The sequence below is a fragment of the Nostoc sp. FACHB-892 genome (assembly GCF_014698795.1).
Lineage (GTDB): Bacteria > Cyanobacteriota > Cyanobacteriia > Cyanobacteriales > Nostocaceae > Nostoc.
On the sequence record NZ_JACJTR010000009.1, the window covers coordinates 1 to 230,686 of the forward strand.

Genomic DNA, 230,686 nt, shown 5'->3' on the forward strand with positions numbered 1-230,686 from the left:
CTTTATAGTAAAGCGTTTGCATTCAAATAGAATGCCTGCGTTAGAACAATATAGTTAGCTCTCATGAAATCGGATGCTAGCAACTCTTCTTACTTTTATTCGTTACCCCGACTTATTGAGCCGATACAGAATTGGCGTAAAAAAGGAAAGCGCAAGAATGTTCCAGGACAACGACGTTGTGGACGTGTCAATGTGATGGGAGCAATCCGAGAATTAGACCGAAAACGGGTATGCTTTTTCGTCAAAAAAGGTAATGCAGATATTTTTTACGAGCAATTACAACAATTAAATGCATTAATTAAACAAGAGTGGATAAGTAAAGGAAACCTTGGTGAAAATTTTGCTAAGTATGGTTCAAAGGTTATTTTAATTTTAGATAATGCTAGTTTTCATAAACGCAAAGATATTCTGGCTAAGATATCTCAAGAGTTTCCAAATTTCGTTTTAGAATTTCTACCTGCTTACAGTCCTGATTACAATATCATTGAGTTAGTTTGGCATTCATGCAAAGAATATATTGCTCATCGGTTATTTAAATCAGTAGATGAATTGAAATCGCTGCTAGATAAGCTGTTAAATCAAAGTGAGTTAGTAATTAAGTGGCATCGGAAAATAAAAAATAAAGGTAATCTAAACTATGTTGCAGCTTAAATGCTGATTAGCTTACTAAGATGGAGCAATTATCACTGTTCTCATAACTAATTCTCTGAAGTTGTTGGAGAAACGGTTTCAGCCATTGCGTGGCCGCTGGTGACAGCTTCGCTGATACCGTTGGCGAATTCATTGGAGGGGGTGATTTTCGGTAACTTGCTTTGACGGGTTTCCACGACAGCACAAGGATTTTCAGCGTTAAGAAATATTTCGCCAACGGTATCTTCGCTACTTTCCCCCATCAAGGAAGCTTGACTAGCTAACGATGTCAACCTCCTCAATGGTGGGCGGCTAGGCAAAAAGCTCGGAAGTCTTCTCCATCAGCGCGGTGCCTTCAATTCATGGGCAGGCAATCTGCTGGCGAGCCAATCAGGCTTACAGCATGGGAAGCACGCGGGGACGAGATCCGGTCGGGAAGGCTGCGTCGATTCGATCGAGTTCGGTTTGGGTCAGATTGAGTTCCCCGGCTCCCGCGTTTTCAGCGGCGTGTTCGGGGTTGGATGCTTTGGGGATTGCGAAGAGCGAGGAATGCCGCACCAGAAATCGGAGCGCGACTTGGCGAGGGGTGGCGTTATGGGCGGCGATTTCCTGTAGTACGCGACCTGCGGTTGTGCGCGAGCTGGGAAAATCCCCATGACCGAACGGGCTGTATGCGACTACGGCGACCCCATGCTTCTCACACCAGGGGATCACAGCATGTTCGATCGCTCTCTCTTTCAAATGGTAAAGGACTTGATTGCAGACGAGAGAACCCTCGCCAGCGATCTTCTGGACTGCTTCAAGGTCAGGCACATCGAAGTTGCTCACGCCCCAGCAGAGAATCTTCCCCTCGTGCTGAAGCTGCTCGAAGGCAGCGATCGTCTCCTCCAGTGGGTGTTGACCGCGCCAGTGCAACAGATAAGAGTCCAGCCGATCGGTATGAAGTCGAGCGAGGGATTTCTCACAGGCTATGATCGTCCCTCTGCGAGAAGCATTTCCAGGAAGAACCTTGGAAACCAGGAAAACCTGATCGCGTCGTCCAGCGATCGCCTCTGCGACCACCTCCTCGGCGCTGCCGTACATCTCTGCCGTGTCGATGTGGGTCATGCCGAGATCGAGTCCTTGGCGCAAAGCGGCGATCGCAGAGGCGCGGTCACCGTTGTCGATGTACCAAGTTCCTTGACCGATCGCTGCCACCTCGCGCTGCGTGGAACCAAATCGATGCTGTTCCATATCTGTCCTCCTGATTAACGCTCCGAGTCCTCACACCGTCTGCCTTACCTGCCCTGCATGGCTGAACAGCTCGATCATTTCCCGGTTGAAGGCTGGGATGTCGTCTGGCTTGCGGCTCGACACGAGGTTGCTATCAACTACAACTTCCTGATCTACCCACTGGGCACCTGCGTTCTGGAGATCAGTCTTGAGCGACGGCCACGAGGTGAGCTTTCGTGCGCGCACCACATCTGCCTCGATCAGAGTCCAAGGCCCGTGGCAGATCACCGCTACCGGCTTGTCAGTATCGAAGAAGGACTTTATAAACTCGATCGCCTTAGCGTTAGTCCGAAGTTGATCTGGATTGGCAACACCACCGGGAAGCAGGAGGGCATCATAGTCGGCTGGATTTACTTGATCGAGGGGTACATCTACCGGGAAAAAATCCCCTTTGTCATAATGGTTCCAGCCCTGAACGCGATCGCTCTTAGGTGAAATGATGTAGGTTTGAGCACCTGCTGACTCAAGGGCAAGCTTTGGTTGAGCCATTTCAACTTGCTCAAAGCCATCTGTAACCAGAATAGCAACTTTCTTATTTGTGAGCTCTTCTGTCATCTTTACCTCCTAAAGTGTTGGCTAGACTTGGTTTTTTCGTGTTCATGTGGGGTTTTAGGCAGCCTGACCTGGCTTGAGCACGATCTTGATACAGTTGTCCTTCTTGTGCTTGAAAATTTCGTAGCCGTGCGGTGCTTGTTCTAGCGGCAGACGATGGGTGATTACAAAAGATGGGTCGATATCGCCATTTTGGACGCGATCAAGTAACGGGCGCAAGTACCTATGAACATGCGTTTGTCCCGTTTTAAATGTTAAGGCTTTGTTCATGGCAGCACCCATCGGTATCTTGTCTACAAAGCCGCCGTAAACACCAGGAATTGAAACAGTGCCACCTTTGCGACAGGCAACAATCACTTGCCTTAGGGCAGTGGGTCGGTCGGTTTCCATACGCACGGCTTGCTTTACCTGGTCGTAAAACGCATCAGGACCCGTACCGTGGGCTTCCATTCCCACAGCATCCATGCAAGCATCTGGACCGCGCCCACCGGTCATATCTTTGAGGGCTTCACCAACATCAACTTCCTCATAGTTAAGGACTTCTGCCTTGCCGTCTTTCGCCATCTGTAGGCGTTCGGGAACTCGATCAATAGCAATGACGCGCTCGGCACCTAGCATATATGCACTTCTAATGGCAAACTGTCCGACTGGACCGCAGCCCCAGATCGCTACAGTATCTCCTGGCTGGATATCGCAGTTTTCCGCTGCCATATAGCCAGTGGGGAAGATATCCGTCAGAAACAGGACTTGTTCGTCTGTTAGTCCATCAGGAATCTTGAATAAACCGACATCGGCAAAGGGAACGCGGGCATATTCAGCTTGACCTCCAGCATAGCCACCCATCATATGGGAGTAGCCGAAAAGACCAGATGGAGAATAACCCATGAGTTTTTCCGGTATCCAGGCGTTGGGGTTGGGGTTGGAGTTATCGCACAGCGACCACAAATCTTTTTGACAAAAGAAACAGGAGCCGCAGGAAATGGTAAAGGGGACGGTCCTTGCCAATCGTAGTAAGAGTACTTTTGAGGAGAAATATCTCAAAGTTTGGCAACATAATCAACAACGATGAAGGATATTTCTTGATTATTCTCAGGAAACCTGGCATAAATCTCAAAAAACTTGAGTAATGAGGAAGTCTCTAAGGTTAGAAGAGTTAAGTTTTGTCCTCAATGTTGGAATCCTGGCGCTGCGGTTGACCCTATGTGGGGTCATGTCAAAGCCAAGTTTTGTTATCTCTGCGGTACCCCGATTCGAGCTAACTGCGCGAATTGCGGTGAGTTGGTGTTGTCTTTGAGACATCGATTTTGTCCAATTTGTGGCTGTGCTTATAAAACCCCCGTCAAAATCGCTAAAACCTAATAATCAACTCTTTTTTCTCAAACCCACACTCCACAATACTTTCAGGCTATCTTGCCTCTGGTGACAGCTTCGCTATATCTACGCCGACTTAGCGATGAATGAAGAGTACGAGCCGTTAAAATGCGATCGCGTCTTGTGTTCTGGTAGGTGATAGCGTATTAAATTATTGAATTTACTTTTTACTTTTGCCTTGTTGTACTAATGTGTTTGCTAGTTCAATTTAATAAACATCTCCGAATACAAGGGTTTCAGGTAACGCATAATTAATTTCTAGAGATGTCTAATGACTATTCAGTGAAATGAGCCTAACGTTGGGAAAGTAAGTGCGATAGCGATTAACATCACGGGTAATGAGAGGCAAATTAGCAGTGCTAGCATGGGCACCAATGTAAAAATCAGGCAATGGGGGGGTTCTGGCACCACCACGACGACGGTAGTTAAGAAAACTTTGACCTGCTAGGAATGCCGCATCCCAAGGTAAAGGCAGACGTTGAAATATATCTTCCGGCAATGCAGTGATGAGTTCCTGTTCTCTGGGAAAGCCGATGGCAATCTCAGCGTAGATGATAGGATTAATAGCAAGTTGGTCTTGACGGGCATAGGTTGTCAGTTGAAGGGCTGACCAATCAAACCAGTTGCGATCATTGGTAAGAATGTCGAGGATAACGTTGCTGTCTACCAAGACGGTCATTGATTATCGTCGCTACGAGTGAGAGTCATAATTTGTTCAGTGGTGAGGTTTCCAGTAGCACAACCCCGCATAGTGTCAATCCAGGTTGAGATTTTATCGATAGGTTGTATTTTCTTGAGGTAGAGGCGATCGCCTTCGATTTCAAACGCTAATTCTACGTCAGGAGAAATGTTTAGCACCTCTCGGATTTCAGGAGGGATGGTAATTTGACCGTCAGGTGTAATCCGCATCGTATGTTTGTTGTTCAAGCATTCTTATGTCCTCATATTAATGTTGGTTGAAGTGTTTGGCTAATAGCATTTACCCCCGAAGGTGTTTCGAGGGCAAGATCGAATTGATTCTAGATTGTTTCCGAACATTCCCTTAACGGCTGAACAGATTTTTGCAATGAGTCGCTGATAACTTACGGTTCGCCCATTTTAAATTGAGTTAGAAAAAAGCCGAACGATTTAATAAGGGTTCTAAGCTGTAATTCAAATGTACTATCGTTTCGACTTTATGCGTAGTTTACCGCCGTAGGCATCACATAAAAATAGAGTTTTGAGAGCGAAGCGGGAATTTACTAAAATATCTAAAACTATTACGGTGTCTAGAGTCAAGTCAGGTCGTGATTTTAGTCTACGTAGTCTGTTGGTATTTGCGAATCAATAGTGTTATCTGAAACTATTGGGCGGCTACCATCTATCTCTAGAGTATCTTGAACTTGAAAATTACTCTTAGCGATCGGACGTTGACCATCTATATCAAGAATAGCTTCAACCTCTAAATCACTAGGGTCAATTGGACGTTTGCCATCTATGTTTAGCGTGTCATGCTCTTGAAAAGCGCTCTTAGTGATCGGGCGTTGGCCATCTATATCAATTGTTTGATCGTAATTATTTTCATCTTTTACAATTGGGCGTTGACCATCTATATTAATTATTTCCTGAATTTGAATGTTACTTGGATCAACTGGACGGTGACCATCTATATCAATTGTTTTAGTTATCTCTTTGGGTTCACTAGAGGATAAAACTATATCACTTTCAGTACCTTTTGTATGCTGAACCGAATTATTTTTAGTACTATCAACTTTGTTCTTGTTATCCATGTTTGTTTATTGTTATTCTAAAAATTGTTTAAGAAATCTGTTAGGAATTGGTATTGGCGAAAGTATTACATTGCTGAGGTTCGCCCGTTTGGATACCTCGTTTAAACCAACGAACCCTTTGAGCTGAACTACCATGTGTAAAAGATTCAGGCACAGCATAGCCTCTAACCTGTTTTTGCAAGCGGTCATCTCCAATACTGCTAGCTGCGTTCAATGCTTCTTCAATATCGCCTGTCTCCAAAATTTGGCGTGAGCGTTGAGCATGATTTGCCCAAACGCCTGCAAAACAGTCTGCTTGTAATTCTAATCGCACAGAAAGCTGATTTGCTTGCGTCTGATTCACTTGGGTTTGCAAGGTTTGAACTTGCTCCGAAATGCCAAGTAAATTTTGGACATGATGCCCAATTTCATGAGCAATCACATATGCTTGAGCAAAATCTCCAGGTGCTTGATATCGAGTCTTCAAATCCCGGTAAAAACTCAAGTCAATATACACCTTTTGATCGCGCGGACAATAAAATGGCCCAACTGCTGAACGTGCAAATCCACAAGCAGACTCCACCGCTCCTGAGTAAAGAACTAACTTTGGTTCTACATAAGTTTTTCCATCTTGCCGAAACAACTCACTCCATGTATCTTCTGTATCAGCCAGTACAACAGATACAAAATCCGCCATTTGATCTTGAGCTTGAGACCCTGTTGTTTGAGGTGACTCAGCTATCGGGCTATCACTTGGTAGGGAATCTTGTTGCCAAAGTCCACTGGGATCACCACCCAATAGTAAAACCAGTAGCGATATCAGTGCTGCTCCAACACCTCCACCCACGACAGGTGCGGAAATCCTCGTTCCACGCCGATCTTCAACATTTGTACTCCGACGGCCTATTTGCCAACGCATAATTAGTGCTTACTAATACTCACAAAAAAATACCCCTTGAACTAGGTAGAATGAAATCTACACAAGCTTTTTGTGGGAGCAAATAAATATTACTCATTTTATGTATCGATCTCGTCTGCCTACGGACAAAATATAAATAAAGCACCCTCAGTCTTTAGGAAGGTTATTAACTAAGTAGTCTTACTCGGTAGTTGAAACCTTGGTTTATCAACGATTCCCTAGCCGCACTGCCCAGACGGTGCAAGCATTATTAAAGTAGCGGTTGATAGTGCTAGAAAATTAGGGCAGAAATTATTACCAATGCCATTAATCAATATGCAGATAAATTATTAGGAACTTTTACTGTTATTTCATCTAAAGTATTCGCATTGTAAAATGACATAATGAAGAATTATCTTAAGATATTTTTACTGTTTTTGAGCTACTACATACAGTAAAAAATAAAATTCCTACAACCTGCTATTAATCAAAGTCATAGGAATTTATTTCTTTACGGGACTGGTGCGATTCGAACGCACGACCTGACGCTTAGGAGGCGTCCGCTCTATCCAACTGAGCTACAACCCCAACTATGAAGCACATATAATTATAGCAGTACTTTTACCGAGACTGCCAAACATTATTCCAACTGCCGCCTACTTCTAAACCACAAAGAAAACTTTCTGCTTTCAAGATTATTTTAGATTTTTTCCCATTTAGTTCTCGTAACTCTAAATTTAACTTTCCTTGCATGGTGTCTCGGCAACAGTATCTTAAACCATCCTCTGTAGGCGCACGCAGAGATGTACCAGGCAAATCTGTGGTTCCTGTCAATTCAATTTCATAATTAGAGTTGGTAGCTTTCATTTGCCATCTACCCCAAGGCTGAATTTCCCAGTTTACTTGTGAATTCCAGGGAACGAATTCATAAAACTTGCCTTGATAGTGCAACCCAATCATCGCTACAGATTCCATCCACCACAGCACACCCCGCCGTCCACCGCCAGCAGTTAATGCTAAGTCGGGTTCGCCCTCAAAGCAATTACAATTTATCCAAAACCATTTTTGTGGAAAAGCACCACCCCAATTTTTCTCGCCGTAGGCTGGGGCGTTGGTGAATTCGTAGATTTTGCCATTCCAGTCAATCTTTCCACTGGCTAAACCGTGAGCCATCAAAATTTGCCATCCGGGTTCAAAAATCTGCGAGAATGACAGCCAGCCTGCGGTTGATTGCTGAATGCTATTTTTATTACCCCAACCGTATATTGGTTGAATTTCATACTGCCAACGGCAATAATTATTGGTGGCGCGATCGCAAATCACTCCCTGATTCAAAGTAGCTGTAGCTTGATAACCCTCTTGAATATGATGCTCAAACTCTGCTGGGAGCAAGTATAGAGGAGAAATTTGCAAATCTGTTTTACCCCAATGACCTAAACCCAAGACATCTCGACTACCCCAAAATTTATTCACATCAGGAAAAGTACGCCATAAATACTCATCATCCGGGCCGAGAATTTGGGCTGCACCACCACTGTGGGGTTTACCGCCAATGGGATCTTCGATGGAGTACATAAAGGCGAATGTTTGCCCAATTTCCGGCAAAGTGATGCGGTAATACCAGCCTTCAAAGAAGCGGCGACTACTTCCATCCCAGTGATAACCAGAATGGGGCGTTTGAGTTGATTGGAGGAGATTTAAGGGAATAGTTAACATATATCTATATAGTTATAGTTGCCGATTTTTTCAGTATGCGCGATGACCTCGATATCAATCATGCTTATGAAATTCTTGGGCTGGAACCGGGTGCATCACAAGCACAAGTAAAGCGAGCTTACCGTCAACTGGTGAAAATTTGGCATCCCGATCGCTTTCTTGAGCAAAAGCAAAAACAGGAAGCTGAGGAAAAAATCAAATCAATCAACGCAGCTTACAACAAGCTCAAATCTGAAAGTCCATCCGAGCCTCCTATTCCTGAAAATCCATCTTCATCTTCGCCTAAAAATCCCACAAAAATATCTGTCAATCGTTGGGATGCTGAAACTTTCTATAGTTTAGGGGTAGAGAATGCTACAGAAGGAAGGTATGAGGATGCGATCGCAGATTTTACCCACGCAATTCGTCTAAATCCTCACTATGTTGAGGCGTATAAATATCGTGGGCTAGTTTGCTCACAACTGGGATACGAATATAGAGCCGCTTCCGATTTAAATAAAGCTACACAAATAGAAGAAGAATTAAGGAATCCGGGTGCTGCACGGAGAGTGCGATCGCCTAGATATGTATCCAAACCTAGACCTCTGGTAGAAAGATTTTGTCAGGGGATTAAAAAGATATTGCGGCTAAACCGGCGTTGGAGATAAAAAACGAATATAGTTTAACACGCTTCAGACAGCGATATCATATCTTGAGTTAGGAAATACTTGTACTGGGGAATACTAAGTAGACTTAGATTTGCTGCTGATTTTCTAGTATGAGCGATCACGTCGATATAAATCATGTTTACAATATTCTGGGGTTAAAAGCAGATGCATCTGTTGATGAGGTCAAGCAGGCTTATCGCCAGATGGCTAAGACTTGGCATCCAGATTGTTTTCTCGAACCACAGCAAAAGCTAGAAGCGGAAGAAAAAATCAAAGAAATCAATCAAGCTTATGCAAGATTAAAGTCTTATCAGCCAGATGAGACAAATAAATCTGGTTCCACTTCTACCAAAATTGATTTTACTCCATCTAATGCTGAAAGTTTCTATAAACTGGGCATGGAGAAAGCTCAAAGAGGAAAATATAGTGAAGCAATTGAAGACTTTAGCAAAGCCATTCGTCTCAACCCCAACTACTTTGAAGCTTACAAATACCGAGGGCTTGCTTGCTCAAAACTAGGATATGAAAATAGAGCCAAGTCAGATTTGAAAAATGCCAGAGAACTGGAACTGAAACAGAAAAAAGCAGCACCCAAACCTACATCGCCACCAACGCCACCGCCTAAACCTACATCGCCGCCGCCACCACCCAAACCTACATCGCCACCGCCACCACCACCCAAACCTACACCGCCACCTGAATCACAGTCTCAACTTCCATCCTGGAAATGTGTACACACCCTGACTCATCTGAACTGGGTTTTTACAACTGCAATCAGTCCAGATGGGCAAATTTTGGCTAGTGGAAGTAGTGATAATACTATTAAAATTTGGCATATCCACACAGGGAAATTACTACATACTCTCACTAGTCATACAAAATGGGTAAGATGCCTAGCCTTTAGCCCAGATAGCCAAACTCTGGTTAGTGGCAGTGATGACAGCAGCATAATGATTTGGCAGGTGTCTACAGGTAAATTACTCAAGACACTCAAAGTACATTCAACCCCAGTTTTTTCTGTAATCATTAGTCCAGATGGTCAAACTATCTTGAGTGGCGGTACAGACACTACTATTAAGGTTTCTCATATAGAGATGGGACAATTACTGCAAGTCCTCAAAGGTCATTCTGGCTTAGTTTACTCCCTTGCTATTTGCCCAAAGCAGCAGATTTTTATCAGTGGCGGTGCGGATAATACCATTAAGCTGTGGAATTTAAAAAGTAGGAAACTGCTGCAAACTCTCAACGGGCATTCAGGCTGGGTGACTTGTGTCGCCATTAGCCCTGATGGACAAATTTTAGCGAGTAGCAGTTATGACCAGACTATCAAGTTATGGAATATCAATACAGGTAAGCTAATTAACACACTTGCTGGACATCATAGCTATGTTTGGTCTGTTGCTTTTAGTCCCGATGGTCAGCATCTTGTTAGTGGTAGTGCAGATCATACAGTGAAGCTATGGAATGTTAACACCGGACAAGAACTTTACACGCTGGGCAACCATTCAGATTGGGTTAACTCCGTCGCTTTCAGCCCCGATGCCAAAACTTTGGTTAGTGGTAGTCGAGACATGAAAATCAAGCTTTGGAGATGCAATGTCTAACGAAAAATCGAAGTAAATTTGATAATTTCAGCACTAACAACCGCATAAAGCAAGTAGTAAGTTTTAAATGCGTTATCGCGTAAAAACTGTGCTGAGTATTGTTTATAAATGACCTTTAATCATAATTTATTCTTGTTTATTAAAAATTTAGATAACTGAAGCAAATTACTAGATTTTTCATCAAAACATCACCTAACAGTTTAATAAACATCTATCTTTGGGATAATCTTTCTTTCGATTAAGTATTAACTTCCTGGAGATAGAGCCACTTGTTTAATCTCAGAGGTTATTCTGATAATTACCAACAGTTGAGTAGCAAATAAAACTCAATATTTATCAGCAACACAAATTTTTAAGCTCATTAAAACCTCTTGTTCATTACAAAACTTTAGTCTGTCAAAATCATATCGAGGAGCGAAATCAACAGCTATGTCTATTCCCAATGAACGCGAAATCAAAAACAGTGAAATCAAGCAAGAATCTTACACTGATATTAATGGTAATACTCACACTGACTTGACACGAACCACTGAAACAGTCAAGAACAACACAGCTAATCCCAACTCTTACACTAACGGTTACGTACAAGGTCGAAATGTTGAGCGTAGCTACCAGCAAGCAGATTTAGCCCAGCGTGATGAAAACAATGCTAGTGGTGGTTTGCTATTGGGTATTATCATCACTTCCCTGCTTGGTTTGGTTATAGGTGGCGTCTGGTACTTCAACCAACAGAATAACGCAGCCGTTGACAATACCGTGCCAGTCGTGGTTCCTGTACCAAGTAGTAGTCCAACTCCTAGTGCTTCTCCACAAACAAAAACGACGATAATCGAAAGAACCAGGGAAGTACCTGTTCCTGTTGCTGTTCCTGTTCCACAACAGCAGGTTACACCTCCATCTGCACCTCGCCAACCGGATATTAACATTACTATCCCACCCCAGCAGCCTGCGGCAGAAAAAGCACCTTCTGTAACTCAGCCAACACCAAAAGTTACACAAAGTCCAAGTAGTAATACTCCGAATTCGCAGAATGAGGGTGGTACATCTAGTAATACTGTGGTTCCAGGTGCGAAAAATGATACTTCTAAAACCACTCCACCTCAAGGAGTAGACCAGTCAAACAGTACATCTAATAGCGGTTCTTCTACCGCAGATGATACTACTACAGGCGGTTCTGCTCAATAACGGCTTCTGAATCAGCCCACTTGATAATGCTGGTATCAACACCAACATCTAACAAGTGGGAATATTCTTAAGAAAGATTTCTGAATTATTGCGAAAAGTAAATGGTACTCAAGTTTAGTAAAGGTGTCTTGTAGCTAAAGAAACATGATGCTAGATTAAGAGCAAGGTACAAACAGGTTAAGAGTTAAACAAAAACTTTCAAGTTAGAGCCTGTACCTCCTGCTCTAATATTCTCGCGATCGCTCTTTTAGTTGTAGCATCCATTGAATGTATTCTCGCTTGAAGTTCAATGAGTTGTTTTGGAGGTTTTAAAACGCACTGCCAGAAAATGCCTGCCTAGTTGAAATGTTAGGATGTGCAATTCTGAGTATAGCGATCGCCAATCTTGTCCACCTTAGTTTGAGTTAGTTACTTCTGAATTCTTTGATCTTCAAGAAACCGCCCCAAGCTGCTGATATTATCCATCGTAGCTTAAGGCGGTTTCTGTTTTGAGTATTATGCATTTTTGTCGTTTGTCATTTGTTCTTTGCTATTTATCTCTCTTCTTAGGAGAGAGTTATTTAGACCAATGAACAATGACCAATGACCAATGACTAATGACTAACTAACGTAATTACAGTCACTTCTGGCGGACAAAATAAACGTCCTGGTTTATAAGTTCCTAAACCACGATTAACATATAGTTGATTTTCTTCTACCTTGTGAAACCCTTGCGCCCACTCCCAATAGCGCACGACTTTAGAACAGTCTCCCAGGAAAAATGTTACCCAACGCCGTAATTTTTTGGGAATTTGTTTCAGCAGCTTTTTATAATAAAATACTAGAGGCCCAATGCCCGGAATTACGATGTGACCACCGTGGGTATGACCAGATAGTTGCAAATCTACGCGCCATTGCTGCAATATCTTAGCTGTATCTGGGTTATGGGATAAAACGATGCGGGGTGTAACGGAGTCTAATTGATTCATGACTGGTGCAGGGTAAAATTCCTGTGACCAATAATCAGCTAGTCCTACCAATGGTAATTGTTTTCCTAATGGATAGGCGATTTCATTCCAAAGCACATGTACCCCAATGCTAGTTAACGCCTGTGTAACTTCTGCTTTTGAGTGGCTGTAATAGATATCGTGATTACCAAGTACAGCATAGATACCACAGCGACTTTGCAAATGTTTGAGTCGAAGCGCCAATTGGTGAATCGGCGTCGGATCGTCAGTTACGTAGTCACCAGTTAATAGAATTAAATCTGGTTCAGCTTGGTTAGTAAGTGCGATCGCTTTTTCTAACATATCTTCCGACAGCCGCAAACCATCGTAGTGAAAATCTGACAACTGCACTAGGGTTGTACCTTGTAAAGATGCTGGAAGTTCCGCAATCTTAACCGTGATTTTATCTACTCTTAAATGTCCCGTAAACAACCAATGCATAAGGCAACCGATACTCCTCATACCAGCGCTTACAGCTTACCAAAAATCAAAATGTAACTTGATAAACTGCAATAATTTATGTCATATACTCCAAATATAACTAACAAATTAACTTAAATACTAGCTTCAATTTGTAGTGATTCATTAGCCAGAATACCTACTGTGATTGCGTTCTTTAATTTTGACATTTAAATTACTTACTCACCTTGTAGGGTGATTATAGTAACTTCTGGACGGCAAAATAAGCGTCCTGGGAGGTAAGTTCCCAAACCACGATTGACGTATAGCTGATTTTTTCCTATCCGATGGAAACCCTGTGCCCATTCCCAATGCTTAACTACAGAAATATTTTCTTGCAAAAATGGCACTCGATGCCGCACTTTTCTGGGTATTTTTTCTGTAAGCTTTTCGTAAAAAAACATTGCAGGCCCAATTCCGGGAATCATGATTTGACCACCGTGAGTATGACCAGATAATTGTAAGTCAACTCGCCATGTTTGCAGTATCTCTGCACTATCAGGGTTGTGAGATAAAACGATACGGGGTATGTCGGGGTTTAGTTGATTCATGACTGGTACGGGATTAAATTCCCGTGACCAACTATCTGCCAATCCAACAAGAGGCAATTCTTTTCCTAATGGATAGGCAATTTCGTTCCAAAGGACGTGAATTCCAATGCTAGTAAGGGCATCGGTAACTTCTGCTTTGGCGTGTTTGTAATGGATATCGTGATTGCCAAGAACAGCATAGATACCACTGCGACTTTGCAGATGTTTGAGTCGAAGTATCAGTTGGTGAATCGGTGTCGGATCGTCAGTTACATAGTCACCAGTTAATAAAACTAAATCTGGTTCAGCTTGGTTAGTAAGTGCGATCGCTTTTTCTAACATCTCTTCCGATAGCCGCAAACCATCGTAGTGAAAATCTGACAACTGCACCAACTTCTTACCTTGTAACGATGCAGGCAACCCTGTAATATTAACCGTTAATTTTTCTATACTCAACGGCCCAGATAACAACCAATGCATAAGACGTTCAATAAAGCTCAATCATAGCGCTTACAACTTCAGGAAACATCCTTGCTTCGTGTGTAGCGGTCAGCACAATTTAATAAGAAATCCCCTCTGCTTTCATCATACTAAAGTCATTACAAGGCAGAGGGGTTTCATTTTTTATTCTTGTATAGTGTATGGGCAGATTTTAAGGTTTATGCTGGCAAAAAACCAGTTTCTCTGATGTTGTGTTTATTTAACCTGCCTACTTAGTTCAGCCTAGTCCCAATCAGGAATCTGGGCATCTTCTCCACCAATCCCGATTCCAGTGTTAAATATGTCGGCATCAGTGAGATTGAGATCATTCATTGATGCTTTATACACATTAGAATCGTGAATTGTAGCGCGAGTAAAATTTACTCCGTTGAGATTGGTTTGCTTCAAATTCACATTGGTGACATAAGCTGATGTTAGGTTCGCACCTGCCAAATTTGCACCAGTTAAGTCAGCACCTTCGAGGTTAGCCCCTACAAGGTTGGCTCCTTGGAGCTTCGCGTCTCTCAAGTCAGCACCAATTAAATGAGCGCCACTGAGGTTAGCTCCCACTAGATCACACCGGATACATTCCCCAGTTGAAAGCAGCTTTTGTAAGTCCTGCGGATTTTCGGCTCTAACCGAGCTTGTGAAAAATAGGGGAGTTGCCAAGGCCATGGCCGCTAATAGCTGAAGTTTCATAATTTTCCCCCTTAAATAATCAAGTTGCGTCCGTTCTATCCCTCACAACTCTATTATCTCATTAAACTTCTTGAGGTCAATCCATCTCTTGACAACTTAGTTGTGATATGAAATAGGGATAACGGTAATTTAGCAAATGCCGTTAATTCTGATTTTTGGCGATTTTTACTTGATAATCCCTAAAAAACTACCAGTGTTAAATCACTATTAAATTTTTTAAAAGTTTGCATTACTTGCCATGACTTGGTTATTTTGATAAGTATTTATACTTCTTTAAGGCCTCAGAAATTCTCGCATATACTGATTAACCAATTCAGGTTGTTCTTGCTGCACCCAATGTCCACAATTAGGTATGTACTTAATTTGAAAGTCTCTGACATAGGCTTCGGTATTGTAAGTTAGCTCCTTGCCAAGTGCAGTGTCATTTTCTCCCCAAATCATCAGTGTTGGCACTTCTAGAACGCCCCAATTTGGATTTAACATTCTCTGTTGGAAAATATTACGGTAGTAGTTCAACATTGCTGTGAGCGCACCACGTTTTGCAGCAGCATTTTTATAAGCTTCAAGATCCGCTTTGGTGAAAGCACTCTTGTTAACTGCTGTACCTTTAAAAGCTGTTTCAATTACTTGGTAGTCTAAAGATTGTAAAAGTAATTCTGGTATCCACGGTAGTTGAAAAAGGAATATATAATTGCTACGTAGCAACTGTTGAGGAGTGCGTAAACCTTGGGCAAATTTGGCAGGATGAGGCAGGTTAAGGATAATTAATTGCTCTAACATTTCGGGATGAGTATATGCAAAATTCCAAGCGATCGCACCTCCCCAATCATGGCCAACTAATACACATTTTTGGTATCCTAATCCTTTAATTACTCCCTCAACGTCTTTGATAAATTCATCCATTACATAAGCTGATTGCTCATTTGGTTTATCACTATCGTTGTAGCCACGCAAGTCAAGGGCAACGACTTTAAAATCTTGGGCAAATTCTGGTATTTGATGCCGCCAAGAGTACCAAAATTCAGGAAACCCATGCAACATCAACATTAAAGGGCCTTCGCCTTGGGTAACGTAGTGTAACTTTACCCCATTGGTAGTTATATATTCGTGTTTCCAAGAGTTTTCTATTAGAGACATAATTAATCTAAATTCAGCATTAAAAAACACTAAATAGTAATACTCTACTTAATAAGTGTAATATCATGTTGATTAGCCTCACATCTATTAAAAGGCAGTATTACGATAGTGATTTTTTGCAAAAACATTAGACAATTTGCCTTGGGATAGATGTGAATCGTGGGTAAATTTTGGTAAAAGGTAAATATAATAATTTTCCCCAACTACCATGACACAACAGTTGACAAACCATGCTTCATTGTGGGTTGAGCGACTGGGACGATTTGGCTATGTTTCTAAGGGAGTAGTTTACGGTATAGTTGGGCTACTGGCAGCACAGGCGGCTTTTGGCAACGGTGGTAAAACAACTGATACCCAAGGCGCTCTCCAAACAATCGTTAACCAGCCATTTGGTAAATTTTTGCTAGCTTTAGTTGCAATTGGCTTGATCGGATACGTAATCTGGCGTTTTGTACAGGCAATTAAAGACCCAGAAAATAAAGGTAATGATGCCAAAGGTTTGGCAGTGCGAATTGGTTACGCAGTTAATGGCTTGATTTATGCAAGTTTAGCCTTAAGTGCTGTGAAAATCGTTATGGGTACAGGCGGGGGTAAAAATAGTAGTGATTCTACTGAAGATTCGACAGCACGTTTGCTTTCTCAACCCTTTGGTCAATGGTTAGTTGGAACTGCGGGGGCATTTGTAATTGCTCTAGGTTTCTATCAGTTTTATCAAGCTTTTAGTGGGAAATTTCGTAAAGAACTCAATTTAACTGAGTTAAGCAACAAAGAAGCCCAATGGGTAATGAGGATTGCCAGATTTGGTTTAGCGGCACGGGGTATAGTATTTTGTATTACCGGCTGGTTTTTAATCGAAGCTGCTAGGCAATCGAACGCCGCTACCGCAGTAGGTTTGGATGAAGTATTACAGACGCTAGCGCAACAGCCTTATGGAGCATGGCTTTTGGGTATTGTTGCGTTAGGTTTGGTTGCCTATGCCATTTATACAATAATACAGGCGCGGTATCGTCGGCTAGTCAATTTTTAGATGGTGCGTGCCGAGAATTTCAATTTCTAGAAATGCCAATAATAGAAACCCGTGGTATCTGGCTGACGACTACTGATAGTAAGGTTCTCAGGTCAAAGCAACGCATTGCTGAGATGATGAATTTGCTTGCCGAGACGGGATTTAATGTGGTGTTTCCCGTTGTTTGGAACAAGGCAGTAACTTTATATCCTAGTCAAACAATGCGGCAGACTTTTGGAGTCGAAATTGACCCTATGTCTGTAGGCCGTGACCCTTTAGAAGAGGTGGTAGTTGAGGCGCGGCGAGTTGGGTTGAAAGTCATTCCTTGGTTTGAATACGGTTTTGCCAGTTCCTACAATTTGAATGGTGGTGTACTTTTACAAAAAAAACCAGAATGGACTGCGCGTGATTGTAACGGCAATTTACTGAAGAAAAACGGCTTTGAGTGGTTGAATGCACTCGATTCACAGGTGCAGGAATTCTTCTTGAACTTGGTGCTGGAAGTTGTAAAGAATTATGATGTGGATGGTGTTCAAGGAGATGATCGCTTCCCTGCATTCCCCTGTGAAGGTGGCTATGATGAGGTAATTATCACTCGCTATCGCCAGAAATTTAATTGCAATCCACCACAGAACCCCAAGGATAAGCAATGGTTACAGTGGCGTGCAGATATTCTCACTGAGTTTTTGGCGCGTCTCTACCAGGAGGTGAAAGCGGTGAATCCTAACTTGTTAGTAGCGATCGCACCTAATATCCATGATTGGGCATTCCAAGAATATCTGCAAGACTCACCCGCATGGCTGAAGCGGGGAATCGTTGATATGATTCAGCCGCAGATTTATCGGCGTGACTTTGGGAGTTATTGTGCGATCGTTGATAAACTAGTAAACCAGCAGTTCACAGATGCGACACTGCCGAAATTAGCACCGGGAATACTGATGAAGCTTGGCAGTTATTGTATTAGTCCAGAATATTTGGTGCAAGCAATTGAATACAATCGTCAAGTTGGAATTCAAGGAGAGGTATTCTTTTTTTACGAAGGTTTGCGCGAGAATAACAATACCCTAGCTAAAGTTTTGCGAAATGGCCCCTATGCTAAGTCTGCATCATTTCCCACTCTGTCAGATTTGAGTGCGGGTGGTGTGATTAACAAGAGTACATCTTCTATTTGGCAAAGGTTGTTAAAAAAGATTGTCTAAGGGAAAATGCGCGTGGAATCTCAATTATCGGTGGAACGGGTAATTAAAACTTTAAAAGAGGATTTACCAACACTTTTCAAAAAAGATATTTCATATTACATTTATACAGATGATATCTATTTTAAAGACCCAGTAAATACATTCAAATACAAATTTAACTATCGCATTATATTTTGGACATTGCGATTTCACGCTCGGCTATTTTTTACCCAAATTTACTTTGATGTACATGAGGTTTATCAGTCAGCCGAATACACTATTTTAGCAAAGTGGACAGTGCGGGGAGTGTTACGCGTTCCTTGGAAAGCAGATTTACTTTTTAATGGCTGTTCAACGTATAAATTAAACCAAGATAATTTCATATATGAGCATATTGATACTTGGGATAGAAAACCAGGTGAGATTTTACGGCAGTTTTGGCAAAGGAGAGGAGAGAGCTAATTAGCTGTTAGATATTCATTCTTGAGACGAAGAATAATTAAGATTAAAATACAATACAGTTCAGTTAAGCCTAAAACTCTTTGCCAAAGTCAATTTTTTTAAGAACCGCCAAGAACGCCATCGCGTAGCGTCTCGTTAGAGAAGGACGCAAAGAGAAGAAAGAAATGCTTAACTGAACCGTATTGCAGTAGAATGCCTTTATCTGGGGTAACTATAATTTGGTAAGATAAGAATCTTTGTAATTTAGCATTACAGAGATTACTAAGAAAATGACCTTTATTTTTAACTCAGATATTTATAGTGAATTGCTGTCTCAACATTAACCTCAGATTATCAAGACAGAAGAGGAAAACGAGAAGTTTTTAGAAACTGTTGAAAAACTGCTTTCTCGTTCTCATCTGACTCCTGAAGAAGATGCTTTGATGGAATTATTAGTAAAACTGATTGAGGATTTTGAAGATAAGCACTATCAGCTTAATTCCTCAACACCTTATTCAAGACTCTTGCATTTGATGGAAGCTAGGGGTTTGCAACAAGCTGATTTGGTAGAAATTCTGGGTTCGAGCGAGATTGTTACTAAAATCATGAATAGCGAGCTAGAAATCACTAAAAAACAAGCTGAAGATTTGGGAAAATTTTTTCATATTGATGCAAGTTTGTTTATTTATTGATTTTGTTAAACCAATAAAGTTTTTCCACTAATTGGTTGATGGTATAAAGTCATTAGCTGGTTAGCATTTAAAGTTTCTATGGCATAAGCTTTTCCTGTTAAGTCGCTGAATTCTACTTCAAAAACTCCAGGTTCATATTCTTCTACAATCGTTCCTACTTGACCGCGATGCAATCCCATTTCTGGTAAATCTTCGGTTAGGGCAACCACATCTAATAATTTCATTATTATTACCTCATTGCTTAGATTATATAACAGGTGACTAGGCGGGGGAAGCCTTCATTATTACGCACTATCCAAACGCTTTGAATAATTGCTTGTTTATCTGAACGATTCAGGGGAAAATCAATGATATATTTTTGACCGTATAAATTCCTTTTACCAGGGATAGCATCATAATTTACTACTGCTTGTAAAAGTATGGCTTGTAATTCTTCTGCATCATCTAAATTTAAGTCTAGTGCAGATTTAAATACACGGGCTTTGTGTTTTCCCTCTGGATGTTCTGGGTTGAGACAGTAACCCGCAATTTTATCTATTTCAACGATAGCGCATTCAGCGTTAGGAAGTTTCATATTGAAGAAGGCAGAAGGCAGGAGGCAGAGGGCAGAAGGTTCAATGTTTTGTAGGGGATTCAACACCGTACTTAATTGGGGCCACCAAATTGAAAATTTGGTGGGGGTCTTAAACCCTTGTTCCCTTTGGTCACGGCAGAGGACAGAAAACAGTATTCCAACTGAAGCTCCTGCCTTCAGCAAGAACTGCCTTTCTAGATAAGTTTTTTACAACCTTTGACTTCCCCACACTGCAATTCAACAGTTAAATAAAAATCAAATAGTCTCAAACTAGGGATAAAATTTAGAGACAGGATGTTTAGTTTTATATAATACACCCTACTTGGAAAAGACTAAGATTTAACCGCCGGATACTGTTTCAAAACCTGCTTTAAATATTGCCCAGTATAAGACCTGGGATTTTTTGCAACTTCCTCCGGTGTCCCTACAGCAATCAATTCTCCGCCTTTGTCGCCACCTTCTGGCCCTAAATCTATTACCCAGTCAGAACAACGAATTACATCTAAGTTGTGTTCAATTACTAATATTGAATTGCCTTTATCTACTAATCGTTGCAATACATCTAACAATTTATGGACATCGTAAAAAGATAACCCTGTTGTCGGTTCATCGATTAAATAAAGCGTCTTACCTGTGGCGCGTCGAGATAGTTCTGTCGCCAATTTTACTCGTTGCGCTTCACCACCAGATAAAGTAGTCGCAGGTTGTCCTAATTGGACATAACCCAACCCGACATCAAATAAAGTTTGTAAACGCGCGATCGCTTTAGGTATATTCTGGAAAAAGTCTAAACTTTCCTCAACTGTCATTCTCAGAACATCAGAAATTGACTTATCTTTATACTTCACTTGCAAAGTTTCGCGGTTGTATCTTGCACCTTTACAAATTTCGCATTGCACGTAAACATCTGGGAGAAAGTTCATTTCAATAACATTTACACCCTGTCCGCTACAAGCTTCGCAACGTCCACCTTTAACGTTGAAGGAAAATTGTCCTGGTTTGTAACCCCTAGCTTTGGCTTCTACTGTTTGGGAAAATACATCCCGAATAGCATCGAAAATTCCTGTGTAAGTTGCAGGGTTGGAACGTGGCGTGCGTCCAATTGGGGATTGATCGATAACGATCGCTTTATCAATCGCGTTTAATCCCTGAATTTTATCCAAATGTCTGGGTAAGGGAACTTTCTTAGTTAAATGGTGTTGCAGAGATGGGTACAGTAATTCGTTAATCAGGGTAGATTTGCCAGAACCAGACACACCAGTGATCGAGACGAGTTTACCTAGCGGAATGTCTACATCTATGTTTTGTAAATTGTTGCGATGAGCATTTTTAATTCCCAAACTGCGCCCATTCCCTTCTCGGCGTTCTGCTGGTGTGGTAATTACTCGCCTTCCTGATAAATATGCACCCGTCAAGGAATCTTCTGCTGCTAATAACGCCTGAAAATCACCTTGGGCGATAATATTTCCGCCGTGAATTCCTGCACCAGGGCCAATATCAACTATATGGTTAGCTGCGCGAATAGTTTCTTCATCGTGTTCAACGACAATTAATGTATTACCCAAATCGCGCAATTTAGTTAAGGTTTTGAGCAACCTACCATTATCTCGTTGATGCAAACCAATACTCGGTTCATCTAAAACGTAGAGAACTCCTGTTAAACCAGAACCAATTTGCGTTGCTAGACGAATTCGTTGGGCTTCGCCACCGGAAAGGGTCATGGCGGGACGGTCAAGGGTGAGATAATCTAAACCGACATCCAACAAAAATTGCAATCTGGCTTTGATTTCTCTCAGGACTAAATCAGCAATTTGTAACTGCCGATCGCTCAACTTGAATTGCTCAATTCTCTCTCGACAATCCCGAATTGATACGGTAGTCAATTCTAAAATTCCATATTGTCCCAACTTCACCGCCAAGGCTTCCGGTTTTAACCGTTTTCCTTTACAAACTTCACACGGTTGATCGATTAAATACTGCTCTAATTTTTGCTTAATTAATTCCGAACCACCCTCATACTGCCGTTGCAAAATTGGAATAGCACCTTTAAAACTCTGCTTTCTTTGTGCTTCTGTGGCTCGTTCATCTTTCTCTCCAAACAAAATAATTTGCTGCTGTTCTTCTGTCAGCTTGCTCCAATTTGTTTGTAACTCAAACCCATAAATCTGTCCGATGCTATAAAGTAATTCCAGATAATAAGAATTATCTTTTTCTGACCAAGGCGCGATCGCAGCATAAACTGGCGCTTCCCAGTCGGGTACAATCAAGTCTGGCGCAAATCTTCTTAAAGTCCCGATTCCATGACAGTGCGGACAAGCACCATAAGGTGAGTTAAAGGAGAACAATCGCGGTGATAGTTCCTCCATTACCGCGCCATGTTCTGGACAGGCAAAATTTTCCGAAAATACTAATTCTTCTTCTTTTTCTTGTCCGTCGTCACCAAGCAGACTCACCAGAATGGCTGCAATCCCACCCGATTGCTTGAGACACGTAGACAGGGAATCAACCAAACGCTCCTGGATATCAGCCTTTTTCACCAAGCGGTCAATTACCACTTCGATGGTGTGGGTAAAGTTTTTATCCAATTCAATGGAATCTGACAGTTCGCGGATCTCGCCATTGATCCGCACGCGGACAAAACCTTGAGATGCCAGACTTGACAAAAGCTTACGATGTGTGCCCTTTTTACCTCTGACAACGGGTGCAAGAATTTGGAAGCGGGTGCGATCTGGTAATTCCATGATGCGATCGCACATCTCATCGATTGTCTGGGGTGCAATACAGCGATCGCATATCGGACAATGGGGTTCGCCAGCGCGACCAAATAACAGCCGCAAATAGTCGTAAATCTCCGTCACCGTCCCGACAGTGGAACGGGGGTTATGAGACGTTGACTTTTGGTCAATAGAAATTGCTGGACTTAAGCCTTCAATGGCTTCGACATCCGGCTTATCCAGTTGTCCTAAAAATTGCCGTGCGTAGGCGCTGAGGGATTCTACATAGCGACGTTGCCCTTCAGCGAAAATGGTATCAAAGGCTAGAGAAGACTTACCAGAACCAGAAACGCCAGTGAATACGATTAGGCGATCGCGTGGCAATTCCAAGTCAATATTTTTCAGATTATGCTGCCTAGCACCCCGAATCCGAATGGTATTCTGGCTGTTGTGGCTGGGGTACGGAAGATGTCCATTCAAGGATGCTGCTAGCTGTTTGTCTGACATATTGGGCGGCGAAGAAGGAGTTTCTTATGAAACAGTCCTTAATAATACTATCTTTAATTAGTTTATAGTAGAACAATCGTACTGTTTTAGTTAGTTGTCGTTCCAAATTCATGGCGCAGACATCCTTAAGAGTCTGCTAATTTGGAAGCATCCTGATTTAAATCCTTCTGAGGGCGAAGCTATGGTATCGCAAATCCAACCGCCGACCCAGCCAGAGGTCATCTACCCAGATAGTGACGGACAACCAGTGGCTAATAATACCATACAGTTTGGCTGGATTGTGGAAATTAAGCAGAATCTAGATTGGCTATTTGCCGACGATCCAAATGTATTTGTTGCCGGGGATTTGTTTTGGTATCCAGTAGAGGGACGCAACAAAATTGTTAATGCCCCAGATGTGATGGTGGTATTGGGTAGACCAAAAGGCGATCGGTTGTGTTACCAACAATGGAAAGAGGAGGGAATTGCACCGCAAGTAGTGTTTGAAATTCTTTCTCCGAGCAACACACAAACTGAAATGGACAAGAAATTACTTTTCTACGATCGCTATGGCGTAGAAGAGTACTACATTTACGATCCTGAAAAAAATAATTTGTGTGGATGGTTGCGTAGCGAAGACGGTTTAGATGTCATCCCCCAAATGGAAGATTGGGTGAGTCCCCGTTTAAAAATTCGGTTTGCTTTATCAACAGAGGGCTTACAGTTATATCGCCCTGATGGAGAACGGTTTTTAACTTACACAGAAATTTCTCGCAACGCTGAACAAGAACGCCAACGGGCAGAACTTGCGGAACAAGCTAGAAGAGATGCCATACCCCGATTATTGCAAATGAATTTGAGCATCGAACAGATTGCCCAAGCTTTGGGATTGTCAGTAGAAGAAGTGCGAACCCTTGCTCAGGAGTAACGCCGTGTGCAATTTTTTAATCGGGTCATTAGAAATTGAATTTGTACTTGAGATATTCTGATTATGCTAGCCAATGCAGCCACTCATAATGTCACCTGGGAAAAGTTACCTGATGATTTTGTTTTAGATAACGAGCCAGTGGATAACATTAATCAGCCACTCTTGGCTGCTGCTTTAACAGAAAGCTTAGAACTTGCTGGCAGATTACCCGCCGATGCTTTAACCATCACTAACTACGGTATCTGCGCCACTTTGAATAATCGGTTTGTCGTCAAAGCACCAGATTGGGGATATGTATCATCTATTCGAGTCTCACGAGAAGAAGTGAAGCGCAGTTATACGCCACGACTCCAAGGTGATATTCCCGTAATTGTGATGGAATTTCTCTCAGATACCGAAGGTGGAGAGTATTCGAGTAAACTGACCTATCCCCCTGGTAAATGGTTTTATTATGAGCAGATTTTACAAGTGCCAAACTATGCCATTTTTGAACCAGACGGCGGAGTTTTAGAAGTTTATCGGCGAGATGATTTAGGAAATTATGAACTACAAACACTAGATGCAAATAATCGTCACTGGATTGCCGAAATGAACTTGTTTTTAGGCGTATGGCAAGGAAGCCGAGAAAACTGCATAGGTTATTGGTTACGTTGGTGGGATGATAATGGCGAATTATTACTGTGGGGTTTGGAGTTAGCAGGAAAAGAACGGCAACGTGCAGAGAGATTGGCCGCTCAGTTAAAAGCGTTGGGGGTAGAACCGGAGGTTTAACTCGGAACTTTGACCTTTTTGCTCGGCCGTTCGTGTTCGGAACTCGGAACTTCGACCTTTTTGCTCGGCCATTTGTGTTCAGACCTCGGAACTTCGACCTTTTTGCTCGGCCATTCGTGTTCAGACCTCGGAACTTCAACCTTTTTGTTTGGTCATTAGAGTTTGAAACTCGGAAGTTCGACCTTTTTGCTCGGTCATTCGTGTTCGGAACTTGAAACACCGAGTCCAGAACTGCGTAGGCGTAGCCCGTCGTAGGCATTGCATTTCTAATTTACCAAGCGATCGCTCTTTTTGAATATTAAAGGGCGATCGCTCCTTCATCCCCCGGTTGGTGAGCGTTCGCGTAGCGTCTCGTAGAGAAGTCGAACCACATCTCCCTCATCCCCCTACCGCCCCGAACACACCTTAACCGCATCAGGACGGCTAATCAAATAACTCGTAAGCCAACTGCAACCCTGTGCTAATAAATCATCAAGATTCAGATTCCACAATTTGATCGTGTTGTCAGCACTGGTGGAAGCTAAAGTTTTGCCATCCGGGCTGAAGACGACGCTGTTGACCCAATTGCTATGCCCTCTGAGAGTGGTAATTTCTTTACGCGTGTCCAGATTCCACAATTTGATCGTGTTGTCACGACTGGCGGAAGCTAAAGTTTTGCCATCCGGGCTGAAGACGACGCTGTAGACCCAATTGCTATGCTCACTCAGGGTAGTAATTTCTTTGCGCGTGTCCAGATTCCACAATTTGATCGTGTTGTCAGCACTGGCGGAAGCTAAAGTTTTGCCATCCGGGCTGAAGACGACGCTGCTGACATAATTGCTATGCCCACTCAGAGTGGTAATTTCTTTGCGCGTGTCCAGATTCCACAATTTGATCGTGTTGTCAGCACTGGCGGAAGCTAAAGTTTTGCCATCCGGGCTGAAGACGACACTTCTGACCCAACTACTATGCCCACTCAGAGTGGTAATTTCTTTGCCTGTGTCCAGATTCCACAATTTGATCGTGTTGTCAGAACTGGCGGAAGCTAAAGTTTTGCCATCCGGGCTGAAGACGACGCTGCTGACATAATTGCTATGCCCACTCAGGGTAGTAATTTCTTTGCGCGTGTCCAGATTCCACAATTTGATCGTGTTGTCAGAACTGGCGGAAGCTAAAGTTTTGCCATCCGGGCTGAAGACGACGCTTCTGACCGGAGCGCTATGCCCACTCAGGGTAGTAATTTCTTTGCGCGTGTCCAGATTCCACAATTTGATTGTGTTGTCAGCACTGGCGGAAGCTAAAGTTTTGCCATCCGGGCTGAAGACGACACTTCTGACCCAACTACTATGCCCACTCAGGGTAGTAATTTCTTTGCGCGTGTCCAGATTCCACAATTTGATCGTGTTGTCAGCACTGGCGGAAGCTAAAGTTTTGCCATCCGGGCTGAAGACGACGCTGATGACCGGAGCGCTATGCTCACTCAGGGTAGTAATTTCTTTGCGCGTGTCCAGATTCCACAATTTGATCGTGTTGTCAGCACTGGCGGAAGCTAAAGTTTTGCCATCCGGGCTGAAGACGACGCTGATGACCGAATCGCTATGCCCCCTGAGAGTGGTAATTTCTTTGCCTGTGTCCATATTCCACAATTTGATCGTGTTGTCACCACTGGCGGAAGCTAAAGTTTTGCCATCCGGGCTGAAGACGACACTTCTGACCCAACTGCTATGCCCACTCAGGGTAGTAATTTCTTTGCGCGTGTCCAGATTCCACAATTTGATCGTGTTGTCAACACTGGCGGAAGCTAAAGTTTTGCCATCCGGGCTGAAGACGACACTTCTGACCCAACTGCTATGCCCACTCAGAGTGGTAATTTCTTTGCCTGTGTCCCGATTCCACAATTTGATCGTGTTGTCATCACTGGCGGAAGCTAAAGTTTTGCCATCCGGGCTGAAGACGACGCTGTTGACATCATTGCTATGCCCTCTAAGAGTGGTAATTTCTTTGCCTGTGTCCAGATTCCACAATTTGATCGTGTTGTCAAGACTTGCGGAAGCTAAAGTTTTGCCATCCGGGCTGAAGACGACGCTGTAGACCTCTTCGCTATGCCCTTCCAGACGATTTTGTTCACGAATATTAGTACTAGATAGAATTCTCTGTAAACTAAACAAAGGGCTGTATGCTGGATAGTCTGCTAAAGATTGTTTATCCTTAACCAGACTTTTTAATGTTCCTGCCGTTTCCATTGCTAATAGCAGAGCATCAAATTCTCTGGAAGCCTCGAACAGCTGCAACGTATTTGTTACGCCTTGTTCCAATTGCGTAGCTATGAGGGCATTATTAAGGGCTACTTCTGCCTCTGCCTTTGCAATTTCTGCTGTTTTCAAATCTCGTTGTGCTTGCTGTTGCTGTTGCTGTGCCTTGTTTAGTCCCTTCAAAGCATTTTTACGGGCAATGTCTGCTACTTTCAGGTCACTTTGAGCTTTTCCTGCTTGTTTTTGTGCCAGCTGTTTTTCTATCGTTGCTTTCTTCGCATCTTCCTCAGCAAACTTCGCCTTCTTTGTTGCAGCTTTAAACTGCTGATTAGCTTTTCCCAAGTTAGCTTTTACAGAAATTAAATTCTTGTTTGCTTGTTTCTCTCTGGCTTCTGCTGCTTTCTGTCTTGCTTCTGTATTTTTTGCCTGCTGCGATATCCTCTCGTTTTTTTGACGCTGGGCTTCGGCTTCTGTCTTAGCTGTTTTTAAATCTGTTTTGGCATAATTAGCTTGTTGAATACTCTGTTGTGCAAATATTCCCGAAGCAATTGCCCCCACCAGAGCAAAACCCAGCACCACAGAACCGATGCTAATGCGCTGATTAGCTTTGCGGTTTGCTTCTGCTAATACCAGCTTTGCCTGTTCTTCTGCTTCGAGTTGCTTCTGTACATTACGCTTTTCCAAATCTTGGCTAGCAGCTAAAAACTGATAGTCCAAATCGCTTAAACTTTTACCAACTGCCCACACTTGGGCACTCTGCAAAGTATTACCCCGCAGCAAACGCGACTCATCTTGCTTTTCCGACTCAACCCAAGCGTTTAGTGCATCAGAATAAGGACGCAAGTTTGCTAAAATTTTGTCGCACCATTCCTGTTTAAACACCTCTGCATAAATCCGGTTATAAATTCGCAGCTTCCCCTCCCGCTTCACCACCAATCCCGTCAGCCGCAATTCCGTTTGTTCAGAACTATCATCAGTTGCTATCTCTCCCTGCTGTAAAATCTGCTGATACAACCCCAACAATCGCCCAGTCCTCTGTTCCCCACTCTGCAAAATTCTGTCTCGAATCGTCTTCAAATGCTCCGGCTCATCTTGCGTCTCCCAATTCTCAATAATTCCCTCACGTACCAACTCTTCCACCCAGTCCGCATCCCCTAGTCCCCAATTCCTAGTCTCCAGTCCCCCCTGCACCAGCAACTTACAAACTTTTTGCGTTAAAAACGGCTGTCCTCCCGTCCAGTGCAGCACCACTTGCATGAACTCTTGAGAATCACCCAGTTCTACCAATCCCTGTGCCAAGGGTTGCGCTTCTTGGAGTTGAAAGCCAGTTAAATCAATTGCCCGTCCAATATTAAAAGGTGTCCGGCGTTTATCTTGAATCAAATCTGAGGGCGTAGATACGCCAATCAAAGCAAAGGTGAGGCGATTATATTCAGGATGGTCTGCTCGTCGGTTGTAGCAATCGCGGATAACTGCAAAAAAGTCATCTAAGTTGAATGAAAGACTCAGAATGCTGTCAATTTCATCAATAAAAATAACAATCTTTTCAGTAATTGTTTTTAGTAAAACCGTTTCAATAAATTTGCTCAAATGCTGCACTGGTGAAAGCAAAGCGTTATCAGTCCACCAAGTATCTAAATCAAAAGTTGTATAAATATTCAAACTTCCCACCAGAGTATCAATCACCCCGGCATACCACTGTTCTGGGGTAATATCTGCCGTCCCAATAGCTGTAATATCAACAACAGCACAAGCAAATCCCTCTTTTTGCAACTGCTGCATTACCCGCACCCGCAAGCTAGATTTCCCCATCTGCCGGGAATTGAGTACATAACAAAAATCCCCAGCCTTCAAGCCTTCATAGAGGTCACGGTCAGCTTGCCGTCTAACATAAGTTGGTGCATTTTGAGGCAGACTACCACCGACTTGATATTGGTACTGGGTCATAAACAATTAAAAATTAAAAATTAAAAATTATGAAATACAACGTGAGTTTTACAAACCTCCCCCTTCCCCAACTTGAACTTTAGTTAAAGTCTTTCCCTCTCCGAATCGGAGAGGGACGGTTTTACGTAGTAAAACCAGGGAGAGGTCATAATTACAAGATTACGAATTACGAATTAATTGAGCTATGTGTTTTAACACTTTCAAAACAATATATATGTCATCACGACTATCTAAAGCAAACAAATCAGATAGAGCGTATTGTGGAGTTTCAGTTTTTAGCAGTTTGATAAATCTAAATTCATTACCATTGGTGACAAACCCAAAAACAGGTTTTGCCGAAGTTGCATCTGCCAACATATAAGCCAATGCTTGTGGAATTGCTGGCACTAAGGAGTAATCTGCTCGTTTTGCCTCAATAACGAGAACCCAAAGTGGAGGATGGAACACTAAGATGTCAATACGTCCTCTGATAATGATGCCTTCGTCTTCAGAAGAAATTCTGACCTCTTGTTCTGAGGCGATGTAGAAAGGCGGTTGATAAAAACCTGCTAGGCGCAATAGTGGAGATAGCACTACCATTTTGACTACAGGTTCTAAAATAGGATATTTCGATAGATGCAAATATTCTGTCTTGACTTCGTTGAGAGATTGCTTTTCTAAATCACTCAACTCAGGTAAATCTTGCTGCCACTCTGAAAAAAAAAGTTCGTCGTCTGCAAGGTGTAGACCAAATTCATCGATGAGTTGGGCTAGGGTGATATCTCTTCCTTGAATAACTTGAACCATTGTTAAACCTTTTTGTTAAATGGTAATTGCAGATGAAAGTATTTCAGGTCTTCCTGATGTACTTTTTTAATTTTTAATTCCCAAGCGATCGCAAAAATATTGACGATACAATTCACACAGTGGCACTACTTGATTACCTTGAAACTTAACTAACCCCATACTGCGGAGTTTAAACGCTTCAGTTGTGCCTACATCCACAGCGCGATTTGCCATCATCGCTTGTTTGACGGCAGCTAGCAATTCTGCATCCTCTTGCAAGTTCAGCCAATGGCGGCGTAAATGGTCACTGTAAGGACCTTCTTCAGTTGCCGCGATTTTTTGCAGATTTTCCAGCGTCATCCTACCACGGGCAATTTCATAAAGCGCTACCCGCACTAAATAAGGATGACCACCGACGAGTGTCATTAATTCTTCAATTTGTGATTCAGGCCAATTGAGTCCGTGACGCTGTACTAAGTCTTGTACTTGTATTTGATTTAAGTCTGGTAATTCAATGGGTAAGCCTACATTAAAAGGCGACTGATTAATATTGAGCGGGATATAAACTTCCTTAGAATGCACAATCACCAACCGGAGATTTTTCCAAATTGTTTCATTCTTTGACCGTTCATGCCAAGCTCGTAGTAATCCAAAGAAATCAGCAGCAATTTTGGGATGCTTGAAGACTTCATCAACTTCATCTAAACCCAAAGCTATGGGGCTATTAATCGCGGGTAATAAATACCGTTGAAAGTAATTTGTACATTTATTCTTGCTACCTAAAACACCTTTCCAATACTCGTCTAGCTTCTCTGGTAGATTCAATTCGTAAGTAATGCTGGCGCAGAACCACTGCAAAAACTGATCTAAATTAGCGAGAAATTCTGCATCGGCTGACTGGAAATTTACAGGTGCTGTCTGATAGTTATGTTGATTAGCATGATGGAGAACCCGCGACATGAGCGAAGTTTTGCCCATCTGCCGGGGAGCTTTGATGCGAATTAAAGCTCCTGGTTGAAGAATCGCTTGATAACAGTCTACCTCAATAGGCGATCGCTCGACATAGAAAGCAGAGTTGAGAGATACCTGCCCTTCTGGATTTTCTAAGGAGACTGCTGGTTGTATCTCGTTATCGGGAATAGTTTCCTTAGCAGAGATAGCAGCTTGCGGATTGTTCCGACTTTTCAGCACTGGGGTAGAAGACTCTGGAATACTTTCTAAATCAATGGCGCTACAGCCAAACTCATAAGCATCCTCATAAGACCTATCAGCACCCAGTGCATCATAAAAGCCTACCGCAAATTTAATTGCCGCCCTGTCACCAATTGCCCGATTCATCCCAACTACGCAGTTAATGTGTTGGTGAATGGACTCAGCTTGTACCTCGCTATAACAGGCATTTAATAATACACACTCAATTTTGTCTTTAAATAACTTAAATAGCCTTGCCAGTGACTCTGTACTCACCAGCTGCATTTGCCCTGTATTATTTTCCAAGGCTAAACCTTGATTTCCTCCACCATGTCCAGAAAAATGGATGATATGAGGATTATGATCTAAAAGCGCACGCCGCAAATCGTCAGGACGCACCGCCCATTTAGTAATCAGTTCAAACTTATCTCGGCTGCGAGAGCGTTGCAAGCCGTCCTGAATTTCCCTTACTTCCTCGTCCAAGCGAAGTTTATCTGTCGTTGTGGGATTAGCTGACACAATCAGGATTTTTTTCACAGCGCTATCAACTATTGAATGCAGGCTTCTGGCTTAGATGTAGTTTACTACAGCAAGTAACTAGACAATTACTGATAGTGCATTACCGTTAATGAGCCTTTGATACTCGCCAACGAGTCTTTAATACTCGTGAATAAGTCTTTGATACTCGCCAACGAGTCTTTAATACTCGTGAATGAGTCTTTGATACTCGCCAACGAGTCTTTAATACTCGTGAATAAGTCTTTGATACTCGCCAACGAGTCTTTAATACTCGTGAATGAGTCTTTGATACTCGCCGCCGAGTTTTTAATACTCGTGAATGAGTCTTTGATACTCGCCGACGAGTCTTTGATACTCATGAAAATGATAAGAATTTTCACAAGCCTGTGGAATACATATAATTGTAGGAGCACAATATATTGTGCCCCTACGCGTGTAATCTATTCACTTGAAAACCGTTATAATCTTTAGCCAGATGCGACCTAATTAATCTTAATCTCCGGTTTTTTCTTGGCAACTTGCGTTTAAATCAAAACTTTGACATTCTGTAGCTTCCAGTAATTGCCTAACCGTATCACTAGGTTGACAACTCATCAAAGTTGCCCCCATTGCAGCCAACATCACAACAGTGCCTAGCCCCAACACAGTAATTCGTTTTTTAAGTTTGATTGTACTGACTAAAGTATTTATCCCAGTGGCACTACCAACAACCTCAATTGCCTTAAGTGCTTCTAAAGCGATAGCCGCATTAGCATAGCGACGTTTTCGATTGCGTTCCACCATTTTCATCAACCACCGCCGGAAACGCGGACTGATGTGAGGAACTAATTGCTGAAAATTAAAGCGATAGTTATCATCAATTAATTTCCCAATTTCAACAGAACGGGTATTAGTAAGTAAGCAAATCAGTGTTGCTCCTAAACTATATAAATCTGATGCCTCAGTCAGGGAATGACCAAACTGTTCCTCCGGTGGCATAAAACCTGGAGTTCCTGCTACAAAACTACTCAGAGCTAGTTTTGCACCTTGTATCCTAGCCAAACCAAAATCAACCAGATAAGCATTTAGTTGTTTATCAACCAAAATATTTGCTGGTTTAATATCCCGATGAATAATTGGCGGAATTTGCTTTTGTAGATAAACCAAAATCTCTAAAATTGACAAAGCAATTTGCTTAATTTCTTCTGGATTAAAGCTGCTCGTCAAGCCTAAAGATGGGGCATTCTTATATTCCTGCACCAGATAAAAAGCCCCTGGTATTTCAAAAGAATCTACATAGCGAGGAATGCGAGGATGATTTAGTTGCTGCAAAATTTCGATTTCGCGCTGATATGCTTTTACACCTGATAAATCAGCATCCGCACGAGCAAAGCAAAACTCTTTAATCACCACTTGTTGCTTAGAGTTGAGGACATTAGCTAAATAAGTAATGCGTCCCCCTTCTCGGTTGCGTCCTAGTTCGCTGATAATTTGATAGCCTTGTTTGGAAAAATCTGGATGGTGATTTAAGGGAATTGCCCTTTTATATTCATTACGCACATCAAGCTCCATTACAAACCATACGAGTTTGATTCTGTCAAGGTGCAATTCAAAAAATTAATACCCATTCATCCAGATTGTTAGTCCCATTTCTACCCTGCATGGGCCAAGGCGCATCAGCAGAAAGTGCCTTTGCATTTGCGTCTTGGCGGGAAATAGTTAACTTTGGGCTAGCCAATCGACAATCTGGGCATTAACAACATCCGGAACCTCATCGTGGGGACAATGACCGGCATTGGGAATGGGAACAATTTTGATTTCTTTGCCATTCTCACGCGCCTTTTCGTAAATCTTTGCCCCGGTAATTGGTGTCCAAGGATCGTCAGCACCCCAAATTACTAATAGAGGACGTTCTACTTTGGGCAAAAGTTCCTCTGGACTAGGTCCAGGAGGGGCTGTGAGAATAGATGCGAAAACTTGCTGCGCTCCTGGGTCGCAAGAAGGAGTATAAAGTAAATCGACTAATTCATCGGTGACGGCTTCACGCTTTTTGTAAACTTGGTAGAGAGTACGGCGAATTTGGGCTTTTTGGCGGATGCGGTTATAGACAAATTTACCTGTAATTGGCGATCGCACAAAGCGATTAAAAGTTGACATCACAATCCGTAGCGGCGGGTTCAATTCGTGGGGACGATGGCTCAAACCACCCGCAGAGTTAATTAAAATACCACCAGCAGCAATTTCTGGATGTTCTACCAGTACAATTAAGCTTAAAAGTGCGCCAATGGAGTTGCCAATAAATACAGCAGGTTCGTGTATGTGTGCTGTGCAGAAATCTTTCAGCAGTTCCACCCAAACTTCCACAGTGTAATCAATCGGCGCTTTATCGGAACCGCCAAAACCTAAAAGGTCTATAGCAAACACTTGGTAGCCAGCATTAGCTAAAACTGGGATATTTTTGCGCCAGTGTCCAATGGAAGCACCGAAGCCGTGAACCAGTACCAAAGGTCGTCCTGTGCCCATGACAGTGTACTGGATTTTGTAGCCCTGCCAAGTCCAAAAGAATTTTTCAAAGGCATCTTGAGTTGCAAGCGGCTGTGTCGTTACAGTCATTATGAAGATTAATAAAGTCTTTCTTAAATATACTAATGTTCTCTGACCGCAAAGAGTCTGAAGAAAATGCCATAGTCTTTACCCCATAACCTACTTTGAATTGGAGTGCAATAAAGCTGACACCATTGATAATGAAGGTAGACTTATCTTCATAAATTTTTATGTTCTTAACTTGGTTAGACAGCAACTCTTGGTTACTGGAAATCGGCGGAAAACGAATACTGATTGACCCTTGGCTGGTTGGTTCGTTAATTTTCAGCAACTTGGATTGGCTATTTAAAGGGTCGCGATCGCAAAACCGTCCAATACCAGATAATATTGATTTGATCTTGCTATCTCAGGGTTTAGAAGACCATGCTCACCCGCCAACGCTTAAGCTGCTCGACCACAGCATCAAGGTTGTAGCTTCTCCCAATGCAGCCAAGGTAGTACAGCAATTAGGTTACACCCAGGTAACAGTATTGCCTCATGGTGAAACTTTCACTTTAAATAATCAAGTTGAAATCAAGGCTTTCCCCGGTTCGTCCATTGGCCCTACTCTGGTGGAAAATAGTTATCTCCTCAAAGAATTGGAGAGTGGTTTAACCCTATACTATGAGCCTCATGGGGAGCATTCTCCACAACTTCAGCAAGCTGCACCCATCGATGTAGTGATTACACCGTTTATTGACATGACGTTGCCTTTGCTTGGGCCAATTATTAAAGGAAACAATAGTGCCTTAAAAGTAGTAAAGTCTTTACAGCCTCAAGTAATATTACCGACTGCGGCTGGTGGGGATGTGGCGTTTGAGGGATTGTTGATGAAACTCATTCAGACTAAAGGAAGTGCTGAAGAATTTCGTTCGTTACTAGAGAAAAACAATCTTTCGACGCGGGTACTTGAGCCAAAACCAGGCGATCGCTTTGAACTACCATTAGAAAAGCGAGCATTAGCAATCTAAGTTGCACCTAGCCCTAGCGATTACAAATCAAAGTTTTCAACCCGCGCAGCCGGGTTTCGTCTGTGTAGCCACGATTTCTAGTCGCCAGGGCTAATTTTATTCCATAGCTGAATTATTTTGCATATTATACACTTCTCTAATCGGAAAAGGAATTTGAATTCCTGCTTCCTGATAGCGTTTGTGTAATTTTTTGACAAATAGATGTTTCCCAATACGCTGATCAAAGTATTCATTTACGCGCATATAAAGCGTAAAATCTATACTAAAATCATTGAAAGTATGGAATCTAATATATGGTTCAATTTCTTTTAATTCCGGTGCAATTTCTTGCATGACTTCTTTGGCAACTTCTACAGTCACTTTTTCCACTTGTTCCAAGTCGCTATCATAACTTACACCCACATCCATTGTTAAAGTAATTTCCTTTGCGGGTAAATGATAGTTTGTAAAAATTGCAGAAGACAATTTAGAATTGGGAACAATGACTACATTATTGGAAATTTCTTTAATTGTCGTATTTCGCCAAGAAATATCTATAACATATCCTTCTTGCCCCGCGTCTAATTTTACATAGTCTCCGGTTCTAACTTGTTTAGAAATAACTAAGTAAAAGCCAGAAAATAAATTCGCAAGTGTGTCTTGAAGTGCCAAACCAACTGCTAGTCCACCAATACCTAAAGTCGTGACTATTGGCGTAATTTGAACACCCAGCGTTTGCAATATGATTAATGTTCCTAAAACTAAAACAGTAATCTTAGCAAGGTTAGAAATTAGTGATGTGGGAACACCTTCTGTTCTGCGAATAAATAAATTAACAAAACCAGCAGCCAATCTTGATAAAACTAGGGTTACTGAATACAGCAATGCGATCGTCAGAACTTTTTGCAGCACGATCGCAATATCTGGCTTGAGAGGAGAACTTAGAATTGCCCAAAAAAAACCGGCAATGACAAACCAAATAAATGTCATTCGGTGCAGGGAATGAAATATAATATTACCCCCGGCAATTCGTTTATTATTAACGAATGTTTCCAGTTTTTTGAAGATAACTTTTTCACCAATTATTCCAGCCAGTAAGCCAGCTAGAATAAATCCAATAGGTGTAATCCATTCAATCATATGAATTTTAAATTTGGAATTTTAGATTTAGGATAACAGCATTTTTGCTGTGATTATGGCTAAATTTTACCTTGTTATTTGTCGGATTAGCTGCTTGAGATTTTCTGGATTATGGACTTGCCAATTGTTTACCACCCAGATTACATTGCTCCTTTACCTGAAGGACATCGCTTCCCGATGTCTAAGTTCCGAAAACTCTACGAATTGCTGTTAGCTGATGGTGTGGCTAATCAAGGACAATTTCACACTCCCGAACGTCCGCCTTTAGAATTGATAGAGTTAGTCCATACCCCAAACTACGTTAAAGCTTACTGTGAAGGAACCCTAGATCCCAAAGCACAGCGTCGCATTGGTTTGCCTTGGAGTCCAGCATTAGCGAATCGTACCTGTGTAGCGGTAGGTGGTACAATACTCACTGCGAAACTAGCACTAAATCAAGGTTTAGCTTGTAATACTGCTGGTGGAACTCATCATGCCTTTCCTAATTATGGGTCTGGTTTTTGTATTTTCAACGATTTAGCGATCGCCTGTCGCGTTTTACAAAAAATTGGACTCGTCCAAAAAATCCTAATTGTAGATTTGGATGTACATCAAGGAGACGGTACCGCTTTTATATTCCAAGACGACGACAGCGTTTTTACTTTCTCCATGCACTGCGAAGTCAATTTTCCCGGTACTAAACAAAACAGCGATTTGGATGTCCCTTTGCCAGTGGGAATGGAGGATGATGCTTATTTACAAACTTTGGCGAATTACTTAGCAGATTTATTATCTAAAGTCAAGCCAGATTTAGTATTTTATGATGCTGGGGTTGACCCTCATATAGGCGATCGCTTGGGCAAATTAGCCTTAACTGATGCTGGCATTTTCCGCCGAGAAATGCAGGTTTTAAGTACCTGTATGAGTAGTGGTTATCCTGTCGCTTGCGTCATTGGTGGCGGTTATGCTGATGATATGAAATCTTTAGTTTGGCGACACTCTCTATTGCATCGGGCCGCTAGCGAAGTTTACCATCAATATAAACTTTGATGTAGCCGCTTAGTTAAGCAATTTTTCCTTCTATTTCTTCTCTCTCTGTGTCGCGCCAGTTGCTACAACGGGGGGAACCCCCACAACGCACTGGCTTCTCTGCGTCTCTGCGGTTAATTAAAAAAATGACTTTGACAAACAGCACTAGCCTTAACTGAATCGTATTGAGTTCTAAAATATAAAAACCTTGTGTGCAAAGGCAGTACTGGATGAACAACGGCAAACTCAGAATATACGAACTAGCAAAAGAATTAACTTTCGATAGCAAAAAGCTATTATTAATTTGCGAAAAGCTCAAAATTGTAGTCAAAAGCCATACCAGTACAATCTCAGAATCCGATGCAGAACGTATTCGTCTAGCAGTAAGTAAACTAACAGCAAAATCGTCAAAAACTAAAACAAACTCTGAAGATTGGGGCTATATGTTTATAGCTTCAGCAATTGATAGTTTTATCCGCCATCTTGAAGGTGAAAGCGCTCTTAAATCATATCCCGAATTTAGGGAGCGGCGCGATCGCGCCAATAAGTTAATGTTGGAATGTGTTGGTCAAAAGCCTTCTCTATTTTATGTGCGTCGCAAAGGCGCAGGGAAAGAGGCAAGAGAAGAAATTTGGGATTTAACAATAGCAACAGATAGCGATGATTTTCAATTACCTGCAAGGCTTGAGAAGCTGAGAAAAACATTAGGATTTAGAGCAGCTGTACCAAGAGATGGACGCGACGGGATAAAAATCCTTTCGGTTCAGTTGTTACAACCCTCACGGGGACACGCCGATAGCTATGCTATACCTTGTCGCTTGCGTCTCTTACCTAATCATCAGCATCATCTCGACATTCCACCCGCAACATTAAAACGCATCGCAGCCGCGCCAGTTTGTGGCGAAAATGTGCCTACAGAAGAACAACTCAAAGCCTGGAAAGCATTTTTGCAGATTGAAGAAAAAATTGCTAAAGCACGTCAATTTTGCGTGCGTTATGTAAGTCATAACTATAACTTCAAAAGACGGATTAGTTTTGAAATTGATGTAGCTTCAGCTACTCTGGACGGCTTCTATCAAAATTATCTCGATGTGGAAAACTTTTGGGAACGAGCAAGACGCACAAAAAACGAAGATTTAAAACTTTTCGAAACTGCTCCCGTCGGCAAAAATTGGATTAGTGGCCGTCAATTAGGGACTGTTGAAGAAGTTGACCCCAACCGTTGTATTATCAGCCTTAGACTAGAACGGGACTTAGCTGAATTTATGGCAACAGAGCGTTATAAGTTGCCAGATACAGGATTTTTATGTTTTGAAGCAGTTGGTGATATTCAGCAGATTCAGCGCAAGAAAAAAGCTTTAGATGATTTGAATAATGGCTACACCCAAAATCCATATTTGGGCAACTTTTTATTCGATGCTTCCCAAGCTAGACAAATCAAAACAACTGTTGAACTTCAAGCACAAGATTTATTGTTATCTTCTGCTAATCCTGGCCAGAAAGCAGCAGTAGAAAAGGTACTTGCCGCTAAGGATCTTGTTCTCATTCAAGGGCCACCAGGTACTGGTAAAACTACCGTAATTGCCGAGATTTGTTATCAAATTGCGCTTCGAGGTGGACGAACTCTAATTGCTTCTCAAGCGAATTTAGCAGTAGATAACGCCCTAAGTAGATTAGTTCACAACCCAGTAATTCGTGCCGTACGTAAGGGTAGAGCCGAAAAAGTTGGTGAGGAAGGACAGCCATTTTTAGAAGATCAAGTGATTGGTAGATGGCTAGAAAATACAGCAAATGACTGCGAAAGCAATCTTACTCAACGGCTCGAAAATATAACAGTTTTCAGTCAATTGCTGGCATCATCAGAAAGATTCACAACCTACTTCCAAACAGAAGAAGAATTCAATCAGCAACAAAGTAAATTCAATAAAAATAAATTAAAAATCGAGGCTAACTTTAAAGATCAAGAAAAATATTATAATGAAGCTGTAGAAAAGCAGAACAATGTTGAATCTTTAATTGTAGGTCTGGAAAATATACTAAACACTGCACCAAATATTAACTGGGAAGCTCCAGAAGTTGCAGATTTTTTACCGCTTCTTAAGCCATACACAGAAGGTAACAGTTTAGTAGAAGAATTTTTAGCAAATGTTCGTCAAACCATAAAATATACTAATGAGCTTGGCTTTGTACGTCCGGCGCTTGGTGCTTTTGGTTTAGCGGTTTGGTTGCGTGAAACTGTAGCAACAGAAATTTCTGGATTTAAAACTGCTTTGGCTCATGCTCAAGAAGCAAGTGAAGCCATTTTAAAACTTGCAGCATCAGTAGAGGTTGTCAAACAAAATTTCGCATCCTTAAATCAGGTACAACCAGATTATCAGAAATATATTGCCAAGCTGCAAAACCTCCAGCAAACAATCCAGATATGGGAAAACCGTAAACGGGAAATTGATTATATTATTTCAGCAGTAAAAGAATGGAAATCTACAGCACCTTCTCATCTTTATCAAACTTTAAAAGATTGTCAGCAATCAGGTTTACCACTAACAGATAATTTAGTGGACTTACCGCTAGGTTTGTTGATGTTTGCTAATACATTAAAATTACCAATAGTACCAAAAGTTTACAAAATTAACCTACCAGAATGGGAATTATTGACAAAGGCAATCGCTTATGAAATAGACGGAGGTTTTACTGATAGGCAGGGTAAACAGCATAACTTTAGCTATTTTTTACAACAAAATTTTAGTCAGATTCCAATGGTGTTATCAAAGAGCGATCGCACCCAATGGCAAGAAACCTATCAGCAGTTTAATAATTATCAACTACTCAACCCTAAACAGCGAAAATTACTGGTTGAAAATACCCAGGTTTTCTTAATTAGAATGCAACGGACTTATGGTGCATCATGGGAATGGAATAATATTGATTCTACCCTCACTAAAATTACACAAGAATTGCTAGATACTATTCTTGTAAATGCCCGTCAATGCGTTTTAAAAGTAAAAACCGAAACTGAACAACAGCTTCAGCATCTGCAACGCCAATTAAATGAACTTCAGAAAAATGAAATCAGCCAACAGCAAATATCCATTACTCAAGCTGAGGTAGAAAAAGCACAGCAAGACGCTAATTTGCAACTTGGACGAATTATTAATATTTTACAAGAACTTAATAAACAAAATATACCTGCTCTATTACGAATTATAATTGATAAATATCTCGCAACACAATCAAATATTTGGGAGCAACCACAAGAATTTTCCAGTCAAGTGAATTCTTGGAGAACTTGCATCAGTCAGCTTGAAACTTTAATTTCTTCATTAGAACCTTTTGCTGTGTTGGAGATGATTAAAACTTCTCTATATGAGCATTTATCAAAGCTACAAGAAGAAACTGAAACTTCTCTACAGCAGGTTAAAAAATTACAAACTAACTTACGTGAAATTGAACAAAAATTACAACCGCAGCCATCAGAAAGTTTAATTGAACAAAGAAATTGGTGGTTGAAAGAATGGCAAAAAATTCCGGATAAATTTAAGCCAGAAAATTCGGCTGCTGACTTGTTTAATATAGATTTATTACGCGGCATCAATATTAAGTTTGAATCTTGGCAACAGCAACTCCAAAAAGACGAAATTTATCTCAATAGATATCAGAATTTTGTACAAGATTGGATTGAGAAATTAAGAAAGCCAACTGAAGGCGATGGCGACGATTTAAGACGCATATATTTAGATAATGCCAACGTTGTTGGTATCACCTGTGTTCAAGCTGCAAATAGAGGTTTTTCGGAAGAATTCAAATCTTTTGATGTTGTCATCATTGATGAAGTTAGTAAGTGTACTCCACCAGAGTTATTAATCCCGGCTTTGAAAGGCAAAAAGTTAGTCATGGTAGGCGATCATCGGCAATTACCACCCATGCTTGATACTAGTACTTTAGAAGAAGTTGCTCAAACAATTGGGAATACACGAGACGAACTACAGTTTTTAGAAGAATCACTATTTAAAAGTCAGTTTGAATCTGCTGATGAAAGCATCAAACAAATGCTAACTACCCAATATCGAATGCACCCATTTATTATGGGAGCAATCAATCAGTTTTATGACGGTAAACTAGAATCTGGTATTTTGGAGCCGGACACAAAGCGCGCACATCATTTAGCAGGCGAAATCATCCAAGAATCTCAGCATCTTATTTGGGTAAAAACGCCCATAGAGAATCAGTTTTTAGAGCAACGAAACGGAACTTCTTACTTTAATACTCCAGAAATCGATGCGATTGAACGTCTGTGTCAGCAGTTCGAGACTACTTGGGCTTCTAAAGTTGCTAATGGTGAACCAAAAAAAGAAATTGCTGTAATTACCTTTTATGGTGCTCAACTAAGAAAAATTGATGAACGCCTGCAATCTGAAATTTTCCCTTCATTAGAGATTCGTACTGGGACAGTAGACAGATTTCAAGGTATGGAACGACCTGTTGTAATTGTTAGTATGGTTCGTAACAATAGTAAAGGAGATGTGGGATTTGCTAAGAAACCAGAGCGGGTAAACGTTGCATTTTCTCGCGCTCAAGAACTGCTGATAATTGTGGGTTGTCATAGTTTATTTACCCATCAATCAGGTAAAGTCGGAAGTATGTATTCTGAAGTTTCAAATACTGTCAGTATTCATGGAGGTTTCGTTGATGTTTCTCGCCTCTTCAGCTCAACCTAGTTACGAATCGACGGATGCAAAAAACCTAAATTTGATAAACCGTAATTTAGCTTCAATTTTACCAGAGGGTCAATTAGAGGTGCGATCGCCTGGTGTTGTGACTCGCACCGATCCAAAATTAGAATTAGTCTTTACAATTCAAAATTTACAAACTCTATTTGGCGTAGGGGCAAAATTTAATATCAATGAATACACCATTGTTTTAGATGTTCCAGGATTAGCTCAATCTAGGGCAAAGTGGCAGAAACAGAAACTCCGCTTCAATTATAAGGTCAAGCGATCGCAGGCGCAGGGGTAGAAGCCATACAACCAGCTCAGGGAACTCGGCATTTTTCTGCTCCCAAAGATGCTGGAGTCTATTATTTAGAAGGCTTGCCACAGGGTAAATACAATCTCCAAATCACTGATAAATCTGTTGTTAGCTTGAGATTGGAAGAGTCTTCTAAACCATTCCAAGAGCTTAATTTGCAACAGCCGTCAATTCCCTAAAGGGAAACACGGTACAATCCGAAGGAACTTTTATTGGGGAGCAACGCAGATTAAGGATGGAAGCAAATTTTCTGACGGCTGTTTTTCTACCCCTAGCTCTATTTATTATCATGTTAGGCATGGGGTTAACCTTGACCCTAGAGGACTTCAAGCGAGTTGTAATCTATCCCAAAGCGGTGGTGATTGGCTTGGTAGCGCAGTTGATCATGTTGCCGATTGTGGGCTTTGGCATAGCGTCGGTGTTTCCCCTTAGCCCACAATTAGCAGTAGGTGTGATGATTTTAGCAGCCTGTCCCGGTGGCCCTACTTCTAATATGATTACGTTTTTGGCTGCGGGTGATGTCGCTCTTTCTGTGACGCTAACAGCTATTAGTAGTTTAATTACGATTTTTACGATTCCTCTGGTAATAAATTTTTCAATGCAGAGATTTTTGGGGGAAGGAACAACGTTACAGTTACCTTTTTTAAGTACTGTTTTGCAGATTGCAGTGATTACACTCCTACCAGTAGCAATTGGAATGATAGCCAAGCGGTATGCACCCGGATTGGCAGAGAAGGCAGATAAAGCTGTGAAGTGGCTGTCTTTATTTTTCCTGGCGGTGGTAATTACTGGAGTGCTGCTGCGAGAACGGAATAATTTTATTTCTTATGTAATACATGTGGGATGGGCAACTCTGGTTTTGAATGTGGTTGCAATGGCTTTAGGTTTTGCGATCGCTACCTTAACCCGATTAGGAGAAAAAAGCGTTACGGCAATTACAATAGAAGTAGGAATTCAAAATGGCACTCTGGCGATCGCGATCGCTTCCAACCCTACCCTGCTGAATACTCCCACAATGGCAATTCCTGGGGCAATTTATAGTCTGCTAATGTTTGTAACTGGTGCTGGATTTGCTTGGTGGGCTAGTCGTCGCCAAAGCTTGTTAAAAGCATAAAGGTATTTTGCCTCATGGGTTATAAGTATAGGATTTACCCAAAATATCTCTCAAACTCTAATTTCTCCGTGTCGCGCCAGTTGCTACAAGTCGGGGAACCGCAAGGGCGTACTGGCTTCTCTGCACCTCTATGGTTCCTTATTCCGTAACTTTTGCGTAAGTCCTAAAGTATTTGTACAAATTAAATTATCCCATTTTATTGCGTTGATGTTTCTCGCCTCTTCTGCTAAACCAATTGATGACAATCTCAAGAATGTTGTAGACGAAATAGAAGCGCAAAGCCCTACCTTATCAGTTCTGGCAGCACGTCAATTTCGCTATAGCTTGCGTCAAACCCCGATAGAAGTAAATATCAAAGAACCCCGCCAGTTTAACGTACTCGAAGAATTTATTATCCGCGCTGCTATTGAATTTCAACCTCCACCAACAGAGGATGAATTAGCCTCAGTACTTGGACTTGATTCTGTATTTATTAAAACTACTACTACAACTCTTCGTTCCTTACAAACTTTATCAGCAACATCGCCGCTTACAGTTACTCCTGAAGGTCGCTCATTTTATGAAAAAGGGTCTGTCCCACAGCCGCCATATCCTATACAAATTAATGCTATTACAGACCCTTTGAGCGATAAGATAACCTTTCAATCTGAATCTTTAAATGAAACAACGATAAATTTACCTGACTTGGCAGACTTTATTGCTGTTGATCGTACAATTGCTGATATTGCTTCCTTTCCCCTTGAGGAAATCCAAAAAAGTATTCAAGCTTCAGGTTTAGCACTTCATGTCCCAGAAGAGGGAAAAATCGTAACTTCCTATAGGGTGCTAGCTTCGACTCAAAAATTTTGGAGAAAGATATCGCTTTTCGTTATCTTTGATGCTCTTGAAGATAAATTGAGTATCCAAATAAGAAATGGAAAGCAAATTTTAGAGTCAGCATCAAATTGCTTGCAAGTGTTACACACTGAAGGTAAAATATCTTTGCAAACATTATGTAAATTCTCAATCGAAACCATCAATTTTGAGAGTCAAGCCATTCTCAAACAGAAAAATACTGAAATAGAAGCTAGACTCGAAAAGATTCGCCAAAAGGCGCTAGAAGCTGCTACAAAAGCTACCGATGAGGGAGATAACTATAAAGCTTTAGGTGAAGCCGTACAGTTACGCGATGGACAAATTAGCCTAGCTTTCTCAGAAGTTTTAAATTCGGCTAAAAGTCAGGTTTTAATTTATTCTCCTTGGGTTAATCAGGCAGTTGTCAATGAAAAATTCCTAAATTTATTACAGAAATTAGCTAATCGCGGAGTTCGGATTTTAATTGGACATGGAATTGCGCGGCGACAAGAAGATGAAGATAAACCAATTCCACCAGAAGTAGAGAAAAAACTTCGAGCGATTAAAACGCCTGATGGTTTACCATCTGTACAGGTTTTTTGGTTGGAAGATTCCCATGTTAAAGAAGTAATAGTTGATAAACAAATCCATCTTTGCGGATCTCATAACTGGTTATCCTATCGCGGCGATTATCTACCACGAGGTGAGTCAGTTTATAAAGTTACAATTCCAAATCAAGTTCAGGAAGCTTATGAATTCCTTGCTAATCGCTTCCAAAATCATGCTCAAAAATTATGGATAAATGCTCTAGAAAACCGTAATTCTCAACTGGCTGTAGAGTCTTTATGCGTGTGGGGTGCGCTAGGTATGGAAGAGATTGCACTCAAAGAGATAGAGAAAAATAATTGGTTGGAACTTCTGCCTGTATGGTTGAATGTAGCACTACAGGGATTAAAATCGAAAAATTTGTCAGGGGAATCAAAAAGTTTTAAAACTGCACTTTCGTTGCTGAGTCAAGTTTCTATTGAAGAAGCTTTTATTGAGGAATTGCAACAGGGCTGGCGTAAAGTTATCGGCGCGATCGCAATTAACAATCTCAAAACTGCTTTAAACTTACTTAATGATGAAGTATGGGCGCAGTTTCTACGTCTCAATATTGCCAAAAAGAGCGATTCACCTGATAATTTTATCTCGCAAAATACATGACTCAGTAGCAGAAGCCTTCAATATTACACTCAAGGCTTTGACTATAGACTTATTTAAGTTATTTTAAGTTATCTCTTCATGTGACCTTGTTATTATGTAAGTATGAATAACAAGGTCATGAGAGAAGAGATAACTATAGAAAAAATATGATGGTGCTAGCATCATATTTGCTAGATAATATAGTATTGATACTATAGTGGTATGCACGCAAAGCGGATATATATCTTTAGATAGATATTTCTTTTTTCAATTAGTATGAAATGTCTAATAAGAAATTTACAGAACTAAGTGTCTTTGGTCTAGGCTAACTGTACTAAAACGACTGAATTTGAACAACATTTTTATCTATTTGTACAGTGCAAAAGACAAGGGGAAAGAAGTTTACTGTTGCCTGTTGCCCGCTCCCTCTTCCCTCCGAACAGACTCGGTAAATCATAAATTAGGCTATTCTTCATACTTCGGTAGTAATAATTACCGAGAGATAGCTAATAAATCTGTCATCCTGATTTGGCGTGAGTTTGCAATTCAATGATTCTTAACCTTTGATTGACTTAAAGGTAGATCCAGAGATTCGTCTAATTAGATACAATTTATAAGCAGAGAGAGCCGAAGGAGAACAAGGTGGTCTTATTAAAAGGCTTTGAGATTGAGATGTATACTGGCACGCCTCAAGGTGAAATCGTCGGTCTCTCCGACAGAATTGTTGCCGCTTTGGATGGATTTATGCGGGAGCCAGATAGCCGCAACGTCGAGTACATAACCCAACCATCCCATAATTACGAGAATTTATTGTGTGCCTTGCTGCGTCCCCGGCGAGAATTGCGAAACTATCTCAATCGCTTGGGCGATTACACCCTAATACCGGGGAGTACTTTATCTTTAGGTGGGGGCGATCGCTTTTTGCGTTCCGATCCAGCAAACCCCTATCATGACTACATTGAGAATACCTACGGTACGAAAGTAGTAACCGCAAGTGTACATATCAATGTAGGCATCAGCGACCCAGAAGTATTAATGCGAGCATGTCGGGTGATCCGTATGGAAGCACCTCTATTTCTCGCCCTCAGCGCCTCATCTCCCTTCCTGGATGGTAAAGCTACTGGCTATCACTCTACCCGTTGGGGCGTATTTCCACAAACGCCTAGCCATGTGCCATTATTTGCCAGCCACGCCGATCATATTCAGTGGGTGGAAGATCAACTCGTTGCAGGAACCATGCAAAACGTGCGGCATCTATGGGCATCTGTGCGGCCAAATGGCGATCGCCGTCCATACGATCTAAATCGGCTAGAATTGCGAATTTGCGATTTAGTCACAGATCCTATTGCCTTGCTAGCGATTACTGCTTTATTAGAAGCGCGTTTGTTGCAAATAATCGAAAATCCCAGCATCGATCCGTTAACCCAAAGTATTTTCTCTGGCGAAGAACTTGTAACCCTGACTGCTGAAAACGAAGCTGCTGCTGCTGCTGGTAGTCTTGATGCTCATTTGCGGCATTGGCAAGATGGCAGAAGCATCCTAGCCAGAGATTGGATTTCTGAAATGTACCAAGATGTTTGGGCGATCGCTAAACAACGAGGCTTTGGCTGTTTCCTTTCCCCTTTGCAAAAAATCCTCCGCGAAGGGAATGAAGCTCAACAGTGGTTGCAATTACACGCAGTCGGTTTTGACAGCCAGCGCGTCATCACTCAGGCTATTATTGCCACCCAAGAGCGCGAAATGGAACTTGAAGACAAATTATGCTCCTCTCTGCTGGCTTAACTCGAGGGGCATTGGGTATTGGGCATCAGGCATTGGGCAAGGGCAAAGAGTTGTTTCAAGTTCTCACCTCTTGTCCCCTTGTCCCCCCTGCCTCCCCTGCCTCCCCTGCTCCCTGATCTCCCCCCCAGGGTGGTTTTATACAAGCAGAGAAAAACTAAAACTGCGTTTCAAAGCCTCTCTCCGTTTCGGGGAGAGGAATGGAAGTGGGGTAAAAAGCCACGCCACAAAACGAGAAATCAAGACTTATGTATTTTTCTTTTTTCGTATGAAACCACCCTGCTGCTCCCTGATCTCCCCCCACTCCTCACTCCCCACTCCCTAATCCCTGCCTCATCTACTGTCTTCAGACAAATGGTAGATTCTCTTAGATACACTACCAGGACTAAAAAGCACAACACTTACTTTTTCTACATAAAACTTAATATTTCTAAATTTTAGCCAAATATCCTCTCAGGCATTGCTCTGGGAGGGTTTACGTTTCGTTTTAAAAATCTAATCGCTGGAGGATGCTTGGTTATTATTAATAAAACCTATGAATAGCCTCTACCCTTTGGTAGATTTAACATAGACAATAAATTGTTTTATACAATACCTAGCTTATACGGACAATGCCTCAGGTAGTTTTAGTTAACCCACAAATTCCTCCAAATACAGGTAATATTGCCCGTACTTGTGCGGCTACGGGTACAGAGTTGCATTTGGTGGGACCTTTAGGATTTGAAATTAGCGATCGCTACCTCAAAAGGGCTGGCTTAGATTACTGGTCTTACGTCAAGCTGCACTATCACGAATCGCTAGAAGCCTTTAAAACCGTACATCAGGAGCGTGGAGGCAGATGCTTAGGTTTTACTGTCCGTGGCAATTCTAATTATGTTAGCTTTCAGTTTCAACCTGATGATTGGCTGCTGTTTGGTAGTGAAACTACCGGCTTACCACCAGCAATTCTGTCAGATTGCGATGCTACTTTGTATATTCCCATGAGCCAACCAGGGGTTCGCAGCTTGAACTTGTCAGTCAGTGTAGCAATTAGCTTATTTGAAACCCGTCGTCAGTTAGGCTATTTACAATAGTTGTTTACCTATATGTTTGTAAGTAAATATACTTATAATATTTCCAGGCATCTATTAGACGAATGATTTGTGGCAGCAAAAATTTTCTTTATTACTGCAATAATATGTAAAACAAGATACCTAAAATTGGGCTTTTTTCTAAATTGTAGTGGAAGATACTTACAAGGAGAGTAAGGTTAGTATAAGAAATTTGTATATAAAACTTGGGATATCGCCAAATTTGAATGATAGATTTTGATGAATTTGAAACATCCTAAGTTGAGGAACAAAAAGGCTAAACTCCAGTCATCTGGGATATTTCAGCCATTTTAGTTCAGGCAACTCTAGAAAGAAGTTCCAAAGTAGCCGATAGATCATACGGTTGTTTTTTAGGGAATAATCAACGTAAAGTCTCGTGTTGAGAAGACTGATTGAGTAGAAATATCTTGAAGATATCTACAGTAGGGGGCATCACTTTCCCAGAAGTCGCAGCAATTTAATTCTCGGCAGCGACTATGGACTTGGCAAATATCTTGTCCAGTCCCCGCGATTGACGCAAGACAAGCGCGGACAATGGTAAAAAGTAAAACGTCTTAGGTGGTGTGAGGAGTGGTTCGGACAAGTAAACACAGCAAATTTTTTTTGCTAATACGTGTGAACTTGTTTAAATCAGAGAAGCAGGTTAATCTTGCGTAAGCATCTCTGGTGAATGTGATCTTGATCTATCATTTGTTGTGATCTAAATCATTGACTAAAATCCAACGGAAAAATCGAGGTCAGTTAAGCGCTAGTGATCATAGGAGGTCGTCTTTGAAACGAGCATTGAAAAAGAGAGTAAAAGCTGTGTTGAACAATAACCCCAGCAGCGATGATGCCCCGGTAGAAGTGCTAAATGTGATAAATCCAAAAGTTAACCGCCGGGTGCGGACAAAAGCCGCTATGATTGGCTTGGCCATCTCTATGGGAGCAACCAGCCTTTTGGTGACTCGACAAAGCGATCAAGCCCAAGCAGCAGTGCCTGTAGGTAGCCAAAAGGCAACTTCAACGATTCCTGCTATTCCTGACACTGAGGTGAAATTCGCCTCCACAAAGCTGGAGTCCCAAGCAGTCTCATCAGCGAGCGTGCCGGAAAATCCTGTAATCGTGGAACCAACGGCAGTCTCACAAGTGCCTGGGCTTGAAGCTAAATGGCAAGTCGCAGCAAATGGAATGTCTTTGCAAGTTCCTACATCAGCAACATTTTCCCAAGGAACAACGGTTTATAAAAATTCCACCTACCTGAAGCCGCAAGTGGCACAGGGATTGAACAATACCTTAGCTGAAACTAGTTTCCCAACAGTCAACAATCTGTCTGAGTCTGGTGCTGATGGTGTTGGTATTACAAATGCATCACTAAGTGCCCAGTCACAAACAGTGGCAACATCTGGAGCAGCTAACAGTGAGATAAATGCACAACTTAAAGCGCAACAAGAGTTCGCACTGAACCGCTTACAAGAAAAATCGAACCGTTTAAGAAATAGTCTGGCACAGCTGCGGTCTGAGAAAACCAAAGATTTATCACAAGCTGATATAGGCTTGGCGCAGCCGACGACTGTAGTTGAGAAGACTTTATTAGCCAAGTCAGACGCTTCTGTTGATGCAAGCGAAGCGGACTTAATATCGAAGTTAAAACAGAAGACACAGACTAGTGTACTAACACCAGCTACACCAACAGTTATTGCCTCCGCGACTCGAACAGCCTACGAAGTTAAGCCTGGAGATACACTAGCAGCGATCGCCAGCAGATACAACACTTCAGTATCAGAACTAGTCAAGGCAAATAACCTCAATAATCCAAATGAGCTGCAAATTAGTCAAAAACTGATTATTCCAGCAGTCGCTCAAGTTGAGGCAATTGTAGCGAGTTCACCTACATTTGTAGAGTCCAACAAAACTCCAAAGGTAGCCACCTCCACTGTAAACATTGGTAGTGCCAACTCATATCTACCTAGTTCACAATCACCAACTATTGCCGACAACAGTAACATTGCCGTCCCTACACCGGTAACTGTTCAGATTCAGGCAAATAGTGCGACCGTATTAGAAACAGCCCCCCCCACAGCTAGTTCTTATGGCGTCGGTGGTGACATTCCAGTGCCAAAAGCTTTTGCCGAAATGCAACAGCCTAAAACAGCAACGAATAGGGTAGCAAGGGAAAACAATAACAATAATGACCGTTTGCGGGGTCTACAAGCCGAAATTCAGAGGTTACAGCAGAAATATCGCGCTCAACAGTCTGGGAACTTAGTTGTGTCAGCAGCACCTACTGAAACTACTAATGCTGCGATCCTCACTCCTACTTCTACCCCCAATAATTTCCCTGTACCCAACGCGACTCGACCAAATAGTGTAGCGATCCCAATTCCAGTTCCTACACCGATTCGGTCTAACTATAGCGTTCAACCCATTAAGACCCAATTCAGTCAACCAATTAAGACCCAATTCAGTGCTACTGTACGCCCTAGCGAGGCAGTAAACCCAGAGTTCTTGCCTAATCTCGGTTCTGCTAGTCAGTGGACTCCCCCTCGCACTCCATCTGCCACAAGGATTGCAACACCTCCTAGAAAAGTAAATGCCTCTGATTCCTTAGGAAAGATGCGGGGAACCACAGTTTCTCCACAGATAGTACCGCCTTTGGCAGCAGTGGATCAATATCTGCCCAGACCCATTGACGAACTTACACCTCCTCCATCTTCCTCAACCATATCTTACACATGGCCGGCGAAGGGAACGCTCACCTCTGGTTATGGCTGGCGCTGGGGTAGAATGCACAAAGGAATTGACGTTGCTAACTCCACTGGCACGCCAGTTGTCGCCTCAGCTGAGGGGACGATAGAAAAAGCTGGTTGGAACAAAGGTGGTTATGGCAACCTTGTCGAAATCCGTCATCCTGATGGCAGCACGACTCGCTATGCTCATAACAGCAAGATTCTAGTGCAACCTGGTCAGCAGGTGAATCAAGGAGAAACGATTGCTTTAATGGGTAGCACTGGTCACAGTACTGGGCCACACACTCACTTTGAAATCCATCGATCAGGCAAGGGTGCTGTTAACCCAATAGCTATGTTACCGGAACGCGTGTAATTCCTAGCTGTCTGTAACTAAATTGTTGCCTTGTTAGTTGAGGGAGGTAAACTCCCTCATTTGCTTTCTGTTAACTCAACAAAGATGAAAGCTGTAAGAAATTTGCAAAAGGGGCTAGTCTTCAGCGAATTTGTATGCTATACTAATAGATGATTTGAGGAAATATGGCTCAGTAGCTCAGTTGGTTAGAGCACGGGACTCATAAGCCTGGGGTCGTTGGTTCAACTCCGACCTGAGCCACTTTAAAAGTTAATAAGTAGTGAGTCATGAGTAAAGTTTAGAGAAACTAGCCTTGACTGCCCTGTAAGAGCCAAGTCTAACTTCTAACACTCAGGACTCAGCACTACATGATATGGCGGATGACTTCAGCAACTGACCAAGCTTGAGCGATCGCTCCTCTGGGCTTGTGAGGTGCATCGCCATCAAAAATCTCAGAAATAGAACCAAGACAAGCGTCAAATAGGAAGTGATCTAGCAGAGGTTGCCAATCAAAAGGCAGCGATCGCTGTGGATAAAAACGTTGCCAAGCGCGAATATATGGCCCAATTAGCCAAGCCCAAACAGTGCCTTGATGATAGGCGCGATCGCGTTGCTCTTGGTTACCCTCATATCTCCCTTTGTATTCGGGATCTCCTGGATCAAGGCTGCGAAGACCATAGGGCGTGAGCAAGCTGACAGTTGCCAAATCTAGTACTTGACACCCTTGTTGTGAAGAAAACGCACAATGGTGGAGCGACAGCGCTAAAACGGCATTGGGGCGAATTTGAAAATTCCGGCGATCGTCCGGCTCAATAGTATCGTACAGATAACCTAGCTGAGGATTCCAGAACTTTTGCAGCGAGGTTTTAACGTGTTCTGCTTGTTGAGCATAACGCTGTGCTTGCTTAGTGAGACGCACTGGCTCACCAAACTCAAGCTGGCTCAATCGTTCTGCCCACTGACTCAGCCAACATAAAGCTGAATACCACAGCGCATTGATTTCCACTGGCTTACCGTACCGGGGAGTGACAGGGTGTGCCCCAATTACCACATCCATCCAGGTAAGAGCTAGATCACGGCCATCCCAACTAACTAACCCATCGGTAGCATCGATTTGGATATTGAAATGTGTACTACCAACAAATGCTTTGTAGATTTGCTGTACTACGGGGAATTGCTCTGCCAAAAATTCCCAGTCTTGGGTAGCTTCTAAATAAAGTCCTAAAGTTTCAATCCACCACAACGCCGCATCAATACTGTTATAAATTGGTTCGCCATTAGTATCAGGAAATGTATTAGGAATCAAACCGTGGTGGCAATAGTGCCCGAAAGTCCGCAATACTCCTTTCGCTACGTCAAAGCGTCGTGGAACAAGTGCTAACCCCGGTAAAGCAATTAATGTATTGCGCCCCCAGTCATTAAACCAGTGATAACCAGCAATGACCGTAAGCCCAGCAATTGAGGCTCGATAGACGATAAACTGATCGCTTGCTTTGAGTAGCTGTTGCCAGATTGTAGATTGGGGATTGGGGATTGGGGATTGGGGATTAGAAAACTCTTCCCCAGTCTTCAGTCCCCAGCCCCTAGCCCCTCCTTGACTCAATCTAAAAATCTGGGAGAGCCTTTCTTGTTCTGCCTCTACGGCTTCTGCAAAGGTTTCAGAGGTGAGAATACCTCCCATCGAGTCGGGAAAACCTACTCGTGCTTCTAGAGTCACCACATCTCCTGGTTGCAGTGTGACTATCAAGTAACCAGGACTATAGAGGTCTTCCTTGTCGCCTAATCCGCGTTTTGTCTCCTCAGGCAATCCATAATTCCAATACCAAACTGCATCTGTTCGATATTTTCCTTGTGTCCAGCGCAAGTGCCAAGGTGTACCGAAATGCCCAGCATTTTTTGCTTGCAGACAGACTTGCTGTTGCCCAAGCAATTCTGAGAACTGTAATCCTGGACTAGCAGTTTGCTGGTGGTGAAAGTTACGTTCTGCTATCAGCAGTCGCAGCCGTAAAATCGCTGTATCACTTCCGTTATAGCGATATTGGATCAAAATTCGATGGCAAAATTCGGCAGGGGCATTGGGGATTGGGCATTGGAGATTGGGCATTGGGTATGGGGAAGGGCGTAGAGGAGAGGCATTTTCCCCATGCTCCCTGCTTTCTGCTCCCTGCTCCCTGCTTCCTACTAACCCATAAGGCATCACTAACTGTCTAGTTAACTGCCAGTTATCTTGACCCCAAATCCATTTTGGAACTGGGTTAATATCAAAACAGTGCAGGAGTTCGTAGCCTGTCGGCTCAACCTGACCGTTACCCCAAAAATTTGTCCCCAGTGCTACAACCCTCCCTAATACTTCCAAGCTAGCTTCTAGGTGCGAAAACAGCAGAGTGCGCTCAGAAGGAGGGTTTGTCGCGGCAAACAGCCAACCGTGATAAGTGCGGGTGCGGACATCAGAAACCGTACCACTGGCGAAACTTCCTAAGCCATTGGTAAGCAACCATTCTCTTGTATCTAAATCAAGCATTTGCTACTCAAAATCGTTATGAGTATGATATAGTCGTAACAGATCGTAATTAAACTGTGAGAGCGTGGATGGGTGAGTTTTACTTAACCCAAATTCCAACGCTACTAAACCGATAAAGGAGAATTAGGTTAATGTCCCTTACTTACGGAATCGAAGGAAGCCTCCGCGTTGGTCAACAAGCTCCCGATTTCACAGCAACGGCTGTGGTAGATCAGGAATTTAAAACAATCAAACTTTCCGATTATCGCGGTAAGTATGTCGTCCTGTTTTTCTACCCACTAGACTTTACCTTTGTTTGCCCCACTGAAATTACAGCATTTAGCGATCGCTACGAAGAATTCAAGAAAATCAATACAGAAGTCCTTGGGGTTTCTGTTGATAGTGAATTTTCTCACCTCGCTTGGATTCAAACAGATCGTAAGTCTGGTGGTGTCGGCGACCTGAATTATCCTTTAGTCTCCGATATCAAAAAAGAGATTAGCGCCGCTTACAACGTTCTTGACCCAGCAGCAGGTATTGCTTTGCGTGGTCTGTTCCTCATCGATAAAGATGGTATTATACAGCACGCTACCATCAACAACCTAGCTTTTGGTCGCAGCGTTGATGAAACCCTGCGGACATTACAAGCAATTCAGTATGTTCAGTCTCACCCCGATGAAGTTTGCCCAGCTGGTTGGCAACCTGGTGACAAGACAATGAATCCTGACCCAGTGAAGTCTAAAGTTTACTTCTCTGCTGTCTAAACTACGTTTGCTAAACAACTCTAATTCAGGCTATTGGAGTTAAGAGCAAAATTAATGAAAACCACAGATAAACAGAGGTACACATTAAACAGTGTCAGCCTCAGTATCTATCTGTGGTTTTTTTATAAAATAGTATTTAAATAATTAAGGATAAAAATATGCTGACTTCAACTGATTTTAGTGGTTTATTAAATGAGCGATTCTTCCGCAATTTTTTACCAGTTCCAGCGACAAATAAACTTAGGTTGGGAGTAGGAACGCCAGATTTTCAACTGCCAGATATCACCAACGGGACATTAGTAAAATTGTCTGATTATAAAGGTAAGCAACCACTGTTACTAGCCTTTACTCGCATCTTTACTGAAAAACAATATTGTCCTTTTTGTTTTCCTCACATCAAAGCTTTAAATGAGAACTACGAAAAATTTCAAAATCGCGGTATAGAAGTTTTAATGATTACTAGTACCCATGAACGGCAGAGTCAAATAGTTGTGAAAGATTTAGGAGTAAAAATGCCATTGTTGAGTGATCCCAGTTGTAGAGTGTTTCGTACCTATCAAGTAGGGCAAGCACTGGGAGCGCCTTTACCAGCCCAGTTCGTATTAGATAAAGAAGGAAAACTTGGCTACTGGCATTTATTTTCTTTTTTGGATCACAATGCTAGTGTTGAGACTTTGTTAAAACAATTCAATTGAGTCTAAGATGTAAAATTGGCTATGCTCACCCTACTGATAAAACTGTGAGGTTTTATGGTATTGACCCTTTATCACTCACCGATTTCTCCCAACTCTCGCCGCGTCTGGATTACTCTGCTGGAAAAAGAACTTGAATTTGAATTAGTAGAGATAAAACTGGATGGGGAGCAGTTTAAACCAGAGTTTTTGACAATTAGCCCCTTCCACCACATTCCGGCTTTGGTGGATGACGGCTTTAGTGTAGTAGAATCTTTGGCAATTCTGGACTATTTAGAGGCAAAATATCCCACACCTGCGATGTTGCCTAAAGATGCCAAGGATTTAGCGATCGCACGCATGGTACAACTGGTAACTGTAAATGAGCTTTTGCCAGCAACCACTACGTTTTTACCTCAGATATTAGGCTTACCTGAGGAAGAACCAAAAAAAATCGAGCAGGCGAAACAGAAAATTTCAATAGTGCTGAAGCTTTTTGAGAATTTACTTAACGCTCGCCCTTACTTTGGTAGTCAAAACCTAACTCTCGCTGATGTAGTGGCTGGAACTGTAGTAATATGGTTGCCGGAAGTGGGCATTTCCTTAAGTGATTATCCAAAAGTGAATGCTTGGAACGAGCGGTTAGCTGCACGGGCAACATGGCAAGCTACCGAGGCTACACCAGAAGCAATGGAAGCGTTTAAGTCCATGATAGTAGCGAGAAATACGCAGCAAATTCATACTTAAATGTAAAGACGGTAAATTTACCGTCTCTACAATCCGAAATTTCACAGCTTGACTTGCTGCAAATGACTGCGGGGATTATAAGTACGTATAGCCCGGATTTTTTCATAATATTCCCGCTCTTGTTGGCTGAGGTCTTTTGGTGGTGCGATCGCCACCTTCACCAACTGATCGCCACGTCCACCCTTGGCGAGAGGCCAACCTTTGCCACGTAAACGCAGCGATTGACCAGAACGCACTCCTGCTGGTAGCTTGACATTAACTGAACCATCAGGTGTGGGTACATCAATAGACGCTCCCAGGGTAGCTTCATCTGGCGTGATTGGCACTTCGCACACCAAGTTATCGCCTTCCATTTGAAAAAACGAGTGCGGCTGAAGTTCGACTTTTAAGTATAAATCCCCTCGTTGCTGAGTCATCGGGTTGATTTGACCTTTACCGCGCACGCGCAGGCGAGTACCAGGTTTAGCCCCCGATGGGATACGAACATCAATTGTTTCGTTACCTAAACTGAAGCGCTTTTGCACGCCGTTAAATGCTTCGGAAAAAGTTAGAGTAATTGCAGCTTCACTATCCTGGGAAGTACCCGTGCTTGCATCTTGAAACCCATAATCGTTAAACCCGTTAAAACCACTCGACGTATTTGTAGAAGTACGGTAAGAGTAATTTTGTGAGTAATTTGAGTAATTATTTTGCTGTGAGTAACTTTGTCGCCCACCACGAGGGGTAGCACCACCAAAGCGTCCTAGCAACTCATTGATGAACTCATCAAAATTGCCGTATTGACTGAAGTCAAAGCCACCCATATCAACACCAACACCGCCGGATGGGAAACCTTCACCAGCTTGTTTCCAATATTGACCAAATTGGTCATATTTTTTACGCTTATCTGGGTCTGACACAACCTCGTAGGCTTCGCTAACTTCTTTGAAGCGTGCTTCTGCCTGTTTGTTATTTGGGTTGACATCAGGGTGATATTTGCGGGCTAGTTTACGAAAGGCTTGCTTAATCTCCTCTGGAGTGGCAGTCTTACTAACTCCCAAAATTGCGTAATAGTCTTTGAAGTCGGTTGCAGCCATCTACCAGCCTCCTATAGAAGTTCCTGTTATGTTTTTTTTTAAGATGAGAGACGTTCAATTTGCTAGGTATAGTGCCAAGCAAAAGAATCTGATTTTAAATTAACAAAGAATATAGAAAATCAAGTGTGGTTCTCGCTCAACAAGCGATCGCAATTTCCGTACTCTGATTTTTCTGATAAGCGGATTAGCCTGTCTAGTCCCTCTTCCAGGCTTGGGGGAGCATCTCGAAGTTGACGGTGCATCCGCAAGATAATTTCTTCAGGAACTTGGCGCGATCGCCTTTTATTCCGTGCTAAACACAGCCAAACTGGTGTATCCACCCAAATTCCCGTAATGTGGGTAAAACCCAAGTCACGGGCTAAAGCAATGACTTGACGACGATTGCGGCGCTGGGCATTGGTGGCATCGAAAATAGCTGTATTTTCTGTAGAAATAGCTTGCTGAAATTGCCGTCTTACTTCTTGCCAAATCACCAGCCACGGTCCCTGAATGGCTTGGGAACCGAACAGTTGCCCCCGGATGCCATCCGTAGAAATCAGTGGCATCTGGGGGCATTCTGTAAGTAATTGTTTTGCCAAAGTTGACTTACCGCTAGCTGGAAGGCCAATCAGCAAAAAAAGTGAGGAGTGAGAAGTTAGGAGTGAAAAATTAAAAGTGAGGAGTGAGGAGTAATCAGAATTTTTAACCATTAACTCATAACTCCTAACTCCTAACTCCTAACTATTAAATAATGGTTCCATCAGGAATGACAGCATTTTTCAGCACAACGGTAATACCACTGCGGATGTAGAAACCTTGACTTTCGCGGTCAGCTTCTTGGACGTTATCTTTATTGATAATTTTGACATCGTGACCGATACTGGCGTTTTTATCGATGATGGCACGGCGAATAATCGAGTCACGACCAATACCTACAGGAATGTCACCTTGTTCTACATTGGATTGGCGTTCTACAGAAGCTTGGTAAAAATCTGCACCCATCAGCAAAGATTCTTCGATGAGGCAGCCAGATTCGATTCGCGATCGCACTCCCAAAACTGAATGTTGAATGCGACAATTTTTCAGAATGCAACCTTCGCCAATAATTGATTCTGTTACCTGGCAATCTAAAAGTTTACTCGGAGGCAAGTAACGAGCGCGGGTATAAATTGGTGCCTGTTCATCATAGAAACTAAAGGGTGGCTGGGGCTGCTGAGTCAGGGCTAAATTGGCATGATAAAATGCCTCAATTGTTCCAATATCTTCCCAGTAATCATCAAAAAGGTAAGCTTGAACGTTGTAATCTTTAGAGGCATCAGGAATAATTTCTTTCCCGAAATCAGTCCTTTCTATACCTTCTCTGAGCAACTTGAACAAAACCTCTTTTTTAAAGACATAAATCCCCATTGAGGCGATGTAAGGCTGTTGCTGGGCTTGTTCTTTCGATAATCCCAGTACGCTTGTATCAACGCGCATTTGGATTAATGCTTCGCCTTTAGGTTTTTCGCTAAAATCGATTACCCTACCAGAATCGTCAATTTTCATCAAGCCAAAATCTGAGGCGCGGCGCTCATCAATGGGGATGACTGAGAGAGTAATATCAGCCCCCGTTTCCCTATGGCGCTGGATAAACTGGCGATAATCCATGCGATAGAGGTGATCGCCTGAAAGGATCAAATATTCGTCTGCATTCCATTCTTCCATTAACCACAGATACTGACGCACAGCATCGGCTGTACCTTGGAACCAGTTTGGGTTTTCTGGCGTTTGTTGTGCCGCTAGAACTTCCACAAACCCCTCATTGAAGCCAGTAAAGTTATAGGTACGGGCGATGTGACGATTCAGAGAAGCTGAGTTGAATTGTGTCAGGACGTAGATTTTGAATATTTCGGAATTTATGCAGTTACTGACAGGGATATCAATTAGGCGATACTTCCCTGCTACTGGTACTGCTGGTTTAGCGCGGAGTTTGGTTAGTGGGTAAAGCCGAGTACCCGCGCCACCACCAAGGATGATTGATAATACTTTTTTCACAAAATTTCTCCCGACTGCCTTTCAACTCTCACTCTCAGTTTAGGACTGTCTGCCACCACACGTAAGGGGGATCATGTGATTCTTAGGGATGAATTTTACAAAATACTACCAGTGATAGATAATGCTGGCCGCAAGTAGACAACCAGAACATTTGTATTAATTGATATGAGGAATGGGGGGCGATCGCTACACAAGGTTGATAACTAAGCAATCTCTCAATTTAAAAACTTAACTTTTTTAACACAATTTTAAGATAGTACAAGGTACTATCTTAAAATTGTACAAAAAATCAAGGTAGATACTTATAGTTTTAAGAAAGATTGTCAAAGTATGTTTACTAAGACTCTGTTTGGTGACCGTGAACTCTTGCTTACATTTTTGGGCTTAGGTAATTTTAGATTATGCTTAAAAGGGACAAAAGGCAAAGAGGTTAAATAACTTAACTTTACTAAAACTTGTCTAGACTTTGTTTAAACAATTCTTCATAATATTCTAAAACTGTATCAACTTTTTCTGATGGGGATAAATTATCTCTCATCTCATTCTGCAGGATTACTTTTAATAAATCTATTACCCTACTTCTGCAACGATTTGAACACTCTGGCCAATTTCTACCTCCAGGTTTACAATCTTGACAACCTGTTTTTTTAAGCAATTCATCTAATTCGAGAACTTTTCCATAAATTTTTTGGAAATCACGTAAACTTTCTTCCACTGCCTCTGCCGGCTTATTATCAGGAAGCGCTTTGTTGACTATAGACAATTTCATAATTTCTAGAGATGCTTCAAATGTATTCATAAGCATTCCTGACAATCTTCATCTAAAGAACGACTGAGACGAATATTCTCTATATTTTCAGCAATCCAACTATTGAGTAATTTCCACTCAGATAAAAGCGCTTCATGAGCAACTTCTACGGTAGTTTTATCGGTGATAATTAAACGTTGTTGAGAACCCGCCAGTAATCCTACAACCCTTTGTAATTGTTGTGGAGAATCTGAAATCGCTTCTAATCTATCCCAGCTAGCACGTCGCCGCGTCACTTCTTCACTTTCACCTAACTGCACCAATTCCATAAACAAGCGACGAGCAAAGGCTTGATCTATAGTTGTTAAACTTTGATACAAAATTGTCGCTCGTTTGTCTAAAGCTCCTTTAACTCCGCCAATTTCCTCATAACCTTTACGAGTCAAAAGCGGCTCTGGCGATTCAGGTTCTTCAATGCAGACCCGCCACAACTCTTTAAGTGCATATTGCAGTATGGGTAATGCACCCGGACGGTTGATAACATCGGCAGCAATTTGCGAAACTAAACCATGCTCAAATGTTACTCCATGTAATTTTGCTGGTTTTTCTATTGTTTCTTCTAACTCAGCAAGAGACATCGGTGTGACGATGAATGATGTGGGAGGAATGCTATTGATGAGAGTAATAATTTCTAAATAGTCAGCACAACGATTTAGGAAATCACCGCGAATTGTCAAAATTATCCGCGTTTTTACCTCACTCTTTTTTACTTCCTGTGCTATCAAGCGGATAAAAGCTTTGCGTTCCTCATCGTCTTGACACAGGGTAAATATTTCTTCAAATTGATCGATAAATAATAGATGTGGCTGATTTTGCTCCTGTTGTCGAGCTAAAATATCAACTAATTTACCTAAAGGATGTTCTCCTGGTGTAAAAGATGCGATTTCCCATTGACTGCTTCCAGGGAGGCGATCGCTTTTTAGTTGCGGTAAGACACCTGCTTTCACTAAAGAAGATTTACCACTACCTGAGTAGCCAATTACAGCTAAAAATCGGCTCTCTGCTAACCGCGAAACCAGTGTACGAACTGCTTCATCTCGTCCACAAAAATATTGTGCTTGCTCTGATTCAAATGCATAAAGTCCCCGATAGGGATTTTCCTGATTGAAGGCAATTTCTTCTTTAAGAATATCTAATTGGGGATAACTTACCAAAGTAATTGACCGTCCCAAACTCATGCGAATGGGTTCTTGTATTGAACCTGTCAATTTGTTGCTGACAAAATCAAATAAGCGATCGCTACTAATTCGCCCACTACTACCTGCATTTTCAGATGCTAATCCCTTAATAACTGCACCTGTGAAAATACTATATTCTTCGCTCATAATCGCTGCTGCTTGTTCAAAACGGCGACAAGCTGCTATTAAGTAATAATCCTTTAGCGAACGAAAAGCGGTCAAAGTTTGTTCTACTAATTCTCTTTCTAAGAAATAGCCGCTATGACAACAATCAAGTAGCACTACTAAACTACTTAATTGAGATTCTCCGATTAATTTATTCAGCTTGTTAAGGGAAATACCATATTTTTGTGCCACAATCTGGTTTCCCTTAACTTCAACCTGACAATCAGAAGTTGCTAAAAATCCCTCTTGTTGTCCCAAAGTATCAGAAGTGATAAAACCGTGTCCGCTAAAATAAATAAGCACTTCATTATTAGTAGCTTGCTCTAACAGCAATTTTCTGAGTTCTTGACCAATTTCAACCCCAGTAACTTTTGACGCTGCGATTTCATAGCCGTTTTTATCTTTATTCCAGCGCTGTGGTAATCTTTGCACAGACTGGAAATCACCATATTGTTCTAAGAGTTGCGCGATCGCTTCAGCATCATTTGTAGTCTTCGACAAACGCGGTAATGATGGACTGACATACTCGGCAATGCCAATAACAAGCGCGTATCGTGCCATTTAACACACCTTATGTTGGAAAATGCGGGATAATCTTGACAGACACAATGATGGCTGTGTTACTAAAAACAACACTATCTGTTATTTTTCCGCAAACAGTGTGAAATATTTCAGACACGATACAAAAATTTAACCGAGGTAACTTATGTCAGAAGTACAGCAACTCTTTTTCCAGGCAGACGGCGAAATTGAGCAGATTGAGATTAATCTCACAGCCACCGAAATAAGTTCGGAAATTGATGAGGAGGATGATGGCATAGAATACAAGGATGTCCGAACAGATGCGATCGCTCGGATGCAACAAGCTCGTCAAATGATTCGCTCTTATACTATCTACGCTCTTAGTGCTTTTAAAGACTTCAATACTGCTGAGATTGAGGAGGTAAGACTTAAATTTGGCATTAAGCTTGGTGGTAAGGCAGGTATTCCTTACATTACCGAAGGTTCTGCTGAAAGTAATCTGGAAATTGAGGTGAAGTGTAAGTTTCCAGAAAAACAAAAACCTGATTCACAGTAACAGCAAAAAATTATCCGCGCAGCATAGGGTTAGGCAATGCCCATTAAACACCCAATCTCCCAGTACCTATTCTCCTATTAACCAAACCTAATTGCTGCGATCGCTTCAAATACTTCACCCAAGATTGCTCTGACAACTGGGAAATGACATTTGGTGATAGTGTTGCTGTGAAAATATCTTTGCCACTGGTAACACCACTAACGCCTAAACGTTCTAAAACAGCAGTTGCAGCAGAATCTAAAATTGGTTCAGTATGAATAAAAACTCCCAAATTTGATTCTTCTAAACTTTGAACATCATTTAGCGCTGTAGCAAGGGCAGCATCTAACTTTTGATAATTCATTAGCAATTCCTGGTTAAAAAGTGCGGGCAATTTTTAGTCTATGCTAAAACTAATTTATCAAGTTTATGAGTTATTATTACCTATCTTTGTATAGACTTAATGCACTAATTTCTACGTCAAATTACAGATTAATTGCTAGAGAGATAAACCAACAATTAATGGGTAATAATTCAATAGTGTTAGCAGCATGAAATGCGTAAGCGTAGCTCGTCGTAGACATCGCTCTGTTTCTTAGCTTCTCTGCTATTCCCCTTTTCGGTAAAATAACTTAGCAGATCAGCAAGGAACAGGTTCAGGATCATGGCTCAAGCTAGTATTGGGATTATTGGTGGCAGTGGTCTGTATAAAATGGATGCACTTAAAGATGTAGAAGAGGTGCAAGTTCAAACCCCCTTTGGTTCACCATCAGATGCTTTGATTCTGGGGACTTTGGATGGCACACGGGTAGCTTTCTTGGCGCGTCATGGTCGCAATCACACGCTGTTACCCTCTGAATTACCGTTTCGCGCTAATATCTATGCGATGAAGCAATTGGGTGTGCAGTATTTAATCTCAGCTAGTGCTGTGGGTTCCTTGAAGGAAGAGGCGAAACCACTGGATATGGTGGTGCCAGATCAGTTTATTGACAGAACGAAAAATCGAATTTCAACCTTTTTCGGTGAGGGAATTGTTGCTCACATTGCCTTTGGCGATCCGATTTGTAAGAACTTGGCTGGTGTGTTAGCAGATGCGATCGCATATCTCAATTTACCAGAAGTTACTCTCCATCGCGGTGGCACTTATGTCTGCATGGAAGGGCCAGCTTTTTCCACTAAAGCAGAATCAAATCTTTACCGCAGTTGGGATGCAACAATCATCGGCATGACGAATTTACCAGAGGCGAAGTTGGCAAGGGAAGCAGAAATAGCTTATGCAACCTTAGCGCTGGTGACAGATTATGATTGTTGGCATCCAGACCATGATAGTGTGACAGTGGAAATGGTGATTGGCAATTTGCTGCGGAATGCTGTGAATGCTCAAAAGGTGATTCAAGAAACTGTGCGGCGCTTAAGTGAAAATCCGCCAACCAGTGAGGCGCATTCGGCGTTGCAGTATGCGATTTTGACTCAGTTGGATAAAGCACCCGCAGCGACGAAGGAAAAGTTAGGGTTATTGTTGCAGAAGTATTTGTAGTGTTGGTGATGAATCAGCGATGTCTACGCCTACGCAGTTTCTTATTACAGTTTTGCGTAAAGGCGTAGCGTTTTTAATGCAGGGGAACCCATTGGCATTGTAAGGCGAGGCATTTACATTGTAAGCCTAAAGCATCTCTCTCACGAAGAAGACTGCACTCCTCCCCTTCATCCCCTCTCGAAAAGCGGGGAACTCTGAGAATTAGGGGCAGGGAGACAAAGCATAGCTTTAGTGGGGTGGGGTTCTTCGGGTTTATTAAGTAATAAAGTAGACATGATATAAGTCTTGCCTACCTAAAACTCAAACAAAGCCTGCTTACGCAGACTTTGTTTAGATGCCCCTAGACTTTACTCTATGGGGCTTTCAGATTTTTACAAGAGATTAAATCGACTAATTTCAATCAATATCTCTGGCTGCCTTCTTCACTGCACTGCCTGCATCTTCAGCTGTGCGCTGAATATTTTTACCAGCATCTTCAGCGCCACTTTGAGCATTCTTTTTCAAGCCTTCAGCTGCATTTTGGGTATTTCCCTTGAGATTTTCAATTCCTCGCTGAGTACCCTTAGCTACGCCTTCTCCCAATTCATTAGCTGAACTACCGATATCTTCACCCAGGTTCTTCACTCTTTCGCCAAAGGGTGTACCTTGTTTGTAATTTCGACCATATTGCTCTGGGCTGTCAATTCCCTTCTGCTCAATATTTTTTTGAGAATTTTTCGCCAGCGCATCAGATCTGTCGTTAGCTGCCTTTTCACCTGCTCCTCCTCTAGGATCTACATCACTAAAGTTATTCATCCCACCAGCTGGAGAAGAGAGAGGATAATCTTTTGTGGGATCGTATCTTTCGAGATAAGGTGACTCAGCCTGTGTTGGTTCTTTTGCTACTCCTGGATCAGCACAAGCTTGTGTCAGAAATAAGAATATTCCTGCAAATAAAACAGTTAAAACTTTTAAGGGACGAATGCTTTTGAGCCAATTCATTGCTTTTTTCATACTCCTACTCCTTGCATTTTTGTGACTAAGTTAAACTTCAACCAAGATGGCATTTGGAATTAATTTTGCATTCCAAGCATTCAGACAAAATAAGGGTTCTATCTGCCTACTGCTGGATTTTTTTGTAATTCAGGTCTAGCAGCAGCTTCATCTGCCTTATCTTGTAAAAAGCCGGAAGCTCTTTCAACATTCTCTTTTACAGTCTCAATCCGATCTTGAAACCGATCTCCTACGTTTGGTTCATCTTGAATCAAACCACCTGGTTCAGGTTCTCGGAAGTCCTTGTCTGTGATAATTGGCAATTCTGCTTCTTTATCGATTCGACCTGCTGGTGTCTCAGCACCAGGATAAAGTATCTTGGATTCTCTATCTGTTGTAGCAATCAACAATTGCGAACTTGGTTGTAAGCTAGCTTGGTCGCGTCCCTTATTGGCTTTTGGGTTTGCTATTTTCGGATCGGTAGACATTTTGTAATTGGTATAGTTGTCTCCACCATTCTTATAAGGATTGTTTGATCCACCAGCTTGTACAGCAGGATTTTGTGGGTTTGCACCTTGAGGATTTGCCCCACTACAAGCAGTGCTAACTATCAACAATAGTCCAGCTAAAAAGATAGTTAATATCTGACGCAATCTTATTTTTTTCAAGAATAGTCTCACAGCGTTCACGTAGTCCTCCTTACCAAAATATTAATAAGTTAAGAGTTTGCTGAATCTTTGGAGTGGTCAGCAAGTTATTGTGCTTGTTTTGGTTTGCTCAGTTTCGATAACCTCTATTAAGGATATGAATAATAAAATGCTCTTTACCTCTAGCGCAGGCTACATTTTTATTAGTACATAAATAATATTTTTATCTAACTCTAGAGAGATATAAAATAAAGTAATATAGTTTTCGTAAAAAGAATTACATCGACCTGTTTGATACTTCAAAAGCTTTGGATAGGTAGCTGATGTCCTGTAATACTTGAGGCATTGGCCCCTTGTTGCTCTACCGTTAAATTACTAAATTAATGAAGAAATTTTTACGTTGGATAATTTTGGGGGGAACGCTGTTTTTTTTAGGGAAAGCTCTGAAAGATAATTGGATTGGAGTGACCGCTATCCGCATTGATGGGGTAGGATGGGCAATTATAGCGATCGCTACAGGCGTCACTTTATTAGCACACACTTGGGCAGGCTGGATCTGGACTTGGATTCTGCAAGAGTTAAATCAACCTGTGTCATCTCCCCAATTCATCCAGGTTTACCTAAAAACGAACATAGCTAAGTATTTACCGGGTAATATCTGGCATCACTACGGGCGAATTGTGGCAGCCAAAAATGCCAATATTTCTGCTGGTGCAGCTACCTTAAGCGTTTTGCTAGAACCCCTACTCATGCTAGCGGCTGCTTTAATCATCATTGCTTTATGCAGTAACCAATTTGCAGCAGTTAATACTACCGTTGTTCTGCAAATACTACAATTGCTGAGTTTAGCTGTAGTCCTTTGTGCGATTCATCCCAGGTTTTTAAACCCAGTTATTCGCTTTTTGTACAAATTAAAAGCAAAAAAGTCTGCTACTAGCACTGAGCAAACTGTTCCCTTCAATCTTAAAAGCTATCCCCTACGGCCTTTGTTAGGAGAATTGGGCTTTATGGTACTACGCGCCACTGGGTTTATATTAACTATGTTCGCCCTGGGTTCGTTGAGTGTGAATCAAATTCCTTTGTTATTAGGCGCTTTTAGCTGCGCTTGGCTGTTAGGTTTTGTAATTCCGGGTGCGCCTGGTGGGTTAGGTGTATTTGAAGCGACTGCGTATGAACTTTTACAACACCACTTTCCATCTGCGCTAGTATTTAGTGCGATCGCTCTATATCGCCTCATTAGTATTCTAGCTGAAACTGCGGGTGCAGCTTTGGCTTGCTTAGACGAACGCCTTACTAAATCATGAATCAGACGGCACTCATCTTTGTCTATCTACCTTCATCTGTGAAAATACACGGTAACCATCCAGATTTAACTGTGAATTACTGCTTTGCTCTTCTCCCATCTTAATCAAGTTGTATTCTACATTTTCTGCGTAAATTGCAAAGGTTATATTAAAAATTTCCATAAAATTGATTACCCACTTACACTCATCTTCAGGATATTTTTCGTAATAACGAATCAGATGAGCAATTTTAATCTCTAAATGTCTCCGAGAGTTACTACAAATCAAGATTGTCTTTAACAATAAAATCACTAATGTTAAAGAGTGACCTTGAGTAAGTAATAATATAAATAAAAACGAAGGTTCTTTCCCGTTTTCTGTTGTCAAACAATCAATTACTCTATTACAGGTTCTCAAAAATAATTCTTTAGTGACAATTTCTTGATTAAAATCTTTCTTCCACAAATATAAGTTCTCTACAAATTGCTGCCGCAAACTTTTGACTAATTCTTGATTGTCTACAGAAAAAAATAAATATTTTTCTATACTTGTTTTAAATTGTTCAAGAGTTTGTCCTTGAGTTTGCTTGATAAATATATTGGCAATATTTTCATGGCTAAATACACCCTTTTTTAAAACAATTGCTTTTATTAAATGCAGAACATTATCTCCCAAAATACTGGGATTTTTGTAGCGCGTTGTGCTTGATACGGCAGATTGAGAACGAGCAATATACATTGCTAGTTCAAACTTAAATTTGTCTTTTATCTGTCTAGAAAGCTTTCTAGCAGCCTCTTGTTGCTCTATTGGGTTATTCTCATTAACAGATTGAGCAACTAATAAATAGGAAGTGTAGCGATTAGCCCAATGACCTTGAGATAACTCGTCATGTTTAGTAGCAAATAGTTTTATTTCTTGGTAATCTTTACTGGCAATAAAATTCTCTAGCCAGCTTTTACAAATATTTGCTGCCGGAAAATCCTTGGTTTTTGCTTTTAAAGTTTCAATCGCAAATAAGTTAACTAATTCTTGGATATATTTATCTTTTCTATTAGTTTTCCAAGTATTAATTATTATATATATACATCGTTTGAGTGTATTACGAAACTCCTGTTCTTCATGCTCTAAAAAAATGTTATATATCCCAGGTATAGAATGAGAATATGATGAATCAAGACCGTCTATAAAAAAAGCTTTGAATTTACGTAAAACGTCACTCGGTGACATTTTATTTACAATTTCTATGAAAAAACTATAAACTTCTTCTTGTACAATCTGCACATTTAGCTGTCTAGAGTTAGACGTAACGCAATGAGGATCTTCCTGACTAATTAATAAAGTATTAGCGGTCATTCCATTTATCAGGATAAAAAGGTTTCTTGTTTATATTATTACCAGCTTAACTCTAGTGAACATTAGTATCAATCTATTCTTAAAATATTCAGTAAGATTTTTACATAAATTTGATAAACTCTAGCTGTAAATAAAGTATTAAACATAAATTGTTTAATCCTTTATCAAATACTCCAGTGTAATTGCTTAGTCTTGTAGCGAAACTTATTTAAATAAGCTACATGGGTAGGGATACGAGATTACCGTGTCTTACATTTGTTATAAATTATACAAAAAGACTCCCATATCTTCTATAGGAGTCTTTTCGCGTTTTAAATGGGGGTGGAGGGACTTGAACCCACACGACCTTTTACGGTCAACGGATTTTCATTCTCCCGCAGCTTTCACTGCTACCTAACGACTTGAACAAAGTCAGGTTTTAAGAATTGGACTCTCCCTTTACCCTCGCCTTAACGTTAGGGTAGCTCCCGTCGAGTCTCTGCACCTTCCCGCAATTTTGGATTTTGGATTTTGAATTTAAGACTAATCGTACAATCTAAAATCACAAATCTAAAATTTTCGGGCTTGGCTCAGGATTGCCATGTCTGTTATCAGATTTAGGTTTCCCTGAGTTTGAGAGCTTCCACTTGAGGGATTTCTCCTTCAAGGCTCAGTTGTCTAAGTCCGTAGCGTCTACCATTCCGCCACACCCCCGCAACTGTTTTCCAACTAGTATAACTAGTTATTTTTTCGAGGCAGCAAATACCGCCTTATCTATTCCACCATCAATTGTGTCTTTTGTCCAACTAGATTAAAAATATTTTTTCCAGATTGTGTGATTGTTTTCTAGAGTTACAACTTTTCCTTGTTTCCTCGTAATCAATCCGGATCAGTTTTTTATCTTGTGTTATTTAGACCATTTATTATGGCAGAATTACTAATATAGCATAATACTAATTTTTGTCAATCAATCTGAACATAAACGAGAAATTCTGGGGTAGTTATGTTGACTAAGAGGCAAGGGGAAGAAGACAAAGGGGCAAGGAGAAGGACTTATTGCAAGTTAGTTATCGCTCAATTCTCCCTGCCCCTTCTTTGAAAGCATCATAACTATAACTTTCCTCAGTTCCGCTCTTCAGCCTATGATGGAAAACAGATGCTTAAGACTTAAAAGTTTATGATTGTCGCCCTGCTGTATCTGATATTGGCTGGAGCTTACCTTCTGGTAATCCCGATTGCTGTTTTGCTGTACCTGAAGCAGCGTTGGTATGTAGCTACCTCCATCGAGCGTACCTTTATGTACTTTTTGGTGTTCTTCTTCTTTCCAGGTTTATTGGTTCTATCGCCGTTTCTAAATTTTCGACCCCAACGGCGGCAAATTGAAGTTTAACTAAATTGGTAGGTCATAACTCTCATGCGACGGATTGACGCTATTGGAATTGGCTTAGGCGTTTTTATTGCTGGCGGCTTGGCTTATATAGGATTGCAGCTAGTCGGTTTGGATAATCAGCAAGCTGGTATATGGAGCCAAGTCTTACTAGTCAGTGGATTATTTGGCTGGTTAGCCACCTATTTTTTCCGTGCGGTGGGACAAAAAATGACCTACCACCAACAACGGGAACAGTATGAGCAAGACTTTCTGCAAAAACGGTTAGATGAGCTTACTCCCGAAGAACTAGCACGAATTCAAGCCCAAATAGAACAAGAAGAGCAATCTCAGGTGTAAAGTTATCATTGGTCAGTTGTCGTTTGTCATTTGTTCTTTGTTAATGACCAATGACTACTGACTAATGACCAATAACTAATGACTAATAACTAATGACTGCGATTTCTGATTGCTTTAAAACCCTTAAGCAAAATGGCGAGTGCGCTCTAATTCCGTTTATTACTGCTGGCGATCCAGATTTAGAAACAACAGCAAAAGCATTGCAGGTTCTAGATCAAAGTGGAGCCGACATTATAGAACTGGGCATACCTTATTCCGATCCTCTGGCTGATGGGCCAGTAATTCAAGCTGCTGCTACCCGCGCCTTACAAAGGGGTACAAAATTGGAGCAGGTGCTGGAAATGTTGCAAGGGATTACTCCCAAATTGCGATCGCCTATTATTTTATTTACCTATTACAACTCAATTCTGCACCGGGGAATTGATAAATTTCTCTCTTCAATCGCTGCGGCTGGGGTAGCAGGATTGGTAGTACCAGATTTGCCCTTGGAAGAAGCAGCAGGTTTGCTCGAACCAGCTAAGAAGATGGGAATTGATGTAGTCTTGTTGGTAGCGCCCACCAGTGATGCCCAACGGATAGAAGCGATCGCTCATTCATCTCTTGGATTTATTTATTTGGTCAGCGTTACAGGGGTAACAGGGGTGCGATCGCAACTGGAAAACCGCGTGTCCGATTTACTCAAACAAATTCGTAGTGTTACTGATAAACCCATTGGTGTAGGTTTTGGCATCTCTGAAGCCGCCCAAGCCCGTCAAGTAAAGGACTGGGGAGCAGATGCTGCGATCGTGGGCAGCGCTTTTGTGAAACGGTTAGCAGAAGGTTCGCCAGAGCAGGGACTAAATGCGATCGCCCAATTTTGCCAAAGTCTCAAGGTAGCCATCAAAACCACCAACACTAGCACAAATACTCCTCTTGATTAGACGGAGAAAGTAGATTAAAAAAGTATAACAGCGCAGATTTTCTATCCTTATTTGGTAGACAATTTGACCTTTATAGTCTTGAATATTAACATCAGATATCAAGATGTAAAAAAACTAGCTGATACGGTTGCTTATAGTTTGAGTATTATGTGAAGTCAAGTAGGCATAATTTATGAGTGTGAGAGTGAGTCAGTCACAAATGATTATAGTTACGTCGCAATTGAGGAATAAAGGCGATGAGTGAGAGTATGGCGTTTATCGGCGGGGTCGCCGTAGCTGGGCTGGCGGCTCTCGTATTGCTCAAAGGAACAAATACCCCGCTACAGCCTAATTTTGCTGTTGCTCCGCAAATGCCAGGGGTAGTAGCGCCGGGAATGCAGCCACAAATGTATTCTCCCTATGGCCCCTATGGACAACCAATGTATCCGAATCCTAATCAGCCGCCAGTTGCTCCCAACACTGACCAGCGTCTGGAGATGGAGAAGCTGAACACGCAGATGCAGTTGGAACGTTTAAAAAACGACAATGAGCAGCTGAAGTTGCAAAATCAACAACTCCAAGGCCAAGTTCAAAATTTCAATACTCAACAACAGTGGCAACAAGCCCAGCAGTATAACCAACAAAAAGTAACAGCACTCCAACCGCAAAATCCTTCTTGGTGGTCTTCACCTATGCTTTGGGCTGTGGGAGGCGCAACTCTCACTATTGGTGGTGGTGTTGTCGTCGCTGGTGTATTAGCTTTGTTCTCACCACGGCAGCGTCCAGCCCGTACTGTACAAGTGATTCACCCTTACCAAGGAAATACACCGCCCTTGGTTCCAGTCCGTCGTGCTGAGTTTCTACCTGCTTCACGGATGGAAGCGAGACGAGTTGAAGCCCCAGAATACGACGAAATGCACTAAGGGACTACTACCGCAAAGCGGAAGTCAAAAGTCAAAAGTCAAAAGTTTTGTATATCAAGGCTTTTGCAAGTTTTAAAATGGTAGCTTAATTTACGCCGTGCTGTACTAGTAGGGAAAATCAAACCAGAGATAAACATCGATTTAAAGTCTCGTTTCCAGGTTGTACCTGGAAATGTTTTTTATTGGGTTAGTGCCGCGAATTTAGGAGGCGACAACGCCCATTGTAGGCATTACCAGCCTCTGGCTGCTAACGAGGTAAAGAGTGTTTAAAAGCCACTTTCTGGAGTTTCTGTAGCATTAGGACTCTCTGTAGTAGCAGGTTGGTTAGTATTGGAAAGTTTATCTTGGGTAGTCTTTTGACTACCTTGATTTTCTAGTTTAGGTAGTGCTTGTTTTGCCAGATTTTCAGCTGCTTGTTTAAATAATGGTTCTATTCTGTCTCGCCAGTATTTAGTATTAGGTAATTTTTCTGGATGGTTTCTATAATCTAAAACTTTATCCCATTTACCATCATCTATAGCTTTATTTATCTCATTAGATAACGCCTCTGCCTTAGCCCAATCTTCCTGCCACTGAGCAATTACTTTGCCTGTTTCTTGGATACTAGAAGTTGCATTTGCCGGAATCGATCTTAAAAGTGCGATCGCTCCAACTATATCTCCTGAGTCATACTTCTGTCTTGCTTGCTCTATAATATTGGCACTGTTATCACTAGGCTGTGATCGTTCTGTTTTTCCAACGTCGTCAGTTGGCTCCTTTGGCTTTTCTGGTAATGGAGTTGCTATATTCCTAGATTTTGGTTTTGGCTTGGGAGTTGGTCGAGTAGCAATCAGGGTACTATCATTTACTGTCTTAGTTGCAATGCCTTTTTCGCGCAGGCAAGAAGCCCATTCTTGATTATTGGTTATCACATCTGAATGTGCCCAAGCCAAACGTCCAGAGTTAAGTTTAACTTCTATCCATCCCCGTTTTGTCCGTTTGCCAGTCACCTCGAACTTGGTATTATCACCAACTGTTCGCACAATATTATCAGAATTTATTGAACTAGGTTCAGAACGAATATTAGAATTTCCGACGACAACAGCCGAGCATTTGTTTGCTAAGGTGCGATCGTTACCTGTAAGATTAAAAGCTAAATTTTTCACATTTGGATATACATTTGCTACCAAAGCAGCCGCACCACCAGCCAATAATATGCCAATTAATATCGGTAATGGGTCGGATTTGCTAGAGTCTTGACGGGCAGGTTTGACAGGATTTGCTGGTGCAACTGCAACCGTTTGCACCCGAGATATTTGAGGTCGGGATTTGGGGGATTCTTGAGGTGTGGAAAGTACAGGTACAGGATTAATCGCGTCTTTACACGCTTGCAGTGCTTCCGTGGCGTTTTGGTAGCGGTCTTTGAAATGATAACGCACCATCTTAGACAACACTGCCGCCAGTCGGTAGTTCACAGTTACTGATTGCTGCCAAATGATTTCCCCCGTTTCCGGATCCTCTTGCAATTCTGTTGCCTGTAATCCTGTTAATGCTTGAATGGCGATAATGCCGAGAGAATAGATATCACTGTTAGGACGGGGTTTACCTTGCCCTTGTTCTGTGGGCATATAGCCAGGAGTGCCAATAACTACTGTGGCAGAGGATTGTCCGCCTACTGTTACTAGTTGTGTATGTAACTGCTTTACTGCTCCAAAGTCCACTAAAACTAACTTATTATCTGAGGCACGACGGATGATATTATCCGGTTTGATGTCGCGGTGAATCACACCTTGGCGGTGGACAAATTCTAGAATCTCCAGAACTTCTTGCAACAGTTGAATTACTTGGCTTTCACTCCAGCGCTTACCAGGTATAAGTTCTTCAGCTAGAGTATGTCCTTCAATATATTCTTGTACTAAATAAAACTCTTGGTTTTCGTCAAAGTACGCCAGTAGCCTGGGTATTTGGTCATGATTGCCCAGTTTTTCTAAAGTTTCGGCTTCGCTGTTGAACAGGCGTTTAGCAGTATCAAAAACTCTGGGGTCAGTTCCGGGTTTGAGATGCTTGACAACGCAGATGGGGTTACCGGGCCGCCTAGTATCTTGGGCTATGTAGGTTTGACCAAATCCTCCCATTGCGAGGACTCGAATTACTTGGTAACGATGGTCTAGTAGCTTGCCTATCATATTCACTCCCCAGAGTTATTACCTAATTTTCCAGCTGGTAATAAATATCTCCAAATTTTCTTCAATGAAATCCGCTATCTTGAGAAAAGATTTAGATTAAAAACGCAGCTTTTTAATAAACGCAGACTGTTTATTTTTCTTTTAGTGCCCCTGTTTATTACCAATGCCACCTAAAATAACAAATCCAGTTGCATGGCAGCAGGCTGAAATCCTCATGCAACCTGCTTTTATTCGCGTTATCGACAATATCCGCAAGCAGCTTGATGAATCTTCCTGGACTGGAACTTATCACGATGTCCTAATTTGGCCGCCTAGCACCACTGATGAAGTTAAAGCATTGGTGACTGAGTTGTTGCAAGGAATGGAAACTGCAACACCCCAAGAAGCAGATGAAATCAGAGAGACTCTGGCTCGTCTGCCGATGCCCCATCCAGGATATCATCTACGTTTGCAGCGTCAACAGCAAGAAGCAAGTATCGATTTGTGGGAGTTGTGTTATCAAGTGTGTTTTCTTGAATACACCCCAGAGAAGGAAGTTGCTGATATTGATACTAGTTTAATCGATGAACTCGATGAAGTCGATTGGCTGCGTTTGGATGCTAAATCCAAGGAATTAGTTAAGCAGGCGTTTGCTAAATTGCCAGAGAGTTGAAACCCTGAAAATAGAATACACGAACTAAGCCCAGTTGCGTGGGCTTATAAGTAAGGCGATCGCTTTTTCAACTTATCTTAAATATCGGTGTGGTCTATCGCCTATCTGATTCTCTGCAATGGCTTCCAATTATCTAAGGATGCTCGAATAGCAGTTACTTCATTCAAGTATTCATTCAGCTTGACTTTTTGAACATTCAGAGTTTCACGAATTTGTTCAGCTTCGGCTTCTCTGGTCTCCCGTTCTTTCAATAAGCAGTCAAACTCATCTTGAAACCTTTTGATATAGGCATTGATCTGTTGCTCCGCCTTCTTAAAGTCATCTAAGACTTGCTTGTGAATGGTTCGTTGTAAAACTTCTTGACTTCTTGATACCTGAGTGTCTATTTTCTGCTTGATTAGTTTGGTTGTTTCGCGCAATTGCCTTTCTCCCGAATCTCACGGGTACGTACCAGAAATTTCTGTTGAATTTCTCCAGCATCACCTTCAGCAAGAACAATAGGTCGTCTTTGTCCCTCTTGGTATTCCAAAAGTCTGGGGATTTGCCCAGATGGAATATGTCGAACGTCTGTACGACATATTGTACATGCTGCTGTCTCACTTGCCAGAACATCAGCACCAATCACGGCATTTAAAAAGGTACTTTTGCCAGCTTTCATCGCTGCAATTACAGCCACCTGATACTTCTGCTCTTTCAATGCGTGTAGGGCTTTGTTGATCTCATCCTCAACACTCTGCAAACCTTTAGTATCGTCTCCTTCGCTGAGGCGGCCTTGGCGGATTTCCTGAAGGTACTGTAAAAGACGTGTGCCAGTGTTGTATATGCTGTCGTGCGCTGCTTGAAACTGTTCAGAGGACATAATTATGTGAGGGAAGATTAGCTAAAGCACGTACAGCTTAAATTACTAATTAAAATATTAGCCTCAGTAATTGCACTGCCATAATCAAGGCGCTCGCACCCCATCCTAATCAACTAATCATCGCACTACTCGCATTGAAAGAAAGCTATATGAGATGACGAGGCATGATCGCAGTACGGGTTCCTTCTTCGATAGATTTGGCAAACTTTACCTACCCTTTTGGCTAACTTCCCCAAAGCCTGCTGCTTCTAATCTACGCTTAACCTCACGATAAGGTAATGGTTTAAGCGGCATCTATTTCTATTTGAAGTGTCTTAATTTGAGGAAGAACAGTAGCTACTGGTGGTTCAAAATGCAGTGACAAAGCTTCTTCAAGATTAGCCAAAGCCTCAGTTTCAGTCTCGCCCTGGCTAGCAATATCAATCTCCAAGCACTGTGCCACAAACCAGTTACCTTCCTGCCATACGCTTGCAGTAAAAGTTCGTTTCATAAGTTTTTATTGTTCGGCACTTTCTTTTGATTTGATTATACGCTAGAAGAAAACCGGAGGTGCATTGAAGCCGCAAACGCTTATTTGCTAAGATTTCCAGTGCGACAACATTGAAACAGGGCAACTTCTCATCATCATGCCAACATCTACAATTGACGATAAAGACGCAGCAGCTATCGAAGCCGCCAGAGTTGGGGTTGCGATATGCGATCGCACCGCCTGGGGACGTATCAAAGTATCTGGCGATGATCGCCTCAATTTCTTACATAACCAAAGTACTAACAATTTCCAAATACTCAAGCCTGGACAAGGTTGTGATACGGTTTTTGTCACCTCCACAGCCAGAACAATTGATTTAGCAACCGCATACGTTACAGAAGATGCGGTAATTCTGCTAGTTTCACCCAACCGCCGCCAGTTTCTCATGGAATGGCTGGATAAATATATTTTTTATGCCGACAAGGTGGAATTATCTGATATCACAGAAGACACCAACACCTTCAGCCTGATTGGCCCAGGAAGCGACGCTGTTTTAGAAAATTTGGGTATTGGCGAACTCATTGGACAACCTTACGGAAGTCATAAGGTATACACCATTGCTCCGGCTGAAGGAGTGCGGATTGCTGTGGGTAGTGGGTTAGCTGCTCCCGGATATACCTTAACTTTCCCCAATACTGACAAATCTTCGGTATGGAACAAATTGTTAGAAACTGGGGCGGTAGAGATGAGCGATCGCGCTTGGGATGCCTTGCGAATCTTACAAGGCCGCCCCGCGCCAGATTCGGAACTCACAGATGATTACAATCCTCTGGAAGTTGGTTTGTGGCAAACAATTTCTTTTACTAAAGGTTGCTATATTGGGCAAGAAACCATTGCTCGATTAAATACATATAAAGGTGTAAAACAACACCTTTTGGGTATCCGCCTCAGTGCCCCTGTGGAAGTTGGAAGTGCGATCACAGTTGGAGATGAAAAGGTCGGCAAACTTACCAGTTATACAGAAACGGCTGATGGTTATTTTGGATTAGGTTACATTCGCACTAAAGCAGGTGGCGTGGGCTTGAAAGTTAAAGTAGGAGAAACTGAAGGTGAAGTCATAGAAATCCCGTTTGTTTCTCACGATTACCCATAACTCATTCAAGTCAAATATCTTCTTCTTTATTCCTAGCGCCGTAACAAAATTCATCTACCCAAGAAGCTATACTACGGGCATTAGTGGTTTCTAGATTCACTTTGCTCTTAACATTTTCTGGTTGAATATTCGGCTGTTTGCCGTTGCTTTTAACCTCAGTAGTAATTGCTAGCGATGCTCCTGAAGGGAGCCGCCCAAGGGGCGATCGCACTGGTTTGCCATTATTATTAATTTCACTGGTAATTGCCAACGATGCGCCCACAGGGGTTCGGACAGATGACGCGTTGCTCTTAACGTCAGTGGCTAATGCCACAGATGGCATAGTTTTGGCTTTGCTGTTAACCTCACTGGTCATTGTTGCCGATCCTCGTGAAGGTAACTGACCAGAGTGCCAGCGTACTAGTTGATATTCCCTTGGCAAACCGGAGGATGGCGTTTTTGCCGGAGTATCTGGAGCAATTTTAGTTGCAGCTACTATCAACTCAGGTTTGCGTGTGCTAACTACCTCAGTGGTAGCTGTAATCGATGGCACAAGTTCATCGGCGCGTGACAAATTGGAATCTAGAGTATTGGCAAGAGAATGAGAGGCAATCTTGCTGGCAGTTACAACCGATGACAGATGTTTATCCTCAGAATTCTCATCTGGCGACTCGCTTTCAACTTGGCTTATAGCCATAGAATGCTCTGATTTTATTAAACGTAACTCTTGATCAGGATCGAAGTTAAGACCTAAAGCGGCAACTATTTTATCTGGATCGTTATTCAGATCCAGCATAAAATCAAGTATTTCATCAAACTGGGGTTCTAAAACAGACAGTGTTGCCAAAATGAAACCGGACAAAGGACGGCGCAGACCATCGTAAGTGCCCCAAATTCGCATTTTGACCAGCCAGGAAATATTTTGCTCGTAGTGACTCAGCCATTTTTGTTTTAAGGATTGACGCAGCTGTTGGATATTCATTGGATGCCTCACTTCAGTCAACAATATTGCAGAGATTGATATTATTAATTAGTTTGATTTCTGGGGATGAAACCGATAATAGAGCATCTGTTGGACTCTTTGACCGCCTAGCAAATGATTTTCTATCAGTAGAGATACTTCATCGGGTTGAACGCCGCTATACCAGACCATATCGGGTAATACCAGCACCATCGGCCCATTGCCACATTGTCCCAAACAGCTGCTAGCCGTTACCGTTACACCAGGGATTGGCAAAGCTGCAAAAGCTGTTAAAACCTTAACTGCACCTTGCTTTTTGCAAGTGCGATTTTGACAAACTCGCACACATTTAGAAGAGGGTTGGTCTATTGTGGGGAAGTTTGATGGTTGAGTTGTCATTTGTTTTTTGTCCTACCCTACGGGAAGCCGTTGGCGCGTCTATGTCATTTGTCATTCGTCAAAAGTCAGAAGCCAATGACTAATGACTAATGACTAATGATTAATCTATTGAAAGTCCTTTTGAGGCTAGCCATTCAGGGTTGAATATCCGCGACTGATAGCGGGAACCACTATCACATAAGATGGTGACAATGGTATGTCCTGGCCCCAACTGCTTGGCTAGGGCAACAGCCGCGCCAACATTAATACCTGTTGAGCCGCCCATTAACAGCCCATCTTTCCTCAACAGTTGGTAAACTACCCGTAAAGCTTCTTGGTCATCGATTTGGATGGCATCATCAGCAGGCGCGCCTTCCATATTGGCTGTGACACGACCGTTACCGATGCCTTCGGTGATGGAATTTCCTTCAGTATTGAGTTCGCCAGTTTTGACATAGCTATAAAGTGCGCTACCCAGTGGATCGGCAACAACGCATTTAATCGCCGGATTTTGTTCTTTCAAGTACAATGCCACACCAGCATAAGTACCACCAGTACCAGTTGCAGTTGTCCATGCATCTATTTTACCATCTGTCTGTTTCCAAATTTCCGGCCCTGTGGTTTCGTAGTGGGCGAGGCGATTGGCTAAGTTATCAAACTGATTCGCCCAAATAGCATTTTCTAACTCAGCAGCGACTCTGCCAGATAGTTTGACGTAGTTGTTTGGGTCTTTGTAGGGTACAGCAGGAACGGGACGAACTTCTGCGCCTAGTGCTGTTAGTGCGTCTATCTTTTCTTGTGACTGAGTATCGGGAATAATAATTAGGCATTTGTAGCCTTTGGCGTTGCAAATATGTGCCAGCCCAATGCCAGTATTACCAGCAGTTCCTTCTACAACTGTGCCACCGGGTTTGAGTAAACCTTTCTTTTCTGCATCTTCGATGATGTAAAGTGCGGCGCGGTCTTTGACGGAACCGCCAGGATTGAGAAATTCAGCTTTAGCAAGGATTTCACATCCTGTTTCTTCACTGAAACTGTTTAAGCGAATCAGGGGTGTGTTGCCAACAGCGCCGACAAAGCCATTCTTAATATCCATTTTGACTATACCTGTGTGAGTATCTATAAAAATTTTGGCTTATAGCGGTGGCATAATTTAAAACTGATTTACCTAAAATGCCATATCGCATTTCCCTACTCAGCAATCGAACAATAATCATAGTTGCCTAAGCGATTGATCGCATCTGGCAGTGTAAGATTGAAGGATTGCATAAGCTGATTATATTGTCGTCAATTAATTTAAGAGTAGCGCGATGATCGCATTTCCCGACTCAGCAATCCAATAATAATCATAGTTGGTTAAGCGATCGCATTTCCCGACTCAGCAATCCAAGAATAATCATCCTGTGCAACAATAGCTGTAGCTTTGTCGGAGTAGAAACTATGGACTGGCAACAGCACATTCATTCAGACCCCAAAATTCTGCTGGGTAAGCCGACTATGAAAGGAACTCGTTTATCTGTAGAGTTCTTATTGGGTTTGTTTACTGCGGGATGGACAGAACAATAAGTGCTAGAAAACTATCCCACGTTGACTTCAGAAGCATTAAGGGCAGTATTTGCTTTTACAGCAGAGTGTATGCGTGAAGAATCTTTGTATACCCTCCCGCTTTTGTCTGAGGCGGGATGATGCGGTTTCTTGCAAATAAAAATTTTCCTGTGATGAGCATTAGATATTTGCGCTCTGCTGGTTACAATGTAGCCTATGGAAGTGAAGACGCACCTTTGCTGGACAAGCCAAGTATCAAAAGCTTCTTGCGTCTCAATTCCTTGGACACCCGCCGCACCTAATATCATCTTGAAACTATGCTCTTGGAGTTTCTCTAACTGGGGATAACCTTCACCTTGGTGCTTGCAAAATAAAGGCGAAGGTGAAGTTTAGGGGCATAGCTGACAGCAAGAGTTTCCACCGTAACCTTCACCGTCTTATCTATCACCTTTTTCCTGAAATTATCGGCGATATTCGTCGCCACAATCGCTGATAAGCTGGTGCAAATCGCGTGATTGGCGAGAGACTGCATTGATGCGATCGCAGTTCAACTATAAAATCAAGACAGATAGGGGCAAATCTTTGCTGTTGTTAAGGCTGTGGCTATATTGATTGTTATATTCGTTCACAACACAAGCCCATTCGTTCACAACACAAGTCCATTTGTTCAGAAAACAAGTTCCTTCGTTGAGAAAACAAGTTCATTCGTTCACAACACAAGCCCATTCGTTTACAACACAAGTCCATTTGTTCAGAAAACAAGTTCATTCGTTCAGAAAACAAGTCTTTTCTCAACGATTTGTTGTTTAATAACGTGTAATTACTGAGCTAGCAATCCAATCTTATTACAAAAAACACCTTTTTTTGCAAACTTTACTGAACCCCTACATTGTCCCATTGAGCCACTCTAGAAAGATAAGTTTAGTAAAAGGTATGCATTGATGCCACGCAAAAAAAGAACCTCTCCTGTCCTGGAAAAAACCGAACAGAGAGTAATCGGATTTAAATCGATTGATTCCAGCCTTGACTTTGGTGATTCTATCAGTTTAAAGAATTTAACCCAGTTAATCGGGCAACTCCGCAACCATATTGACCAGTATAATATGATGCTAACTGCCCTGGACTCGGCAAAGGCAGAAATAGAAACCCTTGAAAAGACTATCCGCGAAACTTCAGAACGCTTAGTCAGTGGTGTAGTGTTGAAGTATGGCAAAGACAGCCGGGAATATGAGATGACAGGCGGAGTACGCAAAAGCGATCGCATTCGTAAAGCCACTATCACCCGGTTAAAATCGACCGCAGACTTAAAAGCAACTTCTAAACAGACGGCGTAACAGGCAAAAATTAGGCATCATTTATTACAGTGAATGATGCCTATTGTGTAGGCGTAGACCGCCGCAGATATCGCACAATCGCACTGTTAGGCACTTCGCTTTGATTTTGGAAAGCAGGTGCATTTCGTGGCGGCTAACTCTATAAGTTTAGTAGGTAATGAAAATTTAAACAGTAATTTTACTGTAGTTTTTAAATATTTACGTGATTTACGATACAGCATGATTAACGAGTAAATGCTGACATTTTTTCATTGTCTTAGACGGGATAGATACCGATGACATCTGAAAGCAATCGCGAAAAAGAACTTGAACAGCAAGAACGTATATTACGAGAACGAGAAGTTGAATTGCGACTCCGGGAAATGGAAAGTAAGATCCATGCTACCGATGCGGCTTTTCATCAAACTGTAAAGCATCAGCCAGAAAATTCTCAGAAACCTTGGATAAACAAAGTAATTCTGGGTGGAAAGCTTTTTGCTCTTGGTGTGGTAGCACTAGTTGCAGTCAGAATAGCCTCGGTGTTGGCTGGATTTATTATTGTTGGTGCGCTGGGGTGGATGTCTTACAAATTATTTTTGGAATCTAAAAAAACCAATCTTTAATTAAGGTGTAATTATAATGAGTGATCAGGTAGCAACTGACAGATTTATCCAAGACTTAGAGCGCGTTGCTCAAGTGCGATCGGAGATTTCAATATGTTTGAGTAAACTAGCTGAAACAATTAATCAAGCTGAGTTGGCTGGCGACTCTTCATCGGGAAAACTCAGTTTAGAGCGAGATATTGAAGATATTACAGTAGCTAGTAAAAACCTCCGCCAAGGTGTATTTCGCCTTTTAGTATTAGGCGATATGAAACGCGGGAAAAGTACGTTTCTCAATGCTTTAATTGGGGAAAACTTATTGCCGAGTGATGTTAACCCTTGTACCGCAGTCTTAACAGTTCTACGCTATGGACCAGAAAAGAAAGTTACCATTCATTTTAATGATGGAAAAAGCCCACAACAGCTAGATTTTCAGAACTTTAAATATAAATATACCATTGATCCGGCTGAAGCTAAAAAACTAGAGCAGGAGAAAAAACAAGCATTTCCCGATGTTGATTATGCAGTAGTTGAGTATCCCTTAACCCTGCTACAAAAGGGAATTGAAATTGTCGATAGTCCGGGATTGAATGATACAGAAGCACGAAACGAATTATCTTTAGGTTATGTAAATAACTGCCACGCGATTTTGTTTGTGATGAGAGCTTCTCAACCTTGTACTTTGGGTGAACGTCGCTACTTAGAAAATTACATCAAAGGTCGAGGATTGACAGTTTTCTTCTTAGTTAACGCTTGGGATCAAGTACGAGAATCATTGATTGATCCTGATGATGTTGAAGAATTACAAGCGTCTGAAAATAGATTGCGGCAAGTATTTAATGCAAATTTAGCAGAATATTGTACTGTAGAAGGTCAGAATATTTATGACGAACGGGTGTTTGAGCTTTCGTCAATTCAAGCACTCAGACGACGGTTGAAAAATCCCCAGGCTGATTTAGACGGAACTGGCTTTCCGAAGTTTATGGATTCGCTTAATACTTTTCTTACCAGAGAACGTGCGATCGCAGAACTCCGTCAAGTTAGAACCTTAGCAAGACTTGCCTGCAATCATACCCGCGAAGCAGTTGCTAGACGTATACCATTACTTGACCAAGATGTAAATGAATTAAAGAAACGGATTGATTCTGTAGAACCAGAGTTTAACAAACTCACAGGTATTCGAGATGAATTCCAAAAAGAGATTATCAATACAAGAGACACCCAAGCAAGAACTATTTCCGAATCTTTTCGCAGCTACGTTTTAAACTTAGGTGATACCTTTGAAACCGATTTCTTGCGCTATCAGCCAGAATTAAATCTGTTTGATTTTCTCAGTAGTGGTAAACGAGAAGCATTTAACACCGCACTGCAAAAAGCCTTTGAGCAATATATCACGGATAAATCTGCTGCTTGGACATTAACTGCTGAAAAAGATATCAATGCAGCTTTTAAAGAACTTTCTCGGAGTGCTGCACAATATGGCGCATCTTACAGTCAAGTTACAGATCAAATCACTGGAAAGCTTACCGGACAAGACGTAAAGGTACATACCACTAATACTGCTGAAGAAGATAACTCTCCCACTTGGGCAAAATGGGCAATGGGATTATTATCATTATCTAAAGGAAATCTTGCTGGTTTTGCACTAGCTGGGGCCGGATTTGATTGGAAAAATATCTTGTTAAACTACTTCACTGTAATTGGCGTTGGCGGGATAATTACAGCAGTGACGGGTATTTTTCTTGGGCCAATCGGGTTTGCACTGCTAGGTTTGGGAGTAGGATTTTTGCAAGCAGATCAAGCACGTAAAGAATTAGTTAAAACAGCAAAGAAAGAGTTAGTTAAACACCTACCGCAAGTAGCGCATGAGCAATCTCAGGTTGTATATAACGCTGTGAAAGAGTGTTTTAACTCTTACGAAAAAGAAGTAAGTAAGCGGATTAACGATGATATTGTATCTCGCAAATCGGAATTAGATAATTTAGTCAAGCAGAAACAAACCCGCGAAATAAATCGTGAGGGTGAGTTCAACCGTTTAAAAAACTTACAGGAAGATGTAATTGCTCAGTTGCAAAAAATTGAGGCAGCCTATAGCAATCTATTAGCGTACTATAGCTAATATATCTAATTACTCTCGTTCCTAGATATAAACTGGGAACGAGGAAGATAGGGGAACTATGCAACAACAGTATGAAGGTTATAAGGATTTAGCAGATTCTCTCAAATCTGCATCTGCATCACTGAATTTAGAATACAAATCGCAACTGCATCAAGATATAATTACCATCTACAATCATCTTGTTAATCCTAGCTTTCGGATTGCAGTATTTGGCCCGTTTAATCATGGCAAATCTACTTTACTGAATGCCATGCTAGGGAATCGCACCTTACCGATTGATTTAATTCCCACCACAGGCGCGGCGATTGCTGTCAAGTATGGCTCTGATGTGCGAACTCGCATCATGTTGCTAGATGGTACAGAAGTCTATCGCAGTGGCACAGAAGTTTTACAGCAATTTGCTATTCTTGATGGCAATAGGCAGATGCGAAAAGATGTAGCATCTGTGGAAGTTTTTTGTCCGCATCCTTTTTTGGAAACAGGAGTAGAATTTCTCGATTTACCGGGAACAAATGATAGAGATGAACAAGATAATTTAATCAGAGAACAATTATTAAGTGCAGATTTAGTTATCCAATTATTAGATGCACGTAAGTTAATGACTTTAGGTGAGCGAGAAAACTTACGAGATTGGCTATTAGATCGCGGTATTAAAACAGTTATTTTTGTCGCTAATTTTCTTAACTTACTCGAACCCGACGAGCAAAAACAAGTTCAAAATCGCTTGCTGTTTGTTGCAGAAAGCTTTCGAGCCGAATTACCTCCAGGTTTTAGTAATTTATATCGTGTTGATGCTTTACCTGCTTTAAGAGCTAGATTAAAAGGCGATGTTGCTGCTGCCAATAGTAGCGGGTTAGCGGCTTTTGAAACAGCTTTGCAAAATATTGTGGAGATTTTGCAACCAAATCGTGGTAGTGTGCGTTTGCCAAGAGTGCAAGCGATCGCTTCTCAAATCCAATACTCATTAAAAGCTAAAACTGACCCAATTGCTATTGAAATAAAATCATTTGTTGATAAACAAAACACTAAATTTGAAATTAAACAAAAAGCAGCCAACCTAATTTATAAAGGTTTTACTATTAGTTTGAAAGAGTTACGCGATTGGCTAGCATTACCTAAGCTACTTACAAAATATCAAGCTGATGCAGCAGTTGCATTGGCAGAAAATAACTTTAAAAATTGGCAAACAAATATTCTTAAAAAAGACCTAACACAATTGCAATTGGCTGCAATGAAATGGCTTTATCAAGCTTACGAATTTTTTCAAGAAGAACGACCGCAAGATTTATTAATTCCCTTTCCTAGCGAACCACAAGTAATATTACCATCAAAGCCAAGTAATACTGATGATTTGAGCGAACCGGGTTCCATCGCTGTTGGTGGTGGTATTGGTTGGTTATTAGGTGGCCCGGTGGGTGCTGCTGTCGTCGGGAGTATTTCTTATTTGCTAAATAAGAATATCCAAAAACAAGATGAACAATTAGCAAAGGAATCTTATCATCAGGAAGTTGCTAAACTTTGTATAACTACAATTGAAGATTATTTATCTCGCTTTAGCAGTCACGGGTTATCTATCCTGAGTGAATATGAGCAGAAAGCTGAAAAAGTAATTTGCTTTGAATTCAGTCAAGAGCCGCTAGAAATTACTCAAAAACGTGAAAATTTGCAGCAATTACAAAACAGTTTTAATCAGTTGCTACGAGAATTAGAAAAAGTAAAAATACTCTCAAATCATCAACCTTATAGAGAAATACCGAAATATAGCAACACTCATAGAAAATATTCGCCACAGCCAGAGAGAGTTCAAACTTCCTCACAAAAAGATACTAATGTTAAGCAACAACACGAAAATACTGCTAAGAATTCTGCGACAAGGGTAGAATCTGTTTCTCCACCACCGCCAAAAGCTTCTCCTTCTTTGCGTCCAGAAGAAGTAGAGGCAAAATTTCGGGATTGGGAACTCAATGAAGAAATAGCGCAAATGAAAGCAGAGATGCGACAGCCTGGTTCTCAAACGGGCAAACAGCAAAATACAACTCAAAGCAATAAAGCATCAAACCAAACCAAAACCCAGACGGAAAAAGATCAGATTACTCGCGCATACAGTATTTTAGGATTGCAAACAAACGCTTCTTTGGCTGAGGTAAAGCAGGCTTATCGAACTTTAGTAAAAAAATGGCATCCAGATTTGTTTGTTGGGAAGCCGCAACTGCTAAAACAAGCACAAGAGAAAATGCACTTAGTTAATGAAGCTTACACAATTTTGAGTGATAAATAAACAACAAAATACTGGACTTTTTTAATAAGTTAGATTTCATCCTAATTTCATTTCTGGCTGTAAAGCTAAGAAGTAAATATAGAATTAAGAAACTGTTAGGTGAGATTTATGCAACTGCTATCTTTAAGGAATGGCTTTTTGGCGTTAACCTTGACTGCGATCGCTTCAGCCGGTGGGTTAATTACAGGCTGTACCAATACGGTTTCCCAGAATCAAAGCCAAGCGCCGGAGGTAACTGCCACCAATGCTAACGACAAGCAGCAGATGATGAACCACGGTGGTATGAATCACAGCATGGAAATGGATTTAGGCCCAGCCGATGCTAATTTTGATTTACGATTTATCGACGCTATGACACCGCACCATCAAGGGGCTGTGGAAATGGCGAATGTTGCACAGCAGAAATCAAAACGTCCTGAAATCAAAAAACTAGCAGACAATATCATCAAATCGCAAAACCAAGAAATCACTCAGATGAAGCAGTGGCGACAAGCTTGGTATCCCAACGCGGGAAATAAACCAATGGCTTACAACAGCCAAATGGGTCACATGATGGAAATGTCATCTGATCAAATGAAAACTATGATGATGAGCCAAAACTTAGGTGCAGCTGATGCTGAGTTTGATTTGCGCTTTATCAACGCGATGATTCCTCACCACGAAGGGGCTGTAACAATGGCAAAAGATACCTTAAGTAAGTCTCAGCGCCCTGAAATCAAGAAATTAGCCCAAGCAATTATTAAAGACCAAGATATAGAAATTAAACAAATGCAACAGTGGCGAAAAGCCTGGTATAACAAGTAAACCTAAGCCTTTGCATACATAGGAATTTTAGCGTCGAATTATCCCCCTTAGGGACTTCCAACTAAAAAAATATCCTATCGTGGTGTAGGCAGAGGGGCAGGGAGCAGTTCTTGCTGGGGGAGAAAGAAAAATATGATCTGACGTAAATTGGATAATTTATTTTCTGGAAGTCCCTTAATCGGCGAGCAATGCTCTAAAAGTGAGATAGGTAAGTAGGGGAGGTAGGGGGAGAGAAAGAAACAAGTGTATTCTGGGCTATTCCAGTAGTAAAAAATTACTAAAAATTTCTCTTTACTTCCCCTGCTCCCAAAAATTTTATTTTTGCTCGGAGGTGAGCAAATGGTTACCAAAATTTTCTTGAGCATTAGTGCATTGGTAGCGATCGCATTCATAGCTTTAGCCATTAACAAGGTAAGAGCCGACCAAGAAGTTGATCGGATTTGGCGATCGCTAGAAGCAGTCCCAGCAGAGCATAATTTTACTGAAGACATGGTTGCAGAATTACCTGCTCCTGTAAAACGCTACTTTCTCCATGCGATCGCACCAGGAACTCCAATGGCTTCTTGTGTCAGCTTAGAAATGAGTGGCAGTTTTAGGATGGCTCAAGATAAACCCTGGATACCAATGCAAGCAAAAGAGATAATCTCTGCGCTGAAAGGATTGGTTTGGAAACTAGTTATTGGAAGCGGTTTGTCTCAATTTGTGGGAACTGATTACTATGCAAATAAATCGGGTCGAATGCGGTTCTTCCTTTGGGGAGTAATTCCCTTGGTAAATGCCCACAGTCCCGATATTAATCGCTCTAGTATTGGCCGATTTGCTGGAGAATTGATCTGGCTACCTTCTGCTTTGCTACCTGAATATGGTGTAAGTTGGCAGGCAATTGATGAGAAAACTATCCAAGCTAGCCTAAAGATTGATGGTGAACCTGTAACGCTAACACTGGTTATAGATACTAACGGCAAACTGCTAAAGCTTTCTTTACCACGTTGGGGAGAACATACAGAAGATGGGAGCTTCGCTTACATTCCTTTTGGTGGAGAAGTTCAGAAAGAACATACATTTGGCGGCTTTACAATTCCCTCCCAGATGAGTATCGGGTGGTGGTTTGGGACAGACCGTTACTCAGAGTTCTTCCGTGCCACAATTGAGCAAGCTGAGTTTCGGTAACTGTATTGCACCAGGTTTTTGTGCTTGTTGAATTGATTAATTGATTTAGTGATTTTTAAAACAATATAGCTACAAAAGTTTTCTTATAACATTCAACATTCATTCTTCTGTGATTTGCATTTCAAAATGCAAATATACTAAGGGCGATAATGCCTAATGGCACGATAACAGAAGCATGAAAGCGTGAATACAAAACTCCTCATTTCTCCTCAAGAACTCACGTCACTGTTAGCAGAAAAGTCATCACGGGCTGTTATTATCGATACGCGAACTCCCGAAGATTATGTTATCTCTCATATTCCTCAAGCTATAAATATCCGAGATTTTTTCACCTATATTTTAGATAATTCCTACCCAGCAGGATTAAAGCAATTACAAGAGTATTTTGCAGAAATTATGAGCAATCTGGGAATATCGGGTGCGGAACGATTAATTGTGTATGAAGATAGTTTAAATAAAGGTTATGGTCAATCTTGTCGAGCAGCTTTCTTACTGAAATATTTGGGTTGCGCTCAGGTATCTATCTTACACGGAGGATATAGAGCATGGCTGACAGAGGGATTACCTATTACCGATGAAATACTATTACGTGAAAGCAGCATATTTAGATTGCATCCCAACGCTGATATGATGGTAACTACTACCGAGATGTTGCAAGCAATTGACAATCCAGCAATCATTAAATTAGATGTGCGCGATCGCAACGAATGGCTGGGGCTGAGTTCTTCTCCCTACCATCCTGATTTTTGTCCTCGCAAAGGGAGAATCCCTAACGCTGTATGGTTAGAATGGCATCGTCTGATGAATTCTGAATTGGAAATCCCTACATTCCGATCGCCAGATGAAATCCGAGAAATTTGTCACTCAGTAGGTATTACTCCGGAGTCTATTGTATACATTTACTGCTTTAAGGGTTCAAGGGCCGCTAATACATTAATAGCTCTAGAAGAAGCAGGAATTTCTACCAGAAATTATTTTGGCTCTTGGAATGAATGGTCGCGTGATTTATCACTACCTATTGATAGTAGAGTAATGCAATGAGTGTGTAGGCTTCAGCTAGTTAATCCGCCGTAGACATTGCAGATTCGGTTTCTTACTGTTAGATGTTTTTCAGTTTTAAAGAAAAAAGATTAGGTACACAATTCGCGTCTTGTAAGTACTGCGAATTTTCCCAGTACCCAATCCCTTTTATTTACCAGACTTTATTATTTAATCAAACATCAACATTTATCTGTTCTATCTGTCTAGCAGCTTTATCCCAAAGCTTTGCTGAAGTCTCATCTTGCCAATGAGTTTTCAGATTTTCTGCTTTTTTGTGACATATTCGCTCTAACATTTCTAAAATTGCAGATAATGTCAATTTATCAACTAATGCTTCTAAACTCTCCATATATTCTTTTGGCATGATAATTATCTCCTTAACGTCCTCTATAGCGGTTCTCGTTTACGTGAGTACACCCGTAAGGGCACGGCAGTGCCGTGCCCCTACACCTTGCAATATAATCTTGTACCGTATCTGAATGAGAACCGCTATAATATCTTCTGAGAAAATCTATGTAGATAACTTTTGTGTTTACAAATAATAGATTAAGATTTATTGCCAATCTCTGCCACTTTATAAACGCAGTTTAACCTGTTTTGAATACTCAATCTTGAGAAGTTCTGCTTAATAGATGAAAAAGCAAAAAAAAACCACTTACAATATGTTAATACCTTTGATGGCTGTCGTATTTCCTTGGTGAATAGCGATGCTTACGGCGGGCTGCGCCTACGCTCTCGTAAAATTGGCGGTTCTGGATTAGGGTTAGCGATCGTCGCTCAGGCAATTATTCAGGCACATCAAGGTAGTTTAAACGTGCAGAGCCAATTAGGTAAAGGTAGCACTTTTACCATTTAATTACCATTAGATGTCAGGCCAATCTACCAATTCAAATTGCTGTATCGTCGTCAGCTTAAATCTAAATTTAAATAAAATTTTCTTACCAAACTTTACTCATATTCAAAATAAACCCAGGCAGCACCAACTCGCCGCTTACACTAGCAGGATTATCTAAACATTCCTCTGGCAATCCAGGACGATAAATATAAACTTTACGCTGCTTACGGTCAATCAACCAGCCTAACTGTATTCCTGGCTCATTCATATATTCCTCCATTTTTTCTTTCAAAGTCTGGAGGTTGTCGCTGGGAGATTTGAGTTCGACTACAAAATCTGGACAAATGGGTGCAAACTTTCGCTGTTGTTCTGGAGATAAAGCATTCCATCGTTCCAGTTTAATCCAGGAAGCATCTGGAGAGCGTTCTGCACCTGTTGATAACTTAAATCCGGTACTAGAGCTAAAAGTTATACCTGTACCATCTTGTTCCGACCAAACCCACAACGGCCCAAATATATTACCTTCTCGGTTTCCTGTCTCTGAACCAGTAGGAGGCATAATTACCAATTCTCCAAATTTATTTCGCTCAATGCGTAAATCACGATTCACTTGACAGAACTCAAAAAATTGTTCGTCTGTCATTTGCATTGATGACGGAATTTGCAAAACCAAAGGGGATGAAAACATCGAGATATCCTCCAGGTTCGGATGGCTAGCCAACTGACTATATTCTCACGCAAAAAAGCAAAGAAGCAAAGATATAACTTTGCAACTTTGCTTTTTATCCGAAATCATTCTCAGATTTACTTGTTAGGCTGAGGAGTCATCCGCAGATAGGGTTTGATTTCCTCGTAACCTTTGGGGAATTTTTCTTTGAGTACTTCTGGATCTTTCAGTGAGGGGACAATTACAACATCCTCTCCATCTTTCCAGTCAGCTGGTGTCGCCACACTGTAATTATCAGTCAATTGCAGAGAATCAATTACCCGCAAAAGTTCGTCAAAGTTGCGTCCCGTGCTGGGAGGATAGGTGAAACTCAGGCGGAGTTTCTTATTGGGGTCAATCACGAAAACCGATCGCACTGTCAAAGTCGCATTAGCATTGGGGTGGATCATGTCGTACAGGTCAGAAACCTTGCGATCCGCATCTGCCAAAATTGGGTAGTTAAGGGTAGTGCTTTGAGTTTCTTCAATGTCTCCCACCCAGCCCTTGTGAGATTCTACATCATCAACGCTAAGTGCGATCGCTTTGACATTGCGCTTGTCAAATTCTGGTTTGAGCTTGGCAACTGTGCCGAGTTCTGTTGTGCAAACAGGTGTAAAATCAGCAGGGTGAGAGAACAGCACAACCCAGCTGTCACCTGCCCATTGGTAAAAATCGATGTCGCCGTGTGTTGAGGCTTGCGTAAAGTTGGGTACTGTGTCACCTAGACGGAGAGCCATGTGAGATTCCCTGTAGTTAGAAAGGCATATATATTCTAGTATGCCATCATGACATAAAACCCCGATTTCTCAATCGGAGTTTAGCTGTTTGAAACAAAATTTTAAGTTGTCAGCCCTCTTAGATAAGGGAAGAAAGGGAGATAAAAATTATTGACTAAAGTACACATATATGTTTTAAATTACGAATGTTTCGCCAAAGGTTTTTCTTTACATAGACGATTCAAGTATCAGGGTGATAGCTGACTACAAGCCATTGCTCATCTAGGCTTATTGAACTGCAACATTTCCAGATTATTGCAGAATTACAAGAAAATTTCTTCGCATAGATGCAATATTGTGAAAATTTTCTAAGCTGTCAAAAATTGAATTTTTATAAAAAAATTACAAAGAAAAAAACTTCTGAAACTGAGGTAAAAATCTTCTCTATTTCTCCTATATCTGTGTTCTCTGCGCCTCTGCGGTTCGTTTATTTTAATAACTTTTTTCTTGGAAATTGCATTAGTATTAAATCTAGTAACTCGCATCAGAGGCGAAGTTCCTAAATCTCCCTTTCCTAAAACTTATATATTAATTGGGATTGGTTTTGTGATTGCGGATATCGTTGTCAAAGCAGTTCTAGCACCTATTTGGCAAAAACTACTGTTGTCTGCGTTGGGTTAAATTAATTTGTTTGCCAGAATTGTTTCGTAGGCTTGGATTGTTTGCTTTGCGATCGCATCCCAGCTAAAATTTTCCAATGCATATTTTTGAGCATTTAATCCCCGTCGTTGACGTTCTGTGGGATTTTGCAAAGCTTCTTGCAGTAACTCTACTAGTGCTTGGACATCTGTTGTACCCACCCAACCCGACTCACTATCAAGTATCTGTTGACAAATATGCACTTGGTCAGAAATGACTACGGGTACACCTGCTACCATCGCTTCCGCTACAGCAATCCCAAAATTTTCGTAGTAGGAAGGCAAGACAAATAAATCAGCAGCTTGTAGTAAACTAACTTTGAGTTCACCACTAACAAAACCAGTAATTGTAGTGTGCGATCGCAGTGGTGAATTTTGAATTTGAGATATTATCTTTTTTTCATAATCTGGGTCTTGGGGATTTGTCCCAGCTAAAACAAAATGAAACTTATAACCAATAGCTAACAGTTTCTCTAACGCTGGAATCAACAAATTTAACCCTTTTTTCGGGTCAATTCGTGACATAAACAGCACTATTGGCACATTCTTTGGTATTTCTAACTGACTATATGCATTTTTAAGAGATGATTGAGGGGGAATCACACCCAAGGGAATCACCAAATCTGGTGTAGATACGCCAAATCGTTCTGATATTTTTGCTTCTTGATCGCTAGTAAAATGAATTGCGGCTGCACCAGCTAAATTTTGACGTTCTATAATTGCAACATAAAGCTGTTTTAATTGTTTTTTCTTCCGTAAATCAGCCGGATCTAGAGTACCTAAAGGACGGAAAATATAAGGTAGCTTTTGCTGACGACACACAATAGCAGCAACGCTACTTATAGGAGAGAATAGAGCATGAATATGTGCTATGTCAAACTCGTGAGCATGGCGTTTTAGCCAGTTTAATAAATCTAGAGAAAATTTGTAGCGACGAAATGGGGCGCAACGAAAGTAAATTATTTCATAGCCATCTTGTTTAATTGGGCGATTTAAGGGAACATTCAGAGGTATTTGCCCATTATCACCATTACTATCAGTTGTGAGAACTGTAACTTCCACTCCCTCTTTTACCAATGCTGGAGCTAATCCTAGTACCATTTGACTAGGGCCGCCATAAATCAGAGAAATTGAGGGGACAATTTGTAATATTTTCATTTTTTTGTCATTTCTCAAGGAATTTTAACCCACGGAGGTGGGTTTTGTCTGTGTAGCCACAACTTCTAGTCGTCAGGGCTAGTAATAAATTAGACTTTTCAAACATCCTATTAATGACTCTTAACTAAGTCTTGATAAAACTCTAACTGCTGTTTAGCCAAAGCTTTATTTGTATATTTAACCATTGCTTTTTGATAACCCATTTCACCCAGAGTATGAGCAAAATCTGGTTTATCCATTAATTGAACTAAGCAATTAGCAAGAGCTTGGGCATCACCTTCAGGAAATACTAAACCAGCATCGCCAATTACATAGGGAATTTCACCAGAATCGGAACCAATCACAGGAACTTGGCAAGCCATCGCCTCAATTAGCACATGACCAAATTGTTCTTTCCAGCCAACAGAAGTTAAGGTTTTGAACTTGTAAGTTGTTTCGGAAGGCAGTACCAAAGTACTCATTAAATTAATATAGTTTGTAACCTCGTCATGAGGGACACTTTCAATTAAAATCAACCGTTCTTTAATATTGTTTTCTACAGCAATTTTGATTAATTCAGTTTGCAACTCTCCCCGCCCCAACAGCAGTAATTTCCAAGGTTTATTTTTTAATGTAATCAAAGCTTTTAAAAGTGTTAACAAGCCTTTTTCTTGTACAAATCTCCCAACAAAACCTACTACAAAATCTTCTTTTTCAATACCCAACTTAGCTGCTAATTCTGGTTGAGCTTTAGGAGTAAATAAATTTTCATCTATACCCAGTTGAGGCATGACTTTAATTGCTCCTTTATATCCCCGTTGTCGCAAAACTTCTGCTCCATCTTGATTACCAGAAATGATGCCGTGGCTGTGGTTGAGGTTATATCTTTCTAATAAAGCAACTGGTAATTTCAGTTTATAGGGTAAATTCCACCAAGTAAAAAATACATTTTTTGCCTTGAGTCCTAATAGCTGATTTAAAACAATCATCTGAGTATAAGCTAGCCCCCTAGACCCTTGTTCCACTTGGATGATTTGGGGACGAAATTGTTTTAATAAAGATATCAAATCAGCACCAAAAGTAAGGAGTCCCTGATGATTTTGACTAAAATTAGAAACGGGAACTATTCTAAATGTGCCTTCATCAAGGTATTCAGTTTCAATAATTCTATTTTGCACGCCCCCTGGTTTCCAGCGCTTTGGGACTACAACTGTCACTTCAATGTCGGGTTCTAGTTGAGATAAAGCGCGTAATTTCTCACAGTTCAGGTCTACGATATAAGTGTGGCTAGCAACTAAAATTCTCATTTTTCATTTCTTCTTTGTTATTCACTAATGACAAATGACTAATAACTAAACTTGTTCATCCAATCGACTATAAATTTGACCATCGTTCCATAGCGATTGGATGACAGTACCCAAGGCTTTGAAAAAACCCAAAGTATAGAAAATAGCGCGAGTGGCAATTTTTATGGGGGAACCGCTTTTGTTACAAGGTGGGTGCCCTAGAACGTGACAGTCAAATAAACGGGCGTATAAGCGTAAAGCTTGAGTAGCAGTCAGGTTTTTCAGCCCTAGTAGGAAATGGTTGTGATAAAAGGTGAGTTGATATTTAAGCGATCGCATACTAATATCATGACAACCTCCTGTTTCTTCGCCTAAATGCACCAAATGGGCTTCTGGGTCGTACCAAATTTTATACCCCGTCTGTCGCACCCGCAAACAAAAATCTGACTCTTCGCGCACTGCACTACCGCGAAACCTCTCATCGAACCTCAGCCCGTACTTAGTAAAAATTTCGCGGCGAAATGACATATTACAACCCCTCGCTGTCAGTACTTGCTGGGGTTTTATCGTATGTACTAAATCAATATGATACCAAGCAATTCCTGGATCCATAGCTTGGGGAGGCAGATATTCAATCTGTAAATCTCCTCCAGAATCACCCAATTTCATCCTGTCAAATACCCGTCCGGCTACAGCCCCCACTTCTGGATTTTGCAAATAATTTTTCACATGGGCTGCTAACAATCCTGGGGTTAGCTGAACATCATCATCAATAAATAATATTATTTCACCAGATGAGCGCCGCACAGCATAATTCCGCGCCCCTGGCAAACTTGCCCAATCTAAGCGTAACCATTTAATTTTATCTGCCCCCGCCATCTCTTCTAGGTAGGCTTGAATTTCTGGTTGGTGCTGTGGGGTTTGGTCTACTACTAAAACTTCAAAATTTGGATAGTCTTGTTTCAAGACATCTACAATGCTATCTCGTAGCGCTTCTTCTCGACCATAGGTCGGGATAACCACAGTAACTAATGGCCAATTATTCATGATTTTTTATGAAGTAATTCTACCTCTTCGATAATAGCTTTGTAAAATCAATTGTTTACACTGCTGCTGCATAGAGATTATCAAAGAACTCATTTTGCTTTTCGGAGTTATGCACAATTTGCACCTGAGCTAATGCTCCTGCACTTAAAAATTCGTAATGCTCTTGTTTATCACTTCTATCAAGAAATTGAATAATTTGTTGAAACGCTTGCTCTACCAAATAATCATAAGCACTATTGACAATTTCCCAATATTCATCACTTTTAGTTTTCTCTCCATGCAGCCAATTGCTCCAGTGCCTAATTTCGTTAATTGGTAATTCTAAAATATAGCCATTTTCTCCATGACGAACCAACTCTGTTAAGGCGCATACATTTGTCGTAATTGCAGGTGTGGCAACAGAAAATCCTTCAATGATGCTATAGCCATAACTATCATGTAATGTCGCCATTAATTGAAAATGACTTTGCGATAATAATTCAAGAACTTTCTCATTAGGAAGGTTTTTATGAAAGACAACATTATTTAGATTAAGTAATTTTAAATCATCTACATATTTACTGCGATCGGGAAAATCCGTTGGGACTCCAAAACCATGTGCTAGTTCTGAGATTATATGTATAGTAATAGGTAAACCTAATTCTTCAGCTTTCTTAGCTAGTCTTAAAGCAACAATTCCACCTTTACGAGCAATGTGATTTCCGATAAATATAAGCTGGAGATTTTGCTGTTCTTGATAAAGTTTTGCTTGATTAACCCTGACTGGGAAGTTTGGATGAATAACATCCACTTTCTTACTTACTTTTTCTTCTATTTTCCAACCTTCCATTCGGTTAATGAATCTCAACTTGGCATAATCGGAAATCGCAATGATTTTTCGACAATTGTCTAGTGCTAATCGATTATTTAAGAATTCATAAATTGCAGCTTCACCTTTATTATGAGGCTCTATATATAAAACACGATGATCCTCCAAGGTGAGAAACCAAGGTTTATTCGTATATAAAATTTTGTTGAAAGAATGAATAACTTGGTATCTTTGCCATACAGGTTGCCACGCAAGAAAGCTGGCTAAAGGAGCTAAATGAGGCCAAACTTTGTCTATAGGATATCTGCCTGCGGGGAAAGCCTTGGGGCAGATAAGTGTATGCCGAGAATTTCGAGGTAGGTTTGGAATGCTGAGGTGCTTTTGACCTGCTATGATAACTTTTGCCATTTTTATCTCATTTAAATTGTTTTTAGACGTTTTCTTTTGTTTTTTTGATCAGGGTTGGCATCTTCAATATCTTGTTTCTCCAATTCTGGCAATTTAAAAAGAACTCCCGCAAAAAACCAATAATAGACGGCAACTGGATCAACATCCAAAGGATAGTAGTAGGTGTTGTAACTAATAAACAATATAAACACCCATAAAGCAGCTCCGTAACTGCGGAAATTACGGTTCTTTATGGAGCGATAGGTTTTAAAGCTAATAATTGTTAAACTAGTGACCAAACCCAGAAAAGCTAGTACTCCAAGAATTCCAACTTCATACAGTACTTTGGGATAGTAGGTTTCTACCAGCTTAGTTTTACCCATTACGCGAGCAGAGTTAGTTGCTCGACCTAAGCCACTTCCTAAGGGACCGTCTACGTTTTTCCAATTTTCTTCAAATTGCTGGACGATAAAATCTTGAGGTGGTGAAGCCTCCCACCGACCTGTAAAACTCTCGGTTCTCTGTTGCACGACATCAGGGTTAGTCACCATTGCTATTCCGAGAACTAGGGCAAGTCCTATCCCAATGGGGATAAATCGTTTAAGGTTGCCAATTTGACCAGTGAGTAATAGCAAAATCCCGAAGCAAATTGGTACTAAAGCTAGGGCGATTCTCTGTCCAGAAATTACAGCATTGATAAAGACTGCCACCAAAGAACCTAAACCGGCCAGTCGCCATATTGGGGAGGGATCGGTGAAGCCGGTGGCAAAGCTAAAAAAGGTGCCGGCAATTAAGAACCATGCCCACTGCCAAGGGGCTACAAATGTCCCTGGTAAGCGAATAATCCCTTCTTCAGGGCTATATACTAGCGCTCCACCAAAATAACACCTAGCTTCAAGTGTTGCTCTAAATAAGGCATCTCCTTCAAGACCTCTAGTGCCTTGACATACACCAGTTACTAATAACATATATTGGATAAATCCCAGCGCACAGCAAAACAGTATGAGGGCAATCTGGAGACGGGATAAAAATAGAAAATCTCGCTTATCGCGAATTAAATAGTAAGCACAACCAATCAAGGGGACATAGCCTAAAAATACTTTTAGTCCCAGAATTCCCATGCCTAAAGGTATTTCTTGCTCAACTTTTTCCAATAATCCCACACTGGGCGGGTTAAACTGCTGGCCACCATTAACAAACAATAACGTTAGCAGACTGCAACCCAACACAATATAAAGTGGGGTTTTAATGCCTTGGGGAATAATTATGGGTAGCCCCTGTTTACGGCAAGTCTGCCAAAGTCCAATTAGGGCTGGAATATAAAAGGCATCTTTAGCTAATTGGAGTATGGGACTATTGCCCAAGTAGTAAGTGATAGTACCCCCAATAGGTACGTAAATGATGAAAAAATATAGCGCTTGGCGCGGGTACTTGTAGGAAAGGGATATGATAATTATGCCCAAGACACCGGGAACTGCTGCTTTAATTCCAGCTACGAAAAAAAGCACAATGCCAAAGAAGACACCGCCAAAGGTGGCGGTGGTGAGTAAGTTAGTCAGTTCTTTACGTGCTTGGGCTGCTTTGCGCTTTTGGGCTAACTGTTCTTTGAGGCTAAGGGTAGAAGTTTCCTTTTTAGCCTGCTTTTTCGAGTTTTTAGATGGTCGGGATTTTGACTTTATTTTCGCCATAGTGGTGCTGTAGCCTATCAGCCTCAAAGAAATATATTATAGTTGACAAATTTCTTGGATTGCTGTAAATCGTATAATCCAAATTCATCTATAACTAATTGATTTAATAATTTGCGATTAAAAATGCTAAAGTTTAATCTTTTTGATAATTCAAAAAGATTTTCTCCTGTGTCCAAAATATAAATTGCACCTGCAAATGATAATGATTTAATGGCTTTTGCTTTGTTATTTAAATATTTCTAACTTTGGCATAATCTATATACTATCTATAGTATCCATAGGCACAATCATATTCTACGGTTTCGGGCAAATTATTCAAATCATATCGAATAATGTTACAACTGCCGCACATTTTTTGAAGGAGGCAGGAGGAATAATTGGATGGGGTCTGAATCCCCATCCAATTATAAGCGTCCTATAACGGCGGGATTTTAAATCCAAGTTCCCTTTGGTCATAAACAAAGAACAGGAGTCAGTTTCCCTCCTGCCTCCTACCCTCTGCTTTCTATAACCAAAAATGTCGATAGTCCTCAACATACTGCCGCATCGTCAGTGGTAAACGATTGAGTAATTGCTCTGTATCAGATGTGATATTACCTGCCAATCCTAAACGAGCAGTTGTGTAGATTGCTACCATTACTAAAATAAAGTTTATTGACAAACCTGATGAGTGCATTTGTTGAACAAACTTTACTAAAGAAGGATTGTAGCGTATCGGTTTACCTAAAACCGATGTGAAGATGTCTGCAACTTCGTAATAAGTTAAGGCTTTTTTACCAGTAAGCGCATAGGCGCGTGACTGATGCCCATCTTCAATCAAAGTACGAACTGCAACAGCAGCAATATCCCGTATATCAATAAAGCTTGTTTTACCATTGCCTGCTGGAAGAAGCAATTCACCACGAGTTTTAATATCTTCTCGGTGTGTGGTATTTAGATTTTGCATAAAAAAGCTACATCGTAAAAAGGTAGCTTTAATACCCAATTGTTTAATATAGTGTTCAATCTTAGAATGCGGCAGAAAACGGTTGCGTTCAGCTCCGAGTATTGAAAGGAACACAATATGCTCAACGCCTGCAAGTTTTGCAGCATCAAGTGCTGGGGCAATTTGAAGACGAATATTAGCAAGGGCAGGCGGACGCACTAAAAAAATTTTATTGACTTGAAGAAAAGCATGATAAAAAGTATCGGGATTAGTAAAGTCGAAGGGGACGCTTTTGATATTGCTGTCTAAAAGGTGTTTAGCACTGTTTGGATTTCTAACTGCCGCACAGACATCACAATCGTGGGATAGCAATAAGCGAAGAACTTCTTGACCGACATTTCCAGTTGCACCTGTCACTAAAATTTTTAGCATGATAGCGATGTAGGGGGTTAGGGCTGAACTTCGCGCAGTCGGCGCTCCAGAAAGCGGCGTTCGCTGTCATTCGTGTCCGCCGTCGGAGGCTATCAATGGCTTTGTATCGGGCTGTTTTGATCAGCCACGCACGCAGGAGATCGGGCACGCCGCTAGACTGCCACTGATTGCCAGAAAAATCAAGGCGAATGACAGATATTACACGAACACCTCTCAAGCTCCATTCACACTAAATCCATAACCTAATCTACTGAGCCAACTCAAGGAACGTCCTATGAAACTTAATACTTATTTCATGTTCAACGGTAACTGTGAGGCAGCGTTCAAGTTCTATGAACCCTGTTTTGGTGACTGTTGACTGTTGACTGTTAATCGTCAACGGCATCGGGCCGTCTCTCATCCCATCTTTAAAATATTGAGTTTTCCCGACTCCTTTTGATAAATGTCACAGCTTTTACAAATTAATCAGCCTTGGTCATTTGTACAAGCTGTGATAGAAAATTGGCGCTTGTTAAAACTGATATGTTAGCTAATTTAGTCCATCAGATGCTGTTGGACTTTTGAAACTAATTCATTTGTCCAGTAGTTGGTAAGTTCGGCATTGGCGGCTTCTACCATGACTCTGATTACTGGTTCTGTACCAGAGGCGCGAACCAAAATTCTGCCGGAATCACCCATTGCAGCTTCAGCAAGAGCGATCGCTTGTTGCACAGGTTGGCAATCTTGCCATCCCAAACGGCGATCGCGATCTACGACTCGCACGTTCCGCAACAGTTGCGGATAGGTTTGGAAGCTTTGATCTACTAATTCGCTCAAAGAAACACCCGTCTCTTTTACCAAAGCTGCTATATGTAATGCTGTTAACAAGCCATCTCCAGTCACGGCATAATGACGGCAAAGAATATGACCTGATTGTTCGCCACCTAACATTCCTCCAGTCCGCAACATTTCGGCTTGCACGTATTGATCGCCGACTGCGGTGCGAATTAAGTTACCACCAATTTGTTGCCAAGCTTTCTCAAAGCCTAAGTTGGCCATGACTGTAGATACAATCAGGTTGTCTGGCAGTTGTTGGTTTTGCTGTAAATGCCGTCCCCATAGGTAGAGAATGTAATCGCCGTTAACTTGCCTTCCAGTATTGTCTACTGCTAAGACGCGATCGGCATCCCCATCAAAGGCAAAGCCGATGTCGGCGTTGTGTTCTTGGACTGTGGCTGCAAGAATATCTAGGTGGGTGGAACCGCAGTTAACATTAATGCGATCGCCATCTGCTTCGTTATGCAAGCAGATCACCTCTGCCCCCATTTCTGTAAATATTAATGGTGCTAATCCTACTGCTGCTCCCCAAGCCAAGTCTAAAACAATCTTCATTCCCTGAAGATTTAGGGCACCATTCAAGGGTTTTTTCAATGCTTCGCTATAATGCCCCACTAACTCGAAACGTGAGTAATGTCGTCCGTAATTACTGACTTTAGCAATAGGTGATACCTTGCCACGCAGTCCAGCTTCAATTTCTGCCTGCAATATTTGCGGTAACTTCCCACCATTCCCACCAAAAACCTTAATACCATTGTCTTCTGGGGGATTGTGGCTAGCAGAAATCATCACTCCGCCGATGGCATCAGTGATGCTGGTGAGATAGGCAATGCAAGGAGTGGGACATAATCCCAAATACCAAACCTCTAATCCTGCTGCTGTTAATCCTGCACTCAAAGCCATTGCCAGCATATCGCTGGAGTTTCTAGAGTCCTGTCCAAGAATGACTGGCCCGATTTTAGTAGCATGGTTACGTAAAACAATCCCAGTCCAAAAACCAACTTGCAATGCTAAGGGCGCACTGAGTAATTCTCCGACTCGTCCGCGAATACCATCTGTGCCAAATAAAGAATTTGCTGGTAGTGGAACTGAATTCAATGCAAAACTGCTCTCAATCCCTTTGCCCAATACATCAACTTCGGAAGCAGAACCCCCAGGAATGCCTGGTGTCCGAGTTATAGATGAAACCATATGTTTAAACACTCCACACAATCACACTGAAAAATAGCACTTAAAACTTGATTCAGCAATTTCTTACAAATTCATTCTAGAGCAGTATTGTCTACGTAAAAATCCCTAATTATTACTTCTTTAATTGTAAATTTTTCATGAAGTCAGTATTGGTTTTTAGGTTATCAGTAAAGCTTTCACATTTTAGCTAATTATTTCTTTTATGCCCTCTACCTTAGCTTTGATTTTTATATTTATTAGTTCACACTTTGGAATCCTACTAACCCAAGATCAACTGTAATAAATATTACCCAAATTTCAGCAAAAGTGTTTTTTAGGAAAGCTGAGAATGAAAGCAAAATTCAGCTAAAAAGAATCAAAAGACTGAAATGTAAAATTATATCCCCTAAGTTTCACAAATGTGTAAAAAGCTACAAAAATGCAGATGCTTAAAAAATTTTAATATAAATTCTCATCAAATAGTTTTAAGGTAACGTTTTAATGGCTTTTTTAGCCGTTAGTGAATTAGAACTTCGGCAGTTAACTTTTTAAAGTTGAGAAATTTAGCATGAGCAGCAATTTAGCAACCAAATTACGTGTAGGCACTAAGAAAGCCCACACAATGGCAGAAAATGTAGGTTTTGTCAAGTGCTTTTTAAGAGGAGTAGTCGAGAAAAACTCTTACCGGAAACTAGTTGCTAACTTCTACTTCGTCTACTCAGCGATGGAAGAAGAAATGGAGAAGCATCGCCAGCACCCAATTCTTTCTAAAATTAACTTTCCCCAGCTAAACCGCAAGTATACCTTAGAGCAAGACCTGAGTTATTATTTTGGTGCTAACTGGAGAGAGCAAATTAAGCTATCTCCGGCAGGTGAAGCTTATGTAAAGCGCATCCGAGAAATATCTGCCACAGAACCGGAACTGTTAATAGCTCATTCATACACTCGCTACTTGGGTGACTTATCCGGGGGACAAATTCTCAAAAACATTGCTGTAACAGCGATGAATTTGTCTGATGGGCAAGGAACAGCCTTTTATGAGTTTCCAGAGATTCCTGATGAAAAAGCATTCAAAGCGAAATATCGTCAAACTTTGGATGAATTACCTCTTGATGATGCGACAACCGATCGCATCGTTGATGAAGCTAACGCCGCCTTTGGCATGAACATGACGATGTTCCAAGAATTGGAAGGCAATTTGATCAAGGCGGTTGGTGTAATGCTCTACAACAGCCTCACACGGCGACGGACACGGGGCAGTACTGAACTCGTCACTGCTGAGTAACTGTGTTGAGGTTGCGGAGTATGGTATGTGGAGTCATAAGTTCAGATAGCCTGATGAAGGATTATTCATAGGTGTTTCTGGAGAAAGAGCGATCAACGCTCAAAATATTTAGGGGCAATAGCCTTGTGACTGCTTTCTATTGGTGAAAGTAAGCATGGGGAGATTGCCCCTCAATTATGTTTAAGAGTTAGGAGTTATTAGGAGTTATCAGTATTTTTCAGCTTAAAATAACTAAGTCAATCTTCACACCAAGCTTAATCTCGGTATTTAAGTTTGTAACTCCTAAAACTTATCGTACTGAGGACATCAGGCAAAAATATGGCTACGAAAATTCCTGTCACAGTGATTACAGGCTTCTTAGGTAGTGGAAAAACCAGCCTAATTCGCCACCTGCTACAAAACAACCAAGGCCGCCGCATTGCCGTTTTAGTCAATGAATTTGGCGAACTCGGTATTGATGGCGATTTGTTAAAATCTTGTCAAGTTTGCCCGGAAGATGGTGAGGGCGACAGTAATATCTTTGAATTAACCAACGGCTGCTTATGCTGCACCGTGCAGGAAGAGTTTTACCCGATGATGCAAGAGTTAATCAAGCGGCGAGATAGCATCGACTGCATTTTAATTGAAACCTCTGGTTTAGCCTTGCCAAAACCACTGATAAAGGCTTTTCGCTGGCAAGAAATTCGCAACGCCGCTACTGTGGATGCTGTGATTACCGTGGTAGATTGCGCGGCGGTAGCAGCAGGGACATTTGCTAGTGATCCAGAGGCGATCGCAGCCCAACGGCAAGCAGATGATAGCCTAGAACACGAAACACCTTTGCAAGAATTGTTTGAAGACCAACTCGCTTGTGCAGACTTGGTGGTGTTGAATAAAATTGACTTGGTGGATGCTGAGACAAAAGCGAGAGTTGAGGAATTGATTAAGCAAGAGTTGCCTAGAGTAGTGAAGATTGTCGAGAGCGATTGTTCTCAACTAGACGCATCTATATTATTAGGATTTCAAGCCGCAGTTGAAGACAATTTAGATTCTCGTCCTAGTCATCACGATACCGAAGAAGACCACAATCACGACGAAGAAATTACCTCAACTAATTTAATTTTGGATCGTACCTTTGATCCAGAAAAGCTGCAACAGCAGTTAGAGAAATTAGCACAACAACAAGAAATTTACCGGATTAAAGGCTTTGTGGCAGTACCAAATAAATCCATGCGCTTAGTGATGCAAGGTGTGGGAACCCGATTTGATAAATTTTATGATCGCCCCTGGAAACCTGAAGAGTCCAGGCAAACACGTTTAGTTTTTCTCGGTCGTGATTTGAAATCTTCAGAAATTGAATCGCAGCTAGTAGCTTTGTAAATTAGGAGTTAGGAGTTAGGAGTTAAAAATAACTAGTACACATTTTTAATCTTTTAATAAGGGGCTTAAGCCCCTTATCTAAGGTTGATTACGTGGTTAGTATTAACTTTGAATAATAAATTTATTTCCACCGTTACGTACTAACTAATTCAAAATAATAAACAATAGTAGTAACTAGACAGTTTCTAATATCTCACTCTTAACACTTAACTTAAATATTCACTTCTTACCTAACATAACTATGACAATATCTCAACTATTTAACATTGCCAATCTTTTCGTATTGCCTTTTTGGGCGTTGATGATTTTATTACCAAATTGGAAAGTTACACGGCAGATTATGTCATCATATTTGCCGTTTGTGGTATTAGCTGGGGCGTATTTGTATTTGTTCATCACCAGCATTACTCCAGAAAATGCTCAAGCTTTATCGAATCCTCAATTAGCCGATATCGCTAAATTTTTTGCAGATGAAACGGCTGCTGCAACAGGTTGGATTCATTTTTTAGTCATGGATTTATTCGTCGGTCGGTGGATTTATTGGGAAGGACAAAAAACAGGTATTTGGACAATTCACTCCCTTGCACTATGTTTATTTGCTGGGCCTTTGGGGTTACTGTCTCACGTCTTAACTGAGTGGATTACTAAAACACTTTTCCCGAAGTTTCAACAGAGTGAAACGGTGACAGTAGGAGAAAAAGCTGCCTCATGATATGGTACATAATAGGGGCGCACATCTATACGCCCCTATTATTTATTAGGAATTACTTGATTTAAAAGAATTAACCGTTGTTGCGTCTATAATCTGCATCTAACCAACAGCGTGGTAAAACTTCACCTGAAGGGAAAACAAGATTTTCTTTTTTAAAAGTTTCAGGTTGCTGTTCTTCTTGACCTTCTTGGCCTTTTGCATGAACAACATCATTATTCGGGTCAAGTAATTCCTGAATTTCAACAATCTTTACCAATTCGCCACTATCTTTGACTTGTAAAAGCATGAAAATTGCCTCAATGAGTTTGCATGGAAGTTCAAAGCGAGTTTTAAGATAAACTAGCTCAAATCTAAACTGATTTTGAACGCGGAGATTCCCTAATTGTTAAAGGAAATTTTTATCAGATATCCACACATAAATTACACAAGATTCATTTGTGTGTATCTGATCTGTATTAATTTTTATAAAATAAACATAACAAATATATACCTAATTCAGAAAAGAAACTCGAATCAGGAAATGCTGATTAACAAAATTGTCCAAGTAAGATAATCTTGGTTTTATCAATTAAAAGTCACGTTGATATTTTTCCAAAATATCAACTAAATTAACTTGGCATTGCAGGGGCAGTAAATCGATTAAAGGGACTTCACGTTTTCCACCGCCAATTTTTACTGGAATCGATCCCAAGACCTGTAAAACTCGGTCTTCATTAACAGCGTTGGAAGTAATTAAGGGATACAGTTGTTCGGCAACAACTGTATGCAGTTTGGCATTAGATAAATAAAGATGCCATTTGGCAACGTCTATATAGACGTTTTCGCCAATTTCAGCTGCTAGGGCTTCCAGTAGTTCTGTGGTGTTAGTCTTAGCCATAAAAATAACCCTACATTAAGAAGAAAAAGTGCGAAATCTCAGGCTTTTTTATATTATGTCTCAATTAACAGGCTAATCCTACTACCAGAGGTTACAATCGCCCCAGCATGAGTAATCCATCTTCAGGTGGATTTTGAGGAAGTTTCGGTGTAGTTGGCGATCGCACTAATGTAAATCAGATGCACCAACAAAATTCCTGTCCAACTTAAAGTCACCCAAGGCAGCCACTCCCAAGTAGTGCTTTTCAAGATGTGAAAAAACCACAAGCCAGAATTAATCGTAGCAGCGATCGCTACATGGACAGCAAAATTCATCCGGTCATCGATCTTGCGGTAATCAGGGTCTTTGCGATCGGGTTTGCGAGGCCAACGAGGAGGCATAAATATTTGTTACAGATTTAAATACACCCTATCCATTCTAAGGTTTTTGGGGCAGTGATTGCTATTAGACCCTGACAACCAGTCACAATCGAATTAAAATTAAATCCGATGACGACCTTTGAGCAAATAGACCACAATCCCCTTTATAGTGCAATACAGTTCAGTTAAGGCTAAAACTCTTTGTCAAAGTTAGTTTTTTTAACTAACCACAGAGGCGCACAGAACACAGAGAGAAGAAATCAATGCTTAACCCAAGCGTATTGCTTTATAGTGGAGTCAGCGATCGCAACACTAGGATTGCAGATATATCAAGGATATTCCGCGTATATTGTCGGTCAAAGGTGCAAATTCCTCGTTCGCACAAAATTAAATTGGGGTTACCCGCAGCTAAGGAACTTCCAACTAAAAAATATCCTATCGTGGTTTAGGCAGGGGGGCACTTAGCTGGGGGCTGGGGGAGAAAGAAAAATATGATCTGAGTAAATTGGATAATTTATTTTCTGAAAGTCTCTAAATCCATGACCTCTATGATGGTGAAGAAGAGTTAATAACCAATGTCTATAGGCTAAGATAGAGTAGTTTATTACTCTGGCAGAGAATAATCTCCTGATTTCCCGCCACTCTTACTTATTAAACGAATTGATTCAATTTGAATCGACTTTTCTAAGGCTTTTGCCATATCGTATAAAGTCAAGGCAGCCACAGAAACGGCAGTTAAGGCTTCCATCTCTACACCAGTTTCAGCTTTGGTTTTGACAGTGGCTTGAATTTGATAACCAGGTAGTTGCGGTTCGGGTATAATTTCGACTGCGATTTTTTGCAAGGGCAACGGATGACACAGAGGAATTAAAGCGGCTGTTTGCTTGGCTGCCATAATCCCAGCCAATCTTGCAGTTGCCAATACATCCCCTTTTGGAACATTTCCAGCTTGAATGGCAGCGAAAGTTTCTGGCAGCATCCGCACATTGGCCGCGGCTACTGCTTGGCGGACGGTGGGTGATTTATCAGACACATCTACCATCTGTGCCTGTCCGTGTTGATCTAGATGGGTTAAGTTGGCAAAATTAGATGGAAAATTATCTTGCGCCATTTAGTTAGAACGTGTTAATATAGATTGTCGGTAAGGGCGTGTAGCTCAGTGGACTAGAGCACGTGGCTACGGACCACGGTGTCGGGGGTTCGAATCCCTCCTCGCCCGTTTTAAAAGGCTAAGAGTTGAAAATTAGGAGTGAGAGATCTAAGATCCTCACTCCTAACTTTTTAAGTTTTTCAAGGCGTAGGCATCTGGAGCTAGACCTAGTGCAAAGCGCAGCGAGTTGGATAGGTTTTTGCTCGACTGGGTAAGGAAAAGGACAAGTGCAACAGAAGTAATCGCAGCACCATAGCCAAACATATCTCGGTAGCCTACCTGTTCGGCAATAATACCCAGAAGAGGAGCCGCGATCGCAATTCCCAAGTCAAGTCCAGCTATACATATAGCAAAAATTTGCCCTCGTTCTTGTGGTAGTGAGCGGTCTGCCATCATTGTCACCATCATGGAGATGAGTGTACCGCTACCAGCACCTTCAGCGATCGCAGCCAGTAAGAAAAACATCACGGTGTCAGCCTGCCACAGTAGTATTAACGCTAAAACATAGCAAAAAATACCAAATGTGATAAATAAACCACGACCAAAGCGATCGCTTGCCTTACCAGCAAAGACTCTGATACTAAAACTAGAAATTGCCGCAACTGTAAAAAACAGTCCACCATTGAAGTCCACATCAGTGGATTTGAGGAATAACGACACAAAAGTATGTACAGCACCGAGGGATAAACCAACCAACAACATAACTATTGTTGGAACTCTCACCCGTGGACTGGCCAAAATTTGCCAAAAGTTGCGATTGTTTTCTTCTGTTAGCTGTTGTGTCTGCACTGGTGGATTCGTGACTTGTACAATCTCTAAGAGAGCGACAAAACCCAATTCGGCACAGAAGAGAAATAATATCCCGTAACCACTTGTAGCTTCCAAATACCCACCCAAGGCAGGGCCAATTGCTAAACCAAGGGGAGTTGCTAAGGTCATGTAACCAATGATTTCGCCACGAGTTTCAGTGGGAGCTAAATCTGCAACTAAGGCACTGTAGCCAGTGGTAAAAGCGGCAACACTAATGCCGTGAAAAATCCGCACCAGGATTAATAACCCAAGAGATTGGGTTGCCAAGTAACCGAAAGGTGCGATCGCAGCTACTATCGTACCAATCAATAAGGTAATTTTTCGACCACGTTCATCGGCTAACCGTCCCAGCATCGGGCGAGATAGCAATAAGCCAATGGCGAAACTGCCCATCACAATCCCAATTTCTTGCTTACTTGCGCCCACATTATCGATGTAAAGCGGTAAGGTTGGTAAGAGCGCAGACAAACTCGACCAGAATAATAAACCTGCCGTAAATAAAACCAGCAGATTGCGCCGCAGTTTGGTATCAAAGGTATTAAATGCTTTCAAAGTAGATGCAATTTAATGGTTTTTGTCATCAGTCATTTGTCCTTTGTTGCTCGTAACTAATGACCAATGACTAATAACTATTGTTACGTTACTTAACATTTTTTGCTACTACTTCTCTCACGCGATAAATGGGCCGCCCTTGGGATTCGTGGTATGTACGCATAAGTAGTTCCGCCAAAAGTCCAAAGCAAAACAACTGCACTCCAGTTACTAGCAGGAGAACTGCCAAAATCAGCAAGGGGCGATTGCCAATCATCTGGCCTAAAGCTAATTTGACGAAAGTCAAGTAAATTCCGATCGCAGTTCCCGAAAACATTGAAATCAAACCCAACAGCCCAAAAACGTGCATTGGGCGGGTGAGGAATTTTTTCATAAACAGAATGGTTAACAAATCCATCAACACCCGGAATGTCCGCCAAATCCCATACTTACTACGGCCAAAGCGGCGGGCGTGATGACGCACTGGCATTTCGGTAATTCTAGCTCCTTCGATGTACGCCAGCGCAGGTAAAAATCGGTGTAATTCTCCGTAGAGGTTCATATCTGCTAGCAGTTCTGCACGATAGGCTTTTAGCGAACAGCCATAGTCATGAATATTCACGCTAGTGGTACGGCGAATTAGCCAATTGGCAATTTTGGAAGGAAGTAACCGATTTACGGCACCATCTTGGCGTTTTTGCCGCCAACCACTTACCAAATCGTAACCCTCATCCAACTTTGCTAATAACATAGGGATATCAGCCGGATCATTCTGGAGATCAGCATCTAATGTGACGATCGCTTTCCCGACTGCATAGTAAAATCCAGCAGCCATCGCCGCAGTTTGTCCATAGTTGCGACGCAAAATCACCGCTTTTAAATCAGTGCGGGTTTGCGCCTGCTTTTTGAGAAAATCCCCAGAACCATCTGTAGAACCATCATCTACACAAATGATTTCATAATTTATCTGACTAGAGGATAAAGTAGATGCGATCGCATCTAATAAAAGCGGTAGACTTTCCACCTCGTTATGTATCGGCACCACGACCGAAACATCTGGGACAATTGCAGAAATCGCCCCATTTTCCCCAGTCAACCCTTGATCAATCAACCCACTCCTCATATACCTCAGCGTCCTGTGCGTTTCTGTGGTTCGTAACTCTTGATAACTCTACCAGCACCTCGTAGCTGCTGATAGTACGACTGACTAACTGCATCTCCCTGTTCCGAGAGAATATCAATCCCAATCCCATCCCGTCCCTGATCTTTCCCAGAACTATGGATGTAATAACCATCCCCCAAATGAAGTCCGACATGGGTTGCTTTTTGGCTAGTTCCAAAGAATACCAGATCCCCGGCTGCTAATTCTGCAATAGTAATTGGTTGGGTAAATCCTTCCTGTTGATAGGCATCTCTAGGTAACCAAATACCCACCGAAGCAAATGCCGCCTGCATCAACCCCGAACAATCATAATTTGGCCCAACTGTACCACCCCAAAGGTAATAATTTGAGTGTTGCATTGCTTTTTGAGTAAAGGCAATGACATCTGCGAGAAGTTTCTTAATCTCAGATTCAGAAAATGTTGCAGCCTGATAAGGTACAGTAGCAGATTGTAATGAATCAAAATCTAAAAGAGATACCCATCCCGGATAGTCATCTTCACATAAATACACCTCGACAGCTAAATTTTGATGATTTGATGTTACCCATAAATGTCGTCCAGAGGCGGCTTGAGTTGCTAAACGCGTACATTCAGGAGAATCATATAAATTCAGATTAGCTAAACACTGATACTCCCCTGATTTTGGATTTTGGATTTGTGATTTTAAATTAAAGGACATTATTAGAGAATGGTTTTTTTTAATAAAGACGAGCAACTGGAAAACCTTGGTAATGGCATTTTAGATGCAACTTGGACAGCATTTCCGACCTTAGCGCGTAACCAAATTGCCATGACTTGGGTTGTTTACGATCCTCCAGTGCGAGTAAATACTGGTGGTGCGCTAACTCCCAACGCTTTTTGGGATCATCCAGTTCGCGGTTTTACTTATCGTGGTGTTGAGCGGATTTATCCCGCCAGTGTAGTCAAACTATTTTACCTAGTGGCGGTAAACGAATGGCTAGAAAAAGGTATGACTCAATACTCCAAGGAGTTGGAGCGAGCCTTGCGAGATATGATTGTGGACTCTAGTAATGATGCTACCAGCTTGGTTGTGGATATTTTGAGTGGCACTACATCAGGGCCAGAATTACCAACCGGGCCTTTTGAAACTTGGAAATACCAGCGTAATATTGTTAACCGCTATTACCAATCATTGGGTTGGGAAGAAATGGAAACAATTAATGTCTGTCAAAAAACTTGGGGTGATGGCCCATACGGACGGGAACGGGCATTTGTAGGAGAGTTACTAGAAAATCGCAATATGTTGACTACAAATGCGATCGCTCGGTTACTGCATAGTATTGTAGGTGGGGTAGCGGTTTCAAGTGGGCGATCGCAAGCAATGATGGCTTTGCTCAAACGTCCCCTCAACGATTTACCCACTGACACCGAGGAAAATCAGGTAACAGGTTTCTTGGGCGGTGGACTGACTGAAAATGCTCAAATTTGGTCAAAAGCAGGTTGGACAAGTCAAGTTCGCCATGATGCAGCATATATTGAAATACCAGAACAGCGCCCTTATCTTTTAGTCGTATTTACTGAAGGTAAAGCCCAGGCTAAGAGCCAGGATATTTTGCCCTTTGTTTCTAAATTAGTTGCCGAAGCTATTAGCAGCTTATAATTTACTTCTGTGAACTTAAGTGAAATCGACGGTTAGGAACCCCGCCTACACAGGCAAAACGCACCTCCGTGAGCTCAAACCCTCAATTTTTTCTTAGTCCGCGGAGGCGGACTTTGTTTGTGTAGCTGCGAATTCCATTCGCCCCGGCTATTTCTATTTCAACTGAAATTCATCAAACTTCAATACTTCCGAATCAGGCTTGCGAGTATCAAAGCGATAACTACTTATCGTACCCGTCCCCGTATCAAAGATACTGAAAACCGTAATATCATTACTAGCAATATAAGGCATCGGCTTCCCATCATCGCCAAGCAAGGGAGCAATTGTTGGCACTATCGGTTCTAACCCATTGGGATCACCAAGCTTAACATAATCCTCTTGATATCCAATTGGTACTTCTCGCTTTCTGTCACCCCAAGCAGCGCCGTAAGTATTACCCACATTAGATGTTTCCAGAAAGTGCATTCCACTCGGACTAACAAAGCGGTTCCACAAATGGGAATGCCCATAAAATACTAATTGCACATCAGCCGCTTCTAATAAAGGAACAACGTCACGGTTAATATAATCTGCGTCTTTCGGGTATTCATAACGCACTGCTTTGATATTATTCCCATCCCGTTCAATTATCTGAACTGGTTCTGTATAAGCAGGAACTATATTATCACCCAGAGTGTGGGGTGGATGATGAAACATTACAACTTTGTATTTTGCTTGTTTAAATTCAAGACTATTTAGTTCTGCCTCTAGCCAATTGTACTGCTTGCTGCCTTTAGTAATTGGCTCATAAATTAGCTGTCCATAACCCCAATTTTCAGGATTATTTAAATCCTTTTCGGCTTCTCGATATCTACCCTTACGCTTTCCATTTAAGCTAGGAGTCCGCCACATATTTGTAGCGTACAGTACCACCAAACGCACATCACCAAAGCTGATTGCATAATACCTTTTTCCACCCTCTTTACTTTTAGGTAAAGAAAAAATTTCTTCGTAGGTATTAGTATTAAAAGAATTATCTATTAAAGATTTGTCCTGATAGATTCTTTGAGCAACTGCACGGGGAATTGTATCATCAAATTCATCATTTAAACTTCCCATCCTGCCAAATCGCCCCATCACCTCATGATTACCAATGCAAGTAAACATGGGTGCGTGTTGAATTATTTTTCCACCAGTGTAGGTTGTCTTAACGTCATTGTACGTCATTTCATATTTAGCACGACCTTGTAAACCGGGAAACAACGCACCACCCTTATTATCATCAAACCATTCTGAGGCGCGATCGCTAACATTGACTAAATCACCAGCAAACCATACTCCATCAACTCGTCCAACTGTTTCTACCACTTTTTGCAGATTTGCTGCTGTCATCGGCTTTAATTGATGATCTGAAGTGAGTAAAATTTTTAATGGTGTATCTGGTTTGGGAGTAGCTGCAAGGGTAAAAACATCGCTGTTAACAGTTTCGCCATCTTCTCGCACACTGGTGACGCGATAATTTACCCGCAAATGAGTCAACCCAGTTACTTCAGCTTCATGTCGCCAGATGTCACGCTGGACGGTTTTTTGATAAACTTGCCCATCTTGGGTTTGGTTGGCAACTCTTGAGTGTTGGTCTTCACGGGTGCGACTGAGTTTGATAGTATTTGCCTTAGCAGTTAGTTTAAGATTTTCACCATAGGTTACTGTGTGATTAACACCAGCAAACTCAGTAAACCAAACTACTCGCACTGAGGTTTCAGTTGGCAACTGCAAAAATGGGTCGGTGAGCAGTTGGGGTGCTGATGTCATAATTGTTTGCCCAAATGAACGCACACTTAACAGAGTAAAGCATATAACAAGCGCAAGCATAGGCACTAAGGATATTTTATGGCTGCGTAAGCGCCTAAACGTAAATAACATATAAAATTTTTAAGAGATTTACCGACTGAATATAATCTTATTATTAGCCTTTTAGCAAACATTTTCAAAAATGGCTCAAGAGGCAAAACTCCAATGGGAAAATTGTAAAACTCTCACACAACTACAGCACCAGTTAACTGATGTCTTCAAAGAAATTACACCTGAGATGTTTGCCTCTGTGACTTTTTACGACTTTCTTCTTGAAACCTTATTTATCGCAGCTTCATAAAGAATTGGTATTACAAGCTTGAATAACTTGACAGATTATTTGTCGTTGCGCTCAAATAATCTGTCGCTTTACAAATTGGGAAGATAAAACCACTGAACTTTTAGTTAATACTTTATTGTTGGCAATACATATTCTCTGTTAAAGTTGAACCTGGTTGCGGTGAGCCAAAAACCTGTACAAAGCGATGTATACTACCGTTACTTACTAATGAATAGCCAATCCCTATTTCTGTATGGTAAGGGCTTAAAATATTTGCTCGATGATTGGGGCTGCTCATCCACCAATTTACTGCTTCAGCAGCGGTAATATTAGGATATTGTTGATAAATGTTTTCTCCATAAGAAATTGGTTGATAACCAGCTCGCATAATACGATCAATCTCTCTGGAACCATCTGAGCCAATATGGTTAAAATCTCTGTTCTCTGGTTTAATATAATAATCATTATGTTCAGCCAAATCTTTTGCATGACACGCGGCTGCAATGCTTAATATTGTTGAATGTTGCAGTGGCGGTAAACCATATTTTTGTCGTTCAACATTAGTTAATCGCAGGACTTCAAGACTTTCTTCGTTGTTCCCTGTCGACCAAGAAACGCTACTATTTTCACCAACATTAATTCCACCAAAACCACTAGTAGCGCCAAGTGGACTTTGAGCTTTCACTGAACTAATGGAAAATGAGAATACTAACACTAACGCAGATAGGGGAAGAAATGTTTTTAGCAAGGGTTTATTACTTGTAAGCATAGTATTTTAGTTGCTAGATATTACTTCGTATTTACGATTAATTTACTTCTTAAGTAAAAATAAGTTTTGAAAATTTTAATCTCTTTTGCATCTTTATCATAACTGAAATTATTTCATAGTTACAAAAGGTTAAAGTTTTCAATAAAGATTACTACTCTATAAATATAGAGTAACCTTAAAAACGCAAAAAGATATTGATACTTTTTTTAGAAAAACTTAAACGTTTTACATACGACTTATAGGAGTTACATCACCCTATATTAAGCTCATCTTTGTAAATAATTGATATAAAATATTTACAGAAGTTAAAACATAAAAATAATAGGAATAATAATCATGTTAATAAGCTGTCATACATTTAAATTGCACATTTTTTCGTGTTGGCTGTTAACTGTTGACGGTTGACAGTTAACCGTTATCGGTCAACAAACTTCATGAGAAATTGTGCAATTCAAAAGCCGAATAGCTTAGTGAAATATAATTGCGCTTTATGATTGCTCATTTAGTTCCATTTTCAGTGGGACAAGTGAGACAGTAAATACAAGTGAAGCTACAACCCTTAGAGTATAAAAGGTTAAGTGGTGTTCCACCCCCCTATCCGTGAAAATGTCTTTAATACAAGAATTTTGAATTGTTAACTATACCTTTTAGTGTATGGTAGAGGCTACCGAGGAAGATCCTGATTGAAAAGCCTGCTAATCTTTTGAAAAGACTAGCAGGCATGGCTTATCATCAATCGGAGCGGCGGGATTCGAACCCACGACCTCCACTACCCCAAAGTGGCGCGCTACCAAGCTGCGCTACGCCCCGGTCAGAATTACTATCATATAGCAAAACTATAGGATAATCAAGAGGCAAATTTAAAAAACCTTAAGCATCCCAGTAGCTTGCAGTAAATCTGGAACAGCAGAAGCATCCCATTTACCTTCTACACATCGCCCTGTATTCAAGATGAGGCGCAGACTGTAATCATGAGGATAGCCTTCCACCTCCATCCATAATAAATTGCTTTCGGCTTCACAAGCAATTTTTTCCTCTTCCATTAATTCAGTGGCGAGTTGCCTCATGGTATCTGCCAGCTGTGCTAGTAGACGGCAAAAATCATTCAACTCGGCTTCGGTTAATTCAATCGCCCAATCATCTGTACCCACTAAACCTTTAAATTCAGGTGCATCGGGGTTCCAGCCAATACGCCAGCCAAATCCGGTTTTTACAAGGCGTTCCATAATTAGTTAGAAGTAAGGAGTTATAAGTGAGTAAATAGTTATTAATTTACAACTTCTAATCCCAATTCTCTATGAAACTGTATGGCTGTTGCACAATCTCAGATTCTCGCTATGATGTGATGATTGTCATTCTATTGGGTAATCTTGACTGATCTGCTGTTTTAGAGGGATGACAATCACAAATGCCGCGCCCTGATCTGGAGAAGAAATACATTCAAGAGTGCCATGATGATTTTGGGTCACAATTTGATAACTAATTGACATGCCCATTCCTGTACCTTTACCAATTGGTTTTGTCGTAAAGAAGGGGTCGAAAATGCGTTGTTTTATTTTTTCCGGTATACCCAAACCATTGTCGGCAATTTTAATTGCAATCTGATTTTTACTAATTATTTCTGTACAAATCTGAATCACGCTAGGAGATTGTTGTATTTCCTGTTGAGTGCGTTGTTCATCCCGTTCTTCTAAGGCATCAATTGCATTAGTTAAAATATTCATGAACACTTGATTGAGCTGCCCTACATAGCACTGAACTAGAGGCAAATCTCCATATTTCTTAATAATTTTAATTCCTGAATAATCAGGTTTTGCTTTGAGGCGATGTTCTAAAATTAATAACGTACTATCAATTCCTTCATGAATATCAACTGCTTTATATTCAGCTTCATCTAGGCGAGAGAAATTTCGCAGAGAAAGGACGATTTGCCGAATGCGATCTGCTCCTACTTTCATTGAATATAGGAGCTTAGGTAAATCTGTCATTAAAAATTCTAGGTCTATAGCTGTAATTTTTGATTGAATAACAGTAACTGGATCAGGATAGTATTTTTGATAGAGCTTGATCAGGTTTAGTAAGTCTTGAATGTAATCATGAGCAGGTGCAATATTGCCATAGATGAAGTTAACTGGATTATTAATTTCGTGAGCAACACCTGCTACCAGTTGTCCCAAAGAAGACATTTTTTCACTTTGGAGCATTTGGGTTTGAGTGCGTTGTAATTCTTTCAGCCCTTCCTCTAGTTGTTGAGTTTGGTGTCTGAGCTGCATTTCTGATTGTCGCAGTGCTTCTTCAGCAATTTTGCGATCGCCTGATTCAATTACTAGTCGCACAAAGTCAGTAATTGAGCCAATGAAACTTTCTTCTTCTAATGTCCAGTTACGCTCAGTTCCCAAATGTTCACAACAAACTACACCAATCACCTGTCCTCTAGACCAAATCCTGGCATCAAGCATTGAGTTAATTCCCAATGGCGTTGTATAAGTTGCAGAAAACTCTGAAGTGCGAGGATCGGTATGAACATCAGAAACTGCAATTACTTGTTCTTCCTTTAGTGCTTTAAAATATCTAGGAAAGTCACAGACAGATAATTTAAAACCATGATTGTGGCAATTCTTCTCACGTTCATATAAATCAATACACCGAATTCCTAGACGTTCTTCTGTGTATAACCAAACGCTTACGCGTTCGACATCAAGACCTAAGCTAGCCACTTCCGTGATATATTGGATGGCAATTTGAAAATCATCATCTTGGAGTTTTTCACTTTGCACAAGTTGCTGTAGAGCCTTACTATGTCTGCAAAAGCGCTTCTCTGTTTCTTGGCGTTCATGAATTTCCTGTTTCAACTTATTTACTGTCTGATGCAGCAAAACAGTTTCTATTTTATCTTTGGAACCAATCAGCCGAATTGAACCCACTATAAATAAATTACCAACCTCATCGGAAAATAGGTTTTTCTTAGTAGAAATGACCTGAGTTTCACCTTGAGAATCTGTAATTAATTCCTCATTCTCATCAGCCAAGCCTATGGTGAATACAAGTTCATCTCTCTCCCAAAAAACATCGGCTTCTGTTTTGCAAAAGAAATTATAGTCAGACTTACCAATTAGTTCTGAACGTTCATATCCCATGAACTGACACAAGGCATCATTGACGAACACCAAACTGTGTTGCCTGTCTTTTACAAATATTGGATCTGTAATGCCGTTAAGAATACTCCACAGAAAAGCCTGAGAAGATTGTTGCGGGACAATGTCGAAAAACACCATTTTGCTTAATCCTGGAAAGTCTGACTTTCTTTTAGGCATATCATCCTAAATCAGGATGGGTAGCTCAAAAGATTGCCTAAGTCTTTCCTTAGTATGCCCAAAATGATATTTAACTACTTAAATCAAAATTTCCTTCTGCCTGGTTGTTGAGCGTAGTCGAAACACTGCCTCCTACCCTTATTCCCCGTACGATTATCATTATTATTAAGAATATTTTGAGTATTTTGAGTGGTTGACCTTCTCACGGATATTTCACTATTTCAGTAGTTCAGCCCCTCCTCGTTGGGGTAGCTGTGGGGTAGTTGATGTACTAGGACTAGGTGCGGTGTTGGGGTTAGGGGATAGGGTATTTTGGGAAGTAGGATTAAATACATTGACTAAGACTTGCACTAGGGCATCTCGCTGGCTGCGGGTGAGAAGGGTGATGGCTTTGCGATCGCCTTCTATCGGATTTTGCCGTAGTGCATCATTGCCTGGATAGGTGCTATCATACATAATTTCATTCGCACCCAGGTAATCTGCTAAAGTCAGCTTCCAATCCAAGCGATAAATTGGGGCCCGCCCTTTGGTATAAATGTGATATCTAATCAGACGATTTACTAAGGTGTTGTTTTCGGCAACTTTCCCATTTTCTTTGCTGATATACTTGTTTTCTCGTGGTAAATCTGGTAATTGCTGATACACTTGTTGCCAAACATCGCTAGGAGTGATTCTCTGAGCGTATGCAGGTTGGATATTAAATAAATTTGTCTGTATTGATTTCCCCGCCCCTGAACTCAAGGTAATTACACCCACTACCATTAAAGCAGTGAGTGTTTGCCAAGACTTGAGCAGGGGTTGAATGAACGATAAATATTTGCTCATCCTACCTTCTCTAAAGCCTTTTTCTATAGTTCGCCAATAATTTCTGGCTGAGTCAATTCATCGGACATTTCGATAATTGCCCTTAGTACTGGCTTCATCATCGCATCTTCGTTATTTTCAAAGTCTTCATAACGCCGACGTTTAGCACGATTTGCCACCTGAACCGTAATGCGGTAACGATTTGAGGCTGCACTAATTAGCTCCTCAGAACGGTGCATAATCTGAGACTGAGTTGTCTCGAACTTAGAACGCTTTAGCATAATCAGTGGTTCTTGGGGTCATTCCCCAGTGTAGCAGTACTGATAAATCTGCTGCTGTGTATTTAATCGCTAGCAACCTCTCTGTTGATAGAGGCTAAGAGCATTCTAATCAATATAAGTTACTTATAATACTACCTGACTAAAGTCACACATCCTTATGGCTGACCTTGTGGAAACTGCTATCAACGCGGGAAACTTCAATACCCTGGTGAAAGTTGCTGAAGCTGCAAATCTTATAGAAACTCTAAAAAGTCCTGGTTCTTTCACGCTATTTGCACCAACTGACGAAGCCTTTGCCAATCTGCCAGAGGGAACTTTAGATTCGCTACTACAAGATATCCCCAAGCTCAAGAAAATTGTGGCGTATCATGTCGCTAGTGGGGATGTTCGGTCTGATGATTTGGTACAGATCAATGAAGCAGAGACGTTTGAGGGGTCAATTGTAGCCATTGAATCTGCCGACGGCAAAATTAAGGTAAATAACGCCAATGTCGTCAAAACAGACATTTTGACGGACAATGGCGTGATCCACGTTATTGATGCGGTGTTGATCCCTGCAATGGTGGCAGGAAGCTAATGTATTGGGCATTGGGAAAACAGTTTATTTTGTCCCCTTTGTCCTCCTACTCACCATTCCCTACTCCCAGAATGCACCCACTGCGTGCGGGAACACTCAACCTCAACTGCTTAGTTTCTCCTTCACTATTCCACTCAACTTCAGCAGTGCCATATAACAGCTTGTTGGGTTGAGTACGCAAACTGACGACATCTACATTCCCTGTTGCCGAACTTGTGCCAGCGTTGACGGCAATTATCAATTCCTCTGTCCCTAAAGTTCGCGCAAAGATATAAATTTGTCCTTGAGCATGGAGGACTTGGTAATCACCTGTACGCAAGGCTGGGTAGGTTTGGCGTAGGGCAATTAATTGACGGTGAGTATTGAAAATTTCTCGATCCCAGTTGGCTTCTAAAGGAAAGCCACGACGTGAGTCTGGGTCTATTGCTCCAGGTAAACCAACTTCATCACCATAGTAGATGCTGGGGGCACCGGGAAAGGTGAGTAGCAGTAGAGTCGACAATTCTATGCTAGCTTTATCGCCCCCTGCAATGCTCGTTAATCGTGCTGTATCGTGACTTGCTAACAAATTGAGTTGAGTTAGCTGAATTTCCCAAGGGTAAAGTTGCAGTACTTCTTGGATTTTGGTAGCGTATTCGGCAGCAAATAAGGGTGGGTAAGGTTGATAGTCACGGCCTTGGACTTGTTCTAAGACTACGCGATCGCCTGCTGCAAAGGCAATTGTCGGTCCAGCAAAGAGATAATTCATCACGCCGTCAAATTGTGTCCCATCCAACCACTCGCTGGAATCTCCCCACACTTCGCCGACAATGTAAGCTTCAGGATTGATTGCCTTAACGCGATCGCGAAATTCCTGCCAAAATCCAGGAGTTTTTATTTCAAATGGTACATCTAATCGCCAACCGTCGATGCCGAATTTAATCCAATATTCGGCAATTTCCATAATATATTCCCGCACTTCTGGATTGTCGTGGTTAAATTCTGGCAAGGCGCGATTTCCTGCCCAACCTGCGTAGTTTGCAGGGAATTCTCCATTGTATGGTGAAAGGGGCCAGCCCTCAATTTTGAACCAATTTACCCAAGGCGAATGCGGGCCATTTTCTAAAACGTCATGGAAGAAGAAAAAACCACGGCTGGAATGGTTAAACACACCATCCAAAACAACTTTGATATTCCGTTGATGGGCTGCATCTAACAATTCTTTAAAAGCTTCGTTGCCCCCCAGCATGGGGTCAACTTGATAATAATCGTGGGTATGATAGCGATGATTGCTAGCGGATTGAAAAATTGGTGTAAAGTAAATCGCGTTTATTCCCAAATCCTGGATGTAGTCTAAACCCTCCATGATGCCCCATAAATCGCCGCCTTTATAACCCTGGAGTGTTGGCATAGCATCCCAATCTTCCCAACGGGCTTCACGCAGCAACCGTTTGCGTGGCTGTTTGCTTCTAGCAAAGCGATCTGGGAAAATTTGGTAGAAAACCGCGTGTTTCACCCAGTCTGGTGTTTGAATTTGCATGAATAACTTTTTTGTACCTTCAGAAGCGATCGTTGCAAATATTGGCTTCTTTATGGCTCTTACTTATGATAGAAAATCTATCATTTGTCAGAAGTCATTAGCAATTTAGTCTGTATCCTGATACTTTATACGCAAATGTTATCAGTCTTAACTATTTTGCTGATAAGTTCTTTTAGTATTTAATATTGATGAAATTTATATTTTTTATTTATTCCTTAACTATTCTTAATTTTATTAACTTTGTCCGTAATGATTTAGGCAGACACTGGATTAGTTTAATAGCTTCATAAAAATTCCCAATGACCCCAGTCTGGGTAATTATGAGATGCGGCTGCTTAAAGATGTCTTATGAGCCACATAAAATCACTAGAAGGGAGACATAATTCAGGTATATGAGTTATGAATTAGCAATTGTCTTAGGAATAACTTCCCGTTTCCTAAGCTTATTTGATGTATCTATTAAAAGAATAGATAACTATAGTCGCATCAAATAATCAAGACGAAAAACTACATAATCTGCGTTAATGCCAGAGCGACTTATCCTGACAGCAAATACATTAAATTTGAGGTAAAAATGAGACACGAAAAACTTTCTCCCGGACTACTTTTGGCATTTCAAGACTATGAACATGAAGGAGATCAAGCTTTAGTTACACACAAGCGATCGCTTGGCATTATTGCTCACAAAAGCCCGGTCAAGCCCACTAAGAGCGTTGTTTTTATCTACTGTGACCCTGATGCAGACTTGAGTTATCTATCACAATATAATATTGAAGTCAATCAAAACTCAGGTAGTGTGCGGACGGCTTTCTTACCGATAGAGAGTTTAGATGTTTTATCTGAAGAAGATGTTATTCAGTGGATTAAGCCATCACGCAAACTTCATTTGCGGATGGATACTGCACTGGCAGAAGCCAAACTACCGGAGTTTAAAAACCAAACCGGACTGACTGGTAAAGGAGTAATCATCGGCATTATAGACAGTGGCATTGATCCGAAACACCCCGCCTTTGCTGGACGAATTTTACACATTTGGGATCAAACACTGTCAGGACCGGGAGTGACAGAGGGCGGCTATGGGGCTGAATTTACAGGAGCGCAACTGACAATTTCTCAGGATACTAGTGGTCATGGTACTCACGTTGCTGGAATTGCCGCCGGTGCCGATGCTACCTATGGTGGTGTAGCACCAGAAGCGGAATTAGTTGTCGTCAGGTCAGATTTACAGGATGCCCACATTGCTGATGGCGTTCGTTACATTTTCCGAGTTGCTAGAGAACTGGGACGGCCAGCCGTGGTGAATCTCAGCTTGGGTGGACACGCTGATTCCCATGATGGTAGTGATTCCTTATCAAAAGTCATTAACGCCGAAACTGGCCCTGGAAGAATTGTTTGCTGTGCTGCGGGTAACGAAGGAAACGATAACATTCATGGTCAAGCGACAATACCCACTGGACGCACTCGCGGTATGCGCTTTAATGTTCCTTTGAATCAAGTAGGTATAGTTTGGTTAAACGCTTGGTATTCCAAAGACAGTGAATTGGAAGTATCGGTGCGGAGTCCTAACGGTTTTGTTACCCCCTTCCAAAAAATCATTGCTGACGGCAATCCTGCACAAGATTACCAGTTACCGGATGCACGAGTGCAGTTAGCGACACCAGCACCAGACCAAGCCAACGGCGACCATAATTTCTTTGTGCAAATACGTGGTACTGGCCCCTCACCAGTCATGGGAGGTATTTGGCAGTTGCGAGTTCGTAACACTTCTTCAACTGACACATGTTTGAATGTGTGGACACTAGATGAGAGTTCCTCAGTGTTTTTTACAGGTAAAAGTGTGAAGGATGCGGTAAAAATTGGTTCACCAGGAGCCGCCAGCAGTGCAATTACAGTTGCTGCTTATACTACGAGAACTAAGTACACAGATATTGATGGCCAAGTGCAAGAAATGGGCTTTGAATTGCATACTATTTCGGAATTCAGTAGTGAAGGGCCACTACGGAATGCTGGACAAAAGCCGGATGTAGCAGCGCCAGGAGCAATGATTGTTTCCACCCTTTCCGCTGATGCTAGTTTTGGCCGCTCATCAATGATTAATTCTAAGTTTGTGGTAATGGCTGGTACAAGTATGGCAACACCATTCGTTAGTGGGTTAGTAGCACTGCTGTTACAACGTGATCCTAAACTTGATCCGGCTGCTGTGAAAGACTTGCTACGTAAAAATAGTGCAATTCCTGGAAAACCCGCAGGCACATTTGATGAAAAATGGGGTTATGGGGTGATTAACGCTTTAAACCTGTAATTATGCTGAGAAATGCGATATATTAAACACCATACATATATCGCGTTTCTTAAAATTCTAGAGGCGATCGCTTGATGAATTCTGTAGGTTAATATACCATTTCTCAGCAGTGAAACAAAGCAAGCGTTATACTTTTTGGAAAAGGCTTATTTTAACCCTTGCTTTTAATATTTTCATAAATCAATGACCCTCAATTTTCGCTTTGCGGTAGTCAGCGACTTACACCTGGCACTTCCCCACACAATCTGGGATCATCCCAATCGGTTCCATCTAGTAGAAGTCAGTATCTCGGCATTTCAAAGTGTACTCGAACATTTAACACAACTCGATTTAGATTTCTTGTTGTTGCCAGGAGATTTAACCCAGCATGGCGAACCAGAGAACCACGCTTGGTTACAAGAATGTTTAGCCCAGCTACCTTTTCCCGTCTATGTTGTTCCTGGTAATCATGACGTTCCTGTGCTGTTAGCTGATCAGCAATCAATTGCTTTTGCGGATTTCCCCTACTATTACACCAAGTTTGGCTACGAAGATCCACAGCAGATTTACTACATTCGCCAATTATTGCCTGGAGTTAAGCTGATTGGATTGAATTCTAACTCCTTTAATGACCAGGGTGAGCAAGTAGGGTGTTTGGATGCCAAACAGCTACTTTGGTTAGAAGAGGTGCTAGCGGCATCTGGTGATGAATTAGTTTTAGTGATGGTGCATCATAATGTAGTCGAGCATTTGCCCAATCAATCTAGCCATCCACTGGCAAATCGCTATATGTTGTCGAATTCAGCAGAACTATTGCAGTTGTTGAGGCGCTATGGTGTCAAGCTAGTATTTACAGGACATTTACACGTTCAAGATATTGCCTATTCAGATGGAGTATATGATATTACCACTGGCTCTTTAGTTAGCTATCCTCATCCTTATCGGGTGCTAGAGTTTCATCGAGATCACCAAGGTAAAGAATCGTTGCAAATTCTATCCCATCGGGTAGCGTCAGTGCCTGAGTTTCCTGACTTACAAGAGTCATCACGGCAATGGATGGGCGATCGCTCTTTCCCCTTCCTAATTAAGCTACTAACTCACTCTCCATTAAACTTACCATTATCACAGGCAAAAAAATTAGCTCCTAGTTTGCGCGAGTTCTGGGCAACTATTGCCGATGGTGATGCGGTATTAGATTACCCCCACTTTCCGCTAGAAGTGAGGCGTTATATTCAGTCTTATGGTGCATTGGCGCAGCCCAACCCAGGTATGGCTACTAATGCAACTCTGACGCTGATTGATAATAACAGCACACTTTTGCTGGGTTAGGAGTGATGAGTGTCCATGTGAAGGTGACTTTTTTCTCTGGGTTAAAAGCTTGATGACTTTTTAGATAGCGATCGCTCCTACCATAATTCTCCCATTAGAAAGTCACCAAGACGCGGGCTACTCCCAACTCCCAACTACTTACCAATATCTTCATTCCAAAGTTCCGGGTTAGTTTCAATAAACTCACTCATCATTTGTTCGCAATTGTCAAGATTAAGATCAATTACTTCCACACCGTGAGATACCATAAATTCTTTAGCCCCAGGAAAAGTTTTGGATTCTCCAACGATGACTTTTTTAATACCAAATTGTACGACTGCCCCAGCGCATAGATAACACGGCATTAAAGTTGAATAGAGTGTTGTACCTCTGTAGCTGCCAACTCTCCCAGCATTCCGGAGACAATCAATTTCCGCGTGGGTGACAGGATCGCCATCTTGCACACGTTTATTGTGTCCTTTGCCGAGAATTTGACCATCCTTGACGAGAACCGAACCAATCGGAATTCCCCCTTCTTTTCTGCCTTGTTTTGCTTCTTGAATAGCAGCTTCCATAAACTCATCCATCTTAATTCTCCTTTTATGACAAAACAACTAGTATTAATGGATCACGATGGCGGTGTAGATGATTATTTAGCAACCATGCTGCTGTTGACGATGGATCATATCGAACTCCTTGGTGTCGTCGTCACACCAGCAGATTGCTACGTTCAACCGGCTGTTAGCGCCACACGTAAAATTATAGATTTGATGCGATTTTCTCATATCCCGGTTGCAGAAAGCACTGTGCGCGGTATCAATCCATTTCCTACTCTCTATCGCCGTGATTCGTTTATCGTTGACCATCTCCCCATTCTCAATCAAAGCGAAACCATTACTACGCCTCTGGTTGCCGAAACAGGTCAAGATTTCATGATCAAGGTTTTGCGGAACGCATCAGACCCCGTAACGTTGATGGTAACTGGGCCGTTGACGACGGTAGCAGTAGCTTTGGACAAAGCACCGGATATTGAAGCTAAGATTCACAAAATTGTTTGGATGGGGGGTGCGTTGAATGTTGGTGGTAATGTAGAAAAAAGTTTGGAAGCAGGACAAGATGGTTCTGCCGAATGGAATGTTTATTGGGACGCAGTTTCAGCAGCACGGGTATGGCAAACGCAAATTGAAATTATTATGTGTCCTTTGGATTTGACTAACAATGTCCCAGTTACATCGGAGTTAGTGTACAAAATGGGACGACAACGCCACTATCCCATCTCTGATTTAGCCGGACAATGTTATGCATTAGTTATCCCCCAAGATTATTATTTTTGGGATGTCTTAGCAACAGCTTATCTGGGACATCCAGAATTTTATCAATTGCGCGAATGGGAAATAGAAATTATCACCAAAGGTCTGAGTCAGGGACGCACTAAAGTAGTTCCCGGTGGTCGGAAAATCTATGCAATGGATAAGGTAGATAAAGATGCCTTTTATGATTATATTTTGCAACAATGGGCAAGATAAAAGCTAAAAATTAGGTGGCTGGCGTGGATACTGAAATTGGATTGCTATCTGCTATTTAGGTGCCGCCATTAAGTAAAGAAGTTTGTCATTAAAATGAAGATCCTGCAATTCAGGAGGTGGAGGAACAAGTGGTGGGCCTTCAATGATTACAGGAATTATTTCGGGGGAACGCAATCCATCATATCCTTGTCGTTCAAGGGCATATAACACTTCTTTAAGTACCCACGGCGATTCTTTCGCAGCAGTAGACCAAAATAGTAGGAAAAGATCGCATTCATCAATATTACGATAAAGTTCTTTCTCCCAGCGATCGCCAGGTTCTAAGTTAAGGATATCTTGAAAAATTGTAATGCCACTTACAGCAAGTCCTTGTACCCTTTTAAGAACTTCTATCCGATCTTTGGAAGAATAAGAGACGAATGCTTTTCTATAATGCATAGCAACCTCTCCTACTAGCTGAGGGTTTTTGGATGTAGAAGACCCATAAGGAATAATTGATAGCTTGAATTTTAGATGACCCAGGGGAATTGTGTTTTGACTTACAGTAACAGTTCCAATGACTGTTTTTTGAGTGATATCGGCAGGAACCGTTACTCCAAATTGAATAGAATCTGCTCTACCATTCCAAATCAACTGTTGAACCGACTCGTCCACTTCTAGTTTTGGAACGGACAAGTTAAAAGTGAGTTCACTTCCCCGTTGAATAGGGATTCCTAAACTTTTCACTCCTAACTGTTTAGCATCAGGATCAAATTGTTGAGCATACTGTTTGACAATTTTAACTTCTTCAGGAAGATGAAGAAAGACTTGGACGAGGAACATATCATCTGGAGTTATAGAAGAAGGACTGAACACACTACAATCTACTAAATCTTTGTTTATATCAGTAAATTCTAAAGATCGTTCTTGAATAGTTGGGGTTTCTTGTAGCTGCGCTTTTAACTGCTTAATAACTTCTTTTTCAACCTTGATATCACCACCACCCCTACTTAACTCATTCACTATAACAATATTCTTACTATTTGATTCTATCTTTAACTCAATGGCTTGACGACTCAAACTGTAATCCGAAAATTCAGTGTTTTGAGGCTTTTTTATATCTAACGGTGGTTGCGGTTTTCTTCTCTTCCAAGCAGATATTTCAATATAATTCTTATGGACAAACCATATATATCTGTCCTTGATAGAGCTTTTCAAGGTAATTCTATAATATTCTTCCTCTTCAACATAACAAATAGCTTCCAAGACGCTTTTGCCTCGAATGAAAAGTTTTTCATCTTCAGCTAGTTCTGCTAATTCACTTGGACGAACTTTGAGGAAAGTATCAGAAGTTACTGTAAAAATAAACATAATAATTACCCCTCAAATTATTAACAAGTTAAAAAATTTAAACCTAAGAAAATAGCCGCAACAGTTCCCGCCACAGAAATTTCACCTTGGGCAATTTTATCTACAACTGATTCTATAGAAATAAATACAACTTCAAGTTCTTCTGTAATATCTAGTTGCTGCTCTCCAAATTTGCTCACATTCTCTGCTAAAAATAAATGTATTTGATTGGTATCTTTACTCGGCTTATCGTACAAAATTCCGATTTTTCTAAATTCTTGGGGAATATAACCAGTCTCTTCGGTCAGTTCTCTAATTGCTGCTACTTCTGCACTCTCTTTTGTAGGGTCAAAATTACCTGCTGGCAGTTCTAAGAAAAATTCACCTACGGCATGTCTGTATTGCCGAACAAAAATTATCTCTTTGTTACTAGTAATAGGTAAAACCATTGCAACGTCAGGCTTAATACTGACAAAATAATCATCTATAATTTTACCATTGGGTAATTCTATTTCATCTTGCCTCACCTGACACCAAAGATGATCTAAAACCATTTTTGATTTTAAAATCTTCCATTTTTTTAAGTCGTTCATAAATAAAAATAATGTATAAAACCTTTAATTATCAACCAATGAATGTAAAAAAGTATAACAGATGCATCTGATAATCTAAACTTTGAACTTACACTGGCTTTTGCATAACATAATATGTATAAGTAGTATGCAAATAAATATAAATTCATTTACAGTAAACAAAAGGTTTCCGTTGACTATTAGTCGAGGTACAACGGCACAGACAACTAATGTATGGGTGAGAATTTCACACGATGGCATCGAAGGCTGGGGAGAAGCATCGCCATTCGGCGTAGGTAATCATCGGCAATCAACTGATACGATCAAAGATGCTTTAGAACAAGTTGTACCACTGTTACAAGCATTCAGTCCCTTACAAAGGCAGCAAATTGAACAAGTTTTAACACAAAACCAAGTTCCTTCTGCTGCTAAAGCAGCTTTAGATATAGCAATGCATGACTGGTTGGGTAAGCGCGTAGGATTACCCTTGTGGCAAATTTGGGGACTCGATTGCAATCAAATAGTACCGACTTCAGTCACAATTGGGATTAATTCGCCTGAAGCAGCCAGGGCTAGGGCGCGAGACTGGTTACAATTTACTGATGTCCGGCTTTTCAAGGTTAAGTTAGGTAGTCCAAATGGCATAGATGCAGATAAAAAAATGCTATTGGCAGTGCGAGAAGAAGCACCTGAACTAGAATTTTTTGTTGATGCCAACGGGGGTTGGAGTTTAGAAGATGCGATCGCAATGTGCAATTGGCTAGCTGAATTGGGTATAAAATATGTAGAACAGCCATTGCCACGGGGGCAGGAACCAAGTTTAGCAAAACTCAAAGAACACTCTCCTTTGCCCATCTTTGTCGATGAAAGTTGTTTCACAAGCTCCGATATTCCCCATTTGGCAAACTACGTGGATGGTATTAATATCAAACTGATGAAATCAGGGGGACTAACCGAGGCAATGCGAATGGTACATACAGCGCGAGCATATCGGTTGCAAGTAATGTTCGGTTGCTACTCTGACAGTTCGCTAGCTAATACAGCAGCATTACAGCTAGCACCACTAGCTGATTATTTAGATTTAGACAGTCACCTGAATTTAATCGATGATCCTTTTACGGGTGCATTGCTAAAAGAAGGGAGAGTTTTGCCAAACGATTTACCAGGATTGGGAGTACAACACAGTGCGTCTGCCACTTAATCAACGAATAGCTATCTTGCTTCATGAGGGAACTACTGGAACTCAGGGCAAAACAGGTCTAGCAATTTTACGCTATAGTGAAGCCCCAATCGTAACCGTAATAGATCGCGAGTGTGCTGGCAAATCCCTACTAGAATTAACAGGTATCAAGCGAGATGTGCCGATTGTGGCATCGTTAGCCGCAGCCCTGGAGTACAAGCCGGAAGTTTTGGTAATAGGCATTGCTCCAGGAGGTGGTGCTGTACCAGATGATTACTGGGTGGAAATCAAAGGCGCTTTAGAAGCTGGAATGTCGTTGGTAAATGGTTTGCATACACCAATGGCAAACATACCAGAGTTAAATACACTGCTCAAACCAGGGCAACTAATTTGGGATGTACGAAAAGAGCCGCCTAATATAAGCGTTGCTAGTGGCATGGCACGCACCCTTCCCTGTCGGCGGGTTTTGACTGTGGGAACGGATATGGCGATTGGTAAAATGTCAACTAGTTTAGAGTTACATTGGGCATCAAAACTACGGGGCTGGCGTTCTAAATTCCTCGCCACAGGTCAAACTGGGGTGATGTTAAAAGGTGATGGCGTGGCTTTAGATGCCGTGCGGGTAGACTTTGCTGCTGGTGCTGTGGAACAAATAGTTATGCGTTATGGCAAAAACTATGACATCCTGCACATTGAAGGACAAGGTTCACTACTACATCCTGGTTCAACGGCAACCCTACCCTTAATTCGTGGTTCACAACCAACTCAACTGGTGTTAGTCCATCGGGCGGGACAAGTTCATGTCCGCAATCATCCCCATGTAGTAATTCCACCTTTACCAGAGGTAATTCGGCTTTATGAAACCGTTGCTAGTGCTGGTGGCGCTTTTGGAACTGTTACTGTAGCAGGTATAGCCCTTAACACAGCCCATCTAGATGAGTCTGCGGCCGAGGAAAGCATCGCTCAAACAATAGCAGAAACTGGGCTACCTTGCACTGATGTAGTCCGCTTTGATGCCAATGTGCTATTGGATGCGGTGATGAAGGATTAGATGTAGATTTTACTTTATCCAAAAACCATTGCAATATTACAAACGCTAAATGCGATTACTAGTAGAGACGCAAAATCGTTACGCTAACGTGTCTCTACCCTTTTATTTTGCGATTTAAAAAACTGCTTAATTTATAGTGCTTTCGGCGGCTGGAGCAGCTTCGCCTAAATCCCCTATGCCTGATAAGTAACTTTTATTAAAATAATCAGCCTTTTTTTGTCAAGTCCTCTTGACACTTTGTAACAATATTGTTAAATTTAGTTACATAAGTAAATAAAAAAAGAAAAAACTATGTACACTACTGTAAATGAAAACGGTATTATCAATAATTACGCAACTGAACCCAAGGTTTACTACGCCGAGTACCCGGCAATTTGGGAACAACGTAAATACGTTTTACAAGGACTTTTTGCGACTTTAATTGTCACAACTTTAGTTTTGGTTGGTTTTAGCGTTAGCTAAAATTTTTCCATTTCCGTATCGCTGTATCTCATTGTCATTCTCAATTCTCTCTTACCTCGGTTAGTTGTTTCTCCGAGGTTTTTTATGTTTTAGACCTGTGAGTTAGCTTTGTTCCCCGTAGGCATCGCACCTCAAACGGCGACGTTGTAATATAACTGCGATCGCTCATAAAATAAAGACAAATCAATAAAAAGGGGTGTTTATGACAACCCAACTCGGTGAAACCAAATCTTCAACAAAACTTATAATATCTTGGGAAGCGTTGCCCGCAGATTTTCAGTTAGAGGATGAACCAGTGGAAAATACAGGTCAGCCACTATTAGCTGGTGCTTTGCGCGAAAGCCTTGAGATAAGTGCTTATTTGCAATCTCAAGGTATCGAGCCAAATAATTTGCCTTAGTATATATGCTTGCTTAAGTAAAAAGGTGCTAAGTGTAATCGCTTAATCTATATTTTGCTAGTTTCTTGCAAATGTAACAAAAAACACTTTTCTATATAAATACACCCCAGTATGAAGCAAATTATGAAAGAGTGGGTTATTAAGCAGAAACTCAAGTATATCTAAAAAGCTACTTCCCGAGAAAAAAGCAATAAAAGAAAAAAATAACGTTTTTGATGAATCAAAACAGAGAATTATTCGTCACTTAAACTATCAATTCCCCACCTAGTTTTTACTGGAGGATGATTTATGTCATCACAACTGTTTCGATTGATAGCTTTAGGCAGTCTCGGCTTATCTTTGTGTTTGGGCAATTCTGTAGCAATGGCGCAATATGACTCTACTGGCGATGGCGTTGTCGTACCAACAGTACCATCAGGTGGGTCATCAGTACCAATAGATACATCAACAGGTATACCACCTTCACCCTCGACTGACGGGACAACTCGGTTTACCTGTCAAACTTATAATGGTCAGTATACCGTTATGTATCAGCCACAAAGTCAACCAGGGCAATTCTTTCCTTGGGCTGCGCCTGCGACTTTAGGCGGTGGTTGGGATACACAAAGACGTTGTGCAACAATTGCTAGTCGCTTAGAACTTTATCGCCCAGATGGTTTATTAGAACTCCAGACATCTGTAGAAAATAACGAAAATATTGTCTGCGTTACAACAGAAGCTGACCCAAGCTGTAGAATTGTGCTGACAGTACCGCGTGGGAAAGATCCTGTTGTTATCCGCAATAGCATTTTTCAAAACTTGACTACTGCTGACAGTGGACAACAAACTATAGCTGTTAACACTTATGGCAATCGCAGTAGTGGGGGGAATGAATTATATAATTTAGGACGCACGCTTCTGGGTAGTGGTAAGAATCGGATTAGTTCATCTAGAGGTGGGATTAATCTGAAACCGTTCCTCGATCGCAAAGATGGCGGTACTGCGAACAACCTCCGCAATGGAGTGACAATTCGTGGTCAGTCTCAACCTAATGGCGCTCGTCTAAATCCTGGTTATTTCCGCTGATTAATAGGTAATTATCACAGGTAATTAGAGAGTGGGGAAATCCAAGTATTGCTTCAATTTCATTTCGAGATAAAAAACTGGAAATAAGATGCATGGAATGTCCTCCAGAACAATACTTGAGCGCAATTTATTTCCCCACCTACTCAATAACTTTTGATAGTAATACCTATTGTTTAGAGATAAAACGATCTTTTTTTAAGCCCTTTGCATCTTTTAAGATGGTATTGCTTAGTTCAGTATCTCTCAAGTCAGCCCCAGTTAAGTCTGCATTACTTAGGTTAGCATTTGTTAGTTTGGCATTTGTTAGTTTAGTATCTCTCAAGTCGGCATTAGTTAAGTCAGTGCTAGTTAAGTCAGCATTACTTAAGTTGGCATTACGTAGATTTGCATTACTTAAGTTGGCATCACTTAAATTTGCATCATTTAGGTCTGCATCACTTAGGTCTGCTTGACTTAAGAGAACACGACTTAGTTGAGTACCGCTTAGTTTAGCACCTTTCAAGCTAGCAGAGCTTAAGTCTAATTCAATATATTCCCAGTTCCTTATAAGTTCTGCATCGATTAGAAATCTTATAACACTACCTTTCCGTTCTCCATCGTTGTCAAGGCTACGCAGTATAGTCAGCGTTCTTGTGCGTATTAAATCTTTTATTAGTTCTAGTAAAGAATCATTAGGTTCTAGGCTATTTGCTTTGTTATTAACTAATAAATCTGACACACGATCTAGGTAACTTTGTAGTGCTTCTTCACGTAAATTTATGTCTGCTATTTCTTTATCTTTTTGCTGTAGTTGATTACCTAGATACAAAAGCAGAAATGGAACTGCTAATGCACTAACTAGTTCTAAAAAATCCCAAAGTGTTTTTCCCGACTGAATTTCATCAGTGAAAATAACCTTTTCAATGGAACCCTTTTCTCCACCTTTTCTTTCTATACTCTTTCTTTTGATTGTGTCTTCTCCAATTCCAGTCCAGTCAGCCCATGTCCATGTCCAACTTTTGTTTTCTAAAGCTGGAGGGATTAAAAATATTCCAGCAGTAATTACAGAGCCTAATGCAAATCCTAGAATTACTAAACGCAAATGACTAAACAAAGATGTTTCTCCCTTTGTACTGCAACTTCACTTTAAAGATACATATAGCAATCCTATTTAATTTGGATATTTGGGGAAAGAGAATAGAGAACTCTTAACAAAGAATCAGGAACATAAATATATACTGACGTTTTTCACGAATTAACTAGGATTGCTATAAGCACCATTCAAAATGTTAACTAAATTTATGTAGAATTCAAGATTCTAATTTATTAGTGATTGTTCCGAACCGCCTATTTTTAAAAGGTTATTTGCTCCATTAAGAAACATTCTTGAACCTAACCAAATGCTCCTAGTATAAAAAATTGAACTGGAGTTATAATACTTCAGTCCATCTTCACAAACTAAGCCAGTACCACTTGCAATTTGCAAAGCTTCATTTAAATACTCCTGAAATCTTTCTTTGATTTGTTGATAATCAAAATTATTCCGAGCGTATGTACGACCGAATTCACTCCTAAATGCGATTATATTGCGATAAAGGTCTTGTATCGATCGCAGCTTTATTGGAACTTGGTTTTGGATAAAACTTTCGCAGCTTACTACGCAGCACTGGTCAAATCTATTTAGCCAATTTTTTTCCTGGTCAAATGTAGTATAAGATTGACCATTTCTCAGATCATTGTTAATCTGTTTAACCATTTGATCTTTATCCATGTAGTTTCTGAGATTGATGTATTTCCTCAGTGTATCTGAACATTTATCAGTCAAAGTGAATAGTTCACCAACATCTCTATATGTAATTTTATTTATATCCTGATTATTCTCATTGAACTTTCTAGCAATTCTTGTTACTGAACGCAAATGATTTTGTGCATTACCTAAATGATTGCTGCGGTCATTTTCGAGTGTAAATTTTGATGGCTCTCTATACTTTTCTTTGCTCATATTATTCACCAACGCCCTGGTTAAGTTATAGCATCAGTCCCAAAATGTCAAAAATCTGGTTTCTTTAGGCTTAGTAAATTCACTTTGGAGATTTACAGTCACTAAAAGAAACCGAGTTTTTATGCTCGATTTTCAAGAATGGGCTAATGTTCTATATCTTACAATATTCAGAAAATATTGTGATGATCTAAATTGATATATGAAAGTTTTTAGATGTGTTTTAACTGAGGATTTTTAAATTAACCAAAAGGTCGATAAAGCTTGAAACCCAGTCATAGAGATATATCTGGCTAACTGACTACAAAATAGCTATTCCCAGTTTTGCCGACTAGACTATCTACTCAGGATATATAACTGAGAATAATTGCTGTGGAATAAAAGCATCCGTAAATCCGCAATTTTATTGTCTTAACCTTTTGCTAGCTAATTCTTAATCTAACTGGGATAATTTTAGGTTGCTCAATTAAGAACTAACACGAAAAATTAGATCCGTAGATGTCTTCTGGCAACCATTAAAAATAGTGGTTTGGAAGGCAAGTTTTATGATGTCCATGTTGATATGGCGATCGCTCTAACTGCGAATTACATCTTTGCTTTGCAGTTAACTTTGTTTTACTGGCAATAAAAATGGCATTAACACTTCAAATCCTCCACGCTTCCGATTTTGAAGGTGGCATTGACGCTGCCGGTACTAGCCCTCAGACTTCTGATGCTGTTCGTTTCTCAGCAGTACTAAATCGCCTGCGGACTAATACCAACACAGATACATTGGGAGTCCCAGCTAATGTATTGGCAAATACTTTAACTCTTTCTTCTGGGGATAACTATATTCCCGGTGTATTTTTAAATGCTTCCAGTGACACCAGTCTAAATAATGTTGGAGGTTTAGGAACTTCTTCGGCTCCAGTTATTGGACGGGGTGACATTGGTATCCTCAACGCCTTTGGTATCCAAGCTTCTGCCTTAGGAAACCATGAATTTGACTTGGGTGTTAGACAAGTCCGCGACATTCTCCGCAATGGTTCTGGCAATCCGGGGACAAATTTTCCTTACCTGAGTGCTAACTTAGATTTCAGTTCAGAAATAGCTGATCCCATAAACAATCTTGATGGGGCGATCGCAGCTTCAGATTTAGCTACTAATCAAGATACCGCAGAAGCGAGTTCTATTCCCCGACAAATTGCGAAGAGTACGGTAATTACTGTTGCTGGCGAAGATGGAATTATTGGTAACGCGGATGACCAACAAATCGGGATTGTGGGAGCCACTACACCTCTGTTAGCAACTATTTCTAGTACTGGACGTGTGGTAGTCACTCCTGGTAATCCTACTGATTATGCTGCCTTAGCGGCATCAATTCAAACCCAAGTTGATACATTAACAGCAGCGGGAGTTAACAAAATAGTTCTGCTGGCGCACATGCAGCAGTTAGATATTGAAGTCGAAGAACTTGCTCCTCGATTACAAAATGTCGATGTAATTGTTGCGGGTGGTTCCCACACTGTGGCGGCTGATAATACTGATCCTGTGCGAACAGGTGATACTCCTGGAGCTACTTACCCAATTATTAAGACTTCCGCCAATAATCAACCTGTACTGGTGGTCAATACAGACGCTAATTATCAGTATGTTGGGCCTTTGGTAGCTACTTTTGACGATTTGGGAGTTATCCAAACTAACAGCTTAGATCCCAATATTAACGGGGCTTACGCTACCGATCAAGCTGGTGTAGATCGAGTTTACGGTGTTACCAACTTTGATCCGGCTAGTGATATTTCTGCCTTCACAAATGCTGCCGCTAATACAGAGCATCAAAAAGTAGTAGCCATTACTGATGGTATCCGCGATGTCATTGCCAGCAAAGATAATTTGATTGTGGGCAATGCGAGTGTTTTCCTCAATGGTACCCGCACCGATGTTCGCACTCAGGAAACTAATTTTGGGAATTTGACAGCAGATGCCAATTTGTGGCAAGCGCGTCAGATTGACCCGACGGTGGTGATTTCGCTAAAGAACGGGGGAGGTATTCGAGACAACATTGGTGTAGTTGATGGATCTGGTGGTGCGATCGATCCATCTGGAGTCGCCAAATTACCAACCCAACCCAGTGCTTTAGCACCGAATGAGCAAACTGGAGACATTTCTCGCTTGGATGTGGAAAATGCTCTGCGGTTTAATAATGCTCTTAGCCTAATTACTGTCACCGCCCAGCAGCTAAAGTGGTTGTTGGAACACGGCGTAGCAGCAACAGCACCAGGACGTTACCCGGTGGCGGCGACCTTGATTACAACGATATCATCGTCCGCGTCAATTTGAGCATCATTTAAAACTGCGGATATTACGGTGGCCTTTGCAAAAAAACGCCCATTCCCCAGTTCCAATTTTTAAAGCACTCTAATATTTGGAATCTACTTCAGAAACTATGCTAACTACAAGCACAATTCGCTTTTCTCAGTTCAATGCTTCCCTGAACCGTAATGCAGAAGGTCAGTTAGTAACCGACCTGTCTACCCCTGACAATGCCCAAGCAAAAGTTGTTGCAGAAATCATCCAGCGTAATAACCCGGATGTATTACTAATTAATGAGTTTGACTACTCCCCGGAGGCAGTTCAGTTATTCAAGCAAAATTACCTTGCAGTTAGCCAGAATGGTGCAAATCCTGTTGATTACCCTTACTTTTACATTGCCCCTTCCAACACGGGTATCGCCTCTGGGTTTGACTTGAACAACAACGGCGCAGTAGTTACAACCCCAGGCGAACCGGGATATGGGGATGATGCCTTCGGATTCGGTAACTTTCCTGGTCAATTTGGGATGTTGCTACTGTCCAAATATCCCATTGACACAGCTAACGTCCGTACCTTCCAAAACTTCCTCTGGAAGGATATGCCCAATGCTTTGCTTCCCGATGATCCTACAACACCACAGCCAAATGATTGGTATTCTCAAGATGAACTGGAAGTTTTTCGTTTCTCCTCCAAAAGTCATTGGGATGTACCAATCCAGGTAAATGGCGAGACAATTCATGTCCTCGCCAGCCATCCCACACCCCCAACCTTTGATGGGCCAGAAGACCGCAACGGTAAGCGCAACCATGACGAAATCCGCTTTTGGGCAGACTATATTACTCCTGGTAAAGGTAATTATATTTACGACGATCAGGGGAAAACGGGCGGTATTGCTGCTGGCTCAAGCTTTGTGATTGCGGGCGATCAAAATGCAGATCCCTTGGATGGTGATAGTTTTGACAACGCTATTCGCCAACTGTTGCAAAATCCCAATATCAATACTAATGTCATTCCTAGCAGTCTGGGTGGGCCTCAACAAGCAGAGTTGCAGGGTGGTGCAAACGCTATCCAAAAGGGTAATCCCAGCTTTGATACCGCAGACTTTGCTGATACGGCTCCCGGAAACCTGCGGACTGATTACGTGCTACCCTCTGCTGACCTGACAATTGCCAACTCAGCAGTATTCTGGCCACTGAATACTGACCCAACGTTCCCCTTGGTAGGTACTTTTCCTTTCCCCAGTTCTGACCATCGCTTAGTATTTACAGATGTGCAAACTGGGCCAAATGAACCAGGTAAAACCATTCCCAGTATAGGATTCCAGGGGCAGTCAACTTTCGTTACTGGCTTTATTCCTGGTGGTGCAGCAGGAACTGTGAATGGGGTACAGACTCCATTGGGTGGACTATCTGGTGTAACTTACGATGCTGTTAACAATCGCTACTACACTATCTCAGACGATCGCTCCCAATTTGGCCCCGCCCGCTTCTATACTTTCACTGCTGATACCGAGGTAACTTTTACCAATGTCACGCCTCTGAAAGATAGTAATAGCAACTTATTTGAAACATTTAGTATTGACCCAGAAGGCATTGCTTTAACTAACAATGATACTGTTTTCATCTCTTCTGAAGGTGAAGTTAATCTTGGTGCAGGTCGAGTTAGCGATCCCTTTATTAAGGAATTTTCCCTAACAACAGGGCAACAATTGCGTAGGCGTAGCCAGCCGGAGGCATCGCTACCTGTCCCCAGCAAATTCTTACCAGTAGTTGAAGATACCAACGCCAACGGTATTGTAGATGCAGGTGACACGCAGACATCAGGTGTTTACAATAATTTGGGATTTGAAAGCCTCACCATTACACCAGACCAAAAAACCCTATTCACCGCCACTGAAAACGCCCTATCCCAAGATGGATTAAGGGCTTCGCTCACCAGTGGCAGCCCTTCCCGGATTCTGCAATACAATTTAGTAAGTGGACAGCCAGAAAAAGAATACCTGTATATCACTGATGCGATCGCTGATGTACCCAACCCAAGCACAGGCTTTGCTGACAATGGTTTAGTGGATTTACTTGCGATCGACAACCGTGGCACTTTGCTAGCCTTGGAACGCTCTTTTTCTGCGGGTGTCGGTAACACCATCAAAATCTACGAAATTTCTTTGCAAGGTGCAACAGACATTAGTTTCTACGATTCTCTGAATAATTTGAGTACTGAGCAATTAGCAGCTATCCAACCCGCGCAAAAACGTCTGCTGTTAAATTTAAATGATCTGGATTTGCCTAACGGTACAGATAACATCGAAGGCATCACCTTTGGCCCCAAATTAGCAGATGGTCGTCAGTCGATTGTGCTGGTAAGTGATAACAACTTCAACCAAAGCCAATTTACCCAAATTCTTACGCTGGATGCAGGCTTAGTTTCAACTGCTGCACCCACAGTAGAAACTCGTCCCGATTTGTTGGATGATGAGACACTGGCAGTTGATCAACGGGCTGATGCTGATGATCCTGCCATTTATGTTAATGCCACAAATTCTGCCGATAGCCTAGTATTGACCTCAGTGAAAAATGGCGGACTGCGGGTTTATGACTTGTCTGGTAATTTGTTAGAAACAGTTAATCCTGGTGGTATTCGCTACAACAACATTGATCTACAATACGGTTTCAAATTAGGCAATCAATCTGTTGATATTGCCGTAGCTAGCGATCGCGGCAATGATAAATTAGCAATCTTCAAAATTAACCCCAACCCTGGCGCTGAGGGCAACTATCTAGAAGACATTACCGACAGCAACCTTGGCACTCTCTTCCAAGCAGCACCTTTTGCAGAACCTTATTCCTCATCTTCTCGGAGTGCTTACGGACTGGCATTGTACCGTAGTCCAATCACCAATGATTATTATGTCTTTGCTAATCGCCGAGAAACTGGAGATGTAGCTCAGTTCAAACTAATTGACAAAGGTAATGGCAAAATTGGCATTGAACGGGTGCGAGAATTTACTGTACCGACAATTGAAGGACGCGATCCGCAAACAGAGGGTATGGTAGTAGACCAGGAAACTGGTTTCCTTTACATCGGCCAGGAAAATATCGGTATCTGGAAGTTCCAAGCAGAACCAAACGGTGGCACAACTGGCAAGCTAATTGATCAAGTCAGAGATTTAGGTGGTAATTATCTCACCGATGACGTAGAAGGACTGACTATTTATTACGGCAAAAATGGCACAGGCTACTTATTAGCATCTAGCCAAGGCGACAACACCTTTGTTGCTTACACTCGTGAAGGTAACAACGAATACGTGGGTAACTTTGCGGTTGGTAACAATGGGGCAATTGACAGCGTACAAGAGTCAGACGGTGCAGATGTAATTAACGTACCACTGGGGCCTAACTTTCCATTTGGTTTATTTGTCACTCAAGATGGCTCCAATGAACCTGCCACAATAGTCAGCGATGAAGGTGAAGAGGAAAATATCAGTTCTAACTTCAAGCTTGTACCTTGGGAAAATATTGCCAATGCCTTCCCCAATTCTCTAACTATTGACACCACTAGTTACGATCCACGCAATCCTGTTGCTCAACCCAAGCTGACTATCTATGAATTTGAAAACTTACCCAAGTTAGGAACAACCTCTGAAAATCAAGATATTTTCTTAGGTGGTTTCTCTGGGTTGTATTTTCAAGGGTTTGCAGCAAATGGGAATCTGAAGTTTGTCACTCACACAGACAGGGGCCCCAATGGAGAACCTGATGGTTTCAACAGACCATTTTTATTGCCAGAATTTCAACCAGAAATAGTCAGCTTTGAACTCAATCGCACTACAGGTGAAATCAACATTACCAATAGAACTGGATTATTCCGCCAAGATGGGACAACACCATTAACTGGATTGCCTAACCTGCAAGGAGTAGCAAATGGTTTGGCTTACACAGATGAAATTGCCGTTGACTTAGACAAGAATATCTTAGCTAACGATCCTTTAGGTGCTGACTTAGAAGGAATTGTAATTGCGGAAAATGGTGACTATTGGATGGTAGATGAATACCGTCCGGCAATTTATCACTTTGATGTTAATGGTAAACTGAGCGATCGCTTTATTCCTCAAGGAACTGCCACAGCGCCCAACCCAGATCAACCCGTCGGAACTTTTGGTACTGAGGTATTGCCGGAGGTTTATGCTCAACGCCGCAATAACCGGGGATTTGAAGCTGTAGCCCTGGAAGGTACTAAATTATACGCTTTTATTCAGAGTCCAATTGATAATTCAGATGTCGCCAATGATGCGACTTCTAAAGCTTCTCTCAACTTGCGAATTCTAGAGTTTGATATTGTCACCAAGCAAGTAACAGCAGAGTATTTATATCTCCTGGAAGGTCTACAGGCAACTGACAAAATTGGCGATGCAGTATCTTTAGGTAACGGCAAATTTGCAGTAGTTGAGCGAGATGATAATGGTACATCTGCTGGCAATAAACTAATTTATCAAATTGATTTAGCCGGGGCAACCAACATCAATAATCCTGCTAACTTTACCTTGCCAGCTGATAAAACCATAGAACAACTTACTGCTGCGGAGTTAGCTACTGCCAATATTAACCCTGTCACCAAGAGTTTAATTGCTAATGCTGCTCAGTTGGGTTACACCGGAGTCGAAAAATTAGAAGGTCTGGCACTGGTAGCACCCAACACCCTAGCTTTGATTAATGACAACGACTTTAATGTTGCAGGCAATACACCTGCTCAGAAACTCGGTATTTTGGAACTACCCAATAACCTAACAGTTATAGAGCCTACTTTCTTGAACGGTTTTGGTTCTAGCAACAGCGATACTGTCAATCTTGAGCCTGGACAATTCTTTAATGCAGGTGACGGAGCAGACTTTGTAGAGGGTACTAAAAATAATACAATCTTGGCTGGAAACGGTGATGACATCGTGCTTGCAGGGAGTGACTCTTCAATATCCGGGAATGATGGTGATGATCAGATATTTATTGGTCAAAATGGCCCAGCTCAAAATACCAATGCTGATGGTGGCAATGGTGATGATCTGATTGTCGTGGTGGAAGCTAGTGGTAGTAACAATTTGTTTGGTGGGGCAGGTGATGATACTTTCACAGTAATTGAAGGTTCTCGTCAATCATTATTTGGTGGCTCAGGCAATGATACCCTGAGCAGTGGCGGTAGCAATAACCGTCTCTACGGTGGTTCTGAAGATGACAAATTTTTCTCCAATGTCAATGATTCGCTATTTGGTGACGATGGTGATGATGTGCTATTTGCTGGTCAACAGGGTAATAATCGCCTAAGTGGTGGTGCTGGTACTGACCAGTTCTGGATTGCTAATGGTAGTCTGCCAATTAGTAAAAATATTATTGCTGATTTTACAATTGGGATTGATAAAATCGGGCTGGGTGGTATTGGCGTAACTCAATTTTGTCGGTTAACACTGTTGCAACAAGGTAGTGATACTTTGGTGAAAACAGGAAATACAGAGTTGGTTTCATTACTAGGAATTACCTCAACTAGCCTAACTGCAAATGACTTTGTTTTCTCTCCTAGCGTCGTGGCTTAGTTTGTTGCCTAGCGTCATCTCAATCCTAAATCATTTTTGAACAACAAGATCCCCGACTTTTTAAGAAGCCGGGGATCTAAATATTTCACATTTTGCAAATATTTTAATTAATTTATAAGCCCTTATAAGTAGCAGTGAAATTGATGCGATCGCTAGCCAATTAAAATTAAAATAAGCAAGTTTTATTTTTTGATAATTATCAAAAAATCATTAGCCAAGCAAAATATAAATATGCTTGACTTGTTGACACCAATGGCATTGCCATATTACTACAAATATCTACGGTGAATGATTTTTTATGTAATTAATCCAAGCAGATTGTCATAAATATTACTTTTTTACTTGTGTAGATTTTAATCATTTCTTCCGGTTAGCTTATTGTTTTCTTAATCTTCTAATGAAAACATCTTTACTGCTAGCTAAGTTACCTCATAACTACTAGCGTTTGGACGAAATCGGACTTAACGGGCTTTTCTAAACTATATTTTTGTAATTCTGAGATTTTCCCGTAACTCCGCTTTCTAGCGTGAGAACATGATTTATTTTTCCCACAAGTAATGCAATCAGAGAACTTGAATACTTTGTGGTGCAGTTAAATCCAATACCCAAACAACATTCTAAATTATGGCAATTGAGTTAGTCGGCTTTGCTTCTTTACCTGCTGATACCTTTAGTGATGGGCCAGTTTCTGGTGAGGAAATCTCAGCCAATGGCAGAACGGGGCCTTTCCCAGGACAGCCAATACAGGGCTTCAGTGGCGTACAGTTTGCTAATAATGACTCTTTATACTTTCTGTCAGATAATGGTTACGGCAGCAAAGATAATAGTGAAGATTTTCTGTTACGCATCCATCGTCTAGACCCGAATTTTAAGGGAACAGAAAATGGAGATGGCACTGTTAAAGTTTTAGACTACATTCAACTGTCTGATCCCGATAACAAGATTCCTTTCCAAATAGTTAATGAAGGAACTTCTGAAAGATTACTGACTGGTGCAGATTTTGATATAGAGTCATTCGTCTTTGATAAAGACGGGACAATCTGGGTTGGAGAGGAGTTTGGCCCCTATCTACTACATTTTGATGCTACTGGTAAGCTGTTAGAGGCTCCCGTTGCTACACCCGACCAATTCAAAACTTTAGATAGAGAAGCACCTAAAGTCATTGGTCACAGAGGCGCAAGTGGGGATCTTCCAGAACATACCCTAGAGGCATATAAGCAGGCAATTGCAGACGGCGCTGATTTTATTGAGCCAGACTTAGTAGTTACAAAAGATGGAGTATTAATTGCTCGTCATGAGCCTGCTTTGGCAATTTTGAACGCTGATGGCACTCTTAATTTAAGCAATACAACCACAGACGTTTACGATATTACCAAGTATCCACAGTTTGCCGATCGCAAGAAAACAGTCAGCCTCGATGGAACTGAAATCACAGGTTGGTTTGCTGAAGACTTTACTTTAGAAGAAATCAAGACTTTAAGAGCGATACAGCGTGTACCTTTCCGCGACCAATCCTTCAATGGTCAATTTGAAATTCCCAGCCTCGCCGAAATCATCGACTTGGTTAAAGAAGTTGAAACCGAGACAGGTAAAAAGATTGGCATCTATCCTGAAACGAAGCATCCCACCTATTCTGCCGAAGAAGCCACATACGTAGGCACCACCGAGAAAATTAACAGAAACATTAGTGAGATACTGATCGATACACTCAAGGCTGAGAACTTCACCGATCCAAGTCGGATCTTCATCCAGTCCTTTGAAGTAGGTAATCTTAAGGATCTAAATGATCGCATTATGCCAGAAGCAGGAGTGGATATTCCACTCGTCCAACTTCTAGATGCATCTGGCATTGAGCTAAATGGTACGCTCATAGAAACTCAGCCTTATGATTTTGAAGTCAGCAATGATCCTCGTACTTATGGTGATTTACGGACTCCACAAGGCTTGGCTGAAATTGCCACCTATGCTGATGGCATTGGCCCTTGGAAACGGATGATTGTTAGTGTCAAAGGTACTGATGCTAATGGTGATGGATTGGCAGATGATGTCAATGGGGATGGAGCAGTAAATGATGCTGATAAGACAACGTTACCTCCCACGACTTTAATTCAAGATGCTCACAATGCAGGCTTACAAGTTCATCCCTACACCTTTCGGGACGAAGACCTATATTTAGCCGCAGATTACCAAGGTAATCCAGAACTAGAATATCAACAGTTCTTCCAATTAGGGGTAGATGCACTCTTCACAGACTTCCCAGATACAGGGGATAAAGTCCGAGATTTCTTGAGTGATCCTCAGAATAACTTAGTGCGATCGCCACAAAACCCCGATGTACTTGCAGGAGATGCTTTTGCTAACTTGGGTGGCTCCAGAGGTTTTGAAGGCGGAGCAATCAACGCCAGCAAAACCAAACTCTATATGCTGCTAGAGGGTACGGTTCAGGGTGATCCTGCTGGTGCTTTGCGGATTAATGAATTTGATATCGCTAGCCGTGATTACACTGGTAAAAAACTTTACTACAAGCTGGAAAATCCTGCATATGCGATCGGCGATTTAGCTGTCATTAATGACAATGAATACTTAGTCATTGAGCGCGATGGTGGTCAAGGGGCTGCGGCTGAATTTAAGAAGATTTACAAAATAGATTTGTCTAAAACAGACTCTAATGGCTACGTAGTCAAAGAAGAAGTTGCAGACTTGTTAAACATTCAAGACCCCAACGACCTCAATGGCGATGGTAAAACCACCTTTGACTTTCCGTTTGTAACAATTGAAAATGTTTTAGTTGTTGACAAAAACACCATTTTGGTAGCTAATGACAACAACTATCCCTTCTCAACAGGTCGTCCTGGAGATGATCCTCAAAATCCAGTCATAGACAACAATGAAATAATTCTCCTAAAACTGGAAAATTCCCTTAACCTTGCTCCTGGTTTAAATCAACCTCAATCTGAAGCAATTAAATTTGGCTCCACTACTAGCGATAATATTGCAGTTCAACCAAATCAAACCTTATTTACAGGTGACGGAGCAGATTTTGTCGAGGGTAATAAAGGTAACACCATCCAAACTGGTAACGGCGATGACACGGTGCTTGTGGGTAGTGACTCTTCAGTGTCCACAGGAGACCGTAATGATCAGATATTTATTGGTCAAAACGGCCCGGCTCAAAATACCAGTGCTAATGGTGGTAATGGTAATGATGCGATCGCTGTAGTTGAAGCTAGTAGTAATAATAATCTATTTGGGGCAGCAGGTGCTGATACCCTCACAGTAATTGAAGGTTCTCGTCAATTATCCTTCGGTGGCTCAGGTAACGACACCCTCACCAGTAACGGTAACAATAACCGTCTCTATGGTGGTTCTGGAGATGACAAACTTTTCTCCAGTATCAATGATTCCCTATCTGGTGGCGATGGTGATGATGTGCTATTTGCCGGTCAACAGGGCGGTAATCGCCTGAGTGGTGGTACTGGTGCTGACCAATTCTGGATTGCTAACGCCAGTCTGCCAACTAGCAAGAACATTATTACTGACTTTACAACTGGGATTGATAAAATCGGGCTGGGCGGTATTAGCTTCACGCAGCTTCGTACTTTAGAGGTATTCCAAGCAGGTAGTGACACTATCGTGAAAACTGGAAATATAGAGTTGGTTTCATTGCTGGGAATTACCTCAGCTAGCCTTACAGCAAATGATTTCACTTTTTCTGCTAGTGTCGTGGCATAGTTCTTAATTTTTCAATTTCATTAGCTTATTTAGCAAAGATTTGCAACCTCATCTCGCTTGCGGGATGGGGTTTTTTAGATAATAACTTTTACTGGTAAGTTGATCCAGCAATCCCAAACAATTTGTGAAAAGCAAACAAAAAATATTATTTTGATTAGCAAAAACTAAATTCAACTCCTCATTTAACTAAATAAAAGAACATCATTATCGTAGAGGGGTAGCATTATTTGATGCTGGGGTATTAGATAGACCAAATATTAATTAAATTAGTGAATTTACTGAAGCCAATTGTTGATTGTATTTCATAAATTAGGGCAAACAAATAGTAACTATTGATAAGTAAGATTATGACAGATAAAGTTTTGGATTTTGTAGAATTTCAAAAAGATGATATAGACGGTGTTGATGGGCTTGCTAATGCTAGATCCGTCACAGTCAGTCCCGACGGTAAATTCCTCTATGCAGCTGGATATAATGACTCGGCAGTAGCAGTGTTTGCACGGAATACGGAAACAGGCAAGCTGAGTTTTGTGGAATTCAAAAAAGATGACATCGATGGTGTTGATGGGCTTGCTAGTGCTACATCCGTCACAGTCAGTCCCGACGGTAAATTTCTCTATGCAACTGGATCTGGTGACTCGGCAGTAGCAGTGTTTGCACGGAATGCGGAAACAGGCAAGCTGAGTTTTGTGGAATTCAAAAAAGATGGCATAGATGGTGCTGATGGGCTTGCTGGTGCCGAGTCCGCCACAGTTAGCCCCGATGGTAAATTCCTCTATGCATCTGGACTTAGTGACTTGGCAGTAGCAGTGTTTGCACGGAATGCGGAAACAGGCAAGCTGAGTTTTGTGGAATTCAAAAAAGATGGCATAGATGGTGTTGATGGGCTTGCTGGTATCTACTCCGTTACAGTCAGTCCCGACGGTAAATTTTTGTATACAACTGGATTTGGTGACTCAGCAGTAGCGGTGTTTGCACGGAATACGGAAACAGGCAAGCTGAGTTTTATAGAATTCAAAAAAGATGGCATAGATGGTGTTGATGGGCTTGCTGGTGCCGATTCCGCCACAGTCAGCCCCGATGGTAAATTCCTCTATGCATCTGGATATAATGAATCGGCAGTAGCAGTGTTTGCACGGAATACAGAAACAGGCAAGCTGAGTTTTGTAGAATTCAAAAAAGATGGCATAGATGGTATTGATGGGCTTGCTAGTGTCGAATCTATCACTGTCAGCCCCGATGGTAAATTCCTCTATGCAGTTGGATACGATGACTCAGCAATAGCGGTGTTTGCAAGGAATGCGGAAACAGGCAAGCTGAGTTTCCTGAAAGTTCAAAAAGATGGCATAGACGGTGTTGATGGGCTTGGTGGTGCCTTCTCTGTCACTGTCAGCCCCGATAGCAAATTCGTCTATGTTACTGGAGCTGATGACTCGGCACTAGTAGTCTTTAATAGTCCTCCCAACAATGTGCCAGTCTTGTCCAAGGCGATCGCTGATCAAGAAGCCACTGAAGATAGTGTCTTCAACTTCACTGTTGCAGTTGACACCTTCAGCGATGCAGATGTTGGAGATATCCTGACTTACACTGCAACTCTGGCAAATGATGATTTACTACCGACTTGGTTGAACTTCAATCCTACTACCCTTACCTTCAGTGGCACTCCGACAAATAACGATGTGGGTAGTCTAGACATCAAAATTATCGCTGAAGATATTGCTGGAGATGAAGCCAGTGATGTATTTACACTTGCAGTTGCCCAAAAGAATTTTGAACCGACAAATTTGATATTTACCGCTATCAGCGATGACGACAATAATGATGACGATGATGACGATAGTGGTAGTGGCGACGGAGATGATGATGACGATGATGATCAAAAAATCATTGGTTTCTTCACCACTATTGACCCAGACCAAGACGATGAACACACTTATAGTTTAGTAGCGGGTAATGGCCATACTGATAATGGTGCATTCCTCATTGAGGGAGATAGCTTAAAAATTAAATCTGACGCGACTAAATCTAGTTACAATATCCGCGTCCGCACTACTGACCTTGGTGGACTTTCTTTCGACAAGGATTTAGCTGTTAATATTGATGGCTTTGGGTTTACTATAAATACCCAGATAACAACTATTTTCCAACTGGTCAATATTACTCAGAATATCTTTGTAGTCAACAGTAAAGTTAAGGGTGGCAAAGGAAAACTCTCTATTAAGATTAAAAACAACAGCGCTAAAGAGGTGAATGAACTGTGTGTATTTGCTGTTGACGATGATGAAGGTAGAATTAACGGCATAGCACCTGGTGCAGAGGGTTATACGCGAGTTGCTTTAGAGCGTTCAAAGGTGATTTTATCCTCCATTGCCAAACTGCCCAAGGGTTTTAAAAACGATGACCTGAAAAATATCTTAGAATTCGAGTCTGGTACGAAACTCAGATTCTATCTGGTATCCAACAGTACCACTCAGGCTGTACTGTCTGGAAAAACTTCTTTCTCAAGTGTCGTTTTTTCCTCAGCTACAAATAACAGCACAGCAGAGGAAGGGTTTTCTCTCAACTTCCAGAATTTCACGGTGACGGTTCAGGCAACAGAAGAAGAGGTATCTTTAGGTACTAGCCAGCAAGGCAAATATCAAGGTGAACTGATTGATTTACGGAGTGTGACACAATTAGTAACAGCTGAGTTTGCAGTCAACAGAGAAGCATCTTACAACAACTTTGTCGGCTTCTATCAGGTGGCTGATGAGAATGGTGGTATTGACACTAATGGTGATGGCACAGCAGATATCCTCGTTGGCCAGGCTGGTTACGCCCAAGCTGCTGTACGTGGGCGTGTTGCAGGTATTGACTTGGCGGTAGACAACCAAGGTACTGCAAATTACACTGGCACTTTTGGACCGAATTCTCTATTTGCACCATTTATTATTGTCGATGGTAAACCCGATGCAATTCTTAATGGCAATGTCAATAAGAAGGTTTATTTCTCATTCTTGGGTGCTAACTCAGATAAGGTAGATCACATTCGCCTGTTAGGGAATAACACCTTTGGCTTTGAAGATTTACCAAATGGTGGTGACAAAGATTACAACGATGTCATTGTGCAGGTAAAATTCAGTGTCAATGCTGCTTGATATCAAAGACACGTAATTATTTAGTTAAATAAAATAACCTCATCCCGGTTGCGGATGGGGTTATTTTATGCGTGGTATGCAGATGGCCTCGATATTAATTAAACTAGTAAATTTACTGAAGGCAGTTATTATCTTTCCTTCATAAATTTAATAGTTGACCCCTCTACGGTGACAAAAAATCTTCACCTTTATTTTTCCAGTTAATTTTTATTAAATTAAGCTAGTAAAAAAGTGATGGAGAATTATTTAATAAATTAGGAATAGCGCTGTTTACTAAGGAACGCTTACTCTCTTTCGCCATCGGTGATCCTGTCAATGCCTATAATACATTTGTAAAAAATAGTTCAGAAATTTAAAGTTTTTTTTATTACATAATTCTTAATTAGGGTATTTACTTAGGAAAGCATCTATGATAGTTTCATGTTGATTATCATAAATTAATATGCGACGCTAAGTTTAACAACCGCGTTTCTTTGCCTTAGTTTGATGATGAGTATCCATCTTACATACTTGCAATCCTAAATATTTCTTTCGAATTTGTATAAATTATGTAAGATAAACTAAGTGATAACTTGTCGTCGAGTGATTTACACTATCTTTCTTTTTTTGAACAACGCATAACAGTTATCACCTGTGAGATGAATATATGTCTGCAATTAGACTAATCTACTCTCTGTACTTTTACGTATTTAGCTACACTGAATGTCACGAAAATCTTGACACTGCTGGCATAATACCAAAAACTACTACTGTTAGTAAAAGAGATACTCTCTAACTCGCAACTTTATTTCTCACTTTTACTTTTGACTTGTTTCATATGACTTATATTAAGAACACTTTCCTCGAATTTATCACTACCCTAGAAGGGTTCGATCATTTACCAGATGCAGCGATCGCTAATCTATCAGAACAGCTGCAAGCTTGGCGCTATCGCATAGGCCAAAAAATCATCGGGAAAGAAAGTCTCCCAGACCACATCACCATCATTTATGAAGGGCAAGTGCGCTTGTTGGGATATGACCCCCAGACGCAAATGCCAATCACCCTGAAATTACTGCAACCGGGGGAAATTATCGGCGAAATTGGTTTGTTGCGCGATGTCGCCTGTGAAACAGCGATCGCCTCTACCGAAGTAGTATGTTTAACCTTGAATGCATCGGCATATTTTAGCTTTCTGGCTTTATATCCAGCTTTCGCCAATGCTCGCAAGAACCACAGCTCTTTGGTGGAAGTTTTCGAGATTCTCAGCTCATATTGGAAGCAGCAACCACTGGCTACTTTAAATTTCAAAGAATTGGCAGAAAATGCCTTACCAGAGTCGAAAATCCATTACCTCCCTCCAGGGGCAACTCCATTCAACCAACTCGACAGTGAAAGAGTCTGGTTCGTGAGTGGCGGAGGTACAATAACGAATTTCGCACCTGGCGATCGCCTAGAATTGGACGATAACAGAAACAATATCCAGGTTATAAGTCAAAACCCCGCACGGTTGCTTGGTATACATCCGTCAAATTTGATACTGGAAGATAGTCCTCAGATAGAAATTGTAGTCAGGGACACCAGATCAGATAGCACAGAGGAATTGGATATTCCTTACGCATCAGACGAAATAGTTCCACAACCAGCCCCCCAGACTTCAAACACTGCGTCAAAACAGAAATATCCGTTTTTTAGTGGTAAGGGAGAATTAAATACAGCCTTCGCCTGCTTCCAAATGATCGCGAAGCACCTAGAAATGCCGTTTCGTCGAGAAGTAGTTCGCCGCATCTTAACTGAGCAAGTCAAACGTCAGGGCACTATATCGTTTCAAGTTAATGCTTACCTGGCAGAGTTAATCGGACTTAAAGCGCAGTTGATAGAGCTACCAGTCGCCTCAGTGACGCGCATTCCTACCCCAGCGCTGATTCGCTATGGTGATAATTTTGCCGTTTTATATGCAGCAGATGCAAATACTATGGTTGTGGGTGTGCCATCCCAAGGAATTGTACGCTGCAAACCTGCTCAATTGGTTGAACAATTAGATGTTGATCCAACCGACTTTCCGCCCAAAGTTAGAGTATTACTGCTGAGTGCTACCAAAGAAACGCCCCAAGAGCGTTTTAGTTTACGGTGGTTTATACCCTATTTATCACGCCACCGTCGAGTTCTGATAGAGGTCTTTGTCGCTTCCTTTTTCGTGCAGTTGGCAGCGTTGGCAAATCCTCTGGTGGTTCAGTTAATTATCGACAAAGTTATCACTCAAAATAGTATTGGCACACTACATATTTTAGGGATTTTGCTATTAGTAGTCGGGCTATTTGAAGCAGTGCTGACTACCTTAAGAACCTACTTATTTGTCGATACCACTAACCGGATCGACATGGGTTTAGGGTCGCAAATTATTGACCACTTATTACGTTTACCACTGCGCTATTTTGAACGCCGACCGGTGGGCGAACTTTCCACTCGCATCAACGAATTAGAAAATATCCGCCAATTCTTAACCGGTACTGCCTTAACAGTCGGGTTAGACGCTCTATTTTCGTTGGTTTATATCGGTGTGATGCTGATTTATAGTTGGCAACTCACCTTAGTAGGCTTAAGCACAATTCCAGTGTTTATCCTGATCACCTTAGTTGCTTCTCCCACCATTAGTAGGCAGTTACGTGGCAAAGCCGAACGCAACGCCGAAACTCAATCTTATTTAGTTGAGGTAATGTCAGGGATTCAAACAGTAAAAGCGCAAAATATCGAATTGCGATCGCGCTTTTCTTGGCAAGAGCGTTATGCTCGGTTTGTCGCCGCCGGTTTTAAAACCGTTGTGACTTCCACCCTCGCTAACTCCACCAGCAACTTCCTCAACAAACTCAGCAGCTTACTAGTTTTGTGGGTAGGAGCTTATTTAGTACTCCAAGGAGAATTAACTTTAGGCGAATTAATTGCCTTTAGAATTATATCGGGTTACGTCACCAGCCCAATATTGCGTTTAGCTCAACTGTGGCAAAGCTTCCAAGAAACAGCCTTGTCAATCGAACGTTTAAGCGATATTGTCGATACACCACAAGAAGGAGAAACAGACCGTTACAATATACCCTTACCTGCCATCAAGGGAGCAGTAAAATACGAAAATGTTTCCTTTCGCTTTGGCACAAGTGGCCCTCTGCAACTTTCTAATGTCAACCTCGAATTTGAGCCAGGGAAATTTATTGGCATTGTCGGCCAAAGTGGCTCTGGTAAAAGTACGATGATGAAATTACTGCTCAGACTTTACGAAACCGAGTCCGGCAGAATTTTGATTGATGGTTATGATATTGCCAAAGTAGAACTCTATTCACTGCGACGACAAATTGGCGTAGTTCCTCAAGAAACATTGCTGTTTGACGGCAGCGTTCAGGAAAATATTGCTTTAACCAATCCTGATGCGACAACCGAAGAAATTATCGAAGCGGCTCAAGTTGCGTGCGCCCACGAATTTATTATGAACTTGCCCAACGGTTACAATACACGGGTAGGAGAACGGGGTTCTGCACTTTCAGGTGGACAAAGACAAAGAATTGCGATCGCTCGCTCTGTTTTACAACGACCAAAATTATTAGTTTTAGATGAAGCAACCAGCGCATTAGATTATCCCACAGAACGGCAAATATGTCTTAATTTAGCCAAAGCATTCAAGGGTGACACAGTATTTTTTATTACCCATCGACTCAATACTGTAAGTAACGCAGACATGATTGTTGTGATGGATAATAGCAGAGTTATAGAAAAAGGTAGCCATCAAGAATTAATGGCTGCTAAAGGTCACTATTTCTACCTGTATCAGCAACAAGATGTAAACTTGTAATTAGGGGTTGCTGCGGGCATAGTGTGAATAAGCAGGGGGGCGAGGAGAAAAGGGAAAAATTCTTTTTCCCTGCCCCTTAATCAAAGGATTTTCAGTTTGATCAACATTCGATAGATTAGCAATAACTGTAGGGTGGGTACTATCACAAATATCAAAATCAAGGCTTTCCCATCGGTAAACAGTGCCTACTTTACAAAAAATCCAAAATCCAAAATCCAAAATTTAAAATCGTTATGACTCAACTTAATGGGAATCAGCTCAACACCAATCAGAAAAACGGTAATCACAAAAATGGAGTCAAGCAAGATTCACAGCTACTTACAAAACAACAGAAAGCTGCTCAACAGTCTTTAATCAACTCAAGTTCTAAGGAATTTGAGCAATCTATTGTCTTGCGCCAATCTCCAATTTGGTCGCGTACAATCATGATCACCCTAATGGCGCTAGCCTGCTTTGGAATTGCTTGGGCTTATATTGCCAAAATTGAGCAAGTAGTGCCAGCAACGGGGCAACTAAAGCCGGAGGGAACAATCAAAGAAGTTCAAGCTCCTGTTAGTGGAGTGGTGAAAACAGTTAATGTTAAAGATGGAGAACAAGTAAAGGCAGGAGATTTGCTGCTGACCTTTGATTCTATAGCCTCTTCTGCCGAATTAAATTCTTTGAACCAGATTCGCGTTGCATTAATTAAAGAAAACCAGATTTATCGCCGATTGATGCGAGCGAGTAGCGCCACGGAATCAGAACTATTATTTATGCGCGGGGATTTGCCGCCAGAAGCTACTTTTCTACTGAAAAGTCGCGCAGCATTAGTATCAGAAAATGACTTATTGCGGACTCAATTAAAAAATTCTGGCCAAGATTCTAGATTAGGAATTGATGAACAGCAGCGTCTACAAGTTGCCAAAAGAGAGTTAGATTCCCGCTCTGCGGCGGCGGAATTAGAGGTAGAAAAAACTAAGAAACAACTTTCTCAGAACCAAGTCAAATTAGAAGATACTAAATCAGGTTTAGCAATCCAACAGCAGATTTTAGATAAACTCAAAATACTAGCAGAAGAAGGCGGTATTTCCCAGCTTCAATATCTAAATCAGCAACAACAAGTACAAACTCTCGCGGCGGAAGTAGCACAACTAGGCGAAGAACAGAAACGCCTCCAGTTTGAGATTCAAAAAGGGCGGCAAGAGCTAAATAATACGGTAGCTGTTTCTGATAAAAACATTTTAGACAATATAGGTAATAACAAAACACGCATTGCCGAAATCGATAGTCAATTCACAAAAGTTCTCCTAGAAAATGAACAACGTTTGGCAGATGTTAATAGTAAAATCTCTCAAGCACAGTTAAACCTTAAATATCAAGAACTCCGTGCGCCTGTAGCTGGAACAGTTTTCGATTTGCAAGCAAAAAACCCTGGCTTTGTCGCGAATCCAACTACAAAACTGCTGCAAATTGTCCCAAATGAAAACTATATAGCTGAAGTTTTCATCACTAATAAAGATATTGGTTTTGTCCGAAAAGGCATGAAGGTAGATGTTAGAATTGATTCCTTTCCTTACAGCGAATTTGGCGATATCAAAGGTGAAGTAGCCGGGATAGGGTCAGACGCATTACCGCCAGACCAAACACATCAGTTTTATAGATTTCCGGCAAAAATTTCATTGGATAAACAATCCTTAGTGATTAGGGGTAAACCCGTCACCTTGCAATCAGGTATGTCTATCAGTGCCAATATAAAGGTACGCGAAGAACGAACTGTGCTTAGTTTATTCACCGAGTTGTTTACTAAGCAAATTGATACTCTTAAAGAGGTACGCTGAAGAAGGTAGGAGGCATACTGACTCTCTCGTTAATTTGTGAAAAGGATGTCTACACACAGAAGTGGGATTTTATATCCCTCTTCTGTCACTTTCCGACAGCGCAATCTCTAGACGATAATTAAGCAGGGAAATTGTACCAATTGTGGATCAGTGTCTCGTTCATCGCAAGTCACCACCACATCTGGATAAAAATACTTTTGCCCCGGTTCTACCTGAACTTTTACATCTACAATGTACACTTCGCAGGTGCGTAGGCGTAGCCCTTCGGCTGCGCTCAGGAACTACCCGTCGTAAACATCGGCTAAGGCATTATCTAGATTTAGGATAGCGAAAAATGGGTGTTCTCTTTTGGTATGACTATTCCCACATCCTCTGAACAGAATAAGCATCGAATTTTTTATCTCTGCTAATAATAATTAAGGAGTGATTGATAGCCTGTGCAATCAACATCCGGTCAAATGGATCGCCATGATGTTGCGGGAGATTCTGAACTTGAACTGTATCGGCAAAAGATATCGGAAGTATAAGGATATCTGAAGCGTCGAGCGCAGAACCTATCGTTTCATACCTCCGTTGAAGCGATAATTTGCCAAGGTTCAACTTGATGGCAATTTCCCAAAGACTAGCGATGCTGAGATAAACTATATCTGCGGTATTGATCATCATTCTCAGATTATCTGGAAGACTGGAGTCATTTTCAGTTAGCCAGATAAAGGCATGAGTATCTAAAAGGAAACCACTCATTCGATGTATTCTTTAAAAACTTCCAGAGGTTCATCAAAGTCATCAGGCAAAGGTAAAACAAAAGTTCCTTTTAAGATGCCAGAACGACGCTTTGTTTGTAGTAAACTCTCTTGGGAAACAGCTTTTGAATAATTCTCAACTAAATATTTTGCATAATGCAAGAGTTCTTGTTTAAGTGGCTCTGGCATTTGATCTAGTGTTTGTAAAATTTCTGCATCAATAGCCATAATTTCTCCTGAGAGTTTCTCCTGCTTGTAATTGTCTTTAAATTTAAAATTACTGCTCTACCAGTAGCTCTGGAGAGCTTGACACTGGCTACCAACAGATAACCTATGAAATTACCATCTCCACCGAAAACCGAGCAGCATAACTATGCTAATGGAACAACGCCTAAAGAAACTACTTGAACAAGTACAAGTGTTATTCGACTTAAGCACTATTCTGACCAAACAGAAAAACGTTAGCAAGTCCACGAACTTTATTATAAATTACGAATTATTTAAACTTTTCGCAATAATTCTCGAATCGCGATCGCACAATCACCAAAAGCTAAAGGTGAAATTGTCACATCTTCTGCAAGTATGCTCTCGCTGTGATATCCGTCTGGACTAGGGAGACGATACATATACAACTTGCGTCCATTAACATCTAAAATCCAGTATTCAATAATCCCTGACTTTGAGTATGTGATCGCTTTTACTTCTCGATCATATTTGAGACTGGAATCAGCTATTTCAATTAGTAAAAACACTTCGGAAGCATTGGGATGGTGATCCTCATAATCTAATGGATTCAGCTTCACCACTGAAATATCTGGTTCTGGTTCCGAATAATCGTCAAGTCGCACTGGTGACTGGATTCTTAATAAAACTTTGTCACCCAAACGTTGACGTAATAACCTTTCTGTGCGGGTAATTGCTGATTCGTGAGCAGTTCCTTTTGCTGACATTCTGATGATTTGTCCCGCGATTAATTCTAAGCGTTCTTCAGGATGAAAAATCCCCGTTTCCGCCATTTTGTGATATTCTTGAACACTAATTAGGCGAATATTGGTGAGCATAAGATTCACTTTAACGTCCTAACATTTTATCCCGCAGATGCTTTCTGGCGATCGCGCATGGAGAAGCTAACGGTTAGCCTGCTGGCGCTACAACCTCTGAAGTAACTCGTCATACTCTGTATGTGCGCCAATCCAGAACCAGTAAATGTGATCATCCTGCAACAAGCCAAGAACGCGGTAGTCTAAACTAACACGAGCTGAATAGATAGGTTGGCGCTGGCTAACTCGTTTGAACTGAAGACTATTGTGGTAAGGATCTGAACGCCAAAGAGCATAGGCTTTGGCCGCTTGTTCCTGAACTGATGCAGGAAGCTCATCAAGTTTCTTGCGATATACTTTCGTAACACTTGACTTCATTGCTCAGAGGGAAAAACGTCAGCTAAAGGAGTGATGTCGCCAGCAGCAATTTCCTGCCTTACCATATCAGCTAGACGATCCCACTGAGCATCTGTTGTAGATTCAAACTGAGCCTTCCATCTTTGCTCATCCTCTATCTCGGCAAGAAGACGAGCAGCGATCGCATCTTGTTCAGCAACAGGTAGAGTTTTAAGTTTGGCGATCGCACGCTCAAGTAACTCAGTCATGGCTACCACACTCTTAAAACGTAAATGGCATCTTATCCATTATCGCTTCTTGGTGGCAAGTTCAGCGCTTTGTAACCCAAGCAATAACTTTTCTGCGCGGGTAACTGCTGATTCGTGAGTATAAAATTCACGTTAACGTCCTAGCATTTTATCCCGCAGATGTTTAATGCGATCGCGCAATTTTGCCGCCTCTTCAAATTCCAGTTTCTTCGCCGCCTCTTTCATCTGTGCTTCTAACAGAGTAATCAACCCTGGAATCTGTTCTAATGGCAATTCATCTATATGTTCATCTACAACTTTCAAATCAGTTGCATTTAACCGCCGAGATACATCTAAAAAAGCCAAAATTGCATTACTTGATTTTTTCACAATTGGTTGTGGTGTAATCCCATGCAGTCGATTATGTGCCGTTTGAATACCACGCCGTCTATCTGTTTCATCAATAGCTTTAATCATGCTACCTGTCATATTATCGGCATACAAAATCGCCTGTCCCTGGATGTGACGCGCGGCTCTACCAATAGTTTGAATTAAGGAACGCTCGGTTCTCAAGAAACCTTCTTTATCTGCATCCATAATTGCTACTAAGGAAACTTCAGGTAAATCTAACCCTTCCCGCAGCAAGTTCACACCAACCAATACATCAAATTTACCCTCGCGCAAGTTCTGTAAAATTTCAATGCGCTCAATAGAAGTAATCTCGGAATGTAAATACCTTACCCTTATACCGTGGTCTTGCAAATACTCGGTTAAATCTTCCGCCATTCGCTTGGTTAATGTGGTAATTAACACTCGTTCATGGCGATCAGCTCTATCTTTAATTTCTCCCAACAAATCATCAATTTGCCCTTCTGTGGGACGCACAGAAATTTCTGGATCAACCACTCCAGTTGGTCGAATTACTTGCTCAACTACATGATCTTCAGAAACTTCTAATTCCCAATTTCCGGGAGTTGCTGAAACAAAAACACACTGATTTACCTTTTCCCAGAATTCTTCTGCTTTTAAAGGACGGTTATCAGCAGCGCTAGGAAGACGAAATCCATGTTCAATTAAAACTTTTTTTCTAGCTTGGTCGCCGTTATACATCCCACGAATTTGTGGCACGGTAACGTGAGATTCATCGATAATTAGTAGCCAATCTTTGGGAAAATAATCAATTAAACATTCAGGTGATTCTCCAGCTTGTCTTCCTGCTAAGTGACGGGAATAGTTCTCAACGCCGTTGCAGTAACCTACCTCACGTAGCATTTCTAAGTCATAGCGTGTACGTTGATCTATGCGTTGAGCTTCTAATAGTTTCCCAGCTTGTTCTAAATCTAGTTTCTGCTGTTTTAATTCTGCTGCAATGTCATTACAAGCTACTTCTAACCGTTCTTCTGGGGTGACAAAGTGACGCGCCGGGTAAACATTCACCGCTTCCAAACTCTTGAGAATTTCACCTGTCACTGGATCAATGTAGCGAATTGCGTCAATTTCATCACCAAAGAATTCTACACGAATAATTCGGTCTTCATAAGCTGGGCCAATTTCTAAGACATCTCCTCGGACGCGAAACTTTCCGCGACCCATTTCTATATCGTTGCGACTATATTGAACATTTGCCAAATCCCGTAAAATTTGGCGTTGATTTACTTCCATACCTATCTGAAGGGGGATGGCAGCTTTCAGATATTCTGCTGGCATTCCTAAACCATAGATGCAACTGATGGAAGCAACGACAATGACATCACGGCGTTCAAAAAGCGATCGCGTCGCTGAATGCCGCAGCATATCTATTTCATCATTAATTGCAGCCGTTTTTTCAATATAAGTATCGGTAACGGGAATATACGCTTCTGGCTGATAGTAATCGTAGTAGCTGACAAAATACTCAACTGCGTTGTTGGGAAAGAAATCTCGTAATTCGTTACAAAGCTGGGCAGCCAGGGTTTTATTATGCGCCAGAACTAAGGTAGGCTTGCCAATTTTCTCAATAACTGCTGCTACCGAAAATGTCTTACCAGTTCCAGTGGCTCCTAGTAAAGTTTGGTAACGATTACCAGCTTGGATACTAGCAGTGAGTTGTGCGATCGCTTGTGGTTGATCGCCTGTGGGACTAAAGGGAGCTTGAAGACAAAATTCTGCCATACAATTTTGCTGAAAATACCCTATTTCATAGTGATGATTCCGCCCTGTATCCATTGTAGCTGGGTTATTAGAGCAAATAAATAGTAATAATTATTTACAAAAATTATTAATTTAAATTTACTTATGTATCAGTTTTAAAGATTCTTATATCTATATGAGGTTGTTTAAGGTTAAACTCTAAAGTATATGGGAAAAATTTCATCTTTCCTTAATTATTGTAAAATTCAATTAACAAACCAGAGGTTTTCATTTATGACTATTAGCAACACTGGCAAAGCAACCAGTTCTCGGCAAAAGTATGCCAAGTCTACAGAGGAAGTTGAAAATCAACAAGACCAGAGCTTGAATGCTGATAAAGTCGATGAAGTTAATGAACTGCCAGTGGGAGCTTCTGGAACACTTGCCATTTCTGGAATTCGTCCTATAGGCGCTAGCGACTTAGAAGTTGCTGAACACCTGTCAATTGCTGGGGTACGTCCCGTTAGCACCAGTAGCTTAGAAGTAGTTGAAACCTATAACTCAATGGGCATTCGTCCAATTGGTGCTAATACATTCCAAGTTGTTGAAAGTATGAATCTCTCTGGGATTCGTCCAATTGGTTCAAGTTTATTGGTAATTGATGAAAGCTATTCCACCTTCGGTAATCGTCCAATAGCATCAAATGAGATTGACAACTCTGAAAGCCTGATGGGTTTTCTAGACTAAACAAAAAAATATCCCCGTAACTTTATTAACCCAGTTCTTATATGGAACTGGGTTTTTTTAGTTAAAAAAGTAAAGATTCAATATTTGCACTTTTTCTATGTCTTTTAGCATAGATAACTAAGCTATCCTTACTTTATTTTGTATTCAACCAACAGCCAGAACACTTACTACAATAACCTTTCTGAATTACGAATTACGAATTAAAAATTACAAATTCTTGAATATGTCTTGTGGTGGAAGGCTTTAGTAAAAACTTTAAGCTACTGTGTAAAGGTAATAACAAAGAGTTTCAAAGTTAGTTTAGAGCATAGAGCTTTGAAACAAACCTTTTATAAAAGAAAGAAGGAGTACCAAATGAGCTTAGAAGAACGGGCTAAAGCAACTGCTAAAAATATTGAAGGTAAAGCCCAAGAAGCAGCAGCAGAAGTAACTGGAGATCCAAAAGATAAAGCTGAAGGCAAAGCAAAACAAGCTGAAAGCGAAGTCCGTCATGGTATAGAAGACGTAAAAGATAATGTGAAGAAAAAGATTGATTAATAGTTCGTTCATTTTTTGCAGAAAGTTTAGGGATAGGAATGGGATGGATTCCATTTTTGCAAAAAAGCATGAAGTATTCACAATCAAATGCTACACCCCTTTGTTATCCTATTAGCAAGCGTGGAAACTTAAAGGGTTAGCTTAATTATCAGAACTTCTATAGAGACGTAATTATTTACGTCTCTATATTCCAGAATAAAATTATTATAAATTAGAGCAATAACCTCCATAGGTTCCGAGTTTATAAATGCAAGCGTTAGTTTGAATATCCAACCTATTCTATTTGTTATTTAAAGTCTTTTTTCAGGAGGTAAAAGAATGATTCTATTTCAGCAAAGTCGCAAAATATTGGCGACTTTCGTTTTAATCGCAGTAATGATAATAACTACCGCCTGCGGTGGTGGTGCTGTATCACAACTTGACCGTCCAACTACCCCCTCAGCAATTGGCCGAGATGTAACTTATGCAGAGTTAGAGCGAGGCAATACCTCGAACGGACAAAGCTTTGGCAACTGGGTTGTGCAAACATCTCAAGGATTAATTCAGGACGCTTATGTTCGCGATAACAACAAACTAGGTGTCGTGATTTCCTCTAAAGTTCGTCCTACCGAAGTGCGGCCATTAGCAAAATCTTTAGTTCAAGGTTTCCATAAAAACTTCCCCAAACAAGACTTAAAGGTTTTGATTTACGCACCTGATAAGCAATTGATTCTGACTACTGAATATGACACTCAGACTAATCAAGTTAAGTATACCTAATTGCTATATTTGCAATGAAAACTTGAAAAGAGTTTGAGTAATTTTGATTTGGAATTATGGTTTGCAAATACCAGTTATCCAAAGAATTGGCGAAAAAAAGGAGATAAGTAAAGTGGCAACCAGCGAAGATTACAAGCGTCAAATCATGAAAGATTTGGCTAAAGGTGACGTTGAATCCCTGGATGATACTACAGCCGAATCAACGGCGGAATATCAAAATTTTGATGATTTTGCCCAACGGACAACAAAAGATCAACGTCGGCAATTATTTGGTCGATCTTTACATCCAGATAAGATTCCGACCAGCCAAATGGAGCCAGAATTACAACAGGCGATCGCACAAATTAAACCCAATGAACGGGATGATGTAGCAAGAGCCTTCTTCAAACACTTGAAGGAAAGAAAACTAGACGAGAAGCATCTAGAGCAACAGTTGGGACTTTCTACACACCATCCCAACCGCATGAGTGCTGATGATGTAAGTAAACTAGCTTCTTTCACTTATCATAACCACCCTGATATTTTCCACCAAGTCTTAGCAGAGCAACCAGGGATTATCAAGTTTCTCAGTAATCCTGTGGTAGCAGGCATTATCGGAATTGCGGCCGCTAAGTGGTTAGGTAGTCACAAGTAACTTCTAAATTTTGAGTTTGGAGGATGAGTAAGAGATTAGGTGGGTATTTTACCCACCTTTATTTTTGGCTTATCAAAATGACCCAAATAGCGATATCTATGACGACCCTAACTTCCGCAACTTTGCCCTGAAAATATTCAAAATATCAGAAAATCGTAGTAATATACCACAGGCATTAACTATCTTCAGCTACATCTGATTGTTAACGCTCTCAAATTGAAAATCAATGAGAATATACCCGTGAGCCTAACTCTTTATTTCCTCCGTCACGGACAAACAGAATGCAGCCGCAATAATTCATTTTGTGGTTCCATCGACTCAGAGCTTACCCCAGAAGGCTTGGAGATGGCAAAGGCCTTTGCTGAGGCATATAATTCTATGGATTGGACAGCAATATTTTGTAGTCCAATGCAGCGAACTGTATTAACGGCAGAACCCTTATGTGAATCTATAGGGATAGAACCACAGCTCAGAGATGGTTTGAAGGAAATCAACTATGGTAAATGGGAAGGAACAACCCCAGAAGTAATTAGCCGTGAATATCACGATGATTATCTTCGCTGGTCAGCAGATCCGGCTTGGAATGCTCCAACTGGTGGAGAAATGGCTGTTACAATCGCTTCTCGTGCCTTGCAGGTAATTGAAGAAATCAAGCAAAATTACACTAATGGCAATGTTTTAGTTGTTTCACACAAAGCAACCATCAGAATTATTCTGTGTAGTTTGTTAGGGATTGATGTCGGACGCTTTCGTTTTTGTTTGGGATGCCCTGTTGCTTCGGTCAGTATTGTAGAATTTACCTCACATGGCCCACTGTTAAAGGTTTTAGCAGACCGTAGTCATTTGGATGAGCGGTTACGTCATCTACCAGGAACGTGAGGGTAGTTAGGGACTTCCAAATAAAAAATATCCTATCGCTTTAAGGGCAGGGGGTAGCACTTCGACTCCCCACTCTTGGAGAGGTTGCGCCCGAAGTCATTATCCGGCTGGGTGTATTTGCAGTAGTCATGTCAGCTGAATTACTCATAACAAAAGAAGCCTTCCCCGCCTGCCGTGGGGTGGGGTTCAATATTCTGCATATGTCAACATCACTAGGTGACCTATCATTAGAAGCTAACTTTACCTCAATTTTATGAAGTATCTGTATTTTGATATTTTCCATGTCATTTTATGTAAAAAAACTAGTATAAAATAATACAAATCGTTAAAAAATTATCTGCAAGGTTCTTTTTAATAAAATCTAGGTAAGGTACTTAGATATCAAAATGTTTTTTTAACAATTTTTTTAGTTTTTCATCTTATTATGTGTCAATATCATTAAGCAAAAGCTCAGATAGTATCTTTTCCTTTGTAATTTTTTTATAAAGTAATGAAAGTGAGCTTATTTAGTCTCTAAATGAAGATTATTTAAAGTGCATAAACAACAGCTAGAATTAATACATAATGGAAACAGATTGAAATATACAATTGTTTTTATGAATATACTTACCAAATAATAAATGTTTGCAAGCCTATATTATATTGACAGTAATTTGTTTCTTATTTATGAAAAAACTACTGTGCAATTTCTGGCAAAGTAATTTGCAAAAAACAATTTGTATAATTTCAAAACAGATGAGTAAATACTATGAATAAGGAAAATACTACTGAGTCTAAGACAAAATATATCGTTAGAGAGAAGATAAATTACATTTCATATTGCTTAGGATTTCTACAGTGAGTTAGTGCAAAAGAATGGAACAAAACTCAAATATTGTTATCGTCAACAGTCAACTAACATCATATCTGTTTTGCGATCATTTTAGCTGTGTAAAATTACAGATAAGATTGTTAGAATTTACCAATAAATTGGCTATTTACACCCAGGAAACTAAATCTTGCCTTTTTTTTAGTAGCTACTATATTGGTACAAATAAGCAATTAGCTTGATCGAAGCTAGCAAAATTTATAAACGTTGAAGTAGCTCTTAACTGCCTAGTTATAGTAATGGGTGCAGATGGGCGTTTGTTCTATAGCGATCGCTTATTTGGCTACTTTTAAGTGATTATTTACGACATCTATGAACCATTGCAAACCGCGTGTAAGAAAGCATTTCAGGATGATCATGATTCTGAAGCTTTATTTTCTAGTGCTATACCAGATATTCTCTCAAAATGGGTTTAGCGAACTTGCTTTAGAGAGAAGGTCAAATGCTTTCAATGGAGAATAAGTTTGGAAACCTTGATTAAGTCAACAGTAGGTACCTCAAATTCATTTATAAAATTTCATGATCAGGGTTTACTCATGCTGTTAGTAGGGTTATTATCTTCAGAAGTAACTATGTGCTTTTTATATTGCCACAATAGTAACAAATAAAGTGTAGTTTTTTGATTTTTTTAGAAAATGATCAATACTTTGACAAAAAGAATATTTTTAATATTAATGATATTACTTGTTTCCTGACACAAACTCTGATACTCTTATCGTTTTCCTCTTTACTTAGAACCTTTCGACGATCAAAATATACAGCAGATAGCATGATAATGACCAACAAAAAATGGGCTGTTAAACGTATAACTGTTAATCTCGCAACACAGGAAGCGGAAAAGCTAGAAAAATATTGTCAACAGACAGGTAGACCAGCCACCGATGTGATTCGTGAACTAATTAGAAGTTTGCCTGTCTCCGATGACGACAAAGATGTAAACAACTAATAAGTTGCTTTTACGACTTACCAGATAACTGATTTGCTGCCAAGAAATAGTTATGATATTTTTTTGAGTCCGCCGCTATCGACAAGAGTTTGTCTAGCTGATACAGACGCGTTATTCTCGCGTCTGGTCAATTGCCGAAGACTAAAAAAAGTGATTAAAGAGTTTTAGTATCGACATTGCCATGTCTTGATCTGCTGGTGGAGTTAATATTCAGTAGCAAATTCCGACACCAACACAGTTACAATCTGTAAAGAAACTGAAAAGGAACGACGGAATGCGCGTTGCAATAGTAGGTGCGGGGCTAGCTGGACTAGCAACCGCAGTAGATTTAGCAGATGCTGGTTGTGAAGTAGAGATTTTTGAGTCTCGTCCGTTTGTGGGTGGTAAAGTTGGCAGTTGGGTTGATGGAGATGGCAACCATGTAGAAATGGGTTTGCACGTATTTTTCGGCTGCTACTACCAACTATTTGACTTGATGAAGAAAGTGGGGGTGTTAGAAAATTTACGCCTCAAAGAACATACCCACACTTTTATTAATAAAGGAGGCAGCACTGGTGCTTTGGATTTTCGGTTCCTTACAGGTGCTCCTTTCAATGGCTTAAAAGCATTTTTTACGACCTCTCAACTATCGTTGCAGGATAAACTGCAAAATGCGATCGCTTTGGGTACTAGTCCCATAGTTCGTGGATTGGTAGACTTTAACGGGGCAATGAAAACCATCCGCAAACTAGATAAAATTAGCTTTGCCGACTGGTTCCGCAGTCACGGTGGGAGTGATGGCAGCATCAAACGGATGTGGAACCCCATTGCCTACGCTCTGGGATTTATTGATTGCGAAAATATGTCTGCCCGTTGTATGTTAACGATATTCCAGTTATTTGCAGCCAGAACTGAAGCCTCAGTTTTGCGGATGCTGGAAGGTTCTCCCCATGAGTATTTGCACAAGCCCATTCTGGAATATCTGGAAGTTAGAGGCACGAAAGTTTATACCCGTCGGCAAGTTCGGGAAATTCAATTTACATCAGATGAACAAACCCGTGTCACCGGTATAGTAGTTGCCCAAGGTGAGACAGTAGAAACTATCACTGCTGATGCTTATGTCTTTGCCTGTGATGTTCCAGGAATTCAGCGCATCCTACCCCACGAGTGGCGTAAGTGGCCAGAATTTGACAATATTTACAAACTGGATGCAGTGCCAGTAGCAACAGTGCAGCTACGCTTCGATGGTTGGGTGACTGAACTGAACGATGGAGAGCAACGTAAACAGCTAAATCACGCGGCTGGAATTGATAATTTGCTCTACACAGCCGATGCGGACTTTTCTTGTTTTGCCGATTTGGCGTTGACTAGCCCTGCTGATTATTATCGCCCAGGACAGGGTTCATTGTTACAGCTAGTGCTGACACCAGGAGATCCTTTTATTGCACAAAGCAATGAAGCGATCGCACAGCATGTCCTCAAGCAAGTACATGAACTGTTTCCCTCGTCACGAGAGCTAAATATGACTTGGTACAGCGTGGTAAAACTTGCTCAATCTCTTTACCGCGAAGCCCCAGGGATGGATGTGTATCGTCCCAACCAGAAGACACCAGTAGATAATTTCTTTCTTGCAGGGAGTTATACTCAGCAAGATTACATCGATAGCATGGAAGGAGCAACTATTTCTGGACGACGGGCGGCAAAAGTGATTTTGGAGAGTTTGAAGAAATAACTAACCGCAAAGGGCGCAAAGGGCGCACTCGCATTAGCGAAGCGGTAGCGACGTTAGGAGCGTCAGCGTCTCGTAGAGAAGGAAGAACAAAGAATGTCAGATTGGTTAGAGCATACTGTGCAGGTAGAGGTAGAGGCTCCCATAGATTTAGTATGGAGCCTTTGGGCTGATTTAGAGCAAATGCCTCGATGGATGAAGTGGATTGATTCGGTGAAAGTTCCGCCAGATAATCCAGATATATCTCTTTGGAAACTGAAGACGGGCAGTCTAGAATTTAATTGGAAATCTCGAATTCTTAAAGTTGTTCCCAACCAAATTATCCAATGGGAATCTATTGATGGTTTGCCAAATCAGGGAGCGATTCGCTTCTACGATCGCCACAATAGTAGCATTGTGAAAATGACAATTTCCTACGCTATCCCCGGCATTCTTGGTAAAATTATGGATAACTTGTTTTTAGGGCGGATAGTGGAATCAACGATTCAAGCTGATTTGGAAAGGTTTAAAGAATACGCGCTGAATGTTAAAGCTAATTGATATAGATAGCAAAAACAGGCAGTAAGAAACAATATGTAACAGTTTCTTGCTGTCTGATAGTAAAATATGGATTCCGAAACTGGTGCTAGAAATTTGAATCTACGCAGTTTTACAAACTATTATATGTACGTTATCAAATAATTCATCAATTTAGTTTTGCCGACCCTCAGCACTTCATATATGCTGAGGGTCAGTTTCTTACCGTTTACCTTTACCCTCCAATTTCTTGTCAGAATCAGAGGGTAGCTTGGAATCTTCACCCTTAACATAGGCAATCAAGGCAGCAGGCATAACTGTTTGTACATAAGGAAAACGGCAGTCTTCCTGTACCACAGCAAAGCCAAACCCGATACCACCCACGAGGATAGCAGCAAGCTGACGGTTATTCAGTTTATTCACTATAGTTAATCTTTATTTATTAGTAATTAATAAAGCTCAGTAAGTCCCAGCTAACAAAAAATCTCACATGAGCCTAGTTATAAAAATAACAGCGAATTTACGTAAAAATAATATTTTAACTAAAAAAATAACCTGCGATCGCACAAATTGTTCAGCATTACGTTACCATCTACTCAATCGCGTTAACGCACTCTACTTACTGTTGCTTCTGGAAGTGGATCACCGACAGCTTCGTAAGCAATAATTAGAGACTCTAAGGCTTCAATTCCATTTGCCACCGCCAACTCGTAAGTATCCCCGTGAGTCCGCCAGCGTTGTCCTGGAAAATCAGGGAATCCTACTAAGAAGCAATCATCTTCATCAGACCACTGAATAAGCATTTGGTATTTAACCTTACTCATCTTGTCTTTTCTTTTCTATTTCCTCATCTGATCTTCTTTCTGAACTTAGAGGGTTAAAAAACTACCAAGTTGGGTCACTAAACAAATTAATCGTCAATTTCTCGCGTGGAGGTACTGCGGTTATACAAGCGCGGATGATTTCTCCATCCTCTAATTCGACAGTGCAAGCGTGACAAGACCCCATAAGACAGCCGGTGGGAATAAATACCCCAGCCCGGTCTGCTACATCTAATAGGGCTTCTCCCACTTTGGCATTTACTGTAACATCATCTGGTAAAAAGCGGACACGAACAATCATTGTCATTAGTTATTGGTCATTGGTCATTAGCGACTAATGACACTCTAATCGAAAAAATGTGCGATTTTTATGCACTTAGTTTAAGACAAAAATGGAGTTAGGTCTAAATGACTTTCGATTTCAGTGGCTAGGGAGTCCAAAATCTGTTCTCGCTGTTCTCGGTAGTTAGCAACTCCGGTGGGCAAAGATTTTAAACCGCGCTGTTGACGCAGGCGATTTAACCAAGCCCGTCGCCAAGGGCCATTGTCAAAAAGCCCGTGGAGATAACTTCCCCAAACTGATTGACAACTATCTACTAATCCTAAATTAATATCGTCAAATAGGGCATGGTACGATTGCGGGTCTATACCTTGCTGTTCGATGCGCGATCGCCCTTGGTGGATTTCAAAGCCATTTACTGGCAAGCCCTGTTGTGGATAATTTGAGCTAACTTGGCGCTGACGGGCGATTTTTTGTCCTGTAATTACTGTTCTAATTGGTAAAAGATTTAACCCCTGATACCTGCCAGCTTGTCCTTCTATCCCTTCTGGATCGGCGATGATTTGACCGAGCATTTGATAGCCGCCGCAGATACCTAAAACCGTTCCTCCAGAAGCAGCATAGTGTTGGATAGCTTCTGCCATACCGCTTTTTTGCAGTAGTAGTAAATCAGGAATTGTGGTCTTTGTACCTGGGAGAATTACGGCATCAGGATGTCCTAAATCTTGCTTTGGACTGAGATATTTTACTGAAACAGTGCTTTCTGATTCTAGTGGGTCAAAGTCGGTGAAATTGGCAATTCTGGGTAAGCGGATGACGGCAATGTTGAGGTCAGTTTGGCCTTTATGCGATTCACGTTCTAGCAAATCAAGGGAGTCTTCTGCTGGAAACACTTGTTGTAAGTAGGGTATAACACCAATAACCGGGATACCTGTACGTTCTTCTAACCATTTTATCCCTGGTTCTAGGAGCGATCGCTGTCCTCGAAACTTGTTAATTACTACACCCTTAATTAAGGCGCGTTCTTCTGGTTCTAATAACTCTAAGGTTCCCACGACATGGGCAAAAGCACCACCCCGATCGATATCAACTACTAACATCGTTGGTGCATTTAAATGTTTTGCCACCCGCATATTAGTTAAGTCGCGATGCTTGAGGTTAATCTCTGCTGGACTACCGGCACCTTCACAAACCACCATGTCAAATTCTGTTCCTAAATGCTGTAGCGATTCTTCAATTGTCCGCCACCCCAGTTCAAAATATTGCTCGTAGTAATCTGAGGCACTAACTTTACCAACAGACCTGCCTTTGATGATTACTTGGGAAGTCATATCCCCTTGGGGTTTGAGTAAAATTGGGTTCATTTCTACCCAAGGCACGACTCCCGCCGCCCAAGCTTGCACTGCTTGGGCATAGCCAATTTCTCCACCATTGGCAGTGACATAAGCATTTAAAGCCATGTTTTGACCTTTAAAGGGAGCCACTCGCCAGCCGCGCCGCGACAGAATGCGACAAATCGCTGTAGTTAAAAGTGATTTCCCTGCATGGGATGTTGTCCCCACCACCATAATTGATTTCATAGTTGCTATTTAGTTATTTTTTCAAGATACAGGGTGAATTTTTAGGAGTGAACAATAGCCGAGCAGGGGGAGATGAGGGAGATGAGGGAGCAAGGGAGGCAGAATAAGAACTACTGATTATTGAGCCATGCCCAATGCCCAATGCCCAATGCCCAATGCTCACCATAACCATCACAAATTTGAATTAGATGATTATGGTAAAGACTTCATGAATAGATGCGATGTTTCAGTATATATTGTTCCCTTTGATTCCCTAATCCTAACTTTTTTGTTTTTTATTCTAAAAAGGTATCCGCAACCAACGAGTCACAGCATCGGATAAATGATCGCGCCATGAAGGTATCCGCCAATTTTTTCCCTGATATTGTTCTACCAACTGGCGACCCAAGGGAGTCAGGCGAAAACTATCTGTAATCCCTTGACCATCGACTTCGCGGCGTAATACACCTACTTGGATCAGCCAGCCCAAGGCGTTATCACAGGCTAATTCTGATAAAGGGCGTTTAGTATAGCCCTGCTTGAGTCCATTTTCCAGGGCGATCGCAGTTAATGACACACTCTGGTGTCCCATGACTTCAAATAAAGATAGATTAAAGGGTGAACACACTAGCGATCGTTCGGCTCTTTCTACTGTGCTTTGAGGATAGACAAAAATATTTGGGTTTTGGGAATCAACAGCAGGCATTGTGTATGGGGAGAAATTTTTCTTCTAATAAAGAGTAATTTAAGAATATATTTTTTCTTGTACCAGCTACCTGATTTAACCAAAATTAGTTACTTAAAGTATAGTTATGCTATTTTTTACTAATTATATTTAATCATTATAAATTAATGTAAAATTTCAAGTGCATCAACAATCTGAAACAGGAAAAGTTAATTATGCCTCTAGCAGTTGGTACGGATGCACCTGCATTTACCGCCAAAGATACAAACGGCAACACAGTCTCTTTATCTGATTTTGCCGGAAAGACGGTCGTTTTGTATTTTTACCCCAAAGATGACACGCCAGGCTGCACCAAACAAGCCTGTAGTTTTCGGGATGCCCAATCTGAATATCAAAGTAAAGATGTTGTAATCTTGGGAGTCAGTGCAGATGATGAAGTCGCTCATCAGGCATTCACCCAAAAATATAATTTGAATTTTCCCCTACTGGCTGACACCGACAAATCCCTAATCAAAGCTTTTGATGTGGATGGCGGCGGTTATGCCAAACGCGTCACTTATGTAATTGACCCCAGTGGTAAAATTACCCATGTTGACGCTAGTGTAAATACCGCTACCCATGCTAGCGATGTTTTGGCTGCACTTGGGCTGTAGTTATTTACCTAATAACTAACGATTTTTTAAAAGCGTAGCTTTAACCCAAGCCCTCTAGGGCTTGGGGTTCTTTATTGGAATTCAGTTACCTGATGGTGGTGTAACTAATGGTGGTGTAACTGATTGTGGTATAACTAACGGCGAACTGGGAGTTGCTTGCTGTTGTTGACCTTGAATTAGCTTTTGTTGCCTGGCTTTAAAGGCTTCTGCGGCTGAGTCTAGTTGTTCGTTTTGTTGATCAGAATTCCAGTTGAGAGTCCCAAAATTCGCCCGATGAATCAGGTCAAACATATTGAAATTGTCTGAGTTTGAACGGGAAAAGGGATCAGTATTTTGGTCTGTTGTACTATTACTGGGAAAAGCATCCGTTGGGCTGACTTGAGCCGAACTGGGTTGAGCTATGAGCAAAGAAGCAAAGCTAATCCCTGCCACGGTAGCTACAAAAAGTCTAGGAATTTGTAAAAATGGTTTTTTCATGGGATTTTGACCCTAAAATTGCTCTATTTTATCTCTTTAGGCAAGAGTTCGCCGCAGTTGAGGCTGAATACTCACTAAGGCGACAACGGCAAAGCCAAACAACACCAACAAAGCCCCTCCAAAGGTAATATCACCCCAAGGAGCTTGCATTACTACGCTACTTAGTTCCCAACTACTGTGGAGATACAGATAGCGAATGGGTTCGATCGCATAGCTGAGAGGATTTAGAGTAGCTACAATCTGCAACCACTGAGGCATGAAGGATAAAGGAGCCAAAGCAGTACTAGCAAACAATAATGGTAGGTTGGTGACGAAAATCACTGCAATCAATTCAATGTGTCCAGGTAGAGCGAAAGCTAAACCAAGGGAGATGGCTGTCACACCCAAAGCTAAAAGGAAGACGATTAGAGCGATCGCAAATAAACCCGTTGCATTTGGTAGTCCAGCCCCAATAAACGCTGCTGCTGCAACAATCACGGCTGCTTGCAGCAAACTTTGGCTGATGATAAAGATTGCTGAAGCAAAGACAATGGAAAACCGTGATGCTAAGGGTGCTACCAGCAAACGATTCAAAAAGCCGAACTCGCGGTCAAACATAACGGGCAAACCAGCATTCAGCGCCCCAGCAAAGGCTGTAAACACAATTACTCCAGCAGCCAAAAATTGACCGTAATTTGTCGTACTGCCAAACAATCCCTTGGGTGCATTTTGAAATAATGCACCAAATAGCACCAACCACATCACCGGCTGAATAATTCCGGCAACCAATGTGGAGGGACGACGTTGCAATTGAATAAACAAGCGACGAGTTAAAGCCAGCGTCTCTTGTACCAATTCACCGAAAAAGTTAGGTGCAGGATTAGCATCTGCTTGTGGCGATGCTAACGGCTGCCAATTGATATCAGATTTAGGAGTAACGCTCATAAATAATTGGGGAGTGGGGAGTGGGGAGTGGGGAGTGGGGAATCGGGAATTGGGAGTGGTAAATATCTCCATGCTCAATGCCCAATGCCCCATTCGCTATGCCTTATCTCATATTCTGCTTTTTCTCAGCTTTAGGATCGCGAGTGGCAACGGCTGCTAATTCTGCATCCATCAGTGTGCGTCCTGTAGCGGCGAGATAAACATCATCGAGGCTGGGGCGAGATTGGGCTATGCCAAAAATTGGCAAGCTAGCAGCGTTCAGCGCTTGCTGTATGTTAATCAGAACATCGTTCTGAGGTGTCACCACCAAGTTGAGGGAATTACCTTGAGCGCTGTTGATGATCACTTCTTGCACAAATGGCAAAGGTTGCAAGAGGTTTTTGGCAATTTCTGCTTCCTCAATCGGGGAAAACTCGCGGATTCGCAAAGTGATGCGATCGCCCCCTACTTGATCTTTTAATTGTGAAGGTGTCCCAGCCGCAATTACAACGCCGCGATCTATAATTGCGACGCGATCGGCTAAAGCGTCAACCTCTTCTAAGTAATGGCTGGTAATTACTACCGTCGTCCCAGAGGCCCGTAATTTTCTCAGGAAATCCCAAACCACAAAACGCGTTTCTATGTCAAGCCCCACAGTTGGCTCATCCAACACCAAAACATCTGGTGAATGGAGTAACCCAGCAGCCAAGTCTAGGCGCTTGCGTAACCCGCCGGAATAGGTTCCTGTCTTTTTATTGGCGTATTCTTGCAAACCAAGTAAATCTAATACAGTCTCAATGCGCTGTTTGGCTACTGCGCCTGGGAGGTGATAAAGTGCGGCTTGCAGTTGCAGTAGTTCTCTTCCAGTCAGCACCTTATCGGGTGCGACTTCTTGAGCTACGTAGCCTAATCGTTGTCTTGCAACTCTCGGATTATCTAACACAGAGATGCCAGATACTTCGATTTTGCCAGCATCCGGTGTGGTAAGTGTACATAAAGCACGCAAGGTTGTAGTTTTCCCAGCACCGTTGGGGCCAAGTAAACCAAAAATTTCTCCTGGTTCTACCTGAAAGGAAACATCTTGGACGGCAACTACTGTACCGTAACGTTTTTGCAAATTTTGAATGAAAACGGCGGGAGCCATGACAGCTTATCCCCAACTATACAAATCTCAATAAAGTCTATCTTTATTGTAGAAGGTGAAGAGTCTTGGGAGGACAAAAATTAAATTTTCAGCACTTTCAAAGTTTTGAAGCTTGTGTCATTACAACCGATGATAAATCCTCCCATCGCCTGAATTTGTTGCAGATAGTCAAGGACGGGTTTGGTGATGACTTCTCCCGGCATTAATACAGGAATTCCTGGGGGATAGGGACAGACGATTTCAGCACAGATGCGTTGATTGGTCTGTATCAAAGGTAGTATTTCACTGACAGCAAAAAAGGCTTCACGAGGAGAAAAATGTAAAGGATGGCACTTTGTAGTGAAAACATCCTGCCAAAGATCGCTTTTAACAGTTAAGTTGGTTCGCCAATATTCTTTGGCAAGAGTAGTAAAACTTTCTACTAGTTGCTCAATATCGGCAGGGGTGTTACCCAAAGTAATGATAAAGGTGAGATGTTGCAGTGAAGCGAATTCGGCGGTAACAGCAAATTTTTCATCCAGAATTTCCTCTGCCTGAAATCCGGTTAAACCTAAACCAGAAACAGTTACAGTTAATCGCGTTTCGTCTAAAGCCACAAAGCCGACAGATCCCCGCAACCCACCTATAGAAGATCCCCCCAACCCCCCTTGATGAGGGGGGCTAGAAATCTGTAAAACAGATAATCCAGGAATTTGGCTGATTCTGGTTTTAGCTTCATTAGCAAGTTGTAAAGTGCGAGACATCAGCATTTTTCCGTGGAGTGCCATTTGCTGACGCGCTGCATCTAGAGAAGCTAAAAGTAAATAACTAGGACTGGTAGATTGTACTAGTTGCAAAGCTTTACTGATGCGATCGCAATCTATCCGATTACCTTGAATATGCAGCATTGATGCCTGTGTCATTGCACCAAGTACTTTGTGGATGGATTGTACAGTTAAATCTGCACCTGCGGCTAAGGCTGGAGTGGGTAATTCTGGATGAAAGGCAAAGTGTGCGCCGTGTGCTTCATCTACAAGTAGAGGGATATTGTATTGATGTGTGATGTTGGCGATCGCACTCAAATCTCCACAAACACCGTAATATGTTGGGTAAACTGTTAACACTGCTTTAGCGTCTGGATGTTGTTGGAGTGCAGATTCTAAAGCATTAGGCGTAATGCTATGGGCAATATCTAAAACTGGATCGTATTCAGGATTGAGAAAAATTGGTATTGCACCGGAGAGAATTAAACCAGCGATCGCAGATGAATGAACATTGCGAGGCAGAATGATTTTATCGCCTGTGCCACAGGTAGCGAGAATTGCTGCTTCAATCCCACAGGTAGAACCATTGACAAGGAACCATGTTTGTAATGCACCAAAGGCTGCTGCTGCTAGTTGTTGTGCTTCTTGAATAACGCCTTGGGGCGCAAAGAGATTATCTAAATCTGCTAATTCGGTTAAATCAGCGCGAAAGACGGCTTTACCAAGTAAATCAGCCAAGGGTTGAGAAATTCCTTCACCTTGTTTATGTCCTGGAGTGTAAAAAGGTGCATGGAGTCTTGCTGCATTGGTTTTTAAGGCATCTAATAAGGGTATTTGATTTTGATTGAGCATTTTTAAAGAAACAAACTCCAAGGATGCAAAAGAAACAGCACAGTATTAAAGTAGAGTCTAATTCTATAAAATCAAAACTTAGGCAATCAAAACTTGAAATATGCGATTGTATCGGCTTGTTAAAATTAACCCACCCTAGTTACTTAGAAATTCTCAAAGGCTTGTGTATACGCGGTAGTTAAAGAAGGGGAACTTGAAAGCCTCTCTTTTGAATTGGGGGATTTTGCTATGCTTGCGTTAAAATCCGTAAGTCCTGTGTAGCTGACTAGATGAGACCTTATCATCAAATCCCGATTTTTGAGTGTGGTGAACCGATAATAGCGATTCCTTTAGAATTGTTTGCGGTGGAATCTCCTCATCCTTATGAAAAATTAGGTGCGCCTTATAGCGATCGCTCTCCTTATTATCTCCGTCAAAGCGTTATTAAAAATTTGATCCAAGCGCAAAATTATCTTCAACTGTTGCATCGCAACTGGCGCATCCAAATTTTTGATGCTTATCGCCCGATCGCAGTCCAGCAGTTTATGGTAGATTACAGCTTCGCCCAAGCAGTACGAGAAAGGGGACTGACTGAAATCGAGTTATCCCCAAACCAACGCCAAGAGATTTGGGAAGCGGTTTATGCAATTTGGGCTGTACCAAGTTTGGATGAAAAAACTCCCCCTCCTCACAGTACAGGTGCGGCGGTGGATGTGACACTGGTAGATGATACGGGGCAAATAGTAAATATGGGTTCGCCGATTGATGAAATGTCAGAGCGATCGCACCCAGATTATTATGCCAATAGCGATCGCCCAGAAGCCCAAAAGTATCATGCTCACCGTCAACTATTGCGAGATGTAATGTTAAAAGCCGATTTTCAACGCAATCCTAGAGAGTGGTGGCATTTTTCTATTGGCGATCAAATGTGGGCTTGGCTGAATAATCAATCTAATCCAGCCAAGCCTGTCACAGCACGTTATGGACGGCTTGTATAGATGCGTTATGCATCTTGAGGATTCAGTTCCTTTAACTCGTCGGTAGTGTAAGTACCAATCGGAGTCCAAACTAGATAAGGAAGAAGTAAAAGCGCCGCCGTTAAAGAAATCGGCAAAACGCAGATTGCGAGGATAACGCCTGAAATCAAACCGATTAGCCCAAGAACTTCCCCAACTTTGAGACTGCGAAACCTCAACATTGTAGGTATATAGGCAACGGTGATAATTTCCACTAAAAGGTACAAAGCCATTAGTAGCCAAGTAATTATGCCTCCTGGGTTTTTCTCCCAGACAACATAGGCTGAAGCTGCACCGCAAATAAAAATCACAGTCCAGATAATTGGAATTAACGGCTCAAAAACTAGCCAACGAGGGCGACTTAAGTTTGCAAACCATTTAACATCACGTGGCGTGATGAAGAAACTACCAAGGGCGACGAGAAAAGTTACAGCCCCAATTATTATCCAAGATGGAATCATAATGCACTCTTGCTTGCGTATTTTGTCAAGTCATATACTGCAAGTTTGACAATTTAGGCTATATGTTTAATCATTCCCTGGTGCGAATCTTAAGCATCTTGAGGATTGAGACTGATCATCTTCCAAGTGGTATAAGTACCAATGGGACTCCACAGCAAATAAGGAACTAGTAATAGTGCTGCCCAGCCAGAAATACTTAAGACTCCAAGTATTAATAAAAGACTAATGATAAAACCTGTACCACCAAGAATTGTACCGACTTTCAGGCTGCGAAGCCTAAACATTACAGGCGTATAGGCAATGGTTACAATTTCTAAAAGTAAGTATAAACCCATAATTAACCAGGTTGGGGTGGTTCCTGGATCTTTTTCCCAAACAATATAAGCTGACCAAGCACCGCAAATAAATATCACAGTCCAGATAATAGGAATCGCACCCTCAAAAGTTAGCCATCTCGGCCGTTGTAAGCGCTTGAACCATTGGCGATCGCTAGGCGTAATCAAGTTAGCCGCTAAGGCAACTAAGAAAGCCACAGCCCCAATCACCATCCAAGATTTAATCATGGCCGTTATTCCTTTACAAGCGCTATCTATCGCTTAATATCATTCTTTATAGTGTGATTTTGTCAATTTAGTTGCTAATTACTCATCATCCTTGAGTTTGAAACCTTCACATCATTTGGCAGGATTTTAAATTATGGGCATTGGGCGCTGGATGTTTTTGTGGCTGTAGCAAACATCAACGAGATTGCTGCTCATTTTGTGGGTACTATCGCTTCGTTATGGTTGCTGCGGGTGCATCAACACTAGTACCGCTATGCAAAATTTAAAAAGCTTATGCTAAATGGTGAATTCTGACTGATGAGTAAATCCCAATGAGTATCAAAATTTTGCTGATGAGTTTTTAATACTCGTGAACGAGGTTCAAAGACTCGTTCATCCAACTCAGATACTCGTTGACGAGTCTTTAAACCCCGTGAGCCTTTAACACAAAAATGATAACTTTAGACTGACTTATTCCATGTCTTTAGGTTAATTGTAATTCTTCTAATTTTTATCTATAGATTCAGTTTCAAGGTAGTTTCTTATTACTTATGATAGTTACTTTAAATCATTCTAATGAGTGAAAGTATATATACTTAATAACTGAGGTTCAAAGCATGGACTCAACAGGTAAGGTTCAAACTATGGATTCGTCCTGGTCTCTTCCACTGCCGTTGAAAGAGTATGCAATGAGCCGAGTAACTGTCTACTTTTATAGCGACAGATGGGTTCCAATTAAATATTGTTCTTTGGAAAAGGCAATTTTGCTTCACCAGAAGGCAAACTTAGAAGGTAAGGAAATTTTGTTATTTCCTACTAACCTAGACCCTAATCAACTCTCAAACTCTTTTAACCAAAATGCATTGAATTAGACTATTTTTCAAACATCTTGACAACAAATAAATCTACTATAGAGGCGTACATAAGTACGTCTTTACTTATTATAAACTGGATTGAAATGTTTACTCATATTGTTTACGTCAAAGAGCAATGTCTACGACTGGCTATGCCTACGCGTCAAAAGATACATTCTCTAAAGAATCACATAGACCTTGTTATCGTATCAATGGGTTTTTGTTGACTGCTGCTGAGTTAACGGTTTGTTCAATTCTCTTCAACCTTGTCTCTGGACGTTTTGCACTCTCAATCCAAAAAAGAATATTCTTTTTAGATGAGTTATTAAATCTCTCAAAATACTCTTTAGCAGTTGTGTTTGCTTCTAATGCCTGCTTTAAATCTGAGGGAATAATCAATGCTTCGATCGCATCTAACGTCTTCCATGAGCCATCTTGTTTTGCAGCTTCAATTTTTTCTAAACCAACTGTAGTCATTAAGCCTTGTTTTATAAGTTCTTCAATATATTGTTTATTTAATTTTGACCATACGCTTTTTGGTTTTCGAGGCGTAAATATTTGCATATAACGTTCCTCGTCTAAAGATTTAACTTTACTATCAATCCAACCAAAGCATAAGGCTTCTTGTACCGCTTCGCTATATCGAACACTTGGCTTACCACTTTTTACTTTGTAGTAGATAAGCCATACACCAAGAGAAGTGCGATGGTTTTTATCTAACCATCTCCGCCATTCTTCGCGGCTTTGAGGGCAGAAAGTGGGGAATTCATTATTAAGTTTGGATACATCAGTAATGTTACTTTTGTTGAGGTTTGTTTCTGTATTTTGCGGCATTTCTTTTCTAAACCAACCCAGAACGCAGTGCCACAACTGCTGCTTGCACGCGATCATCTACTGCTAATTTATTCATAATCCCTCGGACGTGAGTTTTGATGGTGTTGGGACTGAGATAAAGTTTTTCGGCAATTTCTGGGTTACTCAAGCCGTCTACCATCAGTTTCAACACTTCTAACTCGCGCCCAGATAAATTAGCGTTGTTGGTGGTGGGTGAGGGCGGTTTGAGATTATCAATAACTCGCCGTGCAATTTGGGGATCAAGATAAGCTGCACCATCAACTGCGGCTGCGATCGCACTTAACAATCGTTCCACACTTGCACCTTTAATGCAATATGCATCTGCACCGCTAGAGAGTGCTGCAATAATTTCTGTCTCCGTTTGATGAGATGTCAGCATTACCACATGAGTTGCTGGCAGCGCCGCCTTAATTTGCTGTGTCGCTGCAATGCCATCCAATCGCGGCAACCCAATATCCATAACCACCAAATCAGGTTTCAATTGCAGTGCTGCTTGAACTCCTAAATAACCATCTTCTGCTTGTCCAACAATCTCTAATTGAGGATGAGCCATTAACGATTGCTCTAATCCCAGTTGCATCATCGGATCATCTTCGACAATTAACACCCGCAACGGCGGAGCATTGGCGGGTAAATTTAAGGGATAGCGAGTATCTAAAGACATTTTTTATTAGTTAGGAGTTAAGAGTTGAGAGTTAGGAGTTCAGGATAGCTTTCAAGGTTAAGTATTTAGGTTTCCAAAAAATAATTGAGGAACTTTTTAAGTATTAAACTGAGATTTAGGGCTTTAGACAATTATGTTGGTTCTCAAACTTAAGAAATTGGTTTAGTTTGAAAAGGCTACCAATCATAAACAAAGCAGGAAGTCAGAAGTTATTCATAACTCTTTAATTGCTAACTCCTAACTCCTAACTCCTAACTTAATTTTATTCTTCCACGCGATAGCCTAACTCTGCTAAACTAATCCGCGACTGTCGCCATTTTGGCTGAACTTTCACAAATAATTCTAGGTAAACTTTACCAGAGATTAACTTTTGGATTTGTTCGCGGGCTTCACTACCAATTGCTTTGAGCATTGCTCCACTTTTGCCAATGAGTATGCCTTTTTGGGAATCGCGCTCGACGTTGATGGTAGCAAGTATCCGAGTAATGCTGGGAGTTTCTTCTACTAGGTCAATAGCGATCGCTACTGAATGGGGTACTTCTTCACGAGTCAATAATAAAATTTGTTCTCGGATTAATTCACCCATAATAAAGCGTTCTGGTTGGTCAGTTACCAAATCTGGTGGGTAGTATAACGGCCCAATTTCTAAATGTTCAATTAATAATTCTTGAAGTTGCGGTAATCCTGCACTCGTCTTGGCAGAAAATTTTACGATTTCCCATTCATGGGACTGGGCCATCTGAGCGTAACTATCATCTAAAAACTGAGAATCAGACGGTTGTTGGTCGATTTTGTTCACGCCCAAAATCACTGGGGTTTTACTGCGACACAGCAATTCAGCAATATAGCGATCGCCTGATCCGCAAGCTACTCCTCCATCTACCACAAATAGTATTACATCTACCGATTCAATGGCAATTTTGGCATTTTGCACTAACACTTCCCCCAATTGATGATGGGGCTTATGAATTCCTGGCGTATCTACAAAAATTAATTGCGCTTCTGGTGTAGTTAAAATGCCGCGCAAACGGTTACGTGTTGTTTGTGCTACAGGGGAAGTTATGGCAATTTTTTGTCCTACTAATTGATTCATTAAAGTAGATTTACCGACATTAGGACGACCAACAATGCCGATAAAACCTGATTTGAATTCAGGAGGAGCCTGTGGAATTGCTACTTCTCCTGAAAAAGAGAAGTTGTAATTATCAATACTAGTCACCTTTGGCTCCACCCTCATATTTTACAGTTGGGATAACTTGGTTTTTTCTTAGACACAAAACAAGCATATAATTCCCCTGGCATTTTTAGGGATTACTTTTGCCGAGGTTTAATCTACTACTGGCTCTATACCTATATTTTACAGCCAAGATAACTTTGTTTTGTTTTTAGATACAAAACAAACATAAAATTACTTTGGCATTTAAAAGAAGCGTATTTGCTTAGGTTTAATCTGCTGCTAATCTCTTAAGTCTCATCGACTACTCAATATATTTGGATCAAAATGTCAATAAAAAATATGGGAGAACCCAAACGCATTGGAATTCTTACCAGTGGAGGTGATTGTTCTGGCTTAAATGCTGTGATTAGATCTGTAGTGAATTGTGCTGTGGATACTTACGGCTGGGAGGTTTTGGGAATTCGTCAAGCGACTCTAGGATTAATGGCGCGTCCCCCACAATTTACCAAGCTGGAAGTTGATCAAGTTGACTCGCTGTTAACTGCGGGTGGCACAATGTTGGGAACGACTAATAAAGGCGACCCTTTTGCTTTTCCAATGGCGGATGGTAGTTTATGCGATCGCTCCGAAGAAATCATTGCAGGTTATCATGAGCTAGGTTTAGATGCTTTGATTGGCATTGGCGGCGATGGTAGCTTGGCAATTTTGCGCCGTCTTGCCCAACAAGGCGGTATTAATCTAGTAGGTATTCCCAAAACCATTGATAATGATATTGGCGTTACTGAACACGCCATCGGTTTTGATACAGCAGTCAATATTGCCACGGAAGCGCTGGATCGGCTACATTTTACTGCTGCAAGTCATAGCCGAGTCATGATTTTAGAAGTAATGGGGCGTGATGCCGGACACATAGCTATAGCTGCGGGAATTGCAGGGGGAGCAAATGTAATTTTAATTCCCGAAATCCCTTACACAGTTGAGCATATTTGCCACAAAATCAAAGAACGCCAAGAGAAAGGCAAAAACTATTGTTTGATTATTGTTTCGGAAGCAGTTCGTACCCACGATGGGGAAAATGTGACGATTACAAATCGCTTAGGTCAATCTCGATATGGTGGAATTGGTGAATATTTAGCAGATAAAATTATTGAACACATCGGTGTAGAAACGCGAGTCACAGTTTTAGGACACATTCAACGCGGTGGAACTGCTTCACCACTAGATAGATTAGTTGCAACTGCTTTTGGTGTTGCGGCGGTTAATCTAATTGCAGAGGAGAAATATGATCGCATGGTGACATGGCAAAATCGCCAAGTATTAAGTGTACCAATTACAGAAGCGATCGCTCACTATAGTGCCGTGGATCCCAATGGTACTTTGGTTAAAACTGCTCATGGTATGGGTATTTATTTGGGAGACTAAACATAAATGGTACAGGCACAGCTATGTTGTGCCTATCAAAGTACAAATTGTTATCCCCTAACTAACAATTCCCAAAACAAACTCGCCTTCATTCACAGCTTGATTGGTTGCGACATCATAAACTAATCCATCATGTTGAGCGCAGATATCAATTACACTGGGTAGCTTACCTTCTTTATTAAAACTGAGAATTTGATAGAGTTTGTCTCCAGCTTTTACTGAAGTGCCTAATTCTATTCTGGATTTAATCATACCACCTGCGATCGCATAATATTTTTTCCGGTTGCTGCTAGATGCAAAAGTCATCTCATGAGTTTTGGTGTCTTCTGATAAATTAGAAACTTGTATTACACCTTTTTGCGCTAAATAGTTTTTCACACCCCGTACACCTTTGGCGACTGACTCAGAATTTATTTGCATCCCTGTTCCTAATTCCAGTGTCCAAGCTTCCACATCAAACTTGATTTCTCTACCTAACTCTTTAAAACAAGCTTCCAGCGCTAACCAAGGTTTGATAAAAGCTTCATCAAAAGCATCACCATCGTATTTATCAAGTACAATTCCGAAATCAAGCAGGAAGTATTTTGCGCTTTCTTCTCGATTTCGGAAGTAATAAAGGTAGTCTAAAGCTTGATTTGTAGAAGTATGTAAGTCAATTAAGTAGTCTGCATCTAAACTGAGATTTTGTAGCCTGTAGCTAAAAAGCTCAGTGTAGGGTACACCACTAGAAGAATTAATTTTTTCTAAAATTTTTGCGAATTGTTGCTTAATTATAGTTAGATAATTTTGTCGGACGACCTTTAGATCAATATGAAGTTGAGATTTAGTAAAAGCTACTAAATCATCAGCTTCTTTCTCGTAATCCCAAAATATGCGATTCCAGTCTTTAGCTTCATAAAGGCAGTGTCGTCCAGGTGAAAAATGATGAGCGCGTTCATTCGTCCCCATTGGATTACAAACGGGAACTAAACAAATTTCTCCAGTTAAATCTGTATCATTTATTGTTAATAAAAACTCAATTAGCTGGTGAATTACGTCATTACCAGCAATTTCTGCACCGTGCAGATTAGATTGAATGTAAACCTTTTTACCAGGTTGAGCGCCGATGAATTTGTATACTTGTAAGTAAAGGCGATCGCCCGAAGCCATTTGACGTAATACAATGCTTTCAATAACTGGCAGCATGAAACAACTCGGTAATGATTTGAGTAAATTATCGCTGTATCTATAGTGAATTAAAATAGGACTTACACAAATTACCTCTCAAACTCTTATTCCTCCGTGCCCTCTGTGCCTCTGTTGTAACTGGAGTTAAGAAGCTAATGCCTTGGTTTGTAAAGATTGAAGAAGGCAAAGTGGATAAACCTACCTTTGACCAATATGTACCTGCCCACAAAGCTTACATTCAGGATTTGATTGCTAAAGGACACAAAGCGCGAACAGGCTATTGGGCAGAGCAAAGAGGCGGAATGTTGCTGTTTGAGGCTGGCTCAAGGGATGAAGCAGAAGCAATTGTAGCTGATGACCCCTTGGTGAAATATGGCTGCGTCAACTATCAACTTTATGAATGGCGGATTGTTATGGAATAACACACATTTACTGGTTTTTAATGTTATGCTTTTAGAAGACCTGGATCTATGCGACTGCAACACCCAAATCTTGTCAGAACCGGAAGGTAGCAGCAACACGGGAGGCTTGTGGTAGGCGTAGTCTCCGGGTCGCCCTATTTGTAGGAGCGGTCTGAAACAATGGCTGGTTTTGGAGATATTGTTCAAAAAGCTTTTTACCTCGGTGTTGGATTAGCTTCTTACGCGGGTGAGAAAGCAGGGGGAAAATTAGCCGAAGTGCGATCGCAAGTCCAAAAACTGGCAGATGAAATGGTGGCAAAGGGCGAAATGAACACAGAAGAAGCCCGCCGCTTCGTTGAAGATATGATGAAGCAAGCCCAACAGTCCCAAGCATCTGGTGAAACCTCTGAAAAAACACCTGCTTCTGAACCTCGCCGCATTGAAATTTTAGAGGAAGATGAAGAACCAACGGTGAAACAGGGATCAACTGATGAGAACACGGAGAAATTACGCCAAGAAGTGCTAAACCTGCAAAACGAGTTAAAACGATTGCAACGCGATCAATAAAAAACATTGTTTGATCTAATACCAGTATAAGTGGCACTTCAGACAGAAACTTGATAAGATACATTGCCTAGTGTGTATAGTGCTTCAAGCTAGATAGCACAAATCTTCCTGTTTATAGCCTGTAAAGGCATCAAGTTTATGGAACAGTGGCAAAAAGATTTAGCAGAAATTGTTGAAACAGTGGCTGATGAAGTAGAGCGTTTCTTCCTGGGAATGAGTGAAATAGTAGACGCTTTTTTTGAGCTAACGGAAGAAATCACCGAGCAAGTTCCTAACATTGCTACTGAAGTCGATCAGTATTTACAGGATTTGACCGAACCAATGTTTGAAGCTTACTGGGAACTGGAAGACCTTGTAACAGATGTAGATCCAGGTTTTCCTTATTCAGTTGAACCCACGGCTGAGAAGAATCCTGCCTGTATCGGTTGTACTCACTACCACGGTCAAGTTTATAATGGTAATTTGTTAGTTTGTGCCATGCATCCCCACGGTTGTGAAGATGAGAATTGTCCAGACTGGGAGAAGAAAGAGTATTGAGAGGGAGTGGGGAGTCATTCAAGTTTAGATTTTGAATTTTGGATTGGAGGAAAAATTTAAAATCTAAAATCCAAAATTGGCAGAGTTAAAAGTTAAAAAGCTACAAAATTTAATAAAGGACGTAAAGATCAGTAAAACAACTAATGACAAATAACAAATGACAACTGACAAATTATCTGAAAGTGTAACCCAGTCAAGCCAAGAAATGAAGTATGGCGAACGCGACATTGCCGAAGGTAAACTAATTACCTTTCCGAATCCGCGCGTGGGAAGGCGATATGACATTAACATTACTTTGCCGGAATTTACTTGTAAATGTCCGTTTTCTGGTTATCCTGACTTTGCGACAATTTACGTTACCTATGTGCCTGATGAACGGGTAGTGGAATTGAAGGCGCTTAAGCTTTACATTAACAGTTACCGCGATCGCTACATTTCACACGAAGAATCTGCTAATCAAATTTTGGATGATTTTGTAGCTGCTTGTGATCCGTTGGAAGCTACTGTGAAAGCAGATTTTACGCCTCGCGGTAATGTACATACCGTAGTTGAAGTGCGTCATCATAAGTACCCATAATAAAAACTTTGGCTTGTAGTGAGGATTTAAGTCCTCTCTACAAGATGCTAGGTGAATAAAATTAGCACTTTTTACTCAGGTTGATCAAATAACGCGATCGCCTATCCTAAACTAAAAACTACTTATTCTCCAATCTTCTTTGCAGCAGATTGCACTTGAAGCACAACTTTTTGAGACAAAGGAATATATCCGAGTTCCAAACTGGATTTTTGCCCGTCAATCACAGCCCAATCAATAAAGTTTTTCAGCGTTTGAGCTTTAACTCGGTTCGGATATTGGTGATAAGTTAAAAGCCAGGTGTAAGTAACGATGGGATAAGACTGGGCACCTTTAGGATCAGTGATAAAAGCAATCAAGTTATCGGCGGGTAATTTCACTGCCTCTAAGGTTTGAGCTACAGATTCTGGTGTTGGTGTAATATAATTACCAAATTTATTTTCCAAAGCAGCCATAGGAAGTTTATTTTGTTTAGCGTAGACGTATTCTACATAGCCAATAGCTCCTGGAATTTGTTGAATTAAGGCGGTAACACCTTCGTTACCTTTTCCACCAATTCCTACTGGCCATGCTACAGATTTACCTGCTGCAATTTTGCTTTTCCATTCTGGACTTATAGCGCTTAGATGTTGCGTTAATACACTTGTAGTTCCACTACCATCAGTTCGGTGTACAACCTGAATCGCTAGATCGGGCAAATTTACCCCTGGATTAGCTACAGCTATTCTAGGATGATTCCAATTCGTAATTTTTCCGAGGAAGATATCTACGTAGACTTGGCGTGGTAGTTTTAAACCAGTTGACAGATTGACTTGAGATGACTGGCGAGCGGCTGGCACAAGGTTGTAAGCTAGTACAATAGAACCGGCAGTTATGGGTAAAGCGATCGCTCCCCGTTTTATCTTAGCTGCTTGTTGATTTGTAATTCCTACATCACTAGCTGCAAAGTCCACAGTACCTTCAATGAGTTGTTGCACTCCAGCACTGCTTCCTATAGCTTGATAGTTAATTTCTACATTGGGATTTTGCTGGTTATAATCTGAAAGCCAGCGTTCGTACAAAGGTGCGGGAAAACTTGCCCCAGCACCTACAAGAGAAACACGGTTGATGTTTCGATTATTGGTAGTGCAAGAAGCAATATTCAACAAGATAGCTATTAACGGTAGAAGGTAAACGCGTCTCTTAAATTGAAGTTGAGCAGACATAAAAATCTTTTGTTCCAATGTTTAATAAATACCTTTAATAATTTCCCAATCTGTAGCCGTGGAAGTGGCGTAATTAATTGTAAATAAATAACTTTGAAACGCATAATCGCTTCTCTACGAAACGCTACGCGAACGCCTTTTTGCAGGATAAGTACGCAAAGTAACGCAAAGTAATCCTCTGCGTTCCTCTGCAGTTTCCTTTGCACACCTGAAGCGTTTAAACTTCAATCGCCGCCTCTTTTTCTTCACCTTTTGGCTGCGAACTCAGGCGATCTAAAATCTCCAAAACCTCTTGTTCAAAAGCAACTTGGGCGCGATTAGTTTTACCACCTACATATAGGCGATCGCCTTTTTGCAATGCCCATATTTGCGAATGAGAAAAGTAACTCATCACCACACCCAGCATTAATAAACCAAACCCTGAGTAAACAATTGGTATACCTGGATCAGCTTTAATTTGTAAGCCAGTGCTGCCAATTACATCTAGAACTTTGAGCTTCACGCCATTGACTTGCGTAGACATCCCAGCGCGGACAGTATCAACAAGTTTGCCAGCAGGATCATAAATTAATACCATCCCTTGCAAATCTTTGGCTAGCAAAGAGACGCCCTCACTCAAATCCGGTTTCGTAGGAACCCAAGTTCCCCAAATGCGCCCTTGTCCATTGGTGTTCAATCGCGCCATTGGTAGCTGAAAAATCGGGCTGTTGTTAAATTGGACGCGAACACCCGCAATTCCCCAATCAGTTTGGTAGAAAGTTACACCATGATAGCGGAGAGGCTCGTTAACAAAAATCTTCTTGTGGTCAACTTCGTCCCCCTGCTTATTCAAGACAGACAGATCCGAATAAAATTGATCAATGCCGCCAGATGGAGTGTAGTCAATCCAAAAACGATTGACGCGAACAGACCAATCTTTCGGAACTTGAGGTGCTGCTAAAGGGCCAGCATCTACAATATTTGTCACTTGAAATGTATCGCCACTAGCAACCATTTCCTGAGCCAAAAAACCAGTCATCGCCCCCCAAATTCCCCCGATCAAAATAGCGACGATGCCAATATGAACAATAATTGGGCCGATGCGTCCGACTATTCCTTTGCGAGCGTAAAGGAGATTTTCTTTTTCTGGATCTGGAAAAATTTTATAGCGGCGTTTCTGTAATATTTGGCTGAGAGAATCCAGAGAACCAGTATCTAGTTCTGCACTTAAAGCTAACTTTTGAAATTGCCGTGGTTCTTCGTAATATTTCCAGCGCTGGGCAGCTTTTAAGGCTGGTAACTGCCGGGTAAATGAACAAGCAGTTAAACTAGTGCCAAATAAGATGAGTAATGCTAGAAACCACCAGGTACGATACACGTGGTCTAACCCAACTACTTGAATTACCTTCCAAGTTAAGAAACCAAATAAAGCTGGATGTTCTGGATAGTTGGCTTGGTAGAATGCGGGTGACTGGCCTTGCTCAATTACAGTACCAGTAGAGCTAAAGATTGCAATCAATAGCAGTAGTGCGATCGCTAGTCGTAAGTTGGTCAGTACAGGCAAAAGCTCTTGGCGTAAGAACTGCCCAGGTACTGCCCACCATTTTAATTCTTTGGAAGCTGAATCTTCTATAGTCATTATGTGTAAAATCTAACAAAGGTATTGATAATATCAAAGATTGAAATTAAAAACTGCCAAGAGGAATCCGAGAAATTAAGGAAAATACACCAAATCCTACTAATAGCGCCCCACTAACTGGGTTAATCCAACCAGACCAGCGACGCAATTCTAGTAACTTTTTAATTGAAGCTGTAAAAGTACCTGCTAAAATCAATGGAGCTACATAACCGGCTGTGTAAGAAAGTAGCAAAACAGCCCCTAAAATTAAATCTTGTGTATTGGCAATCCAACCCAACAAACTAGCTAAAACAGGCGTGCTACAAGGAGATGCGACTAAGCCGAAAGTCAGCCCTAGCAAGTAGGAACGCAATCCTGCTGGTAAATCTGGTGAAATCCAATTCGTTTCACCCAAGGATGGAAATTGCAGAGGTAGTGCTTCTAGTAAGTTCAGCCCCATAAGAATGGCAATAATGCTGACGATAATCGGCAAACCAATTCCCACTTGCCCATAGACTTTACCGACAAAACCTGCTATTATCCCTAACCCTGCTAATGTAGTTGCTAATCCTAAAGCAAACCAAGTTGATTGGGCAGCTGCTTGGACGCGGCTTTTGGCTTCATAACCACCGATGTAACCAATGGTAATTGGTAGCATAGAAAGCATACAGGGTGTGAGACTGGTGAACAAGCCAGCCGCAAAGATAATACCAACACTCACTACGCTAAGGTGTGTCAGTTGATTAGAAACGAGGCTGTTGGCAAATTGTTCTAGTTGGTAAATTTGGGTTTGCAGGTTATCAAACATAGAAAGTTTTTGAGCGGGAAATGCTTACTCTGCTTGAATTTTAGCTTATTTTAGCTTTGTGAGTCATTGAAGAGGAAAAGGGTAAGAGGGCAGGGGAGAAGACCGCATAAATAAATTTAGAAATTTAGAGGCTTGAAACCCTTTTAGCAGCGTAATTATAGAACTTGATCTCATGTCCGCTTAAAGACTTATCATGAAGACCGCAGGCAGCAGGGGGAAAAAGGACTTTCCGGTTTTTGCACAGATGTTGGAATCATAACTAATTAACCGGACATCATATGACCAATGGCATACTTAGATATCTCCCCACAGTTGTTTAACCCGTTTCAAATCTTTACATACAATTTAAAAGATTTCATAATGCGACACCTCATAAGCTCTAACCCTACAATCGCGGTCACAGGTGATTGTAGGGTTTTTTATATACCCTATGATGGTTAATTTGGAGGTTATCTACCTATTTTTATAATCTAAAATCTAGTTTCGTATTCAACTTGGAATTGATTTTCATCCCCCAAATTAGTTGAGCCTCGCATCAAAATTTCGTCATTGAGTCGATAAAGCACGTTATAACGGAAAGACTCATCGCTAGAAAGAGGGCGTGATAAAGAAGCAGAGAAATTTCTACTAATGTCAAATACACCTTCTGCTGATAAATTCAGAACTGAAGCTGTCGTTGTTTCATTATTAGTGCTAGGGGTGGGAAATATCCGAAATTCGCTGAAACCAATAGCCTGTCCGATCGCAGTAATAGTTCCTTGCAAACCACCTAAAATGGTAGAGCTAGCGAAATTAGTCAGTCCTTGTCCTGCATCTGCTTGACCGAAAGAACCAAGAATCGAGCCACCCAGTAAAGCAACTATTTCTCCTCTACTACGGTTAGGTTCACTCGTTAGTTCCAGATTTTCACCCAATTCACTAGCTGGCCCGTTAACCCTGGCTTGAACGCGAACTGTACGTAAAGTCCCAAAGTTGCTAGCAGAAACATCGCTGATTTCAGCAGACAATGGTGATTCCAAAATTCGATTATTCGTTGCCGATGCTTCAGGTACAATTGCGAGCAGTCGGACATCCAAAGTGGGGTCAAGTCCTTGACTTGGAATAAACCGCGCGGTTTGTTCATAGCCCCGTTCCAACGCGAACTCAGTGGAAAATAAACTTACTCGTCCTCCTGTCAAACGAATGACTCCTTCAGGACGCGGTTTGGCTAATGTACCATTAATGGTCAAGTCGCCTTTTGCTTCAAAGCTCAATAGGGGCTGGCTAAAGACGGCTGCTCCTGGTATTGAGTCGAGAAAAGATTGACTGGTAACACGAACATCGTCGTCTAGAATTAACCTTAAATCTGCAAACTCTATAGGTAAATTGGGTGGAGTTGCTGTGCTAGTGCTACTTTCTGGCGTAATCACGGGGCTAGGATTACTCTCTGCTGTAGGTGTGACATTAACGTTAAACTCTTCTCTATTTATGACGTTAGCGTTAGCCGCTGCTGTAGCTGCTGATTTTTTTTCACCAGTAGCCGAGTTTCCAATAATCACCTGACCATCACTCAGTTCAATCTCTCCACCAATTACAGGTTTTAGCGCTGTTCCGCGAAGTACGATATCGCCGCCAACACCGCCTTCATACAGTCCTGCAATTTCAAAGTTGAGTTTGTCTGCTATTGATACTGTGAGAGGATTTACTACGGCTTGCTGAGGCTGAAGAATCGGGAGTATGCCTGATGCACTTACTTGCCCTTCATTGTAAGTGCCTTGGATACCTTGGACATTCACCGTAGTGCCATTAAATTGCGCTGTTCCTGTGACATTCGTTAGGGGTTCAGATAAGGCTTTAGCGCTAAAAGTTGCATCATTAAGTGTGACATTGCCGTTAATAATTGGTTCGTTTAAAGTACCTTGAACATTTAAATCTACTTGTCCTTGACCATTTACCCAAGCGACTTGATTGTTAGTAAACAGGTTTAACAGTGCCAATCCTTCATTGTTCACATTGGCGTTGATGCTGATTTGATTGCTATCCGGTTGCACTTCGGCAAAAGGTAACGGAGCAGGTACGCTACCTGTAATAGTAACTGGCTGCGTTCCTGTCACTAGTAAGCTACTGTCAAAATTCAAACGAGCATCGTTGTAATCAAAGTTGACTTGTCCTGTTTGTACAGGTTGCTTGTTAAGAGTCGCATTAGCCAGTGTCACTTCCCCTTGAACTCTGGGATCTTGTAAACTACCTCCCAATGTGGCATTAGCATTGACATTACCAGTGATATCTATGGGGTATTGTTCGATAAAAGGCTGTAAAAGTGATAAAGGTAAACTTGCTACATTCAAATTTCCAGATAGTTGCTCAGTTCCTAACTGCCCTGAAAAAGCCACCAGTCCTTGATTTATACCGACACTTAACGGCGAAAGTGTGACGATTCCATCAGCAAAAGTACCTTGAGCAACGACTTGATTAATGGAGTATTCACCCCATTGCCAGTTAGAACCTTGGAAATTAAAGCCGACATTCAACCCAGACTTTAACGAGCCATTAGCTGTAATTCCTCCGCTCAAAGCACCCGTTAATTCTGCAAGGGTAGGTAAAGATGCAGTTTCATTTCTCTCTTCTTGCTGTTGTTGTGCTACCAATCTTCTAATTTTTGAGAAATATGCAAGCTGTGTTAGCAAATCTGCATTGGGCAAACTGATAGCGTTGGTATCAAGTACCTCTGCTCCAGCTAACGTTGGAGGCTGCAACCCGGTACCAAAGTCTTGAAAATCAAAGATATTAAACGCTTGTAAAAGTCTCTGGATTCTTGCTTGGTCAAAATTAGCTTGGAATTGAAATTGCGGGTCGTTTCCTGCTTTTACATTTCCACTCAGGGCGATGTTGCTATCTCCAATCCGTAATTGACCATTAGCCAAGCTAGCAGTACCATCAGCATAATTAATAGTGCCGCGAAATTCATCTGCTGCTACTCTGGCAATACGAGGCCCTGCGATCGCAACGTCTCCCGCAATGGCATAATTATTCAGATTGACAACTAAATCTCCCGATAATTGTCCCGCTAGTGGTTGCAATTGATTGTTCGGTAAAAAGCCTCCAATCAGAGCGATGGGAAACTTTTGAGCGTTAATGAGTAAGTTATCTCCCTCAGTTCTACCTGTGGTAACTGCATCATCCCGCTTGACTAAAAATGAAGTGGGACGATAATCTGTACCCAGGTTCAGCGCAATCCTATCTTGTTTCCCGGCTAATTGCAGACTTGCTCCCTGTCCTCCTTGAAAATTCACGTTTCCAGTTAAAAGCGGGTCAAACGCCAAGTCACTAACTTGGAAATTCCGCAGTCGGATATTGCCAGTGGCTTGTGGAACATCTGGAGTACCTGTAACTTGTCCCTTAAAATCAAGTAACCCCGCTAGTTCTACATCACCAGGAATTTCAAAACCAGTATTTTTTAAGTTGAAATTCTGTGCCAGTACATTTAAATTAAATCCCGCAATTTCCGGTGCGCCAGTTGGTGGAGTTTGAATAGCGATCGCACCATTAGCACTCAATCCTGGGGTACTTGCATTTTCAACTATAATCTGCTGTCCATTCCACTGAAATTGAGCGGTGAGCGGTTGTGCTAGCAGCGCTACCCCTTGGGAAAGGCGGATTTTTCCGGCAGCGCGAATATCTGCAAGCTGGAAAGATTCTGTTGTCCCTGCTAACTGGATGTTGCTATTGAGCCTTCCTCGCAGTTGTGGTGAAAAACGGTTGAGTTGAATTTGAGAAGTGTTGACAGTCCCTTGCCAGCGTTGTTGTGCAAGTTGACCACTGGCTGTGATTGTCCCACCTGCCACGTTCACGACAGCATTTGGAAAGACAATATTCTCTCCTTGTTGATCAACAACAACTCGTCCAGTAGTGGGATAGGTGGCGTTAGGTGCTTGCACCCGCGCTACTGCTTGCAGATTGTTCAGAGTACCGGAAATATTGGCATTTGCTGATACATTCCCAATGGTAATACCGGGTGAGGATTCGTATGCTTTTGCGATCGCATCTCCTGGTAAATTTTGTGCTTGCACATTCAATGCCACCCTACCTTGGGGTGCAAGCTGAAGTTGACCGCTAGCTGTGACTTGCCCTCCCACCTCTGGACTTGCCTGAATGCTAGCAATATTGACGTTTAATGGTCTACCTAGAGAGCCAGAAACTTTTGCGTTTGCAGATATACCACCAATATTAATCGGAGTTGATATACCGTACCCTTGAGCGATCGCATTTCCTGGTAAATTTTGAGCTTGAATATTTACGCCTACTTGACCTTGGGGAGCGAGTTGAATTTGACCATTAGCTGTGATTTGCCCCCCGCCTGGCGGCGTTACTTGAACACTAGTAATATCAAGGTTCAATGGCTGTTTGGCTAGTGAACCAGTAATTTGTGCTTTTGCTGAAACATTGCCAACTGCGATCGGTAGAGTCACGCCGTAGTTACGTGCTAGTATATCTCCGGATACACCATCAACTTGAGCATTAAATATTACGTTGTCTTTGACTCCTACATTAGCTTGACCGCTTCCTGTAATTTGACCACCTGCTGCGGGGACTAAATTCAGATTAGAGACGGTAAGTTGAGAAGCATTTTCAGATACATTCAAGCGAAAGTCAGTGTTGACGGTTTTAAATTGAAGGCGGTCAACTTGAATAGGTTTTGTATTGCTTACCGTACCGCTAACGACTGGTTGCTGAAGTGCGCCACCTACTTTAATATTTGCTTGAACTTCGCCACTAACTGGAACTGGCGAATTTACATTCAGCGTGTCTAAAATATTTTTCGCACTAACAGGTTTTATTTGAGCAGAGACATTAAAGCCTGTTTGGCTATTAATTGTTCCATTAGCCGAAATAGGAACTTTACCAAAGTTAGTATTTAGATTTTCTAAAGCAACTGTCTGACCATTAAATATAAATCTTCCATTAAAATTAGAAACTTGCTGAGGAATATTTGGAACTTTAGCAATGACTTGATTAGCTGTAGCGGTTCCCGTAACGGCTATTTCTGAGAGCTTAGGTGGAATTTGAACCCCTAAATCAGCTTCTATTCGCCCTGCTTGCAAAGCAATTGGCAACTCAACTAATCTACTAATATCAGAAGCTAGTAAATTTTGTGCTTGCAGCTTAAGGTTAGTTTGTTGAGCTTTTGTTTGTGTTTCACCAGAGATTTTAACTGCACCTCCCCTGGCGAGTTGAGCATTAAGGTCATAACCAATTCGTTGATTTTGATCAAAAAATCGGGCAATACCACCAACTTGATTTAATATTACTGAGCCTTTCGGTCTAGTTGGTGCGGAGGCTGGGGATAACTCTACATTCCCATCTTGAATTTGAAGTGTCTCCAAGTCGGTTTGAATAAAGCCTTGTCCCTCCCCAGCCTTGACTTGGGCAGTAACCCAGCGACCATCCTGATCCTGTTGGATGTAAACATTGGGTTGAATTAACGTCGCGTTTAATGCCAGTTTTCGGCTGAGGAGAAGCTGCAAGGGCGAGAACTGCACCTCCAAAGCTTTTGCTACCACCTGATCTGGATCGGTGGGAGTTGCTGGTATTGATAGAGAGCTAAATCTTAGGCTAGAAAGCGAAAAACGTTCAACGTTCCCAACTTTTACTGGACGCCCAAGCAATTGTTCGAGATTTTGCTGCACTAATGGCGCTAAATCTTTATATATATAGTTTCTAGCCCACCAAGCACCGACTGCAATTCCAACCAGCAAAATGACACCGAGAGCCAAACTGGTACGTCCTAAGAGGAGGAGCCATAAACGATGATTAGGTGGTTTCTGGTTATTTTCTGAATTTGGAGAGTGCGTCATTATCGTTACAGTACTTTTATATGGAATAAGCCAGGAAACAGGCTAGTAGGAGTTGTATCAGCTAGTTGCAAGTTGCGGCTTTATAATATATTTTGAGTAACAATTTTTACCCAGTATTTAGTTGTTCTCGCCTTTCAATTTGGAGATTTCATCTAGAGTATGGTACTTAATTAGCACTTCCTTAACCTAAGCAGTAATTACATTTATTCTCTGCTTTACCTTTGAAAGTCTATGGTCATCCAAATAGTTGTTTGATAAATTTTGTCTCCTTTTTGTAAGGCAAAGTACATGATTATATGCTTTCTCTCACAATACGTATATTGCCATCAACTATCTTTATGTATAAATAATTGATATCTTTAGATAGATTTTCTTTGCTTGGGTATTATACCTTAGAGTTGAGATAATAAATTTATTAAGTATTCAACTACTCCGTGAGAACTCCTGTATGTACCATGCTAATTAGAAAATTTAACCCTGTAGAATCTTACCTAGTGCTGACGGCTTTGTTATGGCAATTGCACACGCTACGGATAGCATTCCTTTAAAATTGTCACAACTTTGCTATTGTCCTCGCAGCAGGTGCATCTACTCGCATGGGTATTTGAAAAGCTTCACTCTCTTGGGGTGATGGTCAAACATTATTAACTTATCAACTAGAACAGTGGTTAAGTGTAGGTTTTACCCCTGTCTGTAGTTGTGCTAAGTTCACACAATAGCGATAAACAAAAAGATTGTCCTCTTGGCAATTTGGCTGTAATTAATCCTCATGCCAATGGGGGGAAGACACTTCCTTACTTGCAGGGTTGCAACATATTCTTCCAAGCTTTGAAATATTAGCGATTTCAGCAGTTGAACCCAGAAAATTAGATATTTACCAAAGATTACTGCTAGTACACAAAGAAAATTTAGGATTGATTACTGCACCCACATATCAAGGTAAAATGGGGCATCCATTGTTATTTAGTAATGGGATGCAATGCCTACGACGGGCTGCGCCTAAGCACTTACAAAATATCCGTGAAGAAATCTTAGGTTCACGCCAAATTCTCAAATAATTTTATCCAGTAATTCATAAAGTTAAATTTGATACTCCGGTTGTGTTATTAGATATCAACACGCCGGAAGTATATCAGGAACAACTACATAATCTTGGGTAACAACAGCTTACGAACAAGATTCCCAACTTCTTAGAGAAGTTGGGAACCATATTTCGATTACTTTTTCGCAAACTCAATCAATCATCAGTTGGATCATCAATCATTTCCGGTACTAAAGCTGGGTTACTTTTACGTTCTTCTGGTGATTGCTCCCGAATAACATCGTCTATTCTCGCAGGGTGTTTGATTTTGTCGAGTACCTCTGGATCTAGTTGCGATGGATCACCTTCTGGACTCGATTTTTCAGCTTGACTAGGAACTGTTTCCTTATTCATTACTATTTCCCCAAACTTATACACCAAGCTTAAGTTCTTTTGTAGTGAGGTACACACTATCTTGAGACTTATTTCACCCAGTGGTAAATTAAAAAGGCAATTGCTCGTTGTAGACCAAAGTTGACACTTTCAGCGCTAAAAAGTTTTATCTTAAGTTACGTACGATTATTTTTCATCAGCCACCAAGAACGCAAATGTGCGATCGCTTCTTCTTTTTGTTTGGCTTCGACTTCGATCCACGGTGCTTGGTGGTAAACGTTGGGCATATCGGTAATCAAGTCGCTGTGTTTTCTGTCGTTGAAAGCTTGCTCACCATTAGAAATATGGACTAATTGCCAATCTGGATTTGTCCAAGTTTCTCGCGCTGCGTAAAACATGGATGCTACACTCGGATGATCGTAGCTATCTAGATTTTCGTGGCAAATATGGTGATGGGCATCAAATACCATCGGCACGCCACCTTGCTGACATACTGCTAAAATTTCTTCGGAGCTATAGGCGTATTCATCGTTTTCCAGAGTTAAGCGGCTTTTGATGTTTTCTGGTAGCTCGGAAATTACTTTTACTAGTTGTTCAAAACGTTGAGATTTGCCACCATGAATATTCATTAATGACCAAGGCGATCGCGGTAAGCCCAGTAAGTCCAGTATACGCGCATGTCCTGCGAGATTATTGATACTTGCCTGTACCACTTCGGGAGAATCAGAACTCAGCACTACAAATTGATCTGGATGCAACACCATTCTGATGCTTAATGCATTCGCTCGCTCACCGATTGTTGCTAAATCAGCGCTCATTCCCTCTAATATATTTACGCCAATTTCGTCTTCTAAGTCACTGAGGGGAAATAAAGCAGAAGACATCCGATAAAGCTGAATTTTATTCTGCTCACAAAAGGAGAGAGCGTCATGCAAGCGTTGTAAGTTATGCCGATACAGTTCATTCAGGGCACTTTCGCGATCGCTTTGGGAAAGTTTTAAGTATCGGGTGCGCGTCATTGTCCGAAAGCGCACTTGTTTGTCAGAGGTGATACAAACTAGCCCCAAATAGGGCAGTGTAGTTTTTTCGCACTGCTGTGCATTAGGTAAGTTTTGAAACTCGATTGCGGTCATTAACTAATACTAACTGTTGCTGTTTTGAGCCATTATTTAATTTAAACAAGTTCTGCCTCTAGCTTACAAGTATCTAAAGAATGAAGTCTTAAGCCTTAAAAGATGGATGTTTTAAAATGTCTCTACTTATGTCGTCGCTGATGCCATTGCCAAGCATGGGTGAGGATTTCGTTAACGTTAGGATACTGGGGATGCCAACCCAAAATTTCAGTTGCTTTGTCGCTGCTGCCAACTAAAATAGGAGGGTCGCCTGGTCTGCGATCGCGCTCCTCTATTTTGATTTCTTTGCCTGTTACTTCCTGAGCAGTTTCTATCACTTCTCTAACTGAAAAACCACTGCCATTTCCCAGATTAAATACTTCGCTTTCTCCACCTTTGAGCAGATATTCCAAACCCAAAATATGAGCTTGCGCTAAATCAGTTACGTGAATATAATCCCGGATACAAGTACCATCTGGAGTAGGGTAATCAGTGCCGAAAATAAAGATAGATTCGCGTTTCCCCAAGGCAGCTAATAGTACTAATGGTATAAGGTGAGTTTCAGGTTCATGGTCTTCACCTAGCAATCCATTGGGGTCAGCACCGGCGGCGTTAAAGTAACGGAAACGTACAGATTTTAAATTGTAAGCTGCATCAAAATCAGATAAAATTCTTTCTACCATCCACTTGCTAGTGGCATAAGGACTAATGGGATCTTGTGGATGTTCTTCGGTAAGCGGAACAAACTTTGGTACACCATAAAGGGCGCAGGTAGAAGAAAAGATAAATTTCTTAATTGACGCAGCAAGCATTGCCTCTAAAAGTGTCAAAGTGCCTGCAACATTATTTTGATAATATTTAGCTGGGTCGGTGACAGATTCACCCACGGCAATATAAGCAGCAAAATGCATTACTGCCTCTATATTGTGAGTTGCAAATATGTTATCAAGCAGGGCGCGATCGCTCATGTCACCAACAATCAACTTTATCTGCAAAACATCTTCTACAAGTTCACGATGTCCATTGGATAGATTATCCAGAACGATTACTTCATAACCTGCATTTTTTAGAGCTAATACAGCATGGGAGCCAATATATCCGGCTCCTCCAGTTACTAAAATGGTTGACATAATTGGGGATTGGGGGTAAAGAGAAATTTGGTTACTATAGTAATCCTATCTGATTTGTGAAAATTCTCAGTGTCCAGATACCCGACTTCTTAAAGAAGTCGGGTATCTAACTTTTCACGAATGATTTAGGACTGCTGTAGATAGTTCTAAATTAATGACATAAACTACTAAATTCTTTCTTCTAAGTAGCGAGAAATTGCACTCTCAAGCGATGGCATAAATTCACCTCGGCTACTACCAAGAACGCTGTAAGTTGGGCGGGGAGCAGTTAAACCAAGTTGTTCTGTAGGCACAGAAATCAGATTGGTGACACTAACTCCAGCTTGTTTAGCCGCTAATCGCGCGAAATCAGCCCAGGCGATCGCACTCTTATTCGCCAAATGCCACAGCCCAGACTCACCGTCAATTAATAAATCTAGGCTGGCATGAACTAAATCTGGTACATACGTAGGTGAAACAATTCCATCCTCGGCGGCAATGAAATTATTACCAGCACTAAGCTGACGCAGAGCGATCGTAACAAAGTTATACTCATCCCACGGGCCAAAAAATGCACTAGTGCGAATCACTAGCGATGCGGGATAAGCCTGCAATACCAGCTTTTCTGCCAAAACTTTGCTGCACCCGTATACATTCAGGGGAGCAACAGTATCAGTTTCAACATAAGGATTAGACCCAGCACCGTCAAATACCAAATCTGAGGAGAAAGTTAATAGCGGTACGTTATGTTCAGCACAAGCAGCAGCTAGAATCGCTGGGCCTTCGGCGTTCACTTGTATACAAACATGGGGTTCATTTTCGGCATCGTCCACCCGCACGTAACCGGCAGCGTTCACAACCGCCCACGGCTTCAACTGGGTAAGCGCCGCATCCACAGAGGCAGGATCGGTAATATCCATTTCTTGGCGCGTCAGCAGCTGATATGAAATTCCGCGTACTTCGCACAACCGAGCAAAAGCCTTTCCGAGAGTTCCTCTGGCACCGACGATCGCCAGGGGACGTATCAATTTTGGATTTTGGATTTTGGATTTTGAACTATTCGAGAGTGTGGGATTTTTTGTACGACAACTGACTGTTGGATATAACAGGCGCTGTTGGCGATGCCACCAGCCAGGGGTTTCAAGTAGCGGATGATTTAGTTGATGCCCATTTGCTAGATTTTGCACCATTTTTGCGATCGCTGTCGGTCTAGGATGTGGCGATTCTCCTTCGGAGACGCTACGCGAACGCAAATCAAATACACCTGGCTCGTAGTAACCGTTAGCTTTTGTCACTAAACTATTCCAATCGTAGCTGCCAAGGAGCGCCCAAACAGTGACAGCGCGGATATCTACACCCTCAGTTTGTAATTCCTTCGCCGCATTCCACACCTCATCAAGCCAGCGTAGCTGCTCCTCACGGGTGCAGCTAATATGAGCTTCGGTGACAGCAAGGGGCAGGTGATAGCGTTCCCATGCTTCTAGTAACAATGTACGTGGCCCTGCCAAACCCTCAGCACAAACTCGCACCGCCTCTACATCTGCATACTTGTCATGCCCATTACCGCCATGCGTCCAAGCTGGATAGTTTTCTGTGTTTTCATCCAAAAAGCGTTCGCTGGTTAAATAATGGTTAATCCCAATGATGTCAGGAGGACAGGTATTTTGCAAAAATGTCTCAAGTTCAGCCTCACCGATACCACACTTCTTTAAGTAACCCCACATTGAATGAGTTGGGTTAATTCGACCGCATAATAAATCAAGGCTCAACCAACGGCGATCGTTCTCCAATTCTGCTTGATATTCTAGTTTAGGTGTACTGTAAGTCTTACCTAAATCCTCGGTTTGCACTAATTGAGCGTTAGGGTTGACTTCGCGGATTGCCTTCATTGCTAAGACTACTGCGCGACACTCTCCTAACAAAGCACGGGCGAAAGTTAAGTCATCCCGTCCGTGAGGATACCAGTGACCATACATTCCACTGAATCGCGCCGTTGTCAGTGGCTCGTTTACAGGCGTGTAATGTGTTACCCAAGGATAGCGATCGGCAACCGCACGAGCAAACACTGCTAGTTTTTCTGGAAATTCTGGATCTACCAAACTTGTATCACGCGGGCCGCTACCATGATGCACTAATCCTACAATCGGAAGGATGCCGAGTTCGCGCAAGCGCCCCAATCGCTCATCTGCCCACGACCAATCAGCATTCTCTATCCCATTAGGTGCTATCTTCTCCCACAGTACAGGGTAGCGGATGGCTTTTATCCCTAGTTCTGCAAACAAATCTAAATCATTTAAGCGCGTTGCATGACCGTTGCGTTCCAACTGGTCTAAATACTCATCACCCACGCGATTAACTGTACACTCTACACCAGCCCACACTTCCAAGGGGAGTTGTGAATTATTCTCTCTCAAGACGTTATTCACCGCGTCTTCACTTGAGTTAAAGACAAAAGTCATAATTTACACAACTAAAGCTTATATTAATTTTTTAAATTTCCGTGTTTTGATCGCTGCTAGGACTTATACAGAATATCTTTCAAACTCTGATTTATCCGTATCCTCTGTGTCTCTGCGGTAGCTTGCGGCAAGCTGCTTCTCTATGAGACGCTCTCGCGTTTGCGTCTATGTTATTCCGTAACTCACTCATAAGTCCTAGTACTGGCTCAAACTAACAATGTTTGGATTAAATAACGAACCGCACAGACACAGAGAACACAGAGAGAAAGATTCTAAAACTTGGTTTATTTAAGCATTGTTGACTTGATAGACTACTGGCAGTTTCTCCGGCTTTATTCCTGAATTCTCATTAAAGAGTAGTATGGACAGGGTACTGCCCATACTGCAAACATCAACAAACTCAAGGTTTAACCGCTATTTGTTTGTATGTTGCTAAAGCCTGCGCCACACAATGATCCATGTTGAGATACTTGTATGTAGCTAGCCGTCCCACAAAATGCACACCTGGTGTTGACTCAGCCAAAGCTCTGTATTGTTTGTAAATTTCCTGATTTTCAGGACGTGGCACGGGATAATAAGGGTCGCCCTCTGCTTTGGGAAACTCGTAAACAATACTAGTTTTGGAGTGTTCCTGCCCAGTTAGGTACTTAAATTCGGTAATACGCGTATACAGTTGTTCGTTGGGATAGTTAATTACTGGCGCTGACTGAAACACAGGGGTGTGATGCGTTTCGTGTTTGAAATCTAGTGAGCGATAGGGTAGCTTACCGTAGCGACAATCAAAAAACTCATCAACTGGCCCAGTGTAAACCATCTCGCGGCAAGGTATAGCCTTCTCGATTTCGCGGTAATCGGTGTTGAGCATTACCTTAATATTCGGATGATTTAACATATTCTCAAACATCCGAGTAAAGCCGTGCAGTGGCATTGCTTGGTAACTATCTGTGAAATACCGGCTGTCGCGGTTGGTACGGGTAGGAATTCGGGCAATTACTGTTTTATCAAGTTCTGAAGGATCGAGTCCCCATTGTTTGCGAGTGTAGTTTTTGAAGAATTTTTCGTAAAGTTCCTGACCAACTTTACTAATTACTACATCTTCAGAGGTACGGATGTGTTCTCTTGGTTCTGCAACTGACTGAAAAAACTCTTCCGCCTGGAATGAATTGAGGTTCATTCCATAGAGTTTATTGATGGTGTCAAGGTTAATGGGGATGGGAACAAGTTGTCCATCTACGCTGGCTAGAACGTGATGCTCATAAGAACGCCAAGCAGTGAACTGTGAGAGGTATTCAAATACTTCGCGGGAACTGGTATGAAAGATATGAGGGCCGTATTTATGTACGAGAATCCCGTGGTCGTCGTAATGATCGTAAGCATTGCCGCCGATATGATTGCGCTTGTCTACAACTAATACTTTTTTACCGGAATGTCTCGCCAAGCGATCAGCGATAACGCTACCAGAGAAGCCTGCACCAACAACTAAGTAATCAAATATAAAGTCTCTGGTAACGATGCTTGGTGCTTCTGGGATATCTGTTGAGATGGGAGATTTTCCATTTTTACCATTACTATTTGGTGTGGTTGCGAAGCTCTTAAAGAGCGGCTGCGCCAACGCAGAATCTATCAACTGCATCATCGATCCCCAAGTCCGATCCCAAGAAATCTGCTCTAAGAATGCATCTACCCGACTCAACCATCCTGATGCTGGGGTATCTTCTTGCAATGCCTGTTCTGCGGCGGCGACGAAATCTTCAGTCGTGTCTGCAATTCGTACTAGCTTCAAGTCTCCATAAGGACGTACCACATCTCGAATCGAGGTAGAGACTACAGGTTTACCTGCGGCTAAATACTCTGGTGTTTTAGTCGGGCTAATAAAACGTGTTGACTCGTTTCGCGCAAACGGCAACATTGCCAAATCCCAACCCCCTAGATATGCAGGCAAATCTTTATAGTCTTTACTACCGAGATAATGAATATTTTCATGCTGTGGCAGAGTTGCTGGGTCAATTTTCACAACTGGCCCAATTATGACTAAATGCCAATCAGGACGAGCCTCGGCAATTCCAGCGAGTAATTCAATATCCATCCGCTCATCAATTACACCAAAGAAGCCAAGGCGGGGATGAGGAATATTTGCTTGGTCTGCTGGTTCTTCTTTAACGGTTCTTCCTTGTCCAAAGTGGGGTACATCTACACTACTGGGAAAGGCATAAACGTTTGGATGCTGGTTTACCTTACTTTCGTAAAGGCTTTGCCCACCTGTAAATACTAAATTTGCCCGACGAAATAGTTCTGCTTCGTAGTTCTTTAAAGTAGGCGATGCTCCTTTAAAGGCAGACAATTCATCCATGCAATCGTAAATAACAGCTTCAGGTTCTAAATGGCTTGCCCATGCGATCGCCATTGGTGTATAGTACCAACAAATGTACTTAGAGATATTATGTTCTGCAAATAACCCATCAAGTAGTACTTTTATATCTGCGTTTACTGCTTCTTCACTTAGACCTTCAGGTAGATATGGAACAACAACTATCACTCCACTTTTGTCTTCACTAACGTCCAATCGTCCCAATGGTTCCCGGCTAAAAATTGGCTCTTCGATAAAGAATACTCTCTTTTTTTGAGCGCAGCGACTTAAAAGATGTTGTGGTCTTTGATATACAAAATTCCAACGCAGATGAGATAAGCAAACTATATCAGGCGTATCGGTAAAAGCTTTTGTTGACCGAGAGTTTTTGTTAAATGAGGATAAATTTATTGATGTCCCTAGAGATTGCGATTTCGCTGTCTCGGATGATTTTACTTCATTTACCGTTGGTGACACAATATGATTCACACCGTTGTTTTGTACTTGCACTTTATTGCTTGACATAGATTATTAACTCAACTTGCAGAATGTTGGACTAACAAGTTCTCTTTCTCGTAAGAATTAATCTTATTATTTGCTCTTTTTAATTACATATTCATCTATCTAAATATAGTAGTTAAAGATTATTGTATTATTCTTAAGTATTAAAATTATAACGTTAATCACACTTGGTTATGTGTCTAATTTAACTAAATATATAATTAGATATACGCCAAAAGACTTACATCGGTGTTACTTTTGTAAGTAAAGATTAAAACAAAACAAATTAAAATTATAAAAGATCTGTAGTTTACTCAAGTATTTACTACAGATGTTTTATAGTTACTGCTCAGAAATATCTGATGATGTTTAGTTCAAAAATTATTAATATAACTATGATATCAAACTAGTTTAGGCAAGGCTTCCACTATATTTATCTTTCAACTAATAGGACATTAACAATTCAAAATTAAAGACTTTAAAATCTATATTGATCAACCTTTAGACTTTTTGTTGATCACCTAAACTAACTAGAATTGTACAAATTTCCGGCTTTAGAGTGTAAATTTTGAGCAATTGCTCAATAATATGGTTTATATCGTTTGATTGGATAAAGTCGATCTGAGAAAAAATTACATTTTATTTGGGGTTTTAAACACACCTCAAGAAAGATGGATATTTATCGCAAGGAGAAGACTATTGGAGATAGTGTACTTTTCCAGACATATCAAGTTATTTGCAAGCTCATTAATCTTGCCAAAAAAACTTTGAGCAAATGATCTAATGGAAATACACGTCGGTTGAGCCAAGCTTTCTTAGGAATTGATCATGATTAAACGAACCTTAGTTACTATTGCTCTCCTTGCAATCGGATTTTTTGTCTCATTGGGATACTCAGCATTACTTCCAAATAGTGAGTTTGTGAACGCTCAAACAAATCGAACAACCCCAACCCCAACCCAAAATACCCAAGTTAACGAGGTTGATCGACAATTCTTTATAGATGCAGGTCAAGCAGGCTTAGGTAACATCGCGCTGGGGCAATTAGCATTGCAGCGTTCGACTAATCCTCAAGTTAAACAATTTGCCACAGCAGAGATTCAAGAACAAACACAGGTGAAAAATGACTTGACAAGGATTGGTTCACGATTGGGTGTAACTCCTCCCACCACTCCTGCGCCAAAATTTCAAGCATCACTGGCGCGACTGTCTCAGTTAGAGGGCGATCGCTTTGAGCAAGCGTATATGGATGAGGGTGGTGTAAATGCTCATCTAGAGAACGCAGCCCTTTTCCAACGTGAAGCGGCGCTTGGACAAAACCCCGACCTTGTAGCAGTAGCGAATCGAGGATTACCAACCATCAGGAAGCACTTTAACACTGCTAGCGCCATCACAAAATATCAATTTGGCCAGGTTGCGCGGAGATATAATAATCTGCCTAATAATTCTGGTGTATCAGCCCCTCAAGGTAATACTTCCCCTACAGCAGGAAGCGATAGCCTACCTGAGAATAATCCTTCACCTACAGGAGGAGGCACTAAGATACCTCAAGGTAATACTGCACCTGCAAAAACCGATAGGTAAAATCTTCTCACATTAGCGATCCCTTATACCATTTCACTTTAAGAATGATCCAAATACGCTGGTAGGGTATGGCAATGCCATGCCCCTACCGTGTAGTCTATTTACCTGAAAACTGTTGTAATCGTTGGAAATCAAATTGATTTGGAGGCGATCGCCTGTGGTGTCCAGGTGGGGCCTTCGCAATATGGCCCATCTGCCGACCAAATGAGTTTATCCAAGCACATTCGCCGCGCATCCATGTTTACATCCCAGGCATGGTAGACAATGTACTCAGTCTGACCATCGGGGCCTACAACGATTGAGTTATGTCCAGGGCCTTTGACACGATCAAGAAGCGATGGCTCCGCCAACGCCAGGGGCGAACGCAATACCCGCGGACCCGTTTCGTTACCCACATCAGAGTAAGGCCCCATAACACTATCGGCAACTCCATAATCTACACCGTAGTCTTCAGTTTCCCAGCGCCCACCACTATAAAAGCAATAATATCGACCTCCATGTTTACGGACACAGGGCCCTTCTAAGGTATGCCAATCAAAATGTTCACCATACATTAAGCGGTTGGCTAAAAATCGTTGCCAATCGGAACGCGCCCGTAAGACGACTTTCCCGACACCGCAGAGTTTGGTCATATCTTGGAGCCGATCTACAAAAAGGGCAGTACCAGCCCGCACGCCGCCCTCAGTGTCTAAAAAATCACGAGCATAAAATAGATACCACTGCCCATCGTCATCACGGAATGCGTGGGGGTCGATGGCGAAGGAGCAAGACTTCGGGTCTACAAGTGGTTCACCAACATCTTTATATGGTCCCAAAGGATTATCGCTCGTGGCAACACGTAACTGATGATTTTTATCCCCGTGTCCTACAGAGTAGTAGAGGTAAAACTTGCCGTTGCAATAAGCAACTTCAGGGGCCCAAAAATTATCGCCAAGGGAAGGGTCTGGCCGCAACAGTGCGTTATCTACAAAATCCCAATTCACGAAATCAAACGATCGTAATAGAGGGAAGACACGTAGTTTTGCGATTTCGTCTACTGTTCCTTCCGCTTCGGCTGCACCAGTGCCGATCGCATAGTATACACCCTCAAATTCCCAAACAAAAGGATCGGCAAAATAGCCTTTGTAGACTGGATTGGTATAAGTTAACATCTCGGCACTCGCTATAGCGTGTTAACTCAAATTTTGAAGAAGTGCGATCGTAAAAACAACTATCTTTATGCTGGTTCGCACCCTTGAATTGTCCGACATAGCTGAATTTCGGTATTAAGCCGTTTCAGGCGCTTGGCATAACCTTGATTTATTCGCAACATGAGCGATCGCTAAGTGCTAAATATGGCTGAAACACCCAAATTCTATACAATAGTACTTATGTACCATGTGTTAGCCCTACTATTTGCTTATATAGTTTTATTAGCCTCTGTCTGGAAATACATCTTCTCCAAATCCTGATGATAGCCAAGCTATATGTTCTTGACCTTCTATAGCTAAAATTATCATGTCTTTTTCCATTTCTATTTGAGTTTTTTGCCTTATTAATTGCTCTAAATGATATGGATTAGATATAACTTCTTGATAATATGTTTCACATTTTTCAAATGCGTCTTTTAAATTTCCTCCAGTTCCTTCGATATCTAGAGGTTCATAGAAATTATCAACCGTTAATAACTTTACAACTGTCCACTTTATGTGTACGGATGAGTAAGGTTGTGAATTAACTTCAAGTAGAAATTTTTTATCTTTTGAGCTACAAGAGAGTGTAGAGTTTGATGAGTCTAATAAACCGAAACCAAAGCCTCCCTTTTTGAAATTAAAACTTGCACTTTCTAAAGAAACTTTTTTGTCAAATTTCTGAGAAGCTTTTATCATTTGATTTTTTGTTAAAGGAATATTTAATTTTACTATTTATGAATTTTTTTTGATGAACTAGTAAAATTACTTATCCTTTTTTGCCGAAAATTAATATCAGCTTCTGGCAAGGTATTACCAAATCCTGTTATTGCAGTATTAAACATACTTGATAGCTGATTACTTTTTAGTGGAAATAAAAATACTGCCCACTCTTTTCCGTTGCGAATATCTCGACATAATACATATTTTTTTAAAACATAAACTTTTGATTCATTAAATAAATTCAAGTGATAAGGAAATGAGCAAAAATAACAGTATTCTATGTTATAATTTCTAGCTGAAATCTTATTAATCTATCATTTTTATCAGGTATTACCCCTGAATCACGAGCAAATGCTCTTCCCGAATCTACGAGAATATTCGGGTCATAAATATTACAGTAAGTAATAAATTGATTGAGATTTTCCAACTCTGGTTCTTCAAAATTTTCTTCTTCTTTTGGCAATTGATTTATCTTGATTGGCATTTATCTTTACCTGTTTTCCCGATAGCACTACTATTACTGAGATTTTTATAATCTGCAAGCCCTGACCTGGCAATACGCCTGAGCCAAAATACCAAAATTGGGTTAAAACATCATTTTTTATAGTACAAATGTTAACCTTGAAAGGGCTAGTTCTAGAGTTATGTGTAGGCGGTGCGTTAGGCTTAACGCCGTAACGCACCCTACTGGATAATTTCTTTTTTGCAGGTTCCTAATACTTAAAATTCACGTAAGTTTCAACCTTCTCTTTTGGCAACTGTTCCACCACCTGACACCGAATCATCTGCCTTAAATTCTCTGGCAGGCTCTCATAATAGTCCCGTTGGAGAGTTAAATCCACCTTCGGCGTATGCAACCAATGCATAGCATAGCCCATAACTACCATCGGTCTTGGCTGGTTAGTCCGATTTGGTGAACCCCGGTGCAGCGCCAAAGGTGTCCGAATCATCGCATCCCCTAGCTGCATCTGAAAAGATTCCATCGGAATTTCACCAGTGGCAATTTTCTTTAGTCCCTCTTCACGCGGCAAAATATGCGTACCACGCGCCATCTGGAACGGCCCGTTTTCTGCCGTTACTTCCACAAGTGGGAAGTTAACCGCTAGGGCGTAGAGTGGCGTTACTATTTGGTCGGAGAACAAAGGGCGATAGTCCCGATGGATTTCTTGATAATCCGAACCTTGCACTGGGAGATCAACTCCCATCTGAACCATCACATATTCCTGAAAAAATACTCGCTCCAGCACACCCATAATCACCGGATTAGCGAAAACTTCTACGTTGGCAAAGGGGGAAACCCAAGGCAACGTTAGATAGTAACGCGCAATTTCACGAGGAGCCAGTCCACCCGGTTGATTTTGGCGCTCTCGGAATAAATTTTCAAAAGCTTTTGCCCATTCGCTAATCAATTCTTTATCAAAAAGACCGGGAATCACACAAATTCCGTCTCGATTCAGGTCTTCGGCAAATCGGTTTAGGTCAGTAACTGTATATTTATTTACTCTACCTATACTTTGAACCATTTTTTTATCCTCGCCAATTCCTCATGTTAAAGTCGAATTTAAATCGGACTCTCAATAGCAGTTTTTGCAATTGTTCGTCGATAATAACGCACCATTTCTGGAATTGACTTAACAGTTTTTGTAGATTTAGGTTATCCAAATCTCTTTATAGATAAGGCTTTATGTTGATTAGTTTCTAGGGTTTTCCGGTCGTGAGGTAAGGTGCTGAATCGGAAATACAGCAATGGTTCTTAAGCTAGTTCACAGCCCAAATTGTGATACTATAAGTGTAGTAAGAGGTGATAAAACTACTGAAGGCAAAAATTGCTGCCTTTGCTGCCAAGATGGGAGTTTTCGCCGTAAATTCATACCATGACTGCTGAAAATTAGCTACAACTCCGTAATGCAGAAATTAAAATAATTTATAATACTTAATTAAGTTTTGTAACGGAGATTTAGCGCTAAACGGGAGCGGAAGTTTCCTTCTATGTTTCTATGTGGATTGTGCATGACACACCCCGCCACTTGTGAGTTGATCTTGACTTAAACCCCCTGAATTAGTTAAAAAAAAATTCCAGTGTTATGGGGCAATAGAGTAACTTGCAAAACCGAATTCAGCATAACTGTTGTGGGGTGGGCGTTTTGCCGCCCAGTAGATGCAATTAAAATATGGAACAGCTTACCTAATTTTTTCCTGCCGACTTGGCAAATATTTACAATATGTGTGCCATAATGTCACGAGTTAATAGTCTATACCTAATTTTGTAGCTCCCATACGAGGGCGCTGGATGTATTTTATGTTTACTATTAAGCGATAAATAGCGTTCTGTAAATACAGGTAAAAGTTATATAGATTACAGATAAAGGAGTAAAAAACTCCTGGAATGTCTCAAAACAGACTAGTTTAGTCTAAACCGAAGCCACAGAAAATTTGTTCTATTGTAGTTACATTAAGAGGTTTTAATGAAGTTGTTGGATATACAAAAGCGTAAGGTAGACCTACCCTCTAATACAGATAATCAAAGGGTTTCTAGCTTTCCAGAAGCTGGGTATCCACGTCCACAGTTACAGCGATCGCACTGGCTAAATTTAAACGGTGAGTGGAAGTTCGCTTTTGACGATGAAGGGCGATGTGTTCAACCAGGCGATATCCAGGAGTGGAGTCATTATATACAAGTTCCCTTCGCTCCCGAATCTACCAAAAGTGGTATTGGTGATACAGGTTTTCATCCAAACTGCTGGTATGAGCGAGAATTTGAAACGCCTGAAGGTGACGGCAGATTATTACTGCACTTTGGGGCTGTGGATTACCGCGCCCGTGTTTGGGTGAATGGTCAATACATGATAGAGCATGAAGGGGGACATACTCCTTTCACGCTGGATATTACCACAGTTTTGAATGACACTGGCATAACTAAAGTAACAGTCTGGGCGCAGGATGATCCTGGTGACCTTGCCAAGCCTAGAGGAAAGCAGGATTGGCAATTGGAACCGCATAGTATTTGGTATCCTCGCACCAGTGGTATTTGGCAAACAGTTTGGATTGAGCGTGTAGGTAGAACTTACATCGATAGTATTCGCTGGAGTCCCGATTTCGAGCGGTGGGAAGTTGGTTGTTATGCTGCGATCGCAGGTGATGCCCCTGCTGGTATCCAAATCAAGGTAAAACTGAGCATTGGCAATACCGTGCTGGCAAACGATACATACGAAGTGTTTAACGGAGAAATTGGCCGTCGCATTTCCCTTTCCGATCCAGGTATCGACGACTACCGCAACGAATTGCTGTGGAGTCCAGAAAAGCCCACCCTAATGGATGCCCACGTTGAACTTTGGTATAATAATCAACTCTTGGATGAAGCCAAATCCTATACAGCAATGCGGACTGTAGGGATACAGCGCGATCGCTTTATGCTCAATGGTCGTCCTTATTATTTGCGCTTAGTTCTGGATCAAGGCTACTGGCCCGATTCGCTAATGACAGCACCCGACGATGGAGCATTGCGGCGCGATGTGGAACTTACCAAAGCAATGGGTTTTAACGGAGTCCGTAAGCACCAGAAAATTGAAGACCCGCGATTTTTATATTGGGCAGATAAGCTGGGGTTGTTAGTATGGGAGGAGATGCCCAGTGCATATCGTTTCACACCTAAAGCAGTGGAACGCACAACGCGAGAGTGGGCTGAGGTAATTAGGCGGGATATCAGCCACCCCTGTATCGTAGCTTGGGTAACGTTTAATGAATCCTGGGGAGTTCCGAATTTGGTTGAGACTGCGGCTCACCGAAACTATGTTTTGGCAATGTATCACTTAACTAAAACTCTCGACCCAGGCCGCCCAGTAATTGCCAACGATGGCTGGGAAAGTACAGATACAGACATTCTAGCTATTCATGACTACGACACCCACCCACAACGATTAGGTCATCGCTATGGGCCAGAAGTGAAGCTATCAGATTTGTTTGACCGGAAGCGTCCTGGAGGGCGCATCCTGACACTGGATAACTTTCCGCATCAGGGACAGCCAGTGATGCTGACTGAGTTTGGTGGCATTGCCTATGCCCCTGTTGATACCCCCGATTCAGATAAAGCTTGGGGATATGAGCGTTGCTCCAATATTTCTGAGCTAGAAATTAAATACGCTACTCTGCTCGAAACGATTAATGATATCGAGCTATTTAGCGGATTTTGTTACACCCAATTTACAGATACTTTCCAAGAAGCTAACGGTTTATTATACGCCGATCGCACGCCTAAATTTCCCATTGAGGCGATCCGCGCTGCGACCCTTTCAGGACAAGGATTATGTACTCCCACAAGCTGTTAAAGCCGGATGGTCGCCCACTGACCTTATACAGTCGATATCCGATTGCCGAGAATATCATCGCCACTAGCCCTAGTAATGAACCAGTGCAGGCAAATCCCCACCTGCGCTGGCATCCTTTACGCGGCGAATGGGTTGCTTATGCTTCTCACCGTCAAGGGCGGACTTTCATGCCGCCCCCGGAATATAACCCCCTTGCACCCACTACTAAACCGGAGTTTCCTACAGAACTACCCCCAGGTAAGTATGATGTGGCGGTGTTTGATAATCGCTTTCCCTCAATGGCTCAAACGGCACACGATTCGCCAGAGTGTATTGTGGAAACATTGCCTGCTAATGGGGCGTGTGAAGTGGTGGTTTTTGCTCAAAATGCCCAAGCTTCCCTTAGTTCTTTGGAACTGGAACACCTTGATTTGCTCTTAGAAGTGTGGGGCGATCGCACCCGCGTATTAGGAGCAAACCCCCAAATTCAGTACGTGTTGCCTTTTGAAAACAAGGGTGTAGAGGTGGGCGTGACTTTGCACCATCCCCACGGGCAAATTTACGCCTATCCTTTCGTCCCACCTGTTCCGGCACGGATGCTGTCAATGCAGCAGCAGTATTATCAAGAGCATCAACGGGGTTTACTGCAAGACTTGATTCAAGAGGAGATTGCAGACAATCAACGGATTATCTATCAAGATGAGTATGCGATCGCATTTGTCCCGGTATGCGCTCGTTACCCCTATGAAGTTTGGATTGCTCCTAAAGAGCCAGTTGGCACTTTTATGGATCTTACCCCAGAGCAACGTTGGGGACTTGCTAAGGCGTTAAAAACTGTCACTCTCAAGTATGACGGCTTGTGGAATCGCCCATTTCCTTACTTGATGGCTTGGTTCCAAGCACCGACTGACGGTTTACCCCATCCAGAAGCGCATTTACACGCTGAGTTTTTTCCACCATACCGGACAAGCGAAAGGCTAAAGTATCTGGCGGGAACCGAACTTGCAGCAGGGATGTTTGCCAATGATGCTTTACCAGAAGAGAAAGCTAAAGAGCTACAAGCTGTGATAGTAAATATTGAAGAACCGATTTCGGCATAACAAAGTTTGAAACTGGAACTTAATTTATTTCTGTTTGTCCGCCTCTTGAATTAGTTCATCAAAAAATTGTTTTAACCGTTCCTTCTAATTAGGGACGGTTTTAACTTTTTTGTAATCCCATTTCACTTTAATAATAATGATACAAACACGTTGGTAGGGGCACAGCAATGCCCATAGGTGTCAACTTAAGAAGATTTTGCCCAAATTTGTTGGGTGTAAGCGTCAATCGATGGCACTTACGCCTTGTTTTGAGTAATCCAAACAGCTTTTTAGAGATACTAAAAAAGATGCCAAAATTTTTACAGACTCATGAATTGTTTTCTTATAGCAGCCCCAAATCACTTGTAAAATATAAATCAACCGCAGAGGTGTAGAAAAAGCAGAGAGAGGAATCGGAGATTTTCACAGATCATTTCAGATTGCTATATCTATAAATAATACCAAGTAATAAGCTGTTACGCATTTAATTTGAACATTTACATGAAGGTTGATGACTGATAACCGTTAACCGTCAACAGTTAACAACCGTAAAGAGTGTTTATACAATTTAGGTGCGTATCAGCTTATGGTTTAATATATAGAACTAGCTATGCAAAGATTTTTAAATACCGAATCCGAACCATAATCATAACACTAATAGTTATAGAGAATGAGTCAAAATTATCTATCATCATTTAGTTAGAAGCTTGATATTAGTAAATAAATATATGTGAATAAAATTTTTATTTGTTTATGGGTAAAAACAATATTCAATCTATTTAAAATTCAACATTTGTTTAAAACGATTTCACGATTATAATTAGAATAATCATAATTAAAATAAATTGTTTTCTAGCAGTGCTTCTAGAATAAAAATAATAAATATAAATTATACCTACCATTTGGAGGATTCTTTGTTTTAAATTAGATGTACGTTTAGATACAATAAATTGTTAAAATTGATTAGAAGTCGTCTTCTGTTTGTTTTACTATTGATTATATATTTCTGACTTTTCACGGCATCTGAAAAAATTCATTTTGAGGGTTTCTCAAGCCCTAATTTTTTCATTAGCGGGTAAAAGTCGCAGAAAGTTAGAATAAAATGTCATTTATGGAAGCTTCTGGAACTCTTGCTGGTTTAGATATTCTGGTAGTTGAGGATGATGATGATACTCGCTTCTTCATCACTACTGTGTTGGAAATGGATGGAGCAAAAGTTACCGCAGTGATATCAGCAGATGCGGCACGCAAAGTATTGTCCGAATCGCAACCCGATGTTTTAATTTCTGATATCGGGTTGCCTGGGGAGGATGGCTATACTCTCATCCGCAAAATTCGTGCGCTCAAACCAAAGAATGGTGGACGAGTCCCGGCTATTGCTTTAACAGCCTTTGCTGATAGTGAAGATCGTATCCGTGCCTTAGAAGGTGGCTTTGACACTCATGTATCTAAACCGATTGATCCTGAAGAACTTGTTGAAATAGTGGCTAGTTTAGTTGGTTCTTGTAATTGGTAATTATGAAGCGTCATCGTTCAATTACTTCCTCACTCACCTAAAAAGTCAGACTGATTTGGTACTTGAGTGCTGCATTGTAAGAGTGCCAGTTACGAACTTACTTTGTTGGCTTTGGCTTTCGTGATTTAGGTAAAAGTAACGAAAGAATTAAGTATCATTTACTATTTTTCCCAATTGGTGCAACAACGCCATTTTAAGACAGATAATTTACTATTTTTTTAAAAGTTCTCTAGTTCAATATTTTGCTGAATCCCTAATGTCTCGATGCCATCGTCCATCTTCACCCAGCCCAGGAATTTCATTGATTCCTAAGGTTTTTCTCAAAGCTAAATACGATTTACCTTCTTCTGTAATTTGAAAATAGTTTTTTAAATCTCCTTCTCCCTCTTGTTGAAGTTGTTCAATTCCTTTGCCCACAAAATTATTAATAAATCCCATAGCTCGAAGATGCTTCAGTTCCCGTGCTAAATCATCATCAAATTTAAACTTAAACTCTTTTTGAGAATTAAGCTTAATCAGATGCTTAAGTTCATTACCATCAATTAGATATCTAACTAGAAATTGCAATGTTGCGGATTGTTGCTCTTGAAGCAAGTCAATCCGCTTTTGTTGTCTATTTAGTTCGGCGATTTGCTCATCTTGCAACTTATTGATATCATCCCGAACTTCTTGCTTGAGTCTTCTTAGGGCAATTCCTGTACCTGAAATTGAGATATCATCTATGTTATCTAGCAAACCTGAGTTAAACAGCAAAATCAAACTAAATATAATAACTTCTGTATTTCCAATCCTACGGTTTTCTTGAGGAACTGGGGTAGGAGTAAGTACGATAAAGAGTAAATAGAATAATCCTGTAATAGACGCTATCTTTAGAACCCACCAGTTCATATTTCGCTTAGGCTTTTCTTTGGGTAAGCTAGCGTTGGAGTCTGCTGGTGACAATGGCTGTTCTGAACTACGTTCAGATTGGCCAAAAGCTAGTTTTTTGAGCGTTTCTAGCTCTTTATTAGCCATTTAGGTTCGCTGGTGAGATAGGGGACATAAGATACTGATTTTGGATGCTAGATAGAGAAGCGCTGTCTCTATAGAAGATAATGCAGCGCTATTTTCTCAAAAACTAACAATTTTAAACACCAGCAGGCTGCTCATTGAGCAATTCTTCTATCACTTCATTCACTGTTTTTTTCAGATAAACAGCTCGTTCATCTACTGCCCTTACCCAGTCAATAGGAAACCAGTGGTGTTGTCCATCAGGAGCATTATTCTTTGTCAATTTGATGTATTTACCTCCTTCCACGGAGTCGATATTTCCAATATGGGTGTCAGATGCCCCTGATAAACCGCCTGGGCCTTCTGCATAAACTGGCAGATGTTCTTTAATTTGTGATAAATCCATTTTGTACCTCTTAATTGAATTGGTAAAAAGTCAGACTTGATTACTACTGAGTAGTTTTGTTTGTAAGCAGATAGGTTTTTATTCAATTACATTAGAGAATACGATGCATTCTTAATGATGTGCTTCATTCTACAGACAGATGGTGTTGGGGGTAGAAGGCAGGGGGTCACCATGATGGCTGAAGTTATACCAATTTGAAAAAAGAATGCGACAGATGGGTAAGGGCACAACAATGTTGTGCCCTTACAAATAATTGATGTGTCGCTGCCTTGGAGCAAATAAATTATCCCAAATTATTTACTAAATGCCGGAAAACCTTTACTACAATTCATCCAAGCTGGTTTTAGCACTTCGCCACCCATGCAATATCGGCATAGTAAACAATCCCCACGCCAAACCCGTAATCAACCCAAAAGGCATAACCAAATAATTATTAAAACTCCATAAACCGAAAATCTGTGCTGCCAATTCCAAAGGATAAGCCATCATCAGCACACTAGCGATCGCTGCACCACCTAAACCATACTGACTTAACCAGTAAAATCCCTTACCACCAGTTACCCCATACAGCAGACGAGTAATCAGCAAACCCGTTACAGTGCCGTAGCAGCGCATACATACAGCCATCATAAACGGTGGTGCTAAATCTAACCCCATAGTTGGTTGCGGACACACATGATTACCCATGAAATAAATGATGTCCGCAATACTAGGAAACAAAGACACCCCAGACGCAGCCAGAAAGGGAGCCACTGGTGGGCCAAAAACCATTCCCACCAGCATAAAATCAGCAATCAAACTGACCCAATTAACCTGCAACTCTTCATTAAAAGCTACTCTTGTCATCTCCCTTTCTTTGCGTCCTTTGCGTTCTTTGCGGTTCTTCTCTTTAACCTACCTTATTCACATAAGGACTTGTCAACTTATCTAACTGCTGAATTAACAGACTGAGGAACAATCCCACATCCGTCACTACACCAACAGATTCCACAGAACCGCGATCGCTTAACTTAGTCACTACAGCTGGATTAATATCCACACACACCATCTTCACCCCCGCCGGAGTCATATTCCCCACGCCAATGGAGTGCAGCATCGATGACAGCATCAAAATCATCTCCGCACCTTCTAAGTGTCTAGCATATTCCTCCTGTGCCTGAATCAAATCCATTTGGGTATCAGGCAAAGGCCCATCATCCCGAATCGATCCCGCAAGCACAAAAGGCACATTGTTTTGGACGCACTCATACATCACGCCACTTTTAATTTCCCCCGCTTCCACAGCTTTGGGAATGCTGCCATAACGGCGGATACTATTAATTACCTTGAGGTGATGGCGGTGTCCACCACGAACGGTGACACCCCGCTTCATATCTACACCCAAGGAAGTGCCCATCATATTTTGCTCGATGTCGTGAACTGCGATCGCATTACCACCCAGTAGCGCCTGTACATATCCTTCCCGAATTAGTTGCGCCAAGTGTTCGCCGCCACCAGTGTGAATCACCACTGGCCCAGCCGTGACAACTACCTTACCACCAGCATCGCGGATTTTTCGCAATTCCCAAGCTACTTGCTCAACGACCAATTCCACGCGCCGTTCGCTGGAAACTCCCGCCGACATGAAGCTGAATTCTTGGGTGTTTCGGAGTTCGCGCGATTCAGTTTTGCGGATGGTACGGATACCTAGCACATCTACAATTACCTGTTCGCCAATTTTTAAGTCGCGTAGTATTTTACACCGAGCGACTAAGCCATTGGCAGTTTGGGTAATTGCGATCGCGCCATCCATGCGCTGATTTTCTACCTTCACCCACTGGCCATTAATTCGCACTTCAGTAGGATAAATTGTACTGACGTAGAAATCATCGGGCGCAACACCATCTTGGATTACCGGTTCCAAGATAGCGTCTCGCTCATCATGTGGTAAATCTACTGCACCCAAATCAATCAACATTGAGATGATTTCTTCCATCACCTCATGGGATGGTGCTGATACCTTCACCTCGGCGGCTGAGGTACTTTGCCGTTGTTCTCCCAAGTTGAAATTCAGAACTTGGAAGCTTCCCCCGGCATCTATAATCAAATCCAAGGCTCGGTTAATTAAGCCTGCATCGAGCAAATGTCCTTCCATGCGAATGACGCGGCTTTCTACCGAGACATTGGCATGAATTTCATCTCTAACTGGCTCCGTTACCCGCAAAGTTAAACATTTAGCCGCACCACCAGCTTTCAGAAATTCGGTAAGCGGTGTTTCCAACACTTGAAAACCTACATCCGCAAGGCGGGTTTTCAAAGCATCGCTCGCCTTGTTCATGATGACGATGTGATCTACATTCACCGTATTACAAGCGAAGTTGACTGCATCGGCTTCTTCAATTGCGATCCGTTTTTCTGGTGCGACTCGCATTTCAATTAAGCGGTTGGAGTAAGAATCAAAAGCGCCCGGATAGTACAGCAAATAGCCATTTGCTAGGGGACAAAAACAGGTATCCAGGTGATAGAAACGTTCGTCTATTAATCGTAGGGATAGCACCTCAATATCCAGCCATTTAGCTAGATAAGGGTGAGAATCTAATTCCGAGCGGAAACCGTATCCCGCCCATAACCAGCGTCCTTCTCGATCCAGCAGTGCGTCTCCTGCTCCCTCAAAGGGTAAATCTTTGGGAAGTTCATTCACTGTATAACCATTTGCCTCAAACCATTGTTTGAAGAAAGGCTCCTCTCCCTGACGTTCTTTGTGCAAAAAGCGACTGAGGACGACATTATTCCCCAGTACCAAGCCAGCATTGGCGGTAAAAACCAAATCTGGCCAACCTTTTTCAGGTGGTACTAAGTCTACAATGGCGTGTTGTTTAAGGATCTGGTGTAGTTTTTGCCACTGTTCCACGGCGCGATCGCGCGATGACTTGTGAATATTCCCTTCCATCCAAGGATTAATCACATAGTCCACATCATAGTGGTCAGGAGGGCACATCAAAAAGCGAATACGGGAAGTCATAAAAGTCTTACAAGCGTTTTATATGCTACAAGCTTATTTTGGATGCAGATTTTCGATTTACTAACATTTGGTAAAATCTGCTACTAGAGCTTCTATCTTTTGATAGTTGAAGGCTTTACAAAGGCTTCGTTCTTAATTCTATTACTGGAAGATGGGAATAAGTCGAGAAGGTGACAAAATGGGTCGAATGGCTTTCCTTGGCTGTATCAGTAGTGTTGAGTAAGGCAATCTTCGCAAAGGAGTGCAGGAATTTAAAATACTTGCTCTGGAACAAGGACACGTTATGGTTTGTGTAGTTTCGTACTCAACAAAGATGTTCTTTTCTTGGTAGGCGCGATCGCAACTATAGGAACAATACTGTCGTAGCAGCTTATGTCTTTCATAGCGGCAATCAGCTAAGTAAGCCATGAATCAGAAATACCTGCGGGGGCGATCGCTAGCTTAGTCTACTCGATAAACCAAACTCAGCGTCTTCCGCTTGGTTTCAACAAAGCAGAATAAACGCTCCTGAATTCTGGCTTCTGAATTCTTCTTCAAGAAATCTTTTTGTTTTTAATACAAGTATTTTACATTTAGCTCAATTTATACTATTACGATAAAAAACAAACAAATTGTATTTAGTGTAGGATGTTATTGCCAAGAGCTGCAAATACCTTGAGTCTCATATTATAAGGTACTTTTAACTCAAATATGTATAGACAATTGATCTCATTGTTAAGGTGAAAGAGAACATCTAGATGTTTACTTGCTAGCTTATAACTATTATGCTCAATATAATTTATAGTGAAAGAACGGCGACAAAAAGTACTTTTAAGTTTTATAGGATTAGTATTTTTTTTTAGAAAAAACTCTGTATTACAACTCGACAAGGTTGATTCCCTTCCTACTTCCTGCCTATCGCGCTTGCGCTAGGCTTCTCTTTGCAGAGAGGCTTTGCCACAACGCGAACGCGCACCATGCAAATAAGTATGGCTACGCCACGTCGCGCGAACATAAATTAAAGTGGATTCTTATAGTATGGTTTTAATAAATGAAAATTGGATATCAAACCCTAAATAAATATTTCAATTAAACTAGGTCAAGTAGTTGGTAGCATAGCATATTACAATATCTTTGAGAGTAGTGTCGGAAGCAAAAAAATGCCTCCTAAGAAACGATTCTAGCAATAATACAATTTTGCCACCGTTGATGAAAACTTTGAGTAGATTGAAAATTGTATGAAAAAGCGATTGTTACAAAATTGGGCTATTTCTAAATCATGGTTGCGTTTTTTACTCATTATTATATTAGTAATAGGTGTATTTTTTCGTTTCGTCAATATTGACAAAAAAGTTTATTGGGGCGACGAGGTTTTCTCATCATTACGCATATCTGGCTATATGCAGTCAGAAATGAATCAGCAATTAAGTAATGGTCGTTTGCTCACCATAGAAGATTTGCATAAATATCAGTATCCCAATCCTGACAAAAACGTAGTTGATACAATTAAAGGGGTTATTTTAGAAGACTCACAAATTTTGCCGCTATACCTTGTAATGGCTCGGTTTTGGTTAGAGTGGTTTGGTAATTCTATAGCAGTGGCGAGACTTTTTTCGGCATTTATTAGTCTGCTCACCTTTCCTTTTATTTATTGGCTATGCCTAGAATTATTTGAGTCTTCACTAGTAGGGTGGATGGCTATCGCATTAGTAGCTGTTTCACCTATTCATGTCGTGTATGCACAAGAAGTACGAGGATACAGTTTATGGATAGCAACCATCTTAATATCGAGCGTAGCACTCCTGCGAGCCATGCGCCTTAAAACAAAGGTTAGTTGGTGCATTTATGCAGCAACATTATCAGTCGGGTTTTATACTCATCTATTTTTTACCTTGGTTGTTTTTGCACAGGGAATTTATGTAATTACAATCGAACGCTTCCGATTGAGTAAAACATCGATTTATTATCTAATTTCATCGCTTGCGGGGTTTATCACGTTTGTACCTTGGATTTGGATTATTATTACGAATCCTCAGCCAGAAACAGTAAGTTGGGCAAGTGCTAAACAAACAGTATTTGCGTCAGCTACAAGGTGGGCTGGGATTTTTAGTCGTACATTTATTGATTTAGGTATTAGCCCTAGTGACCCAGGAAGACTTAAGATTGCCTTAATTCCTTTTATTTTAATTATTTTAATTTTAATACTCTACTCAATTTATTTTCTCTGCCGAAGAACCTCTAAGGAAGTTTGGTTATTTGTTTTAACTTTGATTGCATCTGTAGTGCTTCCACTACTGGTAACGGATTTCGTTTTTCAAAAGCGATATGCTACTAGTCGATATACACTTCCTTCAGTTTTAGGTATACAGTTAGCTGTTGCTTACTTATTTAGTACTAAACTCACGTCTATTTATACTACAGTTTGGCAAAAAAAGCTCTGGTCGCTTGTAGCGTTCATGGTATTTCTGAGCGGAATCATCTCTTGTACAATCAGTTCTCAAGCCCAAATGTGGTGGAACAAATTCCCGGAAAACTACCAAGCATTTCCCCAAATTGCTAACATTGTTAGTCAAGCTAATAAACCGCTTGTAATTAGTGATACTAGCATAATTCCATCAATACAAGTTCTTGGTCACTTAGTTGATCCAAAAGTGCGACTTCAAATTGTAGAGAAAAATAAGTTACCAGAGATTACTAATGGCTTCACTGACATATTCTTGTTTAGTCCTTCTGACTTCTTAAAAGCTGGAATTGAGAAAATTTATAACTCAAAGTTACAGCAGATAAACAACTTACTTTGGAAAATAACAAAATCTAACTAAAGAGAAGGTACAGGCGCATGAGTAAAAGTTCGTGAGTAATTAATTTTACATTCCGTAACATAGTTTTATATCCCTCGTAGATTAAAAATTAATTTCAATTACCCTCATAAGTGGCACAATTGCAGCCAAAATATACTTTAATGAAAATCATAATTAAAGTATATAGTTATACTGCTGTCGCTTATGTCATCGCCTCTTGAGCGTCCACTAAAATTTGAAATAAAGCTGCCATCTTCCCATCCTCATTTATTAGAAGGACTAGATATATGGCTGCGCTTAGGTTTGATATCCGATAACCAAGTTAGGCAGCTATGCCGAGAGTTTCTGGTGTGTACGGTGGTATTGCAACCCCAGCCTCAAGCTGAAACAAAGGTAGCGTTTGTAACTTCCGATCCTGTACAGCAGTTACCCGTAGCAGCTTTACAATCTAATAGGCGTAGACAACCGCAACAAGAACTACCAGTTAAACCCAACTTTATCAGCACAATGTTGCAGTCATTAGGGGCAGAATTGAGTGTCCGTTGGCTGCTTTTTCTAGGGGTATTCCTAGTAGTGGTGTCTTCTGGGGTACTAGCTGCGAGTCAGTGGGAAAGGTTTCCTGCTTCTGGACAATACGGAGTTTTATTTGCTTATACTTTGAGTTTTTGGGGTTTAAGCTTTTGGGCAACTAGGCAAAACAATCTCAGATTGACGGCTCAAACTTTGTTGATTGTCACGCTTTTGTTAGTCCCAGTGAACTTTTGGGCAATGGATAGCTTTCGATTGTGGCAAAATCCTGTGGATTGGATTGTAGTTGCGATCGCCTGGCCAACCCTGACTGCTATAACTGTTTTACTCTACAAAAATCGGACTATTTTTCCTAATTTATATAATAGAGCGAAATTACCTTTAGCAAATATTCTGGGGCTGAGTTATCTGCATTGGGGTTGGCAATTTCCAGGATTTCCCTTGATTGCCGTTTATTTAGCAATGCTCGGCACAACTATTATTACGGTTTATCACAATCTTTTCCAACACCCTAATCCTATCAGCGAAGAAGATAGGCGCAATCGCCAAAGGTTAAGTATTAGCTTATCTGCAATTGTAATTATTTATGCTTTAATAGTGCTACTAGTGCGGGCAATTTTTGTTGTCCATGTAGATGTAACGCAGTTGGGGTTAGCTATTGGTATTTGTGGATGGCTAGTAACTTGGTTGGCACAGGGGGCGGAAAGAGCAGGGGAGGCAGGGGGAGCAAAAGTAATATTCTCCTCATCTCCCTCATCCCTCTTACTCTGGGAAAGACTTGGCGGCATTCTACTCTTCCTGGGTTGGCTGGTTTCGGTAGTAAATTATCCTTGGCAAGCAATTGTTGTCAGTGGTTTGGGTTTGTGGTTTGTGGGAACCCGCTTGCGGCGATACAGTTTCAAGGCTGACTTCGCAGCAGTTTTCGCCATTGGCTTACAGACGATTTGGCTATTTTGGCGATTATTACCTGATAGCTTACAGAAATTAGCGATCGCAACTGGTACTCAACTCACTAATTCTCAAAATGAACCTTGGGCGTTGCTGAGTGTGGCGTTGTTTCCCTACGTAATTTTAATGGTGGCGCTCACAGATAGCCTGCATCGTAGCCAAAAGCGAGAATTGGCTAAATTTGGTGAACTGCTCACCCTCTTATTTGGAACTTTTTTAACAACGTTAGCTTTAGTAAATCCTATATTGCGATCGCTAAATCTGCTACTTTCCACAATTACTCTCGCATTCGTCACTCAACGCCGTCCCCCCTTATCCCTTCCCCTGGTATATCTAACTCACATCATGGGGGTGCTGACATTTTGCTCTACGATTAATTGGCTAGCACCAACCCTAAGTCAACAAGTCTGGGCAAGTATTTTGTTAGCTCTGATGGTTGCAGAATGGCGATTCAGCGTCGAAGAAGGATTATGGCAACGTAGTGCATGGGATATTGGTTTAGGACTCGCCGCCGCTAGTTTTTTCCTATTGTGGATGAATGCAGAATCATCTTGGTATGGTGTAGCTGATAGCCAAGCTCATTGGGGAGCTTTATGGCTAGTTACGCCTATAGCTCTCACGGGTGTTGCCAATTGCACAATAATTCAACGGCGGACTACTACCCGTTACTTAAGTATCTTAGCTGTGGGAGTTGCCCAGTTACTCACCTTACAACTACCAGAAACCAGATTAATCGGTTTGGCAATAGGTACGGGATTGATGTTCGCAAATACGCGCTATTTACGAAACCAAGTATCTGCGGTAATTACAGAAGGATTTGCTTTAAGTTTCATTGGGGCGTTGTTGTGGGTAGGTGTGCCTGGTTTACCTCGCCTGGCGCTAGGAGGTTGGTTAGTCGTAGGAGCGATCGCAATCCTAAGTCTATGGTTAGCGCGGACAGTTTTGAACAGACGCGGTAATGCATTAGGAGTTATATATGCAGACGCTAGTGATAAATGGGCGATCGCCTTGTGTGGTTTTGAGTTGTTTGGTTTAACGGTACACTCAATACTGATTTACTCAGGGTTTATTACTTCAGGATTTTTGTACTTAGTTGCCACTGTAATCACCTTGGCAGCCATTGTTTATCGCAGTTGGCGACAACCGACAAATTGGGCATTTTATGGCATCGGTTGGTGTTTAGAATTGTTAACTGCCCAGGTGTTGGGATTTGGGGAACGCTCAATTGTTAAAGTTGCAATTGCAAATATTGCCTTGGGTTTAATTGCTCAACTTGTCGGAGAGTGGTGGCGACGACGACATCAATTAGAAAGGCTTCCTAGCAGCTTTCACATTTTGCCATTAATTTATGGCCTATTCAGTGTATTGCTGCGTGTAAACACCTTCACCGAGTGGACTGGTTTATATTCCTTGGGTGTAGCTTTAATTATCATTGGCGTGGGGCGACGGCGTGAGAGTTTTAAACCCCTGCTTTACTTAGGTATCATTGGCGTATCAATTTCTGCATACGAACTTTTGTTCTATCAAATGTTACAAGTTTCAGGGGGAGCATTAGGTGATGGATTGATTGCCATGTCTGCCCTTGGCGCTAGTATCATGTATGCTTATCGCATCTTATCGCCTTGGCTGGTAAGTTACTTACGCTTGACTCCCCAAGAATTGAAAGGAATTGCCCATGTTCATTGGGCTTGGAGTAGCTGTTTATTAATGGCTGCCATTCCTCTCCCCATTGGAGTTAACCGTTTAGTGGGATTGGGAACTGGAGTATTTTTGATTCGTTATGCCATCTTTCAGGGACGAAATTCGCAAACTTCCCCCAGCATTTTCGGAGGAATCACAATAGCCGAAATGTGGGTTTACCTTGGCTTATTAGAGGTAGCCGCCATGAGAGTTTATTGGCGCGAGACAGCAGTAGGAAGATTTTGGGCTGGGCCGTTAGTTCCTTGGAACGGTGCGATCGCTTGTGTGGTAGCCTATTTTCTATACATTCTACCTTGGGAAAGTTGGGGTTGGTCTAAAAGACCTTGGCAGCAAGCCGCCTACATCATACCACTAATAATTTTATGGGAAACCAGACTGCAAACTTACCCCATTACCTTGATAATCGCAGCTGGGTTTTACATTTTCCTCGCAAAGGTGGGCGAAAACATTCGTTTTACCTATGTCAGTGTGGCGTTGATTAATTGGGCGCTTTACCGTTGGTTTGATTCCTTACGCCTGACTGATGCTTTGTGGTATGTAACACCCATTGGGTTATCACTGCTTTATATTGCTCAAGTAGATTTTCAACTGAAGCTACCAGAGTATAAAGGCGCTCGTCATCTTGTTAGATTGCTAGGTAGTGGTTTAATTTGTGGGTGGGCAATTTTATTTAATCAGAATACACCTTGGATACCAGGAATTTTCAGCCTCATCGCCATTTTTGCCGGATTAGCTTTGCGAGTGCGGGCTTTTCTCTATATTGGTACAGCCACTTTTTTAACCACTACAATCTATCAATCAGTCATTTTTAGCTTGCAGTACTCCTTTTTAAAATGGGTTGTTGGCTTGCTAGTTGGCATTCTCCTGATTTACATCGCCGCCAATTTTGAAACCCGTCGCGCTCAAATAACTTCCTTAATTCGCAGCGCCATTGATGAATTTCAATCGTGGGAATAGAGTACCGCAAGGCGGAAGTCAAAAGTCAAAAGTCAAAAGTAAAAAGGCTTCACCCCGGAAGCTTCGCCAGCCAGGTAGTGCAATCGGAACTTTAACGATCGCACTATAATAAGATTCGCTATAATAGCCTGAGCAATCCAGCGAATCATGCACGTTATTTCTCGTAAAACATTACGTCAATTTTAGGAAAAGTATCCTGATAGTGAAACTGCGCTGATTCGTTGGTTTAAACTCATGAACTCGGCAAAATTTCAGACTTTTGAGGAATTAGGCTCGGTTTTTCCTAGTGCCGATCTTGTAGGCAATTTAATTGTGTTTAATATTGGTGGCAATAAATATCGATTAATTACTTCAATTCACTTTAATCGTCAAAAAGTTTATATCCGTGATATCTTGACCCATTCAGAATACAACAAAGACCAATGGAAAACTTAAGCACACTTCACCCAGATATTAATACCCATTGGAGCGCGATCGCACCCCTGCTTACGATTGGCAATGAGCAAGAGTATAACCAAGCGATCGAACGATTAAATGATTTAATTGATGAAATTGGCACAAATGAACAGCATCCTCTTTATAATTTTCTTGATACTTTAGGGACGCTGATTGGGGTTTATGAGGCAGAGCATTATTCTATCCCTAATTGTAGCGGGAGTGATGTATTGGCTTATTTAATAGAGGAACATGGACTAAGTTTCTCAGATTTGACTGAAATTGGTACATCGGAAACAATAGAAGCTATTTTAAACAAAGATCAAGCCTTAACGCTGAGTCAAATTCAATATTTAGCACAACGTTTTAAGGTTCAAGCACAAGTATTTCTAGATTAAAATCAATAAACGTAATTGCAAATTGCGTTAGCGTAGCGGACTCACTAACGCTACGCTAACGCAATTAAAAAACTTAGAGATACTTGCCTTTGAGGGTTTACATCTGTTTCATAATTTTAGTGAATTGGTATAAGAGCAAGACTTTTCAAAAGTGAAGGTTAAGAAGATGAGGGGATGAGGAAAATTAAGAGGGTAGGGAATACAAAGATTTCACCCACTCCCATTCCTGTATCAAACCTTCTCTCAAGGAAACTTGCGGCCGATATCCAAGAATTTTCTTGGCTTTAGATACATCAGCAGCCGTGTGGCGCGCGTCTCCCATCGCTTTTTCTATGTGGTTTCTTTTGATTGGTTTTCCAACAATTTCTTCAATCGTATCCAAGACTTCTGCCAAAACCACCCTGCTACCGCCACCAATATTAAAGATTTCTCCGACTGCTTCAGGTGCGATCGCGGCAGCTAAATTAGCGGCGATAATATCACTAACAAACGTAAATTCCCGCGTTTGCTGGCCATCGCCGTAAATAGGAATCGCTTCATCCTGTAAAATCGATTTAAAGAACTTATGAAATGCCATATCTGGGCGCTGTTTGGGGCCATAGACTGTAAAATACCGCAGTGCCACACAGGGCACGCCAAAGTTTTTGTGATACAGCTCACACAAAAACTCTGCTGCTAGCTTCGTAATGCCATAAGGAGAAACTGGTTGAGGACAAATGCCCTCGTGGGTAGGTAAGGTTTCTGCATCACCATATACACTTGATGAAGAGGCAAACACTAACCTTTTCAAGTGTTTAGCATCCTTAGCTGCTTCTAGCAAAACTTGTGTAGCGTTAATATTTCGTTCTGTATAACCTCGAAAAGCTTTACCCCAACTTGCTCTTACCCCTGCTTGTGCCGCTTGATGGTAAACTACATCTACATCTTTTAGGAGTTTCTGCCAATCCAAAAACTGAATATCTCCTTCAATTAATGTAAAACTAGGCAACTGATGTAAGGGTGCAACATTCTTACGCTTTAACATAGGATCGTAGTAATCATTGAATTCATCAATCCCAATTACTTCTTCTCCTTGTTGCAGCAATGTTTCTGCAAGATGAGAACCAATAAAACCGGCGGCTCCAGTAACGATAATTTTAGCCATGTTGCCTATTTTGTTATATCCTGATTAATTTCTATATTCACAAGTTAATAATTATAATCAATAATTCGTTCTTAATTGAGGATTTCTTTAATTGATTGTTATAGTGTTTTTAATATGACAAATAATTAAAAAAATTATTTTTGCTTAAGAAACATGGTTAAATAAATTAACTAATTGCTAACGATATAAATCGTAAAATTACTAATTAATGAAATTTAAGTTTTATAAGAAATACAGTTAAAATTCAATAGCTGAAACAGGTATAGCGGTTCTTATTCAGATGCGGTACAAGATTACATTGCAAGGTGTAGGGGCACGGCAGTGCCGTGCCCTTACGGGTGTACCTCACATAAACGAGAACCGCTATAGCAGATCAAATTAAGCTCATCCCACCGATAAAAGGGGATGGAATTTCAAGCTGAATGTTGACTGTTAACCGTCAACCGTGAACGGTCAAGGGCATCGGGGCATCTCTTATCCCATCTTTAAAAAGAGTGGATTTTCCCGATGCCTTTTTATCAGAGGCTTGCACAAGTGTGAGAATTGATGAAAAAATTGATCCGCGAGAACCGAATTAGGTATTCTCGTTTTGCAAGAAACTCACGAGGAAATCAGTGAAAGTTTTAGTTGTAGGTAATGGGGGGCGCGAACATGCTCTGGCATGGAAGCTGTTGCAATCTAAGCAAATTGAGCAAGTTGTCTGTGTACCAGGGAATGGGGGCACAGCAAGTATGGAACGTTGCCAGAACTTGCCCCTAGCAGTCGATGATTTTGAGGGCATGAGCCGATATGCTCTAGAAAATGGCATAACTCTAGTGATAGTTGGGCCAGAAGTGCCTTTGGCAAAGGGAATCACAGATTACCTCCAAGACAAAGGATTGATGGTATTTGGGCCAGTTAGAGCGGGAGCGCAAATTGAGGCGAGTAAAGCTTGGGCAAAAGCTTTGATGCAAGAAGCAGGGATTCCGACGGCACGGGCTGCGGTATTTACGCAGGCGGCAGCAGCAAAATCTTATGTCAAATCTCAGGGAGCGCCAATTGTCGTCAAAGCTGATGGCTTGGCGGCTGGTAAGGGCGTAACGGTAGCTGAAACAGTTGCACAGGCAGAAAGTGCCGTTGATGCGATTTTTCAAGGACAATTTGGTAGTGCTGGTGAATTTGTTGTCATTGAAGAATGTTTAATTGGGCAAGAGGTATCAGTTTTAGCGTTAACAGATGGGTTAACGATTCGCCCCCTGTTGCCAGCTCAAGACCATAAGCGGATTGGTGAGGGCGATACGGGCGAAAATACTGGTGGCATGGGAGCATACAGCCCAGCACCTATAGCTACGCCAGAGTTGATGGCACGCATTCAAAGAGAAGTATTAGAAAGAGCGATCGCAACCTTACGAGCTAAAGGCATTGATTACCGAGGCGTATTGTATGCTGGATTAATGATTGCACCCGATGGAGACTTGAAGGTTTTAGAATTCAACTGTCGCTTTGGCGATCCCGAAACCCAGGTAATTTTGCCACTATTAGAAACACCCCTAGAAGACTTGATTCTAGCCTGTGTACAACAGCGATTAAGTGAATTCCCGCCCATTGCTTGGAAAGGGGGAGCATCTGCCACTGTAGTTGCAGCTTCAGGTGGTTATCCCGGAGAATATAATAAAGGCCAAGTCATTACTGGCATTGGTGAAGCAGAGGCAACAGGAGCAACTGTATTTCATGCAGGTACAAAATTGAACCAGCAACAACAAGTAGTAACAGATGGGGGTCGAGTATTAAATGTGACTGGAATCGGAGAAAATTTTGAGCAAGCGATCGCCCAAGCCTACGCAGGGATCAAACATATTCAGTTTGATGGGATATATTACCGGAGAGATATTGGGCATAGAGCGGTGAGTGCCAAGCAGGGGGAACAAACGCCATAAGCAATCCAAATGCAGCCTGATGTAGGCTTTAAAGCTGTACTGATTTTCATTACAGCTGCAAGGCTGACTTAATACTATGGATAAATTAACAGAGTATCCCAAGATAATTAAGCGTATCCTGACAGAGTATGTAGAACTATGTAACCGTCGTCCTAACCAAGACATGGAAACATTTTTGATTATCGATGACTCAAAGGGTCATTATATTTGGATGAACCTTGGTTGGCAAAATGGCGAACGCATTACTGGTATGACTGTCTACGTTCGGATTCGAGATCGCAAATTCTGGATCGAGGAAGATTGGACTGAAAATGGTATCGCAACTGACTTAGTTCGTGCAGGTGTTGCTAAGGAAGATATAGTGTTGGCATTCCATGAGCCTAAGATGCGGCAGTACACAGATTTTGCAGTAGCATCGTAGCGGTGGCGCGTCGGTTTGAATATCTTAGTGCTGAGTTCAAGTTTATTAGCAACCGCTAACCTGAGCCGGACAACTAGTTCAAAATCACGACAGGTTGGATTTTTGTTAGACTGCTCATCTGTGCGTAACCAATAGTCACAAAATGGGTTTTAACGCGTTCATCGTCAACTGGAGATTAACAAGGATAGCTGAAATGAGGTAAATTCGTTAAGACTACCTTATAAGAATATCTCCTGCACTTTTTTTCCCATCTCTCTCCCCTAACATGTTTGTCAAATTAACTGTTAATTTTTTAGTTGTTGGGCTTTATAACAAAGACTACTAACAACTTTATTTAAGATGCTAACTCTGTTAAAAACAATTCGACATGCGATCGCTGCTTGGTGGTCAGAGTTTACCCTCCAGACCAAACTATTGGCTGTGGCCACAATGGTAGTTTCATTGGTAATGAGTGGTCTGACCTTTTGGGCTGTGAATACAATTCAGCAGGATGCGCGGATGAATGACACCCGCTTCGGTCGTGACTTGGGGCTGCTACTTGCTGCCAACGTTGCCCCCCTAGTCGCTGACAATAATCTCACTGAGGTTGCCCAATTTTCTCAACGCTTCTACAGCAGCACCTCTAGTGTGCGTTATATGCTCTACGCTGATGAAACCGGGGAAATCTTTTTTGGGATTCCTTTTTGGGAAGCCGAGGTAGAAAACTCCCTCACCATTAAACGGCGAATCCAACTGCCAGAAGATTACCCTGGTGATGGGGAAAAGCCGATGGTGCGGCAACATACAACCCCAGATGGGACAGTCACCGATGTGTTTATTCCCTTGATCGTCAATAACAAATACTTAGGTGTATTAGCGATCGGTATCAACCCCAATCAGACTGCTGTCATCTCTACTAATTTTACCCGCGATGTCACCATCGCCGTTTTTATCACAATTTGGGTAATGGTGATTTTGGCAGGAGTGATTAACGCTTTGACCATCACTAAGCCGATTAAAGAACTGCTGGTGGGGGTAAAGCAAATTTCTACCGGGAATTTCAAGCAGCGTATTGATTTACCCTTGGGGGGCGAACTGGGGGAATTAATTTTAAGCTTTAATGAAATGGGAGAGCGATTAGAACGCTATGAAGAACAGAATATTGAAGAACTGACCGCAGAAAAAGCCAAGCTAGAAACTCTAGTTTCAACGATCGCAGATGGTGCTGTGTTGATTGATAATAATATGCAAGTGATTTTAGTCAACCCTACAGCAAAGCGGATTTTTGGCTGGGAAACCACCGATGTGGTAGGCTGCAATGTCTTGCATCACTTGCCGCCATCGGTACAAATAGAAATCACTCGCCCTTTGTACGAAATGGCAGCAGGCGAATGCGAAAGCGCCGAATTCCGAATTTTTATTAACCAACCTGCCCCGCGAACGATCCGTATTCTTTTAACGACAGTACTCAATGTGCAAAGGGAAAGCATCAAAGGTATTGCGATTACTGTCCAAGATATAACCCGTGAGGTGGAACTAAACGAGGCAAAAAGCCAATTTATCAGCAACGTTTCTCACGAACTGCGAACGCCTCTATTTAACAT

The 230,686-nt window shown here is 41.4% G+C and carries 200 protein-coding genes, 4 tRNA genes, 1 other RNA gene and 5 pseudogenes (1 of these 210 cut by a window edge); 97 read left to right on the plus strand and 113 right to left on the minus strand.

The genetic code is table 11. The features are described 5' to 3' along the window. Nucleotides 1-48: 48 nt before the first annotated feature. A pseudogene (locus H6G96_RS14075) lies at nucleotides 49-651 on the plus strand (IS630 family transposase); the annotation flags it as partial. A gap of 47 nt (nucleotides 652-698) precedes the next feature. On the opposite strand, the gene H6G96_RS14080 reads toward H6G96_RS14075, so the two are convergent. From H6G96_RS14080 to H6G96_RS14095, 4 genes and pseudogenes are all read right to left on the minus strand, one after another. Next, nucleotides 699-950, minus strand: coding sequence for a hypothetical protein (locus H6G96_RS14080; RefSeq protein ID WP_206757670.1), 252 nt, complete (start codon nucleotides 948-950; stop codon nucleotides 699-701). Between the two features lie 76 nt (nucleotides 951-1,026). Continuing rightward, nucleotides 1,027-1,863, minus strand: coding sequence for an aldo/keto reductase (locus H6G96_RS14085; protein ID WP_190912042.1), 837 nt, complete (start codon nucleotides 1,861-1,863; stop codon nucleotides 1,027-1,029). A 30-nt stretch (nucleotides 1,864-1,893) separates the two neighbouring features. After that, on the minus strand, nucleotides 1,894-2,457 hold the full coding sequence (locus H6G96_RS14090) for a type 1 glutamine amidotransferase domain-containing protein (RefSeq protein WP_190912043.1): 564 nt from the start codon (nucleotides 2,455-2,457) through the stop codon (nucleotides 1,894-1,896). 54 nt (nucleotides 2,458-2,511) lie between these two features. Beyond that, nucleotides 2,512-3,447, minus strand: a pseudogene (locus tag H6G96_RS14095) (zinc-dependent alcohol dehydrogenase); the annotation flags it as partial. A 126-nt stretch (nucleotides 3,448-3,573) separates the two neighbouring features. Between H6G96_RS14095 and H6G96_RS14100 the strand changes: the two are divergent. Next, a complete protein-coding gene (locus tag H6G96_RS14100; RefSeq protein WP_277932919.1) occupies nucleotides 3,574-3,813 on the plus strand; it encodes a zinc ribbon domain-containing protein in 240 nt (79 codons plus the stop codon). Between the two features lie 280 nt (nucleotides 3,814-4,093). Here H6G96_RS14100 and H6G96_RS14105 read toward each other — a convergent pair whose 3' ends face one another. From H6G96_RS14105 to H6G96_RS14130, 6 genes are all read right to left on the minus strand, one after another. Beyond that, complete coding sequence (locus H6G96_RS14105) at nucleotides 4,094-4,504, minus strand: type II toxin-antitoxin system VapC family toxin (RefSeq protein ID WP_190912044.1); 411 nt, start codon at nucleotides 4,502-4,504, stop codon at nucleotides 4,094-4,096. Next, complete coding sequence (locus tag H6G96_RS14110; RefSeq protein ID WP_190912247.1) at nucleotides 4,501-4,734, minus strand: AbrB/MazE/SpoVT family DNA-binding domain-containing protein; 234 nt, start codon at nucleotides 4,732-4,734, stop codon at nucleotides 4,501-4,503. Before H6G96_RS14110 ends, H6G96_RS14105 begins: the two co-directional genes overlap by 4 nt. Nucleotides 4,735-5,117: 383 nt before the next feature. Beyond that, complete coding sequence (locus H6G96_RS14115; RefSeq protein WP_190912045.1) at nucleotides 5,118-5,594, minus strand: hypothetical protein; 477 nt, start codon at nucleotides 5,592-5,594, stop codon at nucleotides 5,118-5,120. Nucleotides 5,595-5,634: 40 nt separating this feature from the next. Further along, nucleotides 5,635-6,492 carry a neutral zinc metallopeptidase gene (locus H6G96_RS14120; protein ID WP_190912046.1) on the minus strand — a complete coding sequence of 286 codons (858 nt, stop codon included), beginning with the start codon at nucleotides 6,490-6,492 and terminating at the stop codon, nucleotides 5,635-5,637. 493 nt (nucleotides 6,493-6,985) lie between these two features. Beyond that, nucleotides 6,986-7,059: transfer RNA gene (locus H6G96_RS14125), tRNA-Arg, on the minus strand. 33 nt (nucleotides 7,060-7,092) lie between these two features. Beyond that, nucleotides 7,093-8,187 (minus strand): tocopherol cyclase family protein, encoded by a 1,095-nt coding sequence (locus H6G96_RS14130; RefSeq protein WP_190912047.1) that lies wholly within the window; start codon nucleotides 8,185-8,187, stop codon nucleotides 7,093-7,095. Between the two features lie 35 nt (nucleotides 8,188-8,222). Between H6G96_RS14130 and H6G96_RS14135 the strand changes: the two genes are divergently transcribed. From H6G96_RS14135 to H6G96_RS14145, 3 genes are all read left to right on the plus strand, one after another. After that, nucleotides 8,223-8,834, plus strand: a complete 612-nt coding sequence (locus H6G96_RS14135) for a DnaJ domain-containing protein (RefSeq protein WP_190912048.1) — start codon at nucleotides 8,223-8,225, stop codon at nucleotides 8,832-8,834. A gap of 110 nt (nucleotides 8,835-8,944) precedes the next feature. Further along, nucleotides 8,945-10,438, plus strand: coding sequence for a DnaJ domain-containing protein (locus tag H6G96_RS14140; RefSeq protein WP_190912049.1), 1,494 nt, complete (start codon nucleotides 8,945-8,947; stop codon nucleotides 10,436-10,438). 429 nt (nucleotides 10,439-10,867) lie between these two features. After that, nucleotides 10,868-11,623, plus strand: coding sequence for a hypothetical protein (locus H6G96_RS14145; RefSeq protein ID WP_190912050.1), 756 nt, complete (start codon nucleotides 10,868-10,870; stop codon nucleotides 11,621-11,623). A 593-nt stretch (nucleotides 11,624-12,216) separates the two neighbouring features. Here the strand turns inward: H6G96_RS14145 and H6G96_RS14150 are convergent. The 4 genes from H6G96_RS14150 to H6G96_RS14165 all read right to left on the minus strand — a co-directional run bounded on the left by H6G96_RS14150 (nucleotide 12,217) and on the right by H6G96_RS14165 (nucleotide 15,914). Further along, nucleotides 12,217-13,050 (minus strand): metallophosphoesterase, encoded by an 834-nt coding sequence (locus tag H6G96_RS14150; RefSeq protein WP_190912051.1) that lies wholly within the window; start codon nucleotides 13,048-13,050, stop codon nucleotides 12,217-12,219. 197 nt (nucleotides 13,051-13,247) lie between these two features. Next, nucleotides 13,248-14,078 carry a metallophosphoesterase gene (locus H6G96_RS14155; RefSeq protein WP_190912052.1) on the minus strand — a complete coding sequence of 277 codons (831 nt, stop codon included), beginning with the start codon at nucleotides 14,076-14,078 and terminating at the stop codon, nucleotides 13,248-13,250. A gap of 243 nt (nucleotides 14,079-14,321) precedes the next feature. Beyond that, entirely contained in the window at nucleotides 14,322-14,777 is a 456-nt protein-coding gene (locus H6G96_RS14160; protein WP_190912053.1) for a pentapeptide repeat-containing protein, read from the minus strand. A 273-nt stretch (nucleotides 14,778-15,050) separates the two neighbouring features. Beyond that, complete coding sequence (locus H6G96_RS14165; protein ID WP_190912054.1) at nucleotides 15,051-15,914, minus strand: alpha/beta hydrolase; 864 nt, start codon at nucleotides 15,912-15,914, stop codon at nucleotides 15,051-15,053. Between the two features lie 208 nt (nucleotides 15,915-16,122). Between H6G96_RS14165 and H6G96_RS14170 the strand changes: the two genes are divergently transcribed. The 4 genes from H6G96_RS14170 to H6G96_RS41370 all read left to right on the plus strand — a co-directional run bounded on the left by H6G96_RS14170 (nucleotide 16,123) and on the right by H6G96_RS41370 (nucleotide 19,231). Beyond that, the gene (locus tag H6G96_RS14170; protein ID WP_190912055.1) at nucleotides 16,123-16,941 is read left to right on the plus strand and encodes a DUF1206 domain-containing protein; all 819 of its coding nucleotides are present in this window, start codon (nucleotides 16,123-16,125) and stop codon (nucleotides 16,939-16,941) included. A 32-nt stretch (nucleotides 16,942-16,973) separates the two neighbouring features. Further along, nucleotides 16,974-18,119, plus strand: a complete 1,146-nt coding sequence (locus tag H6G96_RS14175) for a family 10 glycosylhydrolase (RefSeq protein WP_190912056.1) — start codon at nucleotides 16,974-16,976, stop codon at nucleotides 18,117-18,119. A 12-nt stretch (nucleotides 18,120-18,131) separates the two neighbouring features. Further along, nucleotides 18,132-18,560 (plus strand): DUF2358 domain-containing protein, encoded by a 429-nt coding sequence (locus tag H6G96_RS14180; RefSeq protein WP_190912057.1) that lies wholly within the window; start codon nucleotides 18,132-18,134, stop codon nucleotides 18,558-18,560. Nucleotides 18,561-18,982: 422 nt separating this feature from the next. After that, nucleotides 18,983-19,231, plus strand: a complete 249-nt coding sequence (locus H6G96_RS41370) for a hypothetical protein (protein WP_242063283.1) — start codon at nucleotides 18,983-18,985, stop codon at nucleotides 19,229-19,231. Nucleotides 19,232-19,236: 5 nt separating this feature from the next. On the opposite strand, the gene H6G96_RS14190 is transcribed toward H6G96_RS41370, so the two are convergent. From H6G96_RS14190 to uvrA, 3 genes are all read right to left on the minus strand, one after another. Next, nucleotides 19,237-19,455: a DUF4926 domain-containing protein gene (locus H6G96_RS14190; RefSeq protein ID WP_190912058.1), complete on the minus strand. Its 219-nt coding sequence runs from the start codon at nucleotides 19,453-19,455 to the stop codon at nucleotides 19,237-19,239. A gap of 17 nt (nucleotides 19,456-19,472) precedes the next feature. Next, nucleotides 19,473-19,805, minus strand: coding sequence for a DUF6883 domain-containing protein (locus H6G96_RS14195; protein WP_190912059.1), 333 nt, complete (start codon nucleotides 19,803-19,805; stop codon nucleotides 19,473-19,475). Between the two features lie 332 nt (nucleotides 19,806-20,137). Then, nucleotides 20,138-23,026: an excinuclease ABC subunit UvrA gene (gene uvrA / locus H6G96_RS14200; RefSeq protein WP_190912060.1), complete on the minus strand. Its 2,889-nt coding sequence runs from the start codon at nucleotides 23,024-23,026 to the stop codon at nucleotides 20,138-20,140. A gap of 181 nt (nucleotides 23,027-23,207) precedes the next feature. Between uvrA and H6G96_RS14205 the strand changes: the two genes are divergently transcribed. Next, a complete protein-coding gene (locus H6G96_RS14205) occupies nucleotides 23,208-23,933 on the plus strand; it encodes a Uma2 family endonuclease (RefSeq protein WP_190912061.1) in 726 nt (241 codons plus the stop codon). A gap of 63 nt (nucleotides 23,934-23,996) precedes the next feature. Then, nucleotides 23,997-24,704, plus strand: coding sequence for a Uma2 family endonuclease (locus H6G96_RS14210; protein WP_190912062.1), 708 nt, complete (start codon nucleotides 23,997-23,999; stop codon nucleotides 24,702-24,704). A 135-nt stretch (nucleotides 24,705-24,839) separates the two neighbouring features. Here H6G96_RS14210 and H6G96_RS14215 read toward each other — a convergent pair whose 3' ends face one another. The 7 genes from H6G96_RS14215 to H6G96_RS14245 all read right to left on the minus strand — a co-directional run bounded on the left by H6G96_RS14215 (nucleotide 24,840) and on the right by H6G96_RS14245 (nucleotide 33,949). Beyond that, on the minus strand, nucleotides 24,840-25,025 hold the full coding sequence (locus H6G96_RS14215; protein WP_190912063.1) for a hypothetical protein: 186 nt from the start codon (nucleotides 25,023-25,025) through the stop codon (nucleotides 24,840-24,842). A 65-nt stretch (nucleotides 25,026-25,090) separates the two neighbouring features. Then, nucleotides 25,091-28,882, minus strand: coding sequence for an AAA-like domain-containing protein (locus H6G96_RS14220; protein WP_190912064.1), 3,792 nt, complete (start codon nucleotides 28,880-28,882; stop codon nucleotides 25,091-25,093). Nucleotides 28,883-29,041: 159 nt separating this feature from the next. Further along, nucleotides 29,042-29,668, minus strand: a complete 627-nt coding sequence (locus H6G96_RS14225; protein ID WP_190912065.1) for a type I restriction endonuclease — start codon at nucleotides 29,666-29,668, stop codon at nucleotides 29,042-29,044. A 66-nt stretch (nucleotides 29,669-29,734) separates the two neighbouring features. Next, nucleotides 29,735-31,375, minus strand: coding sequence for an AAA-like domain-containing protein (locus H6G96_RS14230; RefSeq protein ID WP_190912066.1), 1,641 nt, complete (start codon nucleotides 31,373-31,375; stop codon nucleotides 29,735-29,737). A gap of 68 nt (nucleotides 31,376-31,443) precedes the next feature. Further along, nucleotides 31,444-31,716, minus strand: coding sequence for a hypothetical protein (locus H6G96_RS14235; RefSeq protein ID WP_190912067.1), 273 nt, complete (start codon nucleotides 31,714-31,716; stop codon nucleotides 31,444-31,446). A gap of 133 nt (nucleotides 31,717-31,849) precedes the next feature. After that, on the minus strand, nucleotides 31,850-32,908 hold the full coding sequence (locus H6G96_RS14240; protein WP_190912068.1) for a serine/threonine-protein kinase: 1,059 nt from the start codon (nucleotides 32,906-32,908) through the stop codon (nucleotides 31,850-31,852). Between the two features lie 147 nt (nucleotides 32,909-33,055). Then, nucleotides 33,056-33,949 carry an alpha/beta fold hydrolase gene (locus tag H6G96_RS14245; RefSeq protein WP_190912069.1) on the minus strand — a complete coding sequence of 298 codons (894 nt, stop codon included), beginning with the start codon at nucleotides 33,947-33,949 and terminating at the stop codon, nucleotides 33,056-33,058. 161 nt (nucleotides 33,950-34,110) lie between these two features. Here H6G96_RS14245 and H6G96_RS14250 point away from each other — a divergent pair, with 161 nt between their 5' ends. After that, nucleotides 34,111-34,890, plus strand: a complete 780-nt coding sequence (locus H6G96_RS14250; RefSeq protein WP_190912070.1) for an MBL fold metallo-hydrolase — start codon at nucleotides 34,111-34,113, stop codon at nucleotides 34,888-34,890. A 96-nt stretch (nucleotides 34,891-34,986) separates the two neighbouring features. Here H6G96_RS14250 and H6G96_RS14255 read toward each other — a convergent pair whose 3' ends face one another. Next, the gene (locus tag H6G96_RS14255; RefSeq protein WP_190912071.1) at nucleotides 34,987-36,009 is read right to left on the minus strand and encodes a mechanosensitive ion channel family protein; all 1,023 of its coding nucleotides are present in this window, start codon (nucleotides 36,007-36,009) and stop codon (nucleotides 34,987-34,989) included. 111 nt (nucleotides 36,010-36,120) lie between these two features. Here H6G96_RS14255 and H6G96_RS14260 point away from each other — a divergent pair, with 111 nt between their 5' ends. From H6G96_RS14260 to H6G96_RS14300, 9 genes are all read left to right on the plus strand, one after another. Next, on the plus strand, nucleotides 36,121-37,038 hold the full coding sequence (locus H6G96_RS14260) for a histone deacetylase (protein ID WP_190912072.1): 918 nt from the start codon (nucleotides 36,121-36,123) through the stop codon (nucleotides 37,036-37,038). Between the two features lie 209 nt (nucleotides 37,039-37,247). Further along, nucleotides 37,248-41,732 carry a translation initiation factor IF-2 N-terminal domain-containing protein gene (locus H6G96_RS14265; RefSeq protein WP_190912073.1) on the plus strand — a complete coding sequence of 1,495 codons (4,485 nt, stop codon included), beginning with the start codon at nucleotides 37,248-37,250 and terminating at the stop codon, nucleotides 41,730-41,732. Beyond that, nucleotides 41,704-42,030, plus strand: a complete 327-nt coding sequence (locus H6G96_RS14270; RefSeq protein WP_190912074.1) for a hypothetical protein — start codon at nucleotides 41,704-41,706, stop codon at nucleotides 42,028-42,030. Before H6G96_RS14265 ends, H6G96_RS14270 begins: the two co-directional genes overlap by 29 nt. A gap of 247 nt (nucleotides 42,031-42,277) precedes the next feature. Then, entirely contained in the window at nucleotides 42,278-43,156 is an 879-nt protein-coding gene (locus tag H6G96_RS14275) for a bile acid:sodium symporter family protein (protein WP_190912075.1), read from the plus strand. A 207-nt stretch (nucleotides 43,157-43,363) separates the two neighbouring features. Further along, nucleotides 43,364-45,196, plus strand: a complete 1,833-nt coding sequence (locus tag H6G96_RS14280) for a phospholipase D-like domain-containing protein (protein ID WP_190912076.1) — start codon at nucleotides 43,364-43,366, stop codon at nucleotides 45,194-45,196. Between the two features lie 621 nt (nucleotides 45,197-45,817). Continuing rightward, nucleotides 45,818-46,957, plus strand: coding sequence for a glutamate--cysteine ligase (gene gshA / locus H6G96_RS14285; protein ID WP_190912077.1), 1,140 nt, complete (start codon nucleotides 45,818-45,820; stop codon nucleotides 46,955-46,957). 608 nt (nucleotides 46,958-47,565) lie between these two features. Beyond that, on the plus strand, nucleotides 47,566-48,027 hold the full coding sequence (locus H6G96_RS14290; protein WP_190912078.1) for a tRNA (cytidine(34)-2'-O)-methyltransferase: 462 nt from the start codon (nucleotides 47,566-47,568) through the stop codon (nucleotides 48,025-48,027). A 789-nt stretch (nucleotides 48,028-48,816) separates the two neighbouring features. Further along, nucleotides 48,817-51,129, plus strand: a complete 2,313-nt coding sequence (locus tag H6G96_RS14295) for a peptidoglycan DD-metalloendopeptidase family protein (protein ID WP_190912079.1) — start codon at nucleotides 48,817-48,819, stop codon at nucleotides 51,127-51,129. A gap of 166 nt (nucleotides 51,130-51,295) precedes the next feature. Continuing rightward, a tRNA-Met gene (locus H6G96_RS14300) sits at nucleotides 51,296-51,369 on the plus strand. A 103-nt stretch (nucleotides 51,370-51,472) separates the two neighbouring features. Here the strand turns inward: H6G96_RS14300 and H6G96_RS14305 are convergent. After that, nucleotides 51,473-53,629 carry an amylo-alpha-1,6-glucosidase gene (locus H6G96_RS14305; protein WP_190912080.1) on the minus strand — a complete coding sequence of 719 codons (2,157 nt, stop codon included), beginning with the start codon at nucleotides 53,627-53,629 and terminating at the stop codon, nucleotides 51,473-51,475. A gap of 131 nt (nucleotides 53,630-53,760) precedes the next feature. On the opposite strand from H6G96_RS14305, the gene H6G96_RS14310 reads away from it, so the two are divergent. From H6G96_RS14310 to H6G96_RS14320, 3 genes are all read left to right on the plus strand, one after another. Further along, nucleotides 53,761-54,372, plus strand: a complete 612-nt coding sequence (locus H6G96_RS14310; RefSeq protein WP_190912081.1) for a peroxiredoxin — start codon at nucleotides 53,761-53,763, stop codon at nucleotides 54,370-54,372. A 158-nt stretch (nucleotides 54,373-54,530) separates the two neighbouring features. After that, nucleotides 54,531-55,067: a peroxiredoxin gene (locus H6G96_RS14315; RefSeq protein WP_190912082.1), complete on the plus strand. Its 537-nt coding sequence runs from the start codon at nucleotides 54,531-54,533 to the stop codon at nucleotides 55,065-55,067. Nucleotides 55,068-55,121: 54 nt separating this feature from the next. After that, nucleotides 55,122-55,790 carry a glutathione S-transferase family protein gene (locus H6G96_RS14320; protein WP_190912083.1) on the plus strand — a complete coding sequence of 223 codons (669 nt, stop codon included), beginning with the start codon at nucleotides 55,122-55,124 and terminating at the stop codon, nucleotides 55,788-55,790. A 41-nt stretch (nucleotides 55,791-55,831) separates the two neighbouring features. Here H6G96_RS14320 and H6G96_RS14325 read toward each other — a convergent pair whose 3' ends face one another. From H6G96_RS14325 to H6G96_RS14345, 5 genes are all read right to left on the minus strand, one after another. Then, nucleotides 55,832-56,866, minus strand: a complete 1,035-nt coding sequence (locus tag H6G96_RS14325) for a J domain-containing protein (RefSeq protein ID WP_190912084.1) — start codon at nucleotides 56,864-56,866, stop codon at nucleotides 55,832-55,834. Nucleotides 56,867-56,985: 119 nt separating this feature from the next. After that, on the minus strand, nucleotides 56,986-57,555 hold the full coding sequence (locus H6G96_RS14330) for an AAA family ATPase (RefSeq protein WP_190912085.1): 570 nt from the start codon (nucleotides 57,553-57,555) through the stop codon (nucleotides 56,986-56,988). Between the two features lie 34 nt (nucleotides 57,556-57,589). Beyond that, entirely contained in the window at nucleotides 57,590-58,879 is a 1,290-nt protein-coding gene (locus H6G96_RS14335) for a glucose-1-phosphate adenylyltransferase (RefSeq protein WP_190912086.1), read from the minus strand. Between the two features lie 448 nt (nucleotides 58,880-59,327). Next, complete coding sequence (locus tag H6G96_RS14340) at nucleotides 59,328-59,678, minus strand: hypothetical protein (protein WP_190912087.1); 351 nt, start codon at nucleotides 59,676-59,678, stop codon at nucleotides 59,328-59,330. Then, nucleotides 59,675-61,591 (minus strand): caspase family protein, encoded by a 1,917-nt coding sequence (locus tag H6G96_RS14345; RefSeq protein ID WP_190912088.1) that lies wholly within the window; start codon nucleotides 61,589-61,591, stop codon nucleotides 59,675-59,677. Before H6G96_RS14345 ends, H6G96_RS14340 begins: the two co-directional genes overlap by 4 nt. A gap of 145 nt (nucleotides 61,592-61,736) precedes the next feature. Between H6G96_RS14345 and H6G96_RS14350 the strand changes: the two genes are divergently transcribed. Next, on the plus strand, nucleotides 61,737-62,108 hold the full coding sequence (locus H6G96_RS14350) for a CU044_2847 family protein (RefSeq protein ID WP_190912089.1): 372 nt from the start codon (nucleotides 61,737-61,739) through the stop codon (nucleotides 62,106-62,108). A gap of 43 nt (nucleotides 62,109-62,151) precedes the next feature. Here H6G96_RS14350 and H6G96_RS14355 read toward each other — a convergent pair whose 3' ends face one another. Then, nucleotides 62,152-62,451: a hypothetical protein gene (locus tag H6G96_RS14355; RefSeq protein ID WP_190912090.1), complete on the minus strand. Its 300-nt coding sequence runs from the start codon at nucleotides 62,449-62,451 to the stop codon at nucleotides 62,152-62,154. Nucleotides 62,452-62,751: 300 nt separating this feature from the next. Between H6G96_RS14355 and H6G96_RS14360 the strand changes: the two genes are divergently transcribed. After that, the gene (locus tag H6G96_RS14360; RefSeq protein ID WP_190912091.1) at nucleotides 62,752-63,624 is read left to right on the plus strand and encodes an S-methyl-5'-thioadenosine phosphorylase; all 873 of its coding nucleotides are present in this window, start codon (nucleotides 62,752-62,754) and stop codon (nucleotides 63,622-63,624) included. Nucleotides 63,625-64,020: 396 nt separating this feature from the next. Here the strand turns inward: H6G96_RS14360 and H6G96_RS14365 are convergent, their stop codons facing one another. After that, nucleotides 64,021-64,617: a hypothetical protein gene (locus H6G96_RS14365; protein ID WP_190912092.1), complete on the minus strand. Its 597-nt coding sequence runs from the start codon at nucleotides 64,615-64,617 to the stop codon at nucleotides 64,021-64,023. Between the two features lie 98 nt (nucleotides 64,618-64,715). Then, complete coding sequence (locus tag H6G96_RS14370; protein ID WP_190912093.1) at nucleotides 64,716-65,285, minus strand: DUF6658 family protein; 570 nt, start codon at nucleotides 65,283-65,285, stop codon at nucleotides 64,716-64,718. A 341-nt stretch (nucleotides 65,286-65,626) separates the two neighbouring features. Between H6G96_RS14370 and H6G96_RS14375 the strand changes: the two genes are divergently transcribed. Continuing rightward, entirely contained in the window at nucleotides 65,627-66,547 is a 921-nt protein-coding gene (locus H6G96_RS14375; protein WP_190912094.1) for a lysylphosphatidylglycerol synthase domain-containing protein, read from the plus strand. A 12-nt stretch (nucleotides 66,548-66,559) separates the two neighbouring features. Here the strand turns inward: H6G96_RS14375 and H6G96_RS14380 are convergent, their stop codons facing one another. After that, entirely contained in the window at nucleotides 66,560-67,879 is a 1,320-nt protein-coding gene (locus H6G96_RS14380) for a hypothetical protein (protein ID WP_190912095.1), read from the minus strand. Nucleotides 67,880-69,035: 1,156 nt separating this feature from the next. On the opposite strand from H6G96_RS14380, the gene ndhL reads away from it, so the two are divergent. From ndhL to H6G96_RS14400, 4 genes are all read left to right on the plus strand, one after another. Continuing rightward, complete coding sequence (gene ndhL, locus H6G96_RS14385) at nucleotides 69,036-69,248, plus strand: NAD(P)H-quinone oxidoreductase subunit L (RefSeq protein WP_190727800.1); 213 nt, start codon at nucleotides 69,036-69,038, stop codon at nucleotides 69,246-69,248. A 24-nt stretch (nucleotides 69,249-69,272) separates the two neighbouring features. Further along, nucleotides 69,273-69,584 carry a DUF3007 family protein gene (locus H6G96_RS14390; RefSeq protein ID WP_190912096.1) on the plus strand — a complete coding sequence of 104 codons (312 nt, stop codon included), beginning with the start codon at nucleotides 69,273-69,275 and terminating at the stop codon, nucleotides 69,582-69,584. Nucleotides 69,585-69,676: 92 nt separating this feature from the next. Further along, nucleotides 69,677-70,504, plus strand: coding sequence for a tryptophan synthase subunit alpha (gene trpA / locus H6G96_RS14395; RefSeq protein ID WP_190912097.1), 828 nt, complete (start codon nucleotides 69,677-69,679; stop codon nucleotides 70,502-70,504). 236 nt (nucleotides 70,505-70,740) lie between these two features. Next, nucleotides 70,741-71,406 carry a heterocyst differentiation related protein gene (locus H6G96_RS14400; protein WP_190727797.1) on the plus strand — a complete coding sequence of 222 codons (666 nt, stop codon included), beginning with the start codon at nucleotides 70,741-70,743 and terminating at the stop codon, nucleotides 71,404-71,406. Between the two features lie 266 nt (nucleotides 71,407-71,672). On the opposite strand, the gene H6G96_RS14405 is transcribed toward H6G96_RS14400, so the two are convergent. Next, nucleotides 71,673-73,571: a serine/threonine protein kinase gene (locus H6G96_RS14405; RefSeq protein ID WP_190912098.1), complete on the minus strand. Its 1,899-nt coding sequence runs from the start codon at nucleotides 73,569-73,571 to the stop codon at nucleotides 71,673-71,675. Nucleotides 73,572-73,734: 163 nt separating this feature from the next. Here H6G96_RS14405 and H6G96_RS14410 point away from each other — a divergent pair, with 163 nt between their 5' ends. Next, nucleotides 73,735-74,223, plus strand: coding sequence for a hypothetical protein (locus tag H6G96_RS14410; protein WP_190912099.1), 489 nt, complete (start codon nucleotides 73,735-73,737; stop codon nucleotides 74,221-74,223). A gap of 101 nt (nucleotides 74,224-74,324) precedes the next feature. Here H6G96_RS14410 and H6G96_RS14415 read toward each other — a convergent pair whose 3' ends face one another. The 3 genes from H6G96_RS14415 to H6G96_RS14425 all read right to left on the minus strand — a co-directional run bounded on the left by H6G96_RS14415 (nucleotide 74,325) and on the right by H6G96_RS14425 (nucleotide 75,572). Then, nucleotides 74,325-74,642 carry a hypothetical protein gene (locus tag H6G96_RS14415; RefSeq protein WP_190912100.1) on the minus strand — a complete coding sequence of 106 codons (318 nt, stop codon included), beginning with the start codon at nucleotides 74,640-74,642 and terminating at the stop codon, nucleotides 74,325-74,327. Next, nucleotides 74,621-75,082 carry a dynamin family protein gene (locus tag H6G96_RS14420; RefSeq protein ID WP_242063284.1) on the minus strand — a complete coding sequence of 154 codons (462 nt, stop codon included), beginning with the start codon at nucleotides 75,080-75,082 and terminating at the stop codon, nucleotides 74,621-74,623. The genes H6G96_RS14415 and H6G96_RS14420 overlap by 22 nt, the downstream gene beginning before the upstream one ends. A gap of 283 nt (nucleotides 75,083-75,365) precedes the next feature. Further along, entirely contained in the window at nucleotides 75,366-75,572 is a 207-nt protein-coding gene (locus H6G96_RS14425) for a type II toxin-antitoxin system HicB family antitoxin (protein WP_190912101.1), read from the minus strand. Between the two features lie 136 nt (nucleotides 75,573-75,708). Between H6G96_RS14425 and H6G96_RS14430 the strand changes: the two genes are divergently transcribed. Continuing rightward, entirely contained in the window at nucleotides 75,709-76,704 is a 996-nt protein-coding gene (locus tag H6G96_RS14430; RefSeq protein WP_190912102.1) for a folate-binding protein YgfZ, read from the plus strand. Between the two features lie 10 nt (nucleotides 76,705-76,714). Here H6G96_RS14430 and H6G96_RS14435 read toward each other — a convergent pair whose 3' ends face one another. From H6G96_RS14435 to H6G96_RS14445, 3 genes are all read right to left on the minus strand, one after another. After that, nucleotides 76,715-77,665, minus strand: a complete 951-nt coding sequence (locus H6G96_RS14435) for a DUF5331 domain-containing protein (protein WP_190912103.1) — start codon at nucleotides 77,663-77,665, stop codon at nucleotides 76,715-76,717. Between the two features lie 48 nt (nucleotides 77,666-77,713). Beyond that, nucleotides 77,714-78,043 carry a (2Fe-2S) ferredoxin domain-containing protein gene (locus H6G96_RS14440; RefSeq protein WP_190912104.1) on the minus strand — a complete coding sequence of 110 codons (330 nt, stop codon included), beginning with the start codon at nucleotides 78,041-78,043 and terminating at the stop codon, nucleotides 77,714-77,716. Between the two features lie 100 nt (nucleotides 78,044-78,143). Continuing rightward, the gene (locus tag H6G96_RS14445; protein WP_190912105.1) at nucleotides 78,144-79,118 is read right to left on the minus strand and encodes a cysteine synthase A; all 975 of its coding nucleotides are present in this window, start codon (nucleotides 79,116-79,118) and stop codon (nucleotides 78,144-78,146) included. Between the two features lie 344 nt (nucleotides 79,119-79,462). On the opposite strand from H6G96_RS14445, the gene H6G96_RS41375 reads away from it, so the two are divergent. The 9 genes from H6G96_RS41375 to H6G96_RS14485 all read left to right on the plus strand — a co-directional run bounded on the left by H6G96_RS41375 (nucleotide 79,463) and on the right by H6G96_RS14485 (nucleotide 88,894). Continuing rightward, nucleotides 79,463-79,588 (plus strand): DUF433 domain-containing protein, encoded by a 126-nt coding sequence (locus tag H6G96_RS41375; RefSeq protein ID WP_242063285.1) that lies wholly within the window; start codon nucleotides 79,463-79,465, stop codon nucleotides 79,586-79,588. Between the two features lie 152 nt (nucleotides 79,589-79,740). Beyond that, nucleotides 79,741-79,869, plus strand: a complete 129-nt coding sequence (locus H6G96_RS42380; RefSeq protein ID WP_277932921.1) for a hypothetical protein — start codon at nucleotides 79,741-79,743, stop codon at nucleotides 79,867-79,869. Between the two features lie 639 nt (nucleotides 79,870-80,508). Continuing rightward, nucleotides 80,509-80,901 (plus strand): hypothetical protein, encoded by a 393-nt coding sequence (locus H6G96_RS14455; RefSeq protein WP_190912106.1) that lies wholly within the window; start codon nucleotides 80,509-80,511, stop codon nucleotides 80,899-80,901. Nucleotides 80,902-81,176: 275 nt separating this feature from the next. Next, nucleotides 81,177-81,503 (plus strand): DUF3040 domain-containing protein, encoded by a 327-nt coding sequence (locus tag H6G96_RS14460; RefSeq protein ID WP_190912107.1) that lies wholly within the window; start codon nucleotides 81,177-81,179, stop codon nucleotides 81,501-81,503. Nucleotides 81,504-81,519: 16 nt separating this feature from the next. Beyond that, nucleotides 81,520-83,601, plus strand: a complete 2,082-nt coding sequence (locus tag H6G96_RS14465) for a dynamin family protein (protein ID WP_190912108.1) — start codon at nucleotides 81,520-81,522, stop codon at nucleotides 83,599-83,601. A 58-nt stretch (nucleotides 83,602-83,659) separates the two neighbouring features. Continuing rightward, nucleotides 83,660-85,879, plus strand: a complete 2,220-nt coding sequence (locus tag H6G96_RS14470) for a dynamin family protein (protein ID WP_190912109.1) — start codon at nucleotides 83,660-83,662, stop codon at nucleotides 85,877-85,879. 108 nt (nucleotides 85,880-85,987) lie between these two features. After that, entirely contained in the window at nucleotides 85,988-86,683 is a 696-nt protein-coding gene (locus H6G96_RS14475; RefSeq protein WP_190912110.1) for a DUF305 domain-containing protein, read from the plus strand. 339 nt (nucleotides 86,684-87,022) lie between these two features. Further along, on the plus strand, nucleotides 87,023-87,853 hold the full coding sequence (locus tag H6G96_RS14480) for a DUF6544 family protein (protein WP_190912111.1): 831 nt from the start codon (nucleotides 87,023-87,025) through the stop codon (nucleotides 87,851-87,853). Between the two features lie 183 nt (nucleotides 87,854-88,036). Next, on the plus strand, nucleotides 88,037-88,894 hold the full coding sequence (locus H6G96_RS14485) for a rhodanese-like domain-containing protein (protein ID WP_190912112.1): 858 nt from the start codon (nucleotides 88,037-88,039) through the stop codon (nucleotides 88,892-88,894). A 172-nt stretch (nucleotides 88,895-89,066) separates the two neighbouring features. Here the strand turns inward: H6G96_RS14485 and H6G96_RS14490 are convergent, their stop codons facing one another. Then, complete coding sequence (locus tag H6G96_RS14490) at nucleotides 89,067-89,258, minus strand: hypothetical protein (protein ID WP_190912113.1); 192 nt, start codon at nucleotides 89,256-89,258, stop codon at nucleotides 89,067-89,069. Nucleotides 89,259-89,624: 366 nt separating this feature from the next. Between H6G96_RS14490 and H6G96_RS14495 the strand changes: the two are divergent. Beyond that, nucleotides 89,625-89,750 (plus strand): annotated as a pseudogene (locus tag H6G96_RS14495) (ATP-binding protein); the annotation flags it as partial. A gap of 82 nt (nucleotides 89,751-89,832) precedes the next feature. Here the strand turns inward: H6G96_RS14495 and H6G96_RS14500 are convergent. Continuing rightward, entirely contained in the window at nucleotides 89,833-90,417 is a 585-nt protein-coding gene (locus H6G96_RS14500; protein WP_190912114.1) for a Uma2 family endonuclease, read from the minus strand. Nucleotides 90,418-90,533: 116 nt separating this feature from the next. Next, nucleotides 90,534-91,172, minus strand: a complete 639-nt coding sequence (locus H6G96_RS14505; protein ID WP_190912115.1) for a peroxiredoxin — start codon at nucleotides 91,170-91,172, stop codon at nucleotides 90,534-90,536. 486 nt (nucleotides 91,173-91,658) lie between these two features. On the opposite strand from H6G96_RS14505, the gene H6G96_RS14510 reads away from it, so the two are divergent. Next, nucleotides 91,659-91,832, plus strand: coding sequence for a hypothetical protein (locus H6G96_RS14510; RefSeq protein ID WP_190912116.1), 174 nt, complete (start codon nucleotides 91,659-91,661; stop codon nucleotides 91,830-91,832). Here the strand turns inward: H6G96_RS14510 and hpsP are convergent. From hpsP to glmM, 7 genes are all read right to left on the minus strand, one after another. Further along, complete coding sequence (gene hpsP, locus H6G96_RS14515) at nucleotides 91,829-93,007, minus strand: hormogonium polysaccharide biosynthesis glycosyltransferase HpsP (RefSeq protein WP_190912117.1); 1,179 nt, start codon at nucleotides 93,005-93,007, stop codon at nucleotides 91,829-91,831. The genes H6G96_RS14510 and hpsP overlap by 4 nt on opposite strands. Nucleotides 93,008-93,117: 110 nt before the next feature. Next, the gene (gene hpsO, locus H6G96_RS14520; RefSeq protein ID WP_190912118.1) at nucleotides 93,118-94,293 is read right to left on the minus strand and encodes a hormogonium polysaccharide biosynthesis glycosyltransferase HpsO; all 1,176 of its coding nucleotides are present in this window, start codon (nucleotides 94,291-94,293) and stop codon (nucleotides 93,118-93,120) included. A gap of 45 nt (nucleotides 94,294-94,338) precedes the next feature. Then, nucleotides 94,339-95,319, minus strand: coding sequence for a hormogonium polysaccharide biosynthesis glycosyltransferase HpsN (gene hpsN / locus H6G96_RS14525; protein WP_190912119.1), 981 nt, complete (start codon nucleotides 95,317-95,319; stop codon nucleotides 94,339-94,341). 55 nt (nucleotides 95,320-95,374) lie between these two features. Further along, nucleotides 95,375-96,535, minus strand: coding sequence for a glycosyltransferase family 4 protein (locus H6G96_RS14530; protein ID WP_190912120.1), 1,161 nt, complete (start codon nucleotides 96,533-96,535; stop codon nucleotides 95,375-95,377). Nucleotides 96,536-96,546: 11 nt separating this feature from the next. Further along, entirely contained in the window at nucleotides 96,547-98,202 is a 1,656-nt protein-coding gene (gene hpsL / locus H6G96_RS14535) for a hormogonium polysaccharide biosynthesis protein HpsL (RefSeq protein ID WP_190912121.1), read from the minus strand. Between the two features lie 505 nt (nucleotides 98,203-98,707). After that, nucleotides 98,708-99,559, minus strand: a complete 852-nt coding sequence (locus tag H6G96_RS14540; RefSeq protein ID WP_190912122.1) for an SDR family oxidoreductase — start codon at nucleotides 99,557-99,559, stop codon at nucleotides 98,708-98,710. Nucleotides 99,560-100,093: 534 nt separating this feature from the next. Continuing rightward, nucleotides 100,094-101,566, minus strand: coding sequence for a phosphoglucosamine mutase (gene glmM, locus H6G96_RS14545; protein WP_190912123.1), 1,473 nt, complete (start codon nucleotides 101,564-101,566; stop codon nucleotides 100,094-100,096). Nucleotides 101,567-102,113: 547 nt separating this feature from the next. Here glmM and H6G96_RS14550 point away from each other — a divergent pair. From H6G96_RS14550 to H6G96_RS14560, 3 genes are all read left to right on the plus strand, one after another. Further along, nucleotides 102,114-102,830, plus strand: coding sequence for a heme oxygenase (biliverdin-producing) (locus H6G96_RS14550; protein WP_190728682.1), 717 nt, complete (start codon nucleotides 102,114-102,116; stop codon nucleotides 102,828-102,830). 318 nt (nucleotides 102,831-103,148) lie between these two features. After that, nucleotides 103,149-104,189: a cobalamin biosynthesis protein CobW gene (cobW, locus tag H6G96_RS14555; protein WP_190912124.1), complete on the plus strand. Its 1,041-nt coding sequence runs from the start codon at nucleotides 103,149-103,151 to the stop codon at nucleotides 104,187-104,189. A gap of 241 nt (nucleotides 104,190-104,430) precedes the next feature. Next, nucleotides 104,431-104,901, plus strand: coding sequence for an ABA4-like family protein (locus H6G96_RS14560; protein ID WP_190912125.1), 471 nt, complete (start codon nucleotides 104,431-104,433; stop codon nucleotides 104,899-104,901). A gap of 70 nt (nucleotides 104,902-104,971) precedes the next feature. Here H6G96_RS14560 and H6G96_RS14565 read toward each other — a convergent pair whose 3' ends face one another. The 3 genes from H6G96_RS14565 to H6G96_RS14575 form a co-directional block, all read right to left on the minus strand. Continuing rightward, complete coding sequence (locus H6G96_RS14565) at nucleotides 104,972-105,187, minus strand: acetyltransferase (protein ID WP_190912126.1); 216 nt, start codon at nucleotides 105,185-105,187, stop codon at nucleotides 104,972-104,974. Between the two features lie 282 nt (nucleotides 105,188-105,469). Then, on the minus strand, nucleotides 105,470-105,778 hold the full coding sequence (locus H6G96_RS14570; RefSeq protein ID WP_190728677.1) for a DUF3181 family protein: 309 nt from the start codon (nucleotides 105,776-105,778) through the stop codon (nucleotides 105,470-105,472). Between the two features lie 122 nt (nucleotides 105,779-105,900). After that, complete coding sequence (locus tag H6G96_RS14575) at nucleotides 105,901-106,158, minus strand: 2TM domain-containing protein (protein WP_190912127.1); 258 nt, start codon at nucleotides 106,156-106,158, stop codon at nucleotides 105,901-105,903. 242 nt (nucleotides 106,159-106,400) lie between these two features. On the opposite strand from H6G96_RS14575, the gene H6G96_RS14580 reads away from it, so the two are divergent. Beyond that, nucleotides 106,401-106,586, plus strand: coding sequence for a hypothetical protein (locus H6G96_RS14580; RefSeq protein ID WP_190912128.1), 186 nt, complete (start codon nucleotides 106,401-106,403; stop codon nucleotides 106,584-106,586). 155 nt (nucleotides 106,587-106,741) lie between these two features. Here H6G96_RS14580 and moaC read toward each other — a convergent pair whose 3' ends face one another. Continuing rightward, nucleotides 106,742-107,248 carry a cyclic pyranopterin monophosphate synthase MoaC gene (moaC, locus tag H6G96_RS14585; RefSeq protein WP_190912129.1) on the minus strand — a complete coding sequence of 169 codons (507 nt, stop codon included), beginning with the start codon at nucleotides 107,246-107,248 and terminating at the stop codon, nucleotides 106,742-106,744. 34 nt (nucleotides 107,249-107,282) lie between these two features. On the opposite strand from moaC, the gene H6G96_RS14590 reads away from it, so the two are divergent. Then, nucleotides 107,283-107,356, plus strand: a tRNA-Arg gene (locus tag H6G96_RS14590). Nucleotides 107,357-107,410: 54 nt separating this feature from the next. On the opposite strand, the gene H6G96_RS14595 is transcribed toward H6G96_RS14590, so the two are convergent. The 3 genes from H6G96_RS14595 to H6G96_RS14605 form a co-directional block, all read right to left on the minus strand. After that, nucleotides 107,411-108,649, minus strand: coding sequence for an MFS transporter (locus H6G96_RS14595; RefSeq protein ID WP_190912130.1), 1,239 nt, complete (start codon nucleotides 108,647-108,649; stop codon nucleotides 107,411-107,413). A gap of 88 nt (nucleotides 108,650-108,737) precedes the next feature. Further along, nucleotides 108,738-109,751: a glycosyltransferase family 2 protein gene (locus H6G96_RS14600; protein ID WP_190912131.1), complete on the minus strand. Its 1,014-nt coding sequence runs from the start codon at nucleotides 109,749-109,751 to the stop codon at nucleotides 108,738-108,740. A 5-nt stretch (nucleotides 109,752-109,756) separates the two neighbouring features. Beyond that, nucleotides 109,757-110,470, minus strand: a complete 714-nt coding sequence (locus H6G96_RS14605) for a C40 family peptidase (RefSeq protein ID WP_190912132.1) — start codon at nucleotides 110,468-110,470, stop codon at nucleotides 109,757-109,759. 9 nt (nucleotides 110,471-110,479) lie between these two features. Between H6G96_RS14605 and H6G96_RS14610 the strand changes: the two genes are divergently transcribed. Beyond that, the gene (locus H6G96_RS14610) at nucleotides 110,480-111,412 is read left to right on the plus strand and encodes a serine hydrolase (RefSeq protein WP_190912133.1); all 933 of its coding nucleotides are present in this window, start codon (nucleotides 110,480-110,482) and stop codon (nucleotides 111,410-111,412) included. 153 nt (nucleotides 111,413-111,565) lie between these two features. Here H6G96_RS14610 and H6G96_RS14615 read toward each other — a convergent pair whose 3' ends face one another. After that, a complete protein-coding gene (locus H6G96_RS14615) occupies nucleotides 111,566-113,203 on the minus strand; it encodes a fibronectin type III domain-containing protein (protein WP_242063286.1) in 1,638 nt (545 codons plus the stop codon). A gap of 181 nt (nucleotides 113,204-113,384) precedes the next feature. Between H6G96_RS14615 and H6G96_RS14620 the strand changes: the two genes are divergently transcribed. Continuing rightward, the gene (locus H6G96_RS14620; protein WP_190912135.1) at nucleotides 113,385-113,543 is read left to right on the plus strand and encodes a hypothetical protein; all 159 of its coding nucleotides are present in this window, start codon (nucleotides 113,385-113,387) and stop codon (nucleotides 113,541-113,543) included. A 112-nt stretch (nucleotides 113,544-113,655) separates the two neighbouring features. Here the strand turns inward: H6G96_RS14620 and H6G96_RS14625 are convergent, their stop codons facing one another. From H6G96_RS14625 to H6G96_RS14650, 6 genes are all read right to left on the minus strand, one after another. Next, a complete protein-coding gene (locus H6G96_RS14625; RefSeq protein WP_190912136.1) occupies nucleotides 113,656-114,291 on the minus strand; it encodes a CAP domain-containing protein in 636 nt (211 codons plus the stop codon). A gap of 736 nt (nucleotides 114,292-115,027) precedes the next feature. Further along, nucleotides 115,028-115,101 (minus strand) — tRNA-Pro (locus H6G96_RS14630). A 50-nt stretch (nucleotides 115,102-115,151) separates the two neighbouring features. Then, entirely contained in the window at nucleotides 115,152-115,517 is a 366-nt protein-coding gene (locus tag H6G96_RS14635) for a DUF1818 family protein (RefSeq protein ID WP_190912137.1), read from the minus strand. A gap of 126 nt (nucleotides 115,518-115,643) precedes the next feature. Continuing rightward, nucleotides 115,644-117,566, minus strand: a complete 1,923-nt coding sequence (locus H6G96_RS14640) for an ATP-binding protein (protein ID WP_190912138.1) — start codon at nucleotides 117,564-117,566, stop codon at nucleotides 115,644-115,646. A gap of 255 nt (nucleotides 117,567-117,821) precedes the next feature. Next, nucleotides 117,822-118,430 carry a hypothetical protein gene (locus tag H6G96_RS14645; protein ID WP_190912139.1) on the minus strand — a complete coding sequence of 203 codons (609 nt, stop codon included), beginning with the start codon at nucleotides 118,428-118,430 and terminating at the stop codon, nucleotides 117,822-117,824. Nucleotides 118,431-118,453: 23 nt separating this feature from the next. Then, nucleotides 118,454-118,690 (minus strand): DNA-directed RNA polymerase subunit omega, encoded by a 237-nt coding sequence (locus H6G96_RS14650; RefSeq protein ID WP_100900204.1) that lies wholly within the window; start codon nucleotides 118,688-118,690, stop codon nucleotides 118,454-118,456. Between the two features lie 157 nt (nucleotides 118,691-118,847). Here H6G96_RS14650 and H6G96_RS14655 point away from each other — a divergent pair, with 157 nt between their 5' ends. Then, the gene (locus H6G96_RS14655; RefSeq protein ID WP_190912140.1) at nucleotides 118,848-119,267 is read left to right on the plus strand and encodes a fasciclin domain-containing protein; all 420 of its coding nucleotides are present in this window, start codon (nucleotides 118,848-118,850) and stop codon (nucleotides 119,265-119,267) included. Between the two features lie 46 nt (nucleotides 119,268-119,313). Here the strand turns inward: H6G96_RS14655 and H6G96_RS14660 are convergent, their stop codons facing one another. After that, on the minus strand, nucleotides 119,314-120,786 hold the full coding sequence (locus tag H6G96_RS14660; RefSeq protein WP_190912141.1) for a glycoside hydrolase family 13 protein: 1,473 nt from the start codon (nucleotides 120,784-120,786) through the stop codon (nucleotides 119,314-119,316). 574 nt (nucleotides 120,787-121,360) lie between these two features. On the opposite strand from H6G96_RS14660, the gene H6G96_RS14665 reads away from it, so the two are divergent. Together H6G96_RS14665 and H6G96_RS14670 are read left to right on the plus strand one after the other, a co-directional pair. After that, a complete protein-coding gene (locus tag H6G96_RS14665) occupies nucleotides 121,361-123,088 on the plus strand; it encodes a S8 family peptidase (protein ID WP_190912142.1) in 1,728 nt (575 codons plus the stop codon). Between the two features lie 183 nt (nucleotides 123,089-123,271). Further along, nucleotides 123,272-124,396 carry a metallophosphoesterase gene (locus tag H6G96_RS14670; RefSeq protein ID WP_190912143.1) on the plus strand — a complete coding sequence of 375 codons (1,125 nt, stop codon included), beginning with the start codon at nucleotides 123,272-123,274 and terminating at the stop codon, nucleotides 124,394-124,396. A gap of 134 nt (nucleotides 124,397-124,530) precedes the next feature. On the opposite strand, the gene H6G96_RS14675 is transcribed toward H6G96_RS14670, so the two are convergent. Further along, nucleotides 124,531-124,962 carry a nucleoside deaminase gene (locus H6G96_RS14675; protein ID WP_190912144.1) on the minus strand — a complete coding sequence of 144 codons (432 nt, stop codon included), beginning with the start codon at nucleotides 124,960-124,962 and terminating at the stop codon, nucleotides 124,531-124,533. A 15-nt stretch (nucleotides 124,963-124,977) separates the two neighbouring features. Here H6G96_RS14675 and H6G96_RS14680 point away from each other — a divergent pair, with 15 nt between their 5' ends. Next, the gene (locus H6G96_RS14680; RefSeq protein WP_190912145.1) at nucleotides 124,978-125,901 is read left to right on the plus strand and encodes a nucleoside hydrolase; all 924 of its coding nucleotides are present in this window, start codon (nucleotides 124,978-124,980) and stop codon (nucleotides 125,899-125,901) included. 51 nt (nucleotides 125,902-125,952) lie between these two features. On the opposite strand, the gene H6G96_RS14685 is transcribed toward H6G96_RS14680, so the two are convergent. Together H6G96_RS14685 and H6G96_RS14690 are read right to left on the minus strand one after the other, a co-directional pair. Continuing rightward, nucleotides 125,953-127,251, minus strand: a complete 1,299-nt coding sequence (locus H6G96_RS14685; protein WP_190912146.1) for a toll/interleukin-1 receptor domain-containing protein — start codon at nucleotides 127,249-127,251, stop codon at nucleotides 125,953-125,955. A gap of 20 nt (nucleotides 127,252-127,271) precedes the next feature. Then, entirely contained in the window at nucleotides 127,272-127,823 is a 552-nt protein-coding gene (locus H6G96_RS14690; RefSeq protein ID WP_190912147.1) for an NUDIX hydrolase, read from the minus strand. A 127-nt stretch (nucleotides 127,824-127,950) separates the two neighbouring features. On the opposite strand from H6G96_RS14690, the gene H6G96_RS14695 reads away from it, so the two are divergent. The 5 genes from H6G96_RS14695 to H6G96_RS14715 all read left to right on the plus strand — a co-directional run bounded on the left by H6G96_RS14695 (nucleotide 127,951) and on the right by H6G96_RS14715 (nucleotide 131,960). Then, nucleotides 127,951-129,003, plus strand: a complete 1,053-nt coding sequence (locus tag H6G96_RS14695; RefSeq protein ID WP_190912148.1) for a dipeptide epimerase — start codon at nucleotides 127,951-127,953, stop codon at nucleotides 129,001-129,003. Then, nucleotides 128,987-130,033 carry a DUF1611 domain-containing protein gene (locus H6G96_RS14700; RefSeq protein ID WP_190912149.1) on the plus strand — a complete coding sequence of 349 codons (1,047 nt, stop codon included), beginning with the start codon at nucleotides 128,987-128,989 and terminating at the stop codon, nucleotides 130,031-130,033. Before H6G96_RS14695 ends, H6G96_RS14700 begins: the two co-directional genes overlap by 17 nt. Before the next feature lie 291 nt (nucleotides 130,034-130,324). Beyond that, nucleotides 130,325-130,495, plus strand: a complete 171-nt coding sequence (locus H6G96_RS14705) for a ssl1498 family light-harvesting-like protein (RefSeq protein ID WP_190912150.1) — start codon at nucleotides 130,325-130,327, stop codon at nucleotides 130,493-130,495. A 202-nt stretch (nucleotides 130,496-130,697) separates the two neighbouring features. Further along, a complete protein-coding gene (locus H6G96_RS14710) occupies nucleotides 130,698-130,895 on the plus strand; it encodes a hypothetical protein (RefSeq protein ID WP_190912251.1) in 198 nt (65 codons plus the stop codon). A gap of 288 nt (nucleotides 130,896-131,183) precedes the next feature. Then, nucleotides 131,184-131,960: a COP23 domain-containing protein gene (locus H6G96_RS14715; RefSeq protein WP_190912151.1), complete on the plus strand. Its 777-nt coding sequence runs from the start codon at nucleotides 131,184-131,186 to the stop codon at nucleotides 131,958-131,960. A gap of 166 nt (nucleotides 131,961-132,126) precedes the next feature. Here H6G96_RS14715 and H6G96_RS14720 read toward each other — a convergent pair whose 3' ends face one another. Together H6G96_RS14720 and H6G96_RS14725 are read right to left on the minus strand one after the other, a co-directional pair. Continuing rightward, a complete protein-coding gene (locus H6G96_RS14720) occupies nucleotides 132,127-133,053 on the minus strand; it encodes a pentapeptide repeat-containing protein (protein ID WP_190912152.1) in 927 nt (308 codons plus the stop codon). 204 nt (nucleotides 133,054-133,257) lie between these two features. Then, nucleotides 133,258-133,941 carry a hypothetical protein gene (locus tag H6G96_RS14725; protein WP_190912153.1) on the minus strand — a complete coding sequence of 228 codons (684 nt, stop codon included), beginning with the start codon at nucleotides 133,939-133,941 and terminating at the stop codon, nucleotides 133,258-133,260. A 627-nt stretch (nucleotides 133,942-134,568) separates the two neighbouring features. Between H6G96_RS14725 and H6G96_RS14730 the strand changes: the two genes are divergently transcribed. The 6 genes from H6G96_RS14730 to H6G96_RS14755 all read left to right on the plus strand — a co-directional run bounded on the left by H6G96_RS14730 (nucleotide 134,569) and on the right by H6G96_RS14755 (nucleotide 154,314). Then, nucleotides 134,569-136,257 (plus strand): 5'-nucleotidase C-terminal domain-containing protein, encoded by a 1,689-nt coding sequence (locus tag H6G96_RS14730; RefSeq protein WP_242063287.1) that lies wholly within the window; start codon nucleotides 134,569-134,571, stop codon nucleotides 136,255-136,257. A 106-nt stretch (nucleotides 136,258-136,363) separates the two neighbouring features. Next, a complete protein-coding gene (locus H6G96_RS14735; RefSeq protein WP_190912154.1) occupies nucleotides 136,364-141,808 on the plus strand; it encodes a phytase in 5,445 nt (1,814 codons plus the stop codon). 621 nt (nucleotides 141,809-142,429) lie between these two features. Beyond that, complete coding sequence (locus H6G96_RS14740) at nucleotides 142,430-145,540, plus strand: esterase-like activity of phytase family protein (RefSeq protein ID WP_347242235.1); 3,111 nt, start codon at nucleotides 142,430-142,432, stop codon at nucleotides 145,538-145,540. Between the two features lie 347 nt (nucleotides 145,541-145,887). Further along, the gene (locus H6G96_RS14745; RefSeq protein ID WP_190912156.1) at nucleotides 145,888-148,677 is read left to right on the plus strand and encodes a beta-propeller fold lactonase family protein; all 2,790 of its coding nucleotides are present in this window, start codon (nucleotides 145,888-145,890) and stop codon (nucleotides 148,675-148,677) included. Nucleotides 148,678-149,494: 817 nt separating this feature from the next. After that, nucleotides 149,495-152,497, plus strand: a complete 3,003-nt coding sequence (locus tag H6G96_RS14750; RefSeq protein ID WP_190912157.1) for a peptidase domain-containing ABC transporter — start codon at nucleotides 149,495-149,497, stop codon at nucleotides 152,495-152,497. Between the two features lie 233 nt (nucleotides 152,498-152,730). After that, nucleotides 152,731-154,314 carry an HlyD family efflux transporter periplasmic adaptor subunit gene (locus H6G96_RS14755; protein ID WP_190912158.1) on the plus strand — a complete coding sequence of 528 codons (1,584 nt, stop codon included), beginning with the start codon at nucleotides 152,731-152,733 and terminating at the stop codon, nucleotides 154,312-154,314. Between the two features lie 113 nt (nucleotides 154,315-154,427). Here H6G96_RS14755 and H6G96_RS14760 read toward each other — a convergent pair. The 7 genes and pseudogenes from H6G96_RS14760 to uvrB form a co-directional block, all read right to left on the minus strand. Continuing rightward, a pseudogene (locus H6G96_RS14760) lies at nucleotides 154,428-154,565 on the minus strand (Uma2 family endonuclease); the annotation flags it as partial. Between the two features lie 106 nt (nucleotides 154,566-154,671). Continuing rightward, entirely contained in the window at nucleotides 154,672-155,058 is a 387-nt protein-coding gene (locus tag H6G96_RS14765) for a type II toxin-antitoxin system VapC family toxin (protein ID WP_190912159.1), read from the minus strand. Continuing rightward, nucleotides 155,055-155,285 carry a DUF2281 domain-containing protein gene (locus H6G96_RS14770; RefSeq protein ID WP_190912160.1) on the minus strand — a complete coding sequence of 77 codons (231 nt, stop codon included), beginning with the start codon at nucleotides 155,283-155,285 and terminating at the stop codon, nucleotides 155,055-155,057. The genes H6G96_RS14765 and H6G96_RS14770 overlap by 4 nt, the downstream gene beginning before the upstream one ends. A 272-nt stretch (nucleotides 155,286-155,557) precedes the next feature. Then, nucleotides 155,558-156,118 (minus strand): Uma2 family endonuclease, encoded by a 561-nt coding sequence (locus tag H6G96_RS14775; protein ID WP_190912161.1) that lies wholly within the window; start codon nucleotides 156,116-156,118, stop codon nucleotides 155,558-155,560. 87 nt (nucleotides 156,119-156,205) lie between these two features. After that, on the minus strand, nucleotides 156,206-156,475 hold the full coding sequence (locus H6G96_RS14780; protein ID WP_190912162.1) for a hypothetical protein: 270 nt from the start codon (nucleotides 156,473-156,475) through the stop codon (nucleotides 156,206-156,208). Then, a complete protein-coding gene (locus H6G96_RS14785; protein WP_190912163.1) occupies nucleotides 156,472-156,702 on the minus strand; it encodes a hypothetical protein in 231 nt (76 codons plus the stop codon). Before H6G96_RS14785 ends, H6G96_RS14780 begins: the two co-directional genes overlap by 4 nt. Nucleotides 156,703-156,834: 132 nt before the next feature. Next, a complete protein-coding gene (gene uvrB / locus H6G96_RS14790; protein WP_190912164.1) occupies nucleotides 156,835-158,832 on the minus strand; it encodes an excinuclease ABC subunit UvrB in 1,998 nt (665 codons plus the stop codon). A gap of 252 nt (nucleotides 158,833-159,084) precedes the next feature. Between uvrB and H6G96_RS14795 the strand changes: the two genes are divergently transcribed. From H6G96_RS14795 to H6G96_RS14830, 9 genes are all read left to right on the plus strand, one after another. After that, the gene (locus tag H6G96_RS14795; protein WP_190912165.1) at nucleotides 159,085-159,537 is read left to right on the plus strand and encodes a hypothetical protein; all 453 of its coding nucleotides are present in this window, start codon (nucleotides 159,085-159,087) and stop codon (nucleotides 159,535-159,537) included. A gap of 354 nt (nucleotides 159,538-159,891) precedes the next feature. Next, a complete protein-coding gene (locus tag H6G96_RS14800) occupies nucleotides 159,892-160,074 on the plus strand; it encodes a CsbD family protein (protein ID WP_190912166.1) in 183 nt (60 codons plus the stop codon). A gap of 318 nt (nucleotides 160,075-160,392) precedes the next feature. Next, on the plus strand, nucleotides 160,393-160,833 hold the full coding sequence (locus H6G96_RS14805) for a hypothetical protein (RefSeq protein WP_190728643.1): 441 nt from the start codon (nucleotides 160,393-160,395) through the stop codon (nucleotides 160,831-160,833). Nucleotides 160,834-160,945: 112 nt separating this feature from the next. Then, nucleotides 160,946-161,467: a hypothetical protein gene (locus H6G96_RS14810; RefSeq protein WP_190912167.1), complete on the plus strand. Its 522-nt coding sequence runs from the start codon at nucleotides 160,946-160,948 to the stop codon at nucleotides 161,465-161,467. Between the two features lie 64 nt (nucleotides 161,468-161,531). Next, entirely contained in the window at nucleotides 161,532-161,666 is a 135-nt protein-coding gene (locus H6G96_RS42385) for a hypothetical protein (protein WP_277932922.1), read from the plus strand. A 41-nt stretch (nucleotides 161,667-161,707) separates the two neighbouring features. After that, nucleotides 161,708-162,346, plus strand: a complete 639-nt coding sequence (locus H6G96_RS14815; RefSeq protein ID WP_190912168.1) for a histidine phosphatase family protein — start codon at nucleotides 161,708-161,710, stop codon at nucleotides 162,344-162,346. A 1,637-nt stretch (nucleotides 162,347-163,983) separates the two neighbouring features. Further along, on the plus strand, nucleotides 163,984-164,160 hold the full coding sequence (locus H6G96_RS14820; RefSeq protein WP_181374043.1) for a CopG family transcriptional regulator: 177 nt from the start codon (nucleotides 163,984-163,986) through the stop codon (nucleotides 164,158-164,160). A gap of 274 nt (nucleotides 164,161-164,434) precedes the next feature. Continuing rightward, the gene (zds, locus tag H6G96_RS14825) at nucleotides 164,435-165,871 is read left to right on the plus strand and encodes a 9,9'-di-cis-zeta-carotene desaturase (RefSeq protein WP_190912169.1); all 1,437 of its coding nucleotides are present in this window, start codon (nucleotides 164,435-164,437) and stop codon (nucleotides 165,869-165,871) included. Nucleotides 165,872-165,964: 93 nt separating this feature from the next. Further along, on the plus strand, nucleotides 165,965-166,408 hold the full coding sequence (locus H6G96_RS14830) for an SRPBCC family protein (protein WP_190912170.1): 444 nt from the start codon (nucleotides 165,965-165,967) through the stop codon (nucleotides 166,406-166,408). Between the two features lie 198 nt (nucleotides 166,409-166,606). Here the strand turns inward: H6G96_RS14830 and H6G96_RS14835 are convergent, their stop codons facing one another. From H6G96_RS14835 to H6G96_RS14855, 5 genes are all read right to left on the minus strand, one after another. Continuing rightward, nucleotides 166,607-166,807 carry a hypothetical protein gene (locus H6G96_RS14835; RefSeq protein WP_190912171.1) on the minus strand — a complete coding sequence of 67 codons (201 nt, stop codon included), beginning with the start codon at nucleotides 166,805-166,807 and terminating at the stop codon, nucleotides 166,607-166,609. 182 nt (nucleotides 166,808-166,989) lie between these two features. Beyond that, nucleotides 166,990-167,208, minus strand: a complete 219-nt coding sequence (locus H6G96_RS14840; RefSeq protein ID WP_190912172.1) for a type II toxin-antitoxin system HicB family antitoxin — start codon at nucleotides 167,206-167,208, stop codon at nucleotides 166,990-166,992. A 61-nt stretch (nucleotides 167,209-167,269) separates the two neighbouring features. Continuing rightward, on the minus strand, nucleotides 167,270-167,506 hold the full coding sequence (locus H6G96_RS14845; protein WP_190912248.1) for a 2Fe-2S iron-sulfur cluster-binding protein: 237 nt from the start codon (nucleotides 167,504-167,506) through the stop codon (nucleotides 167,270-167,272). 80 nt (nucleotides 167,507-167,586) lie between these two features. Further along, nucleotides 167,587-169,065, minus strand: coding sequence for a cobyric acid synthase CobQ (gene cobQ, locus H6G96_RS14850; protein ID WP_190912173.1), 1,479 nt, complete (start codon nucleotides 169,063-169,065; stop codon nucleotides 167,587-167,589). A 280-nt stretch (nucleotides 169,066-169,345) separates the two neighbouring features. Then, nucleotides 169,346-169,750, minus strand: coding sequence for an Npun_F0494 family protein (locus H6G96_RS14855; protein ID WP_190912174.1), 405 nt, complete (start codon nucleotides 169,748-169,750; stop codon nucleotides 169,346-169,348). Between the two features lie 194 nt (nucleotides 169,751-169,944). Here H6G96_RS14855 and H6G96_RS14860 point away from each other — a divergent pair, with 194 nt between their 5' ends. After that, a complete protein-coding gene (locus H6G96_RS14860; protein ID WP_190728635.1) occupies nucleotides 169,945-170,382 on the plus strand; it encodes a peroxiredoxin in 438 nt (145 codons plus the stop codon). A gap of 81 nt (nucleotides 170,383-170,463) precedes the next feature. Here the strand turns inward: H6G96_RS14860 and H6G96_RS14865 are convergent, their stop codons facing one another. The 4 genes from H6G96_RS14865 to H6G96_RS14880 form a co-directional block, all read right to left on the minus strand. Continuing rightward, nucleotides 170,464-170,859, minus strand: a complete 396-nt coding sequence (locus H6G96_RS14865; RefSeq protein WP_190912175.1) for a hypothetical protein — start codon at nucleotides 170,857-170,859, stop codon at nucleotides 170,464-170,466. 36 nt (nucleotides 170,860-170,895) lie between these two features. Continuing rightward, nucleotides 170,896-171,783: an ABC transporter permease gene (locus tag H6G96_RS14870; protein ID WP_190912176.1), complete on the minus strand. Its 888-nt coding sequence runs from the start codon at nucleotides 171,781-171,783 to the stop codon at nucleotides 170,896-170,898. A 103-nt stretch (nucleotides 171,784-171,886) separates the two neighbouring features. Further along, nucleotides 171,887-172,906 carry an ABC transporter ATP-binding protein gene (locus H6G96_RS14875; RefSeq protein WP_190912177.1) on the minus strand — a complete coding sequence of 340 codons (1,020 nt, stop codon included), beginning with the start codon at nucleotides 172,904-172,906 and terminating at the stop codon, nucleotides 171,887-171,889. A gap of 80 nt (nucleotides 172,907-172,986) precedes the next feature. Beyond that, complete coding sequence (locus tag H6G96_RS14880) at nucleotides 172,987-174,501, minus strand: aminotransferase class I/II-fold pyridoxal phosphate-dependent enzyme (RefSeq protein ID WP_190912178.1); 1,515 nt, start codon at nucleotides 174,499-174,501, stop codon at nucleotides 172,987-172,989. 269 nt (nucleotides 174,502-174,770) lie between these two features. On the opposite strand from H6G96_RS14880, the gene H6G96_RS14885 reads away from it, so the two are divergent. Further along, complete coding sequence (locus H6G96_RS14885; protein WP_190912179.1) at nucleotides 174,771-175,478, plus strand: M15 family metallopeptidase; 708 nt, start codon at nucleotides 174,771-174,773, stop codon at nucleotides 175,476-175,478. A 5-nt stretch (nucleotides 175,479-175,483) separates the two neighbouring features. On the opposite strand, the gene H6G96_RS14890 is transcribed toward H6G96_RS14885, so the two are convergent. Next, on the minus strand, nucleotides 175,484-175,957 hold the full coding sequence (locus H6G96_RS14890; RefSeq protein ID WP_190912180.1) for a TspO/MBR family protein: 474 nt from the start codon (nucleotides 175,955-175,957) through the stop codon (nucleotides 175,484-175,486). A gap of 89 nt (nucleotides 175,958-176,046) precedes the next feature. Then, nucleotides 176,047-176,520 carry a TspO/MBR family protein gene (locus H6G96_RS14895; RefSeq protein WP_190912181.1) on the minus strand — a complete coding sequence of 158 codons (474 nt, stop codon included), beginning with the start codon at nucleotides 176,518-176,520 and terminating at the stop codon, nucleotides 176,047-176,049. 144 nt (nucleotides 176,521-176,664) lie between these two features. On the opposite strand from H6G96_RS14895, the pseudogene H6G96_RS14900 reads away from it, so the two are divergent. Further along, nucleotides 176,665-176,766, plus strand: a pseudogene (locus tag H6G96_RS14900) (DUF3611 family protein); the annotation flags it as partial. A gap of 377 nt (nucleotides 176,767-177,143) precedes the next feature. Then, nucleotides 177,144-177,371: a hypothetical protein gene (locus H6G96_RS14905; RefSeq protein WP_190912182.1), complete on the plus strand. Its 228-nt coding sequence runs from the start codon at nucleotides 177,144-177,146 to the stop codon at nucleotides 177,369-177,371. Between the two features lie 183 nt (nucleotides 177,372-177,554). Here H6G96_RS14905 and H6G96_RS14910 read toward each other — a convergent pair whose 3' ends face one another. From H6G96_RS14910 to era, 3 genes are all read right to left on the minus strand, one after another. Continuing rightward, complete coding sequence (locus H6G96_RS14910; protein WP_190912183.1) at nucleotides 177,555-178,187, minus strand: YdeI/OmpD-associated family protein; 633 nt, start codon at nucleotides 178,185-178,187, stop codon at nucleotides 177,555-177,557. A gap of 7 nt (nucleotides 178,188-178,194) precedes the next feature. Next, nucleotides 178,195-178,872, minus strand: coding sequence for a response regulator transcription factor (locus H6G96_RS14915; protein WP_190912184.1), 678 nt, complete (start codon nucleotides 178,870-178,872; stop codon nucleotides 178,195-178,197). A 262-nt stretch (nucleotides 178,873-179,134) separates the two neighbouring features. Further along, nucleotides 179,135-180,109, minus strand: coding sequence for a GTPase Era (era, locus tag H6G96_RS14920; RefSeq protein ID WP_190912185.1), 975 nt, complete (start codon nucleotides 180,107-180,109; stop codon nucleotides 179,135-179,137). Between the two features lie 279 nt (nucleotides 180,110-180,388). Here era and H6G96_RS14925 point away from each other — a divergent pair, with 279 nt between their 5' ends. Further along, nucleotides 180,389-181,471, plus strand: a complete 1,083-nt coding sequence (locus tag H6G96_RS14925) for an ATP-dependent 6-phosphofructokinase (protein ID WP_190912249.1) — start codon at nucleotides 180,389-180,391, stop codon at nucleotides 181,469-181,471. 57 nt (nucleotides 181,472-181,528) lie between these two features. Here the strand turns inward: H6G96_RS14925 and H6G96_RS14930 are convergent, their stop codons facing one another. Further along, nucleotides 181,529-182,656, minus strand: a complete 1,128-nt coding sequence (locus H6G96_RS14930; RefSeq protein ID WP_190912186.1) for a succinylglutamate desuccinylase/aspartoacylase family protein — start codon at nucleotides 182,654-182,656, stop codon at nucleotides 181,529-181,531. A gap of 137 nt (nucleotides 182,657-182,793) precedes the next feature. On the opposite strand from H6G96_RS14930, the gene H6G96_RS14935 reads away from it, so the two are divergent. The 5 genes from H6G96_RS14935 (at nucleotide 182,794) to queF (ending at nucleotide 184,720) form a co-directional block, all read left to right on the plus strand. After that, nucleotides 182,794-183,060 (plus strand): YciI family protein, encoded by a 267-nt coding sequence (locus H6G96_RS14935; RefSeq protein WP_190912187.1) that lies wholly within the window; start codon nucleotides 182,794-182,796, stop codon nucleotides 183,058-183,060. A 37-nt stretch (nucleotides 183,061-183,097) separates the two neighbouring features. Next, nucleotides 183,098-183,194: signal recognition particle sRNA small type (ffs, locus tag H6G96_RS14940), an RNA gene on the plus strand. 25 nt (nucleotides 183,195-183,219) lie between these two features. Next, nucleotides 183,220-183,606 (plus strand): phasin family protein, encoded by a 387-nt coding sequence (locus H6G96_RS14945; RefSeq protein WP_190912188.1) that lies wholly within the window; start codon nucleotides 183,220-183,222, stop codon nucleotides 183,604-183,606. Between the two features lie 138 nt (nucleotides 183,607-183,744). Next, nucleotides 183,745-184,143 (plus strand): hypothetical protein, encoded by a 399-nt coding sequence (locus H6G96_RS14950; protein ID WP_190912189.1) that lies wholly within the window; start codon nucleotides 183,745-183,747, stop codon nucleotides 184,141-184,143. Between the two features lie 157 nt (nucleotides 184,144-184,300). Continuing rightward, nucleotides 184,301-184,720 carry a preQ(1) synthase gene (gene queF, locus H6G96_RS14955; protein WP_190912190.1) on the plus strand — a complete coding sequence of 140 codons (420 nt, stop codon included), beginning with the start codon at nucleotides 184,301-184,303 and terminating at the stop codon, nucleotides 184,718-184,720. A gap of 122 nt (nucleotides 184,721-184,842) precedes the next feature. On the opposite strand, the gene pstS is transcribed toward queF, so the two are convergent. From pstS to H6G96_RS14975, 4 genes are all read right to left on the minus strand, one after another. After that, on the minus strand, nucleotides 184,843-185,922 hold the full coding sequence (pstS, locus tag H6G96_RS14960; RefSeq protein WP_190912191.1) for a phosphate ABC transporter substrate-binding protein PstS: 1,080 nt from the start codon (nucleotides 185,920-185,922) through the stop codon (nucleotides 184,843-184,845). 217 nt (nucleotides 185,923-186,139) lie between these two features. Continuing rightward, nucleotides 186,140-187,540 (minus strand): cytochrome c biogenesis protein, encoded by a 1,401-nt coding sequence (locus tag H6G96_RS14965; protein WP_190912192.1) that lies wholly within the window; start codon nucleotides 187,538-187,540, stop codon nucleotides 186,140-186,142. A 46-nt stretch (nucleotides 187,541-187,586) separates the two neighbouring features. Then, complete coding sequence (locus H6G96_RS14970; RefSeq protein ID WP_190912193.1) at nucleotides 187,587-188,327, minus strand: cytochrome c biogenesis protein CcdA; 741 nt, start codon at nucleotides 188,325-188,327, stop codon at nucleotides 187,587-187,589. A 470-nt stretch (nucleotides 188,328-188,797) separates the two neighbouring features. Beyond that, a complete protein-coding gene (locus H6G96_RS14975) occupies nucleotides 188,798-194,161 on the minus strand; it encodes a translocation/assembly module TamB domain-containing protein (protein ID WP_190912194.1) in 5,364 nt (1,787 codons plus the stop codon). 806 nt (nucleotides 194,162-194,967) lie between these two features. On the opposite strand from H6G96_RS14975, the gene H6G96_RS41380 reads away from it, so the two are divergent. Continuing rightward, on the plus strand, nucleotides 194,968-195,219 hold the full coding sequence (locus tag H6G96_RS41380) for a hypothetical protein (protein ID WP_242063288.1): 252 nt from the start codon (nucleotides 194,968-194,970) through the stop codon (nucleotides 195,217-195,219). A 179-nt stretch (nucleotides 195,220-195,398) separates the two neighbouring features. Here H6G96_RS41380 and H6G96_RS14985 read toward each other — a convergent pair whose 3' ends face one another. The 5 genes from H6G96_RS14985 to glf form a co-directional block, all read right to left on the minus strand. Next, the gene (locus H6G96_RS14985) at nucleotides 195,399-195,596 is read right to left on the minus strand and encodes a hypothetical protein (protein WP_118166258.1); all 198 of its coding nucleotides are present in this window, start codon (nucleotides 195,594-195,596) and stop codon (nucleotides 195,399-195,401) included. A 155-nt stretch (nucleotides 195,597-195,751) separates the two neighbouring features. Further along, complete coding sequence (uvsE, locus tag H6G96_RS14990) at nucleotides 195,752-196,708, minus strand: UV DNA damage repair endonuclease UvsE (RefSeq protein WP_190912195.1); 957 nt, start codon at nucleotides 196,706-196,708, stop codon at nucleotides 195,752-195,754. Between the two features lie 122 nt (nucleotides 196,709-196,830). Continuing rightward, nucleotides 196,831-197,817, minus strand: a complete 987-nt coding sequence (gene galE, locus H6G96_RS14995; protein WP_190912196.1) for a UDP-glucose 4-epimerase GalE — start codon at nucleotides 197,815-197,817, stop codon at nucleotides 196,831-196,833. Nucleotides 197,818-197,984: 167 nt separating this feature from the next. Then, the gene (locus H6G96_RS15000; protein WP_190912197.1) at nucleotides 197,985-200,255 is read right to left on the minus strand and encodes a family 1 glycosylhydrolase; all 2,271 of its coding nucleotides are present in this window, start codon (nucleotides 200,253-200,255) and stop codon (nucleotides 197,985-197,987) included. Nucleotides 200,256-200,655: 400 nt separating this feature from the next. Then, on the minus strand, nucleotides 200,656-203,127 hold the full coding sequence (gene glf / locus H6G96_RS15005) for a UDP-galactopyranose mutase (protein WP_190912198.1): 2,472 nt from the start codon (nucleotides 203,125-203,127) through the stop codon (nucleotides 200,656-200,658). Between the two features lie 804 nt (nucleotides 203,128-203,931). On the opposite strand from glf, the gene H6G96_RS15010 reads away from it, so the two are divergent. Further along, nucleotides 203,932-204,687: a DUF4142 domain-containing protein gene (locus tag H6G96_RS15010; protein ID WP_190912199.1), complete on the plus strand. Its 756-nt coding sequence runs from the start codon at nucleotides 203,932-203,934 to the stop codon at nucleotides 204,685-204,687. 131 nt (nucleotides 204,688-204,818) lie between these two features. On the opposite strand, the gene H6G96_RS15015 is transcribed toward H6G96_RS15010, so the two are convergent. The 4 genes from H6G96_RS15015 to H6G96_RS15030 all read right to left on the minus strand — a co-directional run bounded on the left by H6G96_RS15015 (nucleotide 204,819) and on the right by H6G96_RS15030 (nucleotide 208,102). Continuing rightward, nucleotides 204,819-205,838 carry a glycoside hydrolase family 43 protein gene (locus tag H6G96_RS15015; RefSeq protein WP_190912200.1) on the minus strand — a complete coding sequence of 340 codons (1,020 nt, stop codon included), beginning with the start codon at nucleotides 205,836-205,838 and terminating at the stop codon, nucleotides 204,819-204,821. Between the two features lie 261 nt (nucleotides 205,839-206,099). Then, a complete protein-coding gene (locus H6G96_RS15020) occupies nucleotides 206,100-206,555 on the minus strand; it encodes a hypothetical protein (RefSeq protein ID WP_190912201.1) in 456 nt (151 codons plus the stop codon). Between the two features lie 301 nt (nucleotides 206,556-206,856). Then, nucleotides 206,857-207,063 (minus strand): hypothetical protein, encoded by a 207-nt coding sequence (locus H6G96_RS15025; RefSeq protein ID WP_190912202.1) that lies wholly within the window; start codon nucleotides 207,061-207,063, stop codon nucleotides 206,857-206,859. Nucleotides 207,064-207,292: 229 nt separating this feature from the next. After that, nucleotides 207,293-208,102 (minus strand): phytanoyl-CoA dioxygenase family protein, encoded by an 810-nt coding sequence (locus tag H6G96_RS15030; RefSeq protein ID WP_190912203.1) that lies wholly within the window; start codon nucleotides 208,100-208,102, stop codon nucleotides 207,293-207,295. Between the two features lie 942 nt (nucleotides 208,103-209,044). Here H6G96_RS15030 and H6G96_RS15035 point away from each other — a divergent pair. The 3 genes from H6G96_RS15035 to H6G96_RS15045 all read left to right on the plus strand — a co-directional run bounded on the left by H6G96_RS15035 (nucleotide 209,045) and on the right by H6G96_RS15045 (nucleotide 213,478). Next, nucleotides 209,045-210,904: a glycoside hydrolase family 2 TIM barrel-domain containing protein gene (locus H6G96_RS15035; protein WP_190912204.1), complete on the plus strand. Its 1,860-nt coding sequence runs from the start codon at nucleotides 209,045-209,047 to the stop codon at nucleotides 210,902-210,904. Then, the gene (galT, locus tag H6G96_RS15040) at nucleotides 210,883-211,983 is read left to right on the plus strand and encodes a galactose-1-phosphate uridylyltransferase (RefSeq protein WP_190912205.1); all 1,101 of its coding nucleotides are present in this window, start codon (nucleotides 210,883-210,885) and stop codon (nucleotides 211,981-211,983) included. Before H6G96_RS15035 ends, galT begins: the two co-directional genes overlap by 22 nt. A 1,090-nt stretch (nucleotides 211,984-213,073) precedes the next feature. Beyond that, complete coding sequence (locus H6G96_RS15045) at nucleotides 213,074-213,478, plus strand: response regulator (RefSeq protein ID WP_190912250.1); 405 nt, start codon at nucleotides 213,074-213,076, stop codon at nucleotides 213,476-213,478. A gap of 234 nt (nucleotides 213,479-213,712) precedes the next feature. On the opposite strand, the gene H6G96_RS15050 is transcribed toward H6G96_RS15045, so the two are convergent. The 5 genes from H6G96_RS15050 to H6G96_RS15070 all read right to left on the minus strand — a co-directional run bounded on the left by H6G96_RS15050 (nucleotide 213,713) and on the right by H6G96_RS15070 (nucleotide 218,283). Beyond that, a complete protein-coding gene (locus H6G96_RS15050; protein ID WP_190912206.1) occupies nucleotides 213,713-214,492 on the minus strand; it encodes a hypothetical protein in 780 nt (259 codons plus the stop codon). A 112-nt stretch (nucleotides 214,493-214,604) separates the two neighbouring features. Then, nucleotides 214,605-214,874 (minus strand): DUF2171 domain-containing protein, encoded by a 270-nt coding sequence (locus H6G96_RS15055; RefSeq protein ID WP_190727349.1) that lies wholly within the window; start codon nucleotides 214,872-214,874, stop codon nucleotides 214,605-214,607. 321 nt (nucleotides 214,875-215,195) lie between these two features. Continuing rightward, a complete protein-coding gene (locus tag H6G96_RS15060) occupies nucleotides 215,196-215,720 on the minus strand; it encodes a DUF2085 domain-containing protein (RefSeq protein WP_190912207.1) in 525 nt (174 codons plus the stop codon). Nucleotides 215,721-215,763: 43 nt separating this feature from the next. Further along, entirely contained in the window at nucleotides 215,764-217,875 is a 2,112-nt protein-coding gene (locus tag H6G96_RS15065) for a TIGR00300 family protein (RefSeq protein WP_190912208.1), read from the minus strand. Between the two features lie 141 nt (nucleotides 217,876-218,016). After that, nucleotides 218,017-218,283 (minus strand): hypothetical protein, encoded by a 267-nt coding sequence (locus H6G96_RS15070; RefSeq protein ID WP_190912209.1) that lies wholly within the window; start codon nucleotides 218,281-218,283, stop codon nucleotides 218,017-218,019. An 809-nt stretch (nucleotides 218,284-219,092) separates the two neighbouring features. Here H6G96_RS15070 and H6G96_RS15075 point away from each other — a divergent pair. From H6G96_RS15075 to H6G96_RS15090, 4 genes are all read left to right on the plus strand, one after another. Then, a complete protein-coding gene (locus H6G96_RS15075; protein ID WP_190912210.1) occupies nucleotides 219,093-220,676 on the plus strand; it encodes a glycosyltransferase family 39 protein in 1,584 nt (527 codons plus the stop codon). Between the two features lie 183 nt (nucleotides 220,677-220,859). Next, nucleotides 220,860-224,789: a DUF2157 domain-containing protein gene (locus H6G96_RS15080; protein ID WP_190912211.1), complete on the plus strand. Its 3,930-nt coding sequence runs from the start codon at nucleotides 220,860-220,862 to the stop codon at nucleotides 224,787-224,789. A gap of 216 nt (nucleotides 224,790-225,005) precedes the next feature. Further along, the gene (locus H6G96_RS15085) at nucleotides 225,006-225,224 is read left to right on the plus strand and encodes a type II toxin-antitoxin system HigB family toxin (RefSeq protein ID WP_347242236.1); all 219 of its coding nucleotides are present in this window, start codon (nucleotides 225,006-225,008) and stop codon (nucleotides 225,222-225,224) included. Continuing rightward, a complete protein-coding gene (locus H6G96_RS15090) occupies nucleotides 225,212-225,622 on the plus strand; it encodes a transcriptional regulator (protein ID WP_190912212.1) in 411 nt (136 codons plus the stop codon). Before H6G96_RS15085 ends, H6G96_RS15090 begins: the two co-directional genes overlap by 13 nt. Nucleotides 225,623-225,806: 184 nt before the next feature. Here the strand turns inward: H6G96_RS15090 and H6G96_RS15095 are convergent, their stop codons facing one another. Next, a complete protein-coding gene (locus H6G96_RS15095; protein ID WP_190912213.1) occupies nucleotides 225,807-226,766 on the minus strand; it encodes an NAD-dependent epimerase/dehydratase family protein in 960 nt (319 codons plus the stop codon). Between the two features lie 614 nt (nucleotides 226,767-227,380). Here H6G96_RS15095 and purD point away from each other — a divergent pair. From purD to nblS, 3 genes are all read left to right on the plus strand, one after another. Further along, nucleotides 227,381-228,682, plus strand: a complete 1,302-nt coding sequence (purD, locus tag H6G96_RS15100) for a phosphoribosylamine--glycine ligase (RefSeq protein WP_190912214.1) — start codon at nucleotides 227,381-227,383, stop codon at nucleotides 228,680-228,682. A 76-nt stretch (nucleotides 228,683-228,758) separates the two neighbouring features. Beyond that, nucleotides 228,759-229,103 carry a XisI protein gene (locus tag H6G96_RS15105; protein WP_190912215.1) on the plus strand — a complete coding sequence of 115 codons (345 nt, stop codon included), beginning with the start codon at nucleotides 228,759-228,761 and terminating at the stop codon, nucleotides 229,101-229,103. Between the two features lie 339 nt (nucleotides 229,104-229,442). Beyond that, nucleotides 229,443-230,686 carry the 5' portion of a two-component system sensor histidine kinase NblS gene (gene nblS / locus H6G96_RS15110; RefSeq protein ID WP_190912216.1) on the plus strand. Its footprint extends 703 nt past the window's final position, so 1,244 of the gene's 1,947 nt are visible here — the first part of the coding sequence; the start codon lies at nucleotides 229,443-229,445; its stop codon lies off the right edge, out of view.

Excerpts from the sequence above, each read along its gene's own strand:
- H6G96_RS14085 (WP_190912042.1), bottom strand. The coding sequence starts at position 1,863 with ATGGAACAGCATCGATTTGGTTCCACGCAGCGCGAGGTGGCAGCGATC.
- H6G96_RS14090 (WP_190912043.1), bottom strand. The coding sequence starts at position 2,457 with ATGACAGAAGAGCTCACAAATAAGAAAGTTGCTATTCTGGTTACAGAT.
- H6G96_RS14105 (WP_190912044.1), bottom strand. The coding sequence starts at position 4,504 with ATGACCGTCTTGGTAGACAGCAACGTTATCCTCGACATTCTTACCAAT.
- H6G96_RS14110 (WP_190912247.1), bottom strand. The coding sequence starts at position 4,734 with ATGCGGATTACACCTGACGGTCAAATTACCATCCCTCCTGAAATCCGA.
- H6G96_RS14115 (WP_190912045.1), bottom strand. The coding sequence starts at position 5,594 with ATGGATAACAAGAACAAAGTTGATAGTACTAAAAATAATTCGGTTCAG.
- H6G96_RS14120 (WP_190912046.1), bottom strand. The coding sequence starts at position 6,492 with ATGCGTTGGCAAATAGGCCGTCGGAGTACAAATGTTGAAGATCGGCGT.
- H6G96_RS14130 (WP_190912047.1), bottom strand. The coding sequence starts at position 8,187 with ATGTTAACTATTCCCTTAAATCTCCTCCAATCAACTCAAACGCCCCAT.
- H6G96_RS14135 (WP_190912048.1), top strand. The coding sequence starts at position 8,223 with ATGCGCGATGACCTCGATATCAATCATGCTTATGAAATTCTTGGGCTG.
- H6G96_RS14140 (WP_190912049.1), top strand. The coding sequence starts at position 8,945 with ATGAGCGATCACGTCGATATAAATCATGTTTACAATATTCTGGGGTTA.
- H6G96_RS14145 (WP_190912050.1), top strand. The coding sequence starts at position 10,868 with ATGTCTATTCCCAATGAACGCGAAATCAAAAACAGTGAAATCAAGCAA.
- H6G96_RS14150 (WP_190912051.1), bottom strand. The coding sequence starts at position 13,050 with ATGCATTGGTTGTTTACGGGACATTTAAGAGTAGATAAAATCACGGTT.
- H6G96_RS14155 (WP_190912052.1), bottom strand. The coding sequence starts at position 14,078 with ATGCATTGGTTGTTATCTGGGCCGTTGAGTATAGAAAAATTAACGGTT.
- H6G96_RS14160 (WP_190912053.1), bottom strand. The coding sequence starts at position 14,777 with ATGAAACTTCAGCTATTAGCGGCCATGGCCTTGGCAACTCCCCTATTT.
- H6G96_RS14165 (WP_190912054.1), bottom strand. The coding sequence starts at position 15,914 with ATGTCTCTAATAGAAAACTCTTGGAAACACGAATATATAACTACCAAT.
- H6G96_RS14170 (WP_190912055.1), top strand. The coding sequence starts at position 16,123 with ATGACACAACAGTTGACAAACCATGCTTCATTGTGGGTTGAGCGACTG.
- H6G96_RS14175 (WP_190912056.1), top strand. The coding sequence starts at position 16,974 with ATGCCAATAATAGAAACCCGTGGTATCTGGCTGACGACTACTGATAGT.
- H6G96_RS41370 (WP_242063283.1), top strand. The coding sequence starts at position 18,983 with ATGGAATTATTAGTAAAACTGATTGAGGATTTTGAAGATAAGCACTAT.
- H6G96_RS14190 (WP_190912058.1), bottom strand. The coding sequence starts at position 19,455 with ATGAAATTATTAGATGTGGTTGCCCTAACCGAAGATTTACCAGAAATG.
- H6G96_RS14195 (WP_190912059.1), bottom strand. The coding sequence starts at position 19,805 with ATGAAACTTCCTAACGCTGAATGCGCTATCGTTGAAATAGATAAAATT.
- uvrA (WP_190912060.1), bottom strand. The coding sequence starts at position 23,026 with ATGTCAGACAAACAGCTAGCAGCATCCTTGAATGGACATCTTCCGTAC.
- H6G96_RS14205 (WP_190912061.1), top strand. The coding sequence starts at position 23,208 with ATGGTATCGCAAATCCAACCGCCGACCCAGCCAGAGGTCATCTACCCA.
- H6G96_RS14210 (WP_190912062.1), top strand. The coding sequence starts at position 23,997 with ATGCTAGCCAATGCAGCCACTCATAATGTCACCTGGGAAAAGTTACCT.
- H6G96_RS14215 (WP_190912063.1), bottom strand. The coding sequence starts at position 25,025 with ATGAAGGAGCGATCGCCCTTTAATATTCAAAAAGAGCGATCGCTTGGT.
- H6G96_RS14220 (WP_190912064.1), bottom strand. The coding sequence starts at position 28,882 with ATGACCCAGTACCAATATCAAGTCGGTGGTAGTCTGCCTCAAAATGCA.
- H6G96_RS14225 (WP_190912065.1), bottom strand. The coding sequence starts at position 29,668 with ATGGTTCAAGTTATTCAAGGAAGAGATATCACCCTAGCCCAACTCATC.
- H6G96_RS14235 (WP_190912067.1), bottom strand. The coding sequence starts at position 31,716 with ATGAGTATCAAAGACTCGTCGGCGAGTATCAAAGACTCATTCACGAGT.
- H6G96_RS14240 (WP_190912068.1), bottom strand. The coding sequence starts at position 32,908 with ATGGAGCTTGATGTGCGTAATGAATATAAAAGGGCAATTCCCTTAAAT.
- H6G96_RS14245 (WP_190912069.1), bottom strand. The coding sequence starts at position 33,949 with ATGACTGTAACGACACAGCCGCTTGCAACTCAAGATGCCTTTGAAAAA.
- H6G96_RS14250 (WP_190912070.1), top strand. The coding sequence starts at position 34,111 with ATGTTCTTAACTTGGTTAGACAGCAACTCTTGGTTACTGGAAATCGGC.
- H6G96_RS14255 (WP_190912071.1), bottom strand. The coding sequence starts at position 36,009 with ATGATTGAATGGATTACACCTATTGGATTTATTCTAGCTGGCTTACTG.
- H6G96_RS14260 (WP_190912072.1), top strand. The coding sequence starts at position 36,121 with ATGGACTTGCCAATTGTTTACCACCCAGATTACATTGCTCCTTTACCT.
- H6G96_RS14265 (WP_190912073.1), top strand. The coding sequence starts at position 37,248 with ATGAACAACGGCAAACTCAGAATATACGAACTAGCAAAAGAATTAACT.
- H6G96_RS14270 (WP_190912074.1), top strand. The coding sequence starts at position 41,704 with ATGTTTCTCGCCTCTTCAGCTCAACCTAGTTACGAATCGACGGATGCA.
- H6G96_RS14275 (WP_190912075.1), top strand. The coding sequence starts at position 42,278 with ATGGAAGCAAATTTTCTGACGGCTGTTTTTCTACCCCTAGCTCTATTT.
- H6G96_RS14280 (WP_190912076.1), top strand. The coding sequence starts at position 43,364 with ATGTTTCTCGCCTCTTCTGCTAAACCAATTGATGACAATCTCAAGAAT.
- H6G96_RS14290 (WP_190912078.1), top strand. The coding sequence starts at position 47,566 with ATGCCTCAGGTAGTTTTAGTTAACCCACAAATTCCTCCAAATACAGGT.
- H6G96_RS14305 (WP_190912080.1), bottom strand. The coding sequence starts at position 53,629 with ATGCTTGATTTAGATACAAGAGAATGGTTGCTTACCAATGGCTTAGGA.
- H6G96_RS14310 (WP_190912081.1), top strand. The coding sequence starts at position 53,761 with ATGTCCCTTACTTACGGAATCGAAGGAAGCCTCCGCGTTGGTCAACAA.
- H6G96_RS14315 (WP_190912082.1), top strand. The coding sequence starts at position 54,531 with ATGCTGACTTCAACTGATTTTAGTGGTTTATTAAATGAGCGATTCTTC.
- H6G96_RS14320 (WP_190912083.1), top strand. The coding sequence starts at position 55,122 with ATGGTATTGACCCTTTATCACTCACCGATTTCTCCCAACTCTCGCCGC.
- H6G96_RS14325 (WP_190912084.1), bottom strand. The coding sequence starts at position 56,866 with ATGGCTGCAACCGACTTCAAAGACTATTACGCAATTTTGGGAGTTAGT.
- H6G96_RS14330 (WP_190912085.1), bottom strand. The coding sequence starts at position 57,555 with ATGGTTAAAAATTCTGATTACTCCTCACTCCTCACTTTTAATTTTTCA.
- H6G96_RS14340 (WP_190912087.1), bottom strand. The coding sequence starts at position 59,678 with ATGAATACATTTGAAGCATCTCTAGAAATTATGAAATTGTCTATAGTC.
- H6G96_RS14345 (WP_190912088.1), bottom strand. The coding sequence starts at position 61,591 with ATGGCACGATACGCGCTTGTTATTGGCATTGCCGAGTATGTCAGTCCA.
- H6G96_RS14350 (WP_190912089.1), top strand. The coding sequence starts at position 61,737 with ATGTCAGAAGTACAGCAACTCTTTTTCCAGGCAGACGGCGAAATTGAG.
- H6G96_RS14355 (WP_190912090.1), bottom strand. The coding sequence starts at position 62,451 with ATGAATTATCAAAAGTTAGATGCTGCCCTTGCTACAGCGCTAAATGAT.
- H6G96_RS14360 (WP_190912091.1), top strand. The coding sequence starts at position 62,752 with ATGGCTCAAGCTAGTATTGGGATTATTGGTGGCAGTGGTCTGTATAAA.
- H6G96_RS14365 (WP_190912092.1), bottom strand. The coding sequence starts at position 64,617 with ATGAAAAAAGCAATGAATTGGCTCAAAAGCATTCGTCCCTTAAAAGTT.
- H6G96_RS14375 (WP_190912094.1), top strand. The coding sequence starts at position 65,627 with ATGAAGAAATTTTTACGTTGGATAATTTTGGGGGGAACGCTGTTTTTT.
- H6G96_RS14380 (WP_190912095.1), bottom strand. The coding sequence starts at position 67,879 with ATGACCGCTAATACTTTATTAATTAGTCAGGAAGATCCTCATTGCGTT.
- ndhL (WP_190727800.1), top strand. The coding sequence starts at position 69,036 with ATGATTGTCGCCCTGCTGTATCTGATATTGGCTGGAGCTTACCTTCTG.
- H6G96_RS14390 (WP_190912096.1), top strand. The coding sequence starts at position 69,273 with ATGCGACGGATTGACGCTATTGGAATTGGCTTAGGCGTTTTTATTGCT.
- trpA (WP_190912097.1), top strand. The coding sequence starts at position 69,677 with ATGACTGCGATTTCTGATTGCTTTAAAACCCTTAAGCAAAATGGCGAG.
- H6G96_RS14400 (WP_190727797.1), top strand. The coding sequence starts at position 70,741 with ATGAGTGAGAGTATGGCGTTTATCGGCGGGGTCGCCGTAGCTGGGCTG.
- H6G96_RS14405 (WP_190912098.1), bottom strand. The coding sequence starts at position 73,571 with ATGATAGGCAAGCTACTAGACCATCGTTACCAAGTAATTCGAGTCCTC.
- H6G96_RS14410 (WP_190912099.1), top strand. The coding sequence starts at position 73,735 with ATGCCACCTAAAATAACAAATCCAGTTGCATGGCAGCAGGCTGAAATC.
- H6G96_RS14420 (WP_242063284.1), bottom strand. The coding sequence starts at position 75,082 with ATGTCCTCTGAACAGTTTCAAGCAGCGCACGACAGCATATACAACACT.
- H6G96_RS14425 (WP_190912101.1), bottom strand. The coding sequence starts at position 75,572 with ATGAAACGAACTTTTACTGCAAGCGTATGGCAGGAAGGTAACTGGTTT.
- H6G96_RS14430 (WP_190912102.1), top strand. The coding sequence starts at position 75,709 with ATGCCAACATCTACAATTGACGATAAAGACGCAGCAGCTATCGAAGCC.
- H6G96_RS14435 (WP_190912103.1), bottom strand. The coding sequence starts at position 77,665 with ATGAATATCCAACAGCTGCGTCAATCCTTAAAACAAAAATGGCTGAGT.
- H6G96_RS14440 (WP_190912104.1), bottom strand. The coding sequence starts at position 78,043 with ATGACAACTCAACCATCAAACTTCCCCACAATAGACCAACCCTCTTCT.
- H6G96_RS14445 (WP_190912105.1), bottom strand. The coding sequence starts at position 79,118 with ATGGATATTAAGAATGGCTTTGTCGGCGCTGTTGGCAACACACCCCTG.
- H6G96_RS41375 (WP_242063285.1), top strand. The coding sequence starts at position 79,463 with ATGGACTGGCAACAGCACATTCATTCAGACCCCAAAATTCTGCTGGGT.
- H6G96_RS42380 (WP_277932921.1), top strand. The coding sequence starts at position 79,741 with ATGAGCATTAGATATTTGCGCTCTGCTGGTTACAATGTAGCCTATGGA.
- H6G96_RS14455 (WP_190912106.1), top strand. The coding sequence starts at position 80,509 with ATGCCACGCAAAAAAAGAACCTCTCCTGTCCTGGAAAAAACCGAACAG.
- H6G96_RS14460 (WP_190912107.1), top strand. The coding sequence starts at position 81,177 with ATGACATCTGAAAGCAATCGCGAAAAAGAACTTGAACAGCAAGAACGT.
- H6G96_RS14465 (WP_190912108.1), top strand. The coding sequence starts at position 81,520 with ATGAGTGATCAGGTAGCAACTGACAGATTTATCCAAGACTTAGAGCGC.
- H6G96_RS14470 (WP_190912109.1), top strand. The coding sequence starts at position 83,660 with ATGCAACAACAGTATGAAGGTTATAAGGATTTAGCAGATTCTCTCAAA.
- H6G96_RS14475 (WP_190912110.1), top strand. The coding sequence starts at position 85,988 with ATGCAACTGCTATCTTTAAGGAATGGCTTTTTGGCGTTAACCTTGACT.
- H6G96_RS14480 (WP_190912111.1), top strand. The coding sequence starts at position 87,023 with ATGGTTACCAAAATTTTCTTGAGCATTAGTGCATTGGTAGCGATCGCA.
- H6G96_RS14490 (WP_190912113.1), bottom strand. The coding sequence starts at position 89,258 with ATGCCAAAAGAATATATGGAGAGTTTAGAAGCATTAGTTGATAAATTG.
- H6G96_RS14500 (WP_190912114.1), bottom strand. The coding sequence starts at position 90,417 with ATGTTTTCATCCCCTTTGGTTTTGCAAATTCCGTCATCAATGCAAATG.
- H6G96_RS14505 (WP_190912115.1), bottom strand. The coding sequence starts at position 91,172 with ATGGCTCTCCGTCTAGGTGACACAGTACCCAACTTTACGCAAGCCTCA.
- hpsP (WP_190912117.1), bottom strand. The coding sequence starts at position 93,007 with ATGAAAATATTACAAATTGTCCCCTCAATTTCTCTGATTTATGGCGGC.
- hpsO (WP_190912118.1), bottom strand. The coding sequence starts at position 94,293 with ATGAGAATTTTAGTTGCTAGCCACACTTATATCGTAGACCTGAACTGT.
- hpsN (WP_190912119.1), bottom strand. The coding sequence starts at position 95,319 with ATGAATAATTGGCCATTAGTTACTGTGGTTATCCCGACCTATGGTCGA.
- H6G96_RS14530 (WP_190912120.1), bottom strand. The coding sequence starts at position 96,535 with ATGGCAAAAGTTATCATAGCAGGTCAAAAGCACCTCAGCATTCCAAAC.
- hpsL (WP_190912121.1), bottom strand. The coding sequence starts at position 98,202 with ATGGCGAAAATAAAGTCAAAATCCCGACCATCTAAAAACTCGAAAAAG.
- H6G96_RS14540 (WP_190912122.1), bottom strand. The coding sequence starts at position 99,559 with ATGCTAAAAATTTTAGTGACAGGTGCAACTGGAAATGTCGGTCAAGAA.
- glmM (WP_190912123.1), bottom strand. The coding sequence starts at position 101,566 with ATGGTTTCATCTATAACTCGGACACCAGGCATTCCTGGGGGTTCTGCT.
- H6G96_RS14550 (WP_190728682.1), top strand. The coding sequence starts at position 102,114 with ATGAGCAGCAATTTAGCAACCAAATTACGTGTAGGCACTAAGAAAGCC.
- cobW (WP_190912124.1), top strand. The coding sequence starts at position 103,149 with ATGGCTACGAAAATTCCTGTCACAGTGATTACAGGCTTCTTAGGTAGT.
- H6G96_RS14560 (WP_190912125.1), top strand. The coding sequence starts at position 104,431 with ATGACAATATCTCAACTATTTAACATTGCCAATCTTTTCGTATTGCCT.
- H6G96_RS14565 (WP_190912126.1), bottom strand. The coding sequence starts at position 105,187 with ATGCTTTTACAAGTCAAAGATAGTGGCGAATTGGTAAAGATTGTTGAA.
- H6G96_RS14570 (WP_190728677.1), bottom strand. The coding sequence starts at position 105,778 with ATGGCTAAGACTAACACCACAGAACTACTGGAAGCCCTAGCAGCTGAA.
- H6G96_RS14575 (WP_190912127.1), bottom strand. The coding sequence starts at position 106,158 with ATGCCTCCTCGTTGGCCTCGCAAACCCGATCGCAAAGACCCTGATTAC.
- H6G96_RS14580 (WP_190912128.1), top strand. The coding sequence starts at position 106,401 with ATGCTTAACCCAAGCGTATTGCTTTATAGTGGAGTCAGCGATCGCAAC.
- moaC (WP_190912129.1), bottom strand. The coding sequence starts at position 107,248 with ATGGCGCAAGATAATTTTCCATCTAATTTTGCCAACTTAACCCATCTA.
- H6G96_RS14600 (WP_190912131.1), bottom strand. The coding sequence starts at position 109,751 with ATGAGGAGTGGGTTGATTGATCAAGGGTTGACTGGGGAAAATGGGGCG.
- H6G96_RS14605 (WP_190912132.1), bottom strand. The coding sequence starts at position 110,470 with ATGTCCTTTAATTTAAAATCACAAATCCAAAATCCAAAATCAGGGGAG.
- H6G96_RS14610 (WP_190912133.1), top strand. The coding sequence starts at position 110,480 with ATGGTTTTTTTTAATAAAGACGAGCAACTGGAAAACCTTGGTAATGGC.
- H6G96_RS14615 (WP_242063286.1), bottom strand. The coding sequence starts at position 113,203 with ATGACATCAGCACCCCAACTGCTCACCGACCCATTTTTGCAGTTGCCA.
- H6G96_RS14620 (WP_190912135.1), top strand. The coding sequence starts at position 113,385 with ATGGCTCAAGAGGCAAAACTCCAATGGGAAAATTGTAAAACTCTCACA.
- H6G96_RS14625 (WP_190912136.1), bottom strand. The coding sequence starts at position 114,291 with ATGCTTACAAGTAATAAACCCTTGCTAAAAACATTTCTTCCCCTATCT.
- H6G96_RS14635 (WP_190912137.1), bottom strand. The coding sequence starts at position 115,517 with ATGGAACGCCTTGTAAAAACCGGATTTGGCTGGCGTATTGGCTGGAAC.
- H6G96_RS14640 (WP_190912138.1), bottom strand. The coding sequence starts at position 117,566 with ATGGTGTTTTTCGACATTGTCCCGCAACAATCTTCTCAGGCTTTTCTG.
- H6G96_RS14645 (WP_190912139.1), bottom strand. The coding sequence starts at position 118,430 with ATGAGCAAATATTTATCGTTCATTCAACCCCTGCTCAAGTCTTGGCAA.
- H6G96_RS14650 (WP_100900204.1), bottom strand. The coding sequence starts at position 118,690 with ATGCTAAAGCGTTCTAAGTTCGAGACAACTCAGTCTCAGATTATGCAC.
- H6G96_RS14655 (WP_190912140.1), top strand. The coding sequence starts at position 118,848 with ATGGCTGACCTTGTGGAAACTGCTATCAACGCGGGAAACTTCAATACC.
- H6G96_RS14660 (WP_190912141.1), bottom strand. The coding sequence starts at position 120,786 with ATGCAAATTCAAACACCAGACTGGGTGAAACACGCGGTTTTCTACCAA.
- H6G96_RS14665 (WP_190912142.1), top strand. The coding sequence starts at position 121,361 with ATGAGACACGAAAAACTTTCTCCCGGACTACTTTTGGCATTTCAAGAC.
- H6G96_RS14670 (WP_190912143.1), top strand. The coding sequence starts at position 123,272 with ATGACCCTCAATTTTCGCTTTGCGGTAGTCAGCGACTTACACCTGGCA.
- H6G96_RS14675 (WP_190912144.1), bottom strand. The coding sequence starts at position 124,962 with ATGGATGAGTTTATGGAAGCTGCTATTCAAGAAGCAAAACAAGGCAGA.
- H6G96_RS14680 (WP_190912145.1), top strand. The coding sequence starts at position 124,978 with ATGACAAAACAACTAGTATTAATGGATCACGATGGCGGTGTAGATGAT.
- H6G96_RS14685 (WP_190912146.1), bottom strand. The coding sequence starts at position 127,251 with ATGTTTATTTTTACAGTAACTTCTGATACTTTCCTCAAAGTTCGTCCA.
- H6G96_RS14690 (WP_190912147.1), bottom strand. The coding sequence starts at position 127,823 with ATGAACGACTTAAAAAAATGGAAGATTTTAAAATCAAAAATGGTTTTA.
- H6G96_RS14695 (WP_190912148.1), top strand. The coding sequence starts at position 127,951 with ATGCAAATAAATATAAATTCATTTACAGTAAACAAAAGGTTTCCGTTG.
- H6G96_RS14705 (WP_190912150.1), top strand. The coding sequence starts at position 130,325 with ATGTACACTACTGTAAATGAAAACGGTATTATCAATAATTACGCAACT.
- H6G96_RS14710 (WP_190912251.1), top strand. The coding sequence starts at position 130,698 with ATGACAACCCAACTCGGTGAAACCAAATCTTCAACAAAACTTATAATA.
- H6G96_RS14715 (WP_190912151.1), top strand. The coding sequence starts at position 131,184 with ATGTCATCACAACTGTTTCGATTGATAGCTTTAGGCAGTCTCGGCTTA.
- H6G96_RS14725 (WP_190912153.1), bottom strand. The coding sequence starts at position 133,941 with ATGAGCAAAGAAAAGTATAGAGAGCCATCAAAATTTACACTCGAAAAT.
- H6G96_RS14730 (WP_242063287.1), top strand. The coding sequence starts at position 134,569 with ATGGCATTAACACTTCAAATCCTCCACGCTTCCGATTTTGAAGGTGGC.
- H6G96_RS14735 (WP_190912154.1), top strand. The coding sequence starts at position 136,364 with ATGCTAACTACAAGCACAATTCGCTTTTCTCAGTTCAATGCTTCCCTG.
- H6G96_RS14745 (WP_190912156.1), top strand. The coding sequence starts at position 145,888 with ATGACAGATAAAGTTTTGGATTTTGTAGAATTTCAAAAAGATGATATA.
- H6G96_RS14750 (WP_190912157.1), top strand. The coding sequence starts at position 149,495 with ATGACTTATATTAAGAACACTTTCCTCGAATTTATCACTACCCTAGAA.
- H6G96_RS14755 (WP_190912158.1), top strand. The coding sequence starts at position 152,731 with ATGACTCAACTTAATGGGAATCAGCTCAACACCAATCAGAAAAACGGT.
- H6G96_RS14765 (WP_190912159.1), bottom strand. The coding sequence starts at position 155,058 with ATGAGTGGTTTCCTTTTAGATACTCATGCCTTTATCTGGCTAACTGAA.
- H6G96_RS14770 (WP_190912160.1), bottom strand. The coding sequence starts at position 155,285 with ATGGCTATTGATGCAGAAATTTTACAAACACTAGATCAAATGCCAGAG.
- H6G96_RS14775 (WP_190912161.1), bottom strand. The coding sequence starts at position 156,118 with ATGCTCACCAATATTCGCCTAATTAGTGTTCAAGAATATCACAAAATG.
- H6G96_RS14780 (WP_190912162.1), bottom strand. The coding sequence starts at position 156,475 with ATGAAGTCAAGTGTTACGAAAGTATATCGCAAGAAACTTGATGAGCTT.
- H6G96_RS14785 (WP_190912163.1), bottom strand. The coding sequence starts at position 156,702 with ATGACTGAGTTACTTGAGCGTGCGATCGCCAAACTTAAAACTCTACCT.
- uvrB (WP_190912164.1), bottom strand. The coding sequence starts at position 158,832 with ATGGCAGAATTTTGTCTTCAAGCTCCCTTTAGTCCCACAGGCGATCAA.
- H6G96_RS14795 (WP_190912165.1), top strand. The coding sequence starts at position 159,085 with ATGACTATTAGCAACACTGGCAAAGCAACCAGTTCTCGGCAAAAGTAT.
- H6G96_RS14800 (WP_190912166.1), top strand. The coding sequence starts at position 159,892 with ATGAGCTTAGAAGAACGGGCTAAAGCAACTGCTAAAAATATTGAAGGT.
- H6G96_RS14805 (WP_190728643.1), top strand. The coding sequence starts at position 160,393 with ATGATTCTATTTCAGCAAAGTCGCAAAATATTGGCGACTTTCGTTTTA.
- H6G96_RS14820 (WP_181374043.1), top strand. The coding sequence starts at position 163,984 with ATGATAATGACCAACAAAAAATGGGCTGTTAAACGTATAACTGTTAAT.
- zds (WP_190912169.1), top strand. The coding sequence starts at position 164,435 with ATGCGCGTTGCAATAGTAGGTGCGGGGCTAGCTGGACTAGCAACCGCA.
- H6G96_RS14830 (WP_190912170.1), top strand. The coding sequence starts at position 165,965 with ATGTCAGATTGGTTAGAGCATACTGTGCAGGTAGAGGTAGAGGCTCCC.
- H6G96_RS14840 (WP_190912172.1), bottom strand. The coding sequence starts at position 167,208 with ATGAGTAAGGTTAAATACCAAATGCTTATTCAGTGGTCTGATGAAGAT.
- H6G96_RS14845 (WP_190912248.1), bottom strand. The coding sequence starts at position 167,506 with ATGATTGTTCGTGTCCGCTTTTTACCAGATGATGTTACAGTAAATGCC.
- cobQ (WP_190912173.1), bottom strand. The coding sequence starts at position 169,065 with ATGAAATCAATTATGGTGGTGGGGACAACATCCCATGCAGGGAAATCA.
- H6G96_RS14855 (WP_190912174.1), bottom strand. The coding sequence starts at position 169,750 with ATGCCTGCTGTTGATTCCCAAAACCCAAATATTTTTGTCTATCCTCAA.
- H6G96_RS14860 (WP_190728635.1), top strand. The coding sequence starts at position 169,945 with ATGCCTCTAGCAGTTGGTACGGATGCACCTGCATTTACCGCCAAAGAT.
- H6G96_RS14865 (WP_190912175.1), bottom strand. The coding sequence starts at position 170,859 with ATGAAAAAACCATTTTTACAAATTCCTAGACTTTTTGTAGCTACCGTG.
- H6G96_RS14870 (WP_190912176.1), bottom strand. The coding sequence starts at position 171,783 with ATGAGCGTTACTCCTAAATCTGATATCAATTGGCAGCCGTTAGCATCG.
- H6G96_RS14875 (WP_190912177.1), bottom strand. The coding sequence starts at position 172,906 with ATGGCTCCCGCCGTTTTCATTCAAAATTTGCAAAAACGTTACGGTACA.
- H6G96_RS14880 (WP_190912178.1), bottom strand. The coding sequence starts at position 174,501 with ATGCTCAATCAAAATCAAATACCCTTATTAGATGCCTTAAAAACCAAT.
- H6G96_RS14885 (WP_190912179.1), top strand. The coding sequence starts at position 174,771 with ATGAGACCTTATCATCAAATCCCGATTTTTGAGTGTGGTGAACCGATA.
- H6G96_RS14890 (WP_190912180.1), bottom strand. The coding sequence starts at position 175,957 with ATGATTCCATCTTGGATAATAATTGGGGCTGTAACTTTTCTCGTCGCC.
- H6G96_RS14895 (WP_190912181.1), bottom strand. The coding sequence starts at position 176,520 with ATGATTAAATCTTGGATGGTGATTGGGGCTGTGGCTTTCTTAGTTGCC.
- H6G96_RS14905 (WP_190912182.1), top strand. The coding sequence starts at position 177,144 with ATGGATTCGTCCTGGTCTCTTCCACTGCCGTTGAAAGAGTATGCAATG.
- H6G96_RS14910 (WP_190912183.1), bottom strand. The coding sequence starts at position 178,187 with ATGCCGCAAAATACAGAAACAAACCTCAACAAAAGTAACATTACTGAT.
- H6G96_RS14915 (WP_190912184.1), bottom strand. The coding sequence starts at position 178,872 with ATGTCTTTAGATACTCGCTATCCCTTAAATTTACCCGCCAATGCTCCG.
- era (WP_190912185.1), bottom strand. The coding sequence starts at position 180,109 with ATGAGGGTGGAGCCAAAGGTGACTAGTATTGATAATTACAACTTCTCT.
- H6G96_RS14925 (WP_190912249.1), top strand. The coding sequence starts at position 180,389 with ATGGGAGAACCCAAACGCATTGGAATTCTTACCAGTGGAGGTGATTGT.
- H6G96_RS14930 (WP_190912186.1), bottom strand. The coding sequence starts at position 182,656 with ATGCTGCCAGTTATTGAAAGCATTGTATTACGTCAAATGGCTTCGGGC.
- H6G96_RS14935 (WP_190912187.1), top strand. The coding sequence starts at position 182,794 with ATGCCTTGGTTTGTAAAGATTGAAGAAGGCAAAGTGGATAAACCTACC.
- H6G96_RS14945 (WP_190912188.1), top strand. The coding sequence starts at position 183,220 with ATGGCTGGTTTTGGAGATATTGTTCAAAAAGCTTTTTACCTCGGTGTT.
- H6G96_RS14950 (WP_190912189.1), top strand. The coding sequence starts at position 183,745 with ATGGAACAGTGGCAAAAAGATTTAGCAGAAATTGTTGAAACAGTGGCT.
- queF (WP_190912190.1), top strand. The coding sequence starts at position 184,301 with ATGACAACTGACAAATTATCTGAAAGTGTAACCCAGTCAAGCCAAGAA.
- pstS (WP_190912191.1), bottom strand. The coding sequence starts at position 185,922 with ATGTCTGCTCAACTTCAATTTAAGAGACGCGTTTACCTTCTACCGTTA.
- H6G96_RS14965 (WP_190912192.1), bottom strand. The coding sequence starts at position 187,540 with ATGACTATAGAAGATTCAGCTTCCAAAGAATTAAAATGGTGGGCAGTA.
- H6G96_RS14970 (WP_190912193.1), bottom strand. The coding sequence starts at position 188,327 with ATGTTTGATAACCTGCAAACCCAAATTTACCAACTAGAACAATTTGCC.
- H6G96_RS14975 (WP_190912194.1), bottom strand. The coding sequence starts at position 194,161 with ATGACGCACTCTCCAAATTCAGAAAATAACCAGAAACCACCTAATCAT.
- H6G96_RS14985 (WP_118166258.1), bottom strand. The coding sequence starts at position 195,596 with ATGAATAAGGAAACAGTTCCTAGTCAAGCTGAAAAATCGAGTCCAGAA.
- uvsE (WP_190912195.1), bottom strand. The coding sequence starts at position 196,708 with ATGACCGCAATCGAGTTTCAAAACTTACCTAATGCACAGCAGTGCGAA.
- galE (WP_190912196.1), bottom strand. The coding sequence starts at position 197,817 with ATGTCAACCATTTTAGTAACTGGAGGAGCCGGATATATTGGCTCCCAT.
- H6G96_RS15000 (WP_190912197.1), bottom strand. The coding sequence starts at position 200,255 with ATGACTTTTGTCTTTAACTCAAGTGAAGACGCGGTGAATAACGTCTTG.
- glf (WP_190912198.1), bottom strand. The coding sequence starts at position 203,127 with ATGTCAAGCAATAAAGTGCAAGTACAAAACAACGGTGTGAATCATATT.
- H6G96_RS15010 (WP_190912199.1), top strand. The coding sequence starts at position 203,932 with ATGATTAAACGAACCTTAGTTACTATTGCTCTCCTTGCAATCGGATTT.
- H6G96_RS15015 (WP_190912200.1), bottom strand. The coding sequence starts at position 205,838 with ATGTTAACTTATACCAATCCAGTCTACAAAGGCTATTTTGCCGATCCT.
- H6G96_RS15020 (WP_190912201.1), bottom strand. The coding sequence starts at position 206,555 with ATGATAAAAGCTTCTCAGAAATTTGACAAAAAAGTTTCTTTAGAAAGT.
- H6G96_RS15025 (WP_190912202.1), bottom strand. The coding sequence starts at position 207,063 with ATGCCAATCAAGATAAATCAATTGCCAAAAGAAGAAGAAAATTTTGAA.
- H6G96_RS15030 (WP_190912203.1), bottom strand. The coding sequence starts at position 208,102 with ATGGTTCAAAGTATAGGTAGAGTAAATAAATATACAGTTACTGACCTA.
- H6G96_RS15035 (WP_190912204.1), top strand. The coding sequence starts at position 209,045 with ATGAAGTTGTTGGATATACAAAAGCGTAAGGTAGACCTACCCTCTAAT.
- galT (WP_190912205.1), top strand. The coding sequence starts at position 210,883 with ATGTACTCCCACAAGCTGTTAAAGCCGGATGGTCGCCCACTGACCTTA.
- H6G96_RS15045 (WP_190912250.1), top strand. The coding sequence starts at position 213,074 with ATGGAAGCTTCTGGAACTCTTGCTGGTTTAGATATTCTGGTAGTTGAG.
- H6G96_RS15050 (WP_190912206.1), bottom strand. The coding sequence starts at position 214,492 with ATGGCTAATAAAGAGCTAGAAACGCTCAAAAAACTAGCTTTTGGCCAA.
- H6G96_RS15055 (WP_190727349.1), bottom strand. The coding sequence starts at position 214,874 with ATGGATTTATCACAAATTAAAGAACATCTGCCAGTTTATGCAGAAGGC.
- H6G96_RS15060 (WP_190912207.1), bottom strand. The coding sequence starts at position 215,720 with ATGACAAGAGTAGCTTTTAATGAAGAGTTGCAGGTTAATTGGGTCAGT.
- H6G96_RS15065 (WP_190912208.1), bottom strand. The coding sequence starts at position 217,875 with ATGACTTCCCGTATTCGCTTTTTGATGTGCCCTCCTGACCACTATGAT.
- H6G96_RS15070 (WP_190912209.1), bottom strand. The coding sequence starts at position 218,283 with ATGGCTTACTTAGCTGATTGCCGCTATGAAAGACATAAGCTGCTACGA.
- H6G96_RS15075 (WP_190912210.1), top strand. The coding sequence starts at position 219,093 with ATGAAAAAGCGATTGTTACAAAATTGGGCTATTTCTAAATCATGGTTG.
- H6G96_RS15080 (WP_190912211.1), top strand. The coding sequence starts at position 220,860 with ATGTCATCGCCTCTTGAGCGTCCACTAAAATTTGAAATAAAGCTGCCA.
- H6G96_RS15090 (WP_190912212.1), top strand. The coding sequence starts at position 225,212 with ATGGAAAACTTAAGCACACTTCACCCAGATATTAATACCCATTGGAGC.
- H6G96_RS15095 (WP_190912213.1), bottom strand. The coding sequence starts at position 226,766 with ATGGCTAAAATTATCGTTACTGGAGCCGCCGGTTTTATTGGTTCTCAT.
- H6G96_RS15105 (WP_190912215.1), top strand. The coding sequence starts at position 228,759 with ATGGATAAATTAACAGAGTATCCCAAGATAATTAAGCGTATCCTGACA.